This window comes from Heyndrickxia vini, from assembly GCF_016772275.1.
In the GTDB taxonomy this organism is placed as follows: Bacteria; Bacillota; Bacilli; order Bacillales; family Bacillaceae_C; genus Heyndrickxia; species Heyndrickxia vini.
The window spans coordinates 2306102-2536787 of sequence record NZ_CP065425.1; the positions used below are offsets into that span (position 1 = coordinate 2306102).

Sequence of the window (230686 nt, forward strand, 5' to 3'; positions counted from 1 at the left end):
TGTTGAAGATTATAAGTTACTGGAGTTAGGATATGGTATGACCAATATCGTTGCAAGACCAACGAAAGCAGCCGATGAAATAACGAAAGATGAATACGATCAAGGTAGAGTGATATTAAAGCAGAAAATCACCAAATTTCGTCCAAAAATTGTTTGCTTTGTTGGTAAGGGCGTGTACCAACAATATAGTAAAAAGAAATCTATTCCTTGGGGCCGCCAAAATGAATCAGTTGTCATCGGAACGATTGACTTTGTCGCACCCTCTTCAAGTGGACTAGTAAGGATGAAGTTAGAGGACATTATTGATATATACCGAAAACTGCCTAAACTAATGAATGAAATCAGCTAAGTGAAAATTATATAACAGGATATTTGTATATTAGAAATATTCTGTTATAATATAAACAGCTAGTATTCCCCTCTGCTAGACTAGTAAAATCTCCTCTTAAATTTTCCAATAGAAAGGTGTTGTATGATGAAGAAATTTGTATTTTGTGAATGTGGAAGTGGTAAACCGAAAGATGATTGCTGTGCTCCTCAAATTAGGGTACAAATGAAGCACTTTTCGGGTTTAGATGAACGAAAAGAGTTTATAAAGAAAATTGAAATTAGTTCCCAATTTAATTTACGGTATCGAGGATTATTTGCATTCTATATTGATGATTTAATCGAATACAAACAAGAAAGACCAACTAGCCATTCCCGCAATGAATTTCTCACTATTTTAGGCAAGTACCTAACAGAGTATTTAGAAGATGATTGTCCCTCCTCTTGGATCAACTGTGAACCAACTTTTTGGGAAGAGCTTCTGTTTAGTTTTTACCCTTTCCGTATTAAAATTACCCCTAAAGAAAAAGAAGTCGAACAATTCCTAGTAGAACTAAAAAAATTCACACGAAAACTTGATAAAAAATACGGTAGTTCATTTAAACCATTGGTTGATAAAATTATTGAAGAATCCAGTGAAGAACTTATAAAATGTGAGCACTTATTAAATCGCCTCTTTATAGACCAATACCCACGTATTCACCACAAAGATTGGAATCCACAATTAGAAATAAAAAAACATCACCAAAAGCTTGATAAATGTCACGAAACAATCGAATCCGTATTTGAAGTCACAAATCTAAACGGCCCTATTATTGTTGTAAGCACACTAGATACAAATCTTTCCTATTTTATAAAGGGGTTACCTTATGAAATGATATCAGTAGGTGATCTCTTCAGCGGTGGAATAGGTAAAAAGAAAGATGAATGGATTTGGACATGGATTCTTACCCAAAGTGTATTTCCTCCAAGAGCAAAAAAATTCTTTTCTCAAGTAATGATAACAATATAGACTTGCTAAATTTAAACAACTAGGTCATTTCTTAGAAGGCTTATGTTATCAAAGTGATAATTTATTTTTCCACAGTTTGAAAAGTGAATATATAATTTTATATATGAAATGAAGTCGAAGGGAGGGTGCCTAAATGAACTGTTTAGGTTGTAAATTAGCAAATAAAAAAGAGACTGTCAATGTAGTATTTGAAGACGAATATGTTTGCTGTATATTAGACCACTATCCTTATAACGAAGGACATGTACTGATATTGCCAAAAAAACATATTCGTTACTTTGATGAACTAGACGAAAATACCGCAAACTCGTTAATCAATGCATCAAAGATTATATCAAAAGCTATAAAAAAATTGTTTCATCCAGATGGAATTACTGTATGCCAAAACGGTGGGGTTTTTGATGAATTAACACATTTTCATATGCACGTTATACCAAGGTATGAAGGACAAAACTTTGCAGACTTCTATATAGAAGTCGGAGAAACCCACATTGAAGAAGAGACTAAATTAGAAAAGACAAAAAGGAACATGATAGAAACGATAAAGGTATTGGAGTAAAATCCAATACCTTTATCGTTTTTAATTTCCCTTCAAAAATATAGACACAACACTTACTTATTTTTCCCTTATAAACGCCGATAAACAATTTTTACAAATACAAGTTCTTTTTAAAAGATCGACTGGAACAAGTTCAAATATCTCTTTAGGAAAAACTTCTTCACTGCACCAACAAATACTTGAAGCATCTTCGGAATAACAACATTGATTATTTTCGCCACAAATGGGACATCTTTTCGTTTCTTTCAGAATATCTGTCATACTAGTTCCCCTTTTTTATACAGCCACCTACTTAGTATACGTATAAAATCCCCTGCCTGACTTCCTTCCAAGGCGGCCGGCCTTGACATATTTTGTTAGCAATGGTGATGGCCGATACTTTTCGCCTAAAGTTTCGTATAAATAGTTCATGTTTTTTAGCCTGGAATCTAGACCAACTAAATCTGCCAGTTCGAGGGGACCCATCGGATGATTTAATCCAAGCTTAATCGCTTTGTCAATATCCTCCGCTGAGGCTACTCCCTCCATTAACATGTTCATTGCCTCATTGCCAATTAAGCAATTCATCCTGCTTGTAACAAAACCAGGGAATTCATTAACTTCCACACACTCTTTTCCCATTTTCCGTCCCACTTCTAATACTTTTTCAACTGTATCATCCGATGTATCTAATCCTTTTACCACTTCGATTAATTTCATTTTATGAACAGGATTAAAAAAATGCATGGCTACGCATTGATCCGGTCTACTTGTTTGCGCAGCTATTTCGGTTGGACTCATTGTAGACGTATTCGTTGCTAAGATTGTATGTGCAGGACACACCTCGTCTAACTTTTTAAACGTTTCAATTTTCAACTCCATTAATTCAAACACTGCTTCAATGACAAGATCTGCCTCTTTGACGCTTTTCGAAAAATCGCTTAAGTAGCTAATATTTTGCAATGCATCATCGCACGTCGTTTTAGAGATAAATCCTTTTTTAACACTTGTTTCAAGTGTATTCTCAATGTAATCCTTTGCTTTTGTTAAATTTTCATCGCTTATATCATTTAAAATGGTAGGAAATCCTGCCACAGCTGCTGCATAAGCAATTCCTCTTCCCATCGTTCCTGCACCAATGACACTTATCCTTTTCATTTCCTCATTCCTTTCCTCATAAGGACACAGAATCATTGTCCCGTTTTAATGCATGATTAAATCCGTTTAGCATATGTGCGATATGTACAATCCCATCTTCAAAATCTTTCATACGAATGGATTCATTCGGTGCATGTGCTTTTGATTCAGCCCAGCCGACACCCGTACTCACGATTGGAAGCTGTAATTGTTCACCAAAAATGTACATTGGCCCAGTTCCTGCTGCATTTGGAGCTAGAACCACTTCATTTTCATAAACTTCCTCAGCAGTTTGAATGACGTGATCAATAAAAGGGTGGTTATAGTCTGATCGATAGGCTTTTTGTCCATTTATTAACTTGGCATCAATATCATGAAATCCATGATTTATTAAATGATTTTTAATACATTCAAGGATATGCTCCGGATCTTGTCCTGGAACAAGTCGACAATCGATTTTTGCCTTTGCGGATTTAGGCAGTACTGTCTTCGCACCTTCCCCAGTATATCCGCTTTCTAATCCGCAAATTGTCATTGTCGGATAAAATACCATAGCAATTCGCGGATCAACACCTTTAGCTGTAGTAATTAGCGGCCGCTTTAGTCCATAGATACGCTTAATCGCTTCTTCATCAAACGGCAAAGCTGAAACAATCTGTTTCTCACTATCAGTAGGTTCTTCGATGCCATCAAAAAATCCATTAACTACGATTTCATTGTGATTATTTTTCATCGTACTTAATGCATGAACAAGTCTCCATGCTGCATTATCAACATAAGCACCTAATGAGGAATGCATATCAATATCCGCTCCAATACTCGTTAGCTCCATATATGCCATTCCTTTAATTCCCGCTACCATGTTAATTCTATTTTTGACATCCTTGCCACCGAATTCCCATATACAAGCATCTGCTTGGAATAAGTCGCGGTATTTCTCAAGATAAGGAGCTAAATGTGGACTTCCGATTTCTTCTTCCCCTTCGATTAGGAATTTAACATTACACGGTAATCCACCTTCTGAATTTTGTAAAATACGAATGGCTGTTAATCTCGCAACGAGATCCCCTTTATTATCAGCTACTCCACGTGCATATAACTTTCCGTCAATGATCGTTGGTTCAAACGGATTTGTATTCCATTCATTTAATGGTTCTGGAGGTTGAACATCATAATGATTATAAAATAGAAGAGTCTTCGTTGAATCTTCCTGCTTCCTTGCCTTAAAAAATCCATATACGACTGGATTCCCTCCAAGGTCATCTAATACTTTCACTTCCCCATGAATTTCTTTAATCATCTTAACGACATATTCTACTGTTTCTGGAATCGCTTTATGCTGTGCTGAAACAGTCGGTAAGCTTAAGTAATTTCGCAATTTTCCTATAGACTCATTGACAATTTCCTTCATGGACTTTTTAAGGTTTTCTATATCTTTTCCATTCATTGCGTTCGCTCCCCTTTCAAAAGGCTATCATTGTTCTATTTCTCCATTTAAAACTAAATACCTTTTAATTTTAGTCAATTTCAAAGTAATACGAACCAAATTGGAAATAAATTTTAATGAAGGATCTACATAATAGAAATACTAGTCTTTAGAAACGTAAGGAGCTGACACTAATGGAAAAAGATATGAACTACGGAAGTGATTATAAATATATCCCTGCTACATCAATTGGAAGTGGTATGGGGATTGAAGTATTACCTGATCTATATTGTCATACAATCCAAATTGTAAATATTATTTTAGTTGGAAATGCTGATCATTTTGTTTTAGTTGATGCGGGGATGCCTCATTCTGCACATGAAATTATTTCGATAACAAATGAGCGATTTGGAGAAAATAGTCGTCCTAAAGCAATAATACTAACACATGGTCATTTCGATCATGTTGGAGCTATTATTGAGTTAGTCAAACATTGGGATGTTCCTGTGTATGCACATGAACTCGAATTACCCTACCTTAAAGGAGAAAGAAGTTATCCCGAACCTGATCCTACTGTTGAAGGCGGGATGATTGCCAAAATGTCTCCCCTGTTTCCAAATGAACCGATAAATTTAGGGAGCAAAGTGAATCAACTTCCTGCTGATGGAACAGTACCCCAAATGCCAAATTTTCAATGGATCCATACACCTGGACATTCACCGGGACATGTATCATTTTTTAGGGAAGAAGATCGGTCACTCATTGCTGGTGACGCATTTATTACCGTGAAACAAGATTCACTTATTAAGGTTTTTACCCAAAAAGAGGAAATATGTGGACCACCGAGGTATTTAACTACTGATTGGAATGAAGCAAAGAAATCGGTGACAAAACTACAAGCACTAAACCCTTCTGTTGCTATTACAGGGCATGGTCAACCAGTTACCGGAGAAACTTTATCAAAGGGGTTAGCTAGTCTCGTTCGTAATTTTGATGAAGTAGCTGTACCTGACTATGGGAAGTATGTTGATAAAAATATTCATTGATACCTGATATTTTTATCAAAGAAACATTCGCATCACTATGAACTAGATGAAGTGCAGCAATTGTAAATTACTGTACTTCTATCTATCTCGCCTTAGTTTAACCCGATAATGTCTCATCGATTTAGGAATTCCCTTTATTTCAAGTGTTCCATTATATATTAGTTCTCTAATCCTATATTCTAAATAAAGTTGGTCTATTAATGCGTCTTTCTCGATGATCCCCCAGATTAGTTCACCTGTAGGGATAAAATCCTTTATATCTTGATTGTAATGGAGATTTTTAAGCGTTTCGACAATTAACAAATCAAAATACTCTTTTTGGGCATCGAATAATTCATTATTTTCATATAGACGTAGTTCTGATTTTGATTGTGAAATATGTTCCCACTCTTTTTGAATTATACATCTCTCTACATCCGAAAGTGGGTTTGCTGCTTTATGTAATTCAAATATTTGTCTTATATGTTCAGGTTGAAGGTCACTTGTATATGTAACAATTTGCTCATCCCCTTCTAGTTGTATCATTGAATCATATATTTTAGATGAATTCAAAAGAAAAATAGGATTCGGTTTATTTTTCAATAAGTGAATCAAAAATCGAAGTCCAGTTTGTTCCTCAGCATTATTTGCATACCAAATATAGATTGGATTTTTATTTGATATGTCTTCGATTTCACGGACTGCATTATTAAACGAAGTTTCATAATAATAATCATCAGAATCAAAATTTATATGATCATTCAACCATACATTACGATATCTTTGCCCTGACTTTTTTTCTAACTTCCATATAGGTCCGATAGAAAAGGACCCTGGAAAACCTATTACTTTTTTCGGATTTTCGAGTGTATGTCTCAGGCAGCCTGCAGCATGTTCGAAGCTAACAATATGGACGGGAATTATTTCTTCTTTTCTTTTGAGATGACGCAGCTTTTGTATTTGCTTGTTTATTCTATCTAGCATTTCAACTTCATCTGTTTGCGATATTAGATAGCCTCTTCCAATAAGGGGATCACTTTCTTTATGATTGAACGAATCAAATTCTTCATCAGTATTTAGCTCATATGTTTTCCATTCCCCAGTTTTATGTAATTCACTTAAACTTAAATAACGATCGGATACGATTTTATAAACAAAAACGACATTTGGCTCCATGAAAAAATAGATAAATGGATGAATAACTCTACTCCGCATTTCAAAAATCCCCTTTCACTGACTTACTTCTTTCTGTATATTCTTGAATAAAACAAGATTCTGCCTTAATATTAATCAACTAAGTTTTTGTGATTTTCTTTCTAGTCCCTTTGGTTTCCCGTTGCTTATAATAAAGTAAACGATTCCAGGAAGAAAAATAAGCAATCCGATAGTTAAATAAGTTTGCCTAATATTAAGGTCAAAGAAGTTTGTAGAGGCAAACACGATACCTAATGGCATGGTCACACGGATAAATAGTAATCGAACAGCACTCAATTGTGAAAGGCGTTCTCGAGGAGCTTCCATTTGAAAAATAGGTGCGCTTTGGGCATTGAAAATAGGAAAAAGAATTCCTCCGAACAATTCACAAAACCATGCAAGCGGGATTGAATCGACAAAAAATAATAAAACAAATGAGAACCCACCCCCGATTATTCCTATATACATCATGTGAACAGACTTTGGAAGCTTGGAAAGAAGGAGTATGCCAATTGCATAACCAATTGGAAATGAACCTGAAAAAATTGCGTATTCCCAGTATTGTCCATGTAATTCACTTCGGATAAATGGAATATTGATAACCATTGTTGCTCCGACAGCAAATTGTACAATGGATGATAGAAGCGTAAATTGAATGAGTTTCGGATAATTAAATAACGTTCGATATCCTTCCTTCACCTCTGACCACCAAAATTTCTTTTTCCATTTGTTTATTTGAATTATACATTGTGGACGAATCTTCGATAAGGATAAAAAGCTAATAAAAAACATGCAGGTAGAAAGAAAATAAATATAATGCATTGGGATGATTATTAACAGCAATGAGGTCAATCCTGGTGCAAGAAAACTCATTACTCTTATCGTTCCATCTAACATCCCATTTGCTTCTATAAGTTCGTCTTCCCTACAAAGATCGGGAAGAATTGAAAATGATAGACTTGCATAAATCGGTTGTACTAATCCTAAGACACATTGTAAAGTGATTAATCCAATCATTGTACCTAAATCAGTTCCAATTTCATAGCCAATTATAGGAAGTAAATAGGCACACGCCCGAAAAAGTTGAATATTCCTAAGAATTTTTTCTTTCACAACATGATTTAGAAATGGCGAACTTAGTCCTTGAATTATCAAAGAAGGAATAAAATAAACGAGCCACATTGCACCCATCCATTCCCTAGAGCCAGTTAGCTCATATAAAAACAAGCCATTAATGATGCCGCCGGCCGCACCGCCGAATTCCGATACAATTTCTCCAATCCAAAGTGCTTTAAACGAAGTAGAAAATTTTTTCACAGTTCCATACCTAGGAATTGTAATATTCCTCCAGAAAAGCTTTTTATTTGCGCCATATTCACTGAATAAATTCCTTTTTCGACAGTAATAAACTTGGCTGCTTTTAACAAAGATAAGTGGTGATGTAAGGTCGTTTTTGACATATTCAATTGTTTACTTATTTCTTGAAGTGACATAGAGGAGTTAACTAGTTGATAAAGTAGTCTTAAACGGACTTCATCACCTAATGCCTTGTGACCACGAACGAGATCGGATCCCGGTTCACCCGGTTCGAACAAATATGCATCTTTGATAGGATAGAAAAAGAGCTTCGTATCAAATGTCCGTTGTTGTAAGACCCATGGCCGATAAGAAACATGTGGGATTAACTTAACGTTTGCGATATTCGATTCAGGATGATATTTTACACCTGATGTGATCCTTTCTATCTCTTCGATGGGATTTTGTTTATCTAAAATTTGATGCATTTTTACCTCATAGGCAAGGGCTTTATTCCATTTCTTCCACTCATCCTTTTGGCTAATCCATTCAAACCAAGAGAACAATGTTTGTGTTAGTAAATCACAAAGTTCACGATACGTGTGTTTTCCAAGATTTCTTATGTACCCTTCTAAAAACTCATGTTCATTAAAAATTTTTGCATACTGATTAAATAATTCAATTTTTTTATAGTCATTCGCAGCCATTTTTCGCTGCGGTTCAGTTGAACGATTATGATAAGGTAATAAGGTTTCATAAAAATTTTCCGGTGACATAGCAGAAAGACCGTTCGAAAAATCTCGAATTGATGCTGCTGATAGTTTATTTTGCAGCATAATTAGTCCGAACCAAAAATTAGTTTCCTCAATCATGTCCAAATAATGGATGAGTGTTTCTGACATCGTTTCCTTTTCGATCATCCATTTTTCGTTTAAATCAAATGTATGCCTCATTTTTACATGTGTGTAACCGGAAATACCAAGAATAACTTCCCAAACAGGTGACGATTCGACTACTAAATTGATCGTTTCAATTGGTTGAGGTGAGTATAATTTCATTATTGCCTCCTTTTATTTCAGTGTTATAAATATTCTAATATATTCGAATTATAGATTCAATATTTTTAGAACATTTTAATTAAAATAAAAGGAGGTAATTTCATTCGATTTACATAATAACATTACGTTATACCATTAAAATTTCACGAATATCCTCTTCAGTTAGTGATGTAGATGTTTTTTCATCAATAATTTCTCCGATAAGATTTTTCTTCTTTTCTTGGAGCTCGTTCATTTTTTCTTCAATCGTGCCACGGGCAACTAGTTTAACGACTTGAACCGTATTTTGTTGACCGATTCGGTATGCACGATCCGCAGCCTGTGCTTCAACTGCCGGGTTCCACCAAGTATCGTAAAGAATAACTGTATCCGCCCCAGTTAAATTAAGGCCAGTGCCTCCTGCTTTTAACGAAATTAGGAATAAATCACGTTCTCCGTGATTAAAACGATTGCAAATTTCAATTCGTTCCTCAGAAGGTGTTTGTCCATCTAGGTAAAAAAATGGCAGACCCTGCATGAGTAATTCTTTTCCGATAAGCTCAAGCATTTTCGTAAATTGTGAAAAAATCAATACTCTTCTTCCCGACTCTTTCGCTTCGTCAATAATCTGCATTAGCTGCAAAAATTTCGCTGAACTCCCCTTATAACCCTCTACAAATAGTGCCGGGTGGCAACAAATTTGTCGTAACCGGGTCAAACCCGCGAGAATTCTAATTTTATTTTTACGTAAGGTGTCCTTATCTAGATGTTTTAATGTGTCATGCCTTAGTTTTGCTAAATAAGCAGCATATAATTTCTTTTGCTCCGGAAGCAATTCGATGGAATCTGTTGATTCTATTTTTTCTGGAAGTTCGGAAAGAACATCAGATTTTAACCTTCTTAGCAGGAATGGACGAATCCTACGGGATATGGTTTTTCTCGTTAAGTTACTATATTCTTTTAGTCCTAAAAATAGTTCAGGGAACACAATATGAAAAATGGACCATAGCTCTTCTAATGAATTCTCTACAGGTGTCCCTGTCAATGCAAATCGATGATCCGCTTGTACTTTTTTTACCGCCCTGGCCGTTTGGGTCACTGGATTTTTAAAAGCTTGTGCTTCATCAAAAAAAACAGTATGAAAGAATTGCTTCTCATACCATTTAACATCTTGGCGAAGCAAAGGATATGAGGTAATCAATACATCTAAATTCTTCAAATCCTTTTGTATGGCACTTCGTTCAGTTTTATTGCCATCAACGACAACTGCCTGTATCTCAGGGGCAAATTTCATGCATTCACTTAGCCAATTATATGTAACAGATGATGGACAGATAATTAATATAGGCTTTGTATTTTTACGAACTTCAGGTATAACGGATAGAATAAAAGCAATACTTTGCAATGTTTTTCCAAGGCCCATATCATCTGCAAGAATCCCCCCAAAACCAAAACTAGCAAGTGTTTTCATCCATTTGTAGCCGACTTCTTGGTATTCTCGCAACACACCTTTTAACCTGTTAGGAACTTCCGCTTCTATTTCTTGCGGATGTTGAATTGTATCCAAAAATGTTCGAAATGATTCTTCAACCATAAACATGGAACGATCTTCTACACCATCTAGATATGGAATAGCCTTTATAAGTGGAAGGTCCAAGCTCTTCTCCCAATCTTCATTTTGTACGGGTACGGCATGAAGAAAACGGTGAATTTCTTTCATTTCTCTCGTTTCTAACGATAGTAATGAACCATCTCGCAGGCGATAATACTTACGTTTTTCCTCAAGTGCCTGAAGAATATCTCGAATCTGCCCCTCCGGAATTCCATCCATTTCAAACGTAAATTCCAACCAATTTGTACGCTCTTTCTTTAGTCGAACACGAATTTTCAGCGGTGTGCTTTTTTTTGATATTCGATTCCTCACAGCGGTTGTTGCATACACTTGAACAAGCTTTTGCAATTTTGGCAAAGTATGATACAGAAATTCATATTCCAATTCTTCATTATGTAAAAAATAACCCTCATCAGTTTTTGTAAATGAGCTTGCCTCCATCAATTGTAAAATTTCCTCTTCTTTTTCTTCATCCCTAATGATTGCTGTACCAGCTAATTGACTTCTATTTTCCAATGGATTGATCACCATATGTTCATAGTGAAATTCCACCCCCGCAAGTAATCGGTTTCTAATACGATCCAAATATAACTTTGCATGCAAAGGTGCTTTTTTAAATTGATCAACTAAATTTCCATTGACACGAATTTCCCCTAATTTTTTCAAACTAGGTGCAACTTTTTCTAAAAATAATTGAAACTGATTTTCAGAGAAAGTTATTTGGTTTGTTCCTGATTCTTCCAACATTTGTTTTAAATCTGAGATGCGTTTACTTTCCTCGCTTTTCAGCGAATGTAATTTCCCATCAACTAAAACAAAGTTATACTCATTGAATACAATTAAATTATTTATTCCAATAACCTTTAGGAGAAAACCATTACCTTCCCTTTCAGTTAATTCAAATTGTAGTGGTAGCTTTTCAGTGGTAACTACTAATCGGTCATGTGTCTTTCCACTGTATTCCATTTTTATAAACGAAGTGTTTATTAATAAGGGGTAGAGTCTTTCCCACGATGATGGTGGGATAAGAATCGTGTTATCTTTGATTGAATGAGCCTGATCATTATATGTCTTTTCATCCAAAATCACCTGGATTAAGTGCTGAAGAATTTCATCTGCATCCTTTGTAAAACAATGCAGGGCCGGATCATACTTAAATGAATTAGATATTAAACATGAACGGCCATTTTTTATGTTCATAAGAAAATCACGAATTTTTTCTATCTGAATTAAGTCAATTTTTATTTTTATTCCGAAAAAATAGTTGTCATCAATTTTAATAGGATGGCAGATGAACTCAAGCGGAACGATTTGCCGATTTTCAAAATGTAGCTGATGCGCACTTGATCGTTTGGGTTGGGCGGAGAATAGATTGAGTACATCACTAGATAAATCATTGTCTAATGAATGTGATATTTCTATCCTCCCCTTACGTTGATCCTCATAAATCGCAAGTAGTACAGCGGCAATATGTTGGCAGTCCCTATTAAAAGAAGCGAGTGTCGGGCAGCTGCATGTCGAATGAAAAGTCCCATTTCTATCTACTTCTATTAATACATGGAAATATTCTGTTCCTGTAACAGTTGCTTCACATCTCTCCGAGAGCAAAACGTCAAATTTTACTTTATTTGCACGAAAAAAAGCTTCTCCTTTTTTATAGGAGACGGTTCCACAACGTTCTTTAATTGCTTTTAAATTTAATTTTATCTCCACTTAGGCTCGCTCCTTTCTGGAACGGATTGACTAGTAATCTGTCTTACCATTTTATAATAAATAAAGTGTGAATGAAAAGTTTTCGGGTTCGTATTCGAGGTCCTATCAGCGGGTAACCTAATAAAATTACATTATATATAAGTAAAAATTCATCGGTTTTTTCTGATTGGATGGGAGACGGAAATCAAAAAGGCAGTTTATTTTTAATAAACCACCTTTTTATATTTGAGTTTATACTTGCTTTGTCAAAGCGGAGTACAGTTTGCTAATTTACTAATCTAAAATTGACCCACCGTCAATAATCAATTCGATTCCAGTAACAAATCTTGATTCGTCAGACGCTAAATAAAGGACCCCGTATGCAATATCTGAAGGCTGACCAAGAATATTTAATGGAATACCTGCTAATGTAGTTTCTCTTACTTCCTTATTGCTAGTAAACATTTCAATCATCGGAGTTTCGATTGTACCCGGGTGTACGGAGTTGACACGAATATTGTATTTCCCATAATCAAGGGCAACATTTTTCGTTAACAGTCTAAGTCCGCCTTTCGAGCTATTATATGCAGCGTTACCTACTCCATTAATACCTGATAATGAAGAGATATTAACGATACTTCCACCTCCCGCTTTTTTCATTTCAGGAATAACTGCTTTAATTCCTAAATATGGGCCCTTCGTATTAATTTCAAGTATCTTATCCCAAGTAGATTCTTCTAAATCCTCAATTGTTTGAGTGATAAGACCTGTAATTCCCGCGTTGTTTACAAGAATATCGATCTTTCCATATTCCTTTACAGCCATATCAACAACGGTTTTCCACTCATCTGCTGATGTTACGTTATGTTTAATTGCAATTGCTTCGCCGCCATTTTCCCTAATTTCTTTCACTACATTTTCTAATAATTCAAATTGAACATCAGTAGCTACAACTTTCGCACCTTCACTTGCAAATAATCTTGCTTCTTCTGCCCCTTGTCCACTAGCAGCTCCTGTAATAATTGCTACTTTGTTAGCTAAACGTCCCATTGGTATCTCTCCTCTTAATTGTTTTATTTTTAGGGAAAAAAGTAATAGTAGTAGTTTTTCTAACTACGTTTAAAAACAATAATGATAGTATCACTATCATTATCATAGCTACATTATAATTCTTATATTTAAAAATAACAATTATCTAGTTTATCTGCTGCATAAAATTGACGGTTAATTGTTATTTTGTTAGCATCTTTACAGTATTAAGTTTAAGGGAAGTGTAAATATGGATCCTCAAAGTAGATGGGAACAAGAGCGACAGGAAGGAAAAAATAAACGTAAGAAAAGCATAGTAAAGGCAGCTGAACAGGTGTACAGCAGAAAAGGCTTTGAAAAAACAACCATGCAGGATGTTGCGGATGAAGGAAATTTAGGTATTGCTACTGTTTTTCGTTACTTTCCTAAAAAAGATAAATTAATTGAGGCTGTGGCTGTGAGCATATTGGAAAGATATTTGTGCATCTTTGACACGGTAGCGACATTAAACATTACATGTCTGGAAAAGATTGAAAAACTCTTTGATCATTTTATCCTTGATATTCAGCCGGAAAATTTAGAAAGCACACAGTTACTTGAAGCATTTGAAAGCTATGCTACCACTTCAGTTGAAGAACTTGAAAATTATCAAGATTACATAGATATTCGAAAAAAAATAGCCGATATACTTTTTAGAATCATTGAGGAAGGGATGGGGGACGGCTCGATTCGTACAGATATACGTACGAAAGATGTTTTAGCTTCCGTCATTAATGCATTTGGTTTATATTCAAGAAAACTTTCCTTATTTGAACGGATTCCCTTCATTGAGGATCATCCGGAACCTAGTGTTCAGTTATCTTTAATTAAACAGATTTTTATGGGTTATATTAAAGCTTAGCGCGAGTAACTATTATTTTTCCTACTTAGAAAGGTTTGTTTTCTATAAGGGTATACCTTCGAGGGGAATGTGAAGAAACACCTTAAGGATTCGTTCAACGGCTAGCAGTTGGAACCGGACGTAGATTAAAATTTATCTATTTTATGATTCTTAAGTAAAAAGCTCTCTCACGTCGAATGAAATGAGAGAACCTTTGTAGTCTTTTCTATTTCTTCATAAACTCCTCAATTTCTTCTGTGGAACGGAAGATATCCTTGGAAAGTATTTCGTTCCCCTCTTCTGTTACTAACACATCATCTTCAATGCGGATGCCGATTTCTTCTTCCTCAATATATAGTCCCGGTTCAACCGTTAACACCATTCCAGGTTGAATAATTAGATCTTTATAACTGCCAACATCATGGGTATCAAGTCCGAGGAAGTGGCTGACACCGTGATAGTAATATTTGCTAATTTCACTTTCTTCTTTTATTAACCCAACTTTAATACATTCTTCCGCCAAAACTTTTTTTGTATGTTCATTAAGCTTAGCGAATGGAACACCCGGTTTAATCAACTCAGTTGTTTCTCGTAGAGCTTTTAGAACGATATCATAATACATTTTTTGTTTATCTGTGAATTTGCCATTTACCGGAAAAGTGTAGCTAATATCCGCACTATAATAGTCATACTGTGCTCCTAGATCAAGTAACACAAGATTGCCATCTTCGACTGTTGCATCATTATTTTCATAGTGTAGGACTGTGCCGTTTTTTCCGCTCGCAACAATCGTATTAAACGCATAGCTCTTTACACCTTCTGATTTTAATGTAAAATCAAAATAAGCCTCCAACTGGTACTCTTTTAGCCCCGCTTTTGCATGACCCATTAAATTTTTTATTCCATTTTGTGTAATTTCAATTGCTTTTTTAATCTTTTCAATTTCTAGTGGTTGTTTAAATACGCGAAGTTCACAAATTTCCGGATAGACATTTTTTATTTGCACGTAAGGGAAATTCACACGGCATTTTGCTGCAAATTGCTGTGCCTTTGTTGTGACAGTATCTAATTCTCGTCTTTCAAGATCTAGGAATAAAGTAGAATCAGTGATTGAAAATAAGATTCTTGATAAAAAGGATTCAAACTCATCGATATAATGAATGGATTCAATTCCGGAACGATCCTTAGCTTCTTCATTAGAAATCGTTTTTCCCACCCACTTTTCCATAATTGGATCAGCTTTTTTTATAAATAAATATTCTTCAACCTTTTCACTTGTTTTCTGAGCTAGAAAAATAACATTAGGCTCGTCAATCCCTGTTAAATAATAAAAATTACGGTTAGGAACGAATTTGTATTCTTCATCAGCAGATTTCTGAGGTGCATTCCCGGCAAATAAAATAAGAAGCGATTGTTCATCCAATTTTTCATATAAACGTTTTCGATTATGTACATAAAAATCTTTATTCATACTATGTTCCTCTTTTCTTTAAAAATCTACTACTATTCTATAACTATACCATTATTCCGAAATTTCCCAAAACAAAAACTAAACTAGAAAATCACTTTCTAGTTCAGTTTTTGTTTATATTCTTGTATGTAAGGCTGTATCCTCCTGCTTTGCTTCTTCCCACCCTTTACATACATCTACCCAATCTTTTGCAGATGAAAAGGTATTCAATTCGTCTAATGTTAATTCAATTGCCGAATTCGCATTGCCACAAGCGGGGAAAACACTTTCAAACCGTTTCATTGAAATATCTAAAAACACATGTAAATCATTTTTTAAACCAAATGGGCAAACACCACCGATTTTGTGACCTGTTTGTTCTAATACCTCATCTGGTGAAAGCATACGAGCCTTATAGCCAAAGGTTTGGCGAAATTTCTTATTGTCTATTTTTGCATCTCCGGCGGCAACGATAAGAATTGCAGCATCTTCCTCACCTTTAAACGACAACGTTTTAGCGATTCTTGCCGGGATGACACCGATAGTTTCCGCAGCTTGATTAACGGTTGCACTCGATGTTTCAAATTCCATTATATCTTTCTCACGGTTCCATTGCTTAAAATGGGCTTGTACGCTTTCTATCGACATCGATACCATCCTTCCAATTTTCAGTATTAATAAAAAATGATAACATAATTTTAAGGAATATGAAATTTGCAACTACTCTCACCTACAAATATTTATATTCTATTCAAATTATTTCAATATCTAATAGTTTAATGTTAAAATATATATATAAATTTATTTTTAAATAAGGAGATTAAATATATGGGAAGAGTACAAAATAAAGTCGCATTGATAACTGGTGGTGCTTCAGGAATTGGTTTATCATCGGCAATATTATTAGCACAAGAAGGAGCAAAGGTTGTCATTGGTGATTATAATACGGAGGGCGCAAAAAAAGCTGCGAATAATCTTAAAGAGCAAGGTTTTGAAGCTGTAGGGATTTTTCTAGATGCTTCAAAACAAGAATCAATTAAGGAAGCAATTGATTTTACAATTGAACAATATGGTACCATTCATATTCTTTATAACAATGTCGGGTTAACTAATCTTCAGAAAGATTTAGATGTCGTAAATATTGATTTGGATGAGTGGGATCGCCTGATGAATGTTAATGTAAAAAGTGTCCTATTAGGGAGCAGATACGCCATTCCGCATATGATTAAGGCTGGTGGAGGATCGATCATCAATACTGCCTCTATGGCTGGATTTGCGGGTGATTCTTTGCGTTCTGCTTATGGGGCTTCAAAAGCGGCAGTTGTTAATTTAACTCGATATATTGCCTCTCAATACGGCAAAGATAATATTAGGTGTAATGCAGTTGCACCAGGTCTTATATTAACTCCCGCTGCTAAAAAGAATTTACCACCTGCAGTTTTAAATATTTTTGAGAAATATAACGCTTTACCCTACCACGGAGAACCGGAAGATATCGGCTATACCGTTTTATTTTTAGCATCTGATGAATCGAAATTTATCACTGGACAAACGATTCAAGTCGAGGGCGGTCATTACATGGGCAATCCAAGTATGGCTGATTTTAATGCCTTAAGCAATAAGGCATAATTATGTTCTGAACTATTCAACTTTGAAAATTTTCATACATTTCATGAAGAACCATTTTTTGTCCGATGTATTTATATCACTATTCGAGTTATAATAAAAGAAATAGAAAAAATTGGACGTATAGAAGGATGGTGACTTTCCATGAAAAATCGTGATAAAAGGCGAAAACGGAAACGTGACTTTCTAAAAAATTATCTTAAAGATCGATTGAAAAATTGGAAGCCTAATTCGGACAAATCGCCTGTGTCAAATAGTGGAAGGCAAGTGGATAAGTGAGATTTATTTAGGGTATCATTTCATGTGGTACTCTTTTTTTGCATGAGAGGGAAAAGTCCCCCTCGATCAATACGATTGATCTGTTAAAGTTTTTCTAATTCTTCCTCAAAATAAAAAGTAGCCGGATGTTCTTTCACAATATACGAGTTACGCTTCATATTAGTAATGTATTTTGCTTTTACTACTGTTACTTGTTCGTTAGTGGCCAATATCTTTACCAACTCATTTTTCGTAAATTTATAATTTCCCTTCATTTTTACACCTCTTTATAAATATTATATCATATTCCGCTCATTCCTACAGACTGGAATAGATGCCTTTCTATTTCCAGGAGACTATGGTATGCTTTATAAAAGTGAGGTGTTCGTTTTGACAAATTATAAAGCAAAAAAGAGTAACCTTAACACATTATTAGTACAAAACAATATGGATTTAGACATATTAGAGGAAAATACGAAAATTCCAAAAAGTCAGCTTGAGGATTATTTATCAAAAAAAGTTATGAATTTAAATACAGCGATGACAATTTCAAAAGAATTAAACTGTCAAATTGAAGATTTATATGAATGGAAAACAATTTCAAAAAAATAAACCTTCATCCAAATCTATATTAAAAGGGGATGCTGCATAAGTCTAATAACTTATGCAACATCCCCTTTTTGCTTGAATTATTTCGTTATAAATAAAGTAATATACCGAAAAAGTGACAGGCTGATCCAGCCATAACAAAGATGTGCCAGATCGCATGATGGTATTTAAATCCTCTCCACATATAAAATATGGAACCAATCGTGTATATTAATCCTCCGGCAACTAACAAAATGATTCCAGTTTGACTTAAATTCATCAAAATGGGTTTCCAAATTGTTATGATCCCCCAGCCCATGACTATATATAAAATAGTCGATGTAAAGAGATACTTTTTCACAAAAAAGCATTTAAAGATTGTACCTAAAATCGCTAGTCCCCAAACGATACCAAAAATCGTCCACCCTTGCCACCCCTTAACAATAAGGAATAAATAAGGTGTATACGTACCAGCAATAAAGAAATAAATAGCTGAGTGATCAAATATCTCAAAAACATCTTTCGCCTTTCCTTCACGGAGTGCATGTACAAGTGTAGATGACATATATAAGAATAGCATCGTAATGCCATAAACTGTAAAACTAATTATATGCCATGCATTCCCAGTAAGACTTGAAAAAATGATTAGCAAAACAAGTCCAGCGACACTTAGAAGTGCACCGATCCCATGTGTAATAGAATTAGCTATTTCTTCCCCTTTGGAAAATGTATGAGTAGCTGCCAATAGGATCATTTCCTTTCATAACTTAATTATATATAACCTAAAATAGTATGCACTATCTGAATATCGATAACTATTACCTAAAACAACAAAAGCCCTACCTCTCTTTTGTCCTAACGGCTCCTTGACCGTGCCAGTGTGAATCAGGTTATTTAAAGTCAAAATTCTACATTCTTGATGGAAAAATTCTGAAATAGATAGATGATTTTCTTGTAAATACAATTGAGGTAATTATGAATGGAAAATTAAGTGGTTTTTAATGAACGATTGTTTACGGAAAATAAGGTAAAAACATTATTTTCGAAAAAAGCCGAAAGAATATAAAGGTGAAGCTCTACAATTGCAAAGCTTCACCTTTCAATTGTTTTTATTAAGCTTTTTGAACGTTAGCAGCTTGGTCTCCGCGTTGACCTTGCTCGATATCAAAAGTAACCTTCTGACCTTCTTCTAATGTTTTAAAGCCTTCGCCTTGAATCGCTGAGAAGTGAACGAATACATCGTCTCCACCTTCACGTTCGATAAATCCAAAACCTTTTTCACTATTAAACCATTTTACTGTACCTTGTACCATGTGTAGTTCCTCCTAGTGTGTCAAGCACACAATGTATTACTATCCTTGCTCATTGGATATCAAGTCGATAAGCTTTAATTCACTTTTTCTACCATACATACCGAACAAAAATAATTCTTTTTAAGAATAACAGAAGTAAACGATAAAAGCAAGTTTTTATACTGGGATAGAGTTGATCTTTCCTTATTAGTTGATTATCAATCACCGTTCTCTTTCATTGATATAACTGATCACTATTTCCAGTTTCCGGATTTTGATATTGATTCATATATTGTTGAATTTGTGATTGATCTTCAGGGATTACTTTATACATTGCACCGATTTTTCCAATCATTGTTGTTTCTGCCGGTTCTAATGCATAATAACCTTTCTTCACCATATACTGCCACATGTCATAGGCGTGTGAACAACTCATCATAAAGGCAGTTTGACAAAATGATCGTATTTTTGGATTGGCCATTTCCATGGCTGACCATGCATACTCACGCCCAGCACGTTTGAGAGTTAATAAATATGCTGTAGCCATTTCTCGATCATTCATATTTTCAATCAATGTTCGAGGCTGGATAGGCGGATATTGATTCATATTTGAACTAGTAAAATCCTGAAGCTTCCCATCCTCTTTTAATAATGGCAATTCTTTTTTGGCACCATCCAATTCGTTTAAAAACTCTACTTTCATATTATAGTCTCTAACATGTAATGGAAAATGGGTTTCCAGTATACTTTTAAACTCCTGGCATTGTACATGTTCTAACATATATGCCATATTTGTTATCGAATTAACACAACTCATCGTTAATTCATTTAGATCATGTAATTCATGTGCAGCAAGTTTCATTTCTATTCCCCTCATTTCATACTTTTTTCATTGTTAGCTTGTTCGTTTTGGAGGGAACTATTCCAATACAGCCGTTTAATTTTCTAAACACAAATGAACGCCCTCCAAACGGGAAAGGGCGTTCATTTATCTTCATTATATTATTTCTTCTGTTTAACCGTAAATTTAGTAGGTTCTGCTTCCACTTTAAAGCCATCAGAATCAATAGCTTCCGTATAAATGGAATAAGTTCCGTCCGGTAAATCCTTCTCAGGCTTCCAATTCATATGGATTTCCGCTTGATGTTTGACATCGAAAGTATCGACAATTTTTCCGTCCGGTCCAGCAATTTTAAATTTCCAATCCACCTTTTTAATAGCAAATCCGTTGATTTGCAGTGGCGCATCTTCGTTTACATTTGAACCATATATGCCAAGATAATTAATTAACATGTCTTTATTGATATAGCCCGGGTCACCCCATACATTGAATCCAGCGTTTAAAGCCCAATCAATTCCAATAATGACCATGCCTTTTGGCTCTATCTTTGATAGGTACGAAGTTGCACCTTCGGGAATCGATTGATATTGTCCATTAATCCAAAGGATCGCACCATCATATCCACTCCCACCTGCATTGTCTTTCGCATTCCAAGAAATTTTGTATTTTCCATCAATCGGCTCTACTTTTATATTATCAATCGTTGGGGCCACTGAATCAATTTTAACTGGCATTTTCACCTTTTGCGGTTTGGCATTTTTGTAATCTAGTGTACTTGTAATCGTTAATTGATATTCTCCGTCGGGAACAATTTCCCCTTGGTCATTTGTTGCATCCCAAGGATACATTTCCCCCGATATAGAGAAGTCGTTGTACGCCATAATGTTCTTCGAAAATTTCCACGGGGACCCATCAGATGTAAATTCACTGAAGTTTCCTAATTGACGGATTTTCTTTCCATTATTGTTCTCAACCGAAAGATTTACTTCTTTCAAATTTCTAAATACTGTAAAGGAAGGATACACACCAGATAAAACGGAATTAGGTGAGTAAGCAATATGGTTCATATTAAATTCCCCTGTTTGCGCATCATAACCTAATGGCATTTCACTCATCTCATCCCATAATACGGTATAGCCTAAAAATACATCTTTATCCCATGCTGGAGCATCAATATTCTTTAGTGAATCCCACTGACCATAAAAGCCCATATATGGCATGGATAATTCAGGCAGGTCTTTATTTACAGGTACAAAACGGACAAATCCTTCAACGAAACTATTTTTCCGTAAATCTTTTGGTAAAATTAGATCGACATGTACATTTTGCTTCTTTCCATCTTTAACTTTTATCCTTACTGGTTTGTCATAAGAAATCTCTTTCCCGTTTAATAGTCCAACCGCATTTTTTACACGTTTACTTGAAAGTGTTAAATAATCGTGAGATCGGTCGGGTTTGCCATCACCATTTAGATCATATTCCTTATATTCCGTATCATCTGTTAAGACATCCAAATAAACATTATACTCCACATCTTCAGATTTTTTCTCTGAAAGGGGTACAACACTTAAATCAAATTGGGCCATTTGATTATTTATTTCCTTCAAAGCAACTGATCCTTTTCTTTCTGCACTAGCCGCTTTATTTTCTATTAGTACCGGTGTTTGCAAAGCATTTTTAATTTGCATCATGCCTGCCCCTTGTTTACGCGGAGAATAAGGAAGCATATTATTCGAGCTTTGATCATATTCAATCTTCGATGTATTCATTAAAGCGGTTTTTGTCTTTAAAATCGTATTCATATTTTTCGGTAATCCTTTTTCATAAAAGGATTGAAGGACAAGTGTTGCTCCCCCAACAACGTGCGGTGTGGACATTGATGTCCCACTATAAACATCATATTGATTATCAAAAACGGTTGAATAGATACCACCACCAGGTGCTGTGATTTCCGGTTTAAAATCAAGTGTATGTGGTGCACCTATAGAAGAAAAATCAGATATTTCATCATGGTTTGGATTTTCAACCCATACTCCCCCACTAAGTTGTGCGGAAACCGCCTGACCGTTTTGAAGCTCCTTGATCAGTTTATTTCCATCTTTCACACTTGTAACAACAGCTGGAATTGAATATGGACTGAAATCTGATTCTTTGTAATCACCCCATGCTGGAGTTGGTGCAATAATAACCGCTTTAGCACCTTTATCTTGAGCATTAAATTGGAGATGCGAATTGATTCCTAAATCAAGATCTGGTTGTACAACGGCAATTTTATCTTTTACATCAATATTTTTGTAATCATTTGCGCTCCCTTTACCTGCAAATACTAGAGGGTATTCTTCGCCTTCTTTCACTGTTTTTTTCAATTTTAAATAACTTGGTTCATAAAAACCAATTTCATCTCCCGTAGATAGCTTTATACTAGGTTTATGGACAATGTTATTTTCGTATGAAGCTACTTGTAAAGCATACGGACTGACACCTGGTGATCCTAAAATACCTATATCCGGATTATCCGCATATGGTTTTGTGGAAGATGAAAGCTTGTCATTTTTTGTACTGTAATAGGCATTTCCACCTGCAGCAACTACTAATACACCATTATTCGTTGCAAGTCGTATCGCTTTTTGTACCGTATCATCCTCTTCACCAACGAATCCGCCATCAGAACCTAAGCTTAAATTGATAACATCCGCACCCATTTCAACAGCATGGTTGATTCCGGCAACAATGTCATCCTCGTATGCGCCCCCACCATTATCTGAGAATACTTTTTCTGCAAGAATTTGGACATTTGGAGCAATTCCTTTGACTCCATCATTTTCTTCATCACCGTTAGCCCCGATCGTTCCGGACACATGCATGCCATGTGAACTTTCGTATGGAAGTACATCGTCGTCTTTGTCCGCCCAATCATAGCCGGTTGGTACTTTATCGGTATACCAGCGGTCAGCTACTTTGGTTTCGTCAAGCTTACTTTGTATCTTCTCTTTTGTTAGCTTTTCTTTTTCCTTTCCTTCTTCTGACATCACCATATCTTTATGGCGATAATCAACTCCGGAATCGACGACACCGACAAGCATTCCTTCACCTTTAAGCCCGAGTTCTTCCCAAACTTGTTGGACTTGCACCATACTTTTTGAAGATTTCATTGCTTCCGAGTACGTTTTTGCAATGGTTACATTTGCAACACCATCAATTTTCTTAATGGTCTCCATATTTCGAAACTCTGTCTCCATACTAAATCCATTAAATCCGCGAACAAATTGATGTCTTAGTTTTGTCTTTATTCGTTTTTTCGTTATTTGATTAATGACTTGATCATGCGTTTTTAATTTTTTCTTTTCCTCAAGTACACTCGTTTGTGTGTCCACCAATGGCTCATCAGTTAGTTCAACGATTAATCTCACTTTATCTTTAGGTGCAAATGGTTTATTCGTAGCTTTATTAATATCAGATTTTGTGATTCCTAGTTTATTTTTGGCATCAAGATTCGCTTTTTGCTTTTGTTCTCTTAGAATTTCCTGCCCTTTTTGAACAATTGATTCAACGTTAACCTTACTTTGGTTACTCCTTTCCTCTGTATTTGCGAAACTATAATTACTGCCGCTAACTAATAGTGCTGCTAATATACCCGAGCTTATTATTTTAAATGGTATCGACCGTCGGCTTCTCCGTTTCATATATGGTCCTCCTCGTTAACAAACAATCTATATTACTAGTAATCATTGTTCCTTAGAATCTTTCGGTTCCTCATCTTTATCAAGTTCATTCGTATTCGAATCACTAGAATGCTTTTTTACCTCTTCATTATGTTCGTCATCAGTCTGAACATTTTTTCCACTGTCGGGTTGTGTATCGTTCTTTTCCTCTGATTTATCATCAGCCGGATCCCCAGCGTGATCTTTCGCCTCCTCATTTGGTTTATCCATGCTTTTTTCAATTGGTTTATTTTGCTCTTCTTTTTTCTCCACAGTTGCTAAAAGCTTCTTTTGATCGAGTGGTTCACGGATCATTTCATCAATATAATTTTTGAGTCCTGTGAGGTGATAGCTTACTTCCTTTTTCTCACAAGAAACGGTCTGATTTATCATTGTTTGATAAGATTCACCCGGGCTCAATATTTTTTGTTCGGTTTCCAACTGTACGGGGATCTCCATATTCGAAATGTTTTTTATCGAAATCATTTGCGAAATTTCACAGTTTTTCAAGTATGACACTTCATGCTTTGATATTGATAGTAGATCTTCAGTAGTGGCATTCGTTATTTTTCCGCTTGCTTTAATTTCTGAAGTAAACCAAGCATAGGTATTAGATTTTCCTATGATAAAAAATAAACAATATATTAAAATAGTGAATTGAATGAGCTTAAAAAGGTGCTTTTTTTTCATACAATCCCTTCCTTACTACAAAGGCAGCCAAATATATTGACTGCCTTTCTTGTCTATTATTCTCCGTCGTACTTAGAACCATCGTCTGTTTGTTTTGCTTGTACTTTCAAGTCTGCCGAATAACTAACACCTTGATAGTCATTGTTTGCACTTTCATCTAGTTTTACAGCAAACATGATGTCGATATATTGATCAGATTTTAAACTCCAAAATGGTTTATTCGTGCCATCTCCTAGAACCCAATCTTTTGCAGATACTGCTTTGAATCCGGCAACACCTGTTTCTCCAACAACACCTGTAACAGCTGTAACTCCTGGTGCGACCTCGATTTCGCCATTAGATGCTTGCATTGTATCTACTACATTGGTTGTTCCATCAAATAACTTTTCCAGCTTAATTTTTGAAGCTTTTAAGACGTCTCCGCTCGGCTTTTCCTTGTATTTCAGTGCGATATAACCAACTTTATATTTTTTAATATTAATATCTTTATCCAATGATTGGTTTAAGGTCGCTTTGATATGAGAATCTTGGGATCCCGTATTATCAATCGTCATCCATTCACCATATTTTAATTGAGATGGGGCAAAATCAACTCCATCAATGATTTTTTCAGTAATATTTTGACCATTATTTAATTGCAATGAACCGTTGGCAATTTGCCCAGATGCATTTGTCTCAGATGTAAACCAAGAATAAGTACCAAATCCTGCCGAAACGACTAGTGCTCCTACGAATGTAGTTCCCAATAACGCTTTCTTCATCTTTTTCATAAATAAAATCCTCCCTTTTCTAATCAATAAATAATTTATCAACTTGGGGTGGTATTCTATGATGTTTACTACATTTTCACATTATTTTTTCGGTTCAAGACCTAATGCACGTAAGAAGTCTTCTAATCCTTTTCTGCCAAGTTTTTCTTGAGGCTTTGCATTTTTCTTCGCTGTCGCTCCAACTTTTAAGAAGTTCTTTTCGATGAAACGAACATCTTTTTCATCGACAATGCCATCTTGATTGATGTCTACTTTCGCTTGTTTTTTACCATAGAATGTAGACAATTGTACGATATCGTAAATATCGACGACTTCATCGCCATTCACATCCCCGGCAATATTACTCTCCATACGGGTGTTATTGGATATTCCGACCAATTCCCCATCTACTGTTTTACTAAGTTTCACTGATTGCTTACTCGTTAAATGGCCTGGAACTTCAACATAAATATCATAATCCTTCTCGGAAACTGGTATACCATGAATCTCAGCATATCCTCTATCATCAATAGTTCCTTGATATTTCTTTCCATTTCCTGCCTGTGCATAAACTTTTGCGCCTATTTTTGAAAAATCAATATTGGCATTTGTACCATCTTCATTTAAGAAGCCTTCAGCATCCACATATCCTCTCACAACTGAATGCTTTGGAATGATTGAAAATTGATCATTTGCAAATCCAGGAATCGTTGTTTCCTCAGAAGACCCTGCTTTTGTGTATGAAAATTCGTAAACGTTAATTTGTGAGAATCCACTATACTCTTCATCACTCACGACTTTAAAGCTGACATCAAGGAATGGTATATCCCCTTCAAATCCTTGGAAATCTTTTTTATCAATGTCAGCTCCGACATTAACCTTATTCGTCCAGAGATCTTTATCAACGGATGGCTTTTTAAGATTTATTTTTAAATGGTTATCTTTTGCATATTTTTCAAATGCTTTATTTACCTTTACATCTTTAAATTCGTACAATAGATTCGAATATTCAACACCAAATGACCCCGATACAAGCTTTTTCACATTATTTACATCTAAAGTCATCGTGATCGTATCGCCAAGCTTCACTTTATCTTTATCATAGCTAGGCAATACGTATTCCGTCCCCTCTTTAACAAAGGTATAATTAATTGCTCCTCCGAAGAAGTTAGCGGCCGTTGCTAAATCAACAGGCACAAGCTTTAAATTAACAGGTTCTTCTAACTCCTCAGGCAAGACACCAAATTTGATATCACCATTTGGCTGTACTGGCAACGTACCTGATGGAAAAGGTGAATTTTGATAATAATAGAGTGAATTTGCTGACTGATCATACTTTAGTCCTTTTGATTTTAATACATCAATGGTAGAATCATAGACATTTCCATGTACCCATAATGCATGATAGCCATCTTCATCTGTATACATTGTGTCATCGACTTCATAGAATTTTGGCTTATAATCTTTGTATGTTACTTCTGGTGCTTTATTATCTACAATAATCACTGAATCGTTTATATATGATTTACCTTTTTCATCGGTTGAAATCGCTTCAAAAATATAATCACCATCGGCTAACCGAATCGGCTTATCCGCAATTGGTTTAGATGGATCGTTTGTGAACGGATAAACACTTCCTGTAAATGCCCATAATAAATATTTTTCCGCATCCGGTTCAATTTTATCTGCTTCAAAAATAGAACCGATGAAGCCTACAGGCTCACCTGTTTTCCCGTCTTTTACGAGTATATCAATTGTTTTCATTGGGCTTTTCAATTTAAAGATTCCATTGACAAATGGATTTAAGAATGGATGAAATTTCGTTGTATCAGTTGCCACTGCCGGTCTATCCAGTTCAAAATAATCCACACCTTGATCTGTATAACGGATGGCAAATGGAATTTGATAGCTTTCCTCATTATTTTGTTTGTTTACAAAATGAATGTAGCCTTCATATCTTCCGTTTGCCGCATCCAATGGGACATGTATTGCTGGTTTAACTTCTTTCTTTTCTCCTGAAGATACAGAAATAGAATCAGAGATTTTAACCTCTACGCCATTTTTCTTCGCATCTTTTATATTATCTTTTGCTGGTAAAAACTCTACTTCGACTTTAAATTCTTTATCTTCTTTTTCATGATTTTCAATCACTACCTTTTTTTCTAAATCTAATTCTTCATCTTTTTGATAGTGACTTCCAAAGGCGATAGAACCTGTTTCTTCATCAATTTCTACGGTTTCATTTCCTTCTACATTCTCTGTCTTATCAAGAACTTTTAAAGAAACACCTGCATGTGCTGCTTCATAAATATCAATACGACCTGCCCCTACTTCATTTACTGAATATTTTTCTTTCATCTCATCTGCTGTGTTCATCAAGGCAGCTTTTACATCAAATGGCGTGTAGTCCGGATGCTCTTGCAACAGTAAAGCGGCTGCTCCCGCAACATGTGGAGATGCCATAGATGTTCCTTGCATACGTGTGTACGCAATATCATAATTGTCTCCATCATCAGGATCATTCATATATTCAGGATAAGTTGAAAAGATAGCTACTCCGGGTGCAACAACATCTGGCTTAATATCATAGTTTTTCGCAACAGGGCCACGTGAACTGAAATCTGCTAAATAATCACCTTCAGTATGTACACTTCCAAGTGATCCAAAAGTTATAGCGATGTCCCCTTGTGCCTTTAAACGTTCACCGTCTACTTTTGTAAGCTGGAAGGTTGGAACATACCCAGTGCTTTCTCCTAAGTAAGCTGAAATTTCACCTTCAACATTATTGTAAACAATGACTGCTTTCGCTCCTGCTTTTTCCGCATTTTTAATTTTTTCATCGAAAGCGATTTCGCCACGTTGGATTAAAGCTAACTTACCTTTTACATCTTTCCCTGAAAAGTCGCTGCTTTTTCCTAGTCCAACATAGACAATATCTAAAGACTTATCTTTCAAGTCTTCTAATTTGTCTGTAAAGTTCTTCCCTAATAGTTTCATTTCTGGGTACTTTTCTTCACCAGCGCTTGCTGAATATGTTGCAATCGTTTGGGACACATCACTTGCTCCTACAGTAATAGCTAAAGCGGATGTACCAGGGGATCCCACTGTACCTTCAGTTGGTCCTGCATTACCTGCCGCAACAACGGAAACAACTCCTGAAAGCATCGCATTATTAATAGCTACGGCTGTTGGGTAAAGTGCATCATTTACATTTGCACCTAATGATAAGTTGATAACATCCATGTCATCCTCGACTGCCTTATCAATTCCTGCAAGAACGGCATCTGTATACCCACTTCCATACGGTCCAAGGACTCGGTATACATATAGGTCTGATTCAGGTGCAACCCCTTCAACAGCATAATCAACATGATTTTTCTTTTGTCCTGCAATAGTCCCGGATACATGGGTTCCATGCGAAGTGTAATAGGTGGATCCCGAACTAGGATCGACTTCCGGATACTGTGTCTCTTTCCAATCTGCATAAGTTGTCTCCATTGGATCCGAATCATTATCGACAAAATCATATCCACCTTTATAAGCATCTTTTAAATCCGGGTGGTTATAGTCAACACCTGTATCGATCACGCCAACTTTGATTCCTTTTCCAGTAACCTTCTCATCATGAAGCTTATCCGCACCAATTTGTTGATTACTATCTGCTGATCCCGATTGGGCAGTAGATTTCAATTCTTTCGGTTCTTTAGGAAGATCTAGCTTAATTTCTTTATTATTCCATATACGCTTGACAATATCTGATTTCACTAGTTCCTCAAGCATATTGCCAGGAACGGTTACGGCAACTCCATTAAATGCATTTTTATATTCTCTAGTAATCTTGGACTCATTTACATTTTGACTGTAAGCAATTTTTAAGCCTGTTAATTTATTAAATTCTTTTTTAAATTGTTGATGTGATGCTTCTACTTTTATTTTGGCGGAAGATAGTGCCACTCGCTTGCCCTTTTCTGCCTGTTTCATAATTTCTACCTTTGCAGGGGCTTGTTTGAATTCAACAATGACGTTGACTAATTCAGGAGTGTTCACATTGATATCCGGAGAGATAACAAATCCTGGACCAACTTCTAGCTGCTTTAGTGCTCTTCTTTGTTGTTCCGTTAAATTTTTCAAAATTCCTTCAGCTTCTGTAATCTTAGTGTGTCCTTGATCTTTTGCTAGAACATTTGTCGGAACGCCCGAGGTGGCAATTAAACTTGCAGTTAAGGCTGAACCCAACAATATGTTCCCTAATTTTCTCTTTTTCATACCCTTCCTCCTTATTCATCATATTTAAGTGAAAAACATGTTGTCATTTTTCCGAAAGTATCTTCAAATAAGGAAATCAGCTTTTACTAATTAGAAGATTCAATATAAACAGAATTGGACAAATATTCACTTAACATCATTGTATACGAGGTAAGATATGGCGTAAATTGGGGTAATTACTGAAAGAAAAGTCAGTTCTTTTCGACCACTGTCGGGTGGGTAAAAACTCATAAATAGGGTTCTATCATGTATAAAAGTAGAGAAATAAACCTTTGTTCCTGATGTCTATTCTCCTATATAAATTAGAAAATGGAGAAATTCACAGTCGAAATTACCCCAAATTGGTCATTACTTGAATTTAATGAAGTTAAGGAAATAAGAGAATTGGAAAGAATTTTTGTCATTTTTATCGATATTTCATTGATTTTGGGAAAATATCACGGTTTTTAAATGGAGGAAAACAGTTTACAATGGCGAGGAAACTATTTTTGGTGAACATTCTGAAAATAAACGAAAGTTGGGCAGCCTATGGTTAAAAAAATATCAAAATTTATTTCTATCCTGTTTCTTTCCATTATCTTTTTTGTGATTGTTTTTCTACTCTTTTTCTCTTTTCAATCGAAAAAGCATCCAGAAAAAGTACCTTCACTCTTTGGAATAAGCCCTTTAACCGTTTTAACAAATAGTATGCATCCTTTTATTAAAGCGGGAGATTTAGTTTTTATTAAGAAGGTCAATCCTTCAGAAGTGAAAGTAAACGATGTAATAACCTTTAAAGAAACATCGACAAAATTTATTACACACCGTGTTATTTCTATTAAGAAGGATAAAGGCACCATCGGTTTTGTTACTAAAGGCGACAATAATAATGTAGCTGATTCAAAAATTGTTACATCCGATCAACTCATTGGGACTCTTCAATTAAAAATTCCAAAAGCAGGATATTTTTCTAAATTTGTTAGCGGACCAATCGGTTTTATCCTTTTAATCCTAATCCCTGCTACCGGCTATATTTGTTTAGAAGTTTATGAAAGACTATCAAAACAAAAGAAAAAACAAGCACCTGACCTACTATAAATCACTCTAAAATTATTTAAAAATAATATATAACAATACTTAAAAAGGCACCTTGTGAAAAATTCACAAGGTGCCTGGCACTTCTGTAAAGACACTTCCGTAAATAAATTTTTAAATGGTGCTTCAGTAGTAGCTGATTGCTTGGTTGCCGAATTGTTTCCAGCCTTCGATGAATTGTTTAAGTGGTTTCTTTCTATTTTTCTTTCCGTCCATTGGATCATTAAAATAGACGTATTTTTTGTCATAACCAGTAATAAGAACAGAATGTTCTTTATAGGTGATACGAATTTTGCCATGAGGCGTGTACCAAGTTGTCCAATATTTACTAGGTACATAGCGGAACCAGCTCGTTGTGATGACCCAGACCGGATGTCCTGCGGCAACATAGTCCTTTACAGTATCAAAGGAACTACCTGTCAAATCAACAATTCGTTTCGGTAAGTATTTTGATGCTAAAGATGCGATCGGTCCATGGTAAACAGCAAGGCCAGGTTTTTTAAAGGTATAAATATTCCCAACAAAACCGTAATAGGGGTTACCAAAATATTTTTTTCCCTTTTTAACCTTATATTTCGTAGGGTCCTTTTTCACTTTAGAAGCAAGAGTCATCTTACTCACTTTCACCCCAGCATCTCCTAATAACATTGCTAAACTAGTTACTTCGCATCCCCTCGCAAGTTCTGGAAACTGTTTAACAACAGGTGCAGATAACACTTTTTTTGTTGGTCTTTTTTTTGCTTTCACCTTAACTTTCTTTGTTTTACTCTTATTTCCAGCGGCGTCTATAGCATAAATATCAAAAGAGGAATTTCCCTTTTGTAATGGCATCATATATGTGAATTTACCCGAAGCTCCTGTTTTGATTTTGGCCAGCCGTTTTTTTTCTTTGTAAATAAAGATTGTTGCCCTCGCCTCAGTTGTTCCTTTGATAGAAAACGATTTGTCCGTAACTGTTGTTATTTTTGGGTCTGCTGGTGGAATTTTGTCCGAAACTTTAACAGTAACAGTTTCACTTTTTCTTCCTGCCTTATCAATTACATATACTGATACTTTCGTGCCCGCCTTCAAAGGATCGAAGTTCATTTTAAAAGATTTCGAGTTTATGAGTTTAATGGATGATATTTTTTTATTTATTGTTATGTAAATTGTACTATAGGGTTCAGCCGATCCAGTTAAAAAAGTACTTTTGTTTGAAATGGGATTTACGATTGGTTTTTTTGGTGCGGGTGCCGCTTGTACCTTTTGGTAAACAATCTGTTGTTCAACATCTTTAATAAAAATGAATTTTACTTGTTTGCCTGCTTTTAATAATGAAGATGGATAAAATTCAAAATAACCCGTCTCGGCATTATAAGTTCTAAGTTTCAATTCCTGGTTACCTACAAAAGCTTCAACTGTAGTTAGGTTCGCAGCTTTTCCCGTAATCACCTGATCCTTATCATTGAATGGATTTATAATAGGTGAACTTTCGTCCGCCAAAGCTGTTAGTTTAAAACCATATAATGTCACAAAAAAAAGAATTACAAATGGGAGGATTTTCAATTTCCTATTCAATTTCCCTTCCCCTTCCCTGCCTTTCAAATAGATGAAAATTTTTCTAGTTCCTTTATTAGATTATCAAATTTTAAATAAATTTAATAGATTAATTTTCCACTTTGTTACCTTAGCATATGTATAATTGTTTTGATTGCAAAGAAAAACAAAGCATCTAGTTTATGACTAGTTGCTTTGTTCTTTTCCTGTTTATATTGCCTCACTTTTTGAAAGAAAACGTTTTGTCCTTTCCTCCCTTGGACTATTAAAAATTTGTTCTGGAGTCCCTTCTTCAACGATCACCCCACCATCCATAAAAATAATTCGATCGGCAACTTCTCGTGCAAATCCCATTTCATGTGTCACAACGACCATTGTCATGCCTTCTTGTGCTAATTCTTTCATTACTAGGAGAACCTCTCGGACTAGTTCTGGGTCAAGTGCTGATGTAGGTTCATCATACAGCATTACCATCGGTTCCATGGACAGAGCTCTAGCAATTGCAACCCTTTGTTGCTGACCACCTGATAGTTGGGATGGATAATGATGTGTTCTTTCACCAAGTCCTACTTTTTCCAATAAAGATTCTGCGAGCTTCCTAGCTTTCTCCCGTTGCATTTTTTTTATCACTATCGGACCTTCCATAACATTTTCTATTGCGGTTTTATGGGGAAATAAATTAAATTGCTGAAAGACAAATCCAGTATTTTTTCGTATTTCGCTTATAATAGATTTCCGACCTTTATTTAGTTTTTCCCCAGCGATCAAGCTCCGTTGACCGACGCGGATGATACCTTCGTTTGGTTCCTCTAAATAAGTAATACATCTAAGTAACGTTGATTTCCCCGATCCGCTCGGGCCCATAATGACAACAACTTCACTTTTGTTTACGGATAGATCAATTCCTTTTAATACTTCATTACCAGCAAAGGATTTTTTTATATTTTCTAATTGAACTACCGTCATAACCTATCCCCCTTCAGTAATTATGATTGAACTAAATGTTTCGATGTTTTCTTTTCCATTTTGTCTAAAAGAATAGTGAAAAAGGTGATCAATATCCAATATAAAGCGGCAGCTAATAAGTATATAGTTAATGGTTCAAAGGTTTTCGCAATTAGCAATGAGGACATTTGCAATAATTCTGTGACGGTAATGACCGAAACTAATGATGTATCTTTTATAAGAACGATAAATGTATTTGATAGTGTAGGAATAGCGATGCGGATACTTTGAGGTAAAATAATTCTTCTTAATGCCTGCCCGTAGGTCATTCCTAAAGAAACAGAAGCTTCCATTTGCCCTTTATCAACTGACATAATTGCAGAACGAAAAGATTCGCATAAGTAAGCCCCAGCATTTAAACTTAATGCAAGAATTCCCGAAGGTATCGGATCCAATTCTATATTTATTTGGGGAAGGCCGTAATAAATAACAAATATTTGAACTAAAAGGGGTGTTCCACGAAAAATTGATACATAGATTGAAGCAATCGCTTTTAATAATTTTATCTTTGATAAGCGTGCTAAAGCGGTAAAGAAACCTAAAACTAGCGCAATCAGTATTGAAACGATAGCTAAAAGAATCGTCATTAATGTAGCGTTTAATAATGTTGGTAATGAATCAATAATTATTGAGATATCCATGAAGTTTCCCCCATTCATCCATTAAGAAGGTACTCTTTAACAAAATTACATTGAATTCTTCTTAAAATTAATCGCAATTCCTAATTGCTGTAATTCTTCCATAAATGGTTCAAAGCGGTCTCCGACGATAACATTTTCTATAGGTACGACACCCACTTCTTTCACTTTTCCAGAAGCTATCCAATGTGCTAAGAGCATTGCAGGCAATGCCGTTGTTTTGGCCATTGAGGTAATATTTCGTTCATGATCATAAAAATCTACCATTTCCCATATAAACTTCATCTGCTCGCCTGCCTTTTTACCAGTTACCTCTACTCTTAATACGGTTATATCTTCATTCGATTTTCCTTTTAACTTTGGCGTTAGCACCTTTTCAGTGAATAATCTTGGTGTAATTTGGTGGCCATGAATATCAATTGGGGTATCATCAAAGAAGCCTAGTTCAGCTAATGTCGCCATTTTATCCCAATGGCCGGCATAACGAACGGTTTTTTCATATAATCTATTAACCTTGTTTTTTAATGTGTAGGCCGTACTATGGGCATCGGTAATTACTGCCTCACATTCTCCTACTGGTTCTGGGAAGGTTATCTTTTCTAATCCAGATAAAGGTGGTAATTCGACTAGTTTTCCATTTTCAGCAGCTGTTGCCGGTCTAGTGTAAAGTCCCATGACACTTTCTAGGCGAAAAACAACTTGGTACCATAACGGTGGTAAAGGATGTCTAGGAATTCCTCCACAAATCATAACAGCTTCATCTGCTTCATCAAGCAGATGAATCCCTTGTGCAGCAAGAAAGTTTGTAATGCCTGGAGCAACACCACATCCGGGCATAATAATCACACCCGCCTCTCTTGCTTGTTGATCAAGCTGCATCTTCTCCTCAATCTTTGATCCTACCAAATCGACTATGTGACATTTTGCTCTAATTGCCGCATGAATTACCGGCAAGCTTAATGAATGTGGCAAACATGCTACAGCAATATCAGCATCTTTAAGAACTTGATAAATTTCCTCGTCAGAATTTAGTGAAGTCGATAATCCTTTCACTTTAGGATGTTTTGCTTTTTTCAGACATTTATCAATACTATCTTGACTAGCATCGACCGCAGTGATTTTATCAATAATCGAATACTTAGCCAGTTCACTAACTACAGTGGTTCCAATCATTCCAGTTCCTAACACCTTCACATGCATGTAGACCACTCCTTAATTGATGTAAATGAAATTACTTTACTAGAGGCTCGGTTCCAAACCATTTTTTATAGATTTCATTATACTTACCGTCATCTTTCATATCTTGTAATATTTGATTAACTTTTTTAACGAAATCTTCATTTCCTTTTTTTACAGCCATTCCAATTTCGTCTTTATTTAAAATGTCACTTGCAATTTGAATAGGGAGATTTTTTTCTTGGATGTTGTAACTCATCAATAATTGGTCATTAATTATTACATCAAGTCTTTTATTGATTAAATCTTGTACGTAGTCATTCATTGCCTTGTAAAGCTTGACATTTGCACCATCAACACTTTTTGCAACTTCTTCAAATGTTGTTCCACCGCCAACCCCAACATCCTTACCTTTAATATCATTCAATTCCTTAATGTTATCTGTATCTTTTCTTGTAACTAACACAGAACCTGTCACTACGTACGGATCGGTAAAATCTACGCTTTTCTTTCTCTCATCTGTCACAGTCATTTGACCGATAATAATATCAAATTTATCCGATTTTAGCCCTCCAATAAGACTTTCCCACTTTGTCGCAACAAACTCCGTCTTAACTCCTAACCGTTTTGCCATTTCATTTGATATGTCTACATCAAATCCATCATATTCTTTTTTATCATTCAAAAAGTTGAAAGGAGGATAAGTCCCTTCAAAACCGACCTTGAGTACTTTAGCATCCTCCACTCTATCAAGTACACCTTTTTTGCTGCTACCCCCTGTTTCTTTGCTTCCACAACCTGACGCAATACCCACAAAAACCAATAATGCGAGCATTAACAACCAATATTTCCTCATACTCCATCCCCCTCATAATTTTTGATTTTTGATAACGCTTACACATTTTTGTATATTGTTGCTCAAAATTGTAGTACAATTTATATGTAGTTTAAAACTTAAAGAATCATTCTGTCAATATATTTTGAATATTTAGTCCAAACGAAACAATCATATCTATTGAAAAAGTAATGGTAAGGTGGGGAGAACAATGAAAAAATCATCCATGGAAAACGTGGTATATCAACATTTAAGAAATGCCATATTATCTAGGAAATTGGCACCCGGTAAACAATTAAAAGAAACGACCATATCAGGGGCATTACAAGTTAGCCGCACGCCAATTCGTAATGCCATTCAAAAATTATCACTAGAAGGTCTCGTTGATATGATACCTAACAAAGGTGCATTTGTAACAAACCCAACAAGAGATGAAATTATACAGGCGTATGAACTCAGAGGGAAATTAGAATATATGGCCCTATGTTTAGCCATCGATTATATGGATGAAAATGACTATGAAGAAATCAGTCGTTTAATTGAGGAAGAACACAAGGTATTATTAGAAAAGAATGTAGAAGAATATGTAACTGCTAACAAACAATTTCATTTATTAATAACGAGAAAATGCCAAAACAAATTTTTAAATAGTTTTATTGAGACTCTTATTAACCAAACTAGCATTTATTTAATTCTATATGACGATTTTTTCGAAAATCCTTTACAAAAACCTTACAGTCCAAAGGAGCACAAACAAATACTTGAACTTATAAAAAACAATAAAAAAGATGAGCTGAAAATTGAGTTAAGCAAACATTTCGAACATGCATTGGAAAGTGTAGATAATAAGTATATGGGTTATAAAGAATTGGATGAGATTTTTTAATTCATACATTAAAGGGTTCGGAATTTATTTTCCTTACCCTTTACATTTTACAAATACGAAAATAAAAGATTTAATTCAGTCGATCTATTTTTATAAGGTAAACTCTCTTTTTATTATTTTTGCAACATCTTCAGCACTTTTTCTAGTATTATTTATTCTTAAATAATTTTCTCTTTTAATTTCATCTTTATAAGAATTCAATCGATATTTTTTTAAAGTGTTTAGTAAATCTTGATTAGACTTTTCGATATTCCTTTTCGTCGGTTTTTGTTCAAGTCTGTAAGGGCTTTTGTTTCTCACAAGTCTTTCATCTGCGTCAGCCTCTAATTCGACAAAAAACACCTCTCCCCCTTTAGTCTCAAAAATTCTGCAAACTTTATCAATATAATCCCAATCAGATTTTAGATCAAAGGCCCAAACATATGTGAAAATTAATCCATACATAGTACTTTTCGACACTTCTTCAAATATTTCTTGTCGAAACAATTTTACTAAACGATTCCCCTCCGTTGTTCCATATTCAAAAAAAGGATTTACTAATTCAATGGTCATATGATTGTGGAATAATTTAAGGTCAGTTATTTTTGATAATTCATTGCCAACTGTCATTTTGCCTACTGCTTGAGGTCCAAATATTAGAATAAATTTCATTTTCCTGCCCCCTCGATTGAACTAGATTATTTAGACAAATTCACGTACTGGGCCTTCACTACTCTCTTCATTTCTTCAGCCTTCCCAAGTTGAATGAATATTTTTTGAATATCACACATTACTACATTTGGAGTGTTATGTTGCTGTCGATACACATAAATTCTTGCCCCTTTAAAGTAAAAGTGGCATGCATGACACTTCCCTCTTCACCAGGTTCATTTGCACCATAACGAGTTATACTTGTTATATCAGAATCCTCAATTAATGATGTATAAAATTTCATTGCTTCTTCCGCTTTTCCTTGAAACATTAAAAATGGGGTAACTTTTTCCATAGTATACATTCTCCTTAGTTGCGATTCTTTTATCATTTCCAGCAGGGTTATATTATATCTTTTGTACTAATTACGTAAAACTCAAATATTAATTTGCCAAAATCTTATCTAAAATAACTTGGTTTTCATGACCATCTTGAATCGTTGGTAAATCTCTATCCAATTTATCAAAAGTAATATATTCATATACTTTTTCCAAAAACGGATAAAAAGCTGGATAATAAGCTTTCACTTCTGTAGTAAGATGAAAAGGTATTTGCCCTTGTTGAAGAATATGGATTTCTTCTAATGGTTTACTTCCTTTTCCATATTTAAGAGTATGATCATTCATCAGCACAATCGTTCCCGAATTACCAAATATCCTTAATTGGGATCCGAATCCATGGTTTACCCCTGAAAGCAGTTGAAGGGAAAAAGTAGAATTATTTTTCATCTTACCATGAATAAAAAATGCATCATCTGCATCCCGAAACTCACCTGCACCCTCTGACACATGTGTGTGTACAAAGCCATTAATTTTTTCTATTTCATCACCTACTATCCATCTCATACAATCAATCATATGGGATCCAATTGCACCTAACATTCCACCAAATTGTTGTTTTTGCGCCATCCATCCTCTTTTTGTTGATTGAAGATGGTCATATTGTGCACTTGAAATATGATAGTCAAAATGAATAAGTCCGCCTATATTGTTTAAAAATAGTTCTTTCATTTTTTGTCTGATAGGAAGAAATCTCCATTCATAATCTATCATTACTTTTGCAGGAAAGTGATTCGTTAGCTCTACTAACTCATTCGATTCATGACGATTCATGGTAAATGGCTTTTCACAAACAACATTAATTCCCTTTATTAATGCAGTTTTTACCATATTAAAGTGATACGGAGGAAGTGAACTTATAAATAATAAATCGAGTTCTTCGTAATCTAACATCTCTTTCCAGTTCCGATAATGGGTTGGAATATTCTTTCCACTAAATATTCCATTTGGTAATTGATGACGCTTCATCGTGCAAATTGCTGTTAATTTCATCATAGGATGAGTTTGGATAATAGGAGCTTGAACATTTAAACCAAAGCCACCTCCAATGATTCCTACTCGCATCTCAGTACTCCTCCTAACTTTTATTAATAGTAAAATTAAAAGCAGTAGATTTTGTCTACCGCTTTTAGACTTTGTTTACTTACTCGATTACTTTTTTTTAGCTAGACCCCTGCCTAAGAAGTTCGCAGAAACTGGTGTTTTCCCAACTTCCCTCGCCCAAACAGATAGCTGGCCAATATGATGAATTTCATGAGCAATCATATGTCTCATAATTTCACCCCAAGTATCTTGAAAAATACGACCATCAGGCGCAGTATCAGTAAAAATATTATTTTCCATTTCATCCTTCCAATTAAGCACAAATCCCTCTACTTCGGGTTTAAATGCGGCTTCCAATTCCCTAACAAGTGTCAAGCTCCGATAATCATCAAAGCTCTCCTGAAAATCCGGCTTCCCTTGCATTACGCGAATCCAACTCCACTCTACATCAATTATGTGGAAGAGTGTATGCAAAATACCACCAACCCCACCTGTACGGACAAGAAGCAGCTCCGCTTCTTCTACATCTTCGCACCACTTAAACCACTCATCTCTTACTTGCCAGTTATATTGAAATAATGTTTTCATCTTGGCTCCTCCTCAAAGTTTCCTTTCAAATTGAATGAAGAAATGATAGATTCTTAAATATGTATCAAAGGAACATAGAACGTTTAATGGAAACAATTCAATCAAAATATATCGGTTCATCAGAACGATTTGCTACTCTTATTGCCATCTCAATTTGTGATTTAGTATTTCGTGCTTCTGATAGTTCAGGAAGTTCATTTTCAGCAAAGAAGCCTACATCACTTGTTTCGATTCCTTCCAATGGCTTCCCGCCAATAATATCGCATTGGATGAAAATTTTATACACATGATAAAGTGAAGGTGGATGTGGATGATACTTTTTATCTAAAATTCCTAATAGCTTAACTGCTTTTACATCGTAGCCTGATTCTTCCTTTACTTCTTTAGTGGCAACTTCGCTTGGAGAATATCCGATATCTGCCCATCCGCCCGGTAATGCCCACTTGTTATCTGTCTTTTCTTTAACCATTAGAATTTTCTTATTTCTTAAAACAACAGCTCGAATATCTACTTTTGGTGTTTGATAGCCTGTTTCATTTGCGAATAAATCTTTTAAAATATTTATGTCCATATCTGTTTGCTTTGATATTATTTCTAAACTGATTTTTCTAATTAACTCGAATCTTTCCCGATCATATATATCTTTAGAATACGTTAATCCTGCTTGAGCAATTGCTTGGAGTTGTTTCGCCCATTCTAGCCATTTTGGTTCCATTAAAATCCCCCCTTTTACGTATAAAGTTTTTGTCCATTTTCCCTGTTACTTAAAACTTCGTTAACCGACAAAAAAATCCTTCTTTTGAAACTTTTTATATTCATTAATTACTTACGGGTAGAAAGAGTATCTTTGAGTGGAGAATTTTAATTGCTTATCGATTCCCAATTCATCTATTGAATCACAGGGTATGAAATGATTTTTGGAGGATGTGTGAATTTTTCGTGACTTGGTACGTGGATTATAATTGAATAACCAGTGACATTTAAATAAGCGGAGACTTTCCGGTTAATTCCAAAACGGTGAGGTTAGTCTTAAAAGTGGACACTGGAAAACGAGATTTAGTTTATAATTGAATCAACATTTAAAAGGACGTGTTCACATGGGGAAGCATCATTCACAAGAATACAAAGAGTATGTTTCAAAGTTAGTTGTGGAGGAAGGCAGAAAAGCAACAGAAGTTGCCTATGAGCTTGAGATCCCTTATAAGACCCTCATTATCTGGGTTAAGGCATACAGGGAGAAATTGAACAGTAAGAAGCCAGATTATATTACACCCAAAGAACTGGAAGATCTTAAGAAACAACACGAAAGGGAAATAGAACAGTTAAGAGAGGAAAATGAAATCCTAAAAAAGACCATGCACATCTTCACAAAAAGCCAAAAGTAATTTACGCCTTCATTCAAGCCCACTCAGATGAATACGCTGTGTGGAAGATGTGTAAAGTTTTAGAAGTATCAACTAGTGGGTACTACAAGTGGCTAAGGGTCCAGAATAATCCTCTTTCTAAGAAGGAATATTACCGTTTAGAGATCCAACAAAAAATTAGTAGATCTTTTCACGAGAGTTACGGAACCTATGGAAGCCCTAGAGTTCACGATGACCTAATGGAATGGGGGTATAGTATTTCGCAAAAAACAGTGGCACGAATGATGAAGGAAATGGGGTTAAGAGCTACTCCAATAGAAAAGTACGTAGTTACTACAGATTCTAATCATGATTTAACTATTTACCCTAACCTACTTAACCGACAATTTGATGTAGAGGAACCCAATAAGGTTTGGGTAGCTGACATTACATATATTTGGACGTTGGAAGGATGGCTGTACTTATCGTCGATTATGGATTTATTCTCTAGAAAAATTGTAGGGTGGAGTCTTGCCACTCACATGAAAAAGGAGTTAGCCATACAAGCGTTAAATATGGCGATTGTTTCAAGGCAGCCCGAAGACGGGTTTATTCATCATTCTGATCGCGGCTCTCAATATTGTTCGCATGATTACATTGATATCTTGAAAGAACAGAATGCACAAATAAGCATGAGTAAAAAAGGTGACCCATACGATAACGCCTGCATTGAATCATTCCATGCCACAATCAAAAAAGATTTAATTTACAGAAGACGCTTTAAAACAAGAGAGGAAGCTGTAAAGGCAATAAATTACTATATTAGTAGTTTTTATAATGGAAAAAGAAAACATACCACTTTGGATAATTGTTCTCCTAACCAATTCGAGAAAAAACAGCAACAAAATGAAGTGGAGTATACCTCATAAATTAGCCATTTGGTGTTAGAAATAATCAGTCGTGGTTTTGGACTGATTATTTCTAACACCCCAGCAAACGAAGTGCGGTAGTGTTTTATTAAAAAAGTCTCGATTTTTATTGTCTACTTTCTTGACAGAAGACCAACGGAGCGTGTTTCGGGGTAAATAAGCGTAGATTTTCCGATTATGCAAAGAAAAATCCTCTATTTTTACGTTTTTTGCATCATTAGGCGGAATTCGTCCGTCTATTGATGCAATTTTTAGTGCTATTTCTTAAATAAGCGAAATTTCTCCGCTTATTTATCAAACTAGCTTTAGCTTCTAATGAACTTGTACAACTTATAAGGCGGTTTTGGGAAAAAGAAAAATTTTAAAAAAGGCTTAGCGATATTTGTATCTCAAAGCCTTTTTGACTATGCAATATACTGTGAATTGTGTTGTGAAATTTATGTGATTTGTTATGTGTTTACGTTTGTTATTTACCTTTATGCCCCACACACTACAACCGTTTTTTTCATTTTAAACTGGTAATCTGCTATTTCGATGTTGTCTGGCTGGATGATGTTCATTTAAATAATCATTTCCAAATAAATTTTTACGGAATGTCCCTTCTTCATAACTTTTTCTGACTAATCCACGCTCTTGTAGAATGGGTATGACATATTCTACGAAATCTTCAAACGTTCCAGGGGTAATCGCATAGGCAATGTTAAAACCATCTACTCCCGTTACTTCTACCCATTCTTCCAATGAATTTGCAACTGTCGTTGGCGAACCTACAATAACTGGGCCTAAACCTCCAACACCAACAAATTCTGCTACCTCCTCTACAGTGAACTCAGTGTATGATTTCAACGCTGACTGAATAGCATCGTTATTCACATATTGAATTTTTTCTTTTGGATCAAGTTCATCCAAATTCAGTCCCGTCCATCCTCCAACTAAAGATAGTGCACCTTCATAGCTAGCGTATTTTTTGTAATCATCATATTTCGCTTCCGCTTCTTCCTGTGTTGGGGCGACAATTGGGGTGATAAGGGTAAGAATCTTTATTTCTTCTGGTTTTCTTCCCGCTCGAATAGCTTCTTCTCGAAAATCTTGAACAGTCTTTTTTGCACTTTCCATTGTAGTTGCACCAATGAAAACTAACTCTGCATGCCTTACCGCAAATTTTCTGCCTCTAGAGGATGCACCGGCTTGAAAGATAACAGGCGTTCTTTGAGGTGAAGGTTCACATAAATGTGCACCGGGCACTTTATAATAGGATCCGTCATGTTCAATATCATGAACTTTACTCGGATCAGTATAAATGCCCTTTACTTTATCTACAATAACTGCGTCATCCTCCCAACTCGCTTCCCATAATTTGTAGACTACATCCATATATTCATCAGCAATATCGTATCTGTTATCGTGGCTAATTTGTTTATCAAGACCTATATTTAATGCTGCACTATTCAAATAGGAGGTTACTACATTCCAGCCAATGCGACCTTTCGTTAAATGATCTAAAGTAGACATTCTTCTGGCAAACGTATATGGATGTTCGTAGCTTGTTGAAGCCGTTAATCCAAATCCTAAATGTTTTGTTACTTGAGCCATAATCGGAACGACAAATGCCGGATCGTTTACCGGTACTTGTGCACCTTGGCGAACGGCAGGATCCCTTGAGCCTTGATAAACATCATAAGTACCTAACACATCAGCTAAAAATATAGCATCAAAACACCCCTTTTCCAAAACCTGTGCAGTATGTGTCCAATATTCTGCATCTTTATAAGTGGAGGATCGATCATCTGGGTGTGACCATAAACCGGGGGATTGATGACCCGCACAATTCATATCAAAAGCATTTAGATAGATTCTTTTTTTAACCATTTTCATACCTCCTTAAATTTTTTATAAAGATTATGCTGTAAATTGTTTTAACTGTTTAATGGACTTAACAAATCCATCAACCTGTTCAGACAAACGTTGAATCGAATCAATATGTGTAAGAGGATTCCGTTTGTTTGATTTATCAATAGCACTATCTAAAATATAAATTCCTTGTAATGGATTTCCTTTCAATGTTGTGATGAGTGGTTTTAATGCATAATCAAGAGCGAGTAAGTGTGCACCACTGCCACCTACCATTACAGGAAAAACCGGTTTGCCCTTAAGTATTCTTTCAGGCAATAAATCAATTAATGTCTTTAATACACCGGTATAGGACGCTTTATACACAGGTGATCCGATAATGACTCCATCTGCATTTATAATCGTTTGTGCCAAATGATCAATATCCGGACTGTCATAACGGCTATTTACTAAATCTAGAGGTGAGAAATCGACAACTGAAGAATACGCAACAGTAATTCCTTCCTTTTCTAATAAAAATTGAACATGTTTTAACACAAGATCTGTCCTGGATTTATCAGATGGGCTCCCACATAAAATTACTACTTTACTCATTTTACTAACCTTCTTTCTTTTCATATTTTTTCAAATAAAAAGTCCTCTTTTCAAAAGAAAAGAGGACTCCCCAGTGCGTCTACTCTTATCTTCCAAGCGAATGCTTGCTGGAATTAGCACCTTTCTACCTAAGTAGAGGTTGCTGAAGCTTCATCGGGCCAGTCCCTCGGCTTCTCTGGATAAGAATTATTAAGTTTTGTTAATCATAATATTTGAACATTTAATTTGTCAAGATTAATTCTGACCTTTTTTATAAGAATTATAAGATTTATAGTTTAAGCTACAAATTCTATTACATATTATGCAGCTTCCTTCATTTCTACCTTCACTTCTTTTTTCTTTTTAACAGGAGATAAAATTCGTTCTAACCAGCCCATCAAGAAGTCTGCAGCTACTGCCATTAATGCAGTTGGTATTGCGCCGGCTAATATTATCGAAGATCCATTCGTCACATTCGTACCGCGCACAATAATATCACCTAGTCCACCTGCTCCGACAAATGTACCTATCGTAGCAATTCCAATTGCGACAACTAGAGCGTTTCTGAGACCTGCCATAATTACGGATAATGAAAGAGGCAGTTCAACCATTCTTAGTATTTGAAATTTCGTCATCCCCATCGCTTTTCCGGACTCTAACAGGAATTGATCGACATTGACGATTCCTGTATAGGTGTTCTTTAAAATTGGCAAAAGCGAATATAAAAATAATGAAAGGACTACTGTATTCGTCCCTAATCCCATAACTAGCATTAGGACCGATAACATCGCTAAGGCAGGAATCGTTTGGATAATATTTGCAAGTGAAATTACCCACGTACTAAGCCTGCGGTATCGAGCAATTATGATTCCCAGCGGAATGGCAACAATCGCAGCGAAAATCACGCCATACGCTGACATCAAAAAATGTCGGTAAAACTGTTCCCAAACATAGCCACCATTATTGGCATAATAATCAAATAATCCTTGTATTGTATTCAAGTCAAACACCTCCAGCCTTACTCAAAATAGTTATTTTCCTCTAAGAACTTTTTAGCGACGGTAGAAGGCTCTTTCATTTTTCCATCGCTTTCATAATTTAATTGCTGCATTTTTTTCGTACTAATCTTTCCAACCAGCTTTTGTAAGATTCCTTTTAATTCAGGATGTTTTTTTAATACATCATTTCTAGCGACAGGCGATGCATCGTAAGGAGGGAAGAAATGTTTATCATCCTCCAGTACCTGAAGATTATATGCATTAATCCGGCCGTCTGTTGTATAAGCTAAAACGACATCCATTTTTCCGCTTTGAACCGCTTTATAAACGAGTCCGATTTGCATTGGGAAGGTTTGACCAAATTCAAAGCCATACTCCTTCACAAAACCTTCGTAGCCATCTCCTTTTCGTTTTAACCATGAATTATCAACACCTAAACTCAAGTCTTTCACCATTGGTTCTAATTGGGAAACTTTTGATATATTATTTTTTTCGGCAAAGTCTTTCGTTACAGTAAATGCATATGAATTGGCGAATCCATATGAATCAAACCATGTCTGATCAAATCGTTTATCAAATTCCTTTTGAACAATTTTCAATGCCTTTTTAGGATCATTTACTGGATCCATCCCAAGAGCACCCGGCAAATCCGTCCCTGTATAGCGTGCTGCGGAGATATCAACATCCCCGTTAAGCATTGCTTTATGCAGTACGATGGATGAACCTAAATTGTTCACTAAATCCACCTTTAAATCCGTATAATGTTCAATCATTAATTTTTCCATATATCCAAGAATTTGTGTTTCAGTTGTTGTCACCATACCAATCGAAATCGACTTATCTGAAGATGCACTTAAACCAGGTAAAGAGCATCCACTGATGATCAATGAGATTGACAAAACGAAGACGACAAACCATTTTCGTTTTTTCATACTAATGCTCCTTCCTTATGCAGCTTGTTCTAATTTTCGTATCCCTTTTGGTGTTGCCCAATTTTCTAGTTTTCCTAATAAAAGATCGACAAGCAAAGCGAGTATAGTTACTGGGACTGCCCCTGCAATAATAAACTCTGTTTGATATAAATTAAGGCCACTAAATATATAATCACCAAGCCCACCTGCACCGATAAAGGCAGCAAGTGTTGCCCATCCTATTAAATAAACGGTAGACAATCGAATACCAGCCATAATAACCGGTATCGCTAATGGAATTTCGACATAGCGAATCCGTTCCCATCCAGTCATACCCATCCCGCGACCTGCCTCAAGCAAGTTTCGTTCGATCCCTTTGACACCAATATACGTGTTTCTCAAGATGGGTAGGACTGAATAGAAAAATAACGCAACAATTGCGGGTACCTTTCCAACACCTAGAATTGGAATAAAAAAGGCTAAAATAGCGAGACTCGGAAAGGTTTGAATGACACCAGCAATTCCCATAATTACTCCTGCTAATTTCGGCGTTCTTGTTAAGGCAATACCTACTGGCACGGCAACAATAATCCCGAGAAAAACAGCAATGATAGAAATATAGAAATGCTGCCATGTTTTAAATAATAACTCGCTCCAATTACTAGTTAAAAATTGTATAATGCTATCCATATAGTTCCCCTCCTAGCCTACATTTTTCGTTTCAATCTCCTCTTGTACATCACCCCAAATAGAATCATAAACAATATCTACTAAACTAGCTCTAGTAACAATCCCAACTAAACGTTTACGACGGTCGACTACTGGAACATATTTCATTCCCATAATTAATATTTTTCGAATCGTATCACGGACTAATGTTTCTTTTTCAACGGCAAAGAATTCCGTTTCTAATACGTCTGCCACTTGAACCATTTTTTTGCGATTCTGATCTATTATTTCTACATCTATATATCCTTTTAAAACTTTGTTTCCATCGACTACAAGGAGTGAATCTACTCGTTTCTCTTTCATAATTTGAATTGCTTCCGATAGAGATTTATCTTCCGTTATTGTTATTGGGTTAGCGTTCATTACCTGCTCAACCGTTTGTATATTAGGTCTTGCCTGTAATAAACGTTCTTTTCCGATAAATTCTTCAACAAAATCATTGGCTGGTTCGCGTAATATCTCGTCAGGAGTGCCTACTTGAACCAATTGACCATCTTTCATAATCACAATACGATCTGCTAGTTTAAGTGCCTCGTCCATATCATGAGTAACAAATACAATTGTCTTCCCAAGCGTTTGTTGCAGCTTTTTGAATTCATCTTGTAGGGAATCTCTTGTAATTGGGTCAAGAGCTCCAAACGGTTCATCCATCAGTATCAATGGTTGGTCTGCTGCAAGTGCACGGAGTACACCAATACGCTGCTGTTGTCCACCACTTAATTCATGTGGGTATCGATCTAAATAATCATCTGTCATGTTGACTAGTTTAAGTAGCTCTTTGGCACGTGTTCTACGTTTCTCTTCCGGCCATTTTAGTAGTTTTGGAATGAGTGAGATATTTTCTTGAATGGTCATATGGGGAAATAAACCAATTTGCTGAATGACATAACCAATTTCTCTTCTAAGTTGCACTGGGTCCTTTTCCATTATATTTTTACCATTAATATAAATATTGCCACTCGATGGTTCAATAAGACGATTAATCATTTTCATCGTAGTTGTTTTCCCGCAACCACTTGGTCCGATGAAAACGATGAATTCACCTGGATTAAATTCTAAATTTAAATCTGCGACTGCCTTCTTTCCACCTTTATACACTTTTGTTACGTGATCAAATTTAAGCAAAATGATGACACCTCCGTAAATTTCATAAAATACTTACTTACTCACTAACTAATTGTATCGTACACTTTGTGAAATATAAAGTTTACAAATTTTATATATTGTATAGATTATACGCAAATTCGTGACTGCATATTGGTTGAAACCACATTATTCTTACTATTACTTATAGATGCTCCGTTTTACTCCCTGCATTGCTTGTTTATTTTTCCCTAAATATGTGATACATTGACTTAGTAAATTAGGTGGTTGAAAGGAGCCTACTACCTATGGATGAAAAACCATTAAAATTAATTAATCAAGCGAAAGAACAATATATAGAGAAAATTGCAGATAATATGAGAACCTATGGAGTATCCACTACGGTTGGTCGAGTTCTCGGTATTATTTATATGAATCGAAAACCGATGACGCTTGACGAACTTTCCGCTGCAACTGGCATGAGTAAAACAAGAATGAGCCAAGTCGTTCGCGAAATGCTTGATATCAATATTGCTGAAAAGGTATTCGAAAAAGGTGTTCGCAAGGATATTTATGATGTCGAATCCGATTATTACGAAACATTTATTTCTATCTTCACCTCCAATTGGCGAAAAACAATCAATCGAAATAAAATATTTGAAAAAAAATTATCTAGAGAACTCTCATTATTAAAGGAACATGAAGAGTTATCACCAGAAGTTGAAGCAAGTGTTAATGAACTACTGAAAGAAATGAAAGTATGGTCGGGCTACTATCAATGGCTAACACGGTTGGTTGACTTTTTCGAAAGTGGGGAAATATTCGAGCACGTTCCAAAATCGTAGACCAGCTATGTATCAATACTCCCATTTTTAAAAGTGGGAGTATTATTATTTACCCATTATTTTTTGCTTATAAACATAATTAATATGTTATCCTTAATTTACATAAAATTTAGCGGGTGATTTTACATGGGCGGAATCATTTTATTTGATGGTGTGTGTAATTTTTGCAATAGCAGCGTACAGTTTATATTGAAGAGGGACCCTAAAGGCTATTTCAAGTTCGCATCACTACAAAGTGAAACTGGAAAATCACTAATAAAGAAATACGAGATTAATGAGGATATTAACAGCCTTGTATTAATAGAAGAAGATACATATTTTCTTAAATCAAACGCTGTTTTAAGAATTTGTATCCATTTACGCGGTTTATGGGGAATATTCTCCATATTTCGTTTCATACCTACACCTGTGCGGAATAGTTTGTATACTATCGTCGCAAAAAATCGCTATACTTGGTTTGGAAAGAGAGAAACTTGTAGAATTCCAAGCATAGAGGAAAGACAAAGATTTTTAGATTAGATTCATCATTTCGCTAATACAGAGGAGAGAATAGCACTCTCCTCTTTTTTTACTCGTTTTATAAAAATTTAAGCAATATGCGAAGACAAGTGCAGTTTTTTCTTTGTAATTACACCCAAGCGAATAGAACAAACGATTGCAATTAAAGAAAAAATGACAATCATACTAACAACACCGATCCAGCCAAAATCACTATAAAATGTCCCACCTGCGGTCCCGCCGATACTAGAGCCGGCGTAATAGAAAAATAAATACAATGATGATGCCTGGGCTTTATCATGAGTCGAAAGTTTGCCGACCCAGCCGCTCGCTATTGAATGTCCAGCAAAGAAACCAAAGGTAAAAATGGCAATCCCGACAATTTTCAACAAAAGATTAGTATTCAATGTAATTATTGCACCGATTAATAATATAAATAATGAAACTTGTATCATTCTTTTGCGACCATGGTGATCTGCTAATATCCCCATCCATGTTGAACTGAATGTACCCACAATGTATACAATAAAAATAAAGCCGACTAAAGTTTGACTTAAAGAGTATGGGGGTGCGATTAGCTGAAATCCTATATAATTATAAAGTGTTACAAAGCTTCCCATTAATAAAAAGCCAATCACAAATAAGTAAATAAGTCCCGGTTCCTTAAATTGGCTGAAAAGTGATTTACCTAATTTCCTTACTTCAAACGCTCTAGGTTGAAAATGAGTTGAATTCGGTAACACAAGCCAAAATAACAAACTAGCTAATAAACTTATAATACCAATACCTATTAGTGCAATATGCCAATTAAAATAATCCGTTAACACACCGCTAATGATTCGTCCACCCATACCACCTATCGAGTTCCCGCTTATATATAAGCCCATCGCCATTCCAAGACTTTTTGGGTCTATTTCTTCCCCTAAATAAGCCATCGCGATGGCCGGCAATCCTGCTAGTACAATACCTTGTAAAATCCGAAAGAGTAAAAGTAAATGAAAATTAGGGCTTAATGCCGTCAAAATAGCTAAAATAGAGGATGCCACTAAAGAAACGGTCATTACTGATTTTCTTCCGTACACTTCTGATAATGATCCTACAAGGAGCATACTAATTGCTAAAGCAATTGTTGTTGATGATAATGTTAAACTGGATATAGCCGGTGAAAGGTGGAACTCTTTAGCAATCTCGGGCAATAATGGTTGTGTACTCCAAAGTATTGCAAAGGTATTAAATCCCCCAGCAAACAAAGCTAAGCTTGCCATTCGAAAGTTTTTTGTTCCACGTTCGATATAACTCATGATGAATACTCCTTTTTTGCTAATAATGTTCCATGTCCTCACAACTGGAACTATTAAACTGGTTACCTTGATTTTTTACATATTGAATAAATCGTTTTGTTACAGGTGATAAATAACGGCCTTCTTTCCAAGCAATCCCTATTGTACGAGTACATAACGGCTTAGCGACCCGAAGTAACTTCACTTTATTTTTGTCCAAAATACTTAAATTAGGGACAAGTGATACTCCTAATTTTGCTCCGACAAGTCCTGCAACCGTTCCAATTTCTTCGCCTTCAAAAACAACTTTTGGTGTAAAATTAGACTGTACACAAAGCTGATCCGTAATCGTTCTCAAACCGTATCCATCTTTAAATGCGATGAACGGTTCATCTTTTATATCCTGTAAATTTACTGAGTCTTGTTTTGCTAATGGATGATGGACAGATACGATGATAAATAACTCCTCTATAATCAAAGGCAGCCTCACAATATCCTTATGTTCTTGATGCAACGAAACAAAGGCGACATCGATTTCACCCGCTTCCAACTGTTCTAAAACTGAAAGTGATGATGCCTGATTCAATTGAAACTTTACATTAGGATATAGACTTTGGAAAGAACTGACGATTTCAGGGACAAAACTAATTCCGAGCGAATGAAGAAATGCTAACGATACTGTTCCGTTTTCCGGATGTAATGCTTGTTGTATTTCTTCAATCCCATTCTCGATTTCTTTAATTGAACGCTCCACTCGATGAAGAAACATTCTTCCGTACTTATTTAAAATTATGTTTCTTCCTTTACGGTCAAATAATGCAACACCTAACTCCTCTTCAAGCTTCGAAATGGATCTGCTTAAAGCTGGCTGAGAAACGGAAAGTATTTCCGCCGCACGAGTAAAATGTTCTGTTTTTGCAACGACTTGAAAATATTGAATTTGATGCCATTCCATACGATTGATCCCACCGTTCCTTTTACATGCTTATAATACTCCTTCTTCTTTATAACTTCCAATTGTATATTTGCATCATATTTATGCATATAGGTTATGAAAAAAAGTCGAATCCATACTAAAAAAGGATCCGACTTTTAAAATGAGATTTCAAAGTAATTATAAAGATTGACCATCCGTACTAATGGAGCTTTTCCCCTTCACTTGCTTTAACGTAGCTACAATAAGAAAGCTGACAATCACTAATAAGAGCCATGAACTTACCTTACCTAGATGAACGAGACTCCATGCTTCGGTTTGGTTTGGATACGTCCAAGCTCCAAAGAACGTTGCGATATTTTCGGCTATCCAAATAAAAAAGCCGATAAGCACAAAAGAAAGTGCGAGAGGCATGCGGTAACGAGTACCATTAACCTCGTATATAACCCACGATTTCCAAAAAACGATAATAACAAGTCCGGATAACCATAAACGGATATCAATCCAGTAGTGGTGAGTGAAGAAGTTTAAATAAATCGCGGCCGCAAGCGGGACAACGAACACAAAAGGAGGCCATTTAACCAGCTCAACATTCAACCTCCTCCACGCTTGGCAAAGATAACTCGCTACACTTGCATACATGAATCCGCTATACAAAGGTACTCCAAATATTTTGAAGTACCCTTCCTCAGGATAAGACCAAGAGCCCATATGTACCTTGAAAAGTTCAAGAGCAAGTCCAATAAGGTGAAACAATGAGATTACCTTTAGTTCATCCATTGTTTCAAGCCCAGATTTCACCATCCACCATTGCATAAGAAGGCAAATGATTAGTAGCCAGTCATACCGCGGCAGGAAGGGAAGTGGGATGATTTGTGTAAGAGCCAAAGAGGCAAAAATAACGACAGGAAACAAACATGATAATGCTTGTTTCCATCCAAAATGAACAAGTTGTATTAGTGCTCTCATGATTTTTACATGGTTCAATTCATGAGTTGTTTCCCATTTACGAATTTGATTCATTGAAATCTTCCCTCTCCTTTTAGTGTTAAATATTTTATTAATCTTGAGAGACTTCATCACTTCGGTATTCTAAAATATCTCCGGGCTGACATTCTAAAGCCTTACAAATTCCCTCTAAAGTTGATAATCGAATGGCTTTTGCCTTTCCATTTTTCAATATCGAAAGGTTTGCCATTGTTATTCCAACCCTTTCTGAAAGTTCAGTAACACTCATTTTTCTTTTAGCAAGCATCACATCAATATTTATTATAATTGCCATTGTTATCACCTCAGACCGTTAAGTCATTTTCTGATTTTATATCAATCGCTTCTTTTAACAGTTTTTGTAGAACAGCGGCAAAGACCGCGATCACCAATGAAGCAAAAGGAACTACTAAACCGATAAAGACTACACCTGGGGCATCATCTTTATCCGCAAATAGATAGAAGAGCGGTAAGACTAGAATATGTAAGCAACTGATTGTGATGGCACAGTATTTGATTCTCTCTAAAGATGTAACAGAAATTTGCGAGAAAGCTTTATTTTTGTCAATAAAGCGTAGAAGTTTGAAAGCCTGATACAAAGCAAAGTAAAAAGGAATCACTGATGCATAAAATACGACGAAAACGAAATATTTTATATAAGTAAACTCAGGTAATAATTTTGCTGCAAGATTTCCTAACTCAGGCACCAAAAATATGCACATAGCAAGAATCGGAATTCCAATAAAAATCACAGCTATCTTCAAAAAGAGCGTTGACACTCGTTTCATAAAAAGCACCTCACTTATTTAATGTCTTTATTGAATTTAACATAATATTTATCGTTTTTCAATAAAAAGTTATTGATTCCCACTACACTCTTATTGTTATAAAATTATCGTATTCATTTGATAAAAGAAAAAGCATTCCTCATACCTCTGAGAAATGCAATAAAACACTAATAACTATTCAATACTTAAACTGTTGAACCTTTCCTCATTTCAAAATATAATCAACAAAACAATCGATTAATAAAATATGTTTTACATCGATGGAATTACAACTGCATTACACGCTTTCTCATAAAATTCAATCGGTCCTGCCCCACCAATAACTGCATACTCATAACCAATTTCCTTCATATCTTTTAAACAATGATGAAGTAGTGCATAGCCAATACCTTTAATCCTATAAGATTTCGTTACACCCATAGGACCGAAATAACATTTTCTATTCTTATATATATCAAAAGCAGCAAAGCCAATAATTTCTTTATAATTATCATATGCAATATATATAGAAGGATCATCTAATAAGAACGCTGTTCTAATGGTTTGTGACCATTCCTTTGAAAAATTCTTATCTACAAAATTAACAATATTATTTTCATCCTTACTATTTGCCCTTCGGATCAAGGGCGAATCTACTTTGGGAAATGTGTATTTGCCTAGGTGAGTAATCATATCCCTTGAATTTGTTCCGAGAGCTAAAATTATTTCCTTATTTTCATCTGTTAAAAAACTATCCATCACTTCAGTAGTAATTAAAGCTTTAAGTAAATGACCTTCATTTAGATAAACTTGATTATATTTTTCCATGTAATGAATTGCAGTACGAAAAACTTCAATCACTTCAACCGTTACAGCTATATTAAAAAAATCACTTTCCGTTATATTTTGATTTTGTGTTTTCCTTAATTCTATTATTCTATTTTTCATTAAAGATTTGTCTATGTTAGCTTTCATAGATATTTCACCGAGCACTCCAGTTTTTTCGTTTAGGCACGCAATAAGTAAATGGACGGGCTGTAACACTTTATCTTTAGAAAGATGCACCTCTTTCTCTGCATACCTCATAATTCTTATCATTCTACTAGTAAAATAAAAGTTTGAATGACCCAAATTAACTCCCCCTTTAAAACAGTCTAGCACGTAAAATCATTTTATCGATTGTGATTTTGGATTTTTGCAAAAAAGATGGTATTATAAATTCAATATTTTCTAAATAATAAAACACTACACTCTATTGATTAAAGGGAATGAGGCAAATGATTATTAATATGAACAACGTATGCTGGAAACGCGGGGAAAACTGGATTTTAAAAAATCTATCTTGGGATGTCAAAGAAAAAGAACATTGGTGTATTCTTGGTCTTAACGGATCTGGTAAAACGACTCTCCTTAATATGATTAATGGCTATATTTGGCCGACAAAAGGAGAAGTGAATGTATTAGGGAACACATTTGGTCGTACCGATCTTCGAGAACTTCGAAAATCAATTGGATGGGTAAGCTCTTCATTACAACAGCGATTGCCTGATGAGGAAATAGTCGTAAATATCGTATTGAGCGGCAAATTTGCAAGCATCGGTTTATATGATCAAGCAAACCCACAAGACTATGAAAAAGTGAATGATCTACTAACATTGCTAGATTGCCAGCATTTAAGAAATCGAATGTATCAAACATTATCCCAAGGGGAACGCCAACGTATACTAATCGCAAGAGCTTTAATGGCCACACCAAAATTACTTATATTAGATGAACCATGTACAGGACTGGATATCATTGCTCGGGAACAGCTTTTACAATTGATTGAAACATTAGCGAATCAACCAGATGGTCCTACTTTGATCTATGTCACGCATCATGTTGAAGAAATTCTCCCTTCCTTTCAAAAAGCTTTATTCTTAAAAAATGGTGAACAATTTGCCTCCGGTAATACAATTGACCTATTAACTGAAAAAAGATTATCGGAATTCTATAGTACACCTATTTCTATTACAAAGAATCTTGATCGGACTTGGTTGTCATTTAAAGGGAATTTAATCACGAACGCATGAATGATCATGCGTTCACTTTTTGTTAATTCTATTTCCAAATTCTCTTAATATTAATTGAATTGGTATCAAAATCCAATTGATAAACATCTGGATTCGTCAAATCCCGCCATGTTTCAAAGGAATACTTGTTATCAAAATAATTTAATATTAAGGATAATAAATTCCCATGTGTTGCAACTACGGTCGTGTCATATGGTCCTTCTACTATCTCTGTTATTACATCGATCGCACGCTTTGCAGCCTTTCTACTTGATTCCCCGCCATCAAAGCAAAGATCTATATCATCAAACGTTCTTCTTAGCATGTCAAACCATTCGGGTTGATCAGTTGTACTAAGTACCCTCTCAGTTAAACGTGTATCTTTAACGATTCTAAGTTTCTTCATATTTGCAAGTGGAACTACGGAATCAACAGCTCTTTTAAAAGGACTTGCTATTATTTGATCAATGTTTTTAGTAGAAAAAAATTCAGCTAATTCAACAGATTGCTTGACACCTATTTCTGTTAAATTCGCATCCATTTCCTGACCAAATGCCTGACAATGTCGAATAAGGTAAATCGTTTTCAATTACGCTCTTCCCCTTGTATGAAATAGTTTTTTATTCATTATAATCTTGAATCGCTCACGAAGCTAAACTAATTTTCAACACCTGACATACTTGCGTTTGAAACCAAGTCTTCCTCTATCAATTTCTTTTTGAATACTTTCGTGAGCATTTAAGAGACTGCTTTTCTTAAGTTCCCGTCTAACTTCTACTATACCTACTGCCTTTGCGGTTTCGACTGCCTTTTCATGCAGTGGCAAATAAGAAATCCCCACAGTGGATAGAAAATTATTCATAGACGATTTCGTTCGTTCTGGTGAATCATGAATCGTATTTTTCACAATATCAAGCATATTGGAAATTTTACTTTCGGAAAATTCATTGTCTTTACGATTTCCTAAAAGCCAGCAATAGCAACTCCAACCCGCTGACATTCTCAGCTCGTCACCGCTTGCAATCCACTTATCAGCAATGTTTTGGGCAATATCCGATTCAGATAAAGTTACTGCTACCACATAATCGGACAGCATATAAAAATACGCCCCATCCATCCAACGATCAAAATCCGACTCTGTCATAGCTTTCGGATCTGCAATGATGCCTGCAAAGTACATTGCATCGTAGTTACCTGTGGAATAAAGCTCTTCAGCTAAACGTTGATTTATTTTTATTTTCCTTGCAATAGGTTTCATAGCGCCTGTAGCTACACCAAAAAGAGGTTCATGGGCACCATTCGATATGTACATTTTTTTCATTCGATCCTTACCGAGCTCTTCAAGCTCCTTCATAACTGTATCAAAATCCATAGTTACACTTCCTTTAGATGAATATTTTAGGCTGTGCTTAATTTAGTTTCCTATCAAATAAACTAATCATTTAATCCTTTTCCGTCGAGAATTTTCTGTGTATATTTTTCAATCCTTGACACTCTAGTTTTGGATTGCTTTGCTTCAGCAAAATAACGAATGTATGCTCTTTGCCGCCCCGGCGTTAATGCTTCAAAAGCGGTTTTCAAGGCAGGGATTTCATCGAATTTATTTTGAAGTTCTTCAGGAATACTGAATTCCGTTTTCTTTTTATAATTTACTTTCAAACCAGCTTTTTCTACTTCGATCGCTTCATTAATATATTCTTTCAAGATGGTTTCCATTTCAATTATTTCTTGTACATTGGTGAACCGAATCTGGCGCGCTGCCTGCACATTCTCCGTTTGTTGGATCAGTATCATATGGGGATCCTTTAACAAGGCACCTTTGTGAAACAAGAGTGCACAATATTCTTTAAATCCATGAATCAAAACGATGTTTTTATTCTCAAACATGTAACAAGGATGCATCCACTTAATATCTTCTGTCAGCTCGCAGTCAAGAACGATATTTCGTAACGCCTCAAATTCTTCCTTCCACTTTTTTGCCTTTTTTAGAAATCCATCAACCTTACGATTTTTTCTACTATTTTCCATGGAAAAATCCCCTCTTTCCGACTTTACTAGAATATACAACAACATTGAAACCTTTTCCAATACCCGAAAAGTATCTGAATATGCTTATGTGATCACAGCTTATTAACTTAATTAAACTCGAATCAAAAATGGCTGCCTTAATCAGCAGCCGTTTACATATAAAAATTCGTTTATGACCTCAATTTTAATTTCAAAATCTAAGTATTGATCTCTTTTGTATTAATCATTGTCCATTGTTTTTCCCTTCGTTATTTACATTTAGTCTATTTAAAATACGACACTAATCTAAATCATAATGGCTTTTCTCAGCAAGCATTTTCTTTTTGGCGATAGTCCATGCCTTTTCGTTCTGCCCTGTTTTTATAAAATACCGAAATAGCCTAACTTCAAAATGCTGTATTCCATCCTCATTCCCGGATTTTACAAAGTATGGAAGGACTTCATTTTCCACATATTCATAGTATGAATCTTCCATACCATTCAATAAAAATATATGTAAGTTAAAATAGAGATATCTATGATCCTTTCTGCGAATTGCATGGTTAAGTCCTTTTTTTGCATCGGATAATAGTCTTTCCTTCGACTTTAAGTTGCCTTTATAACAAATGTCTATGTACAAATCTAACATGGTTAGATAGTAAAAATCGTCTTCTTTTATTAACGAAAATCCTTTATCTAGATACTCTTTCGCTTCTTCAAAATATTTTCTTCTAAACAGCTCTTGTCCAAAATTATAATAGAGCTTAAGTAGTCTATCTACGGATTGAATCTTTTTGGCAGACTGAATTAATTTATAATAATATTTGCGCGTTTCTTCTAAGCTAAATTGCGATTGAGCGTTTATTTGAAGGATAATAAGCGTTTCTGTATCAAGTATACGTGTAAAATTTAATGTTTCCTGAAAATAATGCAAAGCTTTTTGCGCATAATATTGAGCTAAAGTGTTATCATGAACGGCATGATATGAAATAGCCAAGTGATAATAATATTCTTGGCTAGAATAATTGGAATTAATTTTCTTTAGAACTTCAATAGAATTCTTATAGCTTCCGATACTAAAGTAATAGATTCCCTGAACGTGATTATATAGGTTGCTCTCATATGGTGTTAGGTTATAATCAAGTTTCTTAATTTTCTCCATTATTTTATGACACTTTTCAATTTCATAAAATACAAGATAATGACGGGCCAAAAAAAGTGAGTAACGAACTTGAAAATCGGGAATATCCTTTAATGGGTTAGCGTCAAGTGCTGCTTTTTTTACATGCATGTCTTCGGTATCTAACATAACAATAGCGTTTTGCCACTCTTGTAATGCAGCTACAAAACTTTTGAATTTTCTTACTTCCTCTTGAATATCTATTTCTAATTGTTTAGAAAGGATTGTTGTAATCTCACCCGAATATTCTGTTATGCCGCGTTCAATTTTACTTAAATGACTAACAGAACAAATCCCTTTTGATAGCTGTTCTTGCGTGTATCCTTTTTGTTCTCTGTAGTATTTTAAAATTTTCCCCTCAATCATCCTGTCCCCCCCTACAAATAGTATACAGAATATATGAAAGGTTTGGAATAATCTTTAAAAGGGCGTGGTCATAATGTTGTCTTATTTATTTTGTTGGCAATGTCAACTATCCGAGTACGATTCAATTCATCTAAAAACTTCTCCTCGGCTGATTCTATCGCTTTCTGAATTAAACAATCTGGATTATGATTTGAGCAATAATCAAAAATAGGTGTCAAACCTTCAATCGCCTTTACCACATCAAGGAATGAAAATTCTACCCACCCTGCCTTTAATTTATAACCACCATTTGCACCTGAAACAGATTCAATCATACCTGACTTTACTAACTTGGTTAGAATTTTTGATAAATATGTCGTTGAAACTTGTTGATGTTCAGCTAATTTTGCCACACCAATATGTTCATTTTGGGGATTAACAGCTAATAATAACATGGTATGAAGTGCATAATTCGTTGCTTTCGTTAACTTCATATTAAGACTCCTATTGTAGATTTAACATATCTATAATATCTTTTTGGAAATTTCTTGTCAAATCCTAAAAAATCATCTTATTGAGGCAAAATGTTAAGTAAAATTCATGAATTAATTTAGATACCACATCCTTTTACGTTATAATTAAGGAAGTATAAAAAACCGAGACTTAAAGGAGATATTGTCTGTGTTCCTAAGAGAACTAAATCAAAAAGAGAAGGAAGCGTTTCTTGAACTCGCTTATCTCATAGCAAAAATTGATAAAAATCAATCTATATTCGAAAATTCAATTCTAATTAAGTTCAAAACAGAGATGGGAATTGATAAATATTCAATAAAAGGATCTGACATAGAAGATATACTTGAAGTATTTGAGAATGATCGGACTAAAAATATCGTCTTAGTTGAAATCCTTAGACTAATCTTCTCAGATGGAGTTTTTCACGATTTTGAGAGAGAATCTATTCAACTAATAAAAAAACATTTTGGTTTCGATAAAGATGATTACCAAAGTTTACGGGATTGGGTTATAAAAATAAAAGAATTAGAACAATAAGTAACAACTAAAATTATATGTTAAAACTTTTACTGTATTTAGAAAAGACTTTTAAATTGACTCCAATAAATATAGAGTGTATACTCGTAATCGTTGTACGCATAAATTGGAGATTGATCCCCACAACTTGTTTTGTGGGGATTTTTGTTTTGATTACTTTTATACATTTCAAGGGTTATAGAATTAGATAAAAAAACTTATATTGAAACTTCTTTTTAATTTCTATATATTACTAATATATACTTGGTTCAAGGAGGGACTAAAGATCACTTTACTACCTTTGTATTTATTACACGTAACTGCCGATCCCCACGTAGAAAATGATTTTCAATTATGGCTCGTCCTTTTCTGCAATCTTCTAATGGTTATCACCGGTTTCATTTTTATGTATAAACTGTTTAAACTTAAAAATGTAAAAAAAACGGCAATTACATTTGGGATCATCTTACTTATTAATTATTTTCTTATACTTATTTTCGGAAGTTTCTTTGATTTACTTGGTTAACGAAGGGAGATGTTGATGAATTTGAAATTTTACCGACTTTGGGTTTTAGCATTTTTACTTAAATTTATTGGTTCTGCTTGGGATGCGTCCTATCATTTCCGATATTTATTTGAAAAGTACTCCATTCCTCATTTAGTTAATTTTGCCGGCTTTGCATTAGGGGCATTCCTTTTATTTAATGAGTGGCGGCGTTTAAACTATATGGATCGTTTTTCTAGAAATTTAACGACAATTGGCTATGTACTGTTTTTAATTGGAATTCCTTTAGATTTTAGTTATCATATCGCATATGGAATTGATTTGACAACATGGAGTCCAACACATTTTGTCTATTATATTGCGACTGGAATTATGATTATTGCTGTTTGGCGCGGGTATTCGGTTTATACAAAAGGTCAAGTGCCTCTATGGAAATCAATGCATACTTGGTTTGCCATGTTTTTATTAGAATGTCTTGTATTCCCAAATATGCAGCAAGAAAATGGTTCTATCTCATATGATCAATATATCCATGGTAAATCAATCGCATCTAAAGAAATTTTAGCGATTTTATCTGACCCAGCATCGCAAATTTTTGGCGGAATCCCACCTTGGTTATATCCTTGTTATTCCGTATTAACGGTTTCATTATTTACTGTTTTAATCATTCGAATTTTCCGAAGTTACTCTATACCATTAGCGGCTACTGCGTTATATATTGGTTTAAGATTTATAGGAAAATTGATTTTCTTTGCAGTTGGATACCCAACATCATATGTTCCAATTACACTATTATTTATTCCTATATTCTATCTTTTAATAAAAAAATATTCTTGGCTCGCCGGTTTATTGGGCAGCTTCGTCTATTTTATTACGCTGTACGGAATTCATACATCTGGACTACTCATTACTCCACCTTTGGAGATTTCGTTACTCATACCTGTTCTACTGATAGGAATGATCGTCCCTATTATCATTCCCGCGCGGAAAAAGCGGATTGAAGAGGTGTAGTTTTCCAAATATAAATTCTTTGTACTACAAAGGCAATGTCCGTGGACATTGCCTTTTATATTGCAGTTTATATAAGTTATCAATTTATTAATCTCTATCTAACAATTCAGCACCAGCAATGCCAGGATGTGTCATTTCATACGGATCTAGTATTAAATTTAACTCTTCTTCTGTTAATACATCATATTTCAAACAGAGTTCCCGGATCGGTTCTCCGTTTACGATTGCCTCTCGTGCAATTCTTGCAGCTACTTCATACCCAATATGAGGATTAACCGCAGTAATGAGACCGGCACTCTTCTCTACATAATCTTTCAATCTCTTTTCATTTGCTTTTATTCCTTTTAAGCAATTATCTGTAAAAGTACGGAAAGCATTACGCATAATACTGATAGATTGTAGGAGATTATATACGAGAACAGGTTCCATCACATTTAACTCAAGCTGACCCGCTTCAGATGCAAGGCAAATAGTATGATCATTGCCAATGACTTGGAATGCTACCTGGTTAATTACTTCTGCCATCACGGGATTTACTTTACCAGGCATGATAGATGAACCTGGTTGTCTAGCAGGCAGCATGATTTCACCCAAGCCCGCTCTAGGACCTGAAGCCATTAAACGTAGATCATTGGCAATTTTTGACATATTCATCATACAAACCTTCAATGCCGCTGATACTTCTGTATATGCATCCGTATTTTGTGTTGCATCTACAAGATGTTCGGCACCAATTAAAGGGAGACCGCTGATTTGGGCAAGATGTTTTACTACGGATTCGATATATCGTGGATCAGCATTTAAGCCGGTACCGACTGCTGTTGCTCCCATGTTCAATTCATATAAATGCTGGCGTGATTGTTTTATCCGTTTGATGTCACGTCCGATTACGCGACTATACGCTTCAAATTCCTGACCAAGTCGAATTGGTACAGCATCCTGTAGATGGGTGCGCCCCATTTTAATGATAGGATTAAATTCTTGAGCCTTTTCCTGAAAAACCGCTTTCATTTCCTCCATGGAAACTAGTAAAGTTTCTAAAAGATTTAAAACCGCAATATGAATCGCGGAAGGAAATGCATCGTTCGTCGATTGTGACATATTGACATGGGTGTTCGGACTACAATGGAAATAATCCCCTTTTTCTTCGCCCATCAATTCGATAGCTCGGTTAGCAAGAACTTCATTCACATTCATATTTATTGATGTTCCTGCTCCCCCTTGAATAGGGTCAACGATTATTTGGTCATGCCATTTTCCTTCAATTAATTCATCTGCTGCCTTGACGATTGCTTCTCCAATTCCGGAATAGAGACGTTTGACATCCATATTCGCAAGTGCAGCTGCCTTTTTTACCATAGCCATACCCTTTATTAATTCCTCATGTATCCGATAACCTGTGATTTGAAAATTCTCCACAGCGCGAAGTGTTTGGATCCCATAATAAGCTTCAGCGGGAACTTCTTTTGTTCCTAAAAAATCCTTTTCAGTACGCATTTTGCTTTGTGTAATTGTCATATTATTCGCTCTCCTATTTAGGTCATTAGTACTTCTTCTGTCAACTTCCTATTATAAGTGCAAATATAAGAAAGTTAAAGAGAAATACAGATTAAACTTTTTAGTTATTTGAAAAATCTGTATGAAGTTTTACCTTTTCACCTTTCCCGCCATGTTCCACATATTTAAAAAGGACAATGAATACATATTATAAAAGTATAGACAAATGGAGAGATATGTAATGTATGGAAAACCGGGTCGAACCGTTTGGAAACTAGATCAAGCCGATCAACTTCCACCAGTTCCGGCAGATTTCAAAAATTTAAATCAAGAAATTGTCGATCACTATTATCGACTTGGAAAATCTTATCGGATGCATACAAAGTTATTTATATAAAAACTAACTGTGGAAAGGGAAAAGTGATTCCCTTTCTTTTTCTTTTTTACAATATGTTATAATAAATATGATCATAAATTCTAGGAGGATCAAAAATGAACCCACAACCATTATTGATTACAAATCATAACAAAACAATTGAACTTACTGTAAAACAAATGGCCATGTATTTACGAAGCAACATTATTGAAGCGACGGATGATCAACAGAACAATTATTATCTTTTCTTTTACAAAGAACAATTTCTTACATATGTTAAACCCACTAAGTTAAAACGCCAGACACATATAGAAAAAGCTTTTACAAAAGGTATTATACTCCCGTCTACACACCCGCTCATTTACTCCATTCTCTCACCAAACCATTCATATAAAAAAAGAACGTTTCACCAATTAATTAAAAAGGCGGAAAGTCTTTATAATCCTCAAGTAGTCGCACATATTGCAACATTTTTTGAATCCTTTGTATCAAAAAAAACCATTTTCTCTCTCATCCAATCTATCTTTTATGATTACCGACGAAACGGACAGATGTTCTCAAGCTATCGAATTCTCCGCCTATTAATGGATTTTGCTCCAAACCATAGTTGGGTAAAAGGATTATCAAGCGACTTAAATTTCATCAAATATGGAAAATTATACGATCAATTATCAGATGAATTAATAACTAAAGATCCTTTATATTTAGAAAAGGTATTGTATACAAAAAATGCAAATAATCAACTTATACAATTACTCCATAGCCAATCAAGATGGTTGGATGAAATTGCTTTATACATTCAACACATCAGTCCCGGGAACTATTCATCACTAAAACAATTGTTGAACAATCATTTTTCAGACAAAGAAATAGTTGACGTATTAGAACATTTATCTGGAAAAGCAAGTGATGTTTCAGAAATAAATAGTGATTTACTCGAAAACTATTTACAGCGCCAAAATGCAGAAAAAATAATAAACATATTATTCACTCATCAACTTACCCTCAATCCCAAACAAACTCAGAAGTTTGAAAACTTATTAGAAAATGTAGATTTAAAACTGGAACACTTTCCAAAGGAAAAAGTTCTTTCTTTCCTAGTACCTCTTTTTAAAATTAAGCCTGAAATAGCTATTAGGCTTCTCCATAAATACATTGCCTTACAACTAAAGGAACATGATATTGATTCTGTCATGAATTGTCTCATCCCATTGAAAAATACCATACATGCACATCCGATTCTCGAAAAACTACAACGAATCCAAAAGCTTGCTAATGACCCCGATCAACAACTATTATTGGGAGAATTGTATTATGAATTTCAACAATTTGATCAAGCAATCGATTGTTTTAGCTGGGAGATGGAGTTAAAATCCATTGACCCCAAACCAGTAAAATGGCTTTCAAAAATATATAATGAGATGGGAATGGAACAAGAGCATCAGGCATATCGCCAGCTCTATATCGATATGCAAAAAAGAGCATAATTATATAATGTATAGGAATCGAAAGACAGTAAACAGGTGTTGTTTAAACAGATACACCTGTTTTTTATTTTCATCTGTAGAAGTAATGATTATGAACCTTTGTTAGCGATATCATTACAAGTCATTTTTTTTGCTATAATAGTCACATAAATTTCTTTTCGCAACGAAACAAACGAAAAATTACAATCAAAAAGGATTGATATGTGATGGAATCAAAAAAAGTTTTACCTATATTATTTTTAATTATGTTTCTAGTCATGGTTGGATTCGGTATTATTATCCCTGTTATTCCGTTCTATGCTGAAAAAGTTGGGGCGAATCCGACTGAATTAGGTTTGTTGATGGGAGTATATTCACTAATGCAACTAATCTCTGCTCCAATATGGGGGAAAATTTCGGATCGTATTGGCAGGAAACCCGTTATGATGATCGGAATATTCGGATTAGCCGTTTCTTTTTTCCTCATGGCATTATCTAGTCAGCTTTGGATGTTGTTTGTCGCAAGAATTATTGGTGGGTTATTATCATCGGCAAATATGCCAACGACGATGGCATATGTAGCTGATATAACATCTGAAGAAGACCGTGGTAAAGGAATGGGAATCATCGGAGCGGCAACAGGTTTGGGATTTATTTTCGGTCCGGCAATTGGAGGATTATTCTCGAAATCCAGCTTGCAAACGCCTTTTTTTATTGCGGGAACATCCTCCCTTCTTACTTTACTGCTCGTACTATTTATTTTAAAAGAATCACTTCCGAAAGAAAAAAGAGGATATCACGCTGAGAGAAAAGTCTCCATGTGGGAGTCATTTAAAGGATCGCTGTCTATTATTTTTATTCTGCAATGGTTTATTTCACTATCTTTATCTGGTCTGGAGGCAAGCTTTGCTTATTTCGCCGCTAAAATGGCTGGATTAGATACGATTGATTTAGGCTATATTTTCATGATTATGGGGTTAGGCAGTGCAGTTGTTCAAGGGGGGTTAGTCGGAAGACTGACCAAAAAATACGGCGAGGGAATTGTTATTAAAGGCGGAATCATCGTTTCCGCAATTGGTTTCTGTCTAATCTTGCTAGTAAATAATTTTGTTACGGCTGCCATATTTCTTACTATATTCGGATTAGGAAACGGTGTGATTCGTCCATGTATCTCTGCATTACTTACAAAAAAATCCACAGCTGGACATGGAAGTGCAACAGGATTACTTTCTTCCTTCGATTCCTTCGGAAGAATTATTGGTCCACCATTAGGTGGTTGGTTGTTCTCAGTTTATGCTGGTCTTCCATATATTTCTGGAGCGGTATTGTCAATTTTTGCTCTGATCCTTTACCAAATATATCAAGCCAAGGAAAAACAACAAAATATTGCTTAAATAAGTTATTTAATAACTGTAAAGAAGGCCATGGAATAAGCATAGTTATTCCATGGCCTTCTTTTTACGTCAAAATTAAACTCTCCATCATCATCAATTAATCATTATACAAATTGAAAATGGCCGCCAAACATTTCTTTTTCTAACACGATATTACTATTTGAAATTCTTAATAGGCATGGACCTTCCCCTTTTGTCTCAATGACACGTGCAATTTCTCCATCTGCATAAGGTGAGGCAAACACTAAATTACAACCTTCAACTTGTAATTGGGTGCAATTTGCTTTTAATTTTTTATCCTTATATGTATCCTTTTTAGGTAAATGGAATAATTCACTCCATTTTTCAGCAACATTTTCATGATCTTCAACTGCAAATACGAGCTCCTTCAAAGGCAGAAGATTATTATTTACCCCAACCGAGTTTTTCCTTGTTACGTCATTTTCCTGCCACTGTATAATAAATGGAAATGGAAAAGATAATGGATTTTCACGAATAAATAGCATTTCCCATTGGATGAGTGTTCCATCTTCCTTTTTTCTATCTGCTTTAATAGGTCCTACAGTCTCAATCCCTTTTTTACGGAATGAATCTGCAAATGCACGTATATCATTGGTTCGAAAAGCAATTCTCGAAAACCCTTCCTTTTCCGGTAATAAGGTGGCAGTTTGAACGACTAAATCATTCTCATTTACTTTTTCAGCTTTTACTCTATCAAATATCCCTAAAAATTCTATATAGCTTAAATCAAAATAACAGAGTGCATTATACGTTCCCCAATTCTCGTGTTTTCCACCAGGAATTGCTTTCAACCCAATTGTTGCAAAGTCCTCAATTGCCTCTTCTGGTCGATTAACTATATGCACTAAATGATCAAATGAAAGTTTCAATAAAAACCCTCCACAATAATAAATAAGTATTAATAATTAAATTCTACAATTCTCGTGAAATTCCCCTTAAAAAAATTAATATTTTCTATAAAGTTTTTTGTTTACATAATATTATTATTGACTAATATATCGTAAATTCGTAAAGATTCTAAGTGAAATCATATGTTATGATAATTATAGTAATCGAATGATCGATTGATGCGTGGTTTTTAAGGTTGGTGAAAATGTGCAAAAGAAAAAAGATAAGATTTATGAAGTTGATTTATATAAGCCGATACATAAACATTTTACAAACCAAGGATATGAAGTGAAAAGTGAAGTAAATGATTGTGATGTTACAGCTGTAAAAGGTGATGAACTTATTATCATAGAATTAAAGGTACGATTAAATGTTGATTTACTTATCCAGGCAACGAAAAGACAGAAACTTGCTGATCAAGTTTATATTGCTATTCCAAAACCGAGTTACAGCTTATTTTCAAAGAAATGGAAAGATATATGCCATCTAATAAAAAGACTAGAACTAGGTCTAATCTTGGTCACATTTCTAAAATCAACGACAAAAATGGATATCGTTCTCTCTCCTGCCCCTTTTGATCGAAAAAAGAGCATGCAACAAAATAAGAAAAAAAGAAAAAAACTCCTTTCAGAAATTGAAGGAAGACATGGGGATCATAATATAGGCGGTAGTAATCAAGCAAAGATTATGACTGCATATAAGGAAACAAGTATTCATATCGCCTATCTTATTGAACAATTTGGCCCGCTTTCACCTAAAGCATTGCGTCAAATGGGAACAGGAGAAAAAACACAATCCATTCTTTTTAATAATTACTATGGATGGTTTGAACGAATTCAAAAAGGGATATATGGGATAACTGAAAAAGGAAAAATTGACATTCAAGCCTTTCCACAGATCATTGAATATTTTAGTAAAGAGGCTGTTCAACCCCAAAATTCAAAAACTGAAATTGAGTAATGTGATCTTAACTATGTCTTAAGCAAGCACAACAATTTCTATTTGTTATGCTTGCTTAAGTTCTGATATCCTAATGATCCAATTTCTTAAAATTTATCCTTCGAAATAAAATTCCTTATGTAATGAACATCCGGGATTAAATGCTGCAAAACAAATCGGACAAGAAGAGTTACAAGCGAAATATTCATTTATGGTTAATTCGTTCCCACATCCCCCGCAAAGGATCGCCTTTTGATTAAATAATTCTTTTGGCCATACTTTTGGATTGCCACATCCATGTTCTTCGTGACATTCGAAACAAGGATAATACATATTACAGCAATAAAATTTTATTGCAATCCGATCAATTTCCTTATGATAATGTGTGCAACGGGTTTCGGAATCTATAACATTTCCTTTAATTCTATGACCATGAATAAGCACTTGCAAACTTCACCCTTTACCAATTACTATTGCATATCTAGTGACATTTAAAACATACTTAACGAATATTTTTCAGACAGTAGTTTCAAAAGCTTCATTCCTGCTATGCTATTACCTTTCTCATCAAGTGCTGGTCCATAAATACCAATGCCAAATCTTCCTGGTACCGCACCTAATATACCTCCAGATACACCACTTTTTGCCGGTATGCCTACCTTGATTGCAAATTCACCAGAAGCATTATACATCCCACATGTGACCATAAACGTCTTACAAATCCTTGCAACTGAGCGAGGAATTAGCTGTTTTTCAGTATACGGATCTTTTCCATCCATTGCTAACACACAGCCAATGCGTGACAAGTCCAAACAATTCAATTCAATTGCACACTGTCTCGTATATAAATCAATTAACTGTTCCACATCTTCATCAATAACTCCATGTTGTTTTAAAAAATAGCATAATGATCGATTTAAATCTGCCGTTTTGAATTCTGATTGTGCTACCTCTTTATTATAACTAATCGATTCATTACCTGAAAGCTTTTGGATTAGCTTTAATATCCTTTCAAATCGCTCATTTACACTACTTCCTTTAATCATATGTGTTACGGCTAATGCTCCCGCATTGATCATTGGATTTAATGGTTTTGATGGCTTATTCGTTTCTAATTTTGCTATCGAATTAAACGGATCACCTGTAGGTTCTTGACCAACACGATTAAAAACATACTCTTCCCCTCTATCACTTAATGCGATAGCGAGAGTTATTACTTTAGATATACTCTGAAGGGTTAGATTTTCTTTAATATCTCCTGCTGAGAAACAATTTCCGTCTGGATAAAATAAAGATATTGATAAAGTATCTTTATTTGCTTTTTGTAAAGCTGGAATATAGTCAGCAACCTTCCCATTATTTGAAGATTTTTTTGCTTCATCAACTAATAATTGCAATTCATCTGCGGAACGACATTGCATACTTATCACCTCTAGCAATCATTTATTTTATTGTTATTTTTTATTAAAAGTTAAATTATAAACGTCTGAATGATGGGTTATTAATTGGCAACAAATTGTTTACGTATTTTCCATCAATTTCTTTAATTTATACTCTGTTGTAGATTCCTCGGAAGGAGTATAAATACTGCATCTTAATTCATTTGTTCCTTGAATTTGAAGTGACGTTAAATGAAAAAGCATTTTTCCAGCTTTTGCATGGCGAAATTCAATTATAACCTCTGGGGCGGAGCTTACTTCACTTTGATTCCACATATCGTGAAATTCGGAATACTCTTTTTCCATTTTATCTATAAATTGGTCATACCAAGGGTCAGCAACATATTGACCATAATAGGTGCGAAAAATAGCTAAATATCCATTTACAAAATGCTCCCAATTAACGGCTAGACTCTTTAATTCCTTTCGAGCAAATAATAAATAAATTAAATTTCGCTTATCGTAATCAATCTCTGCAAAATTAAGAAACACATTAGCAGCCGCCTCGTTCCACCCAACGATATTACACCTACGATCTGAAATAATGGTAGGACAGACCTTTAACTCTTGCAATATTTTATTTAAGGATGGACTAATTTTTGGTTCATTTTCCATCATAAGTTCTGGTTTTGTTCCTTCCCCTGTTGCTAAGGCATATAAATATTTTCTCTCATCCATGTTTAGTTGCAAAGCTTTGGATACGGAGTCCAATACAGATGTCGACACATTAATATCTCTGCCTTGTTCTAGCCATGTATACCAGGTGGTACTTACACCTGCCAACTGTGCAACTTCCTCTCTTCTTAACCCTGGTGTTCTTCTCCGTGTTCCAGTTGGCAGACCAACCATTTGCGGATGAATTTTTGAACGTTTAGCTTTTAAAAAATCAGACATTTCTTGTAGCCGTTTTTCGGAATTCAAATTAAATCCCTCCTTACTATAGTAGTAGTTATACTAGGATAAACTACAACTTGTAATAGGATAACAAGAGAGTAAAATAAAAGCAAACGAATGACTGGAGGAAGAAAAGTGAATAAAAGAGTAGTAATTACAGGATTAGGTGTGATTTCATCAATTGGATCGAAAGTGGATGAATTTTGGACAAATTTAAAAAATGGTCAATCAGGAATCTCATTAATTGATAGTTTTGATGTATCAGATTTAAAAACAAAAATAGCCGGAGTCGTTAAAGATTTTGATGCGGATTCTTTGTGGGGAAGAAAAGAAGCGAGAAAAATGGATCGATTTTGCCAATTCGCATTAGCCGCTGCCGAACAAGCTTTACAAGACTCCCAATTAAAATTAGAAGAGATTAATAAAGAAAGACTCGGTGTTTATGTTGGATCAGGCATAGGTGGGATACAGACATTTATTGACAATGTGAATACGCTTAATGAACGTGGAGCAAGAAGAGTGAGTCCCAGTTTAGTGCCAATGATGATTTCCAATGCGGCAGCTGCTCAAATTAGCATTGCATTTGGAGCTCGTGGTCCATCGATGTCGCCTGTTACAGCATGTTCAATTGGGAATACTTCCATTGGTGAAGCGTATAAAATGATTAGAGATGATGAAGTAGAAATCATGTTTGCTGGTGGAACAGAGGCAGCAATAACCAAATTATCGCTAGCTAGTTTCGGCAATGCTACTGCCTTATCGACGAATGAAAATCCCTTAACAGCTAGTCGTCCTTTTGATGAAAATAGAGATGGATTTGTTATGAGTGAAGGAGCTGGAATAATCGTTCTTGAATCGTTAGAACACGCGACAAAAAGAGGGAGCACTATTTACGGAGAAATCATTGGGTATGGAGCAAGTTCTGATGCCTACCATATGGTCGCAACCCATCCAGATGGAGATGGTGCTTTTCAAGCAATGAAAAAGGCTTTGCAAGATGCAAATATAGACCCAAATGATATTGATATTATTAGTGCCCATGCAACAAGTACAGTGGTTGGTGATCGCTCTGAAACATTAGCCATAAAGAAACTATTTCAAGATCAAGCCTATCATATTCCAGTTACGGCAAACAAATCGATGCTTGGCCATATGCTTGGAGCAGCGGGTGGAGTTGAGGCAATCGCTTTAATAAAAAGTATTCAAGAAAATTTCATCCCTCCTACTATTAATTTATCAAAGGCCGATGATATTTGTGATTTAGATTATGTGCCTAATCATGGACGAACAAAAAAATTAACCATTGGGTTATCCAATTCGTTTGGATTTGGCGGTCACAATTCAGCTTTACTATTCAAGAAATATGAATGAATACGAATTCACAGCACCGCGGGATTTACGATGCTGTGAATTGTTTTAAATCTCATATATTTCATCAAATGCAACAAAATAAAGCAACGAATATTCTACCTTACTACCTGTTATTCGTTCCCAAGCAGCTTTATAAAATGTTATTTGATGCTGATAATAAGCTGCTAATGATGAGAGTTCTCGTTTTTCTTTTGGTCGATCGGTCTTGTAATCTACAATAATCCAATTTTCATTATACTGATAGGCTAAATCGATCACACCTTTAACAATAAAAGGCTGTTTACCCTTTTCCTTTACCCCAATAATTTGATATAAAGGATCTTCTGCTTCAATCTTTAACATAAAAGGTACTTCCGTCAAAATTTGTTCTGATTGTTTAAGCTGACGCCAAATATCTGATTGTTTAAATTGATGAACGAGTGAAAGAACCTCTTCACATCTATCAATAGGTATGCCATGTTCCTTTAAAATAACATCTAGTTGATGTTCCACATTTATTCCTTTACCTTTAACAAACCTTTCGAACACAACATGAATCATTGTCCCCCATGCAAGTCCTCCACCTTCTTCGCGTTCGATCGTTAATCTGTAATAATCATGTTTATCATTAGTTGGGCTATATACATTAAAAGAGTCATTCGAAAGTTTCGTTACCCACATTTCATTTTCTAATTTAATTTCAACATTACTAGCGATTTCTTGATTTAACTTATAATCTATTTCCTCATTTTTCTTCTTTACTACACTCTCCATGACAGTTGGCTTAATAATATCAACAAGTTCTTGCCATGGGTTTTTCTTATTATTTTTTTGACATGTGCTAATGAATAAGGTGTGTTCTGCACGTGTAGCTGCAACATATACAATTCTTGTTTCTTCTTCAGTTAAATACTTATTTTCAATTGCTTGAAATTCTTCCCACAACGCCGGTTGAGCTACTAGCTTGTTACTAAATCCATTCCTTTTTGTTAAAATAAAATACCCTTTCATTCCAGAATCCGAACGTTTAATATGGTAGGTTATGCGTTTTGACATATCTACTTTTTTAAACGGATTAGCGAGAAAAACAACTCTTGCTTCTAATCCTTTTGATTTATGAACATTCATTACCCGAACCGCATGATCCGTTCCCTCAACATTCCCCATTTGAATGCTAGAAAAGATATCATTTTTCAATTGGCTTACCGCTTCTTTAAAAGTAGTCAATGGTCGTATTCTATCAAGGATTTGTGATACATATTGAGCTTCTTTATTTCCATATCCGCTTAAATGAAGCAATGGAAAAAATCCAATATCGTCAACAATTTTTTCGAAAAGTGCACCTGGTGAAAGCACACTTTTCCACTCGACGTAACTTCTTAATCTATTGAAAATACTACTCATGCTCTGCTTTGTCTGTTTATCTATTTTCGTAGGAATGTGAGAATAGATGCTAAACATTCCACCTGCCTGTTTCCAATCGAACAACTGTTGATCACTAATACCAAAAAAGCACCCTCTCAGTATAGATAGTAACTGGACTGGATTACCTGGTTCTAGAATAAATTCACATAAATGATAAAGATCCTCAAATTCGACCATTTTTCCAAGTGTTATTTCGCCACTTATAACTGCAGGTATATCTTTATTCAATAATGCTTGAAAGTATATATCTAAATCTTCGTTATAACGTGTTAAAACCATGAACTCATTTGGGTGAAAACCCTGTTGAATCATATTTCTTATTGTTAATGCAATTTGCTCAGAATCAAATTGAATAATCGCTTCTTTTTTCGAATAATTTTCTGGGGTGACTAATTGATGGACTCCTGAAAACGGAGAGTCCTTATCTACAAAATAAGAATGAAGCGGCTTAAAGGCAGCTTGATAATCCGATTCAACCGTAGGAAGTTTTCGTTTAAACACCTCATTCAGCTTTTGTGTAACGATATCCAATGTTCGAAAATTCATTGTTAACTCAAGCACTTCACCACCATGTAAAAGAATGAGCTCCTTTACTTTGTTATAAATATTAATATCAGCACGGCGAAAACGATAGATGGCTTGCTTAGGATCACCAACAATAAATAATGAACCACTTCTAGGTTTACATTTCGTCCAATCTTGCTCATATAGGTTATCTGATGTTAAATAAAACATAATTTCCGCTTGGATCGGATCCGTATCCTGAAATTCATCAATTAATAAACATCGATATTTATTTTGAAAATATTTTCGAACCTCGCTTTTTTCCTTCAACAGTTTTGCCGTTTTCATTAATAAATCGTGAAAGTTTACATATGAACCCTGCCGTTTAATGAATTCATATTGATTCATTACATTTTTCATTAATGGAATAATGACACCATGCACGTATTCATACCAAGCCAATAAAATAGGTTGAATAGTTGATTCGAAGAAATCTGAAACTTTACCTAAATAGTATTTTGCATCTTCTTTAGACGTCCATAATTTTTGGACTATCGTTAGTTTTTTATTAAATAGCTCGAATATCTCAATTTTTTGGGCGTTTCTCGTCAGGTTTCCAAATGTTATCTTTCGGTATGCCTGCAAAATAATTTCCTGTAATCCGTCGTATTTTCCATCTATAGGTTGCGTTGGAATCGCATGTTTTGCCTCAAGAATGAGCTGAACGAATAACTGAAAAATCTCGTTTAGCTCAGGTTCTTGTTTTGTTTCAAACACCCAGTCCACATCAGGAAACGATTTCATCTGTAGAAAGCTTGTTTGTAAATCTGTTATCGGCACGCCTAATTGAATTACTTGATTATAATATTTTGGATCATTCATCTGTAGCTGTTCAACATACGTATTCCAGGCAAGTAAAGCTAACTCATTGTCATCTGATTCTTCGATTTCACGAAACGACAGATCTAACCCCGCCTCAATTGGACGTTCTCTCAGCAATTGTGCACAAAATGAATGAACAGTCCCTAAAAAGCATTGATCAAAATTCTTTAATGCTTGATCCAAACACTTCCTATTGTTATCGTTTTCTTCCTTTTTCCAGGCTTCTTCGAGCTTGATTTGAAATCGCGTTGTTAATTCCTCAGCGGCTTTTTTTGTAAATGTTATAGCAGCAAGTTCCTTCATTTGATAGGTTCCCGTCCTAATAAGATTGACCATTCGGTTCACAAGACTTGTTGTTTTTCCAGATCCAGCTCCCGCTTCGACAAGAAAGGTGCTCATCAGACATTGTTCAATTTTGTGGCGGTCATGTTGATCGACTATTAATTTACTCATATGCACGCACCCCCTTCCAACGGTTTACTCCAATCGCATCGGGATCCTCACCTTTCATTTTAAAAACGTCATCCGGATAAGAACTTCTTTTACAAACATGCTTATATTCACAATATAAACAGTCCTTTTTTATATCCTCTGTCATCGGGAAATGGCCAAATTTTAAAAGATCCAATAATCGTATGATGATATCTATTCCATTTACTCGAGTATTGACATCTTGTAGACGAACACGTCTCTCACCCGCTCCTTTCGTTGTTGGAAACAAATACGTACTGTTTTTGACTTGCCCTTCGCTTAAATTCAACTTATTTTCTAACGCCTTCGCATAAAGAAAATGTTGTAATTGCCTTCCTTCATCATAATAATTTTTCACATGGTAGGATCCCGCTTTTCCGGTTTTATAATCGATGATTGTATAGGTTGAATCCTCATACTTGTCCACACGATCTATTTTTCCTGATAAATGGAAGGTATCTCCGTCCGGTAATGAAATAACTGCAGGATATTCGTCACCGATTCCAAAGGAGTACTCAAAATAACTTGGCGTACCCTTCTCTTCGTGCTCAGCTTCACTTTTTAAAAAGATTTGACATGTTTCTATCAATTCATTTACTTCTTGTTCAAAAACCAGTTTACTAGGTGGGAGCAATTGTTCCTTCCACTTATCGATTCGTTTATATAAAATATCCAAGAGTACTTGTTCATGTTGTACAAAAGATAATTTTTCATCGGTATTTGAAATGACTTTATAAAACCGTTCGAATATTTCATGAAGAACTATTCCCCGTGATTTTGCATCCAGCCATACTTTATCGTCAAATTGGAATGGCTCGAGAGATTGAATGGTTAATACTTCTTCAAGAAAATACTTATAAGGGCAAGTTGCTAGCTTCTCGAATCGTCCGCTGGACATCGGGATCATTTTATTTTTCCTCGGATCAAGCATGTGTTCTTCAATTTTTAACTTGCCATCATATTCAGTGAATAGCTGACTAGCCCTTTTACTTCTGGCCAGCATCGCTTGTATCAAATGATTGTATTGTTCTTGTATGATAGTCTTTAATAATACATTCTCTATTGGATGCTGAAGTATGTTTTGCCACCAATCTAATCGATTAATAAAGTGGTTTGGCATTGAATGATGTTTATATTCTTTTAAAATCATGTCAAAGTTTGCCTCTTTATCCCCTGTTTGGTAGCGATAACATTTCAAAAAGAAGAAAGATGGAAGATTGGTTCGATTCTCACGTTGATCAAAAGTTGAATAGCTTATTGTGGACTTTCCACTGGAACAAGCTAGTGTTTGTAAAAGAATATACAAATTTTCCTTTGCTTTTTCTGTTAATAATGGAAGATTGGGATGTAAGTTTTCACGTTCATCGTCAAGTAATATAGGATCTTCTTTTAACTTACCGGGAAAGCGTTGATGATCGAATCCGATAAAAAACTGATTCGGTCGATTAATAAATAACCCATTTTGATAGGAAGTAATGTGAATCGAACCCGGTTTTGGACTTGAAGCACCTATATTCATATTTAATAAAAGATTTTCTACATAAAGGAGAGTGTCGTTTCTAGGGAGTTCTACTGTAGTAGTATAGGGTAAGACTAAATCAATTTTTTCCAGTAATTTATTTTTGGCCAGTTCATCGGAAGGGGTTTGGATTTTAGCAAAATGTTTTAGTAAATAACCCACCATTTCTAACATTGCCCTCAAATGATCTTCACCTTTAGGCAAAAATTGAAAAAGACGGTTAAACCATGCTTGTAACCACAAATATTCATCCAATGATTTTTGGATAACTTCTTGATTTCTTTCTTTTACTATTCTTTCTTTCAAAAGATCTATTTTTTTCTGAAGTTGTAGTACATATCTTGTTTTCCCCCATCCAATATTAGCATTTATTAGCATGTCAATAATCGATGAATAACTTGGAGCATTTTCTCCTAAATCAAGAATATTTTCCTGCAGCAAAGGCAAGAAAGAATGAACTTTATATCGATTTTTATACCAAGTTACAATTTCAGAAACTAGTTTTCCGGGCTTAGTCATTTTAATGGGAATTCCTTGCCCGAAAGTAACGGGAAGACGAAGGGTTTCTGCTAATTGATATAATATGATTTGATAAGGATCTTTGCTGCTATAGAAAATGGAACATGTGTCAAACGGACTGTCACTAAGTTTAATTCGTCGAAGTACTTCTTTTACTTCATTTTCTTCTGTGTTACATGCATTAAGTTCAATGGAAGTTGTTGCTTTTATGATCGGTTCATCTGCATATAAATAACTCAATTCTGTCGGTTCACCGACGGCATCACGAATAAATGGAAATCGAATCGGAGATTCCACCCCTATTACAGGAGCAATTGGAAGAAGATACGTTTTCCCTTGCATTAACATACTTATTAGCTGTTCTTCCATAGCTAAAAATGCTAAATTCGGTTGAAAAATAAAAACTCGTTCACGAATCCATTCTCCTTCATTTACCTCAATCGCTTTTTTTAAAATGTGAAAATTGTCTTGCAGCTGATACTTTTCTAACATCCTTTCATACTCAAATAAAATTAGTTTAATATCCTTTTCTTTTTCCAACGTTCGCAAACTTTGAACAGGGAAATTAGTGCTAGTTAAACCTGTTATTCTTAGCATTTTAATCGCATCGTAAATCGAATGACATAAGTCTGGTGAAGCTTCTAACTCATTGAAATATGTAAGCTGATGGCTATTTTTTAAATTTTTTAAGATCTCCATCATTAATATTGATCCAATTGAGGAGGTGATTCTACCCTTTGTTAGTTTTTCAGAATGGCTAATAATTGATTCAGCAACGTCCATTACCGTCATTATCTTCATATTGATGGCACTATGACCTGCATGTATGAACGTATGCAAAATTTGTTTTCCTGTTCGGTAATGGTCAACTACTAAAATCTTTTCTGAAAAGGGATGGTTTGTACAAACCTCTTCTAACTTTTTTATAAGAGATTTCATTAAAATCCTCCTTCCTTGTAAATTAAATAATTATTCAGAACCATTTTAATATTAGTATAAACAAAAAATGACCGTTTCAAAAGTAATGATTCTAAACATTTTTACTAGAATCTTTTTGAAACAGTCTTTTTTATTGTTTAAATGGATCGTTCCTTTCCGCTTCAGGAGCTTGCTTTCCACGGGGAGGAAGTCGAGCCTCCTCGGCGCTTTTCGCGCCTGTGGGGTCTCGACCTTTCCTCTATGTCCCGCTGGAGTCAAGCTCCTTCCGCTCCAATCCACTCTGCTATTCGTTTTTAGCTACATTCTTTTAGAAAAAAGTCTTTTTTATTTCAACCTAAACTATTCAATTGTGATTCATTATAAATCTCTTCTAAATCCTCTAATGTTAATTCATATAATTGTTTATTCATCGTTTTGTATATTCCAATTGATAATAGTTGATCGATATAAAATTTTTTCAAACATTCTGTATCACAAGCCATTTTGCTTTCTCCTTATTACCTTAAATTTACGATCACTTTTTTAATGAAAACTGTTTTCTATATGCTCGAATACCTCATCTAAGTTATGAAATCCCTTTTTTTCGCCGTCGTCCGACTGAATCGTCCAGTCTCTATTTTTCAACCCGAGATTACCGAATGCATCCTTCATATATGGCATATTTATCATAAAAACCTCGCCATTTTTTCTTACAGTATAGCCGAGATAATAATCTTCCCCTGCACCTTCTTCTTCATAAATACCAATATCCTCAAGTTGATATTGGTCCATTAACATTTTTAATTGTGCATTCATTTGATCGATTAGAATCTCTCTATTTAAATAGTCCATTAAACATACCTCTTATCTTTTTCTATAGTTTGACCACAGTTCAAAAAAATTATGTGGGCGAACTCTAGTTGACATAACATTATTATTTCAACCTACAAATTGTACTTTTACCCATCCACGAACACTATTTATAAACCATATTTTTGTAAATGTTTTTATTTCTTGAATGGTTACAATTTTTTCTTGAATTATATTAGTCTTAAGCAATTGCTCTCTAAATGTACCTGCTAACAATCCAGAGTGTATAGGTGGAGTATAGAGTTTTCCATCTTTTTCAACAACAATATTTCCATTTGTAAACTCCGTTATCTCTCCTTTTTGATTCCATAATAATATGTCAAAAACATCAGGATGGCTTAATTTATATGACTGGTATACTTGTCGATTCGTTGTTTTATGATACAGAAAAGGGTTATTCATATTGATAGGTTCTGTACCTAACTTCACCTTTAATGAATGTTCAAATGGGACAATGGGTTCGCCAACAATGTTATATTTACCGTTTTTGGAAACAAGTAAACGAACCTTTAAACACTGATTTTCATTTTTTTTGGCAAAATCACTCAATCCATTCATAATGTCATCCACGGATATATTGAAATTAAAGTATTGTGCCGTTTTCTTTAAACGATGCATGTGAAGATTAAATAAAAAATACGTACCATTTTCTAGTTTTAAGCTTTCTAAAAGATCGAATAACGGATTATCCCTTGTTAACAATGCAGCTTTCATTACGATTTCTTCATATTCATCCTTTGTTGTTGAATCCCAAGTAATTCCCCCTCCAACCCCATATACTGCTTGATGAGTCTTCCTATTGATCAAAACAGTACGGATTGGCACATTAAAAACAGCATCTTTTTGTGGACTTATATAGCCGACAGCCCCACAATACACGTCCCGAGGTGAATCTTCTAAGTTTGCAATGAATTTCATTGTACTAATTTTAGGAGCTCCGGTAATCGAACCACAAGGAAATAATGCTTTAAAAATATCAACAATACCAACTTCTTTTTCGGTATTTGCGGAAATGGTAGATGTCATTTGCCAAACTGTAGGGTATTTTTCAATACTGAATAACTCGTCCACATTGACTGTTCCTGGTATGGCAATTGCACCTAAATCATTTCTTAGTAAATCAACAATCATAACATTTTCGGCGCGATTTTTTTCAGAATGATACAGCCATTTAGCGTTTTCTCCATCTTCTTCAAAAGTCATTCCTCTATTTATCGTACCTTTCATCGGCCTTGTAATAATCTTTTCTCCATCCCAACGAAAGAATAATTCAGGAGAGGCTGATAAAATTTGATAATCCCCAATATTTAAGTATGCACAGTAATCAGAATCCTGAGCCGAAGCAAGTTTTTTGTAATAGGCAAAATCATCACCGTGAAAATCTGCATGAAGTCGAGTCGTGTAGTTTATTTGATAGGTATCTCCATTTTTAATTACTTCTTTAATCTTAGCAATTCCTTGATGATATTGTTCTCCATTTATTGCAGGTGACCACTTAGATATCGAAAAATTCCCGTTTTCCTTAGGCTCAAACGGATTTGGCTCTTTAAAAATTCCAAACCATAATAATGGCATTTTACCACCTGTATGTACTTGAAAAGAATGATCAAATGCTGGAGCGGCTTCATACGACAAAAATCCTGCTGCATAATGGCCAATAGAAATTTCCTCCTCTACTTGTAACAAGCAAGAGACGACTTCTTCCACTTTCATCGTTGTAATAATTTTTATTGGGTCGGTAAAACAAATTGGTGTTTTTATTCCATTTTGCTCTGCGAATTCAAAGAGCAAAAAAGGATGATTGTTTGGAAGTTCCATTTATTTTTCACATACCTTCCCGTTTAATGAATACTGATAAAAGTTTTCGATCATTTGCAATCCACTTTCTGTTAATATTGACTCCGGATGAAATTGTACACCTTCAATCCTATACTCCTTATGACGTACACCCATAATCTCACCATTAATACTTTTAGACGTAATCTTCAGACAATCCGGTAGTGATTGTTCCTCAACAATTAATGAATGATATCTAGTGACGTAAATCGATTTTTTCATGCCACTGTATAAGCCTTCACCATCATGGTTAATTAATGAAGTTTTACCATGCATTGGCTCACTTGCTTTAATTACTTTTCCTACAAAGCTTTCTGCAATAATCTGATGTCCTAAACAAACCCCTAATATTGGGATTTTCGCAAAGAAATGTTTCACTGCCTCTTTACAAATTCCTGCTTGACTTGGATTGCCCGGTCCGGGTGATAGTAAAAGAAAATCTGGATTCATCTGCTCAATTTCATCAATAGAAATTTGATCATTTCTTACAACCGTTACTTCTTCTCCAATTTGCTTACAATATTGAACTAAGTTATATGTAAAAGAATCATAATTATCAATAACAAGAATCATTAATACTTACCTCATAATAAAGTTTTGAAACCGTTTTCTACACAATTCTTACAATATAATAACACATTACGTATTGCGATTTACCATTTTTATTTAGGAATAGTTTTTTAAAATATTTTAAAAATAATAGGACAGTAAAGTTGTGAGGTGAAATAATTTTGAAGCATATTAAAGCAATGGCTATTAAATTTGTTGCAACAATCGTGGTTTTATTCGTAATCCTTAATGTTATTTTCGGTATGTCTTTTACGAATGTGTTTTTTATTTCACTTGTTTTATCAGTCGTTTCTTACCTAGTCGGTGATATCGGAATCCTTTCAAGAACGAACAATACTGTCGCAACCATTGCCGATTTTGGTCTTTCATTAATTGTTATCTGGTTTCTTTCCGCAGCACTAACATTTGAAAATCGTACACCGCTTTTCATCATATCGCTTATATCAGCCGCCGCCATTGCTCTTGTTGAGATTGTCTTTCATAAATACGTTTCGTCTTATACGTTTGAGAATGAGTCGGAGGATTTTTTACCAAAGCATCGTTATTACTACTCAAATCATTATCAAACTGAAGCATCAAAAGAAATTGCACCTGATATAGAAAAGAACAAAGAGAATAAATAAAGTTAAGCCAGATGCCAATTTCACTGACATCTGGCTTTCAATTAAATTTTATGAGCTTTTAGGATAATTGCTTCCCCTTTAAAAGAAATGATTGAGTTTTCAATCACTTCAATTTGGAACTTTTTCTTTATATCTGAAGAGGCATGAAGCATGAATTCTGTTAATTCATTTTTCTCCTCCGCGTTTAAATTCATTCGATTACACCATGAATCAAATTGAAACGTTTTTTCAAAGCGGTACATTTCCTCTATATTAAACCCTTTTTCCTCCAACATGCGAATCCATTCGGTTTTTTTCCAAGCACGATAATGACTGTAATCTCGTTTTTCCTCAATTTTATTATAAAATTGATCTTGATCATCATTCTCCGGAGAAACATTATCATCTAGTAAAAACATTCCACCTGGCTTTAACACTTTGTGAACACTTTCGATAAATTTATTTATATTCGGAAAATGATGCGGAGCAATTCTGCATGTTACAATATCAAAACACTCATGATCAAATGGAAGTTTCTCTGCATCACCCTGAATAAAAGAAACATTTGTACGACCATTGTCTTCAATAAATCCTTTTGCTGCTTTTATCATCTCAGCTGTTAAATCAACTGCAGTTACATGTTTTACATAATGGGCAAAAGCATTCGCTGTATGACCCCCTCCGGTAGCAATGTCAAGTACGTCTTCATTACCAGTAAGATTTGCAATTTCTATAAGCTTTTGAAGATCTTTTCCTTTTTGATGGATTTCACTTGTTACATAGGAATTTGCACTTCTTCCAAATTGCTTTTGAACATTCTTTTTTATATCCATTCCCATCCCTCGTTTCTTTGTTCTATGTTAAGATAACCGAAATAATTAATAAGGAAAATTACAATTTATTAATATTATTTCATAAGTTTTTCTTAATTGTTATAAATTTTCCATTTTACCTCATACTAAAAAAGAGGTGATTAGAGTGGGAATATTTAATACATTGTCAAATTGGAAAACAGAAAGATATGACAGACACGTAGAGAAAATGCATGATTTAGGGAAATGTCCTGATTGTCGTGGTAGAGGGTTCACTCTTCCTTTGAGCGCTTATGCAGTTGCCTATGAATGTCCTAGTTGTAATGGAAGCGGACTTTACGCTGATTGGTCAGAAATGAACGGTTAATTTATTATGTATAATTGGAAAAAGACGCCTAAATCCGTAGGCGTCTTTTCAAAAAAGTTTTGCGGCGAATAACCCGTATGACCACATTCATACGTTTAGCAAACGCTCGGTTTTCGACTTACGCAAATAGCTCATCGCATAATAAGAATAACATAGAATTGAAAGTAAAACAATAATTCTCTAGTTTTTTCACTTCTTTTTTATTATTATTGTTAATATTATTAATTATATTTAATTTTTCAATAATTCTAAGACTAGAGGTTCAATCTATGAAAAGTTTTTTAAATCCCAAAAAGGGGTTAAATCAAACGTGGAGATATATAGTCTCTATACTGATTATTTTAATTTTTATTATCATTGGGACCCTTTGCTATTTTGCGGCATTATATTTTACTAGCAGGCATGCTGAAGAAATGGTAGATTTCGATGAGGTAGTATTTTCCAATCCATTAATAGACCTTTTCGCCAATAATGCTATGACGATTTTTTGGATTGTAGGCTTATGGGTAGCTGCACGCGTTTTACTTAGACGATCGTTGAAAACTTTTATCACTCCTTACCGTACAATTCGTTGGAATCAAATCATATATGGATTTTCCGTTGCCTTTAGTTTATTCGCTTTACAATTAATAATTGATCTCATAATAAATCCAAGTGACTACTATTTTCAGGGCTTCCAATTTTCTAACTTTCTATTTTTAATTATGATTTCACTAATTACGTTCCCTATTCAAACAACTGCTGAGGAATTACTTTTTAGAGGATTTTTACTACAATTTTTTGCTAAAATCACAAAAAATCCAATCCTGTTAAGTTTAATGATTGGTGGGATATTTGGTATTTTGCATTTTAGTAATCCGGAAATGGAAAATGGTGCGTTCTGGATTGGTGTTGACTACATAGCTATCGGTGTTATTTGGACTTATGTTACCATTAGAACCAATAGTTTAGAAGCTACAATTGGGGCACATGCAGCAAATAATATTTTTATAAGTCTATTTATTGCTTCTAACAATTCGGCTGTGGGTCAGCTTCCATCATTATTTTTTACCAATAACAACGAGGCAACTGCGATAACAACCCTTACTTCAATCCTTCCTAACATCCTATTTATGATTGTTATGATTCGTACTTCAAACAAAAAAGGTACTGGACGTTGACTCCAATACCTTTTTTTATTCCACTCTTATCTAAATCTTTTACTTCAATTACCTTTTCCTTATGTTCCCTCACTTCAAAATTTTCATATTTATTTTAGATAATTCAATTACCTTCGTAAACAGAAGTAATAGAAATTTAATAACAATTCTGCATTTTTCTATTTTAAAATAATTAAATATAGAGTGAATTTTATTTATTTTTGTTATTAAAAGGTTTTCAATTGTTTATTTTTACTTTTTATATTATATTTTAATAATAAATAATTTCGTTTTTGTATTAATTGGGGGGTATATATGAAAAAAATTGGATTAGCTTGGCAGATACTTATTGGACTAGTCCTCGGGATTATTATTGGGGCTATTTTTTATGGTAATCCAGGAATCGGAAAGTATTTACAACCGATTGGGGATATTTTCTTACGACTAATTAAAATGATTGTTATTCCAATTGTTATTTCAAGTATTATTGTAGGTGTTTCTAGTGTAGGAAATGGAAAAAACCTCGGTAAACTTGGTGGTAAAACGATTCTTTATTTTGAAATCGTCACAACTATTGCTATTTTAGTTGGGCTTCTTGTTGCGAATGTATTCCAGCCTGGTAAAGGCATTAATATGCATTCAATCCACAAGGTAGACATTGGTTCTTATGTTGACACAGCAAAAAATGTAGAAAGTCATGGATTTGCTGATACGATCGTCAATATTGTTCCAAAAAATATATTTGAAGCATTTATAAACGGCGATATGCTTGCCATCATCTTCTTCTCTGTTCTATTTGGATTAGGTGTTGCAGCAATTGGTGAAAAAGGAAAACCAGTTCTCGCCTTTTTCCAAGGAACAGCAGAAACAATGTTCTATGTTACAAATTTAGTCATGAAATTTGCACCGTTTGGAGTATTTGCACTTATTGGTGTTACCGTTTCCACTTTCGGATTAGAATCATTAATTCCACTAGGAAAACTTGTTATTACTGTTTATTTAACGATGATAGGCTTTATCCTCATTGTATTAGGTGGAATCGCCAAGTTAGTCGGTGTGAATATCTTTCATTTACTGCGACTGCTTAAAGATGAGTTAATTTTAGGATATTCAACAGCAAGTTCAGAGGCTGTTCTGCCGAAGATCATGGAAAAAATGGAGAAATTCGGTTGTCCAAAATCGATCACTTCATTTGTTATTCCTACTGGATATTCCTTTAACCTTGATGGTTCTACATTATATCAAGCATTAGCAGCCATCTTTATTGCTCAAATGTATGGAATTCATCTTTCGTTTACGCAACAATTATCACTTGTCCTAGTTTTAATGGTAACATCAAAAGGAATCGCTGGAGTACCAGGTGTATCCTTTGTTGTTCTTCTTGCTACTTTAGGAACTGTTGGAATTCCTATTGAGGGCTTAGCATTTATTGCTGGTATCGATCGAATTCTTGATATGGCTAGAACTGTCGTAAACGTTGTTGGAAATTCACTAGGTGCGATTGTTATCTCGAAATGGGAAGGACAATTTAAACAAAATAAAGATATACTAAAATCTTAAATAAAAATGGATTCCAATTTAAAATTGGAATCCATTTTACATATCCATTATATTAAGGATAAACTCCGTGTCTAAATTTACTCGAACAGTCATATCATTTCACTTTCATCAAGTATATTATTTTCTTTAGCAACCCAACCGACTTTTCTCTCTTTCATTATCAAATTATAACCACTGCAACTATCATCAATGACGGATATGTGATCTCCTTTTCTTAAATTTATTTGTGAACAAGAAACATCGGTTTTGGCAAAAAATTCACCTAAATCGTTTTGATAAATATATTCATTTTTCACATAAAGTTTCCGTTTGGTATCCACTTGTTTACATAATGTAAAATGATCCCCATCTTCAAGTGGAGCAATTTTATAATGCGGGTAAGTTATAATGCCACTCATTTTTGGATCTGCTATAAAGTCTTCTACCACTTTATAAGTTGGAAATTGATCTGTATATATATATGAAAAGGTATCTTCATCTAATGATTGATTAATAATTAATGCGTTTAATTGTCCTGCTTCCCTCACCATGTTTCCACCATCAATTGCTATAATTTTTTTCGTATGATCAATAATTGGATTATTATTTGTTGTTTCTAATGAATAATTAGCAACTGGCCAATGACCCACAACAACATATTTATTTGAACAATGTGATTTATGTAAGAACGACGGAATAGAGATGGCAGTCTCACGATTGGTATCTTCCCAATTTTGAAGGTCTTCTAGCCCCGCATGTACAAATATATACTTATCTGTCTCAATAGCTGTAGTTAGATTGGTTAACCATTGAATTTCGTTTGAAAAATTCTTAGTTAATAAACCTTTTACCTCTTGGATTGTTGTGTTTTCATTAATTGAATATTCTAGCTGTGAAAGCCATTCATTAAATAATGTATGTTTCCTATTTCGTAAATAATTGATTATTTGTGGATTCTCATTTAATAGCTCATCTATTAATGCCTCGCAATTACCTTCATTTACAAATACATTAGGATGATTGTTTGAAAGTTCCATAACATATTGCAACACACCCTTACTATTGCTCCCTTTTTCACATAAATCACCATTTATGATTAAGTAGTCATCATTACAAAAATTTACTTTTTCTAAAAGTTTTGTGAAAAGGTCTAATTCACCATGAATATCCGAGATAACAATGATTCTTACTTTATTTGGAATTGATAGTCTTTTTATTTTGTCCATGTATATGCCTCTTTTCTTACTTTATTTCTATATTAATGCTAGCTTTCCTTAGCTATTTTAAATATTCGACATATTTTTTTCTTACCCTTTTACCAATTAATATTTAAATAAGAAAAGTCAAGCAAATTACTAATAACCTATTAAAATGAATAGAAAAAAGAAAACACACTAGTCTTCCCTCTATAGGGGAACATATCAATATTGTTAGATTCTTTTTTGTCCAATGTTATTCGTGCACATGATCACCATTTTTGTAATTTTTTCTTCCCGTATACGATCCTTGCGGGCACTTGATTCCCCTTTTTGCACTTTTATCTTCCCGAATATAAAAAAGTTTCATCCATCTCAGATGAATGAAACTTATAAGTTGGTACTATTAACTTAGTTTACCTTCTGCCAATACAATTTGTTGCTGTACTTGTTCGGATGATGTTCCACCAAAACTATTTCTTGCTTCAACAACATGCTTTGGTTGTAAGACGACAAAAATATCTTCTTCAAATAACGGATGGAAAGATTGATATTCTACAAGTGATAAGTCTAGTAAGTACTTTTTATGTTGGATAGCATATAAGACAATTTTTCCGATAATTTCATGTGCTTGACGGAAAGGAAGACCTTTCGTGACAAGATAATCTGCAATATCTGTTGCATTTGAATAATCATTTGTTACAGCTGCATACATTTGTTCTTTATTGACAGTCATCGTCTTAATCATTGGTGCAAGCAAACGTAGTGAACCATTTAATGTTTCGACGGTATCGAGCATTCCTTCCTTATCTTCCTGCATATCTTTATTGTAGGCTAATGGTAATCCTTTTAATACGGTTAATAAACCGATTAAATTACCATATACTCTACCTGTTTTACCACGCAATAATTCCGGTACATCTGGATTTTTCTTTTGCGGCATAATGCTAGATCCCGTGCAAAATGAATCATCTAGTTCAACAAATTGATATTCTTGGCTTGACCATATGACTAATTCTTCGGAAATACGAGAAATATGGGTCATCATAATCGATGCAATGGATAAAAACTCTAATATAAAATCTCGATCGCTAACAGCATCTAAACTATTAGGATAAACGGTAGCGAACCCTAATAATTCTGCACTGCGGTTACGATCAATTGGAAAAGTCGTCCCTGCTAAAGCTCCTGCACCAAGCGGTGACCAATTGATACGTTTCAAACTATCGACCAATCTTTCTTTATCTCTTTCAAACATCCAAAAGTAGGCAAGTAAATGATGGGAAAATAGGATTGGTTGTGCCCTTTGCAAATGTGTATAGCCCGGCATAATCGTTTCGATATTTTCCTTCGCTTGTAGTAACAAGGCATTTTGAACCTGTTTAACTTGCTCAATTAATTCGCTCGTTTGTTTTCGTAAATAGAGATGCATATCTGTTGCAACTTGATCATTTCTGCTTCTTCCAGTATGTAATTTCCCACCTACTGGACCAACTTCTTCAATTAACAATCTTTCAATATTCATGTGAATATCTTCATCTTCTATAGAAAATTGAACTTCTTCTTTCATAATTTTCTGTTCAATGGATTGTAAGCCTTGTTTAATTATTTCAACATCGTCCAATGGGATAATTCCACATTCACCCAGCATTTGTACATGTGCTAAGCTGCCCTCTATATCTTCTAATGCCAGCTTCTGATCAAATGTTATAGAAGCTGTAAACCTTTCTACTAATTCATTTGTTTCTTTTGTAAAACGTCCGCCCCAAAGCTTTGTCATTTGCGTTGCCTCCTGCACGACTCTTCAAATTCTATATTTATGGCTGTTTTCGTAAAGTTTGTTGTTTTTGAGAATGAACCGTTCCTTTCCGCTACAGACACTTGCTTTTTCGCGGTGCTACGATGAGCCTCCTCATCGCTTCGCTCCCCGCGGTGTCTCATCTGTCCAGCTGATCCCGCAGGAGTCAAGTGCCTTCCGCTCCAATCCACTCTGTGCGATAAGTGGAAAGAAACAATATTTTAGAAAAAGCCCTAGTTATTCACTTCTAGTTTCGAATGAATTTCAGAATATACTTTTGTTGGTAATCCCCATAATTTTATGAAGCCAACCGCTGCATTATGGTCGAATGCATCTCCTTTTGAATATGTTGCGAGCTCTTCATTATATAAGCTATATGGTGATTGGCGTCCTGTCACAACATGTGTACCTTTGAAGAGTTTTACACGTACTTTACCTGTTACCGTTTTCTGTGTTTCCTCTATAAACGCATCAATTGCCGGCTTTAACGGAGAATACCATAAGCCTTCGTAAATGATTTTTGCCAATTGTTGTTCTACCGTTAACTTAAATTGTGTTACTTCACGAGGCAATGTTAAAAATTCGAGTTCTTTATGGGCATTAATTAATAATAGGGCAGCAGGATTTTCATATACTTCACGTGATTTGATTCCTACTAAACGGTTTTCGATATGATCAATTCTTCCGATGCCATGTTTGCCAGCGAGTTCATTGAGAGTTTCAATTAATTCAACTAGATTCATAGGTTGATCATTCAATGCAACCGGAACACCTTCCTTAAAGTCTATTTCAATATATTCCGCTTCATTTGGTGTTTTTTCAATTGGATTTGTCCAATCGAATGCTTCTTCTGGTGCCTCGTTCCACGGGTTTTCTAATACTCCCGCTTCGCATGCTCTTCCCCAAATATTTGCATCTATTGAGAATGGATTATCTAAATCAATTGGGATTGGAATTCCGTGTTGTTCCGCATAGGCAATTTCCTCATCGCGAGTCATTCCCCATTCACGTACAGGTGCGACCACTTTTAATAATGGATTCAACGCTTGGATAGAAACTTCAAAACGAACTTGATCATTCCCTTTTCCAGTACATCCATGTGCAACTGCCACAGCACCCTCTTGCTCAGCCACATCCACTAGCAGCTTAGAAATCAACGGTCTACTTAATGCAGAAGATAAAGGATATTTTCCTTCATATAATGTATTTGCCTTTAAGCTTGGTAAAATATAATCTTTTGCCAGCAATTCTTTACCATCTATCATTACCGCTTTAATTGCTCCCACATTAAGAGCTTTTTGGCGAATCGCCTCTAAGTCTTTTCCTTCACCTACATCTATGCCTAATGCAATGACATCATAACCATATTTTTCTTGTAACCATTTAATTGAAACAGATGTATCTAATCCACCTGAATAAGCTAGAACAATTTTTTCTTTTGCCATGTCTATCTCTCCTTTGCATAAATAATTATATACATGTATTTTTATTCATGTCAATCAAAAAAATAGAAATGACTATTCTTTTTGTAAAGTATCTCCCATTAATACTTTTAATATCGCTTTTTGAGCATGAAGTCGATTTTCCGCTTCGTCAAATACAACTGAATGTGGTCCATCAATTATTTTCGCAGCTACTTCTTCTCCTCGATGTGCGGGTAGGCAATGAAGAAAAATAAAATTTTTATTCGCATATTTGCATAAGTTCTCATTTATTTGATATGATTTAAAATCATTTAATCGTTGGTTACTTTCTTTTTCCTGCCCCATGCTTGCAAACACATCTGTGACAACAATATCTGCGTTTTTCATCATTTTGACGGGATTAGAATCAATTTCAATGGTCGATCCCCACTTTTTAGCATCTATGTTTGCCTTATTAACAATATTTTTATTCGGTTCATAACCATCTGGGGTAGCTATCGCAATATTCATCCCAACTTTAGAGGCGCCTTCTATTAATGAATGACACATATTGTTATTTCCGTCTCCGACAAAGCACATTTTTAACCCTGTTAGCTTCCCTTTATGTTCATAAATCGTTAATAAATCAGCCATTACTTGTGTAGGGTGATGCATATTCGTCAAGCCATTTATGACCGGGACTGATGAATGCTGAGCAAAGGTTTCAATCATTTCATGTTCAAATGTTCGAATCATTAATCCGTCTACATATCTAGAAAGTACCTTTGCTGTATCTTCGATAGTTTCTCCTCTGCCAAGTTGAATATCTTTAGAACTGAGAAAAATGGCATGGCCACCAAGTTGCAGCATCCCTACTTCAAATGAAACTCGGGTACGTGTTGAAGCCTTTTCAAATATCATTCCGAGTACCTTACCATTTAAAACGGAACTCGTTACGCCCGACTTTTGCTCTTTTTTTAATTTAACAGCCTCTTTCATAAGGAAAAAAATCTCATCACTTGATAGATCTCCAATAGTCAAAAAATGGTCGCTATTGATTTTCTTTATTTGTTGTTCAAATGGAATAACACCGTGCATTTTCTATCTTCCTTCCCATTATTTATTCACATTGCTGTATTTATAATCATTCAATGATTTCACTGTGACTTGCTTAGTTTCTTTTAAAGGTACAATCGATTTGAAAGTATCTAAAGAAGTGAAAAGTGGAATGTCATGTTTTAGTGCAAGCTCTCTTATAAAGCTTCCTAATTTTTCTTTGTCCCCCCCTTTTGTAGGTAGGATAACGGCACCAGCAAATTTTTCTTTTTCAAATGCATTACTTACCCTTTGTTTTTCTTTCTCAACTGAAACTGCCGTTATCCCATTTTCATTTAAACTTCTTGCCGTCCCTTCAGTTGCATATATTTTGCAGTGAATCGTTTTTATGAATTGTATAAAATCCTCCTTTTCCCGATCATTGATTGAGCAAAAAATAGCATTCCATTCCATGCCATGCTTATTCACCGCTTTATTTAATGCTTCTTCATAAGTATCTCCTATTCCTAGTATTTCCCCAGTTGACTTCATTTCTGGTCCTAATATCGGGTCAACTTCTTGTAACTTCCTAAAAGAAAAGATGGGTGCTTTAATGGATGTAAATTTCGCCTCTGACGCAATTCCAGTTTGTTCTAAAGACTGGCCAAGTTGGACGGATATCCCAATATCAATAATTGGAACACCAGTAATTTTACTTAAAATTGGCACAGTTCTTGAAGCACGTGGATTCACTTCTAAACAATATATTTGATTTTGATGGATGACAAACTGGATGTTAGCGACTCCAATGACTCCAGCTTCTCTACATATTTTTTTTGTATAATAAAGTAAAAGTTGTTTTTCGCTAGTAGACAACGTTTTTGGTGGGTATACACTTATGCTATCCCCGGAATGGACACCGGCTTTTTCAATATGTTCAAATATACCTGGGATAAAGACATCATTCCCATCACTTATACAGTCCAGTTCACATTCCAAACCAGGGAGGTACTGATCAACTACTAACGGCCAGATTCGTTCATCCGCATATGTCAAGGATGACAAATAGTTCTCCAACTCTTCTTCCTTATAAAGAATCGACATGGATTGGCCACCAATCACAAAGGAGGGACGAATTAATACAGGATAGCCTATATGATTTGCAACATTTTTAACCATTTCATTGCTAAAGGCAATTTCTCCTTTAATATGAGGTATGTTCAATTTATTTAGTAGTTGATAAAACTGCTGCCGATCTTCTAATATATCAATCGATTCTAATGAAGTTCCAAAAATTTCAACTCCTGCATTTACAAGTTCAGCTGCTAAATTTATCGCTGTCTGTCCGCCAAATTGAATAAAAACACCATCGGGTTTTTCTTTTTCAATGATATGAAGTACATCTTCAAAGGTAATCGGCTCAAAGTATAATTTATCGGCTACCGAATAGTCTGTACTGACCGTTTCGGGATTATTATTAACAACAATCGTTTCATATCCTTGTTTTTTTAATGCCAAAATTGCATGTACACAACAATAATCAAACTCAATTCCTTGGCTGATACGAATAGGGCCGGATCCAATAATTAAAGCCTTTTTCTTATTAGTTACATCTACTTCATCCATCCCATTCCAAGTTGAATAATAGTACGGAGTTTGAGCCTCAAATTCTCCTGCACAAGTATCGACCAATTTATAGGATGGAACAAGATGATTCTCTTTTCTTTTTTGCTTTATTTGTTGTTCTTCGCACTTCAGAAGTGAACTAATATATTTGTCACTCATATTCATTTTCTTTGCTTTTTCCAATTGTTCAATCGGAATCTCATCAATCGTATATTGGTTCATTGTTTGTTCAAAATTAATCATGCCTTTCAATTTGTTCAAAAACCAATAATCTATTTTTGTAGAATCGTATAGTTCGTTCATCGGTATTCCTTTTCTAATAGCTTTAGCAATGGCAAATAAACGGAGATCTGTTGGTTCATCTATATAATGTTTTAATTGTTCATCCGTACATTGTTCGACATAAGGGTGTGAAAGACCATCCACATTATATTCGATTGAGCGCAATGCTTTATTTAAAGCTCCTTCAAATGTACGGTCAATTGCCATTGTTTCTCCTGTTGCTTTCATTTGCGTCCCTAGTTGTCTATTAGCTTCGGAAAATTTGTCAAATGGAAAACGCGGTAGTTTCACAACAATATAGTCTAGTGCAGGCTCGAATGAAGCATATGTTGTTCCCGTCACTGGATTTATAATCTCATCTAAGTGATAGCCAATTGCACATTTTGTTGCAATTCTGGCAATAGGGTAACCGGTTGCTTTTGAAGCGAGTGCGGATGAACGACTAACCCTAGGGTTGACTTCTATAATATAGTATTGATTGGATTTCGGATCCAAAGCAAATTGGATATTACACCCGCCAATCACTCCCAGTGCACGAATAACTTTTAATGAGGCATTACGAAGAACTTGATATTGTACGTCTGATAGTGTCTGTGATGGTGCAACAACAATTGAATCTCCCGTATGTACTCCGACTGGATCAAAGTTTTCCATATTACATACAATAATACAAGTATCATTAGCATCCCTTACAACCTCATATTCTATTTCTTTCCACCCTTTAATACTTGTTTCTACTAGAACTTGGTTGATTGGACTAAGTGTTAAACCTTTTTGCAAAACAGGAATTAGTTCTTCAAAGCTATTTGCGAATCCACCGCCTGCACCTCCTAATGTATAGGCTGGGCGGATTATAACCGGAAATCCTATCTTTTCAACAAACTTTATGCCCTCTTCTACATGGTGAACAATCATTGATTCAGGAATAGGCTCATTTATTTGAAGCATTAATTCCCTAAATTTTTCACGATCTTCTCCCTTTTGGATTGAATCTACAGATGTACCTAGTAATGTCACATTATATTTTTCAAAAATATTCTTTTCATGAAGTTTAACGGTAATATTTAATCCTGTTTGTCCGCCAAGTGTGCCAATAACACCATCTGGTTTTTCAATTTTAATAATTTCCTCTACTGTTTCCACAGTAATTGGTTCGATATAAATTCTATCTGCAATTTGCTCATCAGTCATGATTGTTGCTGGATTACTGTTTAACAATACAACTTCAATACCTTCTTCTTTTAATGCGAGACAACTTTGCGTCCCTGCATAATCAAATTCAGCTGCTTGCCCAATCACAATTGGACCGGATCCGATAACAAGAACTTTTTTTATATTTTTATTGTAAGGCATACTGCATAACTCCCATTTTTTGTTTAAGTAAATTGATGTATTTTTCAAAGATATATTCAGTATCCATAGGACCGGGATGGGCCTCAGGATGAAACTGTACAGTTATAATTGGTAGCTGGCGATGCTCTAACCCTTCAATCGTTCCATCATTTATATGTTTGAAAGTGACGATAAACTGTTGTTCATCAATCGTTTCATCTATAACAACATATCCATGATTTTGCGAAGTAATAAAAACTTTACCTGTTGTCATATCTTTCACTGGATGATTTCCACCACGATGTCCGAAAAGAAGTTTTTTCGTTTTAGCTCCATATGCTAATGCGATTAATTGGTGGCCCAAACAAATTCCAAGGGTCGGAAATTTTTGCGTGATCACTTTTATTTTTTTCAATTGATTACTCACTGCAATTGGATCTCCAGGTCCATTACTAATCACTATTCCATCCGGATTTAAGCTGTATACTTTCTCTAGTGGAACATCATATGGAACGACTGTTACCTTACAATGGGAATCTAGCAAGTAATGTAATATAGATTTTTTGAAACCAAAATCCATAAGCATAACATGAGGGCCATTGTTTTCATATGTTCGAATTTCTTTAGAAGTTACATGATCAACAAGTTGTGTGTCGTTTAAAAACGTGTTGTGTTTCACTTTTTTTGAGGAAATAATTCCTTTAACCGTTCCTTTTTTCCGAATGGTTTTCACTAATTCTCTCGTATCCACATTCGTTAAACATGGGATATGATGTTTCTGCAATATATTTTCGGCACTATTTGTTAGGGTAAAATGACTTGGCTGACTACAAAATTCACTTGTAATCATTGCCTTCACATGTGGGATATGACTTTCACTATCATTCTCGTTCACTCCATAATTTCCGATTAACGGATAAGTAAACACAACAATTTGGCCTGCATATGACGGATCAGTCATAATCTCTTGGTAACCTGTCATACTCGTGTTAAAAACCACTTCCCCACAAACTTCGGTAGCATTTCCAATAAGTTCCCCTTCAAAGGTTTCTCCTGTTTCGAGAGTTAAATAACCAGATATCATTTATTTCACCCCTCCATTTCATACAAAATTTTGTTAAAGATGTTTATGAACTGATCAACTTCTTCTTTCGTCATTGTTAATGGAGGAAGTAATCTGATTACATTTTGACCAGCCGTTAAGATAAGAACTCCTTCCTTCCGGGCCGCTTCTACAAATTGATTGGCATCACGATCCACAATAATCCCAATCAGTAATCCTTTTCCTTGAATGGCTTTAATAGTTGGATGGGCTTCTTTCAAGTGATTTAATTCATCCCATAAATAGGTAATCAGTTCATTGTTTTTAGAAATTATATTGCTGATTAAAAATTGTACCGTTGCCAATCCTGCTGCAGCTGCTAATGGATTTCCACCGAATGTACTTCCGTGTGTACCCGGTATAAATGCTTTTGCAATTGAACTTTTCGCAAGCATAGCACCTATCGGGAAACCAGATCCTAGCCCTTTTGCTAGTGTAACAATGTCTGGTTCAAAGTCGTATTGTTCATAGGCAAACATCGTTCCTGTCCGCCCCATTCCTGTTTGAACTTCATCAACGATAAGTAAAATATTGTTCTTCTTACAAACCGCTACAAGTTCCTCTACCCATTCTTTATTCGCTGGTATGACGCCGCCTTCACCTTGAACAAGCTCAAGCATAACGGCAATGGGACAAATAGTTTCGATTTTTTTCAGATCTTGCACATGATTATAAGTAAGATAATGAAAACCTGGCATTAATGGGATAAATCCTTTTTGTACCTTTTCTTGCCCAGTAGCCGATAAGGTAGCGAGGGTTCTACCATGAAACGATTGTTTAAAAGTTACAATAACCGGTGATCCATTTTTCTTTAAATTGTGCGCATAAATTCTTGCTAGTTTAATAGCTGCCTCATTAGCTTCTGCACCACTATTACAGAAAAACACTTGATCCAAACAGCTTATTTCCGTTAAAAATGAGGCCAATTTCTCTTGGACATGAATATGATATAAATTTGAACAATGCCATAACATATCTAATTGTTCTTTTAATGCCTTTTTCACTGTATCCGGCACGTGACCAAGGTTGCATGTAGCAATTCCCGAAGTAAAATCTAAGTATTTATCCCCATTCATATCCCAAACATAGCTGCCTTTTCCTTTTTGTAAATGAATAGGCGCTCGTTGATACGTATTCATAACTGGAGTAATTATAGGATCCAAGACACTATTTAACATGTGATTCCCTCCAAAAATTTAGTACCAATCATCTCACCGTTTACTAACTTCAGTAATGCATTGTCATCCATGCCATTAATTATCGAAACTTCTTTCACTCCGGAGCGTAAACATTCAATGGCTGCATTCACTTTAGGAATCATGCCGCCGGTTATCAATTGGTTGGAAATCATGTTTTCAGCCTCTAAGCTTTGTATATGATGAAGGATTTTACCTTCTTTAATTACTCCGGCTACATTCGTTACCATACATAATGATGCATTGATTTCCCTTGCAATAGCAGCTGCAGCGGCATCTCCATTAATATTCCAATGTTGTCCGTTTCGTCCAATAGCAATAGGAGAAATAACTGGAATGACATGTTCATCTAGTAATTTATCTAATAAACGCTTTTTTACAGAAACGACCTCTCCGACAAAGCCAAGTTCATGATGTTCTCCGAATTGTTTTGCCTCTAAGAGCATGCCATCAACGCCACTAAGTCCGATAGACTCCCCACCATTTGCAATAATATTCCGAACAATCGTTTTATTAGATGAACCCGACAAGACCATTTCAACGACCCTTAAAACATCCTTTGAGGTAACGCGGATTCCATTAATAAATCTTGTTTCAATATCCATCTTCTTAAGAAGTTTGGTGATATCCGGTCCCCCACCATGAACAATGATTGGTTTTATCTTTTCACTTTTCATAATGTCAACGATGTTCGAATAAAAAGAACTTGAAATGTTCTCCAGTACACTTCCTCCACATTTAATAACAATATAGGACAATCTTCACCAGCTCCTTCACAAGCTTACGTTCGATAAGATGCATTGATTTTGACGTAGTCGTACGTTAAATCACATCCCCAAGCAACCGCATTTCCACTAGCAGCAGATAAATCCACAAAAATTTGAATCGTTTCATTCTGTTGCAAATAATTTGTTGCCTCTTTTTCAGAAAATGGATAAGGAATTCCGTTTTCCAATAATTTAATGGCTCCTAATGATACATTTACCTGTGAGGTATTCAGTTCTACTCCGCTATATCCAATGGCTGCTACAATTCTCCCCCAATTGGGGTCTTCACCATAAATTGCTGTTTTAACAAGATTTGAACCAACAATTGCTTTCGCAACCTTTTTGGCATCTTGATCCGATTCGGCACCTTCAACCTGTACCTCGATTAATTTTGTTGCTCCTTCCCCATCCTTTGCTATTTGCTTTGCCAATGATTGACAAACCAAATTCAAGCTTTGTTCAAAGACATTCCATTCAGGATGTTGTGGCGTTAATTCCATATTCTCCACTTTGCCATTGGCCAATATTAGAACCATATCATTTGTACTTGTATCACCATCTACCGTTATCATATTAAACGTTTCATTCGTTACATTTTTTAATGCTTGGTGAAGCGCATCCGGTTGAACACATGCATCTGTAGTAATAAACGCCAACATCGTTCCCATTTTAGGATGGATCATTCCTGAACCTTTCGCTGCACCTCCAATCGTCACAACTTTTCCGCTAATTTCAAGTTTTATACATGCATGCTTAGTGAATGTATCAGTGGTTAATATCGCCTGTTCGAATTCGTCTGCATTGTTTTGTTGATAACAATCAGTTATATTTAATATCCCTTTTTCTATTTTCTCCATAGGCAATTGTTCACCAATTATTCCAGTAGAACTCACTGCTATTAATTGTTCCGGTACATCAATTTGTTCTGCAAACATTCCCCTCATACGTAAGGCATTTTGCAAACCTTCTTCACCCGTACATGCATTTGCATTTCCTGAGTTAACAATGACACCTTGTATTTTCCCTCCAGATTTAAGACTATCTTGCGTCACTTTTAATGGTGGAGCTTGAAATAGATTTGATGTGTATACTGCTGCAGCAGTTGCTGGAACCTCTGAGTAAATCCATGCTAAATCTAATCTTTTACGCTTAATCCCACAAAATAACCCACCTGCAAAAAACCCAAGAGGTGATGTAATATTTCCCTCTATTAATCTATCTATGTTTCCATTAAGCACTCCCACTTGCTGAACACTATTCATCCAAAATCCCCCTTTTACGGATATAACGGTACGAGTTCCAAACCTGTTTTTTCATGCCAATCATTCATTACATTCATATTTTGAATCGCTTGACCTGCTGCACCTTTAACGAGATTATCAATGGCCGAAACGATTACTAGACGGTTTGTCCTTTCATCTACCTTTAAACCAATATCACAAAAATTGGACCCAGTTACTTCCTTCGTGGCCGGCCATTCATTTGCTGAACGGATCCGAACAAAATATTCATTTTTATATGTTTCTTTATATAAATCAATCATCTCCTGAGTTCTAATTGATTCCATTAAATCCACATAGATTGTACACATAATCCCTCTTGTCATAGGAACCAAATGGGTAGTGAAGGTTATACGTGTTTCCTCTCCACTTATTACTTTTAAGTTTTGTTCAATTTCCGGAATATGTTGGTGCAGACCAATTTTATATGCTTTCATATTTTCATTTATTTCTGCAAAAAGGTTACCTATAGATGTATTTCTTCCTGCCCCCGAAATTCCTGATTTCCCATCAATAATGATGGATTTTGGGTCAATCCATTTTGCCTTTAATGCAGGGTATAACCCAAGAAGTGTTGCTGTTGGATAACATCCAGGGTTTGCTATTAAATGCCCATTTTTTATTTCCGAACGGAATAACTCGGTTAATCCATATGTAGCGTTTTGTAAATGCTCGTTTTTTGCTTGGGTGTTTTTATACCATTTTTCATAAAGTAGCCCATTCTTCAATCGAAAATCTCCAGACAAATCGATACATTTAATCTCCCTTTCCAGAAATAGTGGGATAATTTCCTTTGACACGCCGGATGGAGTTGCAAAGAAAAGTAAATCTACATTACGAGCAATTCCTTCAATGTCAATTTTCTCAAGGGTCATCTCATATACATTGTTTAAATGGGGATATTGCTCAGTCAGTTTACAACCTTGGGTTGAATGTGAGATGGTTTTTTCAACACTTACGCAGGGATGTTGTTTTAATAATCGAAGTAGTTCGACACCTCCATAACCATTAGCACCTATAATTCCAACTTTCACCATAATCACCTCCATTAATTTTGAATTATTATAACAATTGATGTATAACTATACAACACTTTTCAAAAAAATAATTACATTATCCTATAAAATAATAAATATTTTAACAAACATGTATAACAAGTGAATAAAAATACATCAATCCGCATAATGCATTGGCGCAAAATTAAATTAAAAACCCCCTTAAGTTGGATTATTTGTCCAACTTAAGGGGGCCATTTTTACCTAAATGGGTTTTCCTTCGGCTTTGATATAAAATAACCTTGCCCAATATAACATTCCATGTTTCTTATATATTGTAATTCTTCCTTTGTTTCAATTCCTACCACAATTACATCCATTTGTAATTTTTTTGTGATGGATATTATGCTTTGAACAATTGTTGCATTCTTATTATTCATAGAAATGTTCTTTACTAATGTTCGATCGATTTTAAGTACGTCGATTGGAATTTTCCCTAAATAATTTAAAGAAGAGTATCCTGTGCCAAAATTATCAATGGCTATTCTAACCCCTAATGATTTTAATGACTCTATTATCTCGATCACTTTTTCATGATTGGTCATTGCTATCTTCTCAGTTATTTCAAGTTCTAAATAAGTAGGATTTAGTTGTGTTTCATCTAAAATTCTAGATACATTGTAAACAAAGTCCCCTTCTAAAAATTGTTTCATTGATATATTAACAGCAATTTTTATTGGACCTCGACCTTCCATATGCCATTCGTTACATTGCTTACAAGCAGTCCGTAACACCCATTCACCAATCTGATTAATTAGGCCCACTTCTTCTGCAACTGGAATAAACTCACTTGGTGGAATCATCTCAAATTCTTCGCTATTCCACCTTAATAAAGCTTCTACACCAATAACAACATTATTTTTTAAATCTAATTGTGGCTGATACACTAATTTAAATTCTTCATTATCAATAGCTTTCCTCAAACCTTTTTCAATCATCATTTTACGATAGAACGTTTCTTTCATATCTGATTGAAATAATTTGTAACCATTTTTCCCTTTTTCCTTTACGAAATACATAGCGGTATCCGCATTTTTCATTAATGTTTCAGCATCTTCGCCATCTTCCGGAAAAATACTGATACCTATACTTGGTGTGATAAAAAGGGAATTTCCCTTAATCGTTAGTGGCTCCTTAAATTTTTTAAGAATCTTCATCGCAAAAAGCTCGGCTTCAATTGCACGGCTATTCGGTAAAATGATTGTAAACTCATCTCCACCAATTCGATATACTAAAAAGTCTTTGTTCTCTTCACTGCATGTTTCTAGTTGGTAGGCAACTAATGAAAGCAACGTATCTCCCGTCGCATGACTCAATGTATCATTTACATATTTGAAACGATCTAAATCAAGAAAAAATACCGCCAGATGCTTGTTGTGATTCTTTGCGTTTTGTGTAAATTCAATTAAGTCTATATTAAACTTGCGACGATTCGGTAAACCAGTTAATGTATCGTGGAAAGCTAAGTATTTCATTTCTTCTTCTTGTTTTTTTCTTTCAGTTATATCTGTGGAAACACCAAGAATAATTTCTTCATTATATGTTTTAATTGGAATTTTTACTGATTGCAACCATATTTTATTTCCGTTTTTATTTAAGGTAATTTCTTCGGGAACAGAGTGTTCATTCATTTCATTAATTTCGTACAATTTTTGTTCTTCTTTCTCATCATAGAGGATTTCTACTGAATGACCTTCCAATTCATTCGGTACCTTTCCGTATAAATGAGCAAAGGCCTTATTTACAAGTGTAAATTCTTTATTTTTGTTTATTGCATAAATCAAACTAGGATTCATGTCGATCGTTGTTCGCAAAAACTCTTGGTGTTTTTTTATTTCATCATTCATACTTTTTATTTTCTTTTGATGAATTCTTATAATTGTAATAAAAATAGAGGTGGCAAAAACAATAACTGCTAAACTGCTCCCCAATAATTTACTTTGTGGAAAGATATTCAGAAAGCCAATCGAATAGCCTAAAGCAGTTGCAATCAAAAATTGTCTTGTATAAGATTTCATTTGTCTATCCGTAATTTGTGCCGATAGAAAAAAACAAATAATTAAACAAATAAACATGATGATAAGCATGGATAAATAGAAACCACTGCCTTTTCCTCCAATTGGAAACAGGAAGTTTGACCCATCTATCCCATTCTTCATGACAAGCTTATTCACACCATAAGGACTCATACCGATTAAAAAGACGATTAATCCCCAAGCAGACAATAGAATAACTGTATACCTACTTACAATGAACCTCCACCAACTTTTATTGAAATTTGGAGAGAGATCGGTAAACAAAAGATAACATATATACATTAAATTAGGGGCTAAAAATATCGATCCCCATCTAAATAGCCTAAAAAGAAATTCTATTGTATGTATGTCTAATATTTTATGTGCATAAAGCACTGCAACACTTAACTGCCATAAAATAATATTAATAAGAAACAAAAATAAGGTAATTGAAATTCTAGAGCGTTCCAAAATAAATAAGCCCAAAATCCCAATTATCAAAGGAAAACAAGCAAATAAAGTCATCATTATGTACATTCAATTATCACACCTATTAATGATAACGAGAGATAAGTACACACGTATTATTCCCTCCATTACCATGTGTTGTTATCGCAACATGTTTAATTTCTTGATATTGCGTTTCAAAAACAATCGGCAAATCCTGATAACCATCTGCCTGCGTTTTAATTGTTGGTGGAATAAATCCATATTCCATCGAAATAAGAGAAGATATAATCTGGATAGCGCCTGATGCTCCAAATGGATGTCCAATCATCCCTTTGATACTAGTGATAGGCACATTAGAGCCAAATAATGATTGATGGACTTTATATTCAACTGTATCATTATTTTTCAAACCAAGTGCCTGGCTGTTAATATAAGTCGGAATATAGTCACCAATTGATCTTTTTAACGCTTTCGCCATTCCTTGACCGGATACATCCATTTGGTACATTGGCAATGAGTCATTATTAGCATACCCATTCGTAATGGTTCCTAGAATGTTGGCTTTTCTTGATTTCGCTTCATTTTCACGTTCTAATATAAGAATACCTGCACCTTCCGCCAGTACAAAGCCTTTATGTTTTAATGAAAACGGAACTCCTGTGTTTCGGATATCCTCATCTAATTGTATCGACTTAAGTTTCAAAAAACCTAATGATATCCAATCTCCTAAGCAGGCATCTGAACCGCCAACAACGCAAACATCGGCTTGTCCTGTTTCTAACAGAAGCTTTCCAAGTAATATCGCATCGGAACTGGCTGCACATCCAGTAGTAATTGTATAAGATTGATCTTTCACACCAATATGTGATGCAACTGATGATGATAATGTATGTGGATCTCCTAATGAAACACTTTCAATCGGAAAGGTCTCGTATTCTTTAAAGTTTTCGGAGTTTCTTTCTAATTCTCTTAAACCACCGGCAGAAGTACCTAAAATAACAGCTACTCTCTGATCCTTAGCGAAAATGATTTGTGCCATTTCTATTGCGTCATCGGATGCGGCCATAGCCAATCTACTTAATCTTGGATATCTTTTGTATGTTTTTCCACTTATTATATGAAAATCATCAGGAATAACTCCCGCAACCATTTGATGAATTCCATTTTTACCTTTTGTTTGTATAATCTCATGTGTACAGATCCCATTTTCCAAAACTGATTTAAATTGAGTTTTAGTCAACGCTCCGGGAATTTTCACGCCAAAACCTGTCACTACAATCTTTTCCATAAATTTCTTCCTTTTACTAAAAATACTCAACACTTTATTATATTTATAGATTAATAGTAAGTCAAACCAAAAGAAAAATATGTAAGTTAATTATAACTTTTCACAAAAAGTAAACTAGGAATGGGATATTTTTAAGTCTATTTTACTCCAAATCTATTTAAATATGCTATAGTAGCGATTTACTATTTTTTGGATTATACATTAACAGGTAAGTTGAAACAGTTGCAATAAAAGATATCCCGCAATAATTTTGTTCAATTGTGACAATTTTGTTTCTCATTATTTTATCATCTTTTTTTCATGCAGTTTTATTGTTTTTCCTTTAAGATAATATTACTAGGCCATCCTAGTTTCACCTCTTTATATAGATCTTGGATTGTCTCAAAATTCCCTCCACTTTAATTATGAGACAATCTTTTTTTTGAATCCTTTCGTACCCGATGATCCATTTATTAGTTGTTTTACTTATTTCTCATCTGATAAAAATTTTGTGACAATTTTGTTTCTCATTAAATTATAATCTAGCTTTCATTTGGATTTAGGATTTATCTATTACTATATAATCAGTTGCAACAAACATTGCAGCACAAACCTTTTTAAAACTAGGCCCCCCCAAATAGTCTAGTTAAACCCCTTTTATTTTTCGGCCATTATGGCCGATTTTTTTTATATTGGTTCCTTACTATTTCTTGCTTTTTTTACGAAATATTCTGATCATATATTGTATAATAATTATAGAATCAATAAGTAACAGTATAACAGGAGGTACATATGAAACTAATTGATATTTCAAAACCATTAACGAACTCTATTGCAGTATGGCCAGGAGATACTCCATTTTCATATGAAGTAGAAGTAACGAAAAAGCAAAGCGGCTCCGTAAATATTGGCAAGGTTACAATGAGTACTCACACTGGAACCCATATAGATGCACCCTTTCATTTTGATGATAAAGGGAAAAAAGTAAAGGATCTTAATCTATCCATTTACATCGGACCAGCAAGAGTGATTGATGTTTCTGAGTTTACTAATATAGGTGCAGAAGAACTTCAAGGATTTGATTTAGGGAATGAATCAAGACTATTATTGAAAACGGATTCATCTACAAATCCCGAAGTTTTTCCAACTAGTATTCCTTGTTTACAATCTAATATTGGTCCATTTTTAAAGGAAAAAGGGATTGAACTAATTGGAGTTGATGTTCCCTCCGTTGATCCACTTGACAGTAAGTCTTTAGATACCCATCATGCCTTGTTCAATAATGGAGTTCATATTCTAGAAAATATTGATCTTAAAGACGTGGAACCCGGACATTATGAATTGATAGCTCTGCCTTTATCTATTCAAGAAGCAGACGGCAGCCCAGTACGTGCAATTCTAAGAGCAACTGAAGGAGAGTGTAGTTAATGTCAAAAGAAAATGAAATTTATACCGATTTTATTAATCGTATGACTTACGGTGAATACCTCCACCTGGATACTCTTTTAACAAGTCAAAAAAGATTATCTGATCATCATGATGAAATGCTGTTCATTATCATCCATCATGTAAGTGAACTTTGGATGAAGCTTATTTTACATGAACTTCAAGCAGCGATTGATTCCATTTCTAATGGGGATTTATCCCCGGCTTTTAAAATGTTATCACGTGTTTCTAAAATACAAACCCAAATTATCCATGCATGGGATGTGCTTGCAACCTTAACACCTGCAGAATATATGGAGTTTCGTGATAAATTAGGTCAGGCATCCGGTTTTCAATCGTACCAAAATCGATTAATCGAATTTGCATTAGGTTATAAAACCCGCCATATACTAGAAATCTACAAAAAGGACAGCGACTTGCATAAACAGTTACAATTAGCCTTGCAAGCTCCAAGTTTATATGATGTCTCGATTCAAGCATTGGCGGCAAATGGTTTACATATTCATTCGGATTTATTAACGAGAGATTTTTCACGAGCATATAAAGCAGATTCGAGCGTTGAAAACGCCTGGCTTGAGGTATATAAAAATGTTGATAAATATTGGGATTTATATGAACTTGCCGAAAAACTTGTTGATATTGAAGATTCGTTTCAGCAATGGCGCTTTCGGCATATGAAAACGGTAGAACGAATCATTGGTCATAAAAAAGGTACCGGAGGCTCTGCTGGTGTTACTTACCTAAAAAAAGTACTTGACCACCGTTTTTTTCCTGAATTATGGGATATCCGTACAAAGCTATAGATTAAACATCTGTAAACTCTTTCAAGCTTCTAAACATATAATAAAGGAATGCAGAAATTGAAGGAGTGAAAAGTATTGTCCTATTCATATCAAGATGCCCTTGCTTACTACGGAGTCGGGGGAGCACATCCGGGAGGGTTATCCTTAACAAAACAAATCTTTCATAATGAAAATATTACCCCTACTACAAAAATTTTAGATGCAGGATGTGGCACAGGGCAAACCTCTGCCTATCTTGCAGAAATATATAAATGTGATGTCACAGCCTTAGACATTCATCCAGTTATGATTGAAAAGGCAAAGAAACGATTTAAAGAGAGACATCTCTCAATTAAGACTTTACAATGCAGTGTCGAAAACATCCCTGTTTCGGATGAAACCTATGATTATATTATTTCAGAATCTGTAACGGTTTTTACAAATATAAAAAAAACATTGACGGAATACTTTAGAGTATTAAAAAAAGGGGGCATTTTAATTAATATTGATATGACAGCCCAGGTACCATTACATTCATCAGATTTATTAATGATCTCTAATGTATATGGAATCCCCCATGTCCCGATTGAGAGTCAATGGATATCTCTACTTCGTGAAGTTGGCTATCGAAGGGTCAATGTACTGCATTCGGATTCTCTTTCTTCACATATCAATAAAAACCTAGAACAACCCGAATTTCATATATCTCCTTCAATCGACCCTAAGTTAATGAAAATCCTCCAAAATCATCAGAATGTCACAACACAATTAGCGACTAAAATTGGATACCGAATTTTCAAATCAATTCGATAAACTCTATAATAATGGCTGACAAGATCAGTCATTTTTATTTTGATCTGTTATCAGAAAATAAATACTTTAGTGAATTTTAACATTAGTTGTATTACAATGGAAATTGATAATGTATATTCTACTATTTTGCAATAAAGTAATGGATTATTTTAGGGGGACTTTATGATTATTTTTAGAAAACTACTATCACACTTGTTGATTTGGCTTATTACTTTTTTTCTTTTAGTTGTTTTAATGCTGCTGCCACGAGATGTTGATTATAATCTTGGTGAAGCGGGAAACCTCATTGATGCACATTATGTTTATTCCTTTGATAAGCATGTTACATTAATTAAGGATTTCTATCATTATGTTACACATACTCCCGGATTAGGCATATATCGTGATAATATAACAAACTTTGAGCATATTACAAAAAATATAAAAAAGAGTATGATTGTCATTATACCTGCCCTAATCATTTCATTATTTGCAGGAATAGCAAAAGGAATCTTTGATTATTGGACAAAGGATCGCAAAATAAACTTTATTGGAAAAGGCACAACGTGGCTATTTCTTTCAATCCCGGACCTATTTATCATTATCATCATCCAACTTGGAATACTCGCCTTACATGAGGCAGGATGGATTCCACATATATCTATCTATGGATCAGATTCCATCGATAACTATTTAATTTGTATTCTCTTTTTAAGTATTTATCCATTCTATTATGTTGCCAATATTACATATACAAGTATTAAGGAAGAAGAAGGTAACGATTATATTCGCACAGCTAAATCGAAAGGTATTAGTTCTTTCACGATTCTATATAAACATATTCTTAAAAATAGTTTACCTACTATATTAAGTCATACGAATACAATTACACTATATGTATTATCCAATTTGTTTATCGTTGAAAGACTTACTGATTTCAAAGGGGCCGCCTATTATTTTTGGTCCAGTATCTCGTATACTCCGGTATTTTCAGCAGGACAACAATTTACTTTTATGCCAGTTGATACTGTCGGCTTCATTTTTTATTTTACATTAATTATCTTTTTTGCAAATACGATTAGTAATATTCTAAAGTCCGTCGTTACACCTACTAGAAAGGTAGGTGGATATTAATGAACAAGAATTGGTCATTAATCATTGGAACCACCATCTTTAGCATAATTATTTTATTGGGTATTACAGCACCCTATTTACCTATCGTAGATGCAAATTTAACCGAGCATTTACTTGGTAAGGATAGTGATGGTAAACCTATTACACCCGCGTTTGCCCCTTCCAAGGAATTTCCATTAGGTTCTAATTTCAAGGGTGTTGACATACTAAGTCTTCTATTAATAGGAACGAAAGAAACAATGATTGTTATTTTTTCGATTGCGTTGTTAAGATATATGCTTGCACTCCCATTAGGAATAGGTGCCTTTTATTTTCGAGCCATTCGAGGAATATTGGCCTGTTGGAATCAATTATTTTCTTATTTACCCCCTATCTTTTTTGTTGGCATGATGGTGGGTATTCCGTTTATTTTATTTTCAAAATTTCATGCTTTTTGGATGATACTAATTATTTCAATTATCGAAGTAGGGCGTGTTGCTGATATTCTCTTGAACAATATGAAATCCACAAATGAAAAACCATTTGTTGAATCTGGAATTGTATCAGGATGTACGAGGATTACTCTGTTTAGAAAATATTTATGGCCGCATCTTCTCCCACAAGTTATGACGAATTTTGTTAATGACTTAGGCAGGATATTATTCTTAATTGCCCAACTTGGCATTGTCTACGTGTTTATCGATCATGAATTTTTCAGCACGCTTAATCGAGGATCATATGAAGTAAGTAATACGTCTAATTCGTGGCCAACTTTACTTGCGGATATACTTCAAAATATTTGGGGTAAAACATGGATACCTTTTTCTGCAATAACAATCATTACGATTACGCTATTGTCTTTACATCTTATTGCAAATGGGTTAGAAAGATATTTTCAAAAGAAAATTAATAAATCAGAAGGTGTAGGTGTATAATCTTAAACCCACATCACATGCGAATCCCCCTTTTACATAAAAGCGGGATTCGCAGTTTTTATACATGTTGTTTTTTAAACCATTTTCTTATAAAGAGTAAGTTCATTATTATAGAGGCAATTGTAATTAGGATAAAAATTAATCCAATAATAAAATACCCTATTTTGAAGGCAATAATCGAAAAGGTGGCAATTGCTAATAGAATAATCCACCCAAATAGGATTGTTGCGACATAATAACTTTTTTCCATGCGTATCACCACCACGTTCACAATAGGTTGTTTTGTTGTATGCTATCAAAAAAGCGATGTAACGGATTGTTTCTGCTTTTTTGGTTTAAATAGTGAAAGAACAAGCCAATTAATTGTGTTTATTATCGACATTGATAGTACATAGTAAACAATTCCGGGAATAAGTTTAAATAATATATCCCAATTGATTGCTATCCACCATATTAACCCAATAATATGTATTGAAAAATTAATGATCGTCGCTTCAATTAATGGTTTTTTATAAATTTCAAATTTCCTCAACCGAAACATACTCCAAACGATTGATCCAATGAAAGCTAATCCTACAAAACAAAAATAAATTATCACATTATCCTACCTCCCCTTACAATATATGAAGGGGAGAAAAGATAATGCCTTAAACCCTGGTGCCATCTAGTTTACAAAATGAAATTCTGTTTTACTGCCACTTTGACTGGAGTATACTTCAAGACGTGCATCGATACGTTCTTTTAATTCCGGAACATGAGAAATTATTCCTACCAGTCTTCCGCTATTTTGTATATCCAATAATGATTCAATTGCTTGGTCTAATGATTCTGGATCAAGGGTTCCAAAACCTTCGTCTATAAACATCGTTTCAAGTGAAACACCGCCAGAATGTTGTTGTACAATATCAGCAAGTCCTAACGAAAGTGCTAAAGATGCCTTAAAGCTTTCCCCTCCGGAAAGTGTCTTCACATGGCGTTCTTGTCCTGTATATTGGTCAAAAACCAATAACTCCAAGCCACTTTGTACATTTCCTTTAGATCGATCTGTTTTTCTTAGTAAGTAGTATCGTCCACTTGTCATCCTTGTTAACCTTATATTAGCAACTTGTAAAATATCATCTAGAAATGCTGCAAGGACATATCGTTCAAATGTGATCCGATACGTGTTTTGGCCTTTTGAAATATCAGATAGATGACCAATTACCTTGTATTTTTCTTCAGACGCTTTAATTGCAAGATTAATCTTTTCCACCTTTTTCGCTATTTCTTCATTATGATGGATTTTCATTTGTACATTTGAATGTGCGGAAGATAAGTTCAGCAAATCATTTTCTAATTCGATAAATTGTTGCTTTAATTTCTCGATTTGCGGCTTATCAACATTTTTGAGAAGTTCAAATATTTCTTGATAACGATCCGAAACTGAGCGATACTCTTCTCGATAATTTTGAATCTGTTGTTCAAGTTGTTTGATTGTGTTTATCTCTCTTTTTGCTTTTGCGAATTGTTGGTATCCGTCAAACCCTTCCGCACTCAGCATATCGATAAATTTGTTTCTTTCTGTATTCAATGTTGCTTCAGACTTTGTTACTAAGTCTACTAATTTCTCATACGAAGCTCGATTTCCTGAAAGCTGTTCTTTTAATTGCTGTACGTACAGTTTTGCGTTTTCGAAATCTTTTTCTAGTTGATCTTTTTGGATTGTTATACGTTTAACTTTCTTTTCATACACATCTATTGTTCGAATATCATCTGGAATATTTTTTAAAGAATTTTGTATGGATGTATTTAACTCTGTATATTGTTTAGCAATTGCTTTTTCATTTTGCAAATAAGTTTCTTCATTTTTTCTTTCTTGTTTTAGTCTCTCTTCAAGAAGTGTAATCTCTTTTTCAATTTGACTAAATTGTGAAATTTTCTTTTTATGCTCGTTTATTAACTGATTTTTTTCCAATTGTTTTTCTTCGTATAATCTTAACAATTGTACTGCATTTTCAAAAGATGCTTCCGGAAGAATAGCGATAATTTCTTCTTTTTGTTCTTCAATCAATTCATTTAAATGTGTAAGGCTCGATTTTACTGTTAACCTGCCTGTTTCACTCTCTCTATATTCGCTCTCTAACTTTTCTACTTCTAATTTAGCGCTTTTCAAATCTTTTTCCGTAGGCATCTCATCGTGAATAATTGATCGATTCGGATGATGGGTAGATCCACAAACCGGACAAGGGTCACCTTCTATTAATCTTTGTGCCAATAAACTTGCTTGACCTATCTGCCACTTACGTTCTATAGAGGTAAGCGTATTTTTAGCATCCTCCAGCCTTACCTTTGCATGTTCATACAACTTTGTTTTTTCCTCTAAATCACGCTTTATTTTCGCTTCCTTCTCCATATGAGATGCGATCTTTCGTAACTTGTGAATAGTGTTTGTTAATTGATCTAACTCTTTTTCATTTTTCAATATAAGCAATTTCAATTCTTCCACCAATTTTTGTTTATTTCTTTTCTCGCTAATATTTACCTCGATTTGCTCAATTTGTGTTTTTGTTTGTTCAATTTTCACCTCAATGATTTTATACTCATTTTTAAGTGTGTTGAGTTCTAGTTGTCGATGTGCAAAAGAATATACTTCATCTTTTAAATTTGTTATTCTAATAAGTTCATCCGCTATTTGATTACGCATATTGGATTTTTTTTCTTCTTTGCTTAATCTATTTTCAGCTTGTTCTAATAATGCTACTGTTTGTTCTAGCTGAATCTTTGAACGTTGAAAATCTGCTTTATACGTATCATATTCTTTTTTAATACGATGACATAATTGATCTTGCTGTTCTAATCTTGATGCTTTATATGCCTGCTCAATTTCCACTTTCATTAGATCGTAATATTCTTTTTTAGACTCCAATACATCCTTTTCTTTTTTGAGACGATCGCGAATATCAAATTGTTTTAAAATAGTTTCCGCTTCATCGACTTTTTTCTTCGAGTCATCACGCTCTATCTTTTTTTGTTCAGTTTTTAATTGAAGTTCGATAGCCATTTGCTGCATTCTCTTGATTTCATCATTCAACATTGGAATTACTTTCAAGTCATTAATTTTGTCTTCATCAATGCCCTGCTGCAGCTCATCATTTTCAATTAGATAAATTGATTTCAATGCCATCGTTCGTTCTTCTATCTTTGCTTGTACATAATTTTTTAATGTAGTAGCTTCTTCTTTCAATTGTTCTTCGATTCGTTTAAAAAACTCTGTATGGAAGAGCCTTTGTAGAATCTGTTCTTTATCCTTACTTTCGGAAGTTAATAATTTTCGGAACTCTCCTTGTGGGATCATGAGGATTTGACGGAATTGATTAGCATCTAACTGAATAATTTCTTTAATTTTTTCATCCGTATCACGTACATTTGCTGCTAGAATTTGCTTTTCTCCTTCTTCATTGATTAAGTAAAGTTCCGCCTTAGCACCTACTGTTGTATAGCCATCTCCACGGCTTTTTCGCTTTTCTTGCTGTGGGGAACGAGAAATAAAGTAGGTTTTATTTCTAAGAGAAAAAAGCAAGGAAACTTCCGTTGGCAGTTCATCCTTAGCAAATTGGCTCCTTAGCTCATTGCCAATGCGGTCCTCTCCACTTGCTTTGCCATATATAGCAAAACTAATACCATCAAAAATGGTCGTTTTTCCAGAGCCCGTCTTACCGGAAATCACAAACATCGTTCGATTGCCTAGCTCTGTAAAATCAATCACTTCTTTTTCTGCATAGGGACCAAATGCTTGCATTATTAATTTTAATGGCTTCATAGGTTACGAGACTCCCCTTTCATCCGATCAATGATAGCTATCATCAAATCCCTTTTTTCTTGATTGAATTCTGATGTTGTCATTTCTTTATAAAACTCTTCAAATAAACTAAGTTCCGATTTTGATTGTCTTGTTACAGTACTGATAGACAATTTTTCTTTTACATCTATTTGGTCGATCTTTTTCTCTAAATGGAGTACATTCGGATACACTTGTCTTAACTTGTTAATTGGATCTAAAATAGCACCCTCATCATGAAGCACTATTTTCAAGTAATCATCTACCTTTTGATTTTGATAAAATGAAGGATCTAATAATTCATCAAGATATCCCGATAGTTCCCTCATATCCTGCCGTGGTGTAAGTATTCTTTCATCTACTGTAAGTTTACCGTTAGCATCTATTGTGACGATTGATACCGATTTCCTTTGTTTCGATTCTGAAAAGGAATACTTTAATAAGGAGCCGGAATATTTAATCGTATCATTCTTAATCGCATCCGGACTATGCAAATGTCCAAGTGCCGTATACGTAAATGGAGTAAAACAATCGACTGGTACACATCCTGTGCCACCAACAGATAAAATTCGTTCGGAATCACTTGTCGTACCACCGGCAACGAATGCATGTCCAATTAAAACATTTGGTTCATTCGGGTCTATAGTCTTTTCTATTTGTCCGACTATAGATTTCATTGCATCCTCGTGAGAATGAATAGATGAATCATCTAGTAATTGTCGTACAATACCTGGTTCTGCATACGGAACGAGATAAAAATTGACTCCATTTAAATAGATTGGTTTAAATACATTTGACAATTTACCTTCCATATAAAAATGACTTTGACGATACCATGTTGAACCAAAGGACAATCTTTCTGCACTATCATGATTACCAGAGATCGCTAAAATAGGTGTTTTTAGTTCTACATTAATTTTATATAGTATTTCATCTAATAGACTTACAGCATCTGTAGGAGGGACGGAACGATCATATAAATCACCTGCAATTACCACCGCATCAGGCTTTTCCTCTTCTACTAATTTAACAAATTGCTCAAGTACAATCCGTTGTTCGTCTGTCATATATATTCCATGTACAAGCTTTCCTAAATGCCAGTCAGCTGTATGAATAAATTTCATTCCAATCACCTCAGGTGCTTTTTATCATTCTGCTTATTATTATATCAAAATGAAGTATTTTAATAGAAGGGAAATAATGAATAAAGGAATTGTGAAATGGATTAAAAAAAGCAAGACCCTGCATAAAAAAGCAGAGTATTACTTTTTGTATCATTTATTAAATCCTTTAGATTTAACATGTATTTTATTGAGAAGAGTTATATATTCAGCAAACATTTTGCTATTACACGGCTCATTTTGCATAATTCCTAAAATGATTTGTGCTTCTGCTTGAAGCACTTGTAGACTTTTACAGTGATCGATTCGTTTTTGGAAATTTAATTGATCCATTCAATCACCCTCCAATCCACAGATTATGGATTTACCTTAGAATATGAAAATCATATGATAAAAACATAGGTAAAAGGACCTAATCACCGCACGAAATTTTCACTTGAAGTATTTTATTTTATTTTCCTACAATCATTCCTTTTATTTTACTTGTGATACCATTTCCAAATTGTCTATAATAGATAAAGATATGCTTTAAATAGATTGAGGTGAAGCACATGCTAAATGGCTGGTTTTTATGGTTTATTTTGTTTTGGGTAGTCATATTAATTAGTTTATTTGCAATTGGTGGTTTTTTTATGTTTCGAAAGTTTCTAAAGAGACTTCCAAAGGAAGATGGGAAATCGATATTGGATTGGGAAGAACATTACGTAAATCAAACACGTAGTCTTTGGACGCCAGATCAAAAGGAATTATTAGAGGAATTGGTGAGTCCTGTGCCGGAATTATTTAGGGATGTAGCAAGACAGAAAATCGCTGGAAAAATTGGTGAAGTTGCTCTTGAGGATCATGCTAAACAAATAAACCGGGAACATGTAATTAGAGGATATATATTAGCTACTCCAAAGAGAGATCATAAATTTTTAAGAAAAAAACTGCGTCAAATGGAAATAGATGAAACACCTTATGAACATTTGTTTCAATAGGAAATAAAATCGCCGCTTTTATAGCGGTTTATTTTTTGATGGCAATTTTTTAAATATTCGATATCATTTAACCGATTTTGAACTGATTAAACCTTGAATAGTTTGTATTTTCAAAACAAATTGTATATTTTTCTTGCAAGTTATGTTAATATTTCCAATAGATACAGATAAAGGGGGTATTTTCATGCGAAATGAGAGTCAGAAATTTACTATACTTCTATCAACCGGAATTATTTTCATTTTGGCATCAATGTTTTTCCCACTATTTCTTGGAAGTATCATTCGAGATACTTTTTTCAAACCAAGAGGTGCATTTGGCTATAGCTCCGATACGATTTCCTTTTTTCTACAAGCCGGTTCGTTTATCATAATAGGAATCATGTTTATCTTATTAGCAATTGATGCCATAAAAGTTAAGATTCGCGTTATTATTTCTACCACTCTATTTATTATCGCCGCAATTATCGCTGTCTACAGTACTGATAATTATTATTATGGAACGGAAAAAGGCTTTTACTATAATGATTTAACGAGTATAGGAACAAAAGAAATCCAATGGGAAAACGTATCGGAAGTTGAACAAGTGTATAAGAAGGTAGATGGAAATTTGGAGGAATCCAAATTGATCTTTAAGCGAAAAGACGGACAAAAAGTTGAAGTAAATTATTATACGAATCTATATCATCAGCGTAATACAATAGTTAGTTATGTTGAAAACTATGGTGGGAAGTCCGTTATTACAGAACTAGAGGAAGATTCTGAAGAATAAACAAAAAAAGCGAAACTAATTGTTTCGCTTTTTTCTTTGTCTTTATCTTATATCCCTTTTATTTGCACATCATTGTTAAGTGTTTCAAGCAGTTTACGATATTGAACATACATCGCTAAACGCCAAGGAACAATCATCCCAAACGCTAATAAATAAAACATGCCACTAAGTTGACCAACATCAATTTCGGAACTTAAAATAAGCTTTGCTACTAGCCTGATTAAAAGAAGGCCGATTAAAATAAAGCCAAATGCTTTCGATCTTTTTAAATATATATCATTTTCTCGAATTTCAAACCTAGATGTTTTCACTAAAACGATTGAAAATAGCATTCCTACCAAAACCGCTTCAAATATTTCGGATAAGGTAACTCGAAAAAATGGTTCAATAAACATTAGCATACCCGTACTCATAAAAATAGGAGGTAATATTATTTTCTTTGCTGATGCTGGTTTATGTGAAGCTTTCATCCGGACAAATATAACAACTAATCCCATGCACAAGGCAAAAATAGATGAAACAATTATTTCGAGCATATACGATCAACCTCTTTTACTTTGATGTTTAAACAAGCTTGTAAATGCCTTATCTATTATAACGGATTTCTTTCAAAAACGAAATCAAATAAAAGAAGGATATCTCACTAAATATGATTCGTTCACATAAGAGACACCTTCGTTTATTTACTTAATCATAGCTTTATTTTAGAACACGATCGATTGCTTCGTTCACACGAATTTCATTGAACGGCTTAACGATATAGTCCTTTGCTCCCGCATCAATTGCATTCATAACCATTTTTTGCTGTCCCATTGAGGAACAAATAATGATTTTTGCCTTTGGAAACTCTTGTATGATTTGTCGGACAGCTTCAAGACCAGTCATCTCAGGCATAGTAATATCCATTGTGACTATTTCAGGCTGTAGTAAGCGATACATTTCTACCGCTTCACGGCCATTCTCAGCTTCACCAATTACCTCATGTTTAGCTAGTTCTAGCATTTTCCGTAAGGTTACTCTCATAAATTTAGCATCGTCAACTACTAATACTTTAGCCAAAAGATGTTTCCCCCTCATCTTATATGCAATTAACTAACTGAACGATAATTAGTCACATATATAATAAATATAGCAAATATTTTTAATACTATGCAAACCATAATAATATAATTTTCTATTAAAAAAAGAATATTAGAATCCCTTAAATCCTCCGAAAAGTGCGGACATATAGCCTGTAAGCATTGTCATCCAGTTAAAAAAGAGAAAAATACCAAAAATGATCATGATAAATCCTCCTATTTTAACAATCCGTCCACTAAATTTACGTATCCACTTCAATTTTCCGATAAAAAATGAAAGGATAAAAAATGGTAACGCAAAACCAATAATATATGCAATCATGTAGAACATTGCTGAATTAGGGTTTGTCGCAGCTAGTGACATAACTGCAACCAATATTGGGCCAGTACATGGCGTCCATCCAGCCGCAAACGCTAAACCAATCAAAAAAGAGCCAACGAAACCGGTGGGTCGATTTTTAAATTGAAAACGATGTTCCTTCATCAAAAATTCCGGCTTTAAAAAACCAACAATCATGAAACCAAATATAACGATAACAATTGCCCCGATTTGCCGAATTAAATCTTGATTATTTTTAAAGAAATTTCCAACTAATGATGAACCAAAACCAAGAGCGATAAAAATAACAGAAAATCCAATGATAAAACATAAAGTATGCAGAAGACTCCTCTTCTGTAACATGGCATTTTCATTCTTTAATTCATTTACAGACATGCCTGTAATATATGAAACGAAAGCCGGGTAGAGTGGTAAACAACATGGAGATATAAAGCTTAAAAACCCCGCACCTAGCGCTAGAAATAAATTTAAATCTACTTCAGTCATACTAACAACTCCTGATACGTTTTTCTTCATTTTACCAAAGTTCACTCTTAAATATGACTTGATAATGTGTGAAGTTTTTGTGGACATCAACATTTATGTATATATTCAATCACAAATTACCATTGACTATATTAAATAATTTAATTTTTTATGGAAATAAAGAGATAACTTTTGAAAAAGTGTAAAAGATTGGGTATACTTAGATTAAATAATGAACGAAAGGAAATCATCCGTGAAAAATGAAAATCTTTCAAAACAAATTGAAAAAAAACGGGCTGATTTAATAGAAGTAGTAAAGAAAGAAGGGCTAGCATCTTCACTAGCCATTCAATATAGTCAAGAATTAGATCGTTTGTTAAATCAATATCTTCGTCTAAGTATGCAAAATAGATCCGCTATTTCTTCATAATCTATTTTTAACCCATTGAATATATTATAGAACGTGAATAAAAGAAAGTAAAAAAACGAGTACCCTTTCGTTTATTTTACTTTCTCTTTATTTATCAAGAAGTTATTGGATAAACAGAATCTTGCATACCATTTTGCAATAAATACATTTTATGATATAAACCATTTAATGCAATTAATTCTTTGTGATTTCCACGTTCAACTATTTCACCTTGATGTAAAACTAATATCAAATCTGCATCTTGAATGGTAGATAAGCGATGTGCGATAGCAATCGTTGTTCGGCCTTTTCTCATATAATTTAAGGCATCTTGAATTGCCTCTTCTGTTTCTGTATCAATATTTGCTGTTGCTTCGTCTAAAATTAATATTTTCGGATCGGTTGCAATCGTTCGGGCAAATGCAATCAATTGACGTTGCCCACTTGAAAAAGTTGAACCTCTCTCGACAACTTTATGGTGGTAACCACCTTCAAGATCATTTATAAAAGTATGTGCTTGCACAAATTTTGCAGCCTCTTGAATTTCTTGATCAGTTAAACTTGTATTATGAAGCTGAATGTTATCTTTTATGGTTCCATAAAATAAAAAAGGATCCTGTAATACTAAACCTAATTTTGAGCGTAACTCTTCGATAGGATATTTTTTGATCGATTTACCATCTATTAAAATATCCCCTCTTTTAAATTCATAAAATCTCATCATTAAATTAATCGTTGAACTTTTTCCACTACCTGTATGACCTACTAAAGCAATCGTTTGTCCTGGCAGCGCTTTAAAGGAAATATTTTTTAACACATCTCTCTTGCCATCATATGAAAAACTTACATTTCTAAATTCAACCTCACCCATTTCAATTTTCAAATCATTCATATTCTCTTGAATAGGAGCGATTTCCTTTTCATCAATTATTTTGAATATCCTTGATGCGGCAACGATTGCCTGTTGAAACATCGATAAGCGAAACATCATTTGATTTACAGGTTCAAAAAACCGATCTAAATAATTGACAAATGCGTACAAAACACCAATTTCTATTGGATTTTGAAAGGAAGAAATACCGAAATAGCTTAAAACGATGATTAATGCAAATACATAGACGAGATCAATTACTGGACGTAATAGAAGTCCATCAATCTTAATATTTTTCATTCCGGCTTTAAAATGTTTCTCATTAATTCTAGCGAATTCTTTACGAAAACGCGCTTCCTGTCGAAACAGTTGGACAATTGACATCCCTTGCAAAGATTCATTTAGTTTCGCATTTAACTGACTAAGACGTTCTCTTAAATCTTGATAAAAGACAGAACTATACTTGCGGTATAGTCCCATGATAAAAATGAGAATAGGCAATATACATAAGCAAAAGAAAGCGAGTTTTACATTTAACGAAAACATCGCAATAAATATCCCTATAATTAAAAAGATTCCTTGAATAAAAGTAACCATGACATTTACAAACATATCATTAATCGCTTCCGTATCGTTTGTTACTCTCGATACAATACTTCCTGCAGGTGTTCGGTCAAAGTATTTCATTCCTAATTTTTGCACCTTTGTAAAAACATCAATCCGCAACTGTTGAATAATTTTTACTGCAATTTCCTGAAACTTAAATAGCTGGTAATACTGAATGACCGCTTTAACTAACTGGATTAAAATATAAACGACTGCTAAATTCACAAGTGCTTGATATGGAAAATGTCTTGGCGTTAAATAATCATCGATAAATACCTTCACGATAATCGGACCATAAATATCACCAATTGTTGCTAATAGCAAAAGAAAGAAGGCAAAGATTATCATTTTTAAATGCGGTTTCGTATATGCCATTAAGCGAAGAAGTATTTTCTGTTGTTCTTTACCAGTCATCGTCATTTTACTTTCCATTATTCGCTTTTCCCCCATGTTCTACAAGCTCTTCAAGCTGCTGTCTGACATACATTGCTTTATACCAACCATCACTTTCCATTAATGAATCATGAGATCCCCGTTCAATAATTCGCCCATCTTCTAATACTATAATTAAATTTGCGTGTTTAATCGCACTGAGTCTATGAGCTGTAATAATCGTGGTTTTCCCCGATCGTTCTTTTTTAAGCGATTTCAAAATTGCCTCTTCCGTTTTTGCATCAACTGCAGACAATGAATCATCAAGAATTAACACTTCTGGATCTTTTAGCAATGCTCTCGCAATTGAAATTCTTTGTTTTTGGCCCCCCGATAAGGAAACACCTTTTTCTCCTACTATCGTTTCATACCCATCGGTAAACTGTTGGATGTCATCATGGATATGTGCAATTTCTGCCGCCTTCTCAATAAAAGTCTGATCTATTAATGGATCACTAAAAGCTATATTTTCTTTTACGGTTGAAGAAAATAAAAAATGATCTTGTGGAACGTAACCAACTGCTTCTCTTAACTTGTCAATCTGGTATTCATCAATCCTATACTCTCCAAACATAATAGTTCCATTTATTCCATCAAATTCTCTAAGGAGAAGTTTGATCAAGGTTGTTTTTCCAGCACCTGTTTTCCCTACTATCCCGAGTGTTTCCCCTTGTTTCAACTGAAAATGGATGTCATCTAACACTACCTTCGTTTCATTTGGATAACTAAATTCCTTTATCTTATATTCAATTGCACCCGTTGGAATAGCGGTAATAGCATTGGGGCGATCAAGAATTTCTATAGGTTCAGACAATAATTTACTTACACGCCCATATGAAGCTCGCCCCCGTTCCATAATGTTAAAGAGACTGCCAAATGCAAGCATTGGCCAAATAAGTAAACCTAGATATGTAGTAAAAGAGATTAATTGTCCAATCGTCAATTCATTTGAAATGACATATTTTGCCCCAAATATAATAGATAAAAAGAATGATAAGCCAATGACGATAGAGATAGTCGGATCAAAAAGAGCATCAATTCTCGCAACAGCTACATTTTTATTAACTACGTTGGAAGCTTGTTCACGGAATGACTCAATATCCTCCTTTTCTTGGCCAAATGTTTTAATTACTTTTATTCCATTTATACTTTCCTGTGTTTTATCATTTAAAGCAGAAAAAGCTTCTTGTGCACTATGAAATTTTTTATGGAGCAATGATCCATAATAATTCGTTAAAAGCGCCATAAACGGCATTGGTAACAATGCAATAAGCGTTAATTTCCAACTAATCGTTGTTGCCATCGCAATAACTACAAATCCACCCGTTAAAAGTGAATCAACAAACGTTAACACCCCAGAACCTGCTGTCCCTTGGATTGCCTGCAAATCATTTGTTGCATGTGCCATTAAATCACCGACACGTTTTTGTTGATAAAATGAAGATGACATTCTCGTAAAATGACTAAATAAACGATTTCGTAAGATTCTTGCTAATTTCAGAGATGAGCCAAATATCATAATCCTCCAATAATATCTCAAAACATACATAGTTAATGCAGTTACAATCAAAATAATAATCCATTTAACAAGAATACCCTTAGTCAATTCATTATCTTTTATTAAATCAACGATATTTCCCACAATTTTCGGGGGAATAAGCTGCAATCCCGCCACAACTGCTAAAATCAGTACACCCGATATGTATGCTTTCTTTTCCTGCTTAAAAAACCACATTAAATCAACGAAAACCCTCATTATTTCCCCCATCTGCCCATCAAAAATAGTAAAGTTTATATAAAATATTAATCGAAATAGATAATCCATTCTAATTTTAACAAATTTTCCGATAACAAAGAAGCAAATTTTCGCAAAAAAATAAAGCTATAAGATGATTGTTATTCTAAAGGCTGTCCCTTTTCTAACATCATTTATAGCTCTATTTTCTTACTTCATTTGCTGTTTATTCATCGCATTCATCATTTGATTGATTTTCTTTTGTGATGGTTTCATACCCATTTGAGTCATCATCATTTTAAGCATTTGTTCATTGATTGGCGGATTTTTCTTTAAGTAGTTCATCATATATTTACGCGCTATGAAAAATCCTAGTGCAACCCCAGCTAGTAGAGCTACAAGTATGATAATGTATACATACCAAGCCATAATAATCCTCCTTCATGTTGTCTATCTTACAGTGTACTAAATCCTCAATCATTATACAATATTTCAATTGTGTTTCAAACGAATTTTCTTTCTTTTATAGGTTTCAACCAGCCAAATCTCTCATTTTCAAGGTCCAACGCAAGTAATCTTCCATCATATTTTCGCAAAACTTCTAAAAAAGCCGATTCTGAGTCATAGTTTCCCCAGGCATTCAGTCTAAGCATATAATCATCGACAAATAATTCTACTCCATTGAACAAATCGTTTTCGATATATCGATAGAAATTATTTTGGTGAACAAAATCTTTTTTCTTTGAAAAAGCTTGTCCAAGTAAATGATGAATATGTAATATCGGTATTGGTTTCGTTATATACTCAATTTGCTTTCTTATTATTTGTTTGAGAACACCGTCTACTTCGTAGTATTCCAAAAACAAGTCAAAAAACATTCTTTCCCGTCCGTAATAATACTCTGCAACCTCTTCCTCTATTAAATAGATTTGATAGGCACGCATGATACCTCACTCCCGAGTTTTTATCCTTTCTTATTATTTTAGACGAATATTTCTGATTTTTTTGTCAAATACTGTTTCAAATAGATGATTTTTTTGTCGAATGTCTATTTTTATCATATACAGAACAAAGATAAGACATAAAAAAGGAGGATAACTAAGTTATCCTCCCGAATTTTTATTATTTAAGTAATGCTTTAACACGCGAAACTACGTTTTCTACAGTAAATCCGTATTCTTCCATTACTTTTCCACCAGGAGCAGAAGCACCGAATCCGTTAATAGCTAAAATATCGCCTTCGTCACCAACGTAGCGTTCCCAGCCAAAAGGAGCGGCCATTTCAATTGCAAGGCGTTTTTTCACCGCTTTAGGTATAACTGACTCTTTATATTCCTTCGACTGTTCTTCGAAACGATCCCACGACGGCATACTAACTACAGATGCATGGATTCCTTCATTTAATAATGCCTTTTGCGCATCAACAGCAAGATTCACTTCTGAACCGGAAGCTAATAAAATTACGTCTGCTTGATTATTTTCAGACGGAGATACTATATATGCACCTTTTGCGACACCTTCTTGAGCATTTTCTGCAGTTGATTTAATCGTAGGTAAACCTTGACGTGTTAAAACAAGTGCAGTCGGCTTATCCTTAGAAGTCAAAGCGAGTTTCCAAGCCGCAGCTGTTTCATTACCATCAGCCGGGCGAATAACAGAAAGATTAGGCATTGTTCTTAAGGATGGTAATTGCTCAATTGGTTCGTGTGTAGGACCATCTTCACCTACCGCAATACTATCATGTGTAAATACATAGGTGACTGGTAGGTTCATTAACGCTGCTAAACGGATTGCTGGTCGCAAATAATCGGAGAATACGAAGAACGTCCCTCCATAAACTTGTAATCCGCCATGCAATGCCATTCCATTCATCGCTGCACCCATTGCAAATTCACGAACACCAAACCAAATATTCCGTCCATCATAATTTTCTGGTGTAAAGTCTTTTTCACCTTTAATCATTGTATTGTTTGATCCCGCTAAATCTGCAGAACCGCCAATAAAAGTTGGAACATTTTTTGCAATAGCATTTAATACTTCACCACTTGAAGCTCTGCTTGCTAAGCTCTTTCCTTCTTCATAAACAGGGATTTCTTTATCCCAGTTATCAGGAAGTTCGCCTTTGATGGCACGCTCTAATTGTGCAGCCAACTCTGGGTATTGTTTTTTATAGTCAGCAAAAAGTTGTTCCCATTGTTGTTCTTTTTCAATTCCTGGTTCAACAATTTTTTCATTGAAACGATCATATACTTCAGATGGAACGTGGAAATCTTCTTCAAATGTCCATTTATAATAATCTTTCGTTAGCTTTAATTCATCTGCACCAAGCGGGGAACCGTGAACAGCAGATTTTCCGGATTTATTAGGTGATCCATATCCAATTACCGTCTTAACTTCAATCATAGTTGGGCGAGTAACATCGGATTTTGCTTCTTCAAGTGCTTTTGAAATGGCCTCAAAATCATTTCCATCTTCTACACGAAGATATTGCCATCCATATGATTTAAATCGACCTTCTACACTTTCCGAAAATGATTTATCTAAATCTCCATCAAGTGAAATATCATTTGAGTCATAAAGAACAACTAAACGACCCAGTTTTAAATGTGCAGCTAGTGAAGCAGCTTCACTGGATATCCCCTCCATAAGGTCACCATCACCACAAAGAGCATATGTATAATGATTAACTATATCGAAACTATCTTTATTGTACACACCTGCTAAATGACGTTCAGCCATTGCCATACCAACAGCCATTGCAATCCCTTGTCCTAATGGTCCGGTAGTTGCTTCAACACCTTTAGTATGACCAAATTCCGGATGTCCTGGAGTTTTACTTCCCCATTGGCGGAATTGTTTAATATCATCCATGCTTAAACCATATCCAGCCAAATGGAGTAAGCTATATAATAACATCGAACCATGGCCAGCTGATAAAACGAAGCGATCCCTATTAAACCATTCTGGATTTTTTGGGTTATGGTTCATAATTCTAGTCCAAAGTGTGTATGCCATCGGTGCAGCACCCATAGGTAATCCAGGATGACCTGAATTGGCTTTTTCAATTGCATCAATAGAAAGAGTTCTGATTGTGGTTACTGCTAATTGGTCTGTATTATCAAACAATTTTATACATCCTCTCTATCATATATAGTCCAATATTAATATTAAACATGTTTATATTATAACTCAACTAAAGAAAAGTATAGTTTTTTATCTTTTTAATTTCATGTTGAACTAACCGCTTTTTTAATAAAAATGAAAAAAGGCTGATTGGTCAGCCTTATCCATAAAGGTTATTTAATTATTCAATGGAGTCTTTTCTTCTCTTGAATACTGCGAACTTTTTGTGGTGTTACGTCATTTCCTTCCGGATCAATGACACGAACAGTTTCAATTGTGTTTTTCATAGAAGAACGAAAACTTTCTAAATACTCACGTCGAAGACGGGATTGTTCTTTCGCTTCCTCTTCAGTTAGTCCTTTTTCTTTAGCTTTTTTCGATAGTGCATTGATTCTTGATATTTTATCTTTAGAAAGCATATAGCTACTCCTTTTCTGTAGAAACTACTATCTTTTCCAGTAGAAGATACAGTAATAGTACTAGATAAATACTTTGTTATCAAGAAAAGAGCTTAAGCTTCCTTCTATAGTTATTCTTGCTTTATATATTCTTGATATCTTCTATGCACAGTTGCTTTTGAAACATTATATCCAAATCCTCTTAGTGTTGCTGCTATTTCAGCGAATGTTAGGTTATTCTTACGTAAACGGACTATTTCGTCTATAGGCATATCCTTGCGATCACGTCCTTGAACATTTCCATGTTCTTTTAAATTCAATTCTGGCCGATAACCTTTTTCTACTGCACGTTTCATTCCTCTTTTTATTTTTAAATTATGTAATTTTCGTTGATATTCTTCTACCATACTAACAATATTTAAAACCATAGAATCAGATTCTGATAATTCTAATTCCCCCTGATGGGAAATACTATATACTTTAATACCTTCCTTAAAAAGACAGTGCAAAAGAGCAATTTTTGCATTACCTCTGCCTAATCTCGTCTCATCTTGAATTAATAATGCATCAATGTTTCTTTCTTTAACAAGATCAAGGATTTCTAAAATCCCCGGACGATCTAAATGATATCCACTTTCTTGATCATGAATCACTTTAACAAGATCGAACCCACACCTTTTAGCCATCTCCACTAGTTCTGCCTCTTGTCTTTCAAGTGATGTTTCTTGCGTATGTTTTTTTGTACTTACACGACAATAGATTACTGCTTTCATCATTTTATTACTCCAAATCTAATGCATATTGATTACTATCATCCAACTGTTTTTTCGTTTTAATAGGGATTATAATTTTTTCTCCAGCTTTTATATTACTACTAGTTAAATGATTTTTCTTTGTTACCCACTCGATGAACTCATTTGGATTCATTGAATGTTCCTTTGAATAAATATGAGCAATTTCCCACAATGATTGCCCTTTAGTTACGATAACTTCCTGATAGTTTTTGTCATCTATAAAAGAGTTCATCGCATATAATCCTATAACCATTGATAAAACAATTAATATAATAACATAAGAATATTTTTTCCATAGAATAGTCATATTATAAAACCACCTTCGAATGTATGTTCGTTTATTATTTTTATTATAATGCGAACATTTGTTTCAAGTCAATAGTTTTTTCGAACTTATGTTTGTATAGTTGGAAAAGAAATGCTATAATGGAATTAATCTAAAAGATACGTTTAATAGTCGGGGTGTATATGATGACAAAACTTTCAAAAAGACAACAGGATATACTGGATTTTATTAAGCAAGAAGTTAAATCAAAGGGATATCCACCATCTGTTCGTGAAATTGGTGAAGCCGTCGGACTAGCCTCCAGTTCTACTGTCCACGGTCACCTATCAAGATTAGAAACAAAAGGATTAATCCGAAGGGATCCTACTAAACCGAGGGCAATCGAGATCCTCGATTTTGAATCGGAAAACATCCCTAAACAAAATGTCGTGAATGTTCCTTTATTAGGTAAAGTGACTGCAGGTATGCCTATTACTGCTATTGAAAATATCGAAGAGTTTTTCCCATTACCAGAACAATTAGCACCCACTGATGAGAATATCTTTATGTTGGAAATTGTCGGTGAAAGTATGATCGAAGCTGGTATTTTAGATGGTGACTATGTAATTGTCCGTCAACAACAAACCGCTAATAACGGGGATATCGTCGTTGCAATGACTGAAGATGATGAAGCAACAGTGAAGCGTTTCTTTAAGGAGAAAGACTTTTTTCGGCTTCAACCAGAAAATTCAACAATGGCTCCAATCATTTTAAATAATGTCTCTATTTTAGGCAAAGTTATTGGTCTATACCGTCATATCATTCATTAAGTAAAATCTCCAATATAAAAACATCCAAATTTCATTTAAATAAAACGAAATTTGGATGTTTTTTCTTTCAAATCGTCACTTGCAACGAATTTTCCAAATAACTCTTTAATGGACTAAAATAAGCCCCTCTCGTTTGAGAAAGGGCTTATTAACATGATGTAAATCATGCACTGATTATATTATGTGCAGGTTGCAATCAAATTATACTATTTTATTACTGCGCCAGTTGATGGTGCCGCATAAATGTTTACTTTACCAAAATCATCCGTCTTAATCGTATAGACATCCTTTTGCGGTTCTCCCAAAATATCGTATGAAAGACCTCCAAATTTCTTAGGATTTAAAAAACCCACTTCATTTCCTTTTACTGGTGCTTTATCGAGAGGGTAAACTCTCCAACTTGAATCAGTTCTAGGAAGATACACTTTCTTAGGTTTAGGTTTGGAGGCTGATCCCGGGTGGGTTTCATTCTTAGATGCACCTTCTAACTTCACATATTTCGGCGAAGCAGTTATATAGTATACTGCACCTTTACTGTTCTTAACTTTGTACATATACTCATTGCCCACTTTTACTTTCTGGACAACTTCCGGAAATCCATCTCCTTTACGCAATATACCAACTTTATAATTGGTATCAAATGTTGCTTTCGAATAGAAGTTTACTCCATCCGAACCGCCATAAATACTTTCAACTCTTTTTCCTTTAAATGAACTGTCATTTGATGGATCAGGTATTGTAGGATTTGGATTTGTTTCAGGTTTAGAAGGAGAAGCACCTGCCTTCACCTTGTCTAAAAAGTCTTCCCAAGTAATCCCCTTTTCTCCACTTCTTAAATAGCGTGGACAGTTCTTTCCACTCCAATGGTTATGTTGAACTACGTTAGATACGGGAATACTGTGTTCATTCATTAAATGATTCGTTAACCAAACAGTATTATCTACTGCCTTTTTAAAGTCACCATCACTGTTAACACAGATTTCTATCGCAATTGATTTCATGTTCCCTAGTCCATAACCATCCCCTGCATGCCATCCTACTTCATTTGTAGGTAATGATTGATAAATTGAATCTTCATCTACCTGAAAATGCCAAGAAGCTTGTCTTGTATTACCTTTATATTGTAAATTGGCATGGGCTACATCATCTGCACCTCTACTCGTGTTGTCGGTTTCGTGAATTGTGATATATTCTGGATCCATCTTTATTCCAGGTCGGGTAAATGTATTTGAAACAGGGATAAATTTTTGATTAATCTTCATAAAAATCATCTCCTTACTATTTAATATGAAATCTAGCTATTTTTCGGAAAGGCGTATGAACAAAAAAGAGTAACGATTTGATCGTTACTCTTTGAAATGTGCTTTCTATTTAAAGTAGATCTAACTATAAATTCATTGTCGTGTGTAAAAACAACTAAACAAGCCAAACAAGATTCTAACTTAATACAAAAAACCCCTCGACACCAATAGTATCAAGGGGTTTACTAATTAATACATTTGCATATATTGCTCGCGTTCCCACGGATGGACTGTTGTGCGGAACATATCCCATTCAATCTCTTTTGCTTCTAGGAAATGTTCAAGAATGTGTTCACCAAGTGCACTTGTCATTACTTCATCTGAAGTTAAATTTTCCAACGCTTGTTTTAATGTTCCAGGGAGATCAACAATTCCGGCTTCCTCGCGTTCTTGTTTATTCATAACGTAAATATTTCGATCAACCGGTGCTGGAACTTTTAGTTTATTTTTTATTCCATCTAAGCCGGATTTTAATAATACAGCCATTGCTAAATATGGATTAGCAGCTGGATCGACACTGCGAACTTCAATTCGTGTGCTTAATCCACGTGAAGCTGGAATTCGCACTAATGGACTACGGTTTCTTGCGGACCATGCAACATAACATGGTGCTTCATAACCAGGAACTAAACGTTTATAAGAATTTACAGTTGGATTGGTAACTGCGGTAAAATTCGTTGCATGTTTAATTACACCAGCAATAAATTGATATGCCGTTTCACTTAATTCAATTTTACCACTTGGGTCAAAGAAAGCATTTTCGCCATTTTTGAACAATGATAAGTTACAGTGCATACCGGATCCACTTACACCAAACAATGGTTTTGGCATAAATGTTGCGTGCAGTCCGTGCTTTCGGGCAATGGTTTTAACAACGAGTTTAAATGTTTGTATATCATCACACGCTTTTAATGCATGAGCATATTTAAAGTCAATTTCATGTTGTCCAGGCGCTACTTCATGATGTGAAGCTTCTACTTCAAATCCCATTTCCTCAAGTTCTAGAACGATATCTCGACGACAGTTTTCACCTAGATCGGTTGGAGCAAGGTCAAAGTATCCCCCATTATCATTCAACTCTAATGATGGCTCCCCTTTTTCATCTAATTTAAATAAGAAAAATTCTGGTTCAGGTCCGAGATTAAAATCGGTGAAACCTAATTCTTCCATTTCTTTCAATACACGTTTCAAATTATTTCGCGGATCTCCTGCAAATGGTGTACCATCTGCATTATAAATATCACAAATTAGGCGAGCCACTTTCCCTTTTTCTGCTGTCCAAGGAAACACAACCCATGTATCTAAATCAGGGAATAAATACATATCAGATTCTTCGATTCGCACAAAACCTTCAATTGAAGAACCATCAAACATCATTTTATTGTCTAGCGCTTTACCAAGCTGGCTAATCGGTATCTCAACATTTTTAATCGTTCCTAATATATCAGTAAACTGAAGACGAATAAATTTCACATTTTGCTCTTCTGCAATTTTTTCAATGTCACTACGATTATACCTTGACATAAACAATTCCTCCCTATGGGTCCTATTTTTTTATACAGCTATCCATTAATGAAAAAATCTCGGTCTTTCATTTTGCATCCCAGGGCGTTGAAATCTCCCTGCTTGTAAAAGTTCTTCCCTTAATATTTTTCTCACTTCTTCGTTAGATACTTCCGGTTTTGTTGTAGTTGTTTCAATTGGAGCTGGTTCAGTTTTCAGAATTAATATTTTCTTAATTCCCGCCATATTTATGCCTTGATCTAACAGATCTTTAATTTCTAACAATTGGTCGACATCATTTAAAGAATATAGCCGGCGGTTCCCATCTGATCTAGCCGGATGGATTAAACTATGTTCTTCATAGTATCGAATTTGACGGGCCGTTAAATCGGTTAATTGCATCACTGTACCAATCGGTAAAATTGGCATGGAACGACGAATTTGATTACCACTCATTAAAAACTCCGCCTTTCATATTTGCTATATGACTACTTTAACTCACGTTAGATTATTTGTCAATAATATGTTAGGTTTTCTTACATTTATTTTTATATTAAATTTATAATTTGTGAAGTGAATACCACACAAGGTTCTCTCTTATCACTTCAATAAGAATGTGCTTTAACTTAGAAAAAATAAAAAACGTGTGAAATGAAAGGTTCACACGCTTTTAGGTCCATTTATATTAAATTCTTTGTTAATAAACGGTCTAATGCTGAGCAGACGGCGATTTTTACATGAGAGTATGTTAATCCTCCTTGGACATACGCAGTGTATGGCGGTCTCAATGGTCCATCCGCTGATAGTTCAATACTTGCACCTTGAATAAATGTTCCTGCAGCCATAATTACATCATCTTCATACCCAGGCATATAGCTTGGATACGGAGTGACATACGAATTTATTGGTGAAGCAAATTGGATTGCTTGGCAGAACTCAATCATTTTATTTGAATCTTCGAATTGAACAGATTGGATGAGGTCTGTTCGGTTTGCATCCCATTTTGGATGTGTATTTAAATGAAACTTTTCTAAAATTGCTGAAGTGAAAACAGCTCCCTTTAATGCTTGGCCAACAACATGAGGCGCTAGGAAAAATCCTTGATACATTTCTTGTAATGAGTAAAGTGAAGCACCCGCCTCAGCACCGATTCCAGGTGATGTCATACGATATGAGCAAGCATCCACCCATTGCTTCTTACCAACGATATATCCACCAGTTTTCACAATTCCTCCGCCTGGATTTTTAATTAATGAACCAGCCATTAAATCTGCTCCAACATGACACGGCTCAATGTTTTCGACAAATTCCCCGTAACAATTATCAACGAAAACAACCACATCCGGTTTAATTTCTTTAACAAACTTAATCATTTTTTCAATTTCTTCAATTGTAAAAGAAGGGCGGTTTGCATATCCTTTTGAACGTTGGATGCCAATCATTTTTGTATTCTTTTTAATGGATTGTCTGATACCTTCATAATCAATTGCACCTTCGCTTGATAAAAGAACAGTATTGTAATCAATTTGAAATTCTTTTAATGAACCAACTCCGCTTCCTCGGATCCCGACTATTTCTTCTAACGTATCGTAAGGCTTACCAGTTATATATAATAATTCATCTCCTGGTCTTAATACGCCAAATAGAGCGATGGAAATTGCATGTGTTCCCGAAATAATTTGCGGACGAACTAGCCCTGCTTCTCCACCAAATACTTCCGCATAAATTTTTTCAAGCGTATCCCTCCCAATATCGTCATAGCCATAACCTGTTGATGGATTAAAATGGGAATCACTTACACGGTTAGCTTGAAAACTTTGTAACACCCTAAACTGATTTTCTTCTATTCTTTGATTTATTTTTTCGTGAATCGGTTTAATTTGTTGCTCTACTTCTTCTATAATTGGTTTTAATTTCTCACCGTTAACTAAATACTGTAACATCTTGTTGCTCCTTTAAAATCTGATATTAGCCATTCCCCTTCCTACTTAAGAAGAGAATGTGTTTATTTCATCTTAACAGAAAAATATGAAACAAAAAAATTTTTCTTGTAAGTATGATTTATCGTGATAAAATCAAATTTGTGATGAAAGTAATACACTTACATATTAGAAATTTTAGAGCCTAATTTTTTCATATCATCATAGATTATTGATACTTCTGGGAGGTATACCCAATGACTTGGGAAATTCTAAGTATTATTGGTACTATTGCATTTGCTGTTTCCGGGGCAATCATTGCAATGGAGGAAGAGTATGACATATTGGGGACCTATATTTTAGGGATTGTTACCGCTTTTGGGGGAGGTGCAATTCGAAATCTCCTAATTGGCGTTCCTGTTTCGGCACTTTGGGAGCAGAGCCTTTTATTCCAAATCGCTTTACTGTCTATTACAATTATTTTTTTATTTCCTCATAATTTATTGCGACATTGGCAGCGTTGGGGGAATTTTTTCGATGCAATGGGACTTGCTGCATTTGCTATCCAAGGGGCACTATATGCAAAACAAATGGGGCACCCATTAAGTGCCATTATCGTTGCAGCTGTATTAACCGGAAGTGGTGGGGGAATTATTCGCGATGTTCTTGCGAAAAGGAAACCACTTGTTTTACAATCCGAAATATATGCTGTCTGGGCAATTCTTTGTGGATTTGCTATTGGGCTAGGTTTGGCAAAGGAACCTATTGAGCTATATTTATTATTTGTTATTACAACAATGCTCCGAGTACTATCCTATATATTTAAGTGGAAACTTCCTAAAAAAACGAGAATAAAAACGGCTAGTCATCATGACTAGCCGTTTCTTTATAGATTATCCGGAAACAATAAATCATTACTTCTAATTGTTAATAGGTCATGTCGATCAAAATGATGATTATTTAATAACCTCATAGCTTGAGAGCGAATCGACTTTTCGATTACATTTCGAACATACCTTCCATTTGAAAAACTTGTCGGATTCATCATTTTTACATACGATAGATGATCTTTTAGTTTTCTTTCCGCATCATGGCTTAGAACATATTCTTTTTCGGATAACATTCTCTTACCTATTTCCATTAGTTGCTCAACATTATAATCAGGAAAGTGAAATACTAATGGAAATCTAGAATGAAGACCGGGATTTAAACTAAGAAAATAATCCATTTCTCTTGAGTACCCTGCTAAAATTAAAATAAACTCATGCTGCCGATCCTCCATATGCTTGACCAGTGTATCGATTGCTTCTTTTCCAAAATCCTTTTCCCCACCCCTGCCTAGGGAGTATGCCTCATCAATGAAAAGGATTCCTCCTATCGCCTTTTTAACTAAATCACGCGTTTTTTGTGCAGTATGACCAATATATTCACCTACTAAATCTGCACGTTCCGCTTCAATTAAGTGTCCCTTTGTTAAAACATTCATTTTTTGAAATAGTTTACCAATCAGTCTTGCTACCGTTGTTTTCCCTGTACCTGGATTACCTTTGAACATCATATGAAGTGCCTGTTTACCAGTTTTTAGACCTGCTAATTCTCGTTTTTTATTAATATATATCCACGCATATATTTCCTTAATCATCTTTTTCATTTCATCCATTCCAACGAGAGCACTTAATTCTTCTTCAATTTCTCTGAGTGCCTCATGCTCTGTCGATACTCTCTTTTGAACAGCTTCCTTTGGATGATGTGTTTTTGAGGCTTCTCTTTGTTGTGCACCGAGGACAATACTTATTTGGCCATTATTTTTCATGCGTATTGGTTGATCCAAAGCGTTCACCTCACAATCTGAAAACAGTATACGCTAAGAGGTAAAAAAGTGTGACAAACGCCCAGGTCCAAGCGTTTTTTTAATCACCTATTTTTAAACAGTATGAAAACATATAAGATTGATTCATTATTGTGAATTTGATTTTAAAATAATATTTTCATATGTCCAAACAAGTCATTTCGAGTTTCCCTCTTCACATTCTATTCCCTCGTACGAGTAAACATTACTTTGTCCTTTTAAAAATTATTGGCATGAAAAAAGCATGTTTAACAATTTCTTGTTAAACATGCTCATTCTTACCTACTACTTATTGTTCTTCAAAATTTATTTGGACATTTTTTAAAGGGGAAAAGGTTGATATAGCGTGTTTAAAGACAAGCTGTTGTTTCCCTTCTGACTCAAATAATACAGTAAAATTGTCAAATCCTTTTATTTGTCCGCGAAGTTGAAATCCATTTAATAAAAATACAGTTACTGATGTACCATCTTTACGTAATTGGTTTAAAAACTGATCTTGAATGTTAATTGCCTGTTTCATAAAAATCCTCCTCTTCTATCTCTATAATTATTAATTCGATTTTAATCGAAGCTTTCCTGCAACAAAATGTGATATTTCCTTTATTTTTTTCTTTCTTTCCATATCATTTGTCATATCAAACCAAGTTACATCCATTTTATTTCTAAACCAAGTTAATTGCCTTTTAGCATACCGTCTAGAATTTTGCTTTAACTGGGTTATAGCTTCGTTTAACGTTATTTTCCCATCAAAATAATCATACAATTCCTTATATCCAATTGCTTGTATGGATTGGACATTACGTATCCCTCGCTCATATAAATCTTTTACTTCTTCTAACAGTCCTTCATTAATCATGTTATCCACCCGTTGATTAATTCGTTCATACAATTTATCTCGTTCCATCGTAAGACCGATTATTGCCACATCATATAATAAATCTGTAGCTTGTTGTTGTTGATACTCCGTTGCTGTTTTCCCTGTACAATGAATTACTTCCAAGGCCCTAATAACTCGTCTAATATTATTTGGATGGATTTTTTTTGCACTTTCGGGATCCATTTCTTCCAGCAACCGATAAACACTTAAATTCCCTTCTTCTTCTGCTTTTTTTTCATATTGTGCCCGTATTGCTGCATCTCCAGGTGCATCGCTAAATTGGTAATCATAAATTACTGACTGTATGTATAATCCTGTACCACCAACAATCATCGGTATTGCATTCTTTTGATAAATAAGATTGATTTCTTTCCTTACTTTTTCTTGGAATTCCGCAACGGAAAATGGTTCGTCGGGTTCCTTGATATCTATTAAGTGATGGGGAACTCCATTCATTTCTTCTTCTTTTATTTTCGCAGTTCCTATATCCATCCCTTTATAGATTTGCATAGAATCACCGCTTATGATCTCCCCATTAAAATGTTTTGCAAGGTAAATGCTTAGTTCTGTTTTCCCAACTGCTGTTGGTCCGATTAGTACGATAAGTTTTTTTTTCTTTTCCAAACGTTTCACAGCCTTTTCACATGTAAAGAATATCTTAATCGTACCATATTTAAAGATAATTAACTTTAAGGAAATAATAATATTTACATCTGATTCACTGCGATGCTATACTCTTATATTTAATAATACACATTTTTTTATTGTTTCCTATATTTTTATATTTATACACTCTCACGAAAACTTCAAACATTCTCCCGGTCAAAAAAATAAAATTTAGATTTTTTTGAATTTATTGCAGAAAAGTGTTGATTTGCATGTCTGATTTTTCTATAATTTTATTTGTTGTTCGATAAATTTATCAATTTTGGACAATAAGTTAGACGGCTTTTGGAGAAATTGGTCGAAAGGAGTATTATAAGAAAATGGATCGACAATTACCTTTATCAAATGAATTCCTACTATTAACTTATAAGAAAGCTATTAAGTTAAAATTGCCGAAGGAATTTATTGAGATGCTCCGTGAAGAACTAGAAAAACGACAACTACAATTGAAATAATACCTCATTGTTATACACTACATATAAAACTCTACATTTCTATTTTTACTAGATTTTTTTGCATTTCTCCCTAGAAAATCAATAATTAAAATTGAAACAAACTTAACAAGGCATATTCGGATTTTAATAGAAAAAGGGCTTGCAAGAGTAGCAATATTCCCTCCAAACACAAAATATGTTGATGATTTTAAAAAGATTCAGGATGTTACATGGCTAAAAGAAATTGGAATATGGAGTATTGAAAATTATGCAACTAAAATAGGCTGGTTATCGTAAATCGCAAAGATAATTTTATACCAATAAAAATTCTTCTCGCAAATAAAGTATTTTATGTTTTTTCTTTTAACATTCCACATTTTTTCTCAAAAAATGGATATACTATTTTTCGATAAACCATTTTGATTCTCGGAGGTTGTTGAAAAATTGAAAAAACATTATTTGCTCATTAGTATTTTAAGTATCTCATTATTTTGCAATCCACAAAATATATTAACTGTCAAAGCCCACAATCAACCACAGATTGAGGCAAGACACATGCACTTGCATATAAGTGATCAAGAAATAAATGATCTAATAAAAAAAGGTTATTCTAAACAAGATATTTTCAAAGCTTACTTTATTGCTAAACATGCAAAAGAAAAGTTGGATGTTGAAACGGTTTTAAAGGTATATAAACAGAAGCAATCATGGGGGGCAACAGCTAAATATTTTAAGGTAGATATTGAAAAAATTAAAAAAGCACATTTTGAAAAACATAAACAGTTTTATGAAAAGAACAAAACAAAAATCATCCAATATTTAGCTACTTATACAGGTAAATCACCTTCTGAGCTTGATAAATATTTGAAAGATGTTGATTTACACTTTTTAATAGTAGCGGCAGCTATTTCTAAAAAAAGTAATACTGATCTTAGCCAAATCATTCAGGATAAAAAAGAAGGAAAACACTTAAAAGAGATTATATCTAAAAAGAAACTTGATCCTGAATCAGTATTTGATGAAGCAAAGAATATTCATAAAGGTATACATCGTGTAATTGAAAAATAATTATCTAATATAGTAGGCTGACCTTTTAAAAACAATTGGTCAGTCTTTCCTTTCTATTCACCCATATCAAATTTTTTGCAGATTTCAACGGATAATATATTTTCTAATTTAAAGACTCTCCTATTGTTTCTAAGATAGCAAAATGCACTAATTGAATCTTCCCCGACAGATAATACTTTTATCTTTCTTTGACTAAATTGATTTAACTTCGAGATATAAATGATTTCCAGCTTTTGGCCGGTATTTAGGGCATATTGAAATATTCCTTTCACCATTCATTCACTCTCCATAAGAAACGTTTGTTCTTATTTTATGCAAACGAATGTTCTTTTATAACAAATACAAAGTAACCAAAAAAATAAACAACATGATATTTCAATCATTTTTTCTTCAGTGTACCATTTGTCCATTCCAAAGCTCCTTACTAACCATACAATGTATTAATCTTTCTTCTGGAGGTGATATTATGTCTGGTGGTTATGCTGGAGGAGGAATGGGCTTCGCGTTAATCGTTGTATTGTTCATTCTCTTAATTATTGTGGGCGCATCCTATATGGGTGGCGGAGTTTACTAATGCTATTAATTTTATAATTGCGAACAGAGACTTCCTCATTCGTATGAATCAGGTTACTCTTGGTTTAAACTTCACCTCTTTTCCTTAACTGTTATACAAAAAAGACGCACCAGCCAGTGCGTCTTTTCCCATTAATGAATATTTTTTTTCTTAAAATTGCCTCCTCGAACCTCGGCTATATCACCTACAGCGAGAAAAGCACGTTCATCAATTTCTTCTAAAATAGTATTTAACTTAGCTTCCTCTAAACGGTTTATAATACAAAAGATCACTTTCTTTTCGTCTTCTGTATATGCCCCTTGACCATTTAAATACGTAACACCCCGTCCTAATCGAGCAAGTATTGCTTCCCCTACTTCCTTATGTTTATCCGTAATAATCCAAATCGATTTAGATTCATCAAATCCTTTAACTACGGTATCTATTGTTTTTGTAGCTATTACATATGCAATAATCGAGTACATAGAACGATCCCATGAAAAAACAAACCCTGCTATACCGAGAATAAAAACGTTAATAATCATAATAATTTCGCCTACGGAAAAGGGTAATCTTTTATTAAATAAAATAGCAAGTATTTCCGTCCCATCTAATGCTCCACCATAACGAATAACAATTCCTACTCCTGCACCGACGACAATTCCGCCAAAGATTGTAGCTAAAAATATATTCTCAGTAAAAGCCGGTACCGGATGAAATAACGCTGTAAATATAGATAAGATGATAATCCCGAAAAGTGTGGAAATGGCAAAAGTTTTTCCAATTTGTTTTTTCCCAATAAAAAAGAATGGTAGGTTTAAGACGAAGATAAAAAGCCCGAGTGGTAAGGTGGTAATGTGAGAAAGCATAATCGATATACCTGTTATACCGCCATCAATGACACTGTTAGGAACTAAAAAGATTTCCAAGCCAACTGCCATTAATACTGCACCGATACAAATAGCAATTGCTCTTTTTAAAATTTTCAGTTTAGTCATTGGTTTATGTACTTGTTTTTGTTCAACTTGCTGATACTCCATGCATTTCGCTCCTTTTTATCATATATATAAATTATAGCAAAAGATTTGGTTGAAGGAAAAAGATTAGCTTAAAAAAGTTGCCATTTTAAGAGAATCATGTATAATGAAATTAATTAAACATTGAAAAGGTTTTCTAGGGTTCCGCGTTTTATGACGGTCTGGTCCGAGAGAAAGCCCACAGCTACTTGCTGTGTCACGGAAGGATAAAAGCCTGGGAGATGTATCTAATCTCTTTTGGCTTTTTTTATTTTGCCTTTTTTTATATTTTTCAATCATTTATAAAGGAGGATTTCAAATGAACGCACATTGGAGTAAAGTTTTCATCGGTGCTATTTTTGAAGTGGTTTGGGTAATGGGGTTGAAGCATGCCGATACTTTTTTAACATGGTCAGGAACGATAATTGCTATTATTTTAAGTTTTTATTTAATGATCATGGCAGGAAAACATCTGCCTGTAGGTACTGTTTACGCTGTTTTTGTTGGATTAGGAACAGCTGGAACGGTTATCTCTGAGATCATTTTTTTCCACGAAGCTTTTAAACTATCAAAGCTCCTTTTAATCGCTCTTTTACTTATTGGTGTAATTGGTTTAAAAATCTTTTCCAGTGATACAACACAAGACAGGGGGAATAGTTAATGGCGTGGATTTATTTAATTCTAGCCGGTATTTTTGAAATGTTCGGTGTAATGTTTATTAACAAATTGCATAAAGACCGAAACGTTTTCTCCTTTTTCTTACTCTTTATCGGTTTCGCGGGAAGTTTTCTTTTTTTATCACTTGCAATGCAAACTTTACCAATGGGTACTGCTTACGCCATATGGACAGGAATTGGTGCATCTGGCGGAGCCATTTTAGGGATGATTTTCTACGGCGAACAAAAAGATTGGAAAAGGATTGTCTGTATAACATTAGTTGTTAGTGCTGCAGTTGGGCTGAAGTTAGTTTCCTAAACCTGATTGTTTTTACACTCCTAAACCATTGAAAGAAGCTGACAGTTATGTCAGCTTCTTGTCTTTTTGTAATTGTTCAATCACTTTGTTTCGCTCCCCACCATCTGAAAGCTCCTCGGAAAATTCATGTTTCTCGTCTTCATTTAATGATTTGTTAGGAGTCAGATTATTATTTGGAGCTGCTTCCTCATTCCACTTTCCCATAACATCACCCTTTCTAGAATACAAGGGTTAGTATGTGTATTCAGCTTTTCATCATTCATTTAACTACTTTTTTCTTTGTCTTTTCGATTTCTTTCCTTAATTCCATCTGTAAATTCAACAAATTTATATAATAAATAAAAGGGCCAAATTAATATGAGGATGATCCTGAACCAAATGTTCTTATTTGATACGAAGAACATAATTATTACTCCAAATAATAAATAACAAAAGAGCTCAAGCACAATTATTCCCCTTTCCATTAATTTTTTTCCCTCTCGTTCCTACATTTTATCCAATCATAACTTGTCCCGTTCGCCTTTTGGATTAATTATAAAAAAAAGTGTATACATAATTACGACTGTATACGAACTCGATGAAAATAGAGTCTGCATACAGTCTTTTCTATTAAAAATATAATCATTGTATAATTTCTGTTTTCCTAAAGGTATCGATGATTATTGCAGATGCTTCTGCCATATTATAGCTTTTCATCCCGTAGTTTCTTTTCATGCGTGAGAAGTGAGTAAGTATTTTTGAAAGAAATTGTAGGTTTTCTTCCAGGTTCACCCCAAAATTATGTGGATGCCACCATAAATGATACATTTTATTTTGTTTGGCGGCTTTTGTTATGCTGTTATTTATCCTTTTTAAACGCAACTTTTCTAACATTTTAAGTTTCGGGTTATAAGGACGGAGAAATCTGCTAGATGGAAGATTAACGATTGGTTCGGTATCCAAGGTGTCGAGGGAATAAATATGATGTCCGGTTATATTTACATACGAATCTACCAATCTAAGAATACGTTTATACGTATATTGGGATTCGATGAAAGGGCTAGCGTTATAGATAGGAAAAACTTCATTTCCTCGATACGACGTTAGTCCATTTTCACGGCAAATCGTTAAATAATCTTGATTCACTTGATTACGTGGAAAGGCAATCGATTTTATGTTTATTTTCTTTTCATTCCCAATTTCTATCGCCTTCTTTACATCGGCAGCAAATTCTCCGGCGGTTTGACCTGCCTCCAAACAATAGTAATGCGAAAAGGTATGGGTGCCAATTTCTTGATGAGGCACCAGTAATATTTGCTCGATTAAGGAATGCGCATAATGAAATGGGTCTTCTTTCTCTGACTCACCTATTTTATTGATTAAACGATATCCCGAAAATGTTGAATTTTCGTAGTTTGGTTTCAACAATGGCTGGCTACTCAATAATTGTGATTTGGTTTCAAAGAATAGTTTTCCAACTGTGGCCCAAGTTGCGTGAATTTCATGCTCCTGAAAAAGTTTAAGCATTTCCGGAACAGCTTGGCGTACTCCGAGCAGATTATCCTGATATTGCTCAAGGCTCATTACATCCTGAACACCCCAATATAGTTCAAAATCAAGTGAGATAATCAATGTTCCGTGGTCTATCAATGTTTTACACCCCTGCTTTTCTTTGACATATTCCATTGACGAACATGTAGTACCAAGTTCCCCAAGAATGTATATGATAGATAACCGGAATATTCGGTGATAATTTTCCCGCCAAATTCAAGCTTAAAATTCCGGATGTTGATATCATTTGTTAAACCACCTGAATCATAGATTTGGTAGCCTTTACTTTTGAAGTAGAGCATATCTTCCCATTGGAGCATTCGATGAGCTTTGCTAGTTAATCTCTTAAAATTAGAGTCATTTGTTAGCCTATAATGGGAAGCCGAATAAAAAGGCATCGATCTTTTTCCATTGACTACATATACACGATAACATAATGGTTGTTGATCGATATTTTCTATTTTCGTTATAATTAATGCATTTTGATCCCTTAAAAGTTTTAGCGTTTCTACATGAAAAGGAGTGCAGCAATAGGTATTTTTTAATTTGGCAAATTGATTGTAAAAATCCCGAAACTGCAGGATTTCTTCATTAGATGGATTAACTAAAATAAACTTTTTAAGATTGGGGTCTTTTTGGGCTTGCTTAATTTGCTTTCTTGTTGACTTAGAAATATCCATGAATAGCTCTTCAACATCCTTTGTTAAATCCTTCTGCAATGTCTCAATTGGTATTAATCCATTCATAGGGATGGTTGAATGGGTTATTCCAACAACATCGATAGAAGGATCAAATGGAAAGCTTTCCTCAGGAAAATAGATTTGTGTAATAGTAATCCCCCATATTTTTCTGGATACAGATAGCACGATAGTCACTCCTTTTCATTTAGAAATTTCGTCTGCTGATGAATCTGAAGCCAAAAATTACTTTTTTCGTAATTTGATAAACCCTAATAAACCCTTGGTCATGAAAAGACGTTTTATCTTTACAATGGTTCGGGATAGCCACGTAAATAGACAGTAATTTATTATTTTTCTCAAACAGTGTGGAAGCAACATCTCCATCAAATGATTGCCAGTCGTATATGTAAGCAGAATGACTTGGAAGTTGTTCAGCAACATCTACTACGTCTATTTGAAGTACCTTTTCATTAACCCAAAAATAATTAGTTATCATTCCATCCTGAATCAAGCAATAGCACTGTTGCTTTTGATATAACCTTTTGATGATTTCTTCTACATTCCCTTTAAAAATAGATGAATGTTGAATTAATTCTTTTAAGGTTATTAGTTGGAATTTTTTCGAAACAGTTTTTTTTTCAAACAATCTACGATCGATTCGATAAATCTCCACCATATTTTTTTGAAACAGAAACCCTCCTATTGTTTTTATTGTTTTCTTAAAATAGGAGGGATTTAGATCATGTAAAAAATTTAATAACTTTCCAAGTGTATTCCTCTTAAAATGGACTAAGCTTTTATTTTTCTTTAAAAACTGAATCAGTTTATCTCTCATAGAAACATGCCAATAGCCAAACCGCGAAAGCCAGCCTTTACATGGTAATATTACTTTGCTAACTCTATCGGTGTTAGTATTCCAGTCTAATTTATATGGTTCAAAACCGATACTTAGATCAAAATTTTGAACCTGATTCCTATAACGGTTTTTTATCGTTTCTTTTAATAGCATTCTCCCGGGGCTAAACACCCCAAAATCATCATCGTGGGCTAAAATATATAATACATATCGATTTCTGCAAACAAATCCATAAAAAAAGGCAACCAGACGGTTTTCAATAAAGAGCCCATCAATTTTTGTTTCAATTACTTTGTTATTTAAAAATGCAATGTTTTTATAAAAATCGTGCGTATGACCTTTTGAAAAACCGCTCGTATCGATCTTCGATTTCCAGCGCTTTTCATGAAGCCGAAACATCGTTTCTAACTGGGTTTTATCCAAAGGATGAAAGGCTACATTTCCCAGCTTTTTCATTCGTTTTTCTTTTCTGTCCCCTCCATGCTTTTTCATTTTTTTCTTAATAAAGTCATCAAAATTCTCCATTTGCAAATCAATAAAAGGGGCAATGATTTGAGATTTATGAACTGGAATATCATTATCAGTACAGTAATGAATAAATGCATTAGCCGTCCCTTTACTATCAAGAAGTCCATGTAGGATAACTACCTTTCTTCTTTCATTAATTAATTCATTCATAACTGTACGAATGGCTATCTCCTTCCACTTTTCCACTGCCACAATATCCATATAATTTGCTTGGCCGTAACCGGCAAAGTGGATATAATTATAAAATCTTGTTCTTTTTTTTATAAAGGGAAAGATAGCAATCACTTCATCCTCATGTTCGACTAGATAAATATAGGGTTCAAAGGAATCTTGGAAATAACAAAGCCATTGACGGATCCATTCGAATTCGATAAAGGGGTTATTGTTTTGGCACATTGACAAAATGTCATTCCAAACTTCTCGATATGTCATTAACTGTTGTAAACTGGTAATCTTCTTAATATTCATTTATAGCCCACCTAAGGTTAAAAGTAATCCAGTCGCTCTTGTAACTAATACTTTCAACTTTCCTTCCCCCTATAAAAAAATCTTAGGTTTTATATTTTGGATACCACTTGTTGATAAAACGTAAGAGTATCATCTACCATCCTTTCTATTGTAAAATTTTCTATATAAATCATCCTGCCCGATTGTCCAAACTGTTTTCTAAGCATTGGCTGATCAATTAATTGCGTAATTTTTTCAAGCAAACCTTCCTTATCTCCTTTTTCGATAAGAAAACCTGACTTTCCATTTTGAACCAATTCACTTACTCCTCCAACATTACTTGCAATAACAGGAAGTCCTGATCGCATTGCTTCAATAATGCTTAACGGTAAGCCCTCCCATTTTGATAGTAAAATAAAGATTTGTGAATTTGCTAAAATTTCAGGGACATCATCCCTTTTACCTAAAAAAGTTACTCGTTCTGATAATCCCCGTTTATCCACCTCTAATTCTATATCTCTCTTTAATGGTCCTTCTCCAACAAAATGAATTTTCCACTCTTTGGTTTTTAATTTACTTAAAACCTCCACTAGTGTTTGATAGTCCTTTGGCTCCGCAAATCTAGCAACCATAATCATGTTGACAGGATTGATGTGTGGGGCTGCCAGTTTCCGTCTTTCAATATCGGGGACGCCGTTTTGGATAACCCTAATTTTCTTTTCTGCAATCACTTTATTATTAATAGCAAGTTGCCGATCATAATGAGAAACTGAAACGATACCAGTTGAAATAAACCCTGCGAATTTTTCTAAAATGGAATATATCCATCTCTTCTTGCGGGATACACCTTCCGTAAATGCCCAGCCATGAGCTGTAAGAACGGTTGGTATTCCAAGCGACCAGCCTGCAACCCGCCCAATTAATCCAGCCTTTGATGAGTGTAGTGCCAATAAATCTGGCTTCATTGCTTTTAAAGCTCGCCTTAGTTCAATTAATGCCTTCATATCATAAATCAAATGAATTTCTCTTATAAGGTGTTTCACCCTTGTATGCGTAATTTCCTGTTGTTGTAATTCTGGAAAGGCCGTTTCTGCACTTCCAGAAAATAATATGACGTCATGACCAATATGTTTAAGCCTTATCGCAAGATCCCTTACATGAATTTGTGCGCCACCCGGTTCATCCATTCTTGTAATAAGTTGAACGATTTTCAAAGTTTCACCGTCCTTTTATTTTAATGGGTTCTGGCATCCCTTCATTTATTTCCTCTTCCGCGCACCAAGCCAAGGCTAAAAGCAGCCAAAAGTGCCTCCAATGCAATGTATCAATAAACAAACTATTAAAGATTAAACCCACTAATGAAGCAAAAATAATCGAATATAGTCCCCTCACTTGGTAAGAGGAGCGTAAAGTGCGTTTTAACGCTTGTAACATACTTAGAATGAAAAAGACAAAAAAGGATAGAAAGCCGATAAGTCCATTTTCTGCAAATAAGCGTGCATAAAGGCTATGGGTGGACATCTCAAGATTCTCGTCACTTTGGCCAGGACCCATTCCGATTAAATTGGAAAAACCCGCTTCAAACGCTGCCTTTTGAGTGGAAAAACGCTCCGTATCATAGTTTTGCATGCCTAATCGTTCATTAAGTAAGTTTGCAATTAATGGTGTATTTCCTAAATAGAAAAGGAGAAAAGTTCCAGCAATTAAGCATAATAATAGTGTGATTACTCTTTTTTTTATAGGAATATTGCTAATGAAAAGAAAATAGCAGGCTGATGCCAAAACACAATTTCCCCATGCTGCTCTGGAAAAACTGAGAAAAATACCTATTAAAAAAAAGACAAAGAGACCAAAATTGAACTGCACCCCAATTGTTAGACACAACTAACAATTGGAGGTGCAGTTTTTCTATGTCTAAATATTCGTTTGAATTAAAATTAAGGGCAGTATTAGATTATTTAGAGGGCAAAGATTCCTTTCAAATAGTCGCTAGCCGTTTTAATGTCAGCCTGACTCCTTTAAAGAATTGGGTGGCACATTATAGAAAAAATGGTGAAGCTGGTTTAATTTCCAACTATACAAATTATGATATTCAATTTAAAATGGACGTACTAAATTATATGAGTGAATTTGGAGCGTCCTTAACACAAGCTGCGGCTGTTTATAATATTTCTTCCCCTTCTACGATTCTTCAATGGCAGAGGCAGGTTGAAAGATTAGGTGTGGACGCTCTATTACCAAAGAAAAAGGGGCGTCCATCCATGAAAAAGGAAATTAAGAAATCAGTTCCTGTAGAGGGTTCATATGAAGCATTACAAGCTGAAAATGAGCGTTTACGCATGGAGATTGCCTATTTAAAAAAGTTACGAGCCTTAATTCAAGAAAAAGAAAAATCACCGAACAAGACAAAGCGCAAATAATATATGAGTTAAGGCACGAATTTAAGGTGATTGAGTTAGTAAAGATCGCTGGAATTCCACGTAGCACTTATTATTATTGGGTAAAACAAATGGATCGACCGGATAAATATAAGGAAATGAAGGAGTTAATTAAGCAGATTTTTGAAGAACATCAGGGACGTTATGGTTACCGTCGAATTACATTAGAATTACGTAATAAAGGGTATACAATTAATCATAAAACGGTCCGCCGTTTAATGATTGAGCTGGGTTTAAAGTGTCTCGTACGAATGAAAAATATCGGTCATACCGAGGACAAGTGGGCAAAACTGCACCTAATATATTAGAACGAGATTTCCATGCATCTAAACCTAACGAAAAGTGGGTGACGGATGTGACAGAATTCCACCTACATGGGGAAAAGCTATATTTGTCGCCAATTATGGATTTATATAATGGTGAGATTATAGCTTATAATATAGAACATCGCCCTGTATTCTCACTTGTTTCAAAAATGTTGGACGAAGCCTTTGACCGATTAAATGAGGAAGACACTCCTATCCTCCATTCTGACCAAGGATGGCATTATCAGATGAATCAGTATCGATCTGCATTAAAAGAACGAGGAATCATTCAGAGTATGTCCCGTAAAGGGAACTGCTTGGATAACGCAGTCATGGAGAACTTCTTTGGCTTATTAAAGTCTGAATTGCTTTATCTAAAAGAATTTGAGAGTATGGAACATTTTAAAGTAGAGTTAGTGAATTACATTCACTACTATAACCACAAACGGATTAAGGCAAAATTAAAAGGCATGAGTCCGGTTCAATACCGAACTCATGCCCCAGTAGCTGCCTAAATCCCGTGTCTAACTTTTGGGGTTCAGATCAAATAAACCAACTTTTTTAATAATGATGTGGTTTCAGCTTTATATAAAGTATAAATAGCAGCGGGAACCACAAAAGGCCCAAAAACATTTGGATCCTTGAATAACGATTTAATTCTTTCGAATTGCAGAAAGCTTTCCGTAAATGGTGAACGAAAAAAATACGCAAATACCCCTATTAATACCGAAATAACTGCTGCTATTACATACCCATTAAAAATCGTTTCAATTACCTTGCTTTTGTATCGAAAAGATGTCCCTACGATAGACAACCAGGAAAGTACTAAATAAAAGGAAATAAAAAAATAGAAAAAAGCCACACCTTCATTTTTTGCAAAAAATGCAGATAGTAAGTTTGCAAGCAAGAAGAATAGCAGCAAAAAAAACGGTAAAATAATAATGGAATGAAAACCATAAAATGAAAAAACACAGCCTGCGAGAATAAACAAACAAAGAAACAAATCAAATGGTGAAGGTTCAATCCATACAAATGAGCTCAACGACATGATTAAAAATAGAGAAGTTAAAACCCAATCCCTTCTCTGATGGTGATTCGTCAATCATCCCACTCCTTTTCACCTCGATTCATTCGAATGTAAAGGCTTATCTTCATTTGGAAAACGAATTTTCATTACATACCAAGAAAAAAAGCCATTCGTGAGATATCCTATTGAAGTTAGAATGCTGATACAGAAAATAGCAGTAGTAGGGTTTTCAATGTAAAAAAATGAAAGAATCATAGATAAACAAATAAAGAAAAAACGAATCCCTTCACTTATCATTTGATAATTTTGAGATTCCAGTGCATAAAAATTTCCTGAAATTGGATTAACCACCATTTTCATAAAATATAAAATCGAAATAATTTGAACATACTTACCCGCTTCTTTCCATGCTTCGCCGAAAAGAAAGGGAATGATCGATGGAACAATAAGGAAGATTAGTCCAATTATGACTAAGCTTAGAATGGACATTCTTTTTACAATCATCCAGAATAATGCATTTAATTCTCTCCCCTTAGTTGAAAGCTTAGCTGATTGCGACATATATACTTGTTTGGCTGAATAACCGAGTAAAGCTTCTGGAACGGTTAAAATTTTCTCGGCTAATAAATACCACCCCGCTACTGCAGGACCATAATGCACCGCTAAAAAAACTGCTGGCATATGAGTACCTGAAACGTTAATAAGAGCAGACCAACTTGAAAGAAGTGGAAAGTTTTTATAGCGAATAAAAACCTTTTTTAGACCATTCAAGCAAAAAAGGCGTACATGAGGTTTATTTTTGAAAATAAATCTTAGTAATGTTAAAAATCCAGAAATCCTACCAATCACTTCGCCGGCCAATAATCCTAAAATACCTGTTTGGAAAATACCAAAAGTAATCTGTGATACCATTTGTCCACTATTCATATTGATCTTTGATTTAGAGATGGATAGGTAATCTTCAGTACGAATATTCCATGAATTTAATGCCTGAAACCAACCTATCCCAAAAACACTAAAAGCTAGAAGCCAGGCGTAGTGCTCCAACTCGGGGGCATCAAGCCATTCTCCAATCGGTAAAATCCATGCGGCTATAAGAACGAAGACACTCATGAAAATAACGATAATTAGCGATAACATAAGCGTATCCCAAGCTTCTTGTTCATCCTTTGGTAAGGGGACAGCTTGGTCATACATAAGGGATGCAATAACTGAAACACTATAAAGAATGGATAGATAAATCGAAAAAATACCAAACTCCTCCGGCGAATATAAATGTGTTAAAATCGGTGTTGTTAGTAGGAGGAATAATTGTGATAAAGCCGTTCCGGCAGCAAGAATCGAGATACTTTTCATAAAATGGTTATTTGAAATAAAACTTTTTAGATTTGCTATCATTTTCATTCTACAAAAACCTCCGCTAATTCAGGCAATACAATGACAGCCATTACTGAGGCGATTAAGGATCTTAAAAAAATAATTTTTTCCGCTTCTCAAATCTTACCGGAGTGATGATGTTAAACTCCGTTCCGTTTACCACATGAATGGAATTTTCAGTCATATATTTTCTATGTTCTTTTGAGAAATATTTCTCCATATAGTTGTAGGCTGATACAAGTTCAAACGACCGGCTTGTCGTATTATGGGCATCAGACGCGATAAAGTGAACGAGATTATGTTTAAGCAATTTAAATGAGAATTTCTGGGAGTCTTTTCCGAACAAACCGACAACACTTGCAGCGGTCACTTGTCCCAAAGCGCCTTGGTTTACAAGATCAAACAAACGATTAGGTCGTCTTTGAAATTCTTCATTTCTCTCAGGATGAGCAATAATCGGAATATACCCCATTAATTGCAATTTATAAAAAACTGATTCTGTAAAGTGAGGGATATACGTATAAGGAAGCTCAATTAGAATATATTTATTACTTTCACTTAAAGGGAGGATGTTTTGTTCAATGTCCTCTATATCCCTTGATATATCACCATGAAGATGAAACTCCATGCCAGGAAGAACTTTTAATGGAATCTCCTGTTGACTTAATAAACTATTTAATTTTGATGTTTGGCTAAGGATTTCTTTAGGATGATTCATATAGAATCCATTTCTATGATGGGGAGTGGCAATGACATGGGTAATCCCCATCTCTACTGCTTGTTTTGCCATTAAAAGGGCTTCATCTTGATCCCGAGCACCATCATCCATCCCAGCTAACAGATGGCTATGAATGTCTACGATCATTTCCCACTCTCCTTTTCACATTAAGTTAATTAATAATAATGAGCCGAATGTTGGACTTTTCCGCAGTTTATAATGACCCCTTGAATATTCGCCTGTACTTTTTGCAACTGATGGATACTTTTTAGGGCTTGATCCAATTTTGTTTTTTTTGCATGTACGACAAATAAGCATCCATCAACTTTTGTTGACAAGGCAACGGCATCCGTAACGATTAAAGGAGGACAATCCATAATGACTAAATCAAATTTTTCTTTCAATAGTTCAAGTAATTGATCCATTTTATTTGATGATAATACTTCCGCAGGATTGTGTGGATGCGGACCCGTGCTAATAAAAGACAGATTCGGTACTTCGGTAGAGTGGATAATTTGGTCCAATTCCATGTTTCCTTCCAGATAATTCGTGAGCCCGCTTCTTGCAGGTGTATTAAAAAGGAGGGAACCTACACCTTTTCTTAAATCAGTGTCTACATAAACAGTCTGCTTATTATCCATTGCCATGCAAATTGCTAAATTTCCGGCTGTTAATGACTTTCCTTCTTCTGGATTTGAACCGGTTATAAGAATAGATTTTATATTTTGCTGATTCATTGCATACTGTAGATTGGTTCTAAGTACCCGATAAGATTCGATAATTGGAGAAAATTTATCAACTTTTGGTAAAGTTTTTAAATAACGATGATTAATGATCAATGATCTGTTCTTTCCTTTAGTATTTCCGGCAATTTCGGGAATGAGTCCAAGTGTAGATAGTTGAAAAGCCTTTTCTATTTTTTCAACTGAATCGGTTTTTGCAAAAATTGTTTCTCTTAAAAGCAAATTAATTATGGATACTACGATACCAAGAAGAAAGGCGAGAACTGTATAGATAATGTGGTTGGGTTTAATCGGCGAAGTATTTGTATTATTATTGGCTGTTGTTAGTATCTGGATATTATCAATTTTCATTAAGTTTCTTATTTCTTGCTGAAAGATTCGAGCTGTCGAATTTGCAAGTTTTGCAGCTTTTGAATAACTATTATCTTGGGCGGTAATCGAAATAATTTGGGATTGTGGATTTGTTTCGATAGTAATCTGTTTTGCCAAATCCTCTATTTTTTTAGAACTATTTACTTCTTCTGATACTTTTTCTAATACTCTAGAACTCTTCAAAATATATTTATACGTTTCAATAAGCATGAGGTTTTTATCAATTTCGCCTGCTGAAAGATCCTGTGTTTCAGAACTTGATAATGAATGATTAACTAATAGTTCAGTTTTCGCCTGATAGACAGATGGTAGAAGATAGCTTAATAAAGCACCCAATAGGGTGAAAATAATAACGGTAAAAATAATGATACGTCTTCTACTTTTTAAAATATTTAAAATGTCTTTAAGTTCTGCAGAATGATTCATTCTTATTCAGCCCTTTAAAAGATTGTACTTCCATTTAATATGCCCCTTTTCCTGTGAGCACTAAAACAATCGTTTTACAAATAATTTTAAAATCGAGAAACAATGAAATATGATCAACATAATAGAGGTCGAAATTAATTTTCAATCCATGATTGATATCTGATCTTCCGTTAACTTGGGCAAATCCGGTAATACCTGGCTTCACCATTAATCTTTTTTTCTGAACACCATCATAAAATTTAGTGATATTTAGAATTTCAGGTCTTGGACCAACAAAACTCATTTCACCTTTAATCACATTGATTAATTGTGGCAGTTCATCCAGACTGTATTTTCTTAAGATAGCTCCTAACTTGGTAACCGTTAAATTATCAGGGGTCCTAAATACAAAATTTTGGGGTACTTGACCATCCCATACATATTCATGAACATTATTTATAACACTCCTTTCCATTGTTCGAAATTTAATTATCGTAAATTCTTTATTGAATTGACCCGTGCGCTGTTGCAAAAATAAAACCGGACCTCTCTCAAAAGTAAAAATAAGGATTCCAATTAGAACAATGATTGGGAATAAAAGAATAAGCAAAATGAAAGCTACTATTATATCCAGCAATCTTTTTAACACACGATAAGAGTTATTTTGGGTAATTTGACGTTTTTCATGGACGATCACTATGTACCCTCCTCGTATAATATGTTTTGAGCTCACATTTAGAAGACTTTCTTCTATAAATCTAATAAAAAATGATTATTGAATGCACCTCCTAAATAGATGGAAACTTTTTAGATAATTTCACATAGGTTTTCCAATTTTTTTCTTGAGTAAAGATTGCAAGAAACGTCACTCTTTATAAGATTTATATTTATTTTTCATTACAAATATACCGTTATTTTAAATAGTAAAATGGATTCAGTTTAGCTATTTATTAGTTTGGAGTAATGAATGTGGTCAAATTAAGAAAAAAATAAGGCGAAACCCTTTTATATCTAAGGTTTCGCCTTATTCAAAATTACATCACTCGCTTAAACATCTTTTCCATATCATAAACCGAGTAATGGATTATAATGGGTCTCCCATGGGGGCAAGTAAAAGGATCAGACGCTTGTCTTAACGAATCGAGTAATGCCTGAATTTCGTCATTTCGCAAATGATGGTTCGCCTTTATCGACCCTTTACAACTCATCATAATGGCAGCTTCTTCTCGTAGCTTTTTAATATCAATTTTTTTCATAGAGAGGAGTTGTTCTATCATATCCTCAATTATTTCTTGTTCATCCCCTTTAGGAAACCAAACGGGGTGGGATCGAGCAATAAAACTGTTATGACCGAACATTTCAAGAAAGACTCCGACTTTTTCGAGTTCATTGAGATTTTCTTGAATCTTTATCGATTCATCGGTCGAATACTCTAATGTCATTGGGACTAGTAAATCTTGCAATTCATTCGTAACCCGACCGACTTTTTCACGAAAGTATTCATATTTAATTCTTTCCTGTGCTGCATGCTGATCAATGATATATAATCCTTTATCGTTTTGCGCAAAAATATAGGTACCATGCATTTGCCCAATTGGGTAAAGCGGGGGAATCCGTTCGCTCCCTTGAGAAGTTTCTTTGAGTTCACTTTCATCATATACATTCCACTCATTTGTTTCCTCAATCACTTCTGGGAAAACGTGTTCATCATTTGTAATCTGTTTATTCGCATCTCGCGCTGAGAATTCCGATTCGTATAATTTTTTCATTTCTTCTTGAGGAAGAAGCTTTTCTTTTGACGGAACAGCAACGAAGTTATTCGTTGTGTATGGTTCTACATCATCCTTTTGTTTTGTAGGCAAATGATCCAAGTTCATGAACGTTTGTTCAGCTTTTGGAGTTTGTTTTACCACAGGTGATATTCCATTTGGAATTAGCTCCCGATTTTTAAATGCCTTTTTAATTGCATCGGAAATTTGATGATTTAATTCTTGTTCTTTACTAAGTCTGACTTCCAACTTAGCAGGATGAACATTCACATCCACTAAGATAGGATCCATTTCAATTGCTAATAGGACAATCGGAAAGCGGCCGATAGGCAATAATGTATGGTATCCTTCTTGAATGGCTTTAACAAGTGCATAATTTTTTATAAAACGTCCATTGATCATCGTCGAAACATAGTTCCTAGATGCTCTTGTAATTTCCGGCATAGAAATATAGCCATTAATTTTAAAATCTAATGAATGAACGGAAATTGGGATCATATTTTTAGCAATATTAACCCCGTAAATGGCAGCAAGTACTTGTCTCACATCACCATTTCCATTTGTTTGTAACAGTGTTCGATCATTATGACGTAAGCGGATAGATACTTCAGGATGAGCAAGTGCTAAACGATTCACAACATCTGTAATATTCCCTAGTTCAGTATGAATCGTTTTCATATACTTTAATCGAGCAGGTGTATTATAAAAAAGATCAGAAATCGTAATGTCTGTGCCGCGTCGACTAGGTGCTTTTTCATGGGCTGTAATTTTCCCACCATTAATCACAACTTTCGTCCCCGGGTTTTCTTCGGTTGCGGTTATCATTTCCAAATGGGAAACTGAGGCGATACTTGGCAATGCCTCACCCCTAAATCCTAATGTTTTTATCCGAAATAAATCATTTTCATCTTTTATTTTACTTGTGGCGTGTCGTTGAAAAGCAATTAATACATCATCCTCTTCAATCCCTGAGCCATTATCAATAATCCGAATTTTATTAAGGCCCGCTTCCTCTACATCAATTTCAACAACGGAACTACCTGCGTCAATCGCATTTTCCACAAGTTCCTTGACGACTGATGCCGGTCTTTCTACCACTTCGCCTGCCGCTATTTTATTTGATAAAACGTCGTCTAATTGAATAATTTTTCCCACTCGATCTCACCCCCTAACCTTTTAACTTTTTTTGCAATTCATATAAAGTATTCATTGCTTGTAACGGATTTAATTCTAAAAGATTAATATCTTTCAACTCTTCTACAATTTTCTTTTCCTTTGACGTTATCTCTTTTTTTTCTTTAGTGTCTGACTCTTCAAAAAAGGAAAGCTGCAGTGAATGGTCTTCAATCTTTGATACTGATTGCTCATTTTTGTTGTTTTGATTCTCTAATTGTCTAAGAATCTCGTTTGCCCGAACAATCAATTCTTTTGGCAATTCAGCCAATTCCGCGACATGAATACCATAACTTTTATCTGCAGGACCCTCTTTTATTTTATGCAGAAATACAACCGTTCCATTTTGTTCGATTGCACTAACATGAACATTTTTTAGCTGTGGAAGTGTTTCAGCCAATACTGTTAATTCATGATAATGGGTCGAAAATAAAGTCTTTGCCCCTATTCGCGTATGAATATATTCAATGATTGCCTGTGCAAGTGCCATTCCATCATATGTAGATGTTCCACGGCCAATTTCATCAAATAAGATAAGACTGTTTTTTGTTGCGTTAGCAATCGCATTTTTCGCTTCTAGCATTTCTACCATAAATGTACTTTGTCCAGAAATTAAATCATCGGCTGCACCAATACGTGTAAAGACTTGATCAAATATTGGCAAAATCGCCTCGCTAGCCGGAACAAAACAACCGATTTGAGCTAAAATTGATGTCAAAGCAATTTGTCGCATATACGTACTTTTCCCCGACATATTCGGCCCGGTAATTAACAGTAATTCTCTTTCGGCATCCATGTAACAATCATTTGGTACATATTCTTGTGCATTCATTACTTTTTCAACAACAGGATGGCGACCTTCTTTAATCATTACTTTTCTTTCTAAATTAAATATAGGTTTTACATAATGTCTTGACTCACTGATCGTAGCAAAGCATTGTAATACATCGATTTCACTTACTGTTTTAGCCAGGTTCTGTAGTCTTGGTATATACTCTTTTACAACTTCACGAATTTGAAGAAATAAATCGTATTCAAGTTCAACACTTTTTTCTTCCGCTTGTAAAATCAATGATTCTTTTTCTTTTAATTCGGGTGTTATAAATCGTTCGGCATTTGCTAATGTCTGTTTTCGGTCATATCGTCCCTCTTCAAGTAAATGTAAATTGGACTTTGTCACTTCAATAAAATAGCCAAATACACGATTATATCCGATTTTTAAAGACTTTATTCCTGTTCTACTTCTTTCTTCTTGTTCAAGTTGGGCTAACCAGTTTTTCCCGTTACGGCTAGCATCCCGATACTTATCAAGGTCCTCATTGTAGCCATCTTGAATAATTCCTCCCTCTTTAATAGAAAGTGGGGGGTTATCAATAATTGCTCTTTCAAGGACATCTATTAACTCTTCACACGGATCTAATTGTTCAACGAAATCTAATTCGAGTTGCCCTATTAATTGCTGTATGTTTGGTATTTGCTGAAGTGAATTTTTTAATTGAATTAAATCACGCGCATTTACATTTCCAAATGCTACACGACCAGCTAATCTTTCTAAATCATAGACTTCCTTTAATTGTTCTCTAATATCTTGTCTTTCAAAAAAGTGCTCAATAAACGTTTGGACAACGAATTGTCTTTGTTCAATATCGCTTTGATTAATTAATGGACGGTCAAGCCAATGTTTTAAAAGACGTCCTCCCATTGCCGTCATCGTTTCATCTAATAACCAGAGTAAAGACCCCTTTTTTCCTTTCGAACGAATGGTCTCGGTGATTTCTAGATTACGTTTCGAATAATAATCTATTTTCATAAATTGATTAATTTCGACAATTGAAACAGGCTGCAAGTGATCCAAGTTTCTTTTTTGTGTTCGATACAAATAATTAAGTAGGCGGACAATAGAAATTCTCATTGAATGTTCATTAATAGGAGCTAATAGTTTTAGATAGTCTGGTTTCTCTAATATATCGTCTTCGACTGAAATTGTCGCATTCAAACGTTCTTGTAACTGTTTTTGCAACTGATCATCAATTTGTGATGGTACAACCACCTCTTTTGCGCCAATAATTGATAGTTCATTCAATACAAGATCAAAGTGATTCTCAATTATCGTTACACTATTTTCTCCTGTCGAAAGATCTGTATAAGCGATCCCATACCCATCTTCGAAAATTGAAATGGCTGCAATATAATTATTTTCCTTTTCCCTTAAACCTTTACCATCCATTTTCGTTCCCGGAGTTATAAGCTGGACTACTTCCCTTTTTACAACACCTTTTGACTGTTTAGGATCTTCTACCTGTTCACAAATAGCTACCTTATGACCTTTTTCAATCAATACGTCGATATAGTTTGCAGCGGCATGGTAAGGAACCCCACACATTGGTATCCGTTCGCTACCACCTCCATCTCGACTCGTTAACGTAATTTCAAGCTCTTGAGAAGCTTTTAACGCATCTTCAAAAAACATTTCATAAAAATCACCTAGGCGAAAAAATAAAAAGGCATCTTTATAATCTGCCTTTACTTGTAAATATTGTTGAATCATCGGAGTATATTGACCCATTTTCTACATAATCCTTTCCGTACATGTTACTATTTGATTCTCCTATTATATCATAATCTATTTATTTTCTTTATTGAAAACAACATTTGGAAACAAATAGTCCTACTATTATTCTTGGATAAATTCCAAAAATTCAAGTCTATTACCAAATGGATCACTTACATGTATGCGTTTTCTGCCTTCAATTACGGGCTCTTCCTTCATAGCAATTTGATTGCTAACCAAAATACTTTTTAGTTCTTCAATATTTTTCACAATTAATCCCGGATGTGCTTTTTTCGCTTCTCTAAAATCCGCTTCAACTCCAATGTGTAGTTCTTGATTCCCGCACTGAAACCAACAACCCCCACGTCCTTTTAAAATTTCCGGCTTTTTAATTTCAGGTAAACCAAGAATCGCGCCATAAAAAAACCTCGCTTTTTCTTCACAACCTTTAGGAGCAGCTAACTGTACATGATCAATACCATGAAATAAAAATTTCGTCATGATGATTCCCCTTTATCATTTTATTTACTTTTATCATAATTCAATTGGAGAGATTTTACACTTACAAGAATCTTATGAAGAGTCATAAGAAATAAATGATTTTACACTATCAAAAAGAAAAACTAGGAGAGGTTCTCCTAGCCTAATTTCGATTATTTATGTGATTACTCCTCTTCTGTTCCTACTAAAAAGTCTGGATTTAGTTCTTCGAATTCTTCGTCTAATTCATCTTCCCATTCTTCATCATCGCAGTCACAACCATCAGGATTTATAGCTACACAAACCTTTGTTTCTCCGATGACTTCAACGAGAAATTCTCTTTCAACATTGACAATCACCTTATTTCCATTCGGTGAAATTACAGCTTCGATACAATTAGGTTGCTGTAGTACTCTTGCAACAACTTCCTTATCGTCAAGGCAATCAGGATCACGATAATTCAATTTAACAATGTCACAGTATTCCACTTTTTCAGTGACAACCGATGTTTTCGTATTGTCACTATGAGAATACCAGACATTTATATCGTATGAGCCATTTATTTCGACATTTTTGCCTACTTTCTTAGCTTCATACTTATGGTTTATAATCCAGCAACCTAATATGCTCGATGGATGATGCGGTGGGCAGATCGTATGATTGGACTGTGTAAATTTACGTCCTTTCGCTACGACCGCTTTAGTTATTATTTCTCTATATTCTGCCATTCGAGCGAAACCTCCTCATTTATTTTCATTTCATCCTATGCATGGCAATCGTCTATTGTGCGAATAATTTCTGGATGCCCTATGACCGACTAATTGCTGTTCATTTATTGCTAACAACTAGTTTAAAAGAGCTCTGCTAAATAAATTATTGAAAAAGTTTATGGGTTATTTCATTATATGTAAACAGGATGTTTGTGTTCTAGGCACAAGGTTTTTACCCTACAATAAATTATTTAAATTTGAACTTTTAATGCAAAAAAAATAAGCCATCAACTTGATGGCTTATCGATATTAATCACATCTACCTGCTACACTGTTTTTTACTTTAGAGCCGGTTTCACCTGCTAACAGGTCACCACCAGTAGAAGTAATAATTTCATCCGTTACTGTACTGGAAATAGTTGCAGCAACAATTTGTAATAAATCATTTACATCAGCTTGTGATTGTTTAAATTCCTGTACAATAGGAATTTCATCCAACTCTTCTTCAATTTTCTCGATTTTTTCTTCTACCATTTTTAATGCTTCTGTTTTCCCATAATGTTGAAAGTTTACAGCTTGTTTCTGTAAACTTTTAATACTTGCAATCATTTCACGCACTTTTTGATTCTCATTGATTTGTGCCTCGGCACGTTTGAAAAAATCAACTTCTTCCGTTTCCGAGATCATTTTTGCTACTTCTGTCGCGCGTTCAACAATTTCATCCTTAGTATAACGTTTCATCAATTACTTCACCTCTACCGCTTCTATTTGTTCAATCATCTCACCATTCAATGACCATGTTTTTGCATCAGTAATTTTTACTTTAACTAGTTTACCTATCGCAGATTTCGGCCCGATGAAGTTAACAAGTTTATTTTTGCGTGTATAGCCGGCTAATACATCTGGGTTATTTTTACTTTCACCTTCAACTAGCACTTCCACAACTTGTCCTTTATATTTTTCTAACGCTTCTCTTGACAATTGATTCACTAAATCATTTAATCGTTGAAGTCTTTCTTTTTTCACTTCCATCGGCACATTGTCCTTCATTCTTGCAGCCGGTGTACCTTCACGAGGTGAATAAATAAATGTATATGCCATTTCAAAGCCTACTTCACGATAAAGTGAAAGTGTTTCTTCGAACTGTTCTTCTGTTTCATTTGGAAAACCAACGATAATATCAGTAGACAGTGCTACATCAGGTATTGCTTCTTTAATTTTTCCGACAAGTTCTAAGTAGCGCTCACGTGTATATTTACGAGCCATAATTTTTAATACATCACTAGAACCTGATTGAACTGGTAAATGAATATGTTCAACTAAATTTCCCTTTTTCGCTAATACTTCTACTAAACGATCGTCAAAATCACGCGGATGACTGGTCGTAAAACGAATACGCGGTATATCAATTTTTCGTAATTCGTCCATTAAGTCGCCAAGACCATAAGTCATGCCTTCTAAATCTTTACCGTAGGCATTTACGTTTTGGCCCAATAAAGTAACTTCTTGATATCCTTGAGCAGCTAAATGGCGAACTTCTTGAATGATATCCTCAGGACGTCTACTGCGTTCTTTTCCCCGTGTATATGGAACGATACAATATGTACAGAATTTATCACAACCGTACATAATATTGACCCATGCTTTAATATTTCCTTTACGTACTTTTGGAAGATTTTCGATGACGTCGCCTTCCTTAGACCATACTTCGACAACCATTGCTTTTGACATATATGCTTCTTTCAGTATTTGCGGCAAGCGATGAATATTATGTGTCCCAAAAATCATATCGACATGGTGATGCTTTTCAAGAATTTTATTAACTACAGATTCTTCTTGAGACATACAGCCACAAACACCAACTAGTAAATCTGGCCGTTCTAGCTTCAATGGCTTTAAATGCCCAATTTCACCAAATACTTTGTTTTCTGCATTTTCACGAATTGCACAAGTATTAAGAAGGATAACGTTTGCGTCATCTACAGAATCAGTTGGTTCATAACCTAATTGCATAAAAATTCCGGCCATTACTTCAGTATCATGTTCATTCATTTGACAGCCGTATGTACGGATATAAAATTTTCGTCCGTTACCCATACCTTTAAATTCTTCGGAAATATCAAAGTCTTTATGATATTTGACTTCTTCTTTCCCACGTCTTTTTGCCTCTTTTAAATTTGGTGGGATATAAACGGATTGAAAATACTTGCTATAATCCTTTTCGGATTTTTTGTCCGCAGAATTAGCAGTGTTTACTTGTTGTCCCTCGAGGCGTTGCTTCTCGTTCATGAAATACCCCTTTCTAATTGGTTGATTCTATTGCATAATGAAAAAATATTTTTTCCCATTTCATTATAATTGCATTTATACACATTATTCTAGTATAAAGGCTTTTACAAATGAACACAATACTACATGCTTTTTGTCGAAAAAAGGTCAAATATTAGAAAAATAAAAGGAGCTTAGTGAATACTAGGCTCCTTGAATGATTTTGGTTGTGTTATCTTGGTTCAACGATTAACTTTATCGCCGTTCTTTCTTCCCCTTCAATTAAAATATCTGTAAAAGCTGGAATACATATTAAATCAACACCACTTGGTGCAACAAAACCTCTTGCAATGGCCACAGCTTTTACGGCTTGATTCAATGCGCCTGCACCGATTGCTTGAATTTCTGCCCCACCTCTTTCACGAAGAACACCGGCAAGTGCACCAGCTACAGAATTAGGATTAGACTTTGCTGAAACTTTTAATATTTCCATTTCTTCTCCTCCTTGTATTTTCCCAATACCGAATGTCCAATTTGTGTGTGAACAATCCTGGTATAATCATTCCATTGCTACTATATTCACACAAAATCATTTCTATTCCGGCTTGTTCGAAAAAAGAGGATGTTTTTATGAAAAAAATTTACTCTGCTATAAATAAATGATCGTCATTTATAAGAATAGTTTCTATTTTATTCGCTTTTCCAGTCTTCCTATCCAAGTCAATAAGACAGGCACTAAGCTGCTTTCTACCCTCTTTAGGCACTTCAAATCGAACTGGCAGACTTGTTATAAATTTCTTTATAACTGCTCCACGTTCCATACCTAATATCCCGTCATATGGACCAGTCATCCCTACGTCAGTTAAATAGGCAGTTCCATTCGGTAATATCCGATTATCAGCTGTTTGTACATGTGTATGTGTACCAACTACCGCAGTAACTTTACCATCTAAAAACCAGCCCATCGCCTGCTTTTCGCTTGTTGCCTCTGCATGAAAATCAACAAATATAATATTGGTTTTCGTTTTTGCTTTTTTAATCAGCTCTTCCGCTGTCTTAAAGGGACAGTCGATTGCCGGCAGAAATGTACGCCCTTGCAAACTTATAACTGCTGCTTCAATTCCATTAACCTTGACAAAAGATACCCCTGTTCCGGGAGTTCCTTCAGGAAAATTCCCTGGTCTAACCAAGTATTTGGCTTGGTCAATGAATTCAAATATGTCTTTATTGTCCCATGAATGGTTACCTAAAGTAACTATGTTTGCCCCATCGTTTAAAAATTGCCGATAAATTTTATCCGTAATTCCCCGGCCTCCAGCGGCGTTTTCACCATTGACAATCGTTAATTCAGGACGATATTTTGATTTTAATTTAGGTAAGTATTCTGAAATCATTTCCCGTCCCGGGGAGCCAACTACATCCCCAACAAATAATATTTTCATGTATGTGTTTCCTCTCTACTCTTGGATAAATCTTAATTTAAGGTCGCTGTTAAACTATTGATTTTAAGCTACAGGTACTCGCTTTCTGCGGGCGCTTCGCATCTACCGATCCAATCAAAAGTGTAAAAATCTTTACACAGCCAATAAAAAAATTATGTACTCATACTATTATTGCACGAACTTTTCATTTATATCAAAGCGCAAAAATAAAATAAAGCGGTGTAGAGTACACCACTTTATTTTGCATATTCAACAGCCCTTGTTTCACGAATAACTGTTACCTTTATATGTCCAGGATAATCTAATTCCCCTTCTATTCGCTTCCGTATATCACGAGCTAAGCGATGTGCCTCAAGGTCATTAATTTGTTCTGGTTTAACCATGATTCGTACTTCTCGTCCTGCTTGTATCGCAAATGATTTGTCGACACCATCATATGATTCAGATATTTCTTCTAGCTTTTCAAGTCGTCGAATATAGTTTTCTAAAGTTTCACTACGAGCCCCCGGTCTTGCTGCCGACAATGCATCTGCAGCGGCAACTAATACAGAGATAATGGAAGTTGGCTCAGTATCACCATGGTGAGAAGCTATACTATTAATAACTACTGGGTGTTCTTTGTACTTAGTCGCTAGCTCAACCCCAATTTCCACATGACTTCCTTCAACTTCATGATCAACAGCTTTTCCAATATCATGAAGAAGTCCTGCTCGGCGGGCAAGTCTTTCATCTTCCCCTAATTCAGCCGCTAAAAGGCCTGATAAATGGGCGACTTCAATAGAATGTTTTAATACATTTTGTCCGTAACTTGTACGGAATTTCATTCGACCTAATATTTTGATTAGATCTGGATGGAGACCATGTACATCGACTTCAAAAGTAGTCTGCTCACCAATTTCTCGGATATGTTCGTCTACTTCGCGTCTTGCCTTATCCACCATTTCTTCGATTCGTGCTGGATGGATGCGGCCATCTTGAACTAATTTCTCTAATGCGATACGCGCTGTTTCTCTACGAATAGGGTCAAAACCTGAAAGAATAACTGCTTCAGGTGTATCATCTATTATAAGATCAATACCAGTCAACGTTTCAAGCGTTCGAATATTCCGTCCTTCACGACCGATAATTCGTCCTTTCATTTCATCGTTCGGCAGATTCACTACAGAGACTGTTGTTTCTGCAACATGTTCCGCAGCACATCGTTGAATGGCAAGTGAAAGGATGTTTTTTGCCTTTTTATCCGCTTCTTCTTTCGCGCGATTTTCGCTTTCTTTAATCATCATTCCTAAGTCGTGCGAAAGCTCATTTTCTACCTTTTTGATAATAATCGCTTTTGCTTCGTCACGGGTTAGGCTAGAGATGCGTTCAAGTTCAGTCTTTTGTTTCTGCATCATCTCATCCACTTTGCTTTCCATCGCTTCTATATGTTGTTGTCTTTGATTAAGAGAGTCCTCTTTCTTTTCAAGCGTCGCTTCACGCTTATCTAAAGATTCATCTTTGCGGTCGAGGTTCTCCTCCTTCTGCAATAATCGATTTTCTTGTTTTTGCAATTCATTTCTTCGTTCACGAAGTTCACTTTCAATATCAGTACGAAGTTTATGATTTTCATCCTTCGCTTCTAACAGGGCTTCTTTCTTTAAAGCTTCTGCCTCACGCTTCGCATCTTCAATGATTTGTTCGGCGGCATTTTTTGCTCCTGCTATTTTTGCTTCAGCAATGGACTTGCGTAAAAGATAACCAACAACTACACCGACGAGGCCAAGCAAAATGGAGATGATTACACTAATAGGTTCCATCATTTCACCTCCTCTTGCTATGATCTTTTATCATGTTTCAAACATGTCGGCTGTTACATTGTTACATAGGTTTCAATATACAGCGCTAGGGCTTCAAAATCAATTTTAAAAAAATAAAATTATACATACTAATTTTATAGTTGTGTCATTTTATTGTCAAGGGCTTATCCTTGTTTATTAACATTATATGTCAAAAAGTATGAAATTTTAACGAAAAATGCGATTATTTCAAAAGTGTAAAAAAATTGCAAAGTCACGTTTTATGACTTTGCATAGATACATCTTATAAATCTAGTTCTTCTTGCTCTTCTTCGATTGGAGCTACCTTTTCATCATCTAAACCGTAATGATCACGAATTTTATACATAACTTCATCACGAACCGCAGGATTTTCTTTTAAGAAAAGCTTTGCATTTTCACGCCCTTGACCTAATCGCTCATCGTTATATGAATACCATGATCCACTCTTCTGAACAATATCAAGTTCGGACGCCATATCAATGATTTCACCTTCTCTAGAAATCCCTTCACCGTACATAATGTCTACTTCAGCCACACGGAACGGCGGTGCAACCTTATTTTTCACAACTTTTACTTTTGTTTTATTACCTACAATATCGTTACCTTGCTTTAATTGTTCGGCACGGCGTACTTCAAGACGTACGGAAGAATAAAACTTCAATGCACGTCCTCCAGGTGTTGTTTCGGGATTACCAAACATAACGCCTACTTTTTCCCTAATTTGGTTAATGAAAATCGCAATTGTTTTTGATTTATTGATTGCACCTGAAAGTTTACGCAATGCTTGCGACATCAAACGCGCTTGTAAACCAACATGAGAATCTCCCATTTCACCTTCAATTTCAGCTTTTGGTACAAGTGCAGCAACGGAATCAATTACGATAATATCAATTGCACCACTTCGTACAAGTGCTTCAGCAATTTCAAGGGCCTGCTCACCAGTATCAGGTTGAGATAAAAGCAATTCATCAATATTTACACCCAATTTTTGGGCATACACAGGATCAAGTGCATGTTCTGCGTCGATAAATGCTGCTTGGCCACCCTTTGCCTGTACTTCAGCAATAGCATGTAAGGCTACTGTTGTTTTACCTGAACTTTCAGGTCCGTAAATCTCAATCACTCGACCCCTTGGGTACCCACCTACACCTAATGCAACATCAAGTGCAAGTGATCCACTAGGAACTGTTGAAATTCTTCTATCTGTTTGTTCTCCTAGTTTCATAACGGAACCTTTACCGAATTGTTTTTCTATTTGTTTCAAAGCCATTTCTAGGGCTGCTTGACGATCACTCACTATATATTTCCTCCCTTTTAATTGCGCTATTTTAACGGATTTGTTTTTGCAAATCTACTTTCTTTAACTATAACTGTTTTTTACTAGTTTGCCAAGTAAAAAGTCGAACATTTATTCGTCTATTTTCATCAAAAAAAATGGGTGATTTTCAAATTTTCACCTTAGGAAAAAAATAATAATCCAGTACAGATGGGTACTGATAATAAAATAATAGTTAAAAAAAAAACAAAAGAATGGCATGGCCATTCTTTATGTTGTAAGTTCATTAATTAAATAATGACACCCATATTTCATTGTTCGTATACGATTACTATTTCTTGAACTTGCTAATTCTAAAAGAAAAGTTTTGGTTGCTTTATTTTTTTGTGCAATTCCAATCCATACAGTTCCTGCAGGTTTTCCCTCTAATGGATCCGGTCCCGCGACTCCAGTAAAACTTATCCCGATTGTTGAATCTAGTTCTGACATAATATTTTCGGCTAATTCCGCAGCACATTCTTTACTTACAGCCCCATAATGTGAAAGTGTTTCTTTTTTGACGTTCACTAGTTTCATTTTTGCTTCATTTGTATAACAAACGACACCGCCTTTTAATATAGAGCTAACTCCGGAAAAGTTACCCATATTTGATTGAAATAAGCCAGCAGTCAAGCTTTCTGCACACGCGATGGTTTGGTTATTTTTATTTAATAACGTAATTAATTCTTGCATTAATGATGTATCATCATATCCATAGAAATAATCACCTACTCGAAGAAGAATTTCTTCTTCCGCTTGTTGTATTAACTTCCACGCCTCACTACTTGATTGATGCTTGGCAGTAATTCTCAAGGTCACTTCGCCTTCAGATGCTAACGGAGCAATTGTGGGGTTTGTTTGACGATCCAAAATATCTACAATTTCCGTCTCCAACTGTGCTTCACCAATTCCAAAAAAACGAAGAACTCTGGATTCTATTTTTTGATGTTCATCTAAGGTCTCTAAAATTGCATTTCTGCCATAGTTAATAAACATAGGTTCCATTTCATGTGGCGGTCCAGGTAAGAGCATATAGAAATGCAATCCATTTTTTAAAAACATCCCCGGTGCCATCCCATTCTCATTTGGTAAAACTATCGCACCTTCCAACACAAGCGCTTGTTTTTTATTATTCTCTGTCATCACACGTTTCGTTCTTTGAAAATATTGTTCAATTGAAACCATTGCGTCGTGATCAGTTACGAGTTTCTTTCCGATATGGGCTGCAATCGTTTCTTTCGTTAAATCGTCCTTAGTAGGTCCAAGTCCACCTGTAAATATAATTAAATCCGCACGATTTTCAGCTATTTCTATACTTTGCTCTAATCGAACAGGGTTATCGCCAACAACTGTTTGGTAATATACATTTACTCCAATTTCAGCTAAACGCTCTGAGATATATTTTGCATTTGTATTAACTATTTGTCCGAGTAAGAGCTCTGATCCTACTGCGATAATTTCAGCCTTCAATTAAACATCGCCCTTTCTAATATTAATATTCTTATTTAGAATTAACAAAAACATGACGATTTTTATATAAATAATCCCATCCGGACCAAATAGTGAAAACTAATGAAATCCATAGTGCAATATTCGCTAATGGAAACCCATCTTCACCAAAAGGAAAATTATGCAAAAGCATTAAAGCAATAGCAATTGTTTGAGTCCACATTTTTATTTTCCCTGGCATTGCTGCTGCTACAACTTCTCCTTCACTGGCAGCTAAAATAGCTCTTAATCCTGTTACAGCGAATTCACGACTGATAATTATAATAATAATCCATGATGGTGCAGTACCTAGTTCAACTAAAATAATAAAAGCTGCAGAAACAAGTAATTTGTCAGCTAATGGATCTAAAAACTTTCCTAAATTCGTTACTAAATTATGTTTTCTAGCATAATGACCATCAATAAAGTCAGTCACAGATGCTACGATAAAAATTAGAGCAGCTACAAAATGGGTAACTGGCATTTCAGCATTGATTAGATCTATCGTTCCCCAATTGAATGGTGCCACCATAACAATGACAAAAATGGGTATCAAACAAACTCGTAATACAGTGATTCTATTTGGTAAGTTCACAAATCTTTCCTCCATAATCTATACTTGTCTATAAAAAGCTTCTTAAATATATTATCTCTTACTAAAATTAATATTTGCAAGAAAAATAGCCATCAATTGATGACTATTCAGTTTTTGATGGTTCAAATTGAATTGTTATTTTTTGTGTATAGTTATCATTTGGATAATCAAATTTTTCACCATTTATATATATATCTGTTTCAGGAGTTTTTCCGATATTAAGTATTATTTGTTTTTCTTTAGATAGATCAATTGTTTGGCTTTGTCCATCTTTCAATATCCCATTAAAATAGGAATGTCCTGAATCGTTTGTTACACCAACCCAAGCTTCACCATTGGATGATAACTTAACTTCAAATTTATCAGTGTTTAATAGTTGGTATGTGGAATATTTCCCACTAGTATTAACAACTTTTAATTTTTGTTTTGGTTCTTCAACCGTTTTATTTGTTTCATCTTGCGTTTTTTCTATGCTATTATCTTTGTTATTATTTTGCTTGTCATTCTTTTCTGCAGGTTTATTGCTTTGTTTAACCTCTGAAGACTCGATCGGTGTTTCTTTTGTTCCTCCGAGTTTTTCCTTATTGTTTGATCCCGAATATTTTGTTACTAAAAACCAGATAAGAAATATTGCAGCAATTATAAACACAGCTACTAATATTTTTGGAAATAGATCAAGAATTTTCGAAGAACTTGGAGAAACAGTTTTTCTCGATTGAACACGAGAAATTTGTTCTGGTAATTCTTCATGATAAACTTCAGGTACTTCATTTTTATATTCATCGAATACTTGGTCTGTTTCAAGGCCTACAGCTTCCGCGTACTGTTTAATAAATGCCCGAACATAAAATTTCCCAGGCATCATATCATAGTTTCCTTCTTCAATGCCTTTTAAATATCGTTTTTGAATCTTTGTCATTTCTTGTAAATCATCTAAACTTAGGCCTTTAGCCTGCCTAGCTTCTTTCAGTCGACTCCCTAATTCTGTCACACATTAACACCTGCCAATCTAATAATCAAATCCTCCAAAACCCGAATCGCTAAAAAAATTATTATTTTCAATTACTTCATATGTAATTTCTTGATTAGGGCTATCACGCAATTCTATGATATAGTCAAAGTCTTCCAACGAATATTCAGTATTTTGGACGAATACGTCAGGATGTTCAATTACCTTTACCGCAGATAGCCGCATAATTTCCCTTACTAGCTGCCAATGCCGCTCATCTGCACGTTGAGTGGAAACAATCCCGTCAAGTATGAAAATATTTTCGGAACTATACTCGTCTTTAATTAATTGATTTCGAATGGTTTGTTTTAATAATGTAGAAGATACAAATAACCATTTTTTATTTGCGCAAACACTTGCAGCAACGACAGATTCTGTTTTTCCCACACGTGGCATCCCACGGATTCCTATCAGTTTATGACCTTCCTGTTTAAACAATTCAGCCATGAAATCAACGAGCAATCCTAATTCATCACGAATAAAACGGAAGGTTTTCTTGTCATCTGCATCTCTTTGTATGTATCTCCCATGTCTAACCGCTAATTTATCACGTAATTTTGGTTCACGAATTTTTGTTATTTTAATTGTTTCCATTGTTGCTAATATTGATTCTAATCTTTCGATTTGTTCTTCATTCTTCACTAATAACAAAAGACCCCGTCGGCCATCATCTACGCCATTAATGCTAATTATATTTATAGAAAGCATACCTAATAAGGATGAAATATCACCTAATAACCCTGGTCGGTTTATTTGAATTTCATATTCTAAATACCATTCTTTGCGATCCACATAAACCCCCACCAATCTTTTTTCAAATCATCTAGCTTATATGATAAATGATTTTACTATAAGATGAAAGGAAAAAGTAGCCTATTCAGTAAGAAATGAAAAAATGAACGAAATTTTTTCGTTAATAAACTATGCAGCTGCTAATCGTTCTAGTGCCAGCATTTTGGTGTTCTGTTTTGGAACAATATATAAAAAAAGAGGGGTTTTTCCCCTCAAGTAATTTTGATTCTATTAGTGTGTTCCATTGTTTTGAACAAGCTTTACCATTACGTTAGCAATAGCTTGCTGTTCTTCTTGGGAAGCGACAGACCATAGGTCGGAAAGAACTCTTTGTTGCTCATTTTTAGGATCAACTTGTTGAGAAAGATAGTCTCCTACCTGTTCTGCCATTTGGTTAATCGTATCTTGAGACATTCCTTGTTGTTTTGCTTGATTTAATCGGTCTCCGAGAAAATCTTTCCATTGGTTCCAGTTGTCTAATACTGACATTTGTTCAAACCTCCTTTAGTAAGTTCCAAATTATTTTCTCTCAAGGAGGCTGTTTTTATTCATAATTTTTTATGTGTACCATCCACCGTTAACGGATAAAACTTGTCCTGTTATATACGATGATTTTTCTGAAAGTAAGAAGGAAATAGTGTTAGACACTTCGTTTGGACTGGCAAATCGTCCAATCGGAATATCTTCTTCAATCTCCAGCTTTTCTTCCTGTGAGAACATAGCAAGCATATTCGTGTCAACGGCACCGGGTGCTACTGCATTGATACGTACTCCGTTCCGTGCTACTTCCTTACTGAAAGCTTTTACAAAAGCGAGCTGTGCCCCTTTAACAGTAGAATATGCTACTTCACACGAAGCACCCGTTTGCCCCCATATGGAACTAACCAATACAATTTGGGAGGTAGAATTTCTCATTAATTTCGGTAAAAGTTCTTTAATGATTTTCATAGGTGCATACATATGGATTTTCCACATTTTATTGAGAATTTCATCAGGCGTATCAATAAATAATCCATAATGTGAAATCCCACTTACATAACATATGGCATTGATGTGAAAAATGTTATTTATGAGTTTTTCAATTCCTTCATCTGTTGAAAGATCTGCTTGAATAGGAATTAATTCCACGTCATATGGAGTGAGTTCGTTTAGCAATTGCTTTACTGCGACTGTGTTCTGATTGTAGTGTAAATATAAGTTCCATCCTTTTTTAGCCAATTCAATGGCCGTTGCTTTCCCTATTCCCCCACTAGCACCAGTTATTAATACATATTTTTTCATCTAAACTCTCCTAATTAACATAACATCGAAAAAGAAAAACCCGGAATTTCCGAGTTTTACTCTATTATCGGTTTATTTATTTGGGACAACTTGACATACCGTAAAGCGGTCTTCTTTGAAGAACTGTTCTGCCGCGCTTTGTAAGTCGACAAAAGTAATTTTCTCCAATGTTGGTACAACATCAAAAAGATTCATTTCATTAAATGAATACCTCGTAAATTGATTTGCGATAAAATCGGGAGAATTTAGTTGTCTTAAAAATCCGCCAATTTTCTTTTTCTTCGTCCTCTCAAGTGCCTTCTCACTAATATGTTGACCGTTTTTAGCGTCTAACATTATTTTTTGTAGCTTTTCGGCCAAAACATCTGGTTTTTCTGTATCTCCTCCTACCATCGAAAACCCAAATCCTTCTTCTTGTGTGTAGTCATAGGAGAATGTTTCGTCGATTAATCCGTCATTATACAAATCAAAATAATTTTCTGAGCTTTTCCCGAAAAGAATATCAAGTAAAATATTAATTGTTAATTCATTTTTTAACATTTTTTCTCCAGTTTGATTAACATCACATGCTTTTACACCAACTAGACATTTTGGCGTTTGCACATTCATTTTTAATATACGTTTCTTTTCAGCTACTTGTGGCGGTTCATTTTCAAAACGACGCTTAATTTCAGACATTTCTTTATAATTCTTTTTCTTTTGGTTATCACGAATCAGTGTCATGATTTGATCTGGATTAATTGGTCCAACAACAAAGATAAGCATATTGCTTGGATGGTAAAAGGTATGATAGCACTCATACAATAGTTTATCTGTAATAGGTGATATAGACTCAATAGTTCCAGCGATATCTATTTTTACCGGGTGATGCTGATACATATTTTCAATGACGCCAAAGTATAAACGCCAATCCGGATTATCATCATACATCGTAATTTCTTGGCCAATAATCCCTTTTTCTTTTTCTACTGTTTTCTCAGTAAAATAAGGGCTTTGTACCATATCGATTAGTGTTTCTAAATTTTTGTCAACATTGGATGTGCTAGAAAATAAATATGCTGTTCGATTGAAAGTAGTGAACGCATTGGCTGAAGCCCCTTGCTTACTAAATTGTTGGAATACATCGCCATCTTCCTTTTCAAATAATTTGTGTTCTAAGAAATGGGCAATGCCATCAGGTACTCTTTTGAATTCATTCGAATCTAATGGGACAAAATCATTGTCGATGGAACCATATTTTGTCGTGAATGTAGCAAATGTTTTACTGAAACCTTCTTTAGGTAAAAGATAAACATTTAGACCATTTTCCATTTTTTCATAATAAAGCGTTTCTTTTAATTGTTCAAATTCAATTTTTTTCATGATTCATTTCCCTCCATTCCTGTTAAGAAATAGATTGTATCCAATTCAATCTTTTCAGCTACTTTCGTAATATCTTCTTTCGAAGCATTGTTCACTCCTGCTATCCAGTCATCCACTGTTAAGTTTTGATGCCCAATTACATTATGATAAAGTATCTCTACCAAACCTCTTGATGTGTCCGTAGTTTCCAGAAGCTGATTATTAATAACCGCTTTCGTTTGAACTAATTCTTGGTCCGAGAAATCCCCATTTTTCATTGCTTCCATTTGTTCGCGAATAATTGTAACAGCTTGATCATAGTTCTTAGCTTCGATACCGCTCATTACCATTAATAAGCCCTTATGACTCTCAAGACGGCTTGCAGCATAATAAGCTAAACTTGCTTTTTCACGGACATTTATAAATAGTTTTGAATGTGAAAAGCCACCGAAGATTCCGTTAAAAACCTGTAAGGCAAAGTAATCATCATCACCAAATTGGACATTTGTACGGTAACCAATATTTAATTTTCCTTGCTTAACATCTTGTTTTTCTTTTATTTCTTTTACCTCATCAATTTGAACGCTATTCCGGTTTTCTAATTTAACTGGTGAGCGGTCCTTAAATTGTAGATTTTCACAAAATGTTTCCACTTCTTTTTCATCCACATCACCAATAATATATAAGTGCAATTCATCCTCATTGATTGCTTTTTGGTAATAGTCATATAAACTTTTGGGAGTGATTTCATCAACTTTTTCACTCAGACCATTTGCATCAAGGGCATAAGCTTCACCTTTACACATTTCTTCCACTAATCGGACACTGGAGTATCGCATTTTATCATCATATATTGATTGGATTCTTTGTTTTAATGTTCTTTTTTCCTTTTCTACTGTTTCGGAATGGAAAGATTCGTTTTCTATGTTTGGATTTAATAATACTTCCGACAAGAAATTCATTCCTTTTTGAAGCAATGGTGTAGGATCTTTGAGGAACTTTTCATTGGCAATATCTATTGAAAAAGACATGATATGATATTCACCTTTTTTTGCTAAATCAACAAAAAATCCGGCACCGTATAAATCATCTAAGTAGCTTCGTAATGCGGTAGTTGTCGGATATTGCTTTGTGCTACTTTGCAACACATTTGGTAATAATGCCCGAAGTGTTACCGTTTCTTCAGTTAGTGGAGCCTTCATTTTCCAAACAAGTGTATTAGTTTTATATTTATTTGTTTTCACGATATGTAACGTATAACCATTTTTCTTAATCGTTTGATCGTTTGCAACAGCCATAGCCAATCCTCCTTTTACTTTCTTATACTATTTTGTTATGAAGTTATTCTTACTATACATGTTATAGATAATGTCCTACAAGTATTTACCTAATAAAAAAGCCCAGAAAACATTTCTGGGCTTTTTCGAAATTTATCGTTGGCCTTTAATATATGGAAGACCACTTGCTTTAGGTGCATCTGCACGACCGATAAATCCTGCTAAGGCTAATATCGTTAGTACATATGGAGCGATTAATAAATATACACTTGGAATATCTTTGAGGAATGGGATATCTCCTCCGACAATACTCAAACTTTGGGCAAAGCCAAAGAACAATGCCGCCCCCATTGCACCAAGTGGATGCCATTTACCGAAAATCATAGCTGCTAAAGCCATAAAACCTTGTCCAGTGATTGTCGAATGACTAAAATCTAAAGTAATTGTCTGCGCATATACAGCTCCACCAAGACCACCGAACACACCAGACAACATGACACCTACATAACGCATTTTTGTAACATTAATCCCCATTGTATCTGCCGCAGCCGGATGTTCTCCAACCGAACGGAGACGTAAGCCAAATGGGGTTTTATAGATAATAAACCAAACAACAAATGCAAGAATAATTGCAAGATAGGATGCATACGTTACATTACTGAAGAAAAGATCTCCAACGATTGGAATGTCCTTTAAAACAGGAATATCGATTTTATGGAAATTTTCTTTAATAAAATCCGTTTGACCCTTACCATACCACTTTTTTACTAAAAATAATGAAAGGCCTAATGCTAAAAAGTTTATCGCAACACCACTAACTGTTTGATCTGCCCTAAATGTAATAGAGGCAACTGCATGGAGTAATGATGTGATTCCGCCAACAACCATCGCCACAATTAACGCTATCCAGGGAGTTGCAGCCCCAAAGGTATCAGCAAATGTTAAATTAAAGACGATTGCACTAAATGCCCCAATAATCATAAGCCCTTCCAAACCAATATTAACCACACCTGCACGTTCAGAGAAAACGCCGCCTAATGCTGTAAAGATAAGCGGTGCAGCTACTAAAAGGGAAGAAGATACTATTATTTCGAGTGCTGTCATTAAATCCACTTATTTTACCTCCCTTTTAAAACGAGTAATGATCCACTTAATCATATAACTTGAAGCAACAAAGAAAATGATTAATGCAATAACGATTTCTACAAGTTCATTCGGAACATTAGCCTCAATTGGCATGTTTAATGAACCTACCCTTAAACTCCCAAAAAGTATGGAAGCGATTACTACACCTAATGCTGTATTTCCACCTAAAAGCGCCACGGCAATCCCGTCGAATCCTACTCCTGAGAAGCTCGATTGTAAGAAAGCAAATCCGAATGTACCGAGACCTTGCATTGCACCGGCGAGACCTGCAAAAGCTCCCGAGATGATCATCGAATAAATAATATTTTTATTTACATTCATCCCCGCATAATGTGATGCATGCTGGTTAAATCCAACCGATCTAAGTTCGTAACCTTTTGTCGTTTTCTCAAGTAAAAACCACATAATAATAGCGGCAATAATTGCAAGATATATCCCATTATGAAGACTCGAATAATCCGTGATACTTTGAAAGAAATCTGATTTTAATGAAGCTGAATTAGGAATTTCCTTCGTAGTATCGGATTGATCTGATAATACATTACGAATAATGTAGTTGGAAACATGCAATGCAATATAATTCATCATGATGGTAACAATAACTTCGTGAACACGAAATTTAGCCTTTAATAGTCCCGGGATAAATCCCCATATAGCCCCCGCCACAGCTGCAGCAATAATGGCAAGTGGTAAGTGAATTATTTTTGGTAGATCGAAGGCTAAGCCAACCCAAACAGATACGATCCACCCCATTAGCATTTGACCTTCAACACCAATATTAAATAGTCCAGTTCGGAATGCAAAAGCAACAGCAAGTCCGGCAAAAATATATGGTGTCACTTGCCGTAATGTTTCACCGAGATAGAAAGAATCTCCAAAAGCACCGTTCCATAAGGACAGGTAACCATTAATAGGGTTATATCCACTTATCAACATAATGATAGCTCCGGCAATTAATCCTAATATTACTGAAACAACCGGTATTAATATATTCACTAATCGATTAGACATTTGATTCTTCACCTACTTCCTGTCCTTTAGAACCTGCCATTAATAATCCAAGTTCTTGTTCAGTTGTCTTTTTTGGATCCACAACTGCTACAATCTGCCCTTCATAAATGACCGCTATTCGATCACTAACATTTAAGATCTCATCTAGTTCAAAGGAAATTAATAACACTGCCTTCCCATTATCACGCTGTTCGATTAGACGTTTATGAATAAACTCAATCGCTCCGACGTCTAATCCCCGAGTCGGCTGCGCTGCAATTAAAAGATCAGGGTTTCGATCCACTTCACGTCCAATTATTGCTTTTTGTTGATTTCCACCCGATAATGATCGTGCCAAAGTATATTCACTAGGAGTTCGTACATCGAATTCTTGAATAATTTTCGATGCCTTGTTGTATATTTGTTTAAAATTTAAGATACCCCCTTTGGAATAGGGCTTTTGATAGTAAGTTTGTAAAACAATATTCTCACCAATTGGAAAATCAAGTACTAATCCGTGTTTATGACGATCTTCAGGAATATGTCCCACACCAGATTCCGTAATCTTCCTTGGCTTAAAGTTTCGTACTTCTTTTCCATTTAGTTTAATTGAACCGCTTTCTGATTTTCTTAATCCCGTAATAGCTTCTATTAGTTCGGTTTGTCCATTTCCATCTACACCGGCAATTCCGACAATCTCCCCCGCCCGAACATTAAGGTTTAAACTTCTTATCGATTCAATCCCTCTAGAATCTTTGACGACTAGATCTTTTATTTCAAGTACATTTTCTTTTGGACTAGCTTCACTTTTTACAGTTTTAAAAACAACTTCACGTCCAACCATTAGGTTAGCAAGTTCATTCGGATTCGTATCCTCCACTGATACTGTTCCTATTCCTTTTCCTTTTCTGATTACCGTGACTTGATCGCAAACTTCCATAATTTCTTTTAACTTATGAGTTATTAAAATGATTGATTTGCCTTCTTTGATTAATGTTTTCATAATTTGAATTAATTCGGTTATTTCCTGGGGGGTTAAAACTGCAGTAGGCTCATCAAAAATAATAATTTCAGCACCACGGTAAAGCGTTTTTAATATTTCAACTCTTTGTTGCATTCCTACTGAAATATCAGCAATTTTCGCTTTTGGGTTAACAGATAGTCCATACCTTTGCGAAATCTCCTGAACCTCTTTTTCAGCTTTTTTAATATCAATCGTTCCGCCTGACTTTGGTTCTTTTCCTAGAATAATATTTTCAGTGACAGTAAACGTATCCACTAACATAAAATGTTGATGAACCATCCCAATCCCTAAATCATTTGCAATGTTTGGGTTTGTTATTTTTACCGATTTTCCATTTACACGAATTTCTCCTTTTTCTGGCTGATATAAACCAAAGAGAACATTCATAAGAGTTGATTTTCCAGCACCATTTTCTCCAAGCAGTGCGTGAATCTCACCCTTTTTTACTTGCAACGTAATATTATCATTTGCAACAATACCTGGAAATTCTTTACGAATGCCCAGCATTTCAATGACAAATTCCACCCTATCCACTCCTTAAAAAGGTAAACTTCGTTTTATCTTAAAAAATTTTGTATGGGGATGCTCAATAAAATTCTAAATGAAAAGTAAAAATGGTAGACTTTTACTCTTCAGTTAAAACTTATTTGTGGGATTGAAGCGATGCTTCAATCCCACATAAGAAATTATTTAGTCGGTTTTAATGGAACTTTTACTTCACCTTTAATAATTTTTTGTTTCCACTCATCTACAGCTTTTAGCACATCTTCAGAGATATTTTCTTTTGATGGCGAAATACCAACAGCATCTTCATTTAGGCCATATTCAATTTGTTCTCCGCCTGGGAAGTTGCCATCCTTAGCTTTTTTAGACAAATCTTGAACTGCCAAATCTACACGCTTAATCATAGAAGTTAGAGTAACATTATAATCTTTTCCATTTACGGAAACTTTACCTTCATCAACTTGGTCACGGTCAACTCCGATTACCCATACATTTTTGTTTGGATCTTTTTGTTTAATGTTTTTAGCCTCTGTAAACACACCGTTTCCTGTACCGCCAGCAGCATGATAAATAACATCGATACCAGATTTGTACATTGCTGATGCCATTGATTGTCCTTTGTCCGCTTTATCGAATGCACCTGCAAAATCGATTTTGATATCTGCTTTAGGATTAACCGCTTTCACACCAGCTTGAAAACCAGCAGCAAATTTATTAATTAAGTCACTGTCTGTTCCGCCAATGAAACCAACTTTGTTTGTTTTAGTAGTTAAACCTGCAACTACACCAACAAGGAATGAGCCTTCATGCTCTTTAAATGTAATACTTACAACATTCTTTTTATCTGTAATAACGTCATCAACAATAGCGAAGTGACTATTTTTACGTTGTCCAGCAATTTCTTCAATTGCAGGTTTTAACTTGTAACCAATACCATAAGTTAAATCGAATCCGTTACGAACTGCTGTATTTAGATTTGTTTTGTAATCTGCATCAGATTTTGATTGGAAGTAATCGAAACCTTGAGTACCTTTTTTCAATCCGTTATCTTTTCCAAATTCTTGTAAACCTTCCCACGCTGATTGGTTAAATGATTTATCATCAACACCACCAACATCAGTTACTAATGCAACAGTGAAATTGTCCTTTTTGTCATTTTTCCCCGACGTACCTTCTTTGTCACTTGTACCGCAAGCTCCTAACAATGTTCCTGCAGCTAATACTAGTGAGAGAGCGAATCCAATTTTACGCTTTTTCACTTTTTGAACCCCCTATATTTTTGATTTAGTAGAATAATAGATTAAAGCTAGATTCGTTTTCTTACTACATGAAAACTAAAGTTATCCGCTTTAAAATAATTTACAGAGTATAGAACTGGTTCATCGTTTTCAAAATAATGAAGTTGTTTTAGAACTAATAATGCAGTTTCCGGATCACACTCTAAAATTTGGGAAACCTTATCGTGATATCCGATTGGTTCTATTTGAGTTACGGCATGTGTGATCTTCTTGCCATTGTGTTGTTCTAAAATGTCGAAGATCGAACCATCATTATAGGAGAACTCCAAAGGAAAAAGACTACTAGGTATTTTGTCAATACAATAGACAACTGGATTCCCATTGGCAGTTCGTACCCTTTCGATAACCGCAATCTCCTCTTCTTCATTGCAAGAAAAACGATGAATATCTTCCTCTGTTGGTGCTTGGGTCTTTGAACTTAAAAAAATGGTTCCTGGTTCCATTCCACCTTGTTTAATCATGTCTGTAACACTATACAATTGTTCAATTCCTGAAGTAAAAATAGGTTTGGAATTAACAAATGTACCGACACCATGTCGACGAGTAATCACATTGTCCTCTTCTAATATCCGGAGTGCTTCTCGTAAGGTTGCTCGACTGACACCAAGTTGTTTTGCTAAATCAAATTCAGATGGCAATTTCTCTTTTTCCTTATAAATTCCTGCTTCAATGTCTTTTTTTAGACGATCGATCACCAGCAGATATAAATGTCGGCTATCTGTTTTAATTAACATAAATGAACCCACCAAACTTTCATAAGACATCAGACCTCTGATCAATTATTCCTACTAATCGAAAATACTATAACATTTTTTTCGATTAGTATAAATATAAATTTTTCATTTTGTCGAAAAAAAGCGACTTAAAAGGAAAAATGTTTATATTCAGACAATAAAACAAGCGGAAATATACTTATTTCCGCTTGCCAATAGCTATGAACTTTGTTCTTCAGATGGTTTAGGGACTAGGACTGTACGTGGTTTACTGCCTTCATATGGTCCAACAACTCCTCTAACTTCCATCTCATCTATTAATCTTGCTGCTCTAGTATACCCAATTCTAAATCTTCTTTGTAACATGGACACCGAGGCAGTTTGCATCTCAGCTATTAATTGAACAGCGTCATCGTATAATTCGTCATCGACTGTTTCAACCACTTCTGGCGCATCATCAGGAATCATTTCTTCTTGATATTGGGCTTTTTGCTGGGATATGACAAAGTCAACGATTTCTTCTACTTCATCATCTGATAAAAACGCTCCTTGAACGCGTACTGGTTTTGAGGCACCTACTGGAAGGAAGAGCATGTCTCCTCTCCCCAATAATTTCTCTGCCCCACCCATATCTAGAATTGTTCGAGAATCAGTCGCAGAGGACACTGCAAAGGCAATTCTTGATGGAATATTTGCTTTAATAACACCTGTAATAACATCAACTGAAGGTCTTTGTGTAGCAATAATTAAATGGATTCCTGCAGCACGTGCCATTTGTGCTAATCGAGTAATTGAATCCTCCACATCATTTGAAGCTACCATCATTAAATCTGCGAGCTCGTCCACAATTACTACAATATATGGTAATAAAGGTTGTTTTTCACCAGTTTCAATATTATGTCGTTTTACATGATCATTATAGCCTTCAATATTTCTTGTTCCAGTATGGGAGAATAATTCATATCGTCTCTCCATTTCACTAACTACTTTTTTTAAGGCCTGTGATGCTTTTTTTGCATCGGTTACAACAGGTGCTAATAAATGTGGAACACCGTTGTATACATTTAATTCAACCATCTTTGGATCGACCATCATTAACTTAACTTCATGTGGTTTTGCCCTCATTAAAATACTTGTGATGATTCCATTAATACAAACACTTTTTCCACTTCCTGTCGCACCTGCAACAAGGAGATGCGGCATTTTATTTAGTTCAGCAAGTACCGCTTCCCCGGTTATATCTCTGCCCAAGCCAATTTGCAACTTTGATTCCGGATTATCTAGCTCTTTTGCTTCCAATACTTCCCGTAAAGAAACAACTGCCACTTCGGAATTTGGAACTTCAATTCCTATTGCTGATTTACCTGGAATCGGCGCTTCCATCCGAATATCTTTCGCTGCCAAAGCTAAAGCGATATCATCGCTTAAACTAACTATTTTGCTTACCTTTACCCCGACATCGGGGTGTACTTCGTATTTAGTAACCGCTGGGCCCAAATGTACTTGAGTCACCCGTGCTTTTACCCCAAAGCTTTGAAATGTTCGTTCAAGCTTTGCAGCATTCGCATGAATTAAATGATATTCCTTACTTTGGTCTGTCGCCTTCGGTCTTTTTAATAATGTTAATGGCGGTAATTGATAATCCTCATTTTCCACTTCCGTAAAGGTTATGTTATGAGTTATATCATCTTCAACTATTTCATCATTCGCTTTCTTTTGAATAGCTTCACTCTCAGTTGTATCCTGTTTTTGCTTTTCCTCTTCGTCTAATGGAAATGCTCTTTCGGTAAAGCTTGAGATGATTGGTTTGATTTCATTATCATGTTCTACAGATACTGTTTGTTTTTCATCGTGTTTATGTATATCCGCGACAGGTTGTTTTTGCTCTTTTCTTTCCTTTCGTTCCGCCTTCCACTCATGCAATTCTTTTTTAGAAGCTTCCCATTGTTGGCCGGCAAATTCTTTTGTTCGATGACCAATTCTTTCGAATAATACCCCAACCGATTTTCCGGTAATTAACACAAATCCAATAACTAGTAATACAATACAGAGTATTTTTGTTCCTAATGAATCAAATAAAAAATGGGAAACAGCGAAAAAAACTGCACCAATCATTCCACCGCCGAGATCAGGTGTTGATGTTTCACCCTTTATCTCCTGCCAAAACAAATTCCAAGTATTTTGAATTACACTTGGATTCTTAATATGCCCCGCCCCTGTTAATTGTTCAAATAATTTCACATGGCTTAAAAGTAACAAACTTATCAGAGCCACATATACTCCCCATAGCCTGCGACTATAAAAGAATGGCCAATCTCTTCTAATCATTAAATAAACTGCTAGAAAAATCATACAAACTAAAGCGACCATATACCATTCTCCAAGAAAGAAACGAAAAAAATATACAAGGGATTTACCAACAGCTCCAAGCTTTATGATTGAGATTAAACTAAGCGCTATTAAAATGATACCAACTAATTCAAAACGGATATTTGTTTTTATTTGCTGGGATTTTTTACTCCGCCTCTTCCTTTTCGCCATTTATTTCACCCTCACAAAACCTTATATTATATAAGAAAGCAGCCATTCGTGGCTGCTTTCATTTTTCCTTATTATAGCATAAGCTACTTTAGTTGGGGAAATTCTAGTAAAATTAAATGAACGAAATTAATTGCCCCGGAGCCAACTCTTCTTTCATAAAATCATTTGGATTACTACTCAAAATTTGTACGATCCGATAGTGGTTGTCCGTTTGCTCAACAACTAAAGGAACACCCTGATAGGAAATCGTTTTGTAGTTGTCAAATACAGTTTGATCACAAGGAAAAATCATTTCAATTGGTGTTGTAGTATAAAGAATCATTGAATCATACCCTCAGCACTATTTTGCGATTTATTCAGATCAATTAGTTCATTTAGTTTTTTCATTGCTTCCCCAACTCCGCCAACTTCATCTATTAATCCTGTTTTCACCGCATCGGCACCCACGACATTAGTGCCAATATCTCTCGTTAGATTTCCTTTTGCAAACATCAATTCTTTAAAAACTTCTTCCTCAATTTTTGAATGGTGGGTAACAAAATTTATTACTCTCTCTTGCATTTTGTCAAGGTATTCGAAGGTTTGTGGAACTCCAATGACAAGACCTGTTAATCTAATTGGATGGATTGTCATTGTAGCGGTTCCAGCAATAAAGGAATAATCACAAGAAACAGCTATCGGTACACCAATTGAATGCCCTCCACCTAATACGATTGAAACAGTTGGCTTTGATAATGATGCGAGCATTTCCGAGATGGCCAATCCCGCTTCAACATCACCACCTACTGTATTTAAAATAACTAGAAGACCTTCGATTTTTGGGTTTTGTTCAATTGCTACAATTTGTGGAATGACATGTTCATATTTAGTTGTTTTATTCTGGGGTGGTAATTGCATATGGCCTTCGATTTGGCCAACAATGGTTAAGCAATGGATATTAGTGTCTTGTGAAAGTTGTGGAACATTCGTTTGTCCAAGTTGTTGTATCTTTTCTACTAATGCTGATTTATCCTTCGTTTCATCTTGTTTTTCTGGTGATGGTTGTTCCATCCTAATGTCTTTTTCCATTTCAAAACTCCTTTATTTAATAACAGCTTTATTGACAAATATTTCATTAAACTATAGTATCTGCTGACATTCTTTTTTCATTCATAAAAAAACCAGGTGATGATCATCACCTGGTGGATTTTACATCCTTATTATACTTCCATAATTATCGGAAGAATCATTGGTCTGCGCTTTGTTTTGTCATATAAATAGTAATTTAATTGATCACGAATTTCTTGTTTAATACTAGACCAATCAAAGGCATCCTTTGACATATTTTTTTCAACGATATCGCGAACTAGTTTTGTTGATTCTCCCATTAATTGTTCAGATTCTCTAACATATACAAACCCGCGTGAAATAATTTCTGGTCCCGATGCAATCATTTTTTTGGTTTTATTTAATGTTACAACAACGATGAGAATACCATCTTGGGATAACAGTCTACGGTCGCGCAACACGATGTTTCCGACATCACCGACACCAATTCCGTCAATTAGTACATTACCTGAAGGAACCCTTCCTCCTACACTCATTTTCCCATTTTTATATTCTATGACTTCCCCTTTTTCCGGAATGAATATTCGATCTCTCGTTATTCCCACTTGGGCAGCTAGTTTACCATGTGCAATTAACATCCGATATTCACCTTGCACCGGAATAAAATATTTTGGTTTTATTAAATTTAACATTAATTTTAAATCTTCTTGGAGTCCATGACCTGTTACATGCACTTTATTTGAACCTGATAGTACAGTTGCGCCAGCACGATACAGCATATCGATTGTTTTCGACATAAATAACTCTAAACCCGGGGAAGGACTTGCCGTAATAATAACCGTATCCCCTTGTTTAATATTAATATGTTTGTGATTACGCTTGGCCATCTTTTGTAGAACCGCAAATGGCTCTCCTTGATTACCTGTAGCTAATACAACAATTTTATCATCTTCATATTTTTCTATATCTTGGACAGGTATGATCAATTCTTCCGCTTTCACATGTAAATAGCCAAGTTTAAATGCAATATCATTTATTCTTTCTAAGCTTTTTCCAACGAGAGCCACTTTTCTTCCATTTTCATAGGCTGCATCAAATACTTGTTGGATACGCAAAAGATTTGAAGCAAAACAAGCCAGTATTATTCTACCTTTTGCTGAGTGAAAGGCATTTGACATTTCAGTGGCAACTAATGTTTCTGAAATATTAAAACCTGGATGTTCTGCTTCTGTACTATCAGATAAAAGACAAAGAACACCTTCTTCACCAATTTGCGCCATCTTACCTATTTCCGCACGATACGCACCTTGTACCCCTTGATCAAATTTAAAATCACCGGTATGGACAATATTCCCCTCAGACGTATGAATACAAATCCCTACTGAATCAGCAATACTGTGAGTCGTTTTAAAAAAGCTAATATCAGCAGTATCAAATTGTAAAATTGAATCAGAATGGATGGTAATAAATTCAACCTGACGTTTAACCTTTATTTCTTTTAACTTCTCTTTCGCTAATGCAATAGTTAATTTTGTTCCATATACAGGTATATTAATTTTCATTAAAATATATGGGAGTGCTCCTATCGCATCCTCATGTCCATGTGTAAGGAAAATGCCTTTTATACGCTCCTTATTATTTTCCAAATATGTAATATCAGGAATAACGATATCAATACCTAGCATTTCATTTTCTGGAAACATTAATCCCGCATCCATAACAAAAATATCGTCATCGATCTCGATTACGTACATATTCTTTCCAATTTCCCCCACTCCACCGAGTGGTATTATTTTAATCATTTCATTATTTCTCTTTTTCAAAACTTGTTCCTCCTATGATGAATTTCCCGAACTAAATCAGTTATAGTCATTATAATCGATATTGAATTTGCACATCAATCTATAATTAAAATTTTAAGTATTAACGATTATTTGTTTTTATAAAACCTTAAAAAAATTCCGTTAGAACTAATTACTAAAAACTACACCTCTCAGCAAAGCTGAAAGGTGCCGAAAATTCTTAAATTAATTGTAATTGATCATTTAAAAGCAGTTCCATTGAATTGATTAACAGGTTTATTTTTTTTAGGTCACTCTCAACGTTCATAAATGCAATTTGCAGCCAATTTTTTTCAACTAAATATCGATTTCGATAATGGACTAAAAATCCATTTAAAAACAAATCTTCGCCAAATGCAAGTGATGAAAGTTCTTTCGGCAATTCAATTGTAATCACACACGGTGATGAAATTTGTTGATCGATGACAAATGAAAATCCTTTTTCCTCAAATAATTCACATGCTCGAAAATAGATAGAACGCCTCTTCTCATAAAAATCTTCATTTGAAAACTTATTAAGTGCGGTATTAAGCGCTAAGAATAAATTTGAATTTTGGGAGAAGGGAATCCCATTGCTATTTTGATAGTACATTATATCTAAATATCGAGGAATATGATAAATAGTATCTTCAAGTTTATTAAAAAACACAAATGATAACCCTGTATAGCTTCCAATTGCTTTCCCTGATACACCAGTTGCCAAATAGATAGATTCAAAATTTAGTGGAACTGCTCCGATTGAACTAATGGCATCAACACATAGTTTGACAGTATGGTTCTTACATAATTTTTCTAAGGATAAATAATCATTCACCATTCCTGTTGATGTTTCACAGTGAACAAACCACAACCAATCATAATTTTCTTGCGCTATCTGTTCTTCAATTTTATTAAGATCAAATCTCTCTCCCCATTGATAAGATAAATGATCAAATTGTAGATGGAATCTGTTAGCATGATCGATTAATCTTTCACCAAACTCACCATTCGAAAGGATTAGCCCTTTTGTCCCTATACCCGATAAATGAGCTGCTACCGCATCGTTACTTAATGTTCCCGATCCTGTTAGTACAACTACATTTTCGGCATTTGTCAAGGATTTTAACTTTTTATTTACCGCTTGAACGATGGAAGAATGTTCTTCCGAGCGATGCCAAACGGGTTGATAATCAAAGGCGGATTGCACTTCAGCATCAATCGTTACAGGTCCAGGTAAATAGGAAGATATTTGTGTAAACACATGTAAGTTTTTGTTATTCATATACGTTTGTTTAGTTAAATACATTGGCTGAAACAGTGCTTCTTCTGATCCAACTAAATGGGCAAAGGATTCAAAACCTAAGTGACGATATAGTTTACTTTGCCTTGTTGTCCCGGAAATAAAAGCAATATCATAGCCGCGTTGTAAACAATAACGAATTAATCCACCTGTTAAACCTGCAAATACCCTTCCATTTCGATAGCTCTTTTTAACGGCTAATAATCGAACTTCACAAGGCTTAGAAAATCTAATATCTAAGTGATTTTCAATGGAACCAAGTTTTTCATCAAGTGAAAAGGGACGAGTATCCCGCAGTGCCAACATCCCGATTACTTCGGAATTTTCTTTACAAATGATATATTCATTTTCCTCATGGAATCGGTCTAAAAGCTTTCTTCTATCATTTATATGATGTTGAGGTATTTCTTCAACAAAAGTTTCATAGTTTAAATTCATTATTTGTTCAAATTCATCTTTATCCCGAGCCATCTTAACAATAAAACTCATCGTCCATCCCCCACAATTACTTTTTTATCTGTATGTCTTAATATAATGATGATTGCAATTATGGCAATAGCAATACTTACCCATAAATTACTTTCATATAAATACAAGAATATTGGTGTTGTCATAATTGCTAAAAGGCCAGATTTCGTAAATGAGCGATTAATCGCAAACAATATGATAAAAGCACCAATAAAACTAAAAGTTGAGAAAGGAGAAATATATAATAATCCACCAATGAAAGAAGCTACTCCTTTTCCCCCTTTGAATTTATAAATTACCGGATACATATGCCCTAATAATACAAAAATTAATGCGAGCGATTGTCCAATAATACCTATACCATACTTATCAACTAACCAACATACAAAAAATGCTTTAAGCATATCTCCAATTAGAACAAGCAGAAACCCCCATTTTCCAAATGAACGTCCGGCATTCCTTGCACCCGGATTTCCACTACCTAATTGAAATACATTTTTACGATAGAAAAGTCTTCCTACAATATGTGCAAATAATAATTGCCCTATTAAATACGCTAATATGTAAATAAAAACCTTCTGCACTACTATCTTCCTCTACAAAAGTATATGTATATATATTACCATTATTTTCAGAAATTTGGACAAAAGCAATAAAAAAAAGGACTGATTTTTTTCAGTCCCTTTTCATTTACATATTTTTTAGTAAGCTAGTTAATTCAAGTCGTTCATTTTCAGTTAGTGGTACTAGCGGAAGACGTACTGAACCAACATCTAAACCTTTTATTTGTAAAGCTGTTTTCACTGGCACAGGACTTGGTGCTTGAAACAATCCTTTCATAATCGGCAAAAGACCTTGGTGCATTTTTGCAGCTTTTGCAATGGACCCATCTAAAAAGGCTTGAATCATTTCCTGCATTTCATTCCCTATCACATGTGAAGCTACAGACACAATGCCTTGACCGCCAATTGATAATACTGGTAATGTAATTCCATCATCGCCGCTATATAATTCGAAGTTTTCATCCGTATTGGCAATGATTTCGGTCATTGCATCTAAACTTCCACTCGCCTCTTTAACAGCAACGATATTCGGTATATGCGAAAGTTTAATAATTGTGTCCGGTTCAATATTAATAACAGACCGTCCAGGAATATTATAAACCATAACCGGCAGGGATGTAGATTCTGCTATCGCTTTAAAATGTTGATAGATCCCTTCCTGATTTGGTTTATTGTAATATGGAGCTACAATCATAATTGCGTCTACACCGATTTCCTCAGCTTTTTTGGTCAATTCGATTGAAGCATACGTATTATTACTGCCTGTTCCGGCAATAATTGGAATTCTCCCATTAACAGTTTTAACAACAAATTGAAAAAGAGCAATTTTTTCCTCCGTTGTTAAGGTTGGGGATTCTCCAGTTGTTCCAGCTACAACTAATGAATCTGTACCATTTTCAATTAAGTATTCAATCAGCTGACTAGTTTTTTGGAAATCAATATTTCCTTTCTTATCGAAAGGTGTGACCATAGCGGTGGAAACCCGACCAAAATGAGCCATCCAACTCACTCCTTTATTTCATTACTTCTGTTAATTCCTCTTGAAGATTAAATGCATCATGAAGAGCGTTAACTGCTTCGACCAAATCTTGCTCCTTAACCAACACCCAAATGGTTGTATGACTATCTGCAGATTGTAAAATGCGAATGCCATTTTCGGAAAGCGCAGATACGATTTTATAAGTAACTCCTGGTACACCATTCATACCTGCTCCCACAACAGATACTTTCGCGCACCCTCTTTCAACAATCGGATTATAGCCAAGTTCTTTTAAAACATAAACCGCACGATCAATTAGTTCTTCTGCAACTGTGTATACAACCCCAGTAGGTGAAATATTAATAAAGTCTACGCTAATTTTTTCACTTGCCATTGCCTTAAAAACGACAGATTGTAAATTATATTGACCATCTTTTTCTTCAACTTTGATTTGAGCAACCTTAGGTACATAGGCTATACCTGTAATAAGACGTTCTCTGATGAGATCTGTTCCTTTATTTTGCCGGTTTACGGAGGTAACTAAAGTACCTAAATCATCAGAATACGTAGAACGAATTCTAATAGGAACTTTTGCTTGCATCGCAATCTCTACAGCACGTGGGTGAATTACTTTCGCACCTTGATAAGCCATATTGCACACTTCTGTATAGGTTACAATCGGCAGTCGTCTTGCTTTTTCCGCAATTCGAGGATCCGCTGTCATGATTCCCTCGACATCTGTAAATATATCTATCCATTCTGCATTTAAGGAAACACCTAGGGCCGCTGCAGAAGTATCACTGCCCCCACGCCCAATTGTAGTCACATCTCCACTTGCAGTTGCACCTTGAAAACCAGCTACCACAATCACATCATGCAGTTTAAGTTCTTTCAGCAAACGATCACATTTCATATTAACAATTTTTGCATTCGTATGTTCGGAATTTGTTCGAAAACCAGCTTGGGCACCTGTTAATGCTGTCGCTTTAATTCCTTTCTCCTGAAGCATATTTGAAAAAACTAAACTTGAAATAATTTCACCACAGGATAATAGTAAATCCTGTTCACGATTGCTTAAACTTGTTTTTGAACCGTTTACTAATGACAAAAACGTGTCTGTTGCATATGGATCGCCTTTTCTTCCCATAGCGGATACAACTACGACTACTTTATAGCCCTCATCTAATGCTTTTTCGATATGCTTTAAAGCATGTATGCGACTATTTTCATCGCGTACTGATGTACCACCAAATTTTTGCACAATCAGTTTCATCATAACACCTCTAAATTTTTCTTTATAAATAAAGGCAGCCTCTATCAATTGATCCGCGGTGTAAAAAATATAAATTAAGCACCCTTAATAATTAAAAAGCTACTTTATTTAACCAATCCAAGTTTCACTAAGCTTTCAGCAATTTGAACTGAATTCCAGGCCGCACCCTTCAATAAGTTATCAGAAACTACCCACATATGGAAACCATTTTCCTCATCTAAATCTTTACGAATTCTTCCCACAAATACATCATTCTTCCCTACAGCATATGCAGGCATAGGATATAATTGTTCATTTGGATTATCTTGAAGTATAATACCATCCGCAGTTTCTAATAATGTACGGATATTCTCTACTTGAATGCCCTCACGATTTATTTCAAAATAAACTGATTCTGAATGACCGGTTTCTACAGGTAATCGTACACATGTAGCTGCTACTTTCAATTGGGGCATATGCATGATTTTTTTCGTTTCGTTTATCATTTTCATTTCTTCAAATGTATAACCATTCTCTTCAAATTTATCGATTTGTGGAACTGCATTAAACGCAATTTGATAGTGTTTTTTATCACCTTTGACCGGTAAAATTTTCGGTTCAATGGTTTCACCTTCGATTATCGCGCGGGTTTGATTTTTTAATTCTTCTATTGCCGCAGCCCCTGCTCCAGATACAGCTTGGTATGTGGATACAATAACTTTGTCTAATCCATATGCTTTGCGAATGGGTTCAAGTGCAACAACCATTTGAATTGTAGAGCAATTAGGATTTGCAATAATACCATTGTGTAGTTTTAAATCTTCTTCATTAACCTCTGGAACTACTAGTGGAACTTCGGGATCCATTCGGTATGCACTCGTATTATCTATAACAATCGCACCATGCTTTACAGCCTCAGGTGCAAATATTTTCGAAATATTTCCACCTGCACTAAAAAGTGCGATATCAACATCTTTGAAACTTTCAGGTTTTGCTTCCTGAACAACGATATCTTCATCTTTATATTTTAAAACTGTACCCGCTGATCTTGACGAAGATAAAAGAGTAAGCTTTCGTATTGGAAAGTTTCTCTTTTCTAATGTATGAAGCATTTGTTGTCCAACTGCACCTGTTGCACCTACAACAGCTACATGAAAACCAGTTGTTGCCATTAAACATTCCCCTTCCAAATTCACATATAACTTATTCTATCATCTAAGCAATGATAAACATTATTTTATCATATATATTGCCGGGGCTATACTTTTTTCTATTATTTTAGTAAAGGATTTTTTTCTCTTATATTCATAAGAACCAGGTACGCCTAAATTGTACCTGGTTTAGTCTGCTCATTCATCTCGGAATCGTTCTACGATTACAGGTTGGAGCTGACGTCCTTCGATAGCAGCTTCTACTGTATCTTGCAAGGAAGTCATTCTTGCTACCATTGAATTGGGTTTCTTTACTGGGTCATCTTGGCCATATGGAATAAAGTATATATGTTTAGTCGCCATTAATCTCATAAGATTAACCCCATTCAATCCAAGCGCATCATTAGTAGATATCCCTAAAACTACCGGCTTTTGATTTCGAATGGTAGCTTTTGCAGCCATTAGAACAGGAGAATCTGTTAATGCGTTAGCTAGTTTGCTCATTGAATTTCCCGTTAGCGGTGATATGACCATACAGTCTAAAGGGTATTTTGGTCCAAGTGGCTCCGCCTCAACTATTGAATCGATTACCTTTCTTCCGGTAACTTTTTCAATTTTTTCTATCCAGTCTTCACCATTTCCAAATCTCGTATCTGTACTTTTAACAGTAAACGTTACTATCGGTACAACCTCTGCCCCAACCTCAACCAATTTCTCAATCTCAGGAAAAACTGCATCATACGTACAATGGGAACCTGTTAATCCAAAACCGATTCGTTTCCCCTTTAAGCTCATCGTTCATTCCCCTTTCTTTTTATTACATCCTCATCAATAAGCTGAGTTAATACATTTCCTAGTATTTGCCCCGCAGTTTTTGGTGCTACGATACCTGGCAAACTTGGGGCTAATAAAGCTTTAATTCCACGTTTTTCTGCATAGCGAAAATCCGTCCCACCCGGTTTTGATGCTAAATCAATAATCAATGTATGTGTTGGCATTTTTTGAATAACTGCAGCGTTAACAATTAATTGCGGAACAGTATTAATACAAATATCAATATCCTTCACTTCACTATCAAGATCTTTCAAAAAAAATGGTTTTAATCCCATTTCTTCAATTCGAGCAATATGTTCTGTTTTTCTTGCTCCTACCTTTACTTTCGCTCCTAAATGATGAAAGGCTCTAGCTACACTCATGCCAACCCTTCCTAAACCAAGAATGGCAACAGTTGAACCGTGTATCGTAAATTCGGTATGTTGAATTGCCATCATAATTGTCCCCTCGACGGTTGGGATTGAATTATATATAGCAACATCATTACGTTCAAATAGTTTGACTAATTTGCGATTTGCTTTTTGCGTAATATTATCTAAATATGGATTACTGATTCCTGAATAAATCGTGCAATAAGATGGTGTTTTTAATATAACTTCCTCCGTCAATCTCACTTCTTCGTTTGAAAAAATAGTATCTACCTGACCTTCAGGATTTGTTCCAGTTACAGGTAAAATAATCGCATCAATTTCATGAAAATTTACTTCGCTAAGTTTTTCTTTGTATACGCCTGAATATACATGATCTAATTGTTCAAAACCAATTAAAGATAGTCTTGCATCTAATTCAGCTAATTTGCGAATTACTTCCAGTTGACGCGCATCACCGCCAATTACAGCTATTTGCAATCCTGTCAACATCATATCGTCACCTTCTTTATGATGATTACGCTTATCACTTACACATCTTATGTAATGACCTAGAAATCTGTGATTTGATAATAAAATAAAAAAGATTAGCGAATCGCTAATCTTTAATAGAACCTTATGTTAGTAATTATTTTCTGGTACTTCTAAAATAATCATATCCGATCCAATCGTTCGAATTTGTTGCCACGGAACCCTGATCTCATTTGTTTGTTTTCTCATCCATTTACCAGTAGGGATGATCAGTGATTGGATTTGTCCCGATTTTTCATTGAATTCTAAATCGGTGTGCCCAAGTACACCTAATCTTTCCGCTTTTTTGAAATCAACGATTTCCTTTCCACTTAACTCACTTAATCTCATAATCCCTGAATCCTCCTCTTATAACCACTATTACTATCAATGTATCGCTTGTCAGTCTTTTTTAGAACGAGCAATTTTTTATAGTTACTCATATAGAATGGTATTAGCCCGCAGGAGTCTACGTGTATTCAGGCTGCTCAATATTTCTAAAATGTTTTATCTTTCAAGACGAAAGTCCCCGTCACAAATTGACGAGGACTTTCTCTTATTATTGTATACCTTGTGGAAATTTCCCGTCTGGACTTACTAATGAAATAGAGAATTGCGAAGTAAATACTTTGTTTGCAAGATTATTTACATGATCTATGGAGACTTCATCAATCATCTCTACTATTTCATCAAGTGTACGATGTTTACCTAATAGCATTTCATTTTTCCCATTTCTGCTCATTCTGCTATTTGTGCTTTCTAGGCTGAGCATTAAATTCCCTTTAAGCTGTTCCTTACAATTTTGAACTTCTTTAGGTGTTACCCCTGTGTCCTTTAAATGATCCAATGTCGATTGAATTGTTTCATATAAGTGATCCAGTTGTTTTGCACCTGTACCAGCATAGATTGTGACAATTCCGGTATCTTTAAATGAAGAATGATATGAAAATACGGAGTAAGCGAGGCCCCTTTGTTCTCTCACCTCTTGAAATAATCTGGAAGACATACTGCCGCCTAATATATTATTTAATACAATTAAATCATATATCTCCTTGTGACCGATTGGTAATCCTTCAAACCCTAAACATAGGTGTGCTTGTTCTGTATCTTTTTTTCTTACTATATTGTTTAAATGAAAGGTTGGAACGATTTCTTCCCCGGAATGGTTTCCTCCACTGTATGATCCAAATAATGATTCTACTTGCTTAATAAAAGAATCTTTGACATTTCCAGCTATTGAAATAACAACTCGATCCGGTGTGTACATATCATGCATATATTCCTTTAACGTCTGACCGGAAAAGGTTTCTAGAGTTTCTTCCGTACCTAGAATTGGATACCCTAATGGGTGGTTTTCATAAACTGCTTTGCTAAGAAGATCATGTACAATATCGTCAGGCGTATCTTCATACATTTTTATTTCTTCATAAACAACATTTTTTTCTTTTTTAAGTTCTTCTTCAACAAATGTGGAATTGAAAAACATATCTGACAGTGTATCAAGAGCAAATTGTGCATGGTTATCTAAAACCTTTGCATAATAACAGGTATATTCTTTAGAAGTAAATGCGTTTACTTGTCCACCAATCGAATCAAACGCTTCGGCAATTTCTTTAGCCGTTTTTGTTTTCGTGCCCTTAAAAAACATATGTTCTAAAAAGTGGGATATGCCATTATTTTTACTATTTTCATTTCTTGATCCTGTTCCAATCCAAATGCCTATCGCAACTGAACGAACAGTTGGGATTTCCTCGTGTACAATTCTTAGTCCGTTTTGACATGTATATTTCTTAATCAATTTAAATCCTCCTAAACTCGGTGGCTGTTGGTTCACCATTAGGCCCTATTTTCGTTAATCATTTTTTAGTTTTCCATCATTCATTTTAATAATCCGTTCTTCGTCCATTAATTTTGATACAGTTCCAATTCTTAGATGCTTCTTTTTAATTTCATTTATCAATTGTTGCAATGATTTTTCCGTTGAATCCGTTGGATGCATAAGAATAAGTGCACCAGGATGGATTTTGGACATTACACGTGTGACGATTGTTTCAGGGGACGGTTTTTGCCAATCCACCGTATCTACGCTCCACATGATTGTTTTAAGATTCATTGAATGAGCGATTTTTACTACCTCATCACGATAACTCCCACTCGGTGGTGCAAATAATCTAACCTGTACACCAGTGGTTGCATTAATAACCTGATTTGTGTTAATTAATTGTTCGCGAATTCGATCGGCAGAAAGAACCTTCATATCTGGATGAGTGAAGGAATGGTTCCCCACTTCATGGCCAGAATCAACAATCATTTTTGCTAATTCAGGATTTTCTTTTACCCATCTTCCTTCTAGAAAAAAAGTGGCATGAATACTATTGTCTTTTAATGTTTTTAAAATTGGTTGCAGAAATTCATTTCCCCACGCGACATTAATAAGAAAGCTCACCATTGGTTTATCAGGATTTCCTCGATAAATTGGTGCGGGTGGTAAATCCTTTATATGTACTTTAGGTGAAATTTGCTTATAAACTAATTTATTTTCATCGAATTTACCATCTTTTTTCATATTATGGTAGGAAGCTTTAATATCCACTTCAACACCATTGTAACCAGGAGTCGCTTTCCATACTCGATCGTTTACAGCATCTTTTGGTTTAATTGAATAGTTTTTTGCTACCTTAACAATATAATCATATAAATCATTTTGTTTTGTAGGTATGTATTCTGCATCTGTTTTTAATTGGGAAAAATAGCTTTTTGTCAATGGATTATTAATGAGTGACAAAGTAAGAATAGCAATCAGAACAAAACCTATCAAGTGTTTTAATTTATTCTTCACCTTAATATCCCCCTTCTTTTTAAAAATATGAAAAAGAAGGACAAGGTAGAACAATCCTTATAGTATTTTATTCATTTCCAGTTTCGTTTGGATCTAGAAATTAATGAACCATAAAAAAAGCCAGGATATTACCTGACTTTACTCTTTGTCTTCATTTTTTTCTTTTTGCTCTTTTAAAACCGCTTTGCGTGAAAGATTTACTCTGCCTTGGTTATCAATTTCGAGAACTTTAACAAGAATTTCATCCCCAATTTTTAATACGTCCTCTACTTTACGGACTCTTTCTTCCGCAATTTCCGAAATATGAACGAGGCCGTCTTTTCCACTAAAGATTTCGACAAAGGCACCAAATTTTTCAATCCGTTTTACTTTTCCTAAGTAAATTTGTCCTACTTCTACTTCACGAACGATATCTTCAATGATTTTCTTCGCTTTTTTATTCATTTCTTCATCCGTTGATGAAATGAAGACTGTTCCATCTTGTTCAATATCAATTTTGACGCCAGTTTCTTCTATAATTTTATTAATTTGTTTACCACTCGGTCCAATCACATCTCTGATCTTATCTGGATTAATGGTCATTGTTAAAATTTTTGGTGCAAATGCAGACAACGATTCACGCGGATTAGAAAGTGTCGACATCATATGACTTAATATTTGCATCCGACCTTGTTTTGCTTGTTGTAGTGCTTCTTCTAATATTTGTCTTGAAAGACCTTCAATTTTAATATCCATTTGCAGCGCTGTTACACCTTTAGAAGTACCTGCAACTTTAAAATCCATATCTCCTAAATGATCTTCCATGCCTTGAATATCAGTTAAAATTGTATAGTAATCACCAGATTTAACTAACCCCATCGCAATTCCCGCTACCGGTGCTTTAATTGGTACCCCTGCATCCATCATTGCTAATGTACTAGCACAAATACTGGCTTGAGAAGTAGACCCATTGGATTCTAATACTTCTGAAACTAATCGAATCGTATAAGGAAATTGTTGTTCATTCGGTATAACAGGTTCAAGTGCCCGTTCTCCAAGTGCACCATGTCCGATTTCACGGCGACCAGGCCCTCTCATTGGTCCAGTTTCACCTACACTAAATTGTGGGAAGTTATAATGATGCATAAAGCGTTTTGATTCTTCAATTCCCAACCCATCCAATATTTGTACATCACCTAATGCACCAAGTGTACATATACTTAATGCTTGTGTTTGTCCACGTGTGAATAAACCGGATCCATGTGTTCTTGATAATAAGCCAACTTCCGAAGATAAAGGACGAATTTCATCGATTTTTCTTCCATCCGGGCGTACTTTTTCCTCAGTAATTAATCGGCGTACTTCACCTTTTACCAATTTATTTAAAATTTGCTTTACTTGCTTAATTGTATCATCAGCTAATTCTTCACGTTCCTCATATTTAGCAATCACTTGATCTTTTACCATTTGAATTGCTTCTTCTCTTGCATGTTTTTCTTGTACTTGAATAGCTTTAATTAAGTCTTCTTCACACATCGAACGAACTTCTGATTCCAATTCTTCGTCGATTTCGTATAAGGTAACTTGCATTTTTTCTTTTCCAATTTTTAAAACAATCTCTTCTTGGAATTTGATTAGTCTTTTTATTTCTTCGTGGCCATACATAATTGCTTCTAACATTATTTCTTCAGGAACTTCATTCGCTCCCGCTTCAACCATATTAATCGCATCTTTTGTTCCAGCAACAGTTAAGTGCATATCACTTTTTTCCATTTGTGATACTGTAGGATTAATGATAAATTCATCATCAATTCGACCAACAATTACTCCAGCAATTGGCCCTTCAAAAGGGATATCAGATACGGATAATGAAAGTGAGGATCCGAACATTGCCGCCATTTCAGATGGACAATCTTGATCCACACTCATAACAATACTTACTACTTGGACCTCGTTTCTGAATCCATCGGCAAATAATGGACGAATTGGGCGATCTATTAAGCGACTTGCTAAGATTGCTTTTTCACTTGGTCGCCCTTCCCTTTTAATAAATCCTCCAGGTATCTTTCCTACAGCGTAAAGACGTTCTTCATAATTTACAGTTAACGGGAAAAAGTCAACAGATTTAGGTTCTTTTGAAGCCGTTGCAGTACTTAAAACGGCAGTATCTCCGTAACGTACTAAGACTGCACCGTTCGCTTGTTTAGCTAATTGACCAATTTCAACAGTAAGTTCGCGGCCGGCCCAATCTAAAGTAAATACTTGTTTTTCTTGTTCCATATAAAAACTCCTTTCTACTTTTATATCGCCTTTTCATATTAAAAGGGATTGTAAAAGCATGATTAATTTCGTAGTCAGTTTGAACAAAACATTATTTAAAATCTTTTTATGTCATCACTTATTATGTATTGTAATCAAAATAACTTAAAAGTTTATCGTAACTTTTTGGGAGTTATCATGATAATCTTTTTATTGCTAATAAAAAAGCGGGAAAAATCCCGCTTCTTTTGTTAATTCGACGATATAAATTAACGACGTAAGCCTAATTTGTTAATTAACTCACGGTAACGTTGAACATCTTTATTACGTAAATAAGTTAGTAAGTTACGACGTTTACCAACCATTTTCAAAAGACCGCGACGTGAATGGTGATCTTTTTTGTGCGCACGTAAATGTTCATTCAAATTATTAATATCCTCTGTAAGGATTGCAATTTGAACTTCTGGTGAACCAGTATCAGTTTCATGAACTTTGAATTGATTGATGATTTCGTTTTTGCGTTCTTGAGCAATTGCCATCCTTTTCACCTCCTAAAAATAAATAATCCCCTGTTACTGAGCAAGCGTCGGTGACTCGACTTGCCAAGCAACGGTTCATTACACTGTAATAGAATACTACTTTTTGACAAAAAAAACAAGTCTAGTTTCTACTTTTTTCAAAGTAATTAATGGTATTTTGTTTATCTTTTGCAATCTGAAGTTTTAATTGTTCGATTCCGTCAAATTTCTGTTCATCCCTAATTCTTAAATGCCATTCAATCGAAACTTCTTCACCGTAGATGGATTGATCAAAATCAATAATATGAACTTCAATTGATAAAGAATATTCATCAACACTTTTGAAGGTTGGCTTGAATCCTACATTACATACCCCATTATACCAATTTCCATCAATTTTTATTTTTACAGCATAAACACCTGTTTTCGGGATAATATATTCTTTCGATAGTTTTATATTGGCAGTCGGAAAACCAATTTGTCTACCACGCTTTTCACCGTGAATTACAATTCCATTTGTCATGTAAAATCTTCCTAAAACACGATGAACTTCCGTCATATCACCGTCCGCTAATAATCCCCTTGTTAAGCTTGAACTCACTTTCTCATCTCCTGATTTTCGGCTAATCGCAAGCTTCTCAACTTTCGTATAGCTGAATTTCCCTTCAGAATGAATAGGTAATGTTTCCATCGTACCTTTACCGAATTTCCCATAGGAGAAATCAAATCCGGCAACTACATGATGAACATTTAATCCGATAATATATTGTTTTACGTATTCTTCAGGTGTTAGATTAGCAAAATTAGATGTAAACTGAACAATAAATAAATAGTCAATTCCCATTTCTTCAATTAGTTTTTTCTTATCTTCAATAGGAGTGATTAGCTCAATTTGTTTGTTATTTTGACTTAAAACAACAGAAGGGTGCGGATCAAATGTCATAACTGCACTTTTCCAATGTTTTTGTTCAGCAATTTCCTTCGCTAAATTAATTACTTTTTGATGTCCTAAGTGAATTCCATCAAAATATCCAAGAGCCATTACTAGCGGTGGAAAATCCTGCTCGTTAAATGTATGTGGATGATGTATCGTGATTACCTTCAAATTTCTCACCTATTTCTTTCTATTAGATCAATTATTAAGAACTTTAACAGGCTTTATTAAATGCGGTTTTTCAGGATGAATTTTGTAAATCGCTTTCACTTGATTCTGATGGATTATAACAACTTCCTTATCTCCAAAAGTCCACCATTCACCTTTTTCTAAAACCGCGCCATTATTCACTTTCTCTGCTAATGTATCATTAATCACGTATTTCGGCAAATGAGAAACTCCCCTATCTAAAGGAAAGATTACATTGTTTAATGTATTTTCATCCAGATGTGTTTCTATCTCGGAAAAAGTTAAACAATCATCCTTAGTAAAAGAACCGGAAGATGTCCTTGTAAGTTCAGACATATGAGCTGGATAGCCTAACTTTTCACCAATGGACACTGCTAACGTCCTTATATATGTCCCTTTGCTGCATTTTACCCGAAAACGAAATGAAATGGGGTTCCCCGAAAAAATCTTTCTATCATCAAGTAATTCAATTTCATAAATGTTAACGATTCTTGTTGGGCGTTCAATCTCAATTCCTTTCCTAGCGTATTCATACAACCTTTTCCCGTTTACTTTTACTGCTGAATACATTGGAGGAGTTTGCGAAATTTCTCCACGAAATGATTGAAGCACTTCTAAAATTTGATTGCGATTGATTGTTTCATGTATTTGAACTTCGTCAATTTTATCACCACTGGCATCCTCAGTTGTCGTTGAATATCCAAGTGTAACTTCTCCTTCGTATTCTTTTCCAGCATTCGTTATGTATTCTGCAACTTTTGTTGCCTTTCCTAAACAAATTGGGAGGACACCCGTTACATCAGGATCAAGGGTTCCTGTATGTCCAACCTTTTTCATTTTCAGCATTTTTCTTATCTTAAATACACAATCATGTGAGGTCATTCCTTTTGGTTTCCATAAAGGAAGAATTCCATCCATACGAGTACTCCTTTTTACATAATCTCTTGAAAAAAGGATAGACAAAATTGTCTATCCTTTTTTGTCTATTTATCTGTGTTTATTTCTTTAATAATGGTTTCGATTCGATTCCCATACTCAATTGATTCATCGAATGCAAATGAAAGTTCTGGAGTTTTTCTCAAGCGAATTCTATGTCCAACTTCAGAACGAATAAATCCTTTTGCTTTTTCAAGTGCAAGAAGTGTTCCCTCTTTTTGTTTATCCCCACCTAGAACAGTAATATACACTGTTGCTTGTTGGAGGTCACCTGTTACCTGAACATCTGTTACTGTAACAAAGCCAATACGCGGGTCCTTTATTTTTCGGCCGATAATTTCACTAAGTTCTTTCTTCATTTGCTCTCCGACACGATTTGCACGTAGGCTCATATATAACACCTCACATTACAACCATTCATAAATGGTTTCTAGTCTTTCCCATTCGGGAAAGGAATCTAAAAATTTTATCGCATTTTCTATTTCCTTTTCAGCCGCTGTTTGAGACGAGGCAACAGAAACAACAGCAATTTTTGTTCGCTGCCACAAATCCTGATGACCTATTTCAGAAACTGAAACATTTAATTTTTGTTTAAGTCTAGATATCGTTCTTTGGAGGACCGCTCTTTTTTCCTTTAAAGAACCGACTTCATAAATGCGGAATTCACATTCCACATATCGGATCACGCACGTTCAACTTCTTCCATTATAAAGGCTTCAATGATATCTCCTTCTTTTAGATCATTGTAGTTTTTAATGGTAATCCCACATTCATAACCTTGACTTACTTCTTTCGCATCATCTTTGTAACGTTTTAACGTATCGATTTCTCCTTCAAAAATGACGACACTATTTCGGATAATACGGATACCGCTATCACGAGTAATTTTACCATCTGTAACATAGCTTCCTGCAATAGTACCAACTTTAGATACTTTGAAAGTTTGACGTACTTCCACTTGACCAATAATTTTCTCATGGAATTCCGGATCAAGCATACCTTTCATCGCAGACTCGATTTCTTCAATTACTTTATAAATAATACGGTGTAATCGAATATCAACATTTTCAGCTTCTGCTGCACGTTTTGCATTTACATCTGGGCGTACATTAAAACCGATAACAATTGCATTTGATGCTGCAGCAAGAGAGATATCAGATTCATTAATACCACCAACAGCAGTATGAATAATTCTAACATTTACACCTTCTACATCAATTTTTTGCAATGATGCTGCGAGCGCTTCTACTGATCCTTGCACATCTGCTTTAATAATAATATTTATATCCTTCATTTCGCCTTGTTTCATTTGTTCGAATAAAGTATCTAGGCTTACCCGGGCAGTTTCATTTCGTTGTGCTAAAACAGCTTGTTGTGCGCGTAATTCTCCAACTTGTCGAGCTGTTTTTTCATCATCAAATACGACAAAGCGATCTCCCGCTTGTGGTACATCATTTAAACCGGTAATTTCTACTGGAGTTGATGGGCCTGCTTCCTTTACGCGGCGACCTAAATCATTCACCATTGCACGTACACGTCCAAAAGTATGTCCTACAACAATTGGATCACCCACACGTAATGTACCATTTTGAACTAACAACGTTGCAACTGACCCACGTCCTTTGTCTAATTGCGCTTCAATTACTGTACCAACTGCATTTCGGTTCGGATTCGCTTTATATTCTTCCACTTCACCCACAAGTAGAATCATTTCAAGCAAGTTATCAATACCTTCTCCATTTTTCGCAGAAATTGGAACAAAAATCGTATCGCCGCCCCAATCCTCTGGTACAAGCCCATGTTCTGTTAATTCTTGCATAACTCGATCAGGGTTTGCAGCAGGTTTATCCATTTTGTTCACTGCAACGATGATTGGCACATTCGCCGCTTTGGCGTGATTAATTGCCTCAATCGTTTGTGGCATTACCCCATCATCAGCTGCCACAACTAATATTGTAATATCTGTTATTTGTGCTCCTCGTGCCCTCATCGTTGTAAAAGCAGCATGCCCAGGTGTATCTAAGAATGTAATCTTTTTGCCGTTTACTTCTACTTGATAAGCACCAATATGTTGTGTAATACCACCAGCTTCGCCAGCAGTTACTTTCGTATTACGAATAGAATCCAATGTTGTTGTTTTCCCGTGGTCAACATGTCCCATTATCGTAACGACTGATGGACGTTCTTTAAGATTCTCTTCTGTATCTTCAGTAAAATATACTTCAAGATCGGTTGTATCGATTTGTATTTCTTCTTCAACTTCTACGCCGTAGTCTGTAGCGATAAGTTCAATAGAATCCTTGTCAAGTTCATTATTAATCGTTGCAACAACACCAAGCATGAAAAGCTTTTTAATTAATTCAGATGGTTCTCTGTGTAATTTTTTCGCAAGCTCGGCAACAGTCAATGAACCGCTAAATGTAATTTTACTTGGAAGTTCTTTTTTCTTCGGCGGCATTTGTTGTTGTTGTTGTGGACGTTGTTTATTTTTATTTTTATTATTATTTTTTTGCCTTTTATTATTTGAACCTTTATTGTCCCTAGGTGCGTTGTTTTTACTATTTGGCTTAGATTCGTTAGGTTTATGTTTTTGTTGTGTATTATCTTTCACGAGGCTCTCTTCAACTTCCATTTCTTTTTGGCTATTTTTTTTATTTACTTGTTGTTTATTATGTGATTGATTGTTATTAGAATTAGATTTCGCCTTATTATCATGACGATTATACATTTTATCTAATTTGCTAATAGTATCCCCATCAATCGTAGACATATGATTATTGACTTCAATGTTTATTTCTTTAAGCTTTGAAATAACGTCTTTACTTGAAACATTTTGTTTTTTTGCGTACTCATAAATTCGAATTTTACTCATATGTTCACCCCCACCTTATGATTCACCGAGCAAGATTTCTAATTTCTTCGCAAAGCCCAGATCCGTTATTGCTACGACAACTCTTGATTCTTTTCCAATCGCGGTCCCGAGGATTTCTCTATTTGTGATCCCATAAATTGGGATGTGATAAAAACGACATTTATCTTGCACTTTTTTTGTTGTATTTTCCGATGCATCTTTGGAAAGTAACACAAGTTTTGCGCGGCCATTTTTCACTTCTTTAATTACTAATTCTTCACCAGATATTACTTTACGCGCGCGATTTGCTAAACCAAGTAATGATAATGCCTTTGATTCAGTCATATATCTATAGATTCTCCCTTTCAATGAGCCTCAAAAGCTCATCATAAATGGTTTCATCTATAGAAGTCTCTAAATGATTGGCTAAAATGTTTTTTTTCTTTGCTAGTAGAATAGCCTCTTTATCCTTGGACAGATACGCACCTCTCCCAGATTGTTTTCCTTTAAGGTCGATTGATACTTCTCCATCCTTAGAACGAACGATTCTAATCATTTCTTTTTTAGGTTTCATTTCACCTGTAGCAACACATTTCCTTAATGGAATTTTCTTTTGAGTAGCCATTTCGATCACCCCTATTCGAAATCGTCTTCTAGCATTTCGAAACTATCATCAAGCTGATCATCGCTTGTAATTAAAGCTGCATCCTCGCGCGGATAAATTCCTAACTCACGTGCTTCTGATTCACTTTTAATGTCAATTTTCCATCCAGTAAGTTTCGCAGCTAATCTAGCATTTTGTCCGCGTTTTCCGATAGCAAGAGATAGTTGATAATCGGGCACAATTACTGTAGTCGCTTTTTCTTCTTCATCTACGATAACATCAAGAACTTTAGAAGGACTTAACGCGTTAGCAACAAAGGTTACTGGGTTATCCGACCATTCAACGATGTCAATTTTTTCACCTTTAAGTTCATTTACAATTGCTTGAACCCTTGAACCTTTAGGACCTACACATGCACCAACTGGATCAACTTCTGCTCGATCAGTAAAAACAGAAATTTTCGAGCGATCTCCCGCCTCACGTGCAACAGAGCGGATTTCAACTGTACCATCATATATTTCAGGTACTTCAATTTCAAATAATCGTTTTAATAAACCAGGATGTGTACGGGATACAAAAATTTGTGGTCCTTTTGTTGTTTTTTCAACCTTAGTAATATAAACCTTTATCCGATCATGTGGACGATAAGATTCATTTGGCATTTGCTCACTTTGTGCAAGTAATGCTTCAATTTTCCCTAGATTTACATAGATGAAACGAGGATCTTGTCTTTGGACAATACCTGTCATAATATCATCTTCGCGATCGATAAATTCAGAATAAATGATTCCTCTTTCCGCCTCACGAACACGTTGAGTCACAACTTGCTTTGCAGTTTGAGCGGCGATACGGCCAAAATCTTTAGGTGTTACTTCTATTTCAACTACATCTCCCACTTCATACGCGGGATTAATTTTCACTGCATCCTCCAGTGATATTTCAAGTCGGGAATCAAAAACCTCATCGACAACATCTTTTCTAGCAAAAACTCTCATTGTACCATTTGCTAAATTCAAGTCTGTTCGCACATTTTGCGCTTGGTTAAAATTCCGTCGATATGCAGATACTAACGCTGCTTCAATTGCTTCTATGATTACGTCACGAGAAATCCCTTTCTCTTTTTCTAAAATAATAAGAGCATCTAATAATTCTGTGCTCATGGAATTGTCATCCCCCTCAAAAATAATAGAAACTTCGCGAGTTAAACTAATGGGTTCTACCTTGTAAGTAATGGTTAGAACAGTATGCAGTAAATACTGCAGCATTTGTAAAAATTAAAATAAAATAGCTAGACGTGCCTTTGCCACTTTTTCATATGGAATTTCTACTTCTTTTTTCCTCGTTTTAATTTTCATTTCAAGTTTTAATGTTTGACCATCAAAATCTAGTAGTTTTCCTTCAAATTGTTTCTCTCCGTCAATTTGTTCATAAGTACTGATACTGACGTTTTTTCCAACTGCTAGTTTGAAATCCTTTTCTTTTTTCAAAGGACGTTCTGCACCTGGAGAAGATACTTCTAGAAAATAATTATTAGGAATTGGGTCGAGTTCATCCAATTTTTCCCCTAATCGCTCACTTACAATCCCACATTCTTCGATATCAATTCCATTTTCTTTATCTATAAATACGCGAAGAAACCAATTTTTTCCTTCTTTAACATATTCAATATCTACAAGATCAAGTTTCATATCTTGAATGATAGGTGTAACGAGTTCTTCGACAATGTCCGTTACTTTGCTCATAAAAACCTCCTGATTAACAATGGTAATAGCTTATAAATTAATAAAAATTAATCATCATAGAAGCAAAATGGACTTAACCAAAAAGACGAAAGAGTGGGTATGCCCCACTCTTTCCAAGAGTTATCAGTAGTATTTCCAATAAAAATATACCATAACCAAAATTTATATGCAAATAATTCGAAAAGCGGAGGGCGCTTGATTATCGGCGAAACTCGCTGGAGGGCTGACGAGGAAGGTTGTTTTTCAAACCTTCCACGGCAGACCGAAGCGACGCGAGCCGATAGCGCCCGCAGCTGGACAATTCGAAAAGCGAAGGCGACTGCTCAGCCCCGACAAGCATAAGGCAGCTTACGTAGTGGCTTGCCCTTTAGCCACGCAGTAAGTTGACTTATGACCTCGAGGGGCTAGGAGCCGCAGCTGGATCTCGAAAAGCGAAGGGCGCTTGATTATCGGCGAAACTCGCTGGAGGGCTGACAAGGAAGGTTGTTTTTCAAACCTTCCACGGCAGACCGAAGCGACGCGAGCCGATAGCGCCCGCAGCTGGACATCTCGAAAAGCGAAGGCGACTGCTCAGCCCCGACAAGCACTATTTATAAATTAAAACAACGACAATTGATTCTGCTCTGGAAGAGATTCTAGACAACCGTGATTGTTTAGATACTCTATAATTGTTTTTGAAACTCTTCCACGTTGTTGAAGATCTTCTTTTGATAAGAATTCCCCTTCTTCACGTGCTTTTACAATATTTAATGCCGCGTTTGTTCCTAAACCCGGAATTGCATTGAAAGGTGGTATTAATGAGTTCCCATCAATAACAAACTCTGAGGCCTTTGAACGATAAAGATCGACCCGTTGAAATTGGAAACCACGTTCACACATTTCCAGACAAAGCTCTAATACCGTTAATAAACTTTTTTCCTTTGTAGATGCGTCTAATCCTTTAGCATTTATTTCATCAATCTTGGTTCGAATGGAACTTGAACCTCGGACCATCGCTTCTAAGTCGAAGTCTTCGGCCCTAACTGTGAAATATGCCGCATAATAAAGCAATGGTAAATGGACTTTAAAATAAGCAATACGAACTGCCATCAAAACATATGCTGCAGCATGGGCCTTAGGGAACATGTATTTAATTTTTTTACAAGAATCGATATACCATTCCGGAACATTTTGCTTTCGCATTTCCTCTTCCATTTCCGGCTGCAATCCTTTCCCCTTACGAACCGATTCCATAATTTTAAAAGCTAGTGATGGTTCTAAGTTTTGATAAATCAAATAAACCATGATGTCATCACGACATCCAATTACTTCCGGTAATGTACAAGTTCCGTTGTGAATCAATTCTTGTGCATTTCCTAACCAAACATCTGTCCCATGAGAAAGACCAGAAATTTGGACTAGTTCGGAGAAAGTTGTTGGTTTTGTATCTTCAAGCATCTGCCTTACAAATCTTGTTCCAAACTCCGGAATCCCCAACGTTCCTGTTTTACACATAATCTGTTCTTCAGTAACCCCTAATGATTTCGTACCGCTAAAGATTTGCATTACGACGGGATCATCGGTTGGAATTGTTTTCGGATCGATACCGCTCAGATCTTGAAGCATACGAATCATTGTTGGATCATCGTGTCCAAGTATATCTAATTTTAAAACATTGTCATGAATCGAATGGAAGTCAAAATGGGTCGTTTTCCATTCCGATCCCCGATCATCTGCCGGGAATTGAATTGGTGTAAAATCATATACATCCATATAATCGGGAATAACGATAATTCCCCCTGGATGCTGTCCTGTTGTCCGTTTAACACCTGTACACCCTTGTACTAATCGATCAATTTCCGCACCACGTAAATTAAGGTTATTATCTTGTGCGTAACCTCTAACATATCCATAAGCAGTTTTATCAGCTACCGTACCAATTGTTCCAGCACGATAAACATATTCCTCACCGAACAGAACCTTTGTATAGTTATGTGCACGAGGTTGGTATTCTCCGGAGAAGTTAAGATCAATATCGGGAACTTTATCCCCCTTAAAACCTAAGAAGGTTTCAAATGGGATATCATGTCCATCTTTTTTATATTTTATTCCACAATTTGGACAGTCCTTATCAGGTAAATCAAAACCAGAACCAACTGATCCATCATTGAAAAACTCCGAATGCTTACACTTTGCACATACGTAATGAGGTGGCAGCGGATTAACTTCGGTAATTTCTGTCATAGTTGCTACAAAAGAAGATCCAACTGAACCACGGGAACCAACGAGATATCCATCATCTAATGATTTTTTCACTAGTTTATGAGAAATAAGATAAATAACTGCAAACCCATGACCAATAATACTTTTCAACTCTTTTTCCAGTCTTGCTTCAACAATCTCAGGAAGATCATCTCCATAAATACTACGTGCCATTTCATAACTCATATTTCTTATTTCATCTTCGGCACCTTCAATTTTTGGTGTGTATAGATCATCCTTAATCGGTTTAATTGTATCAATCATATCTGCAATTTTATTCGTGTTCGTAATAACAATTTCTTTTGCCTTTTCTTTACCTAAAAACGAAAAAGCTTGCAGCATTTCATCTGTTGTTCGAAAATGAACATCTGGTAATTTATGGCGATTTAAAGGATTGGCACCCGCTTGTGAACCAATTAAAATTTTTCGATATATCTTATCCTCTGGATTAAGGTAATGTACATTGCCGGTTGCTACAACCGGAAGGTCTAGTTTTTCACCTAATTTAACAATATTCGATATAATTTCTTCTAATGATTTCTCGTCTCGAACTAATTCTAATTCTAGTAAATGAGCATATACCTCTTTTGGATGCACTTCTAGATAATCATAGAATTTCGCAGTTTCCTCTACCTCATCGGGAGCTTTTTGCATCATCCCTTCAAATACTTCTCCCTTATCACATGCAGAACCAACGAGGATACCTTCACGGAATTTTTGCAATTGTGATCTCGGTATTCTAGGAACACGATAAAAATAATCAATATGGGCTAGTGATATAAGTTTAAATAAATTTTTAAGCCCTGCTTCTGTCTGTGCAAGTAATATACAGTGGGATGGACGTGCCCGTTTATATGCGCCACCTTTTCCCATATAATCATTAAATTGATCATGGTATTCAATTCCTTGTTTATTTGCATCTTTTAATAATTTTATGAGAATATATCCGGTTGCTTCAGCATCATATATCGCCCGATGGTGTTGGGTTAATTCAATATCAAATTTTTTCGCTAGTGTATTTAAACGATGATTTTTAAATTCTGGAAAAAGTAATCTTGCTACTTCTAATGTATCAATAACAGGGTTTGTTGCTTTTGGCAAACCGATCTTCTGGTAACCTACATTTAGAAAGCCCATATCAAAAGAGGCATTGTGGGCTACTAAAATATCATCTTTTGCCCACTCTAAAAATTTTCGTAAAACAATATCAACATCAGGTGCGCTTTCAACCATATCATCGGTAATTCCTGTGAGTTCAATTGTTGTATTTGATAGCCGATGGTGAGGGTTAGCAAACGATTCAAAACGGTCGATAATTTCACCGTTGTGGATTTTCACGGCAGCCAATTCAATGATTGTATCATAAACAGCAGATAAGCCTGTTGTTTCCACGTCAAAGACGACAAATGTATCATCACTTAATAATCGATGGGCATCATTGTATGTGATTGGAACACCATCATCGACTAGATTTGCCTCTACCCCGTATAGAATTTTAATATCATTCTTTTTCCCTGCACCGAAAGCTTCCGGGAACGATTGAGCAATTCCATGATCGGTAACAGCAATGGCTTTGTGACCCCATTTTTTAGCCTGGCTGACTAAGTCACTAATTGGCGTAACAGCATCCATTTGACTCATAGGTGTATGAAGGTGAAGCTCGACTCGTTTTTCTCCTTCGGGTGAATGATCTTGTCTAAGTTTCGGTTTAATTTCATTTAAATCATTGGCAATCATGACAAGATCCCGAACGAAAGTATCATTTTGAATGCTTCCTCGTGCTCGAATCCACATTCCTTTTTTCACTTGGCTGAGAATCACAGCATCTTCTTTGTCACGTGAAAACATTTTCACTAAAATTGAGCTAGTGTAGTCTGTAATTTTGAATGTCAATAATGTTCTTCCACTACGAAGTTCCTTTGTTTCCGCAAAAAATACATATCCTTCTACTGTGATTCTTCTTTCCTCATCAATAATTTCTTCCATGCGACGGAAAGTATCATCTTCTTTAATCGATAGCCCAATCATGACTGGACCTTCCATTACAGGAGAATCACTAGAGTCTGTTTCTTTCTTCTGCATTTCTATTACAGCTAACTTCGCCCGTTCTTCGTCTTCTTTTTGTTTTTCTTCAATAAATTTTTTATATTCTTCATTTGTTTCATTCTGTCCGATTTCGGCATCCAAAACATAGAATGGAAACCCGAAATTCTGGTAGATGTTTGAAATCCATTCTCCGTATTTTTGTTTTAGTGTTCTTGCTTCCGTATCATTTCTTGCTTGTACAATTAATTTATTCCCTTTTACTGTCGGTACTTGCTCATTTAATAAGGATAAAAGCATAGGGGATATCCCATCAAGCTCTTTTATACAATGTCTCCAATAGTTAACGACGACTTCTTCGGGAATGGTCGATTCCATTACACGAATTGTAAAATCAACCTTTGCCACATGGTTAAATGCGTGTTCTAATTGTAGGGTAAAACGGTTAAAGATTTCATAAGGCAAAATCTGTTCAAACAAGAAATAAAAATGCCACCGTTTTGTTTTTCTCTCTACTACGAGTTTTTCTATTTCCGCGTTTTGAAAGGATTCGACGATTCCATCTTCTGTCATATTAAGTTGTTGCAATAATACACGAAATCGCTCTTTTTTTTCGGCGGGATTGCTAGACATATTTTTCTCTCCCATCCTTCTCTATATCTATTCATTAATAAACGTTCAAATATAAATCATTCCATATACATAATAAAAAAACATCACGACAATTTCAATCCACAAACATTGACAGATGTTTTCCTAAAAAGAGAGAAGAAGCAATCGGTATGTTCCGATTGCTTCATTATTCTATAAAAAGAATCTTTGTATATCATTCCATGTGACGATAATCATTAATAACATTAATAACATAAAACCTATAAAGTGGACCATTCCTTCTTTTTGACGATCGATTGGTTTTCCTCTTAATGCTTCTACACCGAAGAATAGTAAACGTCCACCATCTAATGCCGGAATAGGCAATAAATTCATAATACCTAGGTTAATACTTAATAATGCTGCCCATTTCATCAAGAAAGTAATGCCTGATTTTGCGACTACTTCTGTTGATTTATAAATACCGACAGGACCCGATAACATATCGATTGAAAATTGACCTGTTACAAGTTTACCAAGCATTCTAAAGATCTCAATAGTCCACTGGTATGTTTGCTCAACACCATATGTTGCCACTTTTAATGGTGACTTTTGAACTGGATTATTTACCCCAATTCGACCAATTTCCTTATTACCATCTTTTTCAGCTTTCGGTGTAACGGCAATATCTTTAGTTTGATTATTTCTTTCAATCGTAAACATTAATTCTTCACCCGGATGCTTTTGGATCACTTCAACAATATCTTCCCAACTTGAAATTTCCGAGCCATCAATGCTTATAATCGTATCACCTTCATGTAAACCAGCTTGTTTCGCCGCACCATCTGAGGTTAATTTCCCTAGTACTGGATCATTTACAGGTACACCTTGAATAATCGCTAAAATAGTAAATATAACAATCGCCAGAACAAAGTTCATCATTGGTCCTGCAAAAATCGTCATTGCACGGTGTCCCAATGATTTCGACGCAAATTGTCTGTCCCATGGAGCGATTTGAGTTTCTACCCGATCTTCTACAATCACAGCGTCTTTTGTAACAGAAAAAGTTTTTAAAGTTTCATCCTCATCTCCTTCTTCATATCCTTTAATAATTAGCTTGTGATCTAAATCAGACTCTTCCACCTCAATCGTACGGATATCCGAAAAACGACTTTTTCCATTAATAACTATTTTATTAACTTCTTCGTTTTCATTAAAAAGTAGTCCAACTCGTTGACCGGCTTTTAATTCGACCATTTCTTGATCTTCACCCGCCATACGGACATATCCACCAATCGGTAATAGCCTAATCGTATAAAGAGTTTCATTTTTTCTAAAAGATAATACTTTCGGACCAAATCCAATTGCAAATTCACGAACTAAAATACCTGCTCGTTTAGCGAAATAAAAATGACCTGCTTCATGGAAAAATACTAATGCTCCGAAAATAATAATAAACGCGATTACTGTCGTCAAAATCCAAAACCACCTTTTATAAGAGTGAGTTTATATACGCTCTTGTTTCCTGATCTACCATTTTGATTGTATCCAGATCTGGATGAGTAATCCTATGATGCTTTTCAAGTGCCTTTTCAACGAATTCATCAATTGTTAAGAAAGAAATTTTTCTTTTTAAAAACGCATCAACTGCCGCTTCATTTGCTGCATTTAAGACCGTTGGCATGGTTCCTCCGGCCTTTCCAGCTTCATAAGCGAGTTTTAAACAAACAAAACGATTCAAATCCATATCTTCGAAATGCAATTTGCCAATTTCGGCTAAATTCAATTTATTTCCTGTTGGTAATGGTAGGCGATCGGGATATGTTAATGCATATTGAATAGCTACACGCATGTCTGGTGAACCTAGCTGTGCTTTTACACTAGTATCCCGAAATTCAACCATCGAATGAATGATACTTTCTCGATGTAATAATACATCTATTTTTTCATATGGTAAATTAAAAAGCCAATGTGCTTCGATAACTTCTAAACCTTTATTCATCATAGTAGCTGAGTCAATCGTAATTTTTGCCCCCATCGACCAATTCGGATGGTTCAATGCTTGGTCAAGTGTAACATCTTTAAGTTCTTCACGACTTTTATCCCGGAAACTACCACCAGATGCCGTAATGATTAGACGTTCTATATTTTTTTCTGCTTCTCCTTGTAAACATTGAAATATAGCTGAATGTTCGCTATCAATCGGCAAAATGTCTACACCATTTGCTTTAGCTGATTCCATAACGATGTGGCCAGCTGTAACAAGTGTTTCTTTATTTGCTAAAGCAATTGTTTTCTTTGCTTTAATGGCTTGCAATGTCGGATATAAACCAACACTTCCCATAACAGCATTAACAAGGACGTCGGTCTTTTCATAAACAGCTACTTCTACTAACCCATCATCTCCGTAGGAAAAACGGATATTGTTACTAAATTCAGATTTTAAGGTTTCATAATCCGTTTGCTCTTTAACAGATACAAACTCAGGACTAAACTCCGAAATAATTTTTCTAGCAAGCTCAATATTTTTCCCAATTGAAAAAGCAACTAGGCGAAATTTATCTGGATGATTTCGAATCACATCTAATGTTTGCGTACCAATGGATCCAGTTGCCCCTAATAAACTAATATATCTCATCTTTTCAACTCCTAATTAAACAGTAAAACATTTTATTATTATTGGACGAAATGGAGTAAATGGAGTAATGGCCATACGAATAATAAGCTATCGAATCGATCCAAAATCCCTCCATGTCCAGGTAAGATGTTGCCGGAATCTTTTACCCCGTATTGACGTTTATAGGCTGATTCCACTAAATCCCCTATTTGTCCAAAAATCGCAACGACTGCTGAAACAACAATAAGTTGAACGATAGAAGCATCTAGATTAGAAAATAGTGAGAATAGAATACCAACGATGATTGCGCAAACTACTCCCCCTATTGCTCCCTCAACTGTTTTATTTGGACTTATTTCTGGCCAAAGTTTTCTTCTGCCCATTGCACGTCCTATAAAGTATGCGCCGGAATCAGTAGCCCAAATGGCAAATAAAGAATATAGAATATATGTAAGACCATTATCTGCATCTCGTGTTTCAACAAAATAATAGAAACCCATACCTATATAAACTACCGTAAGTAACAAAAAGGAGATATGATCAAACGTGGTTTTATTTTTAGTAATAACAGTAATGACTAATAATAGTAAAACTGCTATAAAAATATAATGCAATTTTGTATAGCCAAAATGCTCAATGACATGTGTATACTGCTTTGGAACTAAAATGATCCATAATAATAATAATGAAATAATACCCTGAAGTGAAAAAATAGATAGTTTCCTCATTTTTAAAAGCTCATAAAGGGCTACCGTTCCCATTAAATAGGATAAAATTACAAACGGGATATTTCCATATATTACGATCGGTATGAATATTGCTGCTGCAATCACTGCTGTAATTATTCTTTGCTTCACTTCTCTGTACCCTCACTTTTTAAGCCGCCATATCTTCTTGATCTTTGTTGATATTCCTCAATTGCCTGCAGTAAATCATCTTCACTAAAGTCAGGCCATAAAACATCAGTAAAAACAAATTCAGTATATGCCATTTGCCATAGCATAAAATTACTTAACCTAATTTCGCCACTTGTACGAATCAGTAAATCAGGGTCTTTATACTTTTTTGACATTAAATAATTAGAAAATAATTCTTCTGTAACACTATTTTTGTCAATAGTACCATTTTCCATATCAACAATAATATTTTGAACAGCATTTAGTATTTCATCCCTACCACCATAATTAAGGGCAAAGTTTAAAATTAGCCCTGTATTATCGCGTGTATCATCAATCGCTTTTTGTACAGCTTTCATCGTATGTGCTGGTAACTTTTCTTTATGGCCCATCATCTGAACTTTAACATTTTCTTCCACTAATTCCGGTAAGAATGTACCAAGAAATTCCTCTGGAAGTTTCATTAAATAATCGACTTCATTTTTAGGTCTAATCCAATTCTCTGTTGAAAAGGCGTAAAGCGTCAAAACTTCAATCCCAATATTATTAGCAAAGCGTGTGATAGGTTTAACCTTTTTCATCCCTTCATGATGTCCAGCGATTCGCGGCAATGCACGTTTACTTGCCCACCTACCATTCCCGTCCATTATGATTGCGATATGTTTTGGTAGATCATGTTTTTTTATGTTTTCAATTCTTTCTTCAATACTTTGAGTTCCTTTGGAAGTTTTTTTTAACTTCAACTTATTTAACATAACTTGCCCTCCACTGGAATACTGCACCAAATAATCTGTACCATATTATATAATATCAAAAAAACGCAGGAATATCTTTATTTACTATAAATTATGTATTGAATGTGATTTCTATTATAGATAATATAATTATATTTGAGAAGTTTTTCACTGTAATTATTTAGATTTAATAAACTAGATAAGCGCATATCCTATACTCCGCCCCGACAAGAAAAAAACTCTCGAAATTCGAGAGTTCCTTTGTATTACACTTCTAATATATCTTGTTCTTTCGTTTTAGTAATTTGGTCGATTTTATTAATATGCTCATCGGTAATTTTTTGAACATCATCTGAGTAGCCACGTAAATCATCTTCCGAAATTTCACCGTTTTTTTCTAATTTCTTTAAATCATCATTGGCATCACGACGAATATTTCGAATTCCAACTTTTGCTGCTTCAGCTTCTTTTTTTACATGCTTTACTAATTCTTTACGACGTTCTTCAGTTAATGCTGGAACAGCTAGACGAATTAATGTTCCATCATTACTTGGAGTTAGTCCTAAATCCGATTTTAAGATGGCTTTTTCAACTTCTGAAACAATTGATTTATCATATGGCTGAATAACTAATAATCTAGCTTCAGGAACAGATACGGATGCAAGTTGATTCACTGGTGTAGGTGCACCGTAATAGTCGACTACGATTCTATCCAATAAAGAAGCACTTGCTCTACCCGCTCTAATTGAACTTAATTCACGAGTATATGCTGATATTGCCTTAGACATTTTGTCTTTAGTATTTGCTATGACTTGTTTTGGCATTAAGCTTTCCCCCTAACAATTGTACCAATATTTTCTCCCATTATAACACGTTTAATATTTCCTTTTTCCATAATCGAAAAAACAATTAATGGAATATCATTGTCCATACATAAAGATGATGCAGTTGAATCCATAACAGCTAAACCGTTTTTGATCACATCTAGATAAGTTAATTCTTCATATTTCACAGCATTTTCATCTAGTTTTGGATCTGCAGAGTATACGCCATCTACATTGTTTTTTGCCATTAGGATAACTTCAGCTTCAATTTCAGCAGCTCGCAATGCAGCTGTCGTATCTGTTGAAAAATAAGGATTTCCAGTGCCGGCAGCAAAAATTACGACACGTTTTTTTTCAAGATGTCTTATTGCACGTCTACGAATATATGGTTCTGCCACTTGACGCATATCTATAGACGTCTGTACTCTTGTTTCTATTCCATTTTGTTCTAAACTATCTTGAAGTGCTAAAGAGTTCATTACAGTAGCTAACATACCCATATAATCGGCAGTTGCTCTGTCCATCCCCATTTCACTCCCGATTTTGCCTCGCCAAATGTTTCCACCGCCAACAACAACAGCGACTTCAACTCCTAATTCAGCTAGCTCTTTCACTTGTTCCGCTACGGATTTAATTACAGTGGGATTAATTCCAAAACCTTGTTCACCTGCTAATGCTTCACCACTAAGTTTTAAAACGACACGTTTATATTTTGGGGTGCTCATTGTGAACCTCCAATTTTTTTTGAGTATGTATTCTATATTACTATATTTTAAATGTCTTTAAAAATAGGGAACACATCGTGTCCCCTATCCATTGATATTATTACTTCTTAACTTGGCTCATTACTTCTTCAGCAAAGTTATCTTGACGTTTCTCGATCCCTTCACCAACTTCATAACGAACTAAGTTAGTAATTGTCGCACCATGTGATTTAACAAATTGACCAACTTTTTGATCAGGATTTTTAACAAATGCTTGATCAATAATACAAATTTCTTCAAAGTATTTGCTTAAACGTCCTTCTACCATTTTAGCCACAATGTTTTCTGGCTTGCCTTCATTTAATGCTTGTTGCGTTAAAATTTCACGCTCATGCTCAACTTCTTGTGCAGATACTTGATCACGAGAAATGTATTTAGGATTTAATGCAGCAGCATGCATGGCAACATCTTTAGCAACTGATTGATCAGTTGTTCCTTCTAACACAGTCAATACACCAATACGGCCACCCATGTGTAGGTACTCACCAAATGCTGCATTTTCCGGTTTTGTTAATACTGTAAAACGACGTAAAGTGATTTTTTCACCAATTTTAGCAATTGCAGCATTAATTGTTTCACTAACAGTCGCACCATTATCCATTTGTTGTTCTAATGCTTCTTCAACAGTTGCTGGTTTTTTGTTTAATAAATGTGCAGCTAATTCTTTAACAAGATTTTGGAAGCCTTCATTTTTTGCAACAAAGTCTGTTTCAGAGTTAACTTCTAAAATAACCCCTTCATTGCCTTCAACGGAAATATAAGTTGTACCTTCCGCAGCAATACGGTCAGCTTTTTTAGCTGCTTTTGCAATTCCTTTTTCACGAAGGAAATCAATTGCTTTTTCCATATCTCCATCTGTTTCTGTAAGTGCCTTTTTACAATCCATCATTCCAGCACCTGTTTTTTCACGAAGTTCTTTAACCATTTGTGCAGTAACTGCCATCGGATGTTCCTCCTTATTATATGTAGATTCATTATTAGTGTATACGGATTATCTCTTAAAAAAAGGTGATAAGGATGAAGCCTTCTTATCACCTTTTCACATACATTTTTAACAATACGAACAAAATTTATAATTATTCAGCTGCAACAGTTGCAGTTACTTCTTCTTCTTCACCTTGTTTAACTTCGATGATTGCATCAGCAATTTTACCAGTTAATAGTTTAACTGCACGAATCGCATCATCATTCGCTGGAATTACATAGTCGATTTCATCTGGATCACAGTTTGTATCAACGATACCAACGATAGGAATATTTAATTTACGAGCTTCTGCAACAGCGATACGCTCTTTACGAGGATCGATGATGAATAATGCATCTGGTAACTTTTTCATATCTTTAATTCCACCAAGGAATTTAACTAAGCGTTCATGTTCTTTTTTAAGCTGAACAACTTCTTTTTTCGGAAGAACTTCAAAAGTACCGTCTTCTTCCATTTTTTCGATTGCTTTTAAACGTTCAATACGTTTTTGAATTGTTTCAAAGTTTGTTAATGTACCACCTAACCAACGGTGATTCACAAAATACATACCTACGCGTTCTGCTTCTTCTTTAACAGATTCTTGAGCTTGCTTTTTTGTACCAACGAAAAGAATGTTTCCTCCGTTTGCTGCAAGTTCTCTTACAAAGTTGTATGCTTCTTCAACTTTTTTAACTGTTTTTTGAAGATCGATAATATAGATGCCGTTACGCTCTGTGAAAATATATTTTTTCATTTTTGGGTTCCAACGGCGTGTTTGGTGACCAAAGTGTACACCAGCTTCAAGCAATTGCTTCATAGAAATTACTGACATGTTATTTCCTCCTAATGGTTTTGATTTCCTCCGCTTCATTCATCTTTATATAAAGACTATCCATTTAGATAGCACCCTTTATTTAAATCCAGAAGCGTGTGTATTAACACCATGAAATAATATAGCATAAAAAATATTTTCAATCAAGCATATCAAGCTATTTTTGTTGAAATTTTACCATTAAGTCGATTTCTGTTTTTCCTTTATTAAGCTTTTTTGCTATTTCATCATTTGTTAATCCTGTTTTTTGCAATGATATAATTTTATCAATTAATGTTTCTGAATTTGTTACATCTTGCTCATTTTTTATTAAATTAGTATTCGTCCCCGCTGTGTTTTGATATGACTTAGCCGCATACATACGATTATAATTATTCGAAATTACTTCGTTTACTTCATTCGTCCGTTTATCAATTGTTTGATGGTTATTAGTCGTTTTCTCTATTGCCCCGTCCTTTTTCTGTTTTATCTGAACACTTTTGAATTTACTTATAAATTGCTCATTTTCTTCTTTCAATTCCTCAATATGGGCTGTAAAGATATCTTCCATCTCTTTCATGACTTGCTTTTGGGAATGGTCCATCGTCAATAAACGATTTTGTCTTGAAAATAGAATGATAACGGCAAATATAGTAATAATATTTAATATAATTGATAGTAATAAAATAAAAATTGTCATAATAATTCCCTACCCACTATAATCGACGTTTTTCCCTTTAAATGGGTGATTTTGTTCAATTGACTTCCCATTTTTATGTTTTTTCAGTTCGTGTTGAAATGAATTATCTTTTGAATCCTTTTTAATGTGACTTCCATCTTTTTGTTCGCTTCTGATTACATTTTGCCGTTTTTTTTGTAATTCCTTCTCGACTTGAATCATGGCATTTTCATTAAGCATTTGCCCATCTTTTTGTAATTCTTGAGTTTGTTTGCTTACATCAATACTTTTCGGCAAGGCAATTTGCATTTCAATTGATTTTAACTCCATAGTTTTATTACCTCCACGAGAATGGTTCACTAATTTTTTTCTAAAATTTTCTTAAGTTTAAATATTGCTTTAGAATGGATTTGTGAGATTCTCGATGTCGAAAGGTTCATAATTTCCCCTATTTCAGTTAAAGTCAATTCTTCACGATAAAACAAACTTAACACCAATTGTTCTTTTTCAGATAGTTGGGTAATGACCTTGGTTAATTCTTTAATTTGTTCCTTTTTCACTAAATAATCGTCGGGACTTGGAGTATTTTCATCCTTAATAATATAACTACTTGCATCGCTGTCATCCATTTCAAATACATGTTCATCGATGGAGAGAATATTTGCAAAAAAATGCTCATTGACAGTTTGGTACACTTCCTCTTCATTTATCCCTAAGTGGTCAGCAATTTCTTCGGCAGAAACGGTTCTCATATGTTGCTGTTCTAATTGTTCAATGGTCGATTCAATTTTTTTTGCCTTTTCCCTTGTGCCTCTTGGCAGCCAGTCTTCTTTCCTTAGTCCATCAAGGATAGCACCCCGAATTCTAAACGATGCATATGTATCAAATTTCAAATCTCGGGATAGATCAAATTTATTTAATGCATCAAGTAATCCTAACATACCAAGACTTTTTAGATCATCCTTTGAAACATTGCGAGGAAGTCCTACTGCAATCCTATGTACATGATAATATACAAGCGGTAAATATTTTTTTACTAAAACATCTCCAGCCTGCGTATCACGAGAACTTAGCCATAAATCCCAATATTTTTTCTCTTCTTTCGTTTCCGAATATGCCATAGTTGCCCCTCCTCGTAGTTAGTTTCCTTATAGTTCTGTAATTCCTTTATTAACCGTCCGTATTTGCAAAATAAATGATTCCGGATTAAATTCGATTGTCCTACCGCTTTTTCCACCTGTATCTTCTGCTACTAGCTGGATATTTTCGTTTTGTAAAGCTGACTTAACTGCTTCAACATTTCTCGGTCCAATTCGCATCATTTCATTAGCTGATGAAAAGGAAAACATTTCGGCTCCCCCAGCAATTTTTGCTTTTAATTTTCTTGGATTACTTCCAGCGTGAATGAGCCTAGATTTCAATTCTATAATAGCGGTATCCGCAAACTTACTTTTATTTATTGGTTGCGAATTTTTCGCTATACTTGAATCCGGTAACATAATATGTGCTAAACCAGCCAAAGGTTGAGATGAATCATATACAATTACCCCTACACATGAGCCTAATCCAGTTGTACGAATTGTATTTGGTGCTGAAACTATATTCATATCTGCAATCCCAACTTTAATAACTGTCTCCATTCATTCCACTCCCAACGATTTGAAAATGATTTGAAATGATTCTGGATTTGGGAGTAGAAAAAAGTGTCCATTTACAGCCGATAAAGTGTCTGCTTCATAAAGTGCCGTATCTATTACAATTGCACGATCACTTATTTGTGAAACCTCTAATAACCCATAGCTAATAATTGCTCCGAACATATCGACACTAAGTGCAGGGACCGAAGGTAATAAATCTAATTGGGTAAAATCTGATAACGCCGTTAAATAGGAACCCGCTAAAATATTCCCCAATTCCTGTGCAGCAGATACCCCCATTTCTGAAATAGGACTAGCAAATGTAAACGTTGAATCACCAATCATTTTCCTAATAAAACGTTCCCCTTGCTCTATAGGAAGAATGAAAAACATGTTACCACTAGCATCTCCTTCAATTCTTAAGAAAACACTAACAACCACATTTTCCGACCCACCTGCTAGCTCCATGATTTCATTGAAAGGGACTATTCTCACATTTGGAATTTTCATATCAATTTTTTTGTTTAAAAGGGTTGATAATGCAGTCGCTGCATGACCAGCACCAATATTACCAATTTCTTTTAATATATCGAGATGTATATTTGTAAATCGATCCTTTTCCATATATGAAAACTCCTATTTGAGTGGACTTAGTACTTTTTCTAGGTTTATTAATAATAGTAATCGTTTATCTATTTTCGCAACTCCAGATATATATTCCGCTTTGATCGTGTCAACTACTTCAGGATGAGGTTCAATAATGTCTTTCGAAATATCCAAAACATCATTGGCTGCATCTACTAATAAACCAACTTCCATATTATCTACTACTACAATGATAATTCTCGTACTTTCATTGGATAAAATTTTTCCTATTCCTAACCTTTTTTGCAAATCGATAATTGGCAATACGACACCGCGTAAATTTATGACACCTTTAACAAAACTCTCCGTACGAGGGACTCTCGTTATATGTTGTACTTTTTCAATTGCACGAACTTGCTCAACAGGAATAGCATATTCTTTATCTAATAACTGAAATACAATTAATTTTACATTTTCTGTAGCTACTGATTCTGTCAATTTCCCCACTCCAATCACTTTATCAATGCGTTACAATCAATGATTAATGCAACTTGTCCATCGCCAAGAATCGTTGCTCCTGATATTGCAAAAACATTTGTTAAATAGTTTCCTAGTGATTTTAAAACAATTTCTTGTTGTCCGATAAATGAATCAACGACCAATGCAGCCATTTTACTGCCTTTTCTCACAATAACGACTGACAAATACTCATTATCTTCAATTTCCGCTGGTACACTAAATACCTCATTTAAAAATACAAGGGGTACGATATTTCCTCTAAAATCGATTACTCTTTGGTTATGTGCATTTAAAATATCACTTTGCTTAATGATAGCTGTTTCGATAATAGATGATAGAGGGACTGCATATTTTTCTTCACCTAGTTCTACTAACATTGCTGAAATAATAGATAATGTTAATGGCAGCTGAATAATAAAGACTGAACCTTGACCTTCTGTTGATTCAATATTAATGATACCACCTAAAGATTCAATGGTTGCTTTAACAACATCTAAACCAACCCCTCTTCCGGAAATATCGGAAATTGTATCAGCTGTTGAGAATCCAGATGCCAGAATTAATTCAAATACCTGCTTATCCGATAAACTGCTAGCTTCTTCTTCACTTACTATCCCTTTAGACAAGGCTTTACTTAACACTTTTTCACGATTTATTCCAGCACCATCATCTTCGATTTCAATAAATACATGGTTCCCGCTATGATACGCTTTGAGCTTGATCGTTCCTTCTTCTGGTTTGCCTTGACTTCTTCTTTTCTCAGGTGTTTCAATTCCATGGTCAATCGCATTACGTAGCAAATGGACTAGGGGATCCCCAATCTCATCAATAACTGTACGATCAAGCTCGGTTTCTGCTCCAATTACCTCTAGATTAATATTTTTATGTAAGTCTCTAGCCAACTGCCTTACCATTCTAGGAAAACGGTTAAATACAGTTTCGACAGGGACCATCCGCATATTTAAAATGATATTTTGGAGATCACTAGAGATTCTTGTCATTCTTTCCACGGTTTCATCTAGTTCAGAGTGATGAAGTTCTTTTGAAATTTGTTCTAATCTTCCACGATCAATCACTAGTTCTTCGAATAAATTCATTAAAATATCAAGTCTTTCAATATTCACACGAATGGTTTTACTTTGACTAGCAGGATTCCCCTTCGGTTGAGTACTTTTCTTTTCTTTTTCCGATCTATCAGCTTGTTTTTCACTATTTTGAGTGGATGGTGTTTCTTCTGATATTATTTCTTTATCATCTGATCCTTCTTCTTGAAATTGATTAAAATGGGTGATTTCATGAATGTCTACCTTTTCAATCTCAGATACTTTCATTACTTTCTTTTTTATTTCTTCAGCTAAATCATTTGTTATTAATGTAATAAAAAATTCATTATCAAATTGTTCTGCTTCCAATTGTTCTACCGTTGGATTTGACTTAATAACCTCGCCACATTTTTCTAACACTTCAAATGTCATAAATACCCGAGCGGCTTTTAATAAACAATCACTTCTCAACGAAATCGAAAGTTCATAGCAATGAAACCCTTGATCTAATGATTGTTGGATAATCGTTTGTTCATATTGGTCATAATGATTTTTTAATTCAGACTTGATCTCTTCTACTACTGTAGCGGCAATTTCGTTTTGTGCCGTTTGAATTGCTGCCGACTCACCAGTTTCAATCATATGCAATTTCTCGATTACTAGGGATACATCTTTTTTTCCATCTCCGCCTGAAGCAATGGATTCAACCATAAATTCAAGATCGTCAACAGCTAAAAATACAACATCGAGAATTTCTGCAGTCACATGAATCTTTTCATTCCGGATTGCATCTAAAACATTTTCCATCTTATGGGTAAGGTTTGCTAGATCTTCATACCCCATTGTCGCAGACATACCTTTCAATGTATGCGCAGATCTGAAAATTTCATTTACAATTGAAAGATCTTCTGGATTCTTTTCTAAAAGTAATAATTGCTCATTACAAGATTGTAAATGTTCTTTACTTTCTTCAATAAAAATCTCTAAATATTGACCCATTTCCATAAAACCCCACGCCCTTCTATACCATATATTTCATAATTGTTGTTGCAATGTGATTAAGATTAGCAATTTCATCTACAAGATTAGTTGCAATTGCAGATTTTGGCATTCCAAAAACGATACAGCTGTTCTCCGATTCTGCAATGGCTTTGACATTCCCATTAGACTTTAGTTCCATTAACCCTTTTGAACCGTCTGCTCCCATACCTGTTAATATGACAGCAATCTTATCATACTCACTACAATGGCTTATCGATTCGAACATCATATCAACGGATGGTCGATGACCTTTAATCGGTGGAGAATGGTTCAAACTTATTGTAAGTTCATTACCAACACATTTTAAAACGAGATGATAATCCCCAGGTGCAATATAGGCGACACCATCTTTAACAATTTCTCCATCCTCTGCCTCTTTTACAGTAATTTCACTTAATGTATCTAAACGATTAGCTAACGATTTTGTAAATCCTGCTGGCATATGCTGGACGATTAAAATCGGCGCTTTAATTGTTTTTGGCAATGCTGTTAGCACTTCTTGTAATGCCTTTGGTCCGCCAGTTGAAGAACCGATGCAAATGATTTTTTTTCTATTCCCGTGCTTCCAATTAACTTTACTAACCGGTTCCTTTTTTTCCTGCACGTTTTCCTGTTTCGTATTTAACGCTCTTCTCACGTTCAGCATATTTACTTGTCCAGCATTCTTCACCTTATTAATTAATTGTGTTTTAATTTTTCCTAAATCAAGGGATATGGCCCCTGATGGCTTAGCAATAAAATCAATGGCGCCGTTTTGCATTGCAATAATTGTATTTTCTGCGCCAGCTTTTGTTGTGCTTGATAGCATAATCACAGGTTTAGGAAATTCATCCATTAATATTGCTAAAGCTTCCAGCCCATTCAATATTGGCATTTCAATGTCCATTGTAATAACATCTGGGTTTAATAGTTTTGTTTTTTCAATGGCATCTTTTCCATTTCTAGCAATCCCTATGACCTCTATTTGAGGATCTTCTTCTAAAAAATTGACGATTAATTTCCTCATAAATGCAGAATCATCAACAACTAAGACCTTTATACGTTTCATGATCAGCCCTACCTTTCAAAGAAGCTCCGTAGTTTACGGATAAATGGATTCGATTGGGTTGATGATATCGCATATTGTTTTTTACCTAAGTAATTTTGTACGATTTTCTCAAGTTTTACCGAAACGGATGAACTAGGAAATTCTGTGTAAAAAGGCACTTGACGAATGACAGCTTTTCTCACATGCGAATCTTCTGGTAATATTCCAAGACTGTAGATATCTTTATTCATAAAATTCTTCATAACGGTTTGTAGACGGTTTAAAGTAAGAATACCTTCTTTTTCCCTTTCGCTTCTATTACAAATTAGAAAAAGGTTATTTTCTTTACTTTTTAATACGATGTATTTCATCATTGAATATGCATCTGTAATTGAAGTAGGTTCAGGGGTTGTTACAACAAAAATATCATCTACTGAAAATAATATTTGTAGATTTGCATTTGTCGCTCCTGCCCCCATATCGAATAGGATAAAATCATATTGATATTGTAACTCTTCTAATTCTTCCAACAATCTTTGAACAAAAATATTATCTAATTCCAGTACCTCAGAAAATCCATTTCCAGCTGAGATATAGGAAATATTGTTTGGTCCCGGAAAAATAATTTCATTAAATGGTATGTTTTTTTCAATATAGTCAGAAATGGTATATTTCGTATCTGTACCTAACAATACATTGATGTTCCCCATTCCTATATCAAAATCAAAAATTAGCACCTTATATCCTTTTTGTACTAAAGAAAAGGCAGTGTTAACGGTAATATTGGATTTACCTACACCGCCTTTTCCGCTAACAACAGCAATGGTTTTAGCAGGGGTAGATTCAATAGTTTTGAGCTTTTTTCGTAACTTTTCTGCTTGATCACTCATAATTTCATACCTTCAAATAAATGATTAACCAATAGGTCTCGTGTGCATTCTTCCAAATCGTCCGGAACATCTTGACCATTTGTAAGGTATGCCACACCTTTTTCATTTTTTAAAATCAAATTAAAAATTGTTCCATAAGTTGAGGTTTCATCCAATTTAGTGAAAATGAATTTGTTAATACTTAGAGATTCAAAGTTTTTTATTATCATTTGAATATCTTTTTCTTTCATTGTCGTCGATAAAGTCAAAAATGTTTCCATACTTTGACTAAAATCGATGAGGTTTTCTAATTCCGTAATATACTTCATTTCCCTGTAATTGCGGCCGGCAGTATCGATAAATATATGATCATATTCAGCATATTTTATGATCGCCTTTTGAAAATCCTCCAATTTATAAACAACCTCTACTGGTACATTTAGTAGATTAGCATATGTTTTCAACTGTTCGATAGCGGCAATTCTATAAGTATCTGTTGTAATAAAGGCAATTTTCTTCCTTTTTTCAAGTACTTCCCCCGCAGCAATTTTTGCTAAAGTAGTTGTTTTCCCAACACCTGTAGGACCGACTAAATTAATGAACTTTTTCTGTGGAGATATTCCGCCATGTTCAAAAGTAGACATACTCGAAATAAAAAATTCTTTTGCCCATTCAACTACTTGATTCATCGTAGGCTCATTGTCACTATTTCGATAACGATTTAGTAATTTGTTGCTTAAAGCTGAGATAATATCATCATTTATTTCTTGTTCGTGTAACTTTCCACAAATGACTTGAATGGGCTCGGGCAAATGTACAAGTAATTGATTCACTGTCATTTCCTGAACCATTTTCTTAATTTCAGTTAGTTCATGATGAATGTCATTTTTATTGTTTTGCTCAATGTTTACTCGTTGTTGTACAGGAATAATTGGTGGTTTTTGCTGCTTTTCTTTCAGAATAGCATGATTTTGTCTTGAGTCCATATCTAAGGCAGCGATGACTTCAAGTTTTTTTTTCTTAAATAAACCAAGCCAACCACCCGTATAGGTAACTTTGGAATTAAGAATGACTGCCTCGTCACCTAATTCACGACGAATCTGCTTCATCGCCTCTGACATATTTGATGCTACAAACTTTTTCACTTTCATGATAGATTCACCACCCCAACACTTTGTACTTCAACATTTGCCTCCAATTCATTATAAGAAAGAATCGGAACTCGTGGAAAATACCGTTCCGTCATTTGACGAACATACATCCTTACAGCAGGGGAACATAATATAATTGGTGATTGACCGATTACTGACAATTGTTCAACCTGTCCAGCTATTGCTTCTAAAATGCTTTGTGAATCATTTGGATCTATTGATAAGTAATTACCATGTTCTGTTTGTTGCACCCCATCAGCAATCATTTTCTCAATTTTTCCTGAAACAGTAATAACCTTTAAATTATTCCCGTCCTCAATATATTGATTCGTAATTTGTCTAGCTAAGCTTTGTCGCACATATTCCGTTAATAAATCAGTATCAGAGGACATTTTACCGAAATCGGCTAAAGTTTCAAAGATGATTGTTAAATTTCGAATTGATACATTTTCTTTAAGAAGTTTAGCCAAAACTTTTTGTATATCACCAACAGAAAGTGGATTTGGAGTAACTTCTTCAACTAAAATCGGATAGGTCTCTTTTATATGATCGATTAGTTGTTTCGTTTCTTGTCTACCTAATAATTCATAAGCATTTGCTCGTAAAAGCTCCGTAATATGCGTAGATACAACTGAAGGAGGATCCACAACTGTAAAACCTAAAATCTCTGCTTCTTCTTTCGTATCTTCGGTTATCCATTTAGCGGGTAAGCCGAAAGATGGTTCAATCGTATCAATTCCTTCAATTGAATCTTCCCCAATACCAGGGCTCATGGCCAAATAATGATCGAGCAGTAATTCTCCTCGTCCCATTTCACTTCCCTTTATTTTTAGGACATATTCATTGGGCTGTAATTGAATATTGTCACGGATTCTCACGACTGGAATAACAATTCCCAATTCTAAAGCCAATTGACGTCTAATCATGACGACTCGATCAAGTAAATCTCCACCTTGATTTGCATCCGCAAGCGGAATGAGGCCATAACCAAATTCAAATTCAATTGGGTCAATATTTAATAGATTAATAACACTTTCAGGACTTTTTAGTTCCTCAGATTGTATTTCTTCTTCCATTTCAAGAATATTATCATCTGATATCTTTGGTACCTTCGAAAGTCTAAATCCACCGAGCGCAATAGCTGCTGAGATAGGAATCGTTACTAAGTCATTAATTGGAGTAGCAATACCTAGTAAAAAAATCGTACCTGCTGCAACATATAACATTTTCGGAAAAGCAAGAAGCTGTGTTATGATATCTTGCCCTAAATTCCCATCAGATGCTGCACGCGTAACAACAATTCCTGTAGCTGTCGATATTAGTAGAGCAGGTACTTGACTTACAATACCATCTCCGACAGTAAGTAGTGAATATCTTGTAGCCGCTTCTGCAATAGGTAAACCTTGCTGGGTCATTCCGATAATAATCCCAAAAATTAAATTGATAAGTACAATGATAATACCAGCAATGGCATCACCTTTTACGAATTTACTCGCACCATCCATAGCACCGTAAAAATCCGATTCCCTACTTACTTTCTCCCTACGTTCCCGTGCTTCTTGTTCTGAAATCATACCGGCATTTAAGTCAGCATCAATACTCATTTGTTTCCCTGGCATTGCATCAAGAGTGAAACGTGCCGCTACCTCTGAAACCCTTTCAGATCCTTTTGTAATAACAACAAATTGGATAATAATTAAGATGAGAAAGACAACAAGTCCAACGATGACATTCCCGCCAACAACGAACGTTCCAAATGTTTCTACTACACCACCTGCTTCACCTTTAGAAAGGATTGATCTTGTTGTAGATACGTTTAAGCCCAGACGAAACAAAGTCAAAAGTAATAAAAGTGATGGAAAAACAGAAAACTGTAAAGGCTCGGTCATATTCATTGATGTTAATAAAACTAATAATGCTAAAGAAATATTGATAATGATAAGAAAGCTTAATAGTCCTGGTGGAAATGGTATGATCAACATCGCCACTATTAAAATGACACTTAATATAACAGACAAATCTCTTGTTGACACACTCTTTCTCTCCTAACTAATGAAAACCTAAATTTTATTTTTGATTCGATAAACATATGCAAGTATTTCAGCTACGACTTTAAAAAATTCTTCCGGAATGGCATCACCAATTTCAGTCTGATCATATAAAGCCCTTGCCAATGGTCGGTTTTCAACCATAATGATTTCATGTTCTTTCCCGATTTTTTTAATTTTTTCAGCAACAAAATCCACGCCTTTGGCAATCACATATGGTGCATCTTGCTTGTCTTCATCATATTTTAAGCAAATCGCAAAATGGGTTGGGTTTGTTATTATGACATCCGCTTTTGGTACTTCTTGCATCATCCTTCGCATCGCCATTTCCCTTTGCCTTTGCTTTATTTTCGATTTAATTAATGGGTCACCTTCACTATTTTTGTATTCATCTTTTATATCTTGTTTTGACATTCGGATATTTTTTTCAAAATCAAATTTTTGATATAAAAAATCAAAAACGGCCAAAAATAAAAGGGCAATGGATGCGGCTAAACCCATTTGTAATGCTAAGTTGATAATTATCTTAACGGCATCCCCAACAGATTTATATGATAATCCTAATACTTCATCAATCCGAGTCCATAGAACGATAAATGTAACCACACCGACAAATAAAATTTTCAGTATAGACTTAAGCAATTCAACGATTGCCCTCATTGAGAAGATTCGTTTAAAACCTTTAATTGGATCAAGCTTTTCTAATTTAGGTGTTATACTTTCCGGTGAAAATAATAATCCAATTTGTGCAAAATTAGAAACGATTGCTGCTATAAAAGCTACAAGTAGAATCGGACCTAATATAATGGCCGTTTCCTTTAAAACTTCAACAACAAGCACACGAAAATTATTTTCAGTTAAATCTGCTAACAATACATGTTGAAAAGAAGAACGGAAAAAATTTAAAATATGATTTCCAATAAATGATGAACCAAATAACAAAAATAAAAATACTGCCAAAAGTCCTACCGCTGTATTAATGTCTTGACTTTTAGCCGTTTGTCCCTTTTTCTTAGCATCCTGTCGTTTTTTTGGGGTTGCTTTTTCTGTTTTTTCACCGGAAAAAAATTGTAAGTCAAGCGAAATCAATTTCATTTATGTTCCACCTACTAATTTCATGACATCTCTCATCGCATAAAACATAGATGCAAATAATTGCTGGCATACCGAAAAAATAACGCCCATCACGATAACTAAAACGATAAAACTTACAGCTATCTTTACCGGGAAACCTACTACAAATATGTTGAGTTGTGGCACGGTTCTAGCAACTATCCCTAATGCAACGTCAACTAAAAAGATGGTCGCTACGACAGGAATCGACATTTGGAAAGCAATAACAAACATCTTACTAAATGTTTTCATTATAAAGTCGACCACACTTGCATCTCCGAACGAGAATAATACTTTATCAATAGGGATAAATTGATAACTGTAAAAAATTCCGTCTAAGATAATATGATGACCGTTTACCGAAAGTAACAATAATAAAGCAAAACTATATAAATATTGACCCATTAATGGACTTTGAGTTCCTGTTTGCGGATCAATGACGTTGGCAATCGCAAACCCCATTTGAAAATCAATAAATCCTCCGGCAATTTGAATGGCTGATAATATCAAGTACGCGATAAATCCAATAAAAAGCCCGACCATTGCCTCTTTAATAATAAGAAGAATATATTTCCCATCTATTTCAAATCCATGAACATCCATCGTATAATACATTAACCATGCTAGAAAGAATGCGAATCCAATCCGATAGACTGCTGGAATTGTTCGGTATGAAAAAAAGGGCATTGTTACAAAAAAGGCTGATATCCTGACAAAAATCAGTAAAAAGACCGTAAAAGATGGAATAAGTTGATCCATTCTATTAACCTACATATCTCGTTAAATTTGAGAAAATATCTGTTGCATAGGAAAGTAAATGACTTAACATCCACGGACCAAAAATAACAAGTCCAATTAATACCGCCACAATTTTCGGGATAAATGCGAGCGTTTGTTCTTGAATTTGTGTTGTTGCTTGAAATATACTAACAATTAATCCAATGATTAACGCAACTAACAAAAGTGGCCCAGCAACAATTAAAGTAACATATATCCCCTTCTCAGCAATGGATATGACCATATCCGAATTCATTTTCAATCACCTATCTTTAAAAGCTTTGTAATAACGATTTAACTACAAGATACCATCCATCGACTAAAACAAATAACAGTATTTTAAACGGCAGAGAAATCATCACAGGGGGTAACATCATCATCCCCATGGACATTAAAATACTTGCTACAACCATATCGATTACTAGGAAAGGAATAAAAATCATAAAACCAATTTGAAATGCAGTCTTAATTTCACTTAATGCAAACGCCGGAACTAAAGCTGTAATCGGAATATCTTCAACTTTTTTTGGTTGTTCTGCATGTGAATAGTCAAGGAAAAGCTCTAAATCTTTTTGTCTCGTGTATTTACTCATAAACTCTTTAAACGGAACGGATGCTTTATCATAAGCCTGTTCTAAAGTGATCTTATCATTAAATAAAGGTGTTAATGCTTGTTTATTTACCTCGCTAAATGTGGGTGCCATAATAAAAAATGTAAGAAATAATGACAAGCCTACAATCACTTGATTTGGCGGCATTTGCTGAGTCGCTAATGATGTTCGAACAAAGGATAATACAATCACAATCCTAGTAAACGAAGTCATTAAAATCAAAATACTAGGAGCCAAAGATAATACTGTTAACAAAAGAAGGAGCTTTACCGCTGCTGAAACATTGTCAGGTGAACTATTATTAAAAAACTGCATAAAATCATTCATCTGTTTCTTGCTCCTTCACGTCTAACTTGTTCATCGTTTTTCTTCTTTCTCTATTCATCGTTTCCAATTGATTTTTTAATATATGTTGAAAAGAAGAGGTTTTGGAAGAATTATTATCCGACTTTTTCTGTTTGTATTTATTCGTTAATTTTGTAATCATATCTCTCGGTTCAAGGGACTGTTCAACTTGATCCTCGTAATATTGGATAAACTCTTCAACTTCTTTTTGATTTTCAATTTCCTTAAGTAAATGGATATCTTCTCCGACACCCAAAATCAGTATTCTATTTCCAGCTTTAACAATTTGTAAGGATCGGTTTCCTCCTAAAGGAGTTCCGCCAAAATTTTGTATTAATCGATTCTGTTGGTAGGATCGACTTTTTTTATTAATAAATTTTAGTAAAAAGTATAATAAGGCAATAACAAACAGTAATGCAAAAACCATTTTGACGCCATCCCAAACAGTGATGATGGAATTATTTGTTTTTGCAGTCGTATCCGCATTTTTTGTATTATTTTCAGCTTCTTTTTTTGTATCGTTCTTTGATTCATTTGAATGTTGCTTAAACCAGTCTTCAACATTCCCATTATTGGTCTCTGCATGGGCGATAATATGATGCCCATACAGAGGTGTAATGAGTAAAATGAGTGTCAATAGTTTTAATAATGCTTTTCGCACGTTCCCTACACCCTCTTATTATCAATTAAGCCAGTGTTTTTTGTATTGCCTCTATTACACGGTCGGCCTGGAAAGGTTTCACGATAAAATCTTTCGCACCAGCTTGAATAGCATCGATAACCATTGCCTGTTGCCCCATTGCTGAACACATAATTATTTTCGCACTTGGATCTATTCCTTTAATTTCTTTCAATGCTGTGATTCCATCCATTTCTGGCATCGTAATATCCATCGTTACTAAATCCGGTTTTAATTCTTTATATTTTTCAACCGCTTGTGCTCCATCAGCTGCCTCGGCAACAACATCGAAGCCATTTTTTGTTAAAATATCTTTAATCATCATTCTCATGAATGCTGCATCATCTACTACTAGTATTCTATTTCCCATTTTATTAACCTCCGATTTAAACCCTATAATTGTTTAATTCTTTCTCTTTGACTAACTATATCTGTAATTCTCACACCAAAGTTTTCATCAATAACGACTACTTCCCCTTGTGCAATCAGTTGCCTATTTACTAAAATATCGACTGGTTCACCAGCAAGTTTGTCTAATTCAATGATAGACCCTGAGCCCAACTCTAGAATCTCTTTAACTGATCTTTTCGTTTTTCCTAGTTCCACACTTACTTGAAGTGGAATATCTAACAGCATATTTAAATTTCTAGTTTCAGGTGCAGCAAGCTGTTGATCATCAAAACTGGAAAAAACAGCTGGTTGAACATTTTGTTGTACGGCATTTCCACTGTTAGTGTTAGATGGTTGCTGTCTTACTGGTTGTGTTGCCTGTGGTTGTTCCGTTTGCATCATATTATATGAATCTACATTTGTATGACTAGATACGTGATGGTCCATCATATCATGATCTTGCTGTGTATTTTGAGTTTCAATTGTTTCGTTTGCTTCGCTTGTATTAAACAGATCGTCTACTAATCTTCTTCCAAAATCTAATGGTAGGACTTGCATGATTGAAGAATCGATTAGCTCTCCAACCTTTAATCGGAAAGAAATTTTAATGATTAAATCTTGATTTGGAATATTTTCAGTTCCTTCACCAGCATTTAAATTTAAAATATCGACTGTTGGCGGTGAAATGTCCACGCGTTTGTTGAATACGGTAGACATCGATGTAGCAGCTGAGCCCATCATTTGGTTCATAGCTTCTTGCACCGCACTTAGATGAATCTCGTCCATCGTATCAGAAGATTGTCCCGTTCCTCCGAGCATTAAATCCGCAATCACAGAGGCATCAGATTGTTTGATGATCATCATATTGATTCCGGAAAAGCCTTCTGTATATTTCACTTGAATGGATATATACGGATGTGGAAACTCATCTTTTAATTTTGATTTTTCAACAATTGTT

219 protein-coding genes, 3 pseudogenes and 2 riboswitches (2 of these 224 cut by a window edge) are annotated in these 230686 nt (G+C 34.9%); of the genes and pseudogenes, 42 read left to right on the forward strand and 180 right to left on the reverse strand.

Annotated features, from left to right (window positions below; genetic code table 11):
• The 3 genes from I5776_RS11560 to I5776_RS11570 form a co-directional block, all read left to right on the forward strand.
• Positions 1-349, forward strand: partial view of a mismatch-specific DNA-glycosylase gene (locus tag I5776_RS11560; protein ID WP_202776564.1) — the 3' portion only. Its footprint begins 164 nt before the window's first position; the window shows 349 of its 513 coding nt (coding positions 165-513); its start codon lies beyond the left edge, outside the window; the stop codon is at positions 347-349.
• Between the two features lie 126 nt (positions 350-475).
• The gene (locus tag I5776_RS11565) at positions 476-1339 is read left to right on the forward strand and encodes a hypothetical protein (RefSeq protein WP_202776565.1); all 864 of its coding nucleotides are present in this window, start codon (positions 476-478) and stop codon (positions 1337-1339) included.
• Positions 1340-1472: 133 nt separating this feature from the next.
• Positions 1473-1898, forward strand: coding sequence for an HIT family protein (locus tag I5776_RS11570; protein WP_202776566.1), 426 nt, complete (start codon positions 1473-1475; stop codon positions 1896-1898).
• A gap of 57 nt (positions 1899-1955) precedes the next feature.
• Here I5776_RS11570 and I5776_RS11575 read toward each other — a convergent pair whose 3' ends face one another.
• The 3 genes from I5776_RS11575 to I5776_RS11585 are packed head-to-tail and all read right to left on the reverse strand — an operon-like array spanning position 1956 to position 4461.
• A complete protein-coding gene (locus tag I5776_RS11575; RefSeq protein WP_202776567.1) occupies positions 1956-2159 on the reverse strand; it encodes a cysteine-rich CWC family protein in 204 nt (67 codons plus the stop codon).
• A 27-nt stretch (positions 2160-2186) separates the two neighbouring features.
• Positions 2187-3035 (reverse strand): 3-hydroxyacyl-CoA dehydrogenase, encoded by an 849-nt coding sequence (locus I5776_RS11580; protein ID WP_202776568.1) that lies wholly within the window; start codon positions 3033-3035, stop codon positions 2187-2189.
• 16 nt (positions 3036-3051) lie between these two features.
• Positions 3052-4461: a M20/M25/M40 family metallo-hydrolase gene (locus I5776_RS11585; RefSeq protein WP_202776569.1), complete on the reverse strand. Its 1410-nt coding sequence runs from the start codon at positions 4459-4461 to the stop codon at positions 3052-3054.
• 173 nt (positions 4462-4634) lie between these two features.
• Between I5776_RS11585 and I5776_RS11590 the strand changes: the two genes are divergently transcribed.
• Positions 4635-5486 (forward strand): MBL fold metallo-hydrolase, encoded by an 852-nt coding sequence (locus I5776_RS11590; protein WP_202776570.1) that lies wholly within the window; start codon positions 4635-4637, stop codon positions 5484-5486.
• 78 nt (positions 5487-5564) lie between these two features.
• Here I5776_RS11590 and I5776_RS11595 read toward each other — a convergent pair whose 3' ends face one another.
• The 5 genes from I5776_RS11595 to I5776_RS11615 form a co-directional block, all read right to left on the reverse strand.
• Positions 5565-6680 (reverse strand): DUF1835 domain-containing protein, encoded by a 1116-nt coding sequence (locus tag I5776_RS11595; protein WP_202776571.1) that lies wholly within the window; start codon positions 6678-6680, stop codon positions 5565-5567.
• Positions 6681-6755: 75 nt separating this feature from the next.
• The gene (locus tag I5776_RS11600; protein WP_202776572.1) at positions 6756-7976 is read right to left on the reverse strand and encodes an MFS transporter; all 1221 of its coding nucleotides are present in this window, start codon (positions 7974-7976) and stop codon (positions 6756-6758) included.
• On the reverse strand, positions 7973-9013 hold the full coding sequence (locus tag I5776_RS11605) for a winged helix-turn-helix domain-containing protein (RefSeq protein ID WP_202776573.1): 1041 nt from the start codon (positions 9011-9013) through the stop codon (positions 7973-7975). Before I5776_RS11605 ends, I5776_RS11600 begins: the two co-directional genes overlap by 4 nt.
• A gap of 127 nt (positions 9014-9140) precedes the next feature.
• A complete protein-coding gene (locus tag I5776_RS11610; RefSeq protein WP_202776574.1) occupies positions 9141-12317 on the reverse strand; it encodes a DEAD/DEAH box helicase in 3177 nt (1058 codons plus the stop codon).
• Between the two features lie 273 nt (positions 12318-12590).
• Entirely contained in the window at positions 12591-13346 is a 756-nt protein-coding gene (locus tag I5776_RS11615) for an SDR family NAD(P)-dependent oxidoreductase (protein WP_202776575.1), read from the reverse strand.
• Positions 13347-13575: 229 nt separating this feature from the next.
• Here I5776_RS11615 and I5776_RS11620 point away from each other — a divergent pair, with 229 nt between their 5' ends.
• Positions 13576-14226 carry a TetR/AcrR family transcriptional regulator gene (locus I5776_RS11620; RefSeq protein WP_202776576.1) on the forward strand — a complete coding sequence of 217 codons (651 nt, stop codon included), beginning with the start codon at positions 13576-13578 and terminating at the stop codon, positions 14224-14226.
• Between the two features lie 205 nt (positions 14227-14431).
• On the opposite strand, the gene I5776_RS11625 is transcribed toward I5776_RS11620, so the two are convergent.
• Both I5776_RS11625 and I5776_RS11630 read right to left on the reverse strand, forming a co-directional pair.
• Positions 14432-15676 (reverse strand): aminopeptidase P family protein, encoded by a 1245-nt coding sequence (locus I5776_RS11625; RefSeq protein WP_202776577.1) that lies wholly within the window; start codon positions 15674-15676, stop codon positions 14432-14434.
• 114 nt (positions 15677-15790) lie between these two features.
• Complete coding sequence (locus tag I5776_RS11630; protein ID WP_202776578.1) at positions 15791-16303, reverse strand: YbaK/EbsC family protein; 513 nt, start codon at positions 16301-16303, stop codon at positions 15791-15793.
• Positions 16304-16483: 180 nt separating this feature from the next.
• Between I5776_RS11630 and I5776_RS11635 the strand changes: the two genes are divergently transcribed.
• Positions 16484-17284, forward strand: coding sequence for an SDR family NAD(P)-dependent oxidoreductase (locus I5776_RS11635; protein ID WP_202776579.1), 801 nt, complete (start codon positions 16484-16486; stop codon positions 17282-17284).
• Positions 17285-17643: 359 nt separating this feature from the next.
• Here the strand turns inward: I5776_RS11635 and I5776_RS11640 are convergent, their stop codons facing one another.
• A complete protein-coding gene (locus tag I5776_RS11640) occupies positions 17644-17814 on the reverse strand; it encodes a hypothetical protein (protein ID WP_202776580.1) in 171 nt (56 codons plus the stop codon).
• Between the two features lie 88 nt (positions 17815-17902).
• Between I5776_RS11640 and I5776_RS11645 the strand changes: the two genes are divergently transcribed.
• Positions 17903-18151 (forward strand): helix-turn-helix domain-containing protein, encoded by a 249-nt coding sequence (locus tag I5776_RS11645; RefSeq protein WP_202776581.1) that lies wholly within the window; start codon positions 17903-17905, stop codon positions 18149-18151.
• An 85-nt stretch (positions 18152-18236) separates the two neighbouring features.
• On the opposite strand, the gene trhA is transcribed toward I5776_RS11645, so the two are convergent.
• The 7 genes from trhA to I5776_RS11680 form a co-directional block, all read right to left on the reverse strand.
• Positions 18237-18872: a PAQR family membrane homeostasis protein TrhA gene (trhA, locus tag I5776_RS11650; RefSeq protein ID WP_202776582.1), complete on the reverse strand. Its 636-nt coding sequence runs from the start codon at positions 18870-18872 to the stop codon at positions 18237-18239.
• 367 nt (positions 18873-19239) lie between these two features.
• Positions 19240-19440, reverse strand: a complete 201-nt coding sequence (locus I5776_RS11655) for a cold-shock protein (protein ID WP_066231598.1) — start codon at positions 19438-19440, stop codon at positions 19240-19242.
• 214 nt (positions 19441-19654) lie between these two features.
• A complete protein-coding gene (locus I5776_RS11660) occupies positions 19655-20281 on the reverse strand; it encodes a spore coat protein (RefSeq protein WP_202776583.1) in 627 nt (208 codons plus the stop codon).
• Between the two features lie 140 nt (positions 20282-20421).
• The gene (locus tag I5776_RS11665) at positions 20422-23943 is read right to left on the reverse strand and encodes a S8 family serine peptidase (protein ID WP_202776584.1); all 3522 of its coding nucleotides are present in this window, start codon (positions 23941-23943) and stop codon (positions 20422-20424) included.
• A gap of 42 nt (positions 23944-23985) precedes the next feature.
• Positions 23986-24651, reverse strand: a complete 666-nt coding sequence (locus tag I5776_RS11670) for a hypothetical protein (RefSeq protein ID WP_202776585.1) — start codon at positions 24649-24651, stop codon at positions 23986-23988.
• A gap of 56 nt (positions 24652-24707) precedes the next feature.
• Positions 24708-25421, reverse strand: a complete 714-nt coding sequence (locus tag I5776_RS11675; protein WP_202776586.1) for a hypothetical protein — start codon at positions 25419-25421, stop codon at positions 24708-24710.
• A gap of 81 nt (positions 25422-25502) precedes the next feature.
• Positions 25503-29666 (reverse strand): S8 family serine peptidase, encoded by a 4164-nt coding sequence (locus tag I5776_RS11680; RefSeq protein ID WP_202776587.1) that lies wholly within the window; start codon positions 29664-29666, stop codon positions 25503-25505.
• Between the two features lie 309 nt (positions 29667-29975).
• Here I5776_RS11680 and I5776_RS11685 point away from each other — a divergent pair, with 309 nt between their 5' ends.
• Positions 29976-30116, forward strand: a complete 141-nt coding sequence (locus I5776_RS11685) for a hypothetical protein (RefSeq protein ID WP_202776588.1) — start codon at positions 29976-29978, stop codon at positions 30114-30116.
• A 78-nt stretch (positions 30117-30194) separates the two neighbouring features.
• On the forward strand, positions 30195-30743 hold the full coding sequence (locus tag I5776_RS11690) for a signal peptidase I (protein WP_202776589.1): 549 nt from the start codon (positions 30195-30197) through the stop codon (positions 30741-30743).
• Positions 30744-30866: 123 nt separating this feature from the next.
• On the opposite strand, the gene I5776_RS11695 is transcribed toward I5776_RS11690, so the two are convergent.
• From I5776_RS11695 to I5776_RS11715, 5 genes are all read right to left on the reverse strand, one after another.
• The gene (locus I5776_RS11695) at positions 30867-32297 is read right to left on the reverse strand and encodes a C39 family peptidase (protein WP_202776590.1); all 1431 of its coding nucleotides are present in this window, start codon (positions 32295-32297) and stop codon (positions 30867-30869) included.
• Between the two features lie 189 nt (positions 32298-32486).
• Complete coding sequence (locus tag I5776_RS11700; RefSeq protein WP_202776591.1) at positions 32487-33242, reverse strand: amino acid ABC transporter ATP-binding protein; 756 nt, start codon at positions 33240-33242, stop codon at positions 32487-32489.
• 20 nt (positions 33243-33262) lie between these two features.
• Positions 33263-33922, reverse strand: a complete 660-nt coding sequence (locus I5776_RS11705) for an amino acid ABC transporter permease (protein WP_202776592.1) — start codon at positions 33920-33922, stop codon at positions 33263-33265.
• A gap of 45 nt (positions 33923-33967) precedes the next feature.
• Positions 33968-35119 (reverse strand): saccharopine dehydrogenase family protein, encoded by a 1152-nt coding sequence (locus tag I5776_RS11710; RefSeq protein ID WP_202776593.1) that lies wholly within the window; start codon positions 35117-35119, stop codon positions 33968-33970.
• A gap of 31 nt (positions 35120-35150) precedes the next feature.
• A complete protein-coding gene (locus I5776_RS11715; RefSeq protein ID WP_202776594.1) occupies positions 35151-35951 on the reverse strand; it encodes a transporter substrate-binding domain-containing protein in 801 nt (266 codons plus the stop codon).
• Positions 35952-36141: 190 nt separating this feature from the next.
• On the opposite strand from I5776_RS11715, the gene I5776_RS11720 reads away from it, so the two are divergent.
• Positions 36142-36816, forward strand: a complete 675-nt coding sequence (locus I5776_RS11720; protein ID WP_202776595.1) for a GntR family transcriptional regulator — start codon at positions 36142-36144, stop codon at positions 36814-36816.
• A 90-nt stretch (positions 36817-36906) separates the two neighbouring features.
• On the opposite strand, the gene I5776_RS11725 is transcribed toward I5776_RS11720, so the two are convergent.
• From I5776_RS11725 to I5776_RS11745, 5 genes and pseudogenes are all read right to left on the reverse strand, one after another.
• On the reverse strand, positions 36907-37467 hold the full coding sequence (locus tag I5776_RS11725) for a DEAD/DEAH box helicase family protein (protein WP_202776596.1): 561 nt from the start codon (positions 37465-37467) through the stop codon (positions 36907-36909).
• 127 nt (positions 37468-37594) lie between these two features.
• Positions 37595-37801, reverse strand: a pseudogene (locus tag I5776_RS11730) (VOC family protein); the annotation flags it as partial.
• A gap of 88 nt (positions 37802-37889) precedes the next feature.
• Positions 37890-38909 carry a Gfo/Idh/MocA family protein gene (locus I5776_RS11735; RefSeq protein WP_202776597.1) on the reverse strand — a complete coding sequence of 340 codons (1020 nt, stop codon included), beginning with the start codon at positions 38907-38909 and terminating at the stop codon, positions 37890-37892.
• 87 nt (positions 38910-38996) lie between these two features.
• Complete coding sequence (locus I5776_RS11740) at positions 38997-39476, reverse strand: DinB family protein (protein ID WP_202776598.1); 480 nt, start codon at positions 39474-39476, stop codon at positions 38997-38999.
• A 97-nt stretch (positions 39477-39573) separates the two neighbouring features.
• Positions 39574-40191 (reverse strand): NUDIX hydrolase, encoded by a 618-nt coding sequence (locus I5776_RS11745; RefSeq protein ID WP_202776599.1) that lies wholly within the window; start codon positions 40189-40191, stop codon positions 39574-39576.
• Between the two features lie 382 nt (positions 40192-40573).
• Between I5776_RS11745 and I5776_RS11750 the strand changes: the two genes are divergently transcribed.
• Positions 40574-40861: a transposase gene (locus I5776_RS11750; protein ID WP_202776600.1), complete on the forward strand. Its 288-nt coding sequence runs from the start codon at positions 40574-40576 to the stop codon at positions 40859-40861.
• Between the two features lie 11 nt (positions 40862-40872).
• Positions 40873-41748, forward strand: a complete 876-nt coding sequence (locus tag I5776_RS11755) for an IS3 family transposase (protein ID WP_246484002.1) — start codon at positions 40873-40875, stop codon at positions 41746-41748.
• 510 nt (positions 41749-42258) lie between these two features.
• Here the strand turns inward: I5776_RS11755 and I5776_RS11760 are convergent.
• From I5776_RS11760 to I5776_RS11785, 6 genes are all read right to left on the reverse strand, one after another.
• On the reverse strand, positions 42259-43617 hold the full coding sequence (locus I5776_RS11760; protein WP_202776601.1) for an LLM class flavin-dependent oxidoreductase: 1359 nt from the start codon (positions 43615-43617) through the stop codon (positions 42259-42261).
• A gap of 30 nt (positions 43618-43647) precedes the next feature.
• Positions 43648-44193, reverse strand: a complete 546-nt coding sequence (gene ssuE / locus I5776_RS11765) for an NADPH-dependent FMN reductase (RefSeq protein WP_202776602.1) — start codon at positions 44191-44193, stop codon at positions 43648-43650.
• An 82-nt stretch (positions 44194-44275) separates the two neighbouring features.
• Positions 44276-44379, reverse strand: a riboswitch (SAM riboswitch).
• Positions 44380-44492: 113 nt separating this feature from the next.
• Positions 44493-45173, reverse strand: a complete 681-nt coding sequence (locus I5776_RS11770) for an ABC transporter permease (RefSeq protein ID WP_202776603.1) — start codon at positions 45171-45173, stop codon at positions 44493-44495.
• Positions 45174-45190: 17 nt separating this feature from the next.
• Positions 45191-46108: an osmoprotectant ABC transporter substrate-binding protein gene (locus I5776_RS11775; RefSeq protein ID WP_425490379.1), complete on the reverse strand. Its 918-nt coding sequence runs from the start codon at positions 46106-46108 to the stop codon at positions 45191-45193.
• Between the two features lie 9 nt (positions 46109-46117).
• The gene (locus I5776_RS11780) at positions 46118-46771 is read right to left on the reverse strand and encodes an ABC transporter permease (protein WP_202776605.1); all 654 of its coding nucleotides are present in this window, start codon (positions 46769-46771) and stop codon (positions 46118-46120) included.
• Between the two features lie 12 nt (positions 46772-46783).
• The gene (locus I5776_RS11785; protein ID WP_202776606.1) at positions 46784-47935 is read right to left on the reverse strand and encodes a betaine/proline/choline family ABC transporter ATP-binding protein; all 1152 of its coding nucleotides are present in this window, start codon (positions 47933-47935) and stop codon (positions 46784-46786) included.
• A gap of 266 nt (positions 47936-48201) precedes the next feature.
• Between I5776_RS11785 and I5776_RS11790 the strand changes: the two genes are divergently transcribed.
• On the forward strand, positions 48202-48738 hold the full coding sequence (locus tag I5776_RS11790; RefSeq protein WP_107958802.1) for a GbsR/MarR family transcriptional regulator: 537 nt from the start codon (positions 48202-48204) through the stop codon (positions 48736-48738).
• 126 nt (positions 48739-48864) lie between these two features.
• Positions 48865-49257 (forward strand): thiol-disulfide oxidoreductase DCC family protein, encoded by a 393-nt coding sequence (locus I5776_RS11795; protein ID WP_202776607.1) that lies wholly within the window; start codon positions 48865-48867, stop codon positions 49255-49257.
• 68 nt (positions 49258-49325) lie between these two features.
• On the opposite strand, the gene I5776_RS11800 is transcribed toward I5776_RS11795, so the two are convergent.
• From I5776_RS11800 to I5776_RS11825, 6 genes are all read right to left on the reverse strand, one after another.
• Positions 49326-50537, reverse strand: a complete 1212-nt coding sequence (locus tag I5776_RS11800; protein WP_202776608.1) for an MFS transporter — start codon at positions 50535-50537, stop codon at positions 49326-49328.
• 19 nt (positions 50538-50556) lie between these two features.
• Entirely contained in the window at positions 50557-51471 is a 915-nt protein-coding gene (locus tag I5776_RS11805) for a LysR family transcriptional regulator (RefSeq protein WP_202776609.1), read from the reverse strand.
• Between the two features lie 159 nt (positions 51472-51630).
• Positions 51631-52419: a DUF817 domain-containing protein gene (locus tag I5776_RS11810; protein ID WP_202780780.1), complete on the reverse strand. Its 789-nt coding sequence runs from the start codon at positions 52417-52419 to the stop codon at positions 51631-51633.
• Between the two features lie 91 nt (positions 52420-52510).
• On the reverse strand, positions 52511-52732 hold the full coding sequence (locus tag I5776_RS11815) for a helix-turn-helix domain-containing protein (RefSeq protein ID WP_202776610.1): 222 nt from the start codon (positions 52730-52732) through the stop codon (positions 52511-52513).
• A 10-nt stretch (positions 52733-52742) separates the two neighbouring features.
• Complete coding sequence (locus tag I5776_RS11820) at positions 52743-53225, reverse strand: DUF2975 domain-containing protein (RefSeq protein ID WP_202776611.1); 483 nt, start codon at positions 53223-53225, stop codon at positions 52743-52745.
• Positions 53226-53477: 252 nt separating this feature from the next.
• Positions 53478-54335, reverse strand: coding sequence for a GNAT family N-acetyltransferase (locus I5776_RS11825; protein ID WP_246483777.1), 858 nt, complete (start codon positions 54333-54335; stop codon positions 53478-53480).
• 146 nt (positions 54336-54481) lie between these two features.
• On the opposite strand from I5776_RS11825, the gene I5776_RS11830 reads away from it, so the two are divergent.
• Positions 54482-55276, forward strand: a complete 795-nt coding sequence (locus I5776_RS11830) for an ABC transporter ATP-binding protein (RefSeq protein WP_202776612.1) — start codon at positions 54482-54484, stop codon at positions 55274-55276.
• Positions 55277-55304: 28 nt separating this feature from the next.
• Here I5776_RS11830 and I5776_RS11835 read toward each other — a convergent pair whose 3' ends face one another.
• From I5776_RS11835 to I5776_RS11855, 5 genes are all read right to left on the reverse strand, one after another.
• Positions 55305-55844: a histidine phosphatase family protein gene (locus I5776_RS11835; protein ID WP_202776613.1), complete on the reverse strand. Its 540-nt coding sequence runs from the start codon at positions 55842-55844 to the stop codon at positions 55305-55307.
• Between the two features lie 75 nt (positions 55845-55919).
• Positions 55920-56627 (reverse strand): DNA alkylation repair protein, encoded by a 708-nt coding sequence (locus I5776_RS11840; protein ID WP_202776614.1) that lies wholly within the window; start codon positions 56625-56627, stop codon positions 55920-55922.
• 62 nt (positions 56628-56689) lie between these two features.
• The gene (locus I5776_RS11845; protein ID WP_202776615.1) at positions 56690-57283 is read right to left on the reverse strand and encodes a YdeI/OmpD-associated family protein; all 594 of its coding nucleotides are present in this window, start codon (positions 57281-57283) and stop codon (positions 56690-56692) included.
• Between the two features lie 280 nt (positions 57284-57563).
• Positions 57564-58808, reverse strand: a complete 1245-nt coding sequence (locus tag I5776_RS11850) for a helix-turn-helix domain-containing protein (protein ID WP_202776616.1) — start codon at positions 58806-58808, stop codon at positions 57564-57566.
• A gap of 68 nt (positions 58809-58876) precedes the next feature.
• Positions 58877-59281 (reverse strand): Rrf2 family transcriptional regulator, encoded by a 405-nt coding sequence (locus I5776_RS11855; RefSeq protein ID WP_202776617.1) that lies wholly within the window; start codon positions 59279-59281, stop codon positions 58877-58879.
• Between the two features lie 187 nt (positions 59282-59468).
• On the opposite strand from I5776_RS11855, the gene I5776_RS11860 reads away from it, so the two are divergent.
• Positions 59469-59837 carry a hypothetical protein gene (locus I5776_RS11860; RefSeq protein ID WP_202776618.1) on the forward strand — a complete coding sequence of 123 codons (369 nt, stop codon included), beginning with the start codon at positions 59469-59471 and terminating at the stop codon, positions 59835-59837.
• A gap of 520 nt (positions 59838-60357) precedes the next feature.
• Complete coding sequence (locus I5776_RS11865) at positions 60358-61332, forward strand: hypothetical protein (RefSeq protein ID WP_202776619.1); 975 nt, start codon at positions 60358-60360, stop codon at positions 61330-61332.
• Positions 61333-61419: 87 nt separating this feature from the next.
• Here I5776_RS11865 and aspA read toward each other — a convergent pair whose 3' ends face one another.
• The gene (gene aspA, locus I5776_RS11870; protein WP_202776620.1) at positions 61420-62850 is read right to left on the reverse strand and encodes an aspartate ammonia-lyase; all 1431 of its coding nucleotides are present in this window, start codon (positions 62848-62850) and stop codon (positions 61420-61422) included.
• A gap of 205 nt (positions 62851-63055) precedes the next feature.
• On the opposite strand from aspA, the gene I5776_RS11875 reads away from it, so the two are divergent.
• The 3 genes from I5776_RS11875 to I5776_RS11885 all read left to right on the forward strand — a co-directional run bounded on the left by I5776_RS11875 (position 63056) and on the right by I5776_RS11885 (position 66065).
• Positions 63056-63226 (forward strand): hypothetical protein, encoded by a 171-nt coding sequence (locus I5776_RS11875; protein WP_202776621.1) that lies wholly within the window; start codon positions 63056-63058, stop codon positions 63224-63226.
• Positions 63227-63321: 95 nt separating this feature from the next.
• A complete protein-coding gene (locus I5776_RS11880) occupies positions 63322-64692 on the forward strand; it encodes a hypothetical protein (RefSeq protein ID WP_202776622.1) in 1371 nt (456 codons plus the stop codon).
• Positions 64693-64898: 206 nt separating this feature from the next.
• Entirely contained in the window at positions 64899-66065 is a 1167-nt protein-coding gene (locus I5776_RS11885) for an MFS transporter (protein ID WP_202776623.1), read from the forward strand.
• A gap of 104 nt (positions 66066-66169) precedes the next feature.
• On the opposite strand, the gene I5776_RS11890 is transcribed toward I5776_RS11885, so the two are convergent.
• On the reverse strand, positions 66170-66955 hold the full coding sequence (locus I5776_RS11890) for a VOC family protein (protein WP_202776624.1): 786 nt from the start codon (positions 66953-66955) through the stop codon (positions 66170-66172).
• A gap of 226 nt (positions 66956-67181) precedes the next feature.
• Between I5776_RS11890 and I5776_RS11895 the strand changes: the two genes are divergently transcribed.
• Positions 67182-67934 (forward strand): DUF2161 domain-containing phosphodiesterase, encoded by a 753-nt coding sequence (locus tag I5776_RS11895; RefSeq protein ID WP_202776625.1) that lies wholly within the window; start codon positions 67182-67184, stop codon positions 67932-67934.
• Positions 67935-68027: 93 nt separating this feature from the next.
• Here the strand turns inward: I5776_RS11895 and I5776_RS11900 are convergent, their stop codons facing one another.
• The 3 genes from I5776_RS11900 to I5776_RS11910 all read right to left on the reverse strand — a co-directional run bounded on the left by I5776_RS11900 (position 68028) and on the right by I5776_RS11910 (position 70273).
• Complete coding sequence (locus I5776_RS11900; protein ID WP_202776626.1) at positions 68028-68357, reverse strand: CHY zinc finger protein; 330 nt, start codon at positions 68355-68357, stop codon at positions 68028-68030.
• Between the two features lie 47 nt (positions 68358-68404).
• A complete protein-coding gene (gene glsA, locus I5776_RS11905) occupies positions 68405-69334 on the reverse strand; it encodes a glutaminase A (protein WP_202776627.1) in 930 nt (309 codons plus the stop codon).
• A gap of 99 nt (positions 69335-69433) precedes the next feature.
• Complete coding sequence (locus I5776_RS11910; RefSeq protein ID WP_202776628.1) at positions 69434-70273, reverse strand: helix-turn-helix transcriptional regulator; 840 nt, start codon at positions 70271-70273, stop codon at positions 69434-69436.
• Positions 70274-70381: 108 nt separating this feature from the next.
• Between I5776_RS11910 and fabF the strand changes: the two genes are divergently transcribed.
• On the forward strand, positions 70382-71617 hold the full coding sequence (gene fabF / locus I5776_RS11915; protein ID WP_246483778.1) for a beta-ketoacyl-ACP synthase II: 1236 nt from the start codon (positions 70382-70384) through the stop codon (positions 71615-71617).
• 45 nt (positions 71618-71662) lie between these two features.
• Here the strand turns inward: fabF and I5776_RS11920 are convergent, their stop codons facing one another.
• The 6 genes from I5776_RS11920 to I5776_RS11945 form a co-directional block, all read right to left on the reverse strand.
• Positions 71663-74860 (reverse strand): UvrD-helicase domain-containing protein, encoded by a 3198-nt coding sequence (locus tag I5776_RS11920; RefSeq protein ID WP_202776630.1) that lies wholly within the window; start codon positions 74858-74860, stop codon positions 71663-71665.
• Positions 74853-77855 carry a PD-(D/E)XK nuclease family protein gene (locus I5776_RS11925; RefSeq protein WP_202776631.1) on the reverse strand — a complete coding sequence of 1001 codons (3003 nt, stop codon included), beginning with the start codon at positions 77853-77855 and terminating at the stop codon, positions 74853-74855. The genes I5776_RS11920 and I5776_RS11925 overlap by 8 nt, the downstream gene beginning before the upstream one ends.
• Before the next feature lie 329 nt (positions 77856-78184).
• On the reverse strand, positions 78185-78337 hold the full coding sequence (locus I5776_RS11930; protein ID WP_202776632.1) for a Fur-regulated basic protein FbpA: 153 nt from the start codon (positions 78335-78337) through the stop codon (positions 78185-78187).
• 40 nt (positions 78338-78377) lie between these two features.
• Positions 78378-78686, reverse strand: a complete 309-nt coding sequence (locus I5776_RS11935) for a DUF5634 family protein (RefSeq protein WP_202776633.1) — start codon at positions 78684-78686, stop codon at positions 78378-78380.
• An 87-nt stretch (positions 78687-78773) separates the two neighbouring features.
• Positions 78774-80522: an aminodeoxychorismate synthase component I gene (pabB, locus tag I5776_RS11940; RefSeq protein ID WP_202776634.1), complete on the reverse strand. Its 1749-nt coding sequence runs from the start codon at positions 80520-80522 to the stop codon at positions 78774-78776.
• Complete coding sequence (locus I5776_RS11945; RefSeq protein WP_202776635.1) at positions 80523-81113, reverse strand: anthranilate synthase component II; 591 nt, start codon at positions 81111-81113, stop codon at positions 80523-80525. It lies immediately after the preceding gene.
• Between the two features lie 158 nt (positions 81114-81271).
• Between I5776_RS11945 and I5776_RS11950 the strand changes: the two genes are divergently transcribed.
• Entirely contained in the window at positions 81272-81733 is a 462-nt protein-coding gene (locus I5776_RS11950) for a YndM family protein (RefSeq protein WP_202776636.1), read from the forward strand.
• Between the two features lie 41 nt (positions 81734-81774).
• Here the strand turns inward: I5776_RS11950 and I5776_RS11955 are convergent, their stop codons facing one another.
• Positions 81775-82545: a class I SAM-dependent methyltransferase gene (locus I5776_RS11955; protein ID WP_202776637.1), complete on the reverse strand. Its 771-nt coding sequence runs from the start codon at positions 82543-82545 to the stop codon at positions 81775-81777.
• A gap of 615 nt (positions 82546-83160) precedes the next feature.
• Here I5776_RS11955 and I5776_RS11960 point away from each other — a divergent pair.
• Both I5776_RS11960 and I5776_RS11965 read left to right on the forward strand, forming a co-directional pair.
• A complete protein-coding gene (locus I5776_RS11960; RefSeq protein WP_202776638.1) occupies positions 83161-84051 on the forward strand; it encodes a CPBP family intramembrane glutamic endopeptidase in 891 nt (296 codons plus the stop codon).
• 294 nt (positions 84052-84345) lie between these two features.
• A complete protein-coding gene (locus I5776_RS11965; RefSeq protein WP_202776639.1) occupies positions 84346-85590 on the forward strand; it encodes a cation:dicarboxylate symporter family transporter in 1245 nt (414 codons plus the stop codon).
• An 89-nt stretch (positions 85591-85679) separates the two neighbouring features.
• Here the strand turns inward: I5776_RS11965 and I5776_RS11970 are convergent, their stop codons facing one another.
• The 12 genes from I5776_RS11970 to I5776_RS12025 all read right to left on the reverse strand — a co-directional run bounded on the left by I5776_RS11970 (position 85680) and on the right by I5776_RS12025 (position 103394).
• The gene (locus I5776_RS11970; RefSeq protein WP_202776640.1) at positions 85680-86795 is read right to left on the reverse strand and encodes a metallophosphoesterase; all 1116 of its coding nucleotides are present in this window, start codon (positions 86793-86795) and stop codon (positions 85680-85682) included.
• A 376-nt stretch (positions 86796-87171) separates the two neighbouring features.
• Positions 87172-88545, reverse strand: a complete 1374-nt coding sequence (argH, locus tag I5776_RS11975; RefSeq protein WP_202776641.1) for an argininosuccinate lyase — start codon at positions 88543-88545, stop codon at positions 87172-87174.
• A 251-nt stretch (positions 88546-88796) separates the two neighbouring features.
• On the reverse strand, positions 88797-90008 hold the full coding sequence (locus I5776_RS11980) for an argininosuccinate synthase (protein WP_202776642.1): 1212 nt from the start codon (positions 90006-90008) through the stop codon (positions 88797-88799).
• A 72-nt stretch (positions 90009-90080) separates the two neighbouring features.
• Positions 90081-91064 (reverse strand): ornithine carbamoyltransferase, encoded by a 984-nt coding sequence (gene argF, locus I5776_RS11985; protein WP_202776643.1) that lies wholly within the window; start codon positions 91062-91064, stop codon positions 90081-90083.
• Positions 91065-91082: 18 nt separating this feature from the next.
• The gene (gene carB / locus I5776_RS11990) at positions 91083-94262 is read right to left on the reverse strand and encodes a carbamoyl-phosphate synthase (glutamine-hydrolyzing) large subunit (RefSeq protein WP_202776644.1); all 3180 of its coding nucleotides are present in this window, start codon (positions 94260-94262) and stop codon (positions 91083-91085) included.
• Positions 94249-95325 (reverse strand): carbamoyl phosphate synthase small subunit, encoded by a 1077-nt coding sequence (locus I5776_RS11995; RefSeq protein ID WP_202776645.1) that lies wholly within the window; start codon positions 95323-95325, stop codon positions 94249-94251. Before I5776_RS11995 ends, carB begins: the two co-directional genes overlap by 14 nt.
• Before the next feature lie 5 nt (positions 95326-95330).
• Entirely contained in the window at positions 95331-96521 is a 1191-nt protein-coding gene (gene argD, locus I5776_RS12000; protein ID WP_202776646.1) for an acetylornithine transaminase, read from the reverse strand.
• Positions 96515-97297 (reverse strand): acetylglutamate kinase, encoded by a 783-nt coding sequence (gene argB / locus I5776_RS12005; protein WP_202776647.1) that lies wholly within the window; start codon positions 97295-97297, stop codon positions 96515-96517. Before argB ends, argD begins: the two co-directional genes overlap by 7 nt.
• 23 nt (positions 97298-97320) lie before the next feature.
• Positions 97321-98568 (reverse strand): bifunctional ornithine acetyltransferase/N-acetylglutamate synthase, encoded by a 1248-nt coding sequence (gene argJ / locus I5776_RS12010; RefSeq protein ID WP_202776648.1) that lies wholly within the window; start codon positions 98566-98568, stop codon positions 97321-97323.
• A 14-nt stretch (positions 98569-98582) separates the two neighbouring features.
• Positions 98583-99623 (reverse strand): N-acetyl-gamma-glutamyl-phosphate reductase, encoded by a 1041-nt coding sequence (argC, locus tag I5776_RS12015; RefSeq protein WP_213085682.1) that lies wholly within the window; start codon positions 99621-99623, stop codon positions 98583-98585.
• Between the two features lie 218 nt (positions 99624-99841).
• The gene (locus I5776_RS12020; RefSeq protein WP_202776650.1) at positions 99842-101866 is read right to left on the reverse strand and encodes a sensor domain-containing protein; all 2025 of its coding nucleotides are present in this window, start codon (positions 101864-101866) and stop codon (positions 99842-99844) included.
• Positions 101867-102209: 343 nt separating this feature from the next.
• A complete protein-coding gene (locus I5776_RS12025; RefSeq protein WP_202776651.1) occupies positions 102210-103394 on the reverse strand; it encodes a beta-ketoacyl-[acyl-carrier-protein] synthase family protein in 1185 nt (394 codons plus the stop codon).
• 771 nt (positions 103395-104165) lie between these two features.
• On the opposite strand from I5776_RS12025, the gene kynB reads away from it, so the two are divergent.
• The 5 genes from kynB to I5776_RS12050 all read left to right on the forward strand — a co-directional run bounded on the left by kynB (position 104166) and on the right by I5776_RS12050 (position 108441).
• Entirely contained in the window at positions 104166-104801 is a 636-nt protein-coding gene (gene kynB, locus I5776_RS12030; RefSeq protein WP_202776652.1) for an arylformamidase, read from the forward strand.
• On the forward strand, positions 104801-105622 hold the full coding sequence (kynA, locus tag I5776_RS12035) for a tryptophan 2,3-dioxygenase (RefSeq protein WP_202776653.1): 822 nt from the start codon (positions 104801-104803) through the stop codon (positions 105620-105622). The genes kynB and kynA overlap by 1 nt, the downstream gene beginning before the upstream one ends.
• Before the next feature lie 75 nt (positions 105623-105697).
• Positions 105698-106414 carry a class I SAM-dependent methyltransferase gene (locus I5776_RS12040; protein WP_202776654.1) on the forward strand — a complete coding sequence of 239 codons (717 nt, stop codon included), beginning with the start codon at positions 105698-105700 and terminating at the stop codon, positions 106412-106414.
• Between the two features lie 162 nt (positions 106415-106576).
• Positions 106577-107527 carry an ABC transporter permease subunit gene (locus I5776_RS12045; protein ID WP_202776655.1) on the forward strand — a complete coding sequence of 317 codons (951 nt, stop codon included), beginning with the start codon at positions 106577-106579 and terminating at the stop codon, positions 107525-107527.
• Entirely contained in the window at positions 107527-108441 is a 915-nt protein-coding gene (locus I5776_RS12050) for an ABC transporter permease subunit (RefSeq protein ID WP_202776656.1), read from the forward strand. Before I5776_RS12045 ends, I5776_RS12050 begins: the two co-directional genes overlap by 1 nt.
• 58 nt (positions 108442-108499) lie before the next feature.
• Here the strand turns inward: I5776_RS12050 and I5776_RS12055 are convergent, their stop codons facing one another.
• From I5776_RS12055 to I5776_RS12075, 5 genes are all read right to left on the reverse strand, one after another.
• The gene (locus I5776_RS12055) at positions 108500-108691 is read right to left on the reverse strand and encodes a hypothetical protein (protein WP_202776657.1); all 192 of its coding nucleotides are present in this window, start codon (positions 108689-108691) and stop codon (positions 108500-108502) included.
• Positions 108692-108736: 45 nt separating this feature from the next.
• Positions 108737-109039: a hypothetical protein gene (locus I5776_RS12060; RefSeq protein WP_202776658.1), complete on the reverse strand. Its 303-nt coding sequence runs from the start codon at positions 109037-109039 to the stop codon at positions 108737-108739.
• A 66-nt stretch (positions 109040-109105) separates the two neighbouring features.
• Positions 109106-112240, reverse strand: coding sequence for an AAA family ATPase (locus I5776_RS12065; protein ID WP_202776659.1), 3135 nt, complete (start codon positions 112238-112240; stop codon positions 109106-109108).
• The gene (locus I5776_RS12070; RefSeq protein WP_202776660.1) at positions 112237-113382 is read right to left on the reverse strand and encodes an exonuclease SbcCD subunit D; all 1146 of its coding nucleotides are present in this window, start codon (positions 113380-113382) and stop codon (positions 112237-112239) included. The genes I5776_RS12065 and I5776_RS12070 overlap by 4 nt, the downstream gene beginning before the upstream one ends.
• Before the next feature lie 150 nt (positions 113383-113532).
• Entirely contained in the window at positions 113533-113712 is a 180-nt protein-coding gene (locus I5776_RS12075; RefSeq protein ID WP_202776661.1) for a hypothetical protein, read from the reverse strand.
• A gap of 218 nt (positions 113713-113930) precedes the next feature.
• Here I5776_RS12075 and I5776_RS12080 point away from each other — a divergent pair, with 218 nt between their 5' ends.
• Together I5776_RS12080 and I5776_RS12085 are read left to right on the forward strand one after the other, a co-directional pair.
• The gene (locus I5776_RS12080; RefSeq protein ID WP_202776662.1) at positions 113931-114359 is read left to right on the forward strand and encodes a DUF2621 domain-containing protein; all 429 of its coding nucleotides are present in this window, start codon (positions 113931-113933) and stop codon (positions 114357-114359) included.
• A 184-nt stretch (positions 114360-114543) separates the two neighbouring features.
• Entirely contained in the window at positions 114544-115128 is a 585-nt protein-coding gene (locus tag I5776_RS12085) for a hypothetical protein (RefSeq protein WP_202776663.1), read from the forward strand.
• 47 nt (positions 115129-115175) lie between these two features.
• Here the strand turns inward: I5776_RS12085 and I5776_RS12090 are convergent, their stop codons facing one another.
• The 3 genes from I5776_RS12090 to I5776_RS12100 form a co-directional block, all read right to left on the reverse strand.
• The gene (locus tag I5776_RS12090; RefSeq protein WP_202776664.1) at positions 115176-115664 is read right to left on the reverse strand and encodes a CcdC family protein; all 489 of its coding nucleotides are present in this window, start codon (positions 115662-115664) and stop codon (positions 115176-115178) included.
• A gap of 163 nt (positions 115665-115827) precedes the next feature.
• Complete coding sequence (locus tag I5776_RS12095; RefSeq protein WP_202776665.1) at positions 115828-116187, reverse strand: response regulator; 360 nt, start codon at positions 116185-116187, stop codon at positions 115828-115830.
• A 132-nt stretch (positions 116188-116319) separates the two neighbouring features.
• Positions 116320-117033: a cytochrome c biogenesis CcdA family protein gene (locus tag I5776_RS12100; RefSeq protein WP_202776666.1), complete on the reverse strand. Its 714-nt coding sequence runs from the start codon at positions 117031-117033 to the stop codon at positions 116320-116322.
• A gap of 211 nt (positions 117034-117244) precedes the next feature.
• Here I5776_RS12100 and I5776_RS12105 point away from each other — a divergent pair, with 211 nt between their 5' ends.
• Positions 117245-117442 (forward strand): aspartyl-phosphate phosphatase Spo0E family protein, encoded by a 198-nt coding sequence (locus tag I5776_RS12105; RefSeq protein ID WP_202776667.1) that lies wholly within the window; start codon positions 117245-117247, stop codon positions 117440-117442.
• A gap of 94 nt (positions 117443-117536) precedes the next feature.
• On the opposite strand, the gene I5776_RS12110 is transcribed toward I5776_RS12105, so the two are convergent.
• The 8 genes from I5776_RS12110 to yneA form a co-directional block, all read right to left on the reverse strand.
• Positions 117537-119330, reverse strand: a complete 1794-nt coding sequence (locus I5776_RS12110) for an ABC transporter ATP-binding protein (protein WP_202776668.1) — start codon at positions 119328-119330, stop codon at positions 117537-117539.
• Positions 119320-121086 carry an ABC transporter transmembrane domain-containing protein gene (locus I5776_RS12115; protein WP_202776669.1) on the reverse strand — a complete coding sequence of 589 codons (1767 nt, stop codon included), beginning with the start codon at positions 121084-121086 and terminating at the stop codon, positions 119320-119322. Before I5776_RS12115 ends, I5776_RS12110 begins: the two co-directional genes overlap by 11 nt.
• Positions 121087-121275: 189 nt before the next feature.
• Positions 121276-121494 carry a YneF family protein gene (locus I5776_RS12120; RefSeq protein WP_066233348.1) on the reverse strand — a complete coding sequence of 73 codons (219 nt, stop codon included), beginning with the start codon at positions 121492-121494 and terminating at the stop codon, positions 121276-121278.
• A gap of 74 nt (positions 121495-121568) precedes the next feature.
• Entirely contained in the window at positions 121569-122009 is a 441-nt protein-coding gene (gene sirA / locus I5776_RS12125; RefSeq protein ID WP_202776670.1) for a sporulation inhibitor of replication protein SirA, read from the reverse strand.
• Positions 122010-122187: 178 nt separating this feature from the next.
• A complete protein-coding gene (gene tkt / locus I5776_RS12130) occupies positions 122188-124191 on the reverse strand; it encodes a transketolase (protein ID WP_202776671.1) in 2004 nt (667 codons plus the stop codon).
• 182 nt (positions 124192-124373) lie between these two features.
• Positions 124374-124607 (reverse strand): DUF896 domain-containing protein, encoded by a 234-nt coding sequence (locus I5776_RS12135; RefSeq protein ID WP_202776672.1) that lies wholly within the window; start codon positions 124605-124607, stop codon positions 124374-124376.
• 110 nt (positions 124608-124717) lie between these two features.
• Positions 124718-125359 carry a YneB family resolvase-like protein gene (locus I5776_RS12140; protein WP_202780782.1) on the reverse strand — a complete coding sequence of 214 codons (642 nt, stop codon included), beginning with the start codon at positions 125357-125359 and terminating at the stop codon, positions 124718-124720.
• A 7-nt stretch (positions 125360-125366) separates the two neighbouring features.
• On the reverse strand, positions 125367-125687 hold the full coding sequence (gene yneA, locus I5776_RS12145; RefSeq protein WP_202776673.1) for a cell division suppressor protein YneA: 321 nt from the start codon (positions 125685-125687) through the stop codon (positions 125367-125369).
• A 164-nt stretch (positions 125688-125851) separates the two neighbouring features.
• Between yneA and lexA the strand changes: the two genes are divergently transcribed.
• Entirely contained in the window at positions 125852-126475 is a 624-nt protein-coding gene (lexA, locus tag I5776_RS12150) for a transcriptional repressor LexA (RefSeq protein WP_202776674.1), read from the forward strand.
• Between the two features lie 206 nt (positions 126476-126681).
• Here the strand turns inward: lexA and I5776_RS12155 are convergent, their stop codons facing one another.
• The 4 genes from I5776_RS12155 to I5776_RS12170 all read right to left on the reverse strand — a co-directional run bounded on the left by I5776_RS12155 (position 126682) and on the right by I5776_RS12170 (position 131222).
• Complete coding sequence (locus I5776_RS12155; protein WP_202776675.1) at positions 126682-127737, reverse strand: peptidoglycan recognition protein family protein; 1056 nt, start codon at positions 127735-127737, stop codon at positions 126682-126684.
• Positions 127738-127965: 228 nt separating this feature from the next.
• Positions 127966-129300, reverse strand: coding sequence for a type I glutamate--ammonia ligase (glnA, locus tag I5776_RS12160; RefSeq protein ID WP_202776676.1), 1335 nt, complete (start codon positions 129298-129300; stop codon positions 127966-127968).
• A 45-nt stretch (positions 129301-129345) separates the two neighbouring features.
• Positions 129346-129735, reverse strand: a complete 390-nt coding sequence (locus I5776_RS12165; RefSeq protein WP_202776677.1) for a MerR family transcriptional regulator — start codon at positions 129733-129735, stop codon at positions 129346-129348.
• Positions 129736-129959: 224 nt separating this feature from the next.
• Positions 129960-131222 carry a methionine gamma-lyase family protein gene (locus tag I5776_RS12170; protein ID WP_202776678.1) on the reverse strand — a complete coding sequence of 421 codons (1263 nt, stop codon included), beginning with the start codon at positions 131220-131222 and terminating at the stop codon, positions 129960-129962.
• 233 nt (positions 131223-131455) lie between these two features.
• Here I5776_RS12170 and I5776_RS12175 point away from each other — a divergent pair, with 233 nt between their 5' ends.
• Positions 131456-132076 (forward strand): trimeric intracellular cation channel family protein, encoded by a 621-nt coding sequence (locus tag I5776_RS12175; RefSeq protein ID WP_202776679.1) that lies wholly within the window; start codon positions 131456-131458, stop codon positions 132074-132076.
• An 8-nt stretch (positions 132077-132084) separates the two neighbouring features.
• On the opposite strand, the gene spoVK is transcribed toward I5776_RS12175, so the two are convergent.
• The 3 genes from spoVK to miaA all read right to left on the reverse strand — a co-directional run bounded on the left by spoVK (position 132085) and on the right by miaA (position 134548).
• Entirely contained in the window at positions 132085-133029 is a 945-nt protein-coding gene (spoVK, locus tag I5776_RS12180) for a stage V sporulation protein K (RefSeq protein WP_202776680.1), read from the reverse strand.
• A gap of 307 nt (positions 133030-133336) precedes the next feature.
• Positions 133337-133567: an RNA chaperone Hfq gene (gene hfq / locus I5776_RS12185; protein WP_066233316.1), complete on the reverse strand. Its 231-nt coding sequence runs from the start codon at positions 133565-133567 to the stop codon at positions 133337-133339.
• 30 nt (positions 133568-133597) lie between these two features.
• Positions 133598-134548, reverse strand: a complete 951-nt coding sequence (gene miaA, locus I5776_RS12190) for a tRNA (adenosine(37)-N6)-dimethylallyltransferase MiaA (RefSeq protein WP_202780783.1) — start codon at positions 134546-134548, stop codon at positions 133598-133600.
• A gap of 362 nt (positions 134549-134910) precedes the next feature.
• Between miaA and sda the strand changes: the two genes are divergently transcribed.
• The 3 genes and pseudogenes from sda to I5776_RS12200 all read left to right on the forward strand — a co-directional run bounded on the left by sda (position 134911) and on the right by I5776_RS12200 (position 136092).
• Positions 134911-135045: a sporulation histidine kinase inhibitor Sda gene (sda, locus tag I5776_RS12195; RefSeq protein WP_202776681.1), complete on the forward strand. Its 135-nt coding sequence runs from the start codon at positions 134911-134913 to the stop codon at positions 135043-135045.
• Positions 135046-135168: 123 nt separating this feature from the next.
• Positions 135169-135312 (forward strand): annotated as a pseudogene (locus I5776_RS21425) (thermonuclease family protein); the annotation flags it as partial.
• A gap of 156 nt (positions 135313-135468) precedes the next feature.
• Positions 135469-136092 carry a hypothetical protein gene (locus I5776_RS12200; RefSeq protein WP_202776682.1) on the forward strand — a complete coding sequence of 208 codons (624 nt, stop codon included), beginning with the start codon at positions 135469-135471 and terminating at the stop codon, positions 136090-136092.
• A gap of 53 nt (positions 136093-136145) precedes the next feature.
• Here I5776_RS12200 and I5776_RS12205 read toward each other — a convergent pair whose 3' ends face one another.
• Positions 136146-136367 (reverse strand): WYL domain-containing protein, encoded by a 222-nt coding sequence (locus tag I5776_RS12205; protein WP_202776683.1) that lies wholly within the window; start codon positions 136365-136367, stop codon positions 136146-136148.
• 218 nt (positions 136368-136585) lie between these two features.
• Between I5776_RS12205 and I5776_RS12210 the strand changes: the two genes are divergently transcribed.
• Complete coding sequence (locus I5776_RS12210; protein WP_425490380.1) at positions 136586-136666, forward strand: YjcZ family sporulation protein; 81 nt, start codon at positions 136586-136588, stop codon at positions 136664-136666.
• A 131-nt stretch (positions 136667-136797) separates the two neighbouring features.
• Here I5776_RS12210 and I5776_RS12215 read toward each other — a convergent pair whose 3' ends face one another.
• Positions 136798-137643 carry a YitT family protein gene (locus I5776_RS12215; protein WP_425490381.1) on the reverse strand — a complete coding sequence of 282 codons (846 nt, stop codon included), beginning with the start codon at positions 137641-137643 and terminating at the stop codon, positions 136798-136800.
• Between the two features lie 164 nt (positions 137644-137807).
• Positions 137808-137905: riboswitch (guanidine-I (ykkC/yxkD leader) on the forward strand.
• A gap of 75 nt (positions 137906-137980) precedes the next feature.
• Here I5776_RS12215 and I5776_RS12225 point away from each other — a divergent pair.
• Both I5776_RS12225 and I5776_RS12230 read left to right on the forward strand, forming a co-directional pair.
• Positions 137981-138322, forward strand: coding sequence for a DMT family transporter (locus tag I5776_RS12225; RefSeq protein ID WP_202776687.1), 342 nt, complete (start codon positions 137981-137983; stop codon positions 138320-138322).
• Entirely contained in the window at positions 138322-138636 is a 315-nt protein-coding gene (locus tag I5776_RS12230; protein ID WP_202776688.1) for a DMT family transporter, read from the forward strand. The genes I5776_RS12225 and I5776_RS12230 overlap by 1 nt, the downstream gene beginning before the upstream one ends.
• 45 nt (positions 138637-138681) lie before the next feature.
• On the opposite strand, the gene I5776_RS12235 is transcribed toward I5776_RS12230, so the two are convergent.
• The 6 genes from I5776_RS12235 to I5776_RS12260 all read right to left on the reverse strand — a co-directional run bounded on the left by I5776_RS12235 (position 138682) and on the right by I5776_RS12260 (position 144543).
• Complete coding sequence (locus tag I5776_RS12235) at positions 138682-138840, reverse strand: hypothetical protein (protein ID WP_202776689.1); 159 nt, start codon at positions 138838-138840, stop codon at positions 138682-138684.
• Between the two features lie 417 nt (positions 138841-139257).
• Complete coding sequence (locus tag I5776_RS12240; protein WP_202776690.1) at positions 139258-140301, reverse strand: polysaccharide deacetylase family protein; 1044 nt, start codon at positions 140299-140301, stop codon at positions 139258-139260.
• Complete coding sequence (locus I5776_RS12245; protein ID WP_202776691.1) at positions 140262-141032, reverse strand: GNAT family protein; 771 nt, start codon at positions 141030-141032, stop codon at positions 140262-140264. Before I5776_RS12245 ends, I5776_RS12240 begins: the two co-directional genes overlap by 40 nt.
• 19 nt (positions 141033-141051) lie before the next feature.
• Positions 141052-142698 (reverse strand): GNAT family N-acetyltransferase, encoded by a 1647-nt coding sequence (locus I5776_RS12250; RefSeq protein WP_202776692.1) that lies wholly within the window; start codon positions 142696-142698, stop codon positions 141052-141054.
• A gap of 89 nt (positions 142699-142787) precedes the next feature.
• Positions 142788-143891: a glycosyltransferase family 4 protein gene (locus tag I5776_RS12255; protein ID WP_202776693.1), complete on the reverse strand. Its 1104-nt coding sequence runs from the start codon at positions 143889-143891 to the stop codon at positions 142788-142790.
• A gap of 4 nt (positions 143892-143895) precedes the next feature.
• On the reverse strand, positions 143896-144543 hold the full coding sequence (locus I5776_RS12260) for an O-antigen ligase family protein (protein WP_343066453.1): 648 nt from the start codon (positions 144541-144543) through the stop codon (positions 143896-143898).
• 44 nt (positions 144544-144587) lie between these two features.
• On the opposite strand from I5776_RS12260, the pseudogene I5776_RS12265 reads away from it, so the two are divergent.
• A pseudogene (locus I5776_RS12265) lies at positions 144588-145935 on the forward strand (IS3 family transposase).
• Positions 145936-145958: 23 nt separating this feature from the next.
• Here I5776_RS12265 and I5776_RS12270 read toward each other — a convergent pair.
• From I5776_RS12270 to fliY, 80 genes are all read right to left on the reverse strand, one after another.
• A complete protein-coding gene (locus I5776_RS12270) occupies positions 145959-146522 on the reverse strand; it encodes a hypothetical protein (protein ID WP_202776695.1) in 564 nt (187 codons plus the stop codon).
• A gap of 15 nt (positions 146523-146537) precedes the next feature.
• Entirely contained in the window at positions 146538-147851 is a 1314-nt protein-coding gene (locus I5776_RS12275) for a lipopolysaccharide biosynthesis protein (protein WP_202776696.1), read from the reverse strand.
• Between the two features lie 64 nt (positions 147852-147915).
• On the reverse strand, positions 147916-148689 hold the full coding sequence (locus tag I5776_RS12280; protein WP_202776697.1) for a tyrosine-protein phosphatase: 774 nt from the start codon (positions 148687-148689) through the stop codon (positions 147916-147918).
• A gap of 29 nt (positions 148690-148718) precedes the next feature.
• Complete coding sequence (locus I5776_RS12285) at positions 148719-150083, reverse strand: tyrosine-protein kinase domain-containing protein (protein WP_202776698.1); 1365 nt, start codon at positions 150081-150083, stop codon at positions 148719-148721.
• Between the two features lie 34 nt (positions 150084-150117).
• Positions 150118-150759: a sugar transferase gene (locus I5776_RS12290; protein WP_246483779.1), complete on the reverse strand. Its 642-nt coding sequence runs from the start codon at positions 150757-150759 to the stop codon at positions 150118-150120.
• 337 nt (positions 150760-151096) lie between these two features.
• Positions 151097-152986, reverse strand: a complete 1890-nt coding sequence (gene mutL, locus I5776_RS12295; protein WP_202776699.1) for a DNA mismatch repair endonuclease MutL — start codon at positions 152984-152986, stop codon at positions 151097-151099.
• A gap of 13 nt (positions 152987-152999) precedes the next feature.
• Positions 153000-155570 carry a DNA mismatch repair protein MutS gene (mutS, locus tag I5776_RS12300; RefSeq protein WP_202776700.1) on the reverse strand — a complete coding sequence of 857 codons (2571 nt, stop codon included), beginning with the start codon at positions 155568-155570 and terminating at the stop codon, positions 153000-153002.
• A 108-nt stretch (positions 155571-155678) separates the two neighbouring features.
• Complete coding sequence (locus tag I5776_RS12305) at positions 155679-156056, reverse strand: VOC family protein (protein ID WP_202776701.1); 378 nt, start codon at positions 156054-156056, stop codon at positions 155679-155681.
• Positions 156057-156220: 164 nt separating this feature from the next.
• Positions 156221-156763, reverse strand: a complete 543-nt coding sequence (locus I5776_RS12310) for an outer spore coat protein CotE (protein WP_202776702.1) — start codon at positions 156761-156763, stop codon at positions 156221-156223.
• Positions 156764-157054: 291 nt separating this feature from the next.
• A complete protein-coding gene (locus tag I5776_RS12315) occupies positions 157055-157486 on the reverse strand; it encodes a YlbF/YmcA family competence regulator (protein WP_202776703.1) in 432 nt (143 codons plus the stop codon).
• 3 nt (positions 157487-157489) lie between these two features.
• The gene (gene miaB / locus I5776_RS12320) at positions 157490-159034 is read right to left on the reverse strand and encodes a tRNA (N6-isopentenyl adenosine(37)-C2)-methylthiotransferase MiaB (RefSeq protein WP_202776704.1); all 1545 of its coding nucleotides are present in this window, start codon (positions 159032-159034) and stop codon (positions 157490-157492) included.
• Between the two features lie 211 nt (positions 159035-159245).
• Positions 159246-159506, reverse strand: coding sequence for a stage V sporulation protein SpoVS (gene spoVS, locus I5776_RS12325; RefSeq protein WP_058002725.1), 261 nt, complete (start codon positions 159504-159506; stop codon positions 159246-159248).
• Between the two features lie 148 nt (positions 159507-159654).
• On the reverse strand, positions 159655-160455 hold the full coding sequence (locus I5776_RS12330; protein ID WP_202776705.1) for a TIGR00282 family metallophosphoesterase: 801 nt from the start codon (positions 160453-160455) through the stop codon (positions 159655-159657).
• A 236-nt stretch (positions 160456-160691) separates the two neighbouring features.
• The gene (gene rny, locus I5776_RS12335) at positions 160692-162251 is read right to left on the reverse strand and encodes a ribonuclease Y (protein ID WP_202776706.1); all 1560 of its coding nucleotides are present in this window, start codon (positions 162249-162251) and stop codon (positions 160692-160694) included.
• Between the two features lie 283 nt (positions 162252-162534).
• Positions 162535-163569 (reverse strand): recombinase RecA, encoded by a 1035-nt coding sequence (gene recA / locus I5776_RS12340; protein ID WP_202776707.1) that lies wholly within the window; start codon positions 163567-163569, stop codon positions 162535-162537.
• A gap of 249 nt (positions 163570-163818) precedes the next feature.
• Complete coding sequence (locus I5776_RS12345; protein ID WP_202776708.1) at positions 163819-165057, reverse strand: competence/damage-inducible protein A; 1239 nt, start codon at positions 165055-165057, stop codon at positions 163819-163821.
• A 31-nt stretch (positions 165058-165088) separates the two neighbouring features.
• Positions 165089-165670, reverse strand: a complete 582-nt coding sequence (gene pgsA, locus I5776_RS12350; protein ID WP_202776709.1) for a CDP-diacylglycerol--glycerol-3-phosphate 3-phosphatidyltransferase — start codon at positions 165668-165670, stop codon at positions 165089-165091.
• A gap of 103 nt (positions 165671-165773) precedes the next feature.
• Complete coding sequence (locus I5776_RS12355) at positions 165774-166661, reverse strand: helix-turn-helix domain-containing protein (RefSeq protein WP_202776710.1); 888 nt, start codon at positions 166659-166661, stop codon at positions 165774-165776.
• An 18-nt stretch (positions 166662-166679) separates the two neighbouring features.
• Positions 166680-167471, reverse strand: a complete 792-nt coding sequence (locus tag I5776_RS12360) for a DUF3388 domain-containing protein (protein WP_202776711.1) — start codon at positions 167469-167471, stop codon at positions 166680-166682.
• 231 nt (positions 167472-167702) lie between these two features.
• Positions 167703-167960, reverse strand: coding sequence for a DUF3243 domain-containing protein (locus I5776_RS12365; protein WP_202776712.1), 258 nt, complete (start codon positions 167958-167960; stop codon positions 167703-167705).
• Between the two features lie 69 nt (positions 167961-168029).
• The gene (gene ymfI, locus I5776_RS12370; protein ID WP_202776713.1) at positions 168030-168752 is read right to left on the reverse strand and encodes an elongation factor P 5-aminopentanone reductase; all 723 of its coding nucleotides are present in this window, start codon (positions 168750-168752) and stop codon (positions 168030-168032) included.
• A 72-nt stretch (positions 168753-168824) separates the two neighbouring features.
• Entirely contained in the window at positions 168825-170114 is a 1290-nt protein-coding gene (gene yfmH / locus I5776_RS12375) for an EF-P 5-aminopentanol modification-associated protein YfmH (RefSeq protein ID WP_202776714.1), read from the reverse strand.
• Positions 170111-171391, reverse strand: coding sequence for an EF-P 5-aminopentanol modification-associated protein YfmF (gene yfmF, locus I5776_RS12380; RefSeq protein ID WP_202776715.1), 1281 nt, complete (start codon positions 171389-171391; stop codon positions 170111-170113). The genes yfmH and yfmF overlap by 4 nt, the downstream gene beginning before the upstream one ends.
• A 132-nt stretch (positions 171392-171523) precedes the next feature.
• Positions 171524-172483: an ABC transporter permease gene (locus tag I5776_RS12385; protein WP_202776716.1), complete on the reverse strand. Its 960-nt coding sequence runs from the start codon at positions 172481-172483 to the stop codon at positions 171524-171526.
• Complete coding sequence (locus I5776_RS12390) at positions 172484-173527, reverse strand: ABC transporter permease (protein WP_202776717.1); 1044 nt, start codon at positions 173525-173527, stop codon at positions 172484-172486.
• Positions 173520-175055, reverse strand: a complete 1536-nt coding sequence (locus I5776_RS12395) for an ABC transporter ATP-binding protein (protein WP_202776718.1) — start codon at positions 175053-175055, stop codon at positions 173520-173522. The genes I5776_RS12390 and I5776_RS12395 overlap by 8 nt, the downstream gene beginning before the upstream one ends.
• A 161-nt stretch (positions 175056-175216) precedes the next feature.
• Positions 175217-176293: a BMP family lipoprotein gene (locus tag I5776_RS12400; RefSeq protein ID WP_202776719.1), complete on the reverse strand. Its 1077-nt coding sequence runs from the start codon at positions 176291-176293 to the stop codon at positions 175217-175219.
• A gap of 47 nt (positions 176294-176340) precedes the next feature.
• Positions 176341-177066, reverse strand: a complete 726-nt coding sequence (locus I5776_RS12405) for a GntR family transcriptional regulator (protein ID WP_202776720.1) — start codon at positions 177064-177066, stop codon at positions 176341-176343.
• A 198-nt stretch (positions 177067-177264) separates the two neighbouring features.
• Complete coding sequence (locus I5776_RS12410) at positions 177265-179586, reverse strand: FtsK/SpoIIIE family DNA translocase (protein WP_202776721.1); 2322 nt, start codon at positions 179584-179586, stop codon at positions 177265-177267.
• 112 nt (positions 179587-179698) lie between these two features.
• Positions 179699-179908, reverse strand: a complete 210-nt coding sequence (locus I5776_RS12415) for a YlzJ-like family protein (RefSeq protein WP_202776722.1) — start codon at positions 179906-179908, stop codon at positions 179699-179701.
• Complete coding sequence (locus I5776_RS12420; RefSeq protein WP_202780785.1) at positions 179905-180636, reverse strand: ClpP family protease; 732 nt, start codon at positions 180634-180636, stop codon at positions 179905-179907. Before I5776_RS12420 ends, I5776_RS12415 begins: the two co-directional genes overlap by 4 nt.
• A 149-nt stretch (positions 180637-180785) precedes the next feature.
• Positions 180786-182456 (reverse strand): ribonuclease J, encoded by a 1671-nt coding sequence (locus tag I5776_RS12425; RefSeq protein ID WP_202776723.1) that lies wholly within the window; start codon positions 182454-182456, stop codon positions 180786-180788.
• A gap of 199 nt (positions 182457-182655) precedes the next feature.
• Entirely contained in the window at positions 182656-184242 is a 1587-nt protein-coding gene (locus I5776_RS12430; RefSeq protein ID WP_202776724.1) for an aminotransferase class V-fold PLP-dependent enzyme, read from the reverse strand.
• The gene (locus I5776_RS12435; RefSeq protein ID WP_202776725.1) at positions 184239-184805 is read right to left on the reverse strand and encodes a glycerol-3-phosphate acyltransferase; all 567 of its coding nucleotides are present in this window, start codon (positions 184803-184805) and stop codon (positions 184239-184241) included. Before I5776_RS12435 ends, I5776_RS12430 begins: the two co-directional genes overlap by 4 nt.
• Positions 184806-184911: 106 nt before the next feature.
• Positions 184912-185784: a 4-hydroxy-tetrahydrodipicolinate synthase gene (gene dapA / locus I5776_RS12440; RefSeq protein WP_202776726.1), complete on the reverse strand. Its 873-nt coding sequence runs from the start codon at positions 185782-185784 to the stop codon at positions 184912-184914.
• Positions 185785-185797: 13 nt separating this feature from the next.
• On the reverse strand, positions 185798-187036 hold the full coding sequence (gene dapG, locus I5776_RS12445; protein ID WP_202780786.1) for an aspartate kinase: 1239 nt from the start codon (positions 187034-187036) through the stop codon (positions 185798-185800).
• A 104-nt stretch (positions 187037-187140) separates the two neighbouring features.
• Positions 187141-188187, reverse strand: coding sequence for an aspartate-semialdehyde dehydrogenase (gene asd / locus I5776_RS12450; RefSeq protein ID WP_202776727.1), 1047 nt, complete (start codon positions 188185-188187; stop codon positions 187141-187143).
• 177 nt (positions 188188-188364) lie between these two features.
• Complete coding sequence (gene dpaB, locus I5776_RS12455; protein WP_202776728.1) at positions 188365-188961, reverse strand: dipicolinate synthase subunit B; 597 nt, start codon at positions 188959-188961, stop codon at positions 188365-188367.
• Entirely contained in the window at positions 188958-189860 is a 903-nt protein-coding gene (gene dpaA / locus I5776_RS12460) for a dipicolinic acid synthetase subunit A (protein ID WP_202776729.1), read from the reverse strand. Before dpaA ends, dpaB begins: the two co-directional genes overlap by 4 nt.
• A gap of 129 nt (positions 189861-189989) precedes the next feature.
• Entirely contained in the window at positions 189990-190229 is a 240-nt protein-coding gene (locus I5776_RS12465) for a YlmC/YmxH family sporulation protein (protein ID WP_202776730.1), read from the reverse strand.
• A gap of 208 nt (positions 190230-190437) precedes the next feature.
• The gene (locus tag I5776_RS12470; RefSeq protein ID WP_246483780.1) at positions 190438-191676 is read right to left on the reverse strand and encodes a M16 family metallopeptidase; all 1239 of its coding nucleotides are present in this window, start codon (positions 191674-191676) and stop codon (positions 190438-190440) included.
• 54 nt (positions 191677-191730) lie between these two features.
• Positions 191731-192717, reverse strand: coding sequence for a polysaccharide deacetylase family protein (locus I5776_RS12475; protein WP_246483781.1), 987 nt, complete (start codon positions 192715-192717; stop codon positions 191731-191733).
• A 138-nt stretch (positions 192718-192855) separates the two neighbouring features.
• Positions 192856-194976: a polyribonucleotide nucleotidyltransferase gene (gene pnp / locus I5776_RS12480; RefSeq protein WP_202776733.1), complete on the reverse strand. Its 2121-nt coding sequence runs from the start codon at positions 194974-194976 to the stop codon at positions 192856-192858.
• 248 nt (positions 194977-195224) lie between these two features.
• Positions 195225-195494: a 30S ribosomal protein S15 gene (gene rpsO, locus I5776_RS12485; RefSeq protein ID WP_202776734.1), complete on the reverse strand. Its 270-nt coding sequence runs from the start codon at positions 195492-195494 to the stop codon at positions 195225-195227.
• A gap of 121 nt (positions 195495-195615) precedes the next feature.
• A complete protein-coding gene (gene ribF / locus I5776_RS12490; RefSeq protein WP_202776735.1) occupies positions 195616-196578 on the reverse strand; it encodes a bifunctional riboflavin kinase/FAD synthetase in 963 nt (320 codons plus the stop codon).
• Between the two features lie 27 nt (positions 196579-196605).
• The gene (gene truB, locus I5776_RS12495; protein WP_202776736.1) at positions 196606-197514 is read right to left on the reverse strand and encodes a tRNA pseudouridine(55) synthase TruB; all 909 of its coding nucleotides are present in this window, start codon (positions 197512-197514) and stop codon (positions 196606-196608) included.
• 65 nt (positions 197515-197579) lie between these two features.
• Positions 197580-197924: a 30S ribosome-binding factor RbfA gene (gene rbfA, locus I5776_RS12500; RefSeq protein WP_202776737.1), complete on the reverse strand. Its 345-nt coding sequence runs from the start codon at positions 197922-197924 to the stop codon at positions 197580-197582.
• A gap of 15 nt (positions 197925-197939) precedes the next feature.
• A complete protein-coding gene (locus tag I5776_RS12505) occupies positions 197940-198218 on the reverse strand; it encodes a DUF503 domain-containing protein (protein ID WP_202776738.1) in 279 nt (92 codons plus the stop codon).
• A complete protein-coding gene (infB, locus tag I5776_RS12510) occupies positions 198215-200404 on the reverse strand; it encodes a translation initiation factor IF-2 (protein WP_202776739.1) in 2190 nt (729 codons plus the stop codon). The genes I5776_RS12505 and infB overlap by 4 nt, the downstream gene beginning before the upstream one ends.
• 15 nt (positions 200405-200419) lie before the next feature.
• Positions 200420-200728: a YlxQ family RNA-binding protein gene (locus I5776_RS12515; RefSeq protein ID WP_202776740.1), complete on the reverse strand. Its 309-nt coding sequence runs from the start codon at positions 200726-200728 to the stop codon at positions 200420-200422.
• 4 nt (positions 200729-200732) lie between these two features.
• The gene (rnpM, locus tag I5776_RS12520; RefSeq protein ID WP_202776741.1) at positions 200733-201008 is read right to left on the reverse strand and encodes an RNase P modulator RnpM; all 276 of its coding nucleotides are present in this window, start codon (positions 201006-201008) and stop codon (positions 200733-200735) included.
• 11 nt (positions 201009-201019) lie between these two features.
• Positions 201020-202147, reverse strand: coding sequence for a transcription termination factor NusA (gene nusA, locus I5776_RS12525; protein WP_202776742.1), 1128 nt, complete (start codon positions 202145-202147; stop codon positions 201020-201022).
• A gap of 114 nt (positions 202148-202261) precedes the next feature.
• Positions 202262-202729, reverse strand: coding sequence for a ribosome maturation factor RimP (gene rimP / locus I5776_RS12530; RefSeq protein ID WP_202776743.1), 468 nt, complete (start codon positions 202727-202729; stop codon positions 202262-202264).
• Between the two features lie 597 nt (positions 202730-203326).
• A complete protein-coding gene (locus I5776_RS12535) occupies positions 203327-207646 on the reverse strand; it encodes a PolC-type DNA polymerase III (RefSeq protein WP_202776744.1) in 4320 nt (1439 codons plus the stop codon).
• 171 nt (positions 207647-207817) lie between these two features.
• Positions 207818-209080 carry an RIP metalloprotease RseP gene (gene rseP, locus I5776_RS12540; protein ID WP_202776745.1) on the reverse strand — a complete coding sequence of 421 codons (1263 nt, stop codon included), beginning with the start codon at positions 209078-209080 and terminating at the stop codon, positions 207818-207820.
• A 16-nt stretch (positions 209081-209096) separates the two neighbouring features.
• Positions 209097-210242: a 1-deoxy-D-xylulose-5-phosphate reductoisomerase gene (locus I5776_RS12545; protein ID WP_202776746.1), complete on the reverse strand. Its 1146-nt coding sequence runs from the start codon at positions 210240-210242 to the stop codon at positions 209097-209099.
• Positions 210243-210280: 38 nt separating this feature from the next.
• On the reverse strand, positions 210281-211078 hold the full coding sequence (locus I5776_RS12550) for a phosphatidate cytidylyltransferase (RefSeq protein ID WP_202776747.1): 798 nt from the start codon (positions 211076-211078) through the stop codon (positions 210281-210283).
• The gene (uppS, locus tag I5776_RS12555; RefSeq protein WP_202776748.1) at positions 211075-211872 is read right to left on the reverse strand and encodes an undecaprenyl pyrophosphate synthase; all 798 of its coding nucleotides are present in this window, start codon (positions 211870-211872) and stop codon (positions 211075-211077) included. Before uppS ends, I5776_RS12550 begins: the two co-directional genes overlap by 4 nt.
• A 245-nt stretch (positions 211873-212117) precedes the next feature.
• On the reverse strand, positions 212118-212675 hold the full coding sequence (frr, locus tag I5776_RS12560) for a ribosome recycling factor (RefSeq protein WP_202776749.1): 558 nt from the start codon (positions 212673-212675) through the stop codon (positions 212118-212120).
• Positions 212675-213400, reverse strand: a complete 726-nt coding sequence (pyrH, locus tag I5776_RS12565; protein WP_202776750.1) for a UMP kinase — start codon at positions 213398-213400, stop codon at positions 212675-212677. The genes frr and pyrH overlap by 1 nt, the downstream gene beginning before the upstream one ends.
• A gap of 100 nt (positions 213401-213500) precedes the next feature.
• Positions 213501-214382 carry a translation elongation factor Ts gene (tsf, locus tag I5776_RS12570; protein ID WP_202776751.1) on the reverse strand — a complete coding sequence of 294 codons (882 nt, stop codon included), beginning with the start codon at positions 214380-214382 and terminating at the stop codon, positions 213501-213503.
• Between the two features lie 133 nt (positions 214383-214515).
• Entirely contained in the window at positions 214516-215235 is a 720-nt protein-coding gene (gene rpsB, locus I5776_RS12575) for a 30S ribosomal protein S2 (RefSeq protein ID WP_202776752.1), read from the reverse strand.
• A 157-nt stretch (positions 215236-215392) separates the two neighbouring features.
• Positions 215393-215914 (reverse strand): hypothetical protein, encoded by a 522-nt coding sequence (locus tag I5776_RS12580; protein WP_202776753.1) that lies wholly within the window; start codon positions 215912-215914, stop codon positions 215393-215395.
• A gap of 9 nt (positions 215915-215923) precedes the next feature.
• A complete protein-coding gene (locus I5776_RS12585; RefSeq protein WP_202776754.1) occupies positions 215924-216223 on the reverse strand; it encodes a hypothetical protein in 300 nt (99 codons plus the stop codon).
• Between the two features lie 29 nt (positions 216224-216252).
• Entirely contained in the window at positions 216253-217014 is a 762-nt protein-coding gene (locus I5776_RS12590; RefSeq protein ID WP_202776755.1) for a FliA/WhiG family RNA polymerase sigma factor, read from the reverse strand.
• Between the two features lie 27 nt (positions 217015-217041).
• Positions 217042-217533 carry a chemotaxis protein CheD gene (locus I5776_RS12595; RefSeq protein ID WP_202776756.1) on the reverse strand — a complete coding sequence of 164 codons (492 nt, stop codon included), beginning with the start codon at positions 217531-217533 and terminating at the stop codon, positions 217042-217044.
• Complete coding sequence (locus I5776_RS12600) at positions 217534-218154, reverse strand: chemotaxis protein CheC (RefSeq protein ID WP_202776757.1); 621 nt, start codon at positions 218152-218154, stop codon at positions 217534-217536. It lies immediately after the preceding gene.
• A gap of 12 nt (positions 218155-218166) precedes the next feature.
• Positions 218167-218613: a chemotaxis protein CheW gene (locus tag I5776_RS12605; protein WP_202776758.1), complete on the reverse strand. Its 447-nt coding sequence runs from the start codon at positions 218611-218613 to the stop codon at positions 218167-218169.
• A gap of 14 nt (positions 218614-218627) precedes the next feature.
• Entirely contained in the window at positions 218628-220682 is a 2055-nt protein-coding gene (locus I5776_RS12610; RefSeq protein WP_202776759.1) for a chemotaxis protein CheA, read from the reverse strand.
• Between the two features lie 16 nt (positions 220683-220698).
• Positions 220699-221766, reverse strand: coding sequence for a protein-glutamate methylesterase/protein-glutamine glutaminase (locus tag I5776_RS12615; protein WP_202776760.1), 1068 nt, complete (start codon positions 221764-221766; stop codon positions 220699-220701).
• Between the two features lie 8 nt (positions 221767-221774).
• Positions 221775-222635, reverse strand: a complete 861-nt coding sequence (locus tag I5776_RS12620; protein WP_202776761.1) for a MinD/ParA family protein — start codon at positions 222633-222635, stop codon at positions 221775-221777.
• Positions 222632-223765: a flagellar biosynthesis GTPase FlhF gene (gene flhF / locus I5776_RS12625; RefSeq protein WP_202776762.1), complete on the reverse strand. Its 1134-nt coding sequence runs from the start codon at positions 223763-223765 to the stop codon at positions 222632-222634. Before flhF ends, I5776_RS12620 begins: the two co-directional genes overlap by 4 nt.
• Entirely contained in the window at positions 223762-225798 is a 2037-nt protein-coding gene (flhA, locus tag I5776_RS12630; RefSeq protein WP_202776763.1) for a flagellar biosynthesis protein FlhA, read from the reverse strand. Before flhA ends, flhF begins: the two co-directional genes overlap by 4 nt.
• A 27-nt stretch (positions 225799-225825) precedes the next feature.
• The gene (gene flhB / locus I5776_RS12635) at positions 225826-226908 is read right to left on the reverse strand and encodes a flagellar biosynthesis protein FlhB (protein WP_202776764.1); all 1083 of its coding nucleotides are present in this window, start codon (positions 226906-226908) and stop codon (positions 225826-225828) included.
• Complete coding sequence (fliR, locus tag I5776_RS12640) at positions 226909-227685, reverse strand: flagellar biosynthetic protein FliR (RefSeq protein WP_202776765.1); 777 nt, start codon at positions 227683-227685, stop codon at positions 226909-226911.
• Positions 227686-227689: 4 nt separating this feature from the next.
• Entirely contained in the window at positions 227690-227959 is a 270-nt protein-coding gene (fliQ, locus tag I5776_RS12645) for a flagellar biosynthesis protein FliQ (RefSeq protein WP_202776766.1), read from the reverse strand.
• A gap of 16 nt (positions 227960-227975) precedes the next feature.
• Entirely contained in the window at positions 227976-228641 is a 666-nt protein-coding gene (gene fliP, locus I5776_RS12650; protein ID WP_202776767.1) for a flagellar type III secretion system pore protein FliP, read from the reverse strand.
• Positions 228634-229320, reverse strand: a complete 687-nt coding sequence (locus I5776_RS12655; RefSeq protein WP_202776768.1) for a flagellar biosynthetic protein FliO — start codon at positions 229318-229320, stop codon at positions 228634-228636. Before I5776_RS12655 ends, fliP begins: the two co-directional genes overlap by 8 nt.
• Before the next feature lie 25 nt (positions 229321-229345).
• Entirely contained in the window at positions 229346-229708 is a 363-nt protein-coding gene (cheY, locus tag I5776_RS12660) for a chemotaxis protein CheY (protein ID WP_202776769.1), read from the reverse strand.
• 23 nt (positions 229709-229731) lie between these two features.
• Positions 229732-230686, reverse strand: the 3' portion of a protein-coding gene (fliY, locus tag I5776_RS12665) for a flagellar motor switch phosphatase FliY (RefSeq protein ID WP_202776770.1). The gene runs 224 nt beyond the window's last position; the window shows 955 of its 1179 coding nt (coding positions 225-1179); the start codon falls outside the window, past its right edge — the gene reads right to left on this strand; it ends in the stop codon at positions 229732-229734.

Coding starts and splice junctions, on each gene's coding strand:
- I5776_RS11570 (WP_202776566.1), top strand. CDS start 1,473: ATGAACTGTTTAGGTTGTAAATTAGCAAATAAAAAAGAGACTGTCAAT.
- I5776_RS11605 (WP_202776573.1), bottom strand. CDS start 9,013: ATGAAATTATACTCACCTCAACCAATTGAAACGATCAATTTAGTAGTC.
- I5776_RS11615 (WP_202776575.1), bottom strand. CDS start 13,346: ATGGGACGTTTAGCTAACAAAGTAGCAATTATTACAGGAGCTGCTAGT.
- I5776_RS11880 (WP_202776622.1), top strand. CDS start 63,322: ATGAACCCACAACCATTATTGATTACAAATCATAACAAAACAATTGAA.
- I5776_RS12080 (WP_202776662.1), top strand. CDS start 113,931: ATGCTAAATGGCTGGTTTTTATGGTTTATTTTGTTTTGGGTAGTCATA.
- I5776_RS12085 (WP_202776663.1), top strand. CDS start 114,544: ATGCGAAATGAGAGTCAGAAATTTACTATACTTCTATCAACCGGAATT.
- rpsB (WP_202776752.1), bottom strand. CDS start 215,235: ATGTCAGTAATTTCTATGAAGCAATTGCTTGAAGCTGGTGTACACTTT.
- rbfA (WP_202776737.1), bottom strand. CDS start 197,924: ATGAGCCTACGTGCAAATCGTGTCGGAGAGCAAATGAAGAAAGAACTT.
- I5776_RS11685 (WP_202776588.1), top strand. CDS start 29,976: ATGGAGAAATTCACAGTCGAAATTACCCCAAATTGGTCATTACTTGAA.
- I5776_RS12025 (WP_202776651.1), bottom strand. CDS start 103,394: ATGGAAAAGATTGTAGTGACAGGTTTTGGCGTGAAAATTCCCGGAGCG.
- I5776_RS11925 (WP_202776631.1), bottom strand. CDS start 77,855: ATGAAATCTCTTATAAAAAAGTTAGAAGAGGTTTGTACAAACCATCCC.
- I5776_RS12055 (WP_202776657.1), bottom strand. CDS start 108,691: ATGGAAAAAAGTTATTATGTCGCAACAATCCTATTTGGGTGGATTATT.
- argF (WP_202776643.1), bottom strand. CDS start 91,064: ATGCACGGTGTTATTCCATTTGAACAACAAATAAAGAAAATCAATAGC.
- I5776_RS11590 (WP_202776570.1), top strand. CDS start 4,635: ATGGAAAAAGATATGAACTACGGAAGTGATTATAAATATATCCCTGCT.
- I5776_RS12420 (WP_202780785.1), bottom strand. CDS start 180,636: ATGGAACAACCATCACCAGAAAAACAAGATGAAACGAAGGATAAATCA.
- I5776_RS12230 (WP_202776688.1), top strand. CDS start 138,322: ATGGCGTGGATTTATTTAATTCTAGCCGGTATTTTTGAAATGTTCGGT.
- argC (WP_213085682.1), bottom strand. CDS start 99,623: ATGGTGAAAGTTGGAATTATAGGTGCTAATGGTTATGGAGGTGTCGAA.
- I5776_RS11725 (WP_202776596.1), bottom strand. CDS start 37,467: ATGAAATTTATTCTAATATTTGGACCTCAAGCAGTAGGCAAAATGACA.
- I5776_RS11960 (WP_202776638.1), top strand. CDS start 83,161: ATGAAAAGTTTTTTAAATCCCAAAAAGGGGTTAAATCAAACGTGGAGA.
- I5776_RS11680 (WP_202776587.1), bottom strand. CDS start 29,666: ATGAAAAAGAGAAAATTAGGGAACATATTGTTGGGTTCAGCCTTAACT.
- I5776_RS11820 (WP_202776611.1), bottom strand. CDS start 53,225: ATGAAACGAGTGTCAACGCTCTTTTTGAAGATAGCTGTGATTTTTATT.
- I5776_RS11875 (WP_202776621.1), top strand. CDS start 63,056: ATGGAGAGATATGTAATGTATGGAAAACCGGGTCGAACCGTTTGGAAA.
- I5776_RS12535 (WP_202776744.1), bottom strand. CDS start 207,646: ATGTCTAGCAATCCCGCCGAAAAAAAAGAGCGATTTCGTGTATTATTG.
- I5776_RS11760 (WP_202776601.1), bottom strand. CDS start 43,617: ATGGTTAAAAAAAGAATCTATCTAAATGCTTTTGATATGAATTGTGCG.
- glnA (WP_202776676.1), bottom strand. CDS start 129,300: ATGTCAAGGTATAATCGTAGTGACATTGAAAAAATTGCAGAAGAGCAA.
- I5776_RS12615 (WP_202776760.1), bottom strand. CDS start 221,766: ATGAAACGTATAAAGGTCTTAGTTGTTGATGATTCTGCATTTATGAGG.
- I5776_RS11715 (WP_202776594.1), bottom strand. CDS start 35,951: ATGAGGAAATATTGGTTGTTAATGCTCGCATTATTGGTTTTTGTGGGT.
- I5776_RS12275 (WP_202776696.1), bottom strand. CDS start 147,851: ATGAAAATGATAGCAAATCTAAAAAGTTTTATTTCAAATAACCATTTT.
- I5776_RS12170 (WP_202776678.1), bottom strand. CDS start 131,222: ATGTTACAGTATTTAGTTAACGGTGAGAAATTAAAACCAATTATAGAA.
- I5776_RS12285 (WP_202776698.1), bottom strand. CDS start 150,083: ATGAATCATTCTGCAGAACTTAAAGACATTTTAAATATTTTAAAAAGT.
- I5776_RS11620 (WP_202776576.1), top strand. CDS start 13,576: ATGGATCCTCAAAGTAGATGGGAACAAGAGCGACAGGAAGGAAAAAAT.
- I5776_RS11580 (WP_202776568.1), bottom strand. CDS start 3,035: ATGAAAAGGATAAGTGTCATTGGTGCAGGAACGATGGGAAGAGGAATT.
- dapA (WP_202776726.1), bottom strand. CDS start 185,784: ATGGCTCATTTTGGTCGGGTTTCCACCGCTATGGTCACACCTTTCGAT.
- I5776_RS11810 (WP_202780780.1), bottom strand. CDS start 52,419: ATGAGAGCACTAATACAACTTGTTCATTTTGGATGGAAACAAGCATTA.
- I5776_RS11585 (WP_202776569.1), bottom strand. CDS start 4,461: ATGAATGGAAAAGATATAGAAAACCTTAAAAAGTCCATGAAGGAAATT.
- I5776_RS11625 (WP_202776577.1), bottom strand. CDS start 15,676: ATGAATAAAGATTTTTATGTACATAATCGAAAACGTTTATATGAAAAA.
- kynB (WP_202776652.1), top strand. CDS start 104,166: ATGAAACTAATTGATATTTCAAAACCATTAACGAACTCTATTGCAGTA.
- I5776_RS11805 (WP_202776609.1), bottom strand. CDS start 51,471: ATGGAATGGCATCAAATTCAATATTTTCAAGTCGTTGCAAAAACAGAA.
- flhB (WP_202776764.1), bottom strand. CDS start 226,908: ATGAAATTGATTTCGCTTGACTTACAATTTTTTTCCGGTGAAAAAACA.
- I5776_RS11830 (WP_202776612.1), top strand. CDS start 54,482: ATGATTATTAATATGAACAACGTATGCTGGAAACGCGGGGAAAACTGG.
- I5776_RS11845 (WP_202776615.1), bottom strand. CDS start 57,283: ATGGAAAATAGTAGAAAAAATCGTAAGGTTGATGGATTTCTAAAAAAG.
- I5776_RS11855 (WP_202776617.1), bottom strand. CDS start 59,281: ATGAAGTTAACGAAAGCAACGAATTATGCACTTCATACCATGTTATTA.
- rpsO (WP_202776734.1), bottom strand. CDS start 195,494: ATGGCAATTGCTCAAGAACGCAAAAACGAAATCATCAATCAATTCAAA.
- I5776_RS11630 (WP_202776578.1), bottom strand. CDS start 16,303: ATGTCGATAGAAAGCGTACAAGCCCATTTTAAGCAATGGAACCGTGAG.
- I5776_RS12120 (WP_066233348.1), bottom strand. CDS start 121,494: ATGGCTTGGTATGTATACATTATCATACTTGTAGCTCTACTAGCTGGG.
- I5776_RS11645 (WP_202776581.1), top strand. CDS start 17,903: ATGCTTTATAAAAGTGAGGTGTTCGTTTTGACAAATTATAAAGCAAAA.
- ymfI (WP_202776713.1), bottom strand. CDS start 168,752: ATGAAAAAATATGTATTAATAACTGGTGCTAGTGGGGGAATAGGGAAA.
- I5776_RS12305 (WP_202776701.1), bottom strand. CDS start 156,056: ATGACGAAATTTTTATTTCATGGTATTGATCATGTACAGTTAGCTGCT.
- I5776_RS12050 (WP_202776656.1), top strand. CDS start 107,527: ATGAACAAGAATTGGTCATTAATCATTGGAACCACCATCTTTAGCATA.
- I5776_RS11850 (WP_202776616.1), bottom strand. CDS start 58,808: ATGATTGAGGGGAAAATTTTAAAATACTACAGAGAACAAAAAGGATAC.
- I5776_RS11640 (WP_202776580.1), bottom strand. CDS start 17,814: ATGAAGGGAAATTATAAATTTACGAAAAATGAGTTGGTAAAGATATTG.
- uppS (WP_202776748.1), bottom strand. CDS start 211,872: ATGTTAAATAAGTTGAAGTTAAAAAAAACTTCCAAAGGAACTCAAAGT.
- glsA (WP_202776627.1), bottom strand. CDS start 69,334: ATGCAATGTCGTTCCGCAGATGAATTGCAATTATTAGTTGATGAAGCA.
- I5776_RS12545 (WP_202776746.1), bottom strand. CDS start 210,242: ATGAGATATATTAGTTTATTAGGGGCAACTGGATCCATTGGTACGCAA.
- spoVS (WP_058002725.1), bottom strand. CDS start 159,506: ATGGAAATATTAAAAGTTTCAGCAAAGTCTAATCCTAATTCTGTAGCT.
- I5776_RS12135 (WP_202776672.1), bottom strand. CDS start 124,607: ATGCTTTCTAAAGATAAAATATCAAGAATCAATGCACTATCGAAAAAA.
- I5776_RS12155 (WP_202776675.1), bottom strand. CDS start 127,737: ATGAAGATTAATCAAAAATTTATCCCTGTTTCAAATACATTTACCCGA.
- rimP (WP_202776743.1), bottom strand. CDS start 202,729: ATGAGCAAAGTAACGGACATTGTCGAAGAACTCGTTACACCTATCATT.
- I5776_RS11690 (WP_202776589.1), top strand. CDS start 30,195: ATGGTTAAAAAAATATCAAAATTTATTTCTATCCTGTTTCTTTCCATT.
- I5776_RS12405 (WP_202776720.1), bottom strand. CDS start 177,066: ATGTTAATTAAAACAGATAGCCGACATTTATATCTGCTGGTGATCGAT.
- I5776_RS11945 (WP_202776635.1), bottom strand. CDS start 81,113: ATGATTCTTGTTATTGATAATTATGATTCTTTTACATATAACTTAGTT.
- pnp (WP_202776733.1), bottom strand. CDS start 194,976: ATGGAACAAGAAAAACAAGTATTTACTTTAGATTGGGCCGGCCGCGAA.
- I5776_RS11780 (WP_202776605.1), bottom strand. CDS start 46,771: ATGGATAGCATTATACAATTTTTAACTAGTAATTGGAGCGAGTTATTA.
- fliP (WP_202776767.1), bottom strand. CDS start 228,641: ATGAATGATTTTATGCAGTTTTTTAATAATAGTTCACCTGACAATGTT.
- fliR (WP_202776765.1), bottom strand. CDS start 227,685: ATGGATCAACTTATTCCATCTTTTACGGTCTTTTTACTGATTTTTGTC.
- I5776_RS11840 (WP_202776614.1), bottom strand. CDS start 56,627: ATGGATTTTGATACAGTTATGAAGGAGCTTGAAGAGCTCGGTAAGGAT.
- sirA (WP_202776670.1), bottom strand. CDS start 122,009: ATGCGTGCCTATCAAATCTATTTAATAGAGGAAGAGGTTGCAGAGTAT.
- yfmH (WP_202776714.1), bottom strand. CDS start 170,114: ATGAAAAAAATTGAATTTGAACAATTAAAAGAAACGCTTTATTATGAA.
- I5776_RS11575 (WP_202776567.1), bottom strand. CDS start 2,159: ATGACAGATATTCTGAAAGAAACGAAAAGATGTCCCATTTGTGGCGAA.
- argH (WP_202776641.1), bottom strand. CDS start 88,545: ATGACAAAGCTTTGGGGCGGACGTTTTACAAAAGAAACAAATGAATTA.
- ssuE (WP_202776602.1), bottom strand. CDS start 44,193: ATGAGTAAAGTAGTAATTTTATGTGGGAGCCCATCTGATAAATCCAGG.
- I5776_RS11920 (WP_202776630.1), bottom strand. CDS start 74,860: ATGAGTAAATTAATAGTCGATCAACATGACCGCCACAAAATTGAACAA.
- I5776_RS11655 (WP_066231598.1), bottom strand. CDS start 19,440: ATGGTACAAGGTACAGTAAAATGGTTTAATAGTGAAAAAGGTTTTGGA.
- I5776_RS12330 (WP_202776705.1), bottom strand. CDS start 160,455: ATGAAAATATTATTTGTTGGGGATGTAGTTGGCTCCCCGGGACGGGAA.
- I5776_RS12175 (WP_202776679.1), top strand. CDS start 131,456: ATGACTTGGGAAATTCTAAGTATTATTGGTACTATTGCATTTGCTGTT.
- pabB (WP_202776634.1), bottom strand. CDS start 80,522: ATGGAACTTCCAAACAATCATCCTTTTTTGCTCTTTGAATTCGCAGAG.
- I5776_RS11795 (WP_202776607.1), top strand. CDS start 48,865: ATGGGCGGAATCATTTTATTTGATGGTGTGTGTAATTTTTGCAATAGC.
- sda (WP_202776681.1), top strand. CDS start 134,911: ATGGATCGACAATTACCTTTATCAAATGAATTCCTACTATTAACTTAT.
- I5776_RS11670 (WP_202776585.1), bottom strand. CDS start 24,651: ATGAAAAAAAAGCACCTTTTTAAGCTCATTCAATTCACTATTTTAATA.
- I5776_RS11750 (WP_202776600.1), top strand. CDS start 40,574: ATGGGGAAGCATCATTCACAAGAATACAAAGAGTATGTTTCAAAGTTA.
- I5776_RS12100 (WP_202776666.1), bottom strand. CDS start 117,033: ATGACTGAAGTAGATTTAAATTTATTTCTAGCGCTAGGTGCGGGGTTT.
- I5776_RS11865 (WP_202776619.1), top strand. CDS start 60,358: ATGAATTTGAAATTTTACCGACTTTGGGTTTTAGCATTTTTACTTAAA.
- I5776_RS11660 (WP_202776583.1), bottom strand. CDS start 20,281: ATGAAACTTGCTGCACATGAATTACATGATCTAAATGAATTAACGATG.
- hfq (WP_066233316.1), bottom strand. CDS start 133,567: ATGAAACAGGCAATTAACATTCAAGATCAGTTTTTAAACCAATTACGT.
- I5776_RS12165 (WP_202776677.1), bottom strand. CDS start 129,735: ATGAGTGGTAATCAAATTCGTCGTTCCATGCCAATTTTACCGATTGGT.
- dpaB (WP_202776728.1), bottom strand. CDS start 188,961: ATGAGCTTAAAGGGGAAACGAATCGGTTTTGGATTAACAGGTTCCCAT.
- I5776_RS12215 (WP_425490381.1), bottom strand. CDS start 137,643: ATGACTAAACTGAAAATTTTAAAAAGAGCAATTGCTATTTGTATCGGT.
- I5776_RS12140 (WP_202780782.1), bottom strand. CDS start 125,359: ATGAAAGCAGTAATCTATTGTCGTGTAAGTACAAAAAAACATACGCAA.
- I5776_RS11595 (WP_202776571.1), bottom strand. CDS start 6,680: ATGCGGAGTAGAGTTATTCATCCATTTATCTATTTTTTCATGGAGCCA.
- I5776_RS11800 (WP_202776608.1), bottom strand. CDS start 50,537: ATGAGTTATATCGAACGTGGAACAAAAAACTTTCGAATGGCAAGCTTA.
- cheY (WP_202776769.1), bottom strand. CDS start 229,708: ATGGGAAATAGAATACTAGTAGTAGATGATGCAGCATTCATGAGAATG.
- I5776_RS11970 (WP_202776640.1), bottom strand. CDS start 86,795: ATGGACAAAATAAAAAGACTATCAATTCCAAATAAAGTAAGAATCATT.
- I5776_RS11735 (WP_202776597.1), bottom strand. CDS start 38,909: ATGCGAGTAGGAATCATTGGAGGTGGCTTTGGTTTAAATGTTCAAGCT.
- I5776_RS12590 (WP_202776755.1), bottom strand. CDS start 217,014: ATGGCATATTCGGAAACGAAAGAAGAGAAAAAATATTGGGATTTATGG.
- I5776_RS12465 (WP_202776730.1), bottom strand. CDS start 190,229: ATGAGATTAAGTGAGTTAAGTGGAAAGGAAATCGTTGATTTCAAAAAA.
- I5776_RS12315 (WP_202776703.1), bottom strand. CDS start 157,486: ATGAAACGTTATACTAAGGATGAAATTGTTGAACGCGCGACAGAAGTA.
- fliQ (WP_202776766.1), bottom strand. CDS start 227,959: ATGAATTCGGATATGGTCATATCCATTGCTGAGAAGGGGATATATGTT.
- I5776_RS11980 (WP_202776642.1), bottom strand. CDS start 90,008: ATGGCAAAAGAAAAAATTGTTCTAGCTTATTCAGGTGGATTAGATACA.
- I5776_RS11885 (WP_202776623.1), top strand. CDS start 64,899: ATGGAATCAAAAAAAGTTTTACCTATATTATTTTTAATTATGTTTCTA.
- I5776_RS12430 (WP_202776724.1), bottom strand. CDS start 184,242: ATGAGTTTTATTGTTAAGATGGCTCGGGATAAAGATGAATTTGAACAA.
- infB (WP_202776739.1), bottom strand. CDS start 200,404: ATGAGTAAAATTCGAATTTATGAGTACGCAAAAAAACAAAATGTTTCA.
- I5776_RS12515 (WP_202776740.1), bottom strand. CDS start 200,728: ATGACTGAATCAAAGGCATTATCATTACTTGGTTTAGCAAATCGCGCG.
- I5776_RS12310 (WP_202776702.1), bottom strand. CDS start 156,763: ATGGCAGAATATAGAGAAATAATAACTAAAGCGGTCGTAGCGAAAGGA.
- frr (WP_202776749.1), bottom strand. CDS start 212,675: ATGCCAAAACAAGTCATAGCAAATACTAAAGACAAAATGTCTAAGGCA.
- I5776_RS12250 (WP_202776692.1), bottom strand. CDS start 142,698: ATGAATATTAAGAAGATTACCAGTTTACAACAGTTAATGACATATCGA.
- I5776_RS12410 (WP_202776721.1), bottom strand. CDS start 179,586: ATGGCGAAAAGGAAGAGGCGGAGTAAAAAATCCCAGCAAATAAAAACA.
- I5776_RS11965 (WP_202776639.1), top strand. CDS start 84,346: ATGAAAAAAATTGGATTAGCTTGGCAGATACTTATTGGACTAGTCCTC.
- flhF (WP_202776762.1), bottom strand. CDS start 223,765: ATGAAAGTGAAAAAGTTTGTAGCATCAAATATGTCAGAGGCGATGAAG.
- I5776_RS12205 (WP_202776683.1), bottom strand. CDS start 136,367: ATGGTGAAAGGAATATTTCAATATGCCCTAAATACCGGCCAAAAGCTG.
- I5776_RS12610 (WP_202776759.1), bottom strand. CDS start 220,682: ATGGAAATGGGTCAATATTTAGAGATTTTTATTGAAGAAAGTAAAGAA.
- I5776_RS11565 (WP_202776565.1), top strand. CDS start 476: ATGAAGAAATTTGTATTTTGTGAATGTGGAAGTGGTAAACCGAAAGAT.
- I5776_RS12600 (WP_202776757.1), bottom strand. CDS start 218,154: ATGGAAAAGGATCGATTTACAAATATACATCTCGATATATTAAAAGAA.
- I5776_RS12365 (WP_202776712.1), bottom strand. CDS start 167,960: ATGTCAGTATTAGACAACTGGAACCAATGGAAAGATTTTCTCGGAGAC.
- I5776_RS11665 (WP_202776584.1), bottom strand. CDS start 23,943: ATGAAACGGAGAAGCCGACGGTCGATACCATTTAAAATAATAAGCTCG.
- I5776_RS11935 (WP_202776633.1), bottom strand. CDS start 78,686: ATGGACTATTTAAATAGAGAGATTCTAATCGATCAAATGAATGCACAA.
- carB (WP_202776644.1), bottom strand. CDS start 94,262: ATGCCTTACAATAAAAATATAAAAAAAGTTCTTGTTATCGGATCCGGT.
- argD (WP_202776646.1), bottom strand. CDS start 96,521: ATGTTAAATAGTGTCTTGGATCCTATAATTACTCCAGTTATGAATACG.
- I5776_RS11635 (WP_202776579.1), top strand. CDS start 16,484: ATGGGAAGAGTACAAAATAAAGTCGCATTGATAACTGGTGGTGCTTCA.
- I5776_RS11790 (WP_107958802.1), top strand. CDS start 48,202: ATGGATGAAAAACCATTAAAATTAATTAATCAAGCGAAAGAACAATAT.
- pyrH (WP_202776750.1), bottom strand. CDS start 213,400: ATGAGCACCCCAAAATATAAACGTGTCGTTTTAAAACTTAGTGGTGAA.
- I5776_RS11930 (WP_202776632.1), bottom strand. CDS start 78,337: ATGGCTTGTGATACAGAATGTTTGAAAAAATTTTATATCGATCAACTA.
- asd (WP_202776727.1), bottom strand. CDS start 188,187: ATGGCAACAACTGGTTTTCATGTAGCTGTTGTAGGTGCAACAGGTGCA.
- dpaA (WP_202776729.1), bottom strand. CDS start 189,860: ATGTTGACAGGATTGCAAATAGCTGTAATTGGCGGTGATGCGCGTCAA.
- I5776_RS12115 (WP_202776669.1), bottom strand. CDS start 121,086: ATGAGGGTTTTCGTTGATTTAATGTGGTTTTTTAAGCAGGAAAAGAAA.
- I5776_RS11955 (WP_202776637.1), bottom strand. CDS start 82,545: ATGGATATAAAAAAGAATGTTCAAAAGCAATTTGGAAGAAGTGCAAAT.
- I5776_RS11740 (WP_202776598.1), bottom strand. CDS start 39,476: ATGAAAACATTATTTCAATATAACTGGCAAGTAAGAGATGAGTGGTTT.
- I5776_RS11995 (WP_202776645.1), bottom strand. CDS start 95,325: ATGATATCTGGTTATTTAACTCTCGAAACAGGAGAAACCTTTGAAGGG.
- argJ (WP_202776648.1), bottom strand. CDS start 98,568: ATGAATAGTGTTCAGCAAGTGGGAGTGCTTAATGGAAACATAGATAGA.
- I5776_RS11705 (WP_202776592.1), bottom strand. CDS start 33,922: ATGGATATCTCAATAATTATTGATTCATTACCAACATTATTAAACGCT.
- I5776_RS12415 (WP_202776722.1), bottom strand. CDS start 179,908: ATGATTCTTTATACTACAACACCAATTGAAATGATTTTTCCTTGTGAT.
- dapG (WP_202780786.1), bottom strand. CDS start 187,036: ATGAAACTGATTGTGCAAAAATTTGGTGGTACATCAGTACGCGATGAA.
- yfmF (WP_202776715.1), bottom strand. CDS start 171,391: ATGGCTGTTGCAAACGATCAAACGATTAAGAAAAATGGTTATACGTTA.
- I5776_RS12580 (WP_202776753.1), bottom strand. CDS start 215,914: ATGACAATTTTTATTTTATTACTATCAATTATATTAAATATTATTACT.
- I5776_RS12620 (WP_202776761.1), bottom strand. CDS start 222,635: ATGAGTGATCAAGCAGAAAAGTTACGAAAAAAGCTCAAAACTATTGAA.
- yneA (WP_202776673.1), bottom strand. CDS start 125,687: ATGACTATTCTATGGAAAAAATATTCTTATGTTATTATATTAATTGTT.
- rny (WP_202776706.1), bottom strand. CDS start 162,251: ATGGAACCTATTAGTGTAATCATCTCCATTTTGCTTGGCCTCGTCGGT.
- I5776_RS11710 (WP_202776593.1), bottom strand. CDS start 35,119: ATGCATGTGAAGGTGTTAGGAACTGGAATGATTGGAACCACTGTAGTT.
- kynA (WP_202776653.1), top strand. CDS start 104,801: ATGTCAAAAGAAAATGAAATTTATACCGATTTTATTAATCGTATGACT.
- aspA (WP_202776620.1), bottom strand. CDS start 62,850: ATGACAATTACACAAAGCAAAATGCGTACTGAAAAGGATTTTTTAGGA.
- rnpM (WP_202776741.1), bottom strand. CDS start 201,008: ATGGCTACTCAAAAGAAAATTCCATTAAGGAAATGTGTTGCTACAGGT.
- I5776_RS12065 (WP_202776659.1), bottom strand. CDS start 112,240: ATGAAGCCATTAAAATTAATAATGCAAGCATTTGGTCCCTATGCAGAA.
- I5776_RS12585 (WP_202776754.1), bottom strand. CDS start 216,223: ATGGAGTTAAAATCAATTGAAATGCAAATTGCCTTGCCGAAAAGTATT.
- tsf (WP_202776751.1), bottom strand. CDS start 214,382: ATGGCAGTTACTGCACAAATGGTTAAAGAACTTCGTGAAAAAACAGGT.
- nusA (WP_202776742.1), bottom strand. CDS start 202,147: ATGAGCACAGAATTATTAGATGCTCTTATTATTTTAGAAAAAGAGAAA.
- I5776_RS11815 (WP_202776610.1), bottom strand. CDS start 52,732: ATGGCAATTATAATAAATATTGATGTGATGCTTGCTAAAAGAAAAATG.
- lexA (WP_202776674.1), top strand. CDS start 125,852: ATGACAAAACTTTCAAAAAGACAACAGGATATACTGGATTTTATTAAG.
- I5776_RS12225 (WP_202776687.1), top strand. CDS start 137,981: ATGAACGCACATTGGAGTAAAGTTTTCATCGGTGCTATTTTTGAAGTG.
- I5776_RS12210 (WP_425490380.1), top strand. CDS start 136,586: ATGGGCTTCGCGTTAATCGTTGTATTGTTCATTCTCTTAATTATTGTG.
- I5776_RS12280 (WP_202776697.1), bottom strand. CDS start 148,689: ATGATCGTAGACATTCATAGCCATCTGTTAGCTGGGATGGATGATGGT.
- I5776_RS12240 (WP_202776690.1), bottom strand. CDS start 140,301: ATGGAATATGTCAAAGAAAAGCAGGGGTGTAAAACATTGATAGACCAC.
- I5776_RS12045 (WP_202776655.1), top strand. CDS start 106,577: ATGATTATTTTTAGAAAACTACTATCACACTTGTTGATTTGGCTTATT.
- I5776_RS12595 (WP_202776756.1), bottom strand. CDS start 217,533: ATGGAGACAGTTATTAAAGTTGGGATTGCAGATATGAATATAGTTTCA.
- I5776_RS12110 (WP_202776668.1), bottom strand. CDS start 119,330: ATGGAAAGTAAAATGACGATGACTGGTAAAGAACAACAGAAAATACTT.
- I5776_RS11675 (WP_202776586.1), bottom strand. CDS start 25,421: ATGAAAAAGATGAAGAAAGCGTTATTGGGAACTACATTCGTAGGAGCA.
- I5776_RS12090 (WP_202776664.1), bottom strand. CDS start 115,664: ATGCTCGAAATAATTGTTTCATCTATTTTTGCCTTGTGCATGGGATTA.
- mutS (WP_202776700.1), bottom strand. CDS start 155,570: ATGGGTCAATATACTCCGATGATTCAACAATATTTACAAGTAAAGGCA.
- I5776_RS11745 (WP_202776599.1), bottom strand. CDS start 40,191: ATGGAACCAAAATGGCTAGAATGGGCGAAACAACTCCAAGCAATTGCT.
- miaB (WP_202776704.1), bottom strand. CDS start 159,034: ATGAACGAGAAGCAACGCCTCGAGGGACAACAAGTAAACACTGCTAAT.
- I5776_RS12390 (WP_202776717.1), bottom strand. CDS start 173,527: ATGTCTAATCGATTAGTGAATATATTAATACCGGTTGTTTCAGTAATA.
- truB (WP_202776736.1), bottom strand. CDS start 197,514: ATGGATGGAATTCTTCCTTTATGGAAACCAAAAGGAATGACCTCACAT.
- I5776_RS12235 (WP_202776689.1), bottom strand. CDS start 138,840: ATGGGAAAGTGGAATGAGGAAGCAGCTCCAAATAATAATCTGACTCCT.
- I5776_RS11720 (WP_202776595.1), top strand. CDS start 36,142: ATGAAAAAATCATCCATGGAAAACGTGGTATATCAACATTTAAGAAAT.
- I5776_RS12070 (WP_202776660.1), bottom strand. CDS start 113,382: ATGAAATTTATTCATACAGCTGACTGGCATTTAGGAAAGCTTGTACAT.
- I5776_RS11700 (WP_202776591.1), bottom strand. CDS start 33,242: ATGACGGTAGTTCAATTAGAAAATATAAAAAAATCCTTTGCTGGTAAT.
- I5776_RS12075 (WP_202776661.1), bottom strand. CDS start 113,712: ATGGATCAATTAAATTTCCAAAAACGAATCGATCACTGTAAAAGTCTA.
- I5776_RS12105 (WP_202776667.1), top strand. CDS start 117,245: ATGAACGAAAGGAAATCATCCGTGAAAAATGAAAATCTTTCAAAACAA.